At 51.5% G+C, this 230,686-nt stretch carries 214 protein-coding genes, 6 tRNA genes and 1 riboswitch (1 of these 221 cut by a window edge); of the genes, 106 read left to right on the forward strand and 114 right to left on the reverse strand.

From position 1 onward, the window contains the following. Nucleotides 1–100: 100 nt before the first annotated feature. The 7 genes from GZZ87_RS02505 to GZZ87_RS02535 form a co-directional block, all read right to left on the reverse strand. Nucleotides 101–652, reverse strand: a complete 552-nt coding sequence (locus GZZ87_RS02505; RefSeq protein ID WP_162027748.1) for a hypothetical protein — start codon at nucleotides 650–652, stop codon at nucleotides 101–103. Between the two features lie 481 nt (nucleotides 653–1,133). Next, the gene (locus tag GZZ87_RS02510) at nucleotides 1,134–1,619 is read right to left on the reverse strand and encodes a hypothetical protein (RefSeq protein WP_162027749.1); all 486 of its coding nucleotides are present in this window, start codon (nucleotides 1,617–1,619) and stop codon (nucleotides 1,134–1,136) included. A 603-nt stretch (nucleotides 1,620–2,222) separates the two neighbouring features. Next, nucleotides 2,223–4,046 (reverse strand): hypothetical protein, encoded by a 1,824-nt coding sequence (locus tag GZZ87_RS02515; protein WP_162027750.1) that lies wholly within the window; start codon nucleotides 4,044–4,046, stop codon nucleotides 2,223–2,225. After that, complete coding sequence (locus tag GZZ87_RS02520; protein ID WP_162027751.1) at nucleotides 4,009–6,513, reverse strand: hypothetical protein; 2,505 nt, start codon at nucleotides 6,511–6,513, stop codon at nucleotides 4,009–4,011. Before GZZ87_RS02520 ends, GZZ87_RS02515 begins: the two co-directional genes overlap by 38 nt. Nucleotides 6,514–6,875: 362 nt before the next feature. After that, on the reverse strand, nucleotides 6,876–7,607 hold the full coding sequence (locus GZZ87_RS02525; RefSeq protein WP_162027752.1) for a hypothetical protein: 732 nt from the start codon (nucleotides 7,605–7,607) through the stop codon (nucleotides 6,876–6,878). A 110-nt stretch (nucleotides 7,608–7,717) separates the two neighbouring features. Then, nucleotides 7,718–8,527, reverse strand: coding sequence for an SDR family oxidoreductase (locus tag GZZ87_RS02530; RefSeq protein ID WP_244648051.1), 810 nt, complete (start codon nucleotides 8,525–8,527; stop codon nucleotides 7,718–7,720). Further along, nucleotides 8,524–8,967 (reverse strand): 3-hydroxyacyl-ACP dehydratase FabZ family protein, encoded by a 444-nt coding sequence (locus GZZ87_RS02535; protein WP_162027753.1) that lies wholly within the window; start codon nucleotides 8,965–8,967, stop codon nucleotides 8,524–8,526. The genes GZZ87_RS02530 and GZZ87_RS02535 overlap by 4 nt, the downstream gene beginning before the upstream one ends. Nucleotides 8,968–9,374: 407 nt before the next feature. On the opposite strand from GZZ87_RS02535, the gene GZZ87_RS02540 reads away from it, so the two are divergent. Continuing rightward, nucleotides 9,375–10,094: an outer membrane beta-barrel protein gene (locus GZZ87_RS02540; protein WP_162027754.1), complete on the forward strand. Its 720-nt coding sequence runs from the start codon at nucleotides 9,375–9,377 to the stop codon at nucleotides 10,092–10,094. 384 nt (nucleotides 10,095–10,478) lie between these two features. Here GZZ87_RS02540 and GZZ87_RS02545 read toward each other — a convergent pair whose 3' ends face one another. Next, a complete protein-coding gene (locus GZZ87_RS02545; RefSeq protein ID WP_162027755.1) occupies nucleotides 10,479–11,936 on the reverse strand; it encodes an FAD-dependent oxidoreductase in 1,458 nt (485 codons plus the stop codon). 146 nt (nucleotides 11,937–12,082) lie between these two features. Then, on the reverse strand, nucleotides 12,083–12,748 hold the full coding sequence (locus GZZ87_RS02550) for a hypothetical protein (protein WP_162027756.1): 666 nt from the start codon (nucleotides 12,746–12,748) through the stop codon (nucleotides 12,083–12,085). A gap of 57 nt (nucleotides 12,749–12,805) precedes the next feature. Here GZZ87_RS02550 and dgt point away from each other — a divergent pair, with 57 nt between their 5' ends. The 3 genes from dgt to nrdG all read left to right on the forward strand — a co-directional run bounded on the left by dgt (nucleotide 12,806) and on the right by nrdG (nucleotide 17,106). Continuing rightward, complete coding sequence (dgt, locus tag GZZ87_RS02555; RefSeq protein WP_162027757.1) at nucleotides 12,806–14,104, forward strand: dGTP triphosphohydrolase; 1,299 nt, start codon at nucleotides 12,806–12,808, stop codon at nucleotides 14,102–14,104. A 207-nt stretch (nucleotides 14,105–14,311) separates the two neighbouring features. Further along, complete coding sequence (gene nrdD / locus GZZ87_RS02560) at nucleotides 14,312–16,489, forward strand: anaerobic ribonucleoside-triphosphate reductase (RefSeq protein ID WP_162027758.1); 2,178 nt, start codon at nucleotides 14,312–14,314, stop codon at nucleotides 16,487–16,489. 92 nt (nucleotides 16,490–16,581) lie between these two features. Beyond that, the gene (nrdG, locus tag GZZ87_RS02565; RefSeq protein ID WP_162027759.1) at nucleotides 16,582–17,106 is read left to right on the forward strand and encodes an anaerobic ribonucleoside-triphosphate reductase-activating protein; all 525 of its coding nucleotides are present in this window, start codon (nucleotides 16,582–16,584) and stop codon (nucleotides 17,104–17,106) included. 30 nt (nucleotides 17,107–17,136) lie between these two features. Here the strand turns inward: nrdG and GZZ87_RS02570 are convergent, their stop codons facing one another. Then, complete coding sequence (locus GZZ87_RS02570; RefSeq protein WP_162027760.1) at nucleotides 17,137–17,745, reverse strand: transposase; 609 nt, start codon at nucleotides 17,743–17,745, stop codon at nucleotides 17,137–17,139. A 241-nt stretch (nucleotides 17,746–17,986) separates the two neighbouring features. Here GZZ87_RS02570 and GZZ87_RS02575 point away from each other — a divergent pair, with 241 nt between their 5' ends. The 14 genes from GZZ87_RS02575 (at nucleotide 17,987) to GZZ87_RS02640 (ending at nucleotide 27,968) form a co-directional block, all read left to right on the forward strand. Continuing rightward, nucleotides 17,987–19,261 carry an Nramp family divalent metal transporter gene (locus tag GZZ87_RS02575; protein WP_162027761.1) on the forward strand — a complete coding sequence of 425 codons (1,275 nt, stop codon included), beginning with the start codon at nucleotides 17,987–17,989 and terminating at the stop codon, nucleotides 19,259–19,261. Between the two features lie 86 nt (nucleotides 19,262–19,347). Further along, nucleotides 19,348–19,731, forward strand: coding sequence for a metalloregulator ArsR/SmtB family transcription factor (locus tag GZZ87_RS02580; protein WP_162027762.1), 384 nt, complete (start codon nucleotides 19,348–19,350; stop codon nucleotides 19,729–19,731). A gap of 109 nt (nucleotides 19,732–19,840) precedes the next feature. Then, on the forward strand, nucleotides 19,841–20,008 hold the full coding sequence (locus GZZ87_RS02585; RefSeq protein ID WP_162027763.1) for a hypothetical protein: 168 nt from the start codon (nucleotides 19,841–19,843) through the stop codon (nucleotides 20,006–20,008). Nucleotides 20,009–20,099: 91 nt separating this feature from the next. Further along, nucleotides 20,100–21,053, forward strand: coding sequence for a permease (locus tag GZZ87_RS02590; RefSeq protein WP_162027764.1), 954 nt, complete (start codon nucleotides 20,100–20,102; stop codon nucleotides 21,051–21,053). Nucleotides 21,054–21,171: 118 nt separating this feature from the next. Continuing rightward, nucleotides 21,172–21,633: an arsenate reductase ArsC gene (locus GZZ87_RS02595; protein WP_162027765.1), complete on the forward strand. Its 462-nt coding sequence runs from the start codon at nucleotides 21,172–21,174 to the stop codon at nucleotides 21,631–21,633. A gap of 45 nt (nucleotides 21,634–21,678) precedes the next feature. Continuing rightward, a complete protein-coding gene (locus GZZ87_RS02600) occupies nucleotides 21,679–22,689 on the forward strand; it encodes an ArsJ-associated glyceraldehyde-3-phosphate dehydrogenase (RefSeq protein WP_162027766.1) in 1,011 nt (336 codons plus the stop codon). Next, a complete protein-coding gene (arsJ, locus tag GZZ87_RS02605; protein WP_162027767.1) occupies nucleotides 22,686–23,894 on the forward strand; it encodes an organoarsenical effux MFS transporter ArsJ in 1,209 nt (402 codons plus the stop codon). Before GZZ87_RS02600 ends, arsJ begins: the two co-directional genes overlap by 4 nt. Nucleotides 23,895–23,918: 24 nt before the next feature. Then, nucleotides 23,919–24,974: an ACR3 family arsenite efflux transporter gene (arsB, locus tag GZZ87_RS02610; protein ID WP_178106583.1), complete on the forward strand. Its 1,056-nt coding sequence runs from the start codon at nucleotides 23,919–23,921 to the stop codon at nucleotides 24,972–24,974. 28 nt (nucleotides 24,975–25,002) lie between these two features. Further along, nucleotides 25,003–25,440 carry a DUF5069 domain-containing protein gene (locus GZZ87_RS02615; protein WP_162027768.1) on the forward strand — a complete coding sequence of 146 codons (438 nt, stop codon included), beginning with the start codon at nucleotides 25,003–25,005 and terminating at the stop codon, nucleotides 25,438–25,440. Between the two features lie 15 nt (nucleotides 25,441–25,455). Beyond that, the gene (locus GZZ87_RS02620; protein WP_162027769.1) at nucleotides 25,456–25,689 is read left to right on the forward strand and encodes a thioredoxin family protein; all 234 of its coding nucleotides are present in this window, start codon (nucleotides 25,456–25,458) and stop codon (nucleotides 25,687–25,689) included. A gap of 2 nt (nucleotides 25,690–25,691) precedes the next feature. Further along, the gene (locus GZZ87_RS02625) at nucleotides 25,692–26,192 is read left to right on the forward strand and encodes a nitrophenyl compound nitroreductase subunit ArsF family protein (RefSeq protein WP_162027770.1); all 501 of its coding nucleotides are present in this window, start codon (nucleotides 25,692–25,694) and stop codon (nucleotides 26,190–26,192) included. A gap of 119 nt (nucleotides 26,193–26,311) precedes the next feature. Next, complete coding sequence (locus GZZ87_RS02630; RefSeq protein WP_162027771.1) at nucleotides 26,312–27,001, forward strand: aromatic aminobenezylarsenical efflux permease ArsG family transporter; 690 nt, start codon at nucleotides 26,312–26,314, stop codon at nucleotides 26,999–27,001. A gap of 120 nt (nucleotides 27,002–27,121) precedes the next feature. After that, nucleotides 27,122–27,535, forward strand: coding sequence for an META domain-containing protein (locus GZZ87_RS02635; protein WP_162027772.1), 414 nt, complete (start codon nucleotides 27,122–27,124; stop codon nucleotides 27,533–27,535). A gap of 19 nt (nucleotides 27,536–27,554) precedes the next feature. Then, complete coding sequence (locus tag GZZ87_RS02640) at nucleotides 27,555–27,968, forward strand: hypothetical protein (protein ID WP_162027773.1); 414 nt, start codon at nucleotides 27,555–27,557, stop codon at nucleotides 27,966–27,968. Nucleotides 27,969–28,168: 200 nt separating this feature from the next. Here GZZ87_RS02640 and GZZ87_RS02645 read toward each other — a convergent pair whose 3' ends face one another. Continuing rightward, nucleotides 28,169–28,762 (reverse strand): riboflavin synthase, encoded by a 594-nt coding sequence (locus GZZ87_RS02645; protein ID WP_162027774.1) that lies wholly within the window; start codon nucleotides 28,760–28,762, stop codon nucleotides 28,169–28,171. A gap of 435 nt (nucleotides 28,763–29,197) precedes the next feature. On the opposite strand from GZZ87_RS02645, the gene GZZ87_RS02650 reads away from it, so the two are divergent. Both GZZ87_RS02650 and GZZ87_RS02655 read left to right on the forward strand, forming a co-directional pair. Then, nucleotides 29,198–29,641 carry a hypothetical protein gene (locus tag GZZ87_RS02650; protein WP_162027775.1) on the forward strand — a complete coding sequence of 148 codons (444 nt, stop codon included), beginning with the start codon at nucleotides 29,198–29,200 and terminating at the stop codon, nucleotides 29,639–29,641. 627 nt (nucleotides 29,642–30,268) lie between these two features. Continuing rightward, complete coding sequence (locus GZZ87_RS02655) at nucleotides 30,269–30,898, forward strand: hypothetical protein (RefSeq protein ID WP_162027776.1); 630 nt, start codon at nucleotides 30,269–30,271, stop codon at nucleotides 30,896–30,898. A gap of 40 nt (nucleotides 30,899–30,938) precedes the next feature. On the opposite strand, the gene GZZ87_RS02660 is transcribed toward GZZ87_RS02655, so the two are convergent. The 3 genes from GZZ87_RS02660 to GZZ87_RS02670 form a co-directional block, all read right to left on the reverse strand. Then, nucleotides 30,939–31,562 (reverse strand): helix-turn-helix domain-containing protein, encoded by a 624-nt coding sequence (locus tag GZZ87_RS02660; protein ID WP_162027777.1) that lies wholly within the window; start codon nucleotides 31,560–31,562, stop codon nucleotides 30,939–30,941. A gap of 388 nt (nucleotides 31,563–31,950) precedes the next feature. After that, complete coding sequence (locus GZZ87_RS02665) at nucleotides 31,951–32,847, reverse strand: viperin family antiviral radical SAM protein (RefSeq protein WP_162027778.1); 897 nt, start codon at nucleotides 32,845–32,847, stop codon at nucleotides 31,951–31,953. 111 nt (nucleotides 32,848–32,958) lie between these two features. Next, nucleotides 32,959–35,142 carry a hypothetical protein gene (locus GZZ87_RS02670; protein WP_162027779.1) on the reverse strand — a complete coding sequence of 728 codons (2,184 nt, stop codon included), beginning with the start codon at nucleotides 35,140–35,142 and terminating at the stop codon, nucleotides 32,959–32,961. 154 nt (nucleotides 35,143–35,296) lie between these two features. Between GZZ87_RS02670 and GZZ87_RS02675 the strand changes: the two genes are divergently transcribed. Next, the gene (locus GZZ87_RS02675) at nucleotides 35,297–36,508 is read left to right on the forward strand and encodes a hypothetical protein (protein ID WP_162027780.1); all 1,212 of its coding nucleotides are present in this window, start codon (nucleotides 35,297–35,299) and stop codon (nucleotides 36,506–36,508) included. On the opposite strand, the gene GZZ87_RS02680 is transcribed toward GZZ87_RS02675, so the two are convergent. Then, the gene (locus tag GZZ87_RS02680) at nucleotides 36,471–37,721 is read right to left on the reverse strand and encodes a hypothetical protein (protein ID WP_162027781.1); all 1,251 of its coding nucleotides are present in this window, start codon (nucleotides 37,719–37,721) and stop codon (nucleotides 36,471–36,473) included. The two genes, GZZ87_RS02675 and GZZ87_RS02680, sit on opposite strands and share 38 nt — an antisense overlap. Nucleotides 37,722–37,959: 238 nt before the next feature. Here GZZ87_RS02680 and GZZ87_RS02685 point away from each other — a divergent pair, with 238 nt between their 5' ends. The 18 genes from GZZ87_RS02685 (at nucleotide 37,960) to GZZ87_RS02770 (ending at nucleotide 67,980) form a co-directional block, all read left to right on the forward strand. After that, the gene (locus GZZ87_RS02685; protein ID WP_162027782.1) at nucleotides 37,960–38,523 is read left to right on the forward strand and encodes a hypothetical protein; all 564 of its coding nucleotides are present in this window, start codon (nucleotides 37,960–37,962) and stop codon (nucleotides 38,521–38,523) included. After that, nucleotides 38,520–38,804 carry a hypothetical protein gene (locus GZZ87_RS02690; RefSeq protein ID WP_162027783.1) on the forward strand — a complete coding sequence of 95 codons (285 nt, stop codon included), beginning with the start codon at nucleotides 38,520–38,522 and terminating at the stop codon, nucleotides 38,802–38,804. The genes GZZ87_RS02685 and GZZ87_RS02690 overlap by 4 nt, the downstream gene beginning before the upstream one ends. Further along, nucleotides 38,797–39,237 carry a winged helix-turn-helix domain-containing protein gene (locus GZZ87_RS02695; RefSeq protein ID WP_162029823.1) on the forward strand — a complete coding sequence of 147 codons (441 nt, stop codon included), beginning with the start codon at nucleotides 38,797–38,799 and terminating at the stop codon, nucleotides 39,235–39,237. Before GZZ87_RS02690 ends, GZZ87_RS02695 begins: the two co-directional genes overlap by 8 nt. 497 nt (nucleotides 39,238–39,734) lie before the next feature. After that, on the forward strand, nucleotides 39,735–40,370 hold the full coding sequence (locus GZZ87_RS02700) for a helix-turn-helix transcriptional regulator (RefSeq protein ID WP_162027785.1): 636 nt from the start codon (nucleotides 39,735–39,737) through the stop codon (nucleotides 40,368–40,370). After that, the gene (locus tag GZZ87_RS02705) at nucleotides 40,370–43,270 is read left to right on the forward strand and encodes an SNF2-related protein (protein WP_162027786.1); all 2,901 of its coding nucleotides are present in this window, start codon (nucleotides 40,370–40,372) and stop codon (nucleotides 43,268–43,270) included. The genes GZZ87_RS02700 and GZZ87_RS02705 overlap by 1 nt, the downstream gene beginning before the upstream one ends. A gap of 6 nt (nucleotides 43,271–43,276) precedes the next feature. Next, nucleotides 43,277–45,106 (forward strand): DUF262 domain-containing protein, encoded by a 1,830-nt coding sequence (locus GZZ87_RS02710; RefSeq protein WP_162027787.1) that lies wholly within the window; start codon nucleotides 43,277–43,279, stop codon nucleotides 45,104–45,106. Beyond that, nucleotides 45,103–45,606 (forward strand): hypothetical protein, encoded by a 504-nt coding sequence (locus GZZ87_RS02715; protein WP_162027788.1) that lies wholly within the window; start codon nucleotides 45,103–45,105, stop codon nucleotides 45,604–45,606. Before GZZ87_RS02710 ends, GZZ87_RS02715 begins: the two co-directional genes overlap by 4 nt. A gap of 11 nt (nucleotides 45,607–45,617) precedes the next feature. Beyond that, entirely contained in the window at nucleotides 45,618–48,806 is a 3,189-nt protein-coding gene (locus GZZ87_RS02720; protein WP_162027789.1) for a DNA methyltransferase, read from the forward strand. Continuing rightward, on the forward strand, nucleotides 48,806–52,159 hold the full coding sequence (locus GZZ87_RS02725) for a DEAD/DEAH box helicase family protein (RefSeq protein ID WP_162027790.1): 3,354 nt from the start codon (nucleotides 48,806–48,808) through the stop codon (nucleotides 52,157–52,159). The genes GZZ87_RS02720 and GZZ87_RS02725 overlap by 1 nt, the downstream gene beginning before the upstream one ends. Before the next feature lie 19 nt (nucleotides 52,160–52,178). Next, nucleotides 52,179–53,798 (forward strand): DUF2130 domain-containing protein, encoded by a 1,620-nt coding sequence (locus GZZ87_RS02730; protein WP_244648052.1) that lies wholly within the window; start codon nucleotides 52,179–52,181, stop codon nucleotides 53,796–53,798. Nucleotides 53,799–53,826: 28 nt separating this feature from the next. Beyond that, nucleotides 53,827–55,914, forward strand: coding sequence for an AAA family ATPase (locus GZZ87_RS02735; protein ID WP_162027791.1), 2,088 nt, complete (start codon nucleotides 53,827–53,829; stop codon nucleotides 55,912–55,914). 107 nt (nucleotides 55,915–56,021) lie between these two features. Next, complete coding sequence (locus GZZ87_RS02740) at nucleotides 56,022–58,799, forward strand: ATP-binding protein (protein ID WP_162027792.1); 2,778 nt, start codon at nucleotides 56,022–56,024, stop codon at nucleotides 58,797–58,799. Nucleotides 58,800–58,894: 95 nt separating this feature from the next. Continuing rightward, on the forward strand, nucleotides 58,895–59,422 hold the full coding sequence (locus tag GZZ87_RS02745) for a hypothetical protein (RefSeq protein WP_162027793.1): 528 nt from the start codon (nucleotides 58,895–58,897) through the stop codon (nucleotides 59,420–59,422). 59 nt (nucleotides 59,423–59,481) lie between these two features. After that, nucleotides 59,482–61,260 carry a DUF262 domain-containing protein gene (locus GZZ87_RS02750; RefSeq protein WP_162027794.1) on the forward strand — a complete coding sequence of 593 codons (1,779 nt, stop codon included), beginning with the start codon at nucleotides 59,482–59,484 and terminating at the stop codon, nucleotides 61,258–61,260. 39 nt (nucleotides 61,261–61,299) lie between these two features. Then, on the forward strand, nucleotides 61,300–62,736 hold the full coding sequence (locus tag GZZ87_RS02755) for a DUF3375 family protein (RefSeq protein WP_162027795.1): 1,437 nt from the start codon (nucleotides 61,300–61,302) through the stop codon (nucleotides 62,734–62,736). Then, nucleotides 62,733–63,380 (forward strand): DUF4194 domain-containing protein, encoded by a 648-nt coding sequence (locus GZZ87_RS02760; protein WP_162027796.1) that lies wholly within the window; start codon nucleotides 62,733–62,735, stop codon nucleotides 63,378–63,380. The genes GZZ87_RS02755 and GZZ87_RS02760 overlap by 4 nt, the downstream gene beginning before the upstream one ends. After that, entirely contained in the window at nucleotides 63,377–66,811 is a 3,435-nt protein-coding gene (locus GZZ87_RS02765; RefSeq protein ID WP_162027797.1) for an SbcC/MukB-like Walker B domain-containing protein, read from the forward strand. Before GZZ87_RS02760 ends, GZZ87_RS02765 begins: the two co-directional genes overlap by 4 nt. Further along, complete coding sequence (locus GZZ87_RS02770) at nucleotides 66,808–67,980, forward strand: DUF3322 and DUF2220 domain-containing protein (RefSeq protein WP_162027798.1); 1,173 nt, start codon at nucleotides 66,808–66,810, stop codon at nucleotides 67,978–67,980. Before GZZ87_RS02765 ends, GZZ87_RS02770 begins: the two co-directional genes overlap by 4 nt. 554 nt (nucleotides 67,981–68,534) lie before the next feature. Here the strand turns inward: GZZ87_RS02770 and GZZ87_RS02775 are convergent. Continuing rightward, complete coding sequence (locus GZZ87_RS02775; protein WP_162027799.1) at nucleotides 68,535–69,275, reverse strand: bacteriophage CI repressor; 741 nt, start codon at nucleotides 69,273–69,275, stop codon at nucleotides 68,535–68,537. A 330-nt stretch (nucleotides 69,276–69,605) separates the two neighbouring features. On the opposite strand from GZZ87_RS02775, the gene GZZ87_RS02780 reads away from it, so the two are divergent. From GZZ87_RS02780 to GZZ87_RS02805, 6 genes are all read left to right on the forward strand, one after another. After that, nucleotides 69,606–70,157, forward strand: a complete 552-nt coding sequence (locus GZZ87_RS02780) for a hypothetical protein (RefSeq protein ID WP_162027800.1) — start codon at nucleotides 69,606–69,608, stop codon at nucleotides 70,155–70,157. An 11-nt stretch (nucleotides 70,158–70,168) separates the two neighbouring features. Beyond that, nucleotides 70,169–70,696 carry a hypothetical protein gene (locus GZZ87_RS02785; RefSeq protein WP_162027801.1) on the forward strand — a complete coding sequence of 176 codons (528 nt, stop codon included), beginning with the start codon at nucleotides 70,169–70,171 and terminating at the stop codon, nucleotides 70,694–70,696. A 344-nt stretch (nucleotides 70,697–71,040) separates the two neighbouring features. Further along, nucleotides 71,041–73,668, forward strand: coding sequence for a Mu transposase C-terminal domain-containing protein (locus GZZ87_RS02790; RefSeq protein ID WP_162027802.1), 2,628 nt, complete (start codon nucleotides 71,041–71,043; stop codon nucleotides 73,666–73,668). Between the two features lie 35 nt (nucleotides 73,669–73,703). Beyond that, nucleotides 73,704–74,795, forward strand: coding sequence for an ATP-binding protein (locus GZZ87_RS02795; protein WP_162027803.1), 1,092 nt, complete (start codon nucleotides 73,704–73,706; stop codon nucleotides 74,793–74,795). Continuing rightward, a complete protein-coding gene (locus GZZ87_RS02800) occupies nucleotides 74,785–76,173 on the forward strand; it encodes a TniQ family protein (protein WP_162027804.1) in 1,389 nt (462 codons plus the stop codon). Before GZZ87_RS02795 ends, GZZ87_RS02800 begins: the two co-directional genes overlap by 11 nt. A 153-nt stretch (nucleotides 76,174–76,326) precedes the next feature. Then, a tRNA-Met gene (locus GZZ87_RS02805) sits at nucleotides 76,327–76,401 on the forward strand. An 836-nt stretch (nucleotides 76,402–77,237) separates the two neighbouring features. On the opposite strand, the gene GZZ87_RS02810 is transcribed toward GZZ87_RS02805, so the two are convergent. Beyond that, nucleotides 77,238–78,401, reverse strand: a complete 1,164-nt coding sequence (locus tag GZZ87_RS02810) for an HRDC domain-containing protein (protein ID WP_162027805.1) — start codon at nucleotides 78,399–78,401, stop codon at nucleotides 77,238–77,240. A gap of 184 nt (nucleotides 78,402–78,585) precedes the next feature. On the opposite strand from GZZ87_RS02810, the gene GZZ87_RS02815 reads away from it, so the two are divergent. The 6 genes from GZZ87_RS02815 to GZZ87_RS02840 all read left to right on the forward strand — a co-directional run bounded on the left by GZZ87_RS02815 (nucleotide 78,586) and on the right by GZZ87_RS02840 (nucleotide 88,560). After that, nucleotides 78,586–79,596 carry an ABC transporter ATP-binding protein gene (locus GZZ87_RS02815; RefSeq protein WP_162027806.1) on the forward strand — a complete coding sequence of 337 codons (1,011 nt, stop codon included), beginning with the start codon at nucleotides 78,586–78,588 and terminating at the stop codon, nucleotides 79,594–79,596. 18 nt (nucleotides 79,597–79,614) lie between these two features. Beyond that, nucleotides 79,615–80,379, forward strand: a complete 765-nt coding sequence (locus GZZ87_RS02820) for an ABC transporter permease (RefSeq protein ID WP_162027807.1) — start codon at nucleotides 79,615–79,617, stop codon at nucleotides 80,377–80,379. Then, nucleotides 80,379–81,860, forward strand: coding sequence for a GldG family protein (locus tag GZZ87_RS02825; protein WP_162027808.1), 1,482 nt, complete (start codon nucleotides 80,379–80,381; stop codon nucleotides 81,858–81,860). The genes GZZ87_RS02820 and GZZ87_RS02825 overlap by 1 nt, the downstream gene beginning before the upstream one ends. Nucleotides 81,861–81,865: 5 nt before the next feature. Further along, a complete protein-coding gene (locus GZZ87_RS02830) occupies nucleotides 81,866–83,839 on the forward strand; it encodes a DUF4340 domain-containing protein (RefSeq protein ID WP_162027809.1) in 1,974 nt (657 codons plus the stop codon). A gap of 24 nt (nucleotides 83,840–83,863) precedes the next feature. Further along, complete coding sequence (locus tag GZZ87_RS02835) at nucleotides 83,864–86,566, forward strand: AsmA-like C-terminal region-containing protein (RefSeq protein ID WP_162027810.1); 2,703 nt, start codon at nucleotides 83,864–83,866, stop codon at nucleotides 86,564–86,566. A 62-nt stretch (nucleotides 86,567–86,628) separates the two neighbouring features. After that, nucleotides 86,629–88,560 (forward strand): hypothetical protein, encoded by a 1,932-nt coding sequence (locus GZZ87_RS02840; RefSeq protein WP_162027811.1) that lies wholly within the window; start codon nucleotides 86,629–86,631, stop codon nucleotides 88,558–88,560. Nucleotides 88,561–88,577: 17 nt separating this feature from the next. Here GZZ87_RS02840 and GZZ87_RS02845 read toward each other — a convergent pair whose 3' ends face one another. The 4 genes from GZZ87_RS02845 to GZZ87_RS02860 all read right to left on the reverse strand — a co-directional run bounded on the left by GZZ87_RS02845 (nucleotide 88,578) and on the right by GZZ87_RS02860 (nucleotide 92,173). Further along, nucleotides 88,578–89,621: an FAD-dependent oxidoreductase gene (locus GZZ87_RS02845; protein ID WP_162027812.1), complete on the reverse strand. Its 1,044-nt coding sequence runs from the start codon at nucleotides 89,619–89,621 to the stop codon at nucleotides 88,578–88,580. Further along, nucleotides 89,573–90,460 (reverse strand): TIGR01777 family oxidoreductase, encoded by an 888-nt coding sequence (locus GZZ87_RS02850; protein ID WP_162027813.1) that lies wholly within the window; start codon nucleotides 90,458–90,460, stop codon nucleotides 89,573–89,575. The genes GZZ87_RS02845 and GZZ87_RS02850 overlap by 49 nt, the downstream gene beginning before the upstream one ends. Further along, nucleotides 90,457–91,887: a deoxyribodipyrimidine photo-lyase gene (locus tag GZZ87_RS02855; RefSeq protein ID WP_162027814.1), complete on the reverse strand. Its 1,431-nt coding sequence runs from the start codon at nucleotides 91,885–91,887 to the stop codon at nucleotides 90,457–90,459. The genes GZZ87_RS02850 and GZZ87_RS02855 overlap by 4 nt, the downstream gene beginning before the upstream one ends. A 148-nt stretch (nucleotides 91,888–92,035) precedes the next feature. Next, a complete protein-coding gene (locus tag GZZ87_RS02860; protein ID WP_162027815.1) occupies nucleotides 92,036–92,173 on the reverse strand; it encodes a hypothetical protein in 138 nt (45 codons plus the stop codon). 204 nt (nucleotides 92,174–92,377) lie between these two features. On the opposite strand from GZZ87_RS02860, the gene GZZ87_RS02865 reads away from it, so the two are divergent. Both GZZ87_RS02865 and GZZ87_RS02870 read left to right on the forward strand, forming a co-directional pair. Further along, a tRNA-Thr gene (locus tag GZZ87_RS02865) sits at nucleotides 92,378–92,453 on the forward strand. A gap of 164 nt (nucleotides 92,454–92,617) precedes the next feature. Then, nucleotides 92,618–95,101, forward strand: coding sequence for an RNB domain-containing ribonuclease (locus GZZ87_RS02870; protein ID WP_162027816.1), 2,484 nt, complete (start codon nucleotides 92,618–92,620; stop codon nucleotides 95,099–95,101). A gap of 26 nt (nucleotides 95,102–95,127) precedes the next feature. Here the strand turns inward: GZZ87_RS02870 and GZZ87_RS19695 are convergent, their stop codons facing one another. Beyond that, nucleotides 95,128–95,265: a hypothetical protein gene (locus tag GZZ87_RS19695; protein WP_206753324.1), complete on the reverse strand. Its 138-nt coding sequence runs from the start codon at nucleotides 95,263–95,265 to the stop codon at nucleotides 95,128–95,130. Between the two features lie 124 nt (nucleotides 95,266–95,389). Continuing rightward, nucleotides 95,390–96,403: a hypothetical protein gene (locus GZZ87_RS02875; protein ID WP_162027817.1), complete on the reverse strand. Its 1,014-nt coding sequence runs from the start codon at nucleotides 96,401–96,403 to the stop codon at nucleotides 95,390–95,392. Between the two features lie 172 nt (nucleotides 96,404–96,575). Here GZZ87_RS02875 and GZZ87_RS02880 point away from each other — a divergent pair. Next, nucleotides 96,576–96,652, forward strand: a tRNA-Asp gene (locus GZZ87_RS02880). A 197-nt stretch (nucleotides 96,653–96,849) separates the two neighbouring features. Continuing rightward, on the forward strand, nucleotides 96,850–97,476 hold the full coding sequence (locus GZZ87_RS02885) for a superoxide dismutase (RefSeq protein WP_162027818.1): 627 nt from the start codon (nucleotides 96,850–96,852) through the stop codon (nucleotides 97,474–97,476). Between the two features lie 185 nt (nucleotides 97,477–97,661). Here the strand turns inward: GZZ87_RS02885 and rlmF are convergent, their stop codons facing one another. Further along, nucleotides 97,662–98,585, reverse strand: coding sequence for a 23S rRNA (adenine(1618)-N(6))-methyltransferase RlmF (rlmF, locus tag GZZ87_RS02890; protein WP_162029840.1), 924 nt, complete (start codon nucleotides 98,583–98,585; stop codon nucleotides 97,662–97,664). 187 nt (nucleotides 98,586–98,772) lie between these two features. Here rlmF and GZZ87_RS02895 point away from each other — a divergent pair, with 187 nt between their 5' ends. From GZZ87_RS02895 to GZZ87_RS02905, 3 genes are read left to right on the forward strand one after another with little or no spacing between them, the layout of a single operon-like run. After that, nucleotides 98,773–100,146 carry a PilT/PilU family type 4a pilus ATPase gene (locus tag GZZ87_RS02895; RefSeq protein WP_162027820.1) on the forward strand — a complete coding sequence of 458 codons (1,374 nt, stop codon included), beginning with the start codon at nucleotides 98,773–98,775 and terminating at the stop codon, nucleotides 100,144–100,146. Between the two features lie 24 nt (nucleotides 100,147–100,170). Then, nucleotides 100,171–101,214 (forward strand): PilT/PilU family type 4a pilus ATPase, encoded by a 1,044-nt coding sequence (locus tag GZZ87_RS02900; protein ID WP_162027821.1) that lies wholly within the window; start codon nucleotides 100,171–100,173, stop codon nucleotides 101,212–101,214. Nucleotides 101,215–101,257: 43 nt separating this feature from the next. Continuing rightward, nucleotides 101,258–101,626 carry a hypothetical protein gene (locus GZZ87_RS02905; protein WP_162027822.1) on the forward strand — a complete coding sequence of 123 codons (369 nt, stop codon included), beginning with the start codon at nucleotides 101,258–101,260 and terminating at the stop codon, nucleotides 101,624–101,626. Nucleotides 101,627–101,696: 70 nt separating this feature from the next. Here the strand turns inward: GZZ87_RS02905 and GZZ87_RS02910 are convergent, their stop codons facing one another. Both GZZ87_RS02910 and GZZ87_RS02915 read right to left on the reverse strand, forming a co-directional pair. Further along, nucleotides 101,697–101,987: a hypothetical protein gene (locus tag GZZ87_RS02910; protein WP_162027823.1), complete on the reverse strand. Its 291-nt coding sequence runs from the start codon at nucleotides 101,985–101,987 to the stop codon at nucleotides 101,697–101,699. 79 nt (nucleotides 101,988–102,066) lie between these two features. Further along, complete coding sequence (locus tag GZZ87_RS02915; RefSeq protein ID WP_162027824.1) at nucleotides 102,067–102,873, reverse strand: tRNA threonylcarbamoyladenosine dehydratase; 807 nt, start codon at nucleotides 102,871–102,873, stop codon at nucleotides 102,067–102,069. 250 nt (nucleotides 102,874–103,123) lie between these two features. Here GZZ87_RS02915 and GZZ87_RS02920 point away from each other — a divergent pair, with 250 nt between their 5' ends. From GZZ87_RS02920 to GZZ87_RS02955, 8 genes are all read left to right on the forward strand, one after another. Continuing rightward, nucleotides 103,124–103,882 (forward strand): Nif3-like dinuclear metal center hexameric protein, encoded by a 759-nt coding sequence (locus tag GZZ87_RS02920; protein ID WP_162027825.1) that lies wholly within the window; start codon nucleotides 103,124–103,126, stop codon nucleotides 103,880–103,882. Between the two features lie 39 nt (nucleotides 103,883–103,921). Then, a complete protein-coding gene (gene aroQ, locus GZZ87_RS02925) occupies nucleotides 103,922–104,356 on the forward strand; it encodes a type II 3-dehydroquinate dehydratase (RefSeq protein ID WP_162027826.1) in 435 nt (144 codons plus the stop codon). A gap of 50 nt (nucleotides 104,357–104,406) precedes the next feature. Further along, entirely contained in the window at nucleotides 104,407–104,739 is a 333-nt protein-coding gene (locus tag GZZ87_RS02930; protein ID WP_162027827.1) for an SWIB/MDM2 domain-containing protein, read from the forward strand. A 198-nt stretch (nucleotides 104,740–104,937) separates the two neighbouring features. After that, nucleotides 104,938–105,014: transfer RNA gene (locus tag GZZ87_RS02935), tRNA-Asp, on the forward strand. Between the two features lie 247 nt (nucleotides 105,015–105,261). Further along, nucleotides 105,262–107,211 (forward strand): DNA translocase FtsK, encoded by a 1,950-nt coding sequence (locus GZZ87_RS02940; protein ID WP_162027280.1) that lies wholly within the window; start codon nucleotides 105,262–105,264, stop codon nucleotides 107,209–107,211. Then, nucleotides 107,202–108,698 (forward strand): hypothetical protein, encoded by a 1,497-nt coding sequence (locus GZZ87_RS02945; protein ID WP_162027281.1) that lies wholly within the window; start codon nucleotides 107,202–107,204, stop codon nucleotides 108,696–108,698. Before GZZ87_RS02940 ends, GZZ87_RS02945 begins: the two co-directional genes overlap by 10 nt. Before the next feature lie 34 nt (nucleotides 108,699–108,732). After that, nucleotides 108,733–109,158 (forward strand): hypothetical protein, encoded by a 426-nt coding sequence (locus GZZ87_RS02950; RefSeq protein WP_162027282.1) that lies wholly within the window; start codon nucleotides 108,733–108,735, stop codon nucleotides 109,156–109,158. 63 nt (nucleotides 109,159–109,221) lie between these two features. After that, nucleotides 109,222–109,629 carry a hypothetical protein gene (locus GZZ87_RS02955; RefSeq protein WP_162027283.1) on the forward strand — a complete coding sequence of 136 codons (408 nt, stop codon included), beginning with the start codon at nucleotides 109,222–109,224 and terminating at the stop codon, nucleotides 109,627–109,629. 17 nt (nucleotides 109,630–109,646) lie between these two features. On the opposite strand, the gene GZZ87_RS02960 is transcribed toward GZZ87_RS02955, so the two are convergent. Continuing rightward, nucleotides 109,647–110,279 carry a hypothetical protein gene (locus tag GZZ87_RS02960; RefSeq protein WP_162027284.1) on the reverse strand — a complete coding sequence of 211 codons (633 nt, stop codon included), beginning with the start codon at nucleotides 110,277–110,279 and terminating at the stop codon, nucleotides 109,647–109,649. Between the two features lie 125 nt (nucleotides 110,280–110,404). Next, nucleotides 110,405–111,163 carry a hypothetical protein gene (locus tag GZZ87_RS02965; protein WP_162027285.1) on the reverse strand — a complete coding sequence of 253 codons (759 nt, stop codon included), beginning with the start codon at nucleotides 111,161–111,163 and terminating at the stop codon, nucleotides 110,405–110,407. Between the two features lie 69 nt (nucleotides 111,164–111,232). Between GZZ87_RS02965 and GZZ87_RS02970 the strand changes: the two genes are divergently transcribed. Together GZZ87_RS02970 and GZZ87_RS02975 are read left to right on the forward strand one after the other, a co-directional pair. Beyond that, nucleotides 111,233–112,078 carry a mechanosensitive ion channel domain-containing protein gene (locus tag GZZ87_RS02970; RefSeq protein WP_162027286.1) on the forward strand — a complete coding sequence of 282 codons (846 nt, stop codon included), beginning with the start codon at nucleotides 111,233–111,235 and terminating at the stop codon, nucleotides 112,076–112,078. 161 nt (nucleotides 112,079–112,239) lie between these two features. Further along, complete coding sequence (locus GZZ87_RS02975; protein WP_162027287.1) at nucleotides 112,240–113,370, forward strand: lactonase family protein; 1,131 nt, start codon at nucleotides 112,240–112,242, stop codon at nucleotides 113,368–113,370. Nucleotides 113,371–113,422: 52 nt separating this feature from the next. Here GZZ87_RS02975 and GZZ87_RS02980 read toward each other — a convergent pair whose 3' ends face one another. From GZZ87_RS02980 to GZZ87_RS02990, 3 genes are all read right to left on the reverse strand, one after another. Further along, nucleotides 113,423–113,863, reverse strand: a complete 441-nt coding sequence (locus tag GZZ87_RS02980; protein WP_162027288.1) for a hypothetical protein — start codon at nucleotides 113,861–113,863, stop codon at nucleotides 113,423–113,425. Nucleotides 113,864–114,141: 278 nt separating this feature from the next. Continuing rightward, nucleotides 114,142–115,128: a transposase gene (locus GZZ87_RS02985; RefSeq protein WP_162027289.1), complete on the reverse strand. Its 987-nt coding sequence runs from the start codon at nucleotides 115,126–115,128 to the stop codon at nucleotides 114,142–114,144. Nucleotides 115,129–115,240: 112 nt separating this feature from the next. Next, nucleotides 115,241–117,598: a DNA topoisomerase 3 gene (locus GZZ87_RS02990; protein WP_162027290.1), complete on the reverse strand. Its 2,358-nt coding sequence runs from the start codon at nucleotides 117,596–117,598 to the stop codon at nucleotides 115,241–115,243. A gap of 276 nt (nucleotides 117,599–117,874) precedes the next feature. Here GZZ87_RS02990 and GZZ87_RS02995 point away from each other — a divergent pair, with 276 nt between their 5' ends. Continuing rightward, nucleotides 117,875–118,222, forward strand: a complete 348-nt coding sequence (locus tag GZZ87_RS02995; RefSeq protein WP_162027291.1) for a VOC family protein — start codon at nucleotides 117,875–117,877, stop codon at nucleotides 118,220–118,222. On the opposite strand, the gene GZZ87_RS03000 is transcribed toward GZZ87_RS02995, so the two are convergent. From GZZ87_RS03000 to GZZ87_RS03025, 6 genes are all read right to left on the reverse strand, one after another. Then, the gene (locus tag GZZ87_RS03000; protein WP_162027292.1) at nucleotides 118,219–119,055 is read right to left on the reverse strand and encodes an inositol monophosphatase family protein; all 837 of its coding nucleotides are present in this window, start codon (nucleotides 119,053–119,055) and stop codon (nucleotides 118,219–118,221) included. The genes GZZ87_RS02995 and GZZ87_RS03000 overlap by 4 nt on opposite strands. A gap of 9 nt (nucleotides 119,056–119,064) precedes the next feature. Then, the gene (locus GZZ87_RS03005; protein ID WP_162027293.1) at nucleotides 119,065–119,301 is read right to left on the reverse strand and encodes a hypothetical protein; all 237 of its coding nucleotides are present in this window, start codon (nucleotides 119,299–119,301) and stop codon (nucleotides 119,065–119,067) included. A gap of 2 nt (nucleotides 119,302–119,303) precedes the next feature. Then, the gene (locus GZZ87_RS03010; protein WP_162027294.1) at nucleotides 119,304–120,152 is read right to left on the reverse strand and encodes an ion transporter; all 849 of its coding nucleotides are present in this window, start codon (nucleotides 120,150–120,152) and stop codon (nucleotides 119,304–119,306) included. 7 nt (nucleotides 120,153–120,159) lie between these two features. Next, nucleotides 120,160–120,579, reverse strand: a complete 420-nt coding sequence (locus GZZ87_RS03015; RefSeq protein ID WP_162027295.1) for a hypothetical protein — start codon at nucleotides 120,577–120,579, stop codon at nucleotides 120,160–120,162. Nucleotides 120,580–120,687: 108 nt separating this feature from the next. Beyond that, nucleotides 120,688–121,266 (reverse strand): ATP--cob(I)alamin adenosyltransferase, encoded by a 579-nt coding sequence (locus tag GZZ87_RS03020; RefSeq protein WP_162027296.1) that lies wholly within the window; start codon nucleotides 121,264–121,266, stop codon nucleotides 120,688–120,690. Between the two features lie 35 nt (nucleotides 121,267–121,301). Beyond that, nucleotides 121,302–121,676, reverse strand: a complete 375-nt coding sequence (locus tag GZZ87_RS03025; protein ID WP_162027297.1) for a transcriptional repressor — start codon at nucleotides 121,674–121,676, stop codon at nucleotides 121,302–121,304. Nucleotides 121,677–122,355: 679 nt separating this feature from the next. Here GZZ87_RS03025 and cbiB point away from each other — a divergent pair. The 10 genes from cbiB to GZZ87_RS03075 all read left to right on the forward strand — a co-directional run bounded on the left by cbiB (nucleotide 122,356) and on the right by GZZ87_RS03075 (nucleotide 133,803). After that, entirely contained in the window at nucleotides 122,356–123,291 is a 936-nt protein-coding gene (cbiB, locus tag GZZ87_RS03030) for an adenosylcobinamide-phosphate synthase CbiB (RefSeq protein ID WP_162027298.1), read from the forward strand. A gap of 94 nt (nucleotides 123,292–123,385) precedes the next feature. Next, a riboswitch (cobalamin riboswitch) is annotated at nucleotides 123,386–123,610 on the forward strand. Nucleotides 123,611–123,779: 169 nt separating this feature from the next. Beyond that, nucleotides 123,780–125,636, forward strand: coding sequence for a TonB-dependent receptor (locus GZZ87_RS03035; protein WP_162027299.1), 1,857 nt, complete (start codon nucleotides 123,780–123,782; stop codon nucleotides 125,634–125,636). A gap of 80 nt (nucleotides 125,637–125,716) precedes the next feature. Continuing rightward, the gene (locus GZZ87_RS03040; protein ID WP_162027300.1) at nucleotides 125,717–126,856 is read left to right on the forward strand and encodes an ABC transporter substrate-binding protein; all 1,140 of its coding nucleotides are present in this window, start codon (nucleotides 125,717–125,719) and stop codon (nucleotides 126,854–126,856) included. Nucleotides 126,857–126,859: 3 nt separating this feature from the next. Beyond that, nucleotides 126,860–127,921 (forward strand): iron ABC transporter permease, encoded by a 1,062-nt coding sequence (locus GZZ87_RS03045; protein WP_162027301.1) that lies wholly within the window; start codon nucleotides 126,860–126,862, stop codon nucleotides 127,919–127,921. Continuing rightward, nucleotides 127,918–128,964: an ABC transporter ATP-binding protein gene (locus tag GZZ87_RS03050; protein WP_162027302.1), complete on the forward strand. Its 1,047-nt coding sequence runs from the start codon at nucleotides 127,918–127,920 to the stop codon at nucleotides 128,962–128,964. Before GZZ87_RS03045 ends, GZZ87_RS03050 begins: the two co-directional genes overlap by 4 nt. Next, a complete protein-coding gene (locus tag GZZ87_RS03055; protein ID WP_162027303.1) occupies nucleotides 128,961–129,545 on the forward strand; it encodes a hypothetical protein in 585 nt (194 codons plus the stop codon). Before GZZ87_RS03050 ends, GZZ87_RS03055 begins: the two co-directional genes overlap by 4 nt. 27 nt (nucleotides 129,546–129,572) lie before the next feature. Further along, entirely contained in the window at nucleotides 129,573–130,733 is a 1,161-nt protein-coding gene (locus GZZ87_RS03060; protein ID WP_162027304.1) for an adenosylcobinamide amidohydrolase, read from the forward strand. A 108-nt stretch (nucleotides 130,734–130,841) separates the two neighbouring features. Beyond that, the gene (locus GZZ87_RS03065; RefSeq protein WP_162027305.1) at nucleotides 130,842–131,417 is read left to right on the forward strand and encodes a cob(I)yrinic acid a,c-diamide adenosyltransferase; all 576 of its coding nucleotides are present in this window, start codon (nucleotides 130,842–130,844) and stop codon (nucleotides 131,415–131,417) included. A 110-nt stretch (nucleotides 131,418–131,527) separates the two neighbouring features. Then, on the forward strand, nucleotides 131,528–132,223 hold the full coding sequence (locus GZZ87_RS03070; protein WP_162027306.1) for a diphthine--ammonia ligase: 696 nt from the start codon (nucleotides 131,528–131,530) through the stop codon (nucleotides 132,221–132,223). Between the two features lie 68 nt (nucleotides 132,224–132,291). Beyond that, nucleotides 132,292–133,803, forward strand: a complete 1,512-nt coding sequence (locus tag GZZ87_RS03075) for a cobyric acid synthase (RefSeq protein ID WP_162027307.1) — start codon at nucleotides 132,292–132,294, stop codon at nucleotides 133,801–133,803. Nucleotides 133,804–133,941: 138 nt separating this feature from the next. Here GZZ87_RS03075 and panD read toward each other — a convergent pair whose 3' ends face one another. Next, nucleotides 133,942–134,337: an aspartate 1-decarboxylase gene (gene panD / locus GZZ87_RS03080; RefSeq protein WP_162027308.1), complete on the reverse strand. Its 396-nt coding sequence runs from the start codon at nucleotides 134,335–134,337 to the stop codon at nucleotides 133,942–133,944. 483 nt (nucleotides 134,338–134,820) lie between these two features. On the opposite strand from panD, the gene GZZ87_RS03085 reads away from it, so the two are divergent. Together GZZ87_RS03085 and GZZ87_RS03090 are read left to right on the forward strand one after the other, a co-directional pair. Next, nucleotides 134,821–136,014, forward strand: a complete 1,194-nt coding sequence (locus GZZ87_RS03085) for an outer membrane protein transport protein (RefSeq protein WP_162027309.1) — start codon at nucleotides 134,821–134,823, stop codon at nucleotides 136,012–136,014. Nucleotides 136,015–136,087: 73 nt separating this feature from the next. Beyond that, nucleotides 136,088–137,059, forward strand: coding sequence for an NAD(P)H-dependent glycerol-3-phosphate dehydrogenase (locus GZZ87_RS03090; RefSeq protein WP_162027310.1), 972 nt, complete (start codon nucleotides 136,088–136,090; stop codon nucleotides 137,057–137,059). 204 nt (nucleotides 137,060–137,263) lie between these two features. Here GZZ87_RS03090 and GZZ87_RS03095 read toward each other — a convergent pair whose 3' ends face one another. Genes GZZ87_RS03095 through GZZ87_RS03130 form a run of 8 tightly spaced genes read right to left on the reverse strand, consistent with a single transcriptional unit; the run spans nucleotide 137,264 to nucleotide 143,366 of the window. Continuing rightward, nucleotides 137,264–137,989, reverse strand: a complete 726-nt coding sequence (locus GZZ87_RS03095) for a uracil-DNA glycosylase family protein (protein ID WP_162027311.1) — start codon at nucleotides 137,987–137,989, stop codon at nucleotides 137,264–137,266. After that, nucleotides 137,982–138,278: a SelT/SelW/SelH family protein gene (locus tag GZZ87_RS03100; protein WP_162027312.1), complete on the reverse strand. Its 297-nt coding sequence runs from the start codon at nucleotides 138,276–138,278 to the stop codon at nucleotides 137,982–137,984. Before GZZ87_RS03100 ends, GZZ87_RS03095 begins: the two co-directional genes overlap by 8 nt. A gap of 17 nt (nucleotides 138,279–138,295) precedes the next feature. Further along, entirely contained in the window at nucleotides 138,296–138,802 is a 507-nt protein-coding gene (gene folK / locus GZZ87_RS03105; RefSeq protein WP_162027313.1) for a 2-amino-4-hydroxy-6-hydroxymethyldihydropteridine diphosphokinase, read from the reverse strand. Then, nucleotides 138,793–139,158 (reverse strand): dihydroneopterin aldolase, encoded by a 366-nt coding sequence (gene folB / locus GZZ87_RS03110; protein ID WP_162027314.1) that lies wholly within the window; start codon nucleotides 139,156–139,158, stop codon nucleotides 138,793–138,795. Before folB ends, folK begins: the two co-directional genes overlap by 10 nt. Further along, a complete protein-coding gene (gene folP / locus GZZ87_RS03115; protein WP_162027315.1) occupies nucleotides 139,151–139,987 on the reverse strand; it encodes a dihydropteroate synthase in 837 nt (278 codons plus the stop codon). The genes folB and folP overlap by 8 nt, the downstream gene beginning before the upstream one ends. Next, on the reverse strand, nucleotides 139,980–140,813 hold the full coding sequence (locus GZZ87_RS03120; RefSeq protein ID WP_162027316.1) for an aminotransferase class IV: 834 nt from the start codon (nucleotides 140,811–140,813) through the stop codon (nucleotides 139,980–139,982). The genes folP and GZZ87_RS03120 overlap by 8 nt, the downstream gene beginning before the upstream one ends. Next, nucleotides 140,798–142,177 carry an aminodeoxychorismate synthase component I gene (pabB, locus tag GZZ87_RS03125; protein ID WP_162027317.1) on the reverse strand — a complete coding sequence of 460 codons (1,380 nt, stop codon included), beginning with the start codon at nucleotides 142,175–142,177 and terminating at the stop codon, nucleotides 140,798–140,800. Before pabB ends, GZZ87_RS03120 begins: the two co-directional genes overlap by 16 nt. A 43-nt stretch (nucleotides 142,178–142,220) precedes the next feature. Beyond that, nucleotides 142,221–143,366, reverse strand: coding sequence for an LptF/LptG family permease (locus tag GZZ87_RS03130; RefSeq protein WP_162027318.1), 1,146 nt, complete (start codon nucleotides 143,364–143,366; stop codon nucleotides 142,221–142,223). A gap of 123 nt (nucleotides 143,367–143,489) precedes the next feature. Here GZZ87_RS03130 and pyrE point away from each other — a divergent pair, with 123 nt between their 5' ends. From pyrE to GZZ87_RS03155, 5 genes are all read left to right on the forward strand, one after another. Continuing rightward, complete coding sequence (pyrE, locus tag GZZ87_RS03135; RefSeq protein ID WP_162027319.1) at nucleotides 143,490–144,059, forward strand: orotate phosphoribosyltransferase; 570 nt, start codon at nucleotides 143,490–143,492, stop codon at nucleotides 144,057–144,059. 190 nt (nucleotides 144,060–144,249) lie between these two features. Further along, nucleotides 144,250–145,092: a 23S rRNA (adenine(2030)-N(6))-methyltransferase RlmJ gene (gene rlmJ, locus GZZ87_RS03140; RefSeq protein WP_162027320.1), complete on the forward strand. Its 843-nt coding sequence runs from the start codon at nucleotides 144,250–144,252 to the stop codon at nucleotides 145,090–145,092. A 278-nt stretch (nucleotides 145,093–145,370) separates the two neighbouring features. Next, nucleotides 145,371–148,142, forward strand: a complete 2,772-nt coding sequence (locus GZZ87_RS03145; RefSeq protein WP_244648054.1) for an HAD-IC family P-type ATPase — start codon at nucleotides 145,371–145,373, stop codon at nucleotides 148,140–148,142. Nucleotides 148,143–148,203: 61 nt separating this feature from the next. Then, nucleotides 148,204–148,509, forward strand: coding sequence for a DUF3817 domain-containing protein (locus tag GZZ87_RS03150; protein ID WP_162027321.1), 306 nt, complete (start codon nucleotides 148,204–148,206; stop codon nucleotides 148,507–148,509). Nucleotides 148,510–148,663: 154 nt separating this feature from the next. Further along, nucleotides 148,664–149,626 (forward strand): glycoside hydrolase family 5 protein, encoded by a 963-nt coding sequence (locus GZZ87_RS03155; RefSeq protein WP_162027322.1) that lies wholly within the window; start codon nucleotides 148,664–148,666, stop codon nucleotides 149,624–149,626. A 15-nt stretch (nucleotides 149,627–149,641) separates the two neighbouring features. Here the strand turns inward: GZZ87_RS03155 and GZZ87_RS03160 are convergent, their stop codons facing one another. From GZZ87_RS03160 to GZZ87_RS03180, 5 genes are all read right to left on the reverse strand, one after another. Beyond that, nucleotides 149,642–150,388, reverse strand: coding sequence for a putative 4-mercaptohistidine N1-methyltransferase (locus tag GZZ87_RS03160; RefSeq protein ID WP_162027323.1), 747 nt, complete (start codon nucleotides 150,386–150,388; stop codon nucleotides 149,642–149,644). Nucleotides 150,389–150,393: 5 nt separating this feature from the next. After that, nucleotides 150,394–153,540, reverse strand: coding sequence for a multidrug efflux RND transporter permease subunit (locus GZZ87_RS03165; RefSeq protein WP_162027324.1), 3,147 nt, complete (start codon nucleotides 153,538–153,540; stop codon nucleotides 150,394–150,396). 21 nt (nucleotides 153,541–153,561) lie between these two features. Continuing rightward, nucleotides 153,562–154,773: an efflux RND transporter periplasmic adaptor subunit gene (locus GZZ87_RS03170; protein WP_162027325.1), complete on the reverse strand. Its 1,212-nt coding sequence runs from the start codon at nucleotides 154,771–154,773 to the stop codon at nucleotides 153,562–153,564. Nucleotides 154,774–154,809: 36 nt separating this feature from the next. Further along, a complete protein-coding gene (locus GZZ87_RS03175) occupies nucleotides 154,810–156,273 on the reverse strand; it encodes a TolC family protein (protein WP_162027326.1) in 1,464 nt (487 codons plus the stop codon). 160 nt (nucleotides 156,274–156,433) lie between these two features. After that, complete coding sequence (locus GZZ87_RS03180) at nucleotides 156,434–157,588, reverse strand: hypothetical protein (protein ID WP_162027327.1); 1,155 nt, start codon at nucleotides 157,586–157,588, stop codon at nucleotides 156,434–156,436. 150 nt (nucleotides 157,589–157,738) lie between these two features. On the opposite strand from GZZ87_RS03180, the gene GZZ87_RS03185 reads away from it, so the two are divergent. Further along, entirely contained in the window at nucleotides 157,739–158,323 is a 585-nt protein-coding gene (locus GZZ87_RS03185; protein WP_162027328.1) for a sugar transferase, read from the forward strand. 228 nt (nucleotides 158,324–158,551) lie between these two features. On the opposite strand, the gene rplQ is transcribed toward GZZ87_RS03185, so the two are convergent. From rplQ to GZZ87_RS03325, 28 genes are all read right to left on the reverse strand, one after another. After that, nucleotides 158,552–159,178 (reverse strand): 50S ribosomal protein L17, encoded by a 627-nt coding sequence (gene rplQ, locus GZZ87_RS03190; RefSeq protein WP_162027329.1) that lies wholly within the window; start codon nucleotides 159,176–159,178, stop codon nucleotides 158,552–158,554. A 31-nt stretch (nucleotides 159,179–159,209) separates the two neighbouring features. Continuing rightward, on the reverse strand, nucleotides 159,210–160,211 hold the full coding sequence (locus GZZ87_RS03195) for a DNA-directed RNA polymerase subunit alpha (RefSeq protein ID WP_162027330.1): 1,002 nt from the start codon (nucleotides 160,209–160,211) through the stop codon (nucleotides 159,210–159,212). Between the two features lie 72 nt (nucleotides 160,212–160,283). Beyond that, a complete protein-coding gene (rpsD, locus tag GZZ87_RS03200; RefSeq protein ID WP_162027331.1) occupies nucleotides 160,284–160,892 on the reverse strand; it encodes a 30S ribosomal protein S4 in 609 nt (202 codons plus the stop codon). 59 nt (nucleotides 160,893–160,951) lie between these two features. Then, a complete protein-coding gene (gene rpsK, locus GZZ87_RS03205; protein WP_162027332.1) occupies nucleotides 160,952–161,461 on the reverse strand; it encodes a 30S ribosomal protein S11 in 510 nt (169 codons plus the stop codon). 21 nt (nucleotides 161,462–161,482) lie between these two features. Then, nucleotides 161,483–161,845 carry a 30S ribosomal protein S13 gene (gene rpsM, locus GZZ87_RS03210; RefSeq protein ID WP_162027333.1) on the reverse strand — a complete coding sequence of 121 codons (363 nt, stop codon included), beginning with the start codon at nucleotides 161,843–161,845 and terminating at the stop codon, nucleotides 161,483–161,485. Nucleotides 161,846–161,920: 75 nt separating this feature from the next. Continuing rightward, nucleotides 161,921–162,688: a type I methionyl aminopeptidase gene (gene map / locus GZZ87_RS03215; protein ID WP_162027334.1), complete on the reverse strand. Its 768-nt coding sequence runs from the start codon at nucleotides 162,686–162,688 to the stop codon at nucleotides 161,921–161,923. Nucleotides 162,689–162,789: 101 nt separating this feature from the next. Beyond that, complete coding sequence (gene secY, locus GZZ87_RS03220) at nucleotides 162,790–164,304, reverse strand: preprotein translocase subunit SecY (protein ID WP_162027335.1); 1,515 nt, start codon at nucleotides 164,302–164,304, stop codon at nucleotides 162,790–162,792. A gap of 40 nt (nucleotides 164,305–164,344) precedes the next feature. Further along, complete coding sequence (rplO, locus tag GZZ87_RS03225) at nucleotides 164,345–164,818, reverse strand: 50S ribosomal protein L15 (RefSeq protein WP_162027336.1); 474 nt, start codon at nucleotides 164,816–164,818, stop codon at nucleotides 164,345–164,347. Between the two features lie 11 nt (nucleotides 164,819–164,829). Beyond that, entirely contained in the window at nucleotides 164,830–165,357 is a 528-nt protein-coding gene (gene rpsE, locus GZZ87_RS03230; protein WP_162027337.1) for a 30S ribosomal protein S5, read from the reverse strand. A gap of 9 nt (nucleotides 165,358–165,366) precedes the next feature. Next, a complete protein-coding gene (rplR, locus tag GZZ87_RS03235) occupies nucleotides 165,367–165,720 on the reverse strand; it encodes a 50S ribosomal protein L18 (RefSeq protein ID WP_162027338.1) in 354 nt (117 codons plus the stop codon). Nucleotides 165,721–165,742: 22 nt separating this feature from the next. After that, nucleotides 165,743–166,279 carry a 50S ribosomal protein L6 gene (gene rplF, locus GZZ87_RS03240; protein WP_162027339.1) on the reverse strand — a complete coding sequence of 179 codons (537 nt, stop codon included), beginning with the start codon at nucleotides 166,277–166,279 and terminating at the stop codon, nucleotides 165,743–165,745. Between the two features lie 18 nt (nucleotides 166,280–166,297). Beyond that, entirely contained in the window at nucleotides 166,298–166,696 is a 399-nt protein-coding gene (gene rpsH / locus GZZ87_RS03245; protein ID WP_162027340.1) for a 30S ribosomal protein S8, read from the reverse strand. Between the two features lie 45 nt (nucleotides 166,697–166,741). Further along, a complete protein-coding gene (gene rpsN, locus GZZ87_RS03250) occupies nucleotides 166,742–167,047 on the reverse strand; it encodes a 30S ribosomal protein S14 (RefSeq protein WP_162027341.1) in 306 nt (101 codons plus the stop codon). Between the two features lie 15 nt (nucleotides 167,048–167,062). Further along, nucleotides 167,063–167,650 (reverse strand): 50S ribosomal protein L5, encoded by a 588-nt coding sequence (gene rplE, locus GZZ87_RS03255; protein WP_162027342.1) that lies wholly within the window; start codon nucleotides 167,648–167,650, stop codon nucleotides 167,063–167,065. A 106-nt stretch (nucleotides 167,651–167,756) separates the two neighbouring features. Then, on the reverse strand, nucleotides 167,757–167,999 hold the full coding sequence (rplX, locus tag GZZ87_RS03260) for a 50S ribosomal protein L24 (protein WP_162027343.1): 243 nt from the start codon (nucleotides 167,997–167,999) through the stop codon (nucleotides 167,757–167,759). A gap of 2 nt (nucleotides 168,000–168,001) precedes the next feature. Continuing rightward, the gene (gene rplN, locus GZZ87_RS03265; protein ID WP_162027344.1) at nucleotides 168,002–168,364 is read right to left on the reverse strand and encodes a 50S ribosomal protein L14; all 363 of its coding nucleotides are present in this window, start codon (nucleotides 168,362–168,364) and stop codon (nucleotides 168,002–168,004) included. Between the two features lie 44 nt (nucleotides 168,365–168,408). Continuing rightward, the gene (gene rpsQ, locus GZZ87_RS03270; RefSeq protein WP_162027345.1) at nucleotides 168,409–168,687 is read right to left on the reverse strand and encodes a 30S ribosomal protein S17; all 279 of its coding nucleotides are present in this window, start codon (nucleotides 168,685–168,687) and stop codon (nucleotides 168,409–168,411) included. A gap of 21 nt (nucleotides 168,688–168,708) precedes the next feature. After that, nucleotides 168,709–168,915 carry a 50S ribosomal protein L29 gene (rpmC, locus tag GZZ87_RS03275; protein ID WP_162027346.1) on the reverse strand — a complete coding sequence of 69 codons (207 nt, stop codon included), beginning with the start codon at nucleotides 168,913–168,915 and terminating at the stop codon, nucleotides 168,709–168,711. Nucleotides 168,916–168,949: 34 nt separating this feature from the next. Beyond that, the gene (gene rplP, locus GZZ87_RS03280; RefSeq protein WP_162027347.1) at nucleotides 168,950–169,363 is read right to left on the reverse strand and encodes a 50S ribosomal protein L16; all 414 of its coding nucleotides are present in this window, start codon (nucleotides 169,361–169,363) and stop codon (nucleotides 168,950–168,952) included. 48 nt (nucleotides 169,364–169,411) lie between these two features. Beyond that, nucleotides 169,412–170,044 (reverse strand): 30S ribosomal protein S3, encoded by a 633-nt coding sequence (gene rpsC / locus GZZ87_RS03285; protein WP_162027348.1) that lies wholly within the window; start codon nucleotides 170,042–170,044, stop codon nucleotides 169,412–169,414. Between the two features lie 23 nt (nucleotides 170,045–170,067). Further along, on the reverse strand, nucleotides 170,068–170,403 hold the full coding sequence (gene rplV, locus GZZ87_RS03290; RefSeq protein ID WP_162027349.1) for a 50S ribosomal protein L22: 336 nt from the start codon (nucleotides 170,401–170,403) through the stop codon (nucleotides 170,068–170,070). 5 nt (nucleotides 170,404–170,408) lie between these two features. Next, nucleotides 170,409–170,783: a hypothetical protein gene (locus tag GZZ87_RS03295; protein WP_162027350.1), complete on the reverse strand. Its 375-nt coding sequence runs from the start codon at nucleotides 170,781–170,783 to the stop codon at nucleotides 170,409–170,411. 19 nt (nucleotides 170,784–170,802) lie between these two features. Next, the gene (rpsS, locus tag GZZ87_RS03300) at nucleotides 170,803–171,069 is read right to left on the reverse strand and encodes a 30S ribosomal protein S19 (protein ID WP_162027351.1); all 267 of its coding nucleotides are present in this window, start codon (nucleotides 171,067–171,069) and stop codon (nucleotides 170,803–170,805) included. 15 nt (nucleotides 171,070–171,084) lie between these two features. Continuing rightward, nucleotides 171,085–171,930, reverse strand: a complete 846-nt coding sequence (gene rplB, locus GZZ87_RS03305; protein WP_162027352.1) for a 50S ribosomal protein L2 — start codon at nucleotides 171,928–171,930, stop codon at nucleotides 171,085–171,087. 21 nt (nucleotides 171,931–171,951) lie between these two features. Next, nucleotides 171,952–172,242: a 50S ribosomal protein L23 gene (gene rplW / locus GZZ87_RS03310; RefSeq protein ID WP_178092106.1), complete on the reverse strand. Its 291-nt coding sequence runs from the start codon at nucleotides 172,240–172,242 to the stop codon at nucleotides 171,952–171,954. Further along, the gene (rplD, locus tag GZZ87_RS03315) at nucleotides 172,242–172,877 is read right to left on the reverse strand and encodes a 50S ribosomal protein L4 (protein ID WP_162027353.1); all 636 of its coding nucleotides are present in this window, start codon (nucleotides 172,875–172,877) and stop codon (nucleotides 172,242–172,244) included. Before rplD ends, rplW begins: the two co-directional genes overlap by 1 nt. A gap of 18 nt (nucleotides 172,878–172,895) precedes the next feature. Beyond that, nucleotides 172,896–173,540 (reverse strand): 50S ribosomal protein L3, encoded by a 645-nt coding sequence (rplC, locus tag GZZ87_RS03320; RefSeq protein WP_162027354.1) that lies wholly within the window; start codon nucleotides 173,538–173,540, stop codon nucleotides 172,896–172,898. 287 nt (nucleotides 173,541–173,827) lie between these two features. Then, the gene (locus tag GZZ87_RS03325) at nucleotides 173,828–174,190 is read right to left on the reverse strand and encodes a single-stranded DNA-binding protein (protein ID WP_162027355.1); all 363 of its coding nucleotides are present in this window, start codon (nucleotides 174,188–174,190) and stop codon (nucleotides 173,828–173,830) included. Between the two features lie 425 nt (nucleotides 174,191–174,615). Between GZZ87_RS03325 and GZZ87_RS03330 the strand changes: the two genes are divergently transcribed. Together GZZ87_RS03330 and GZZ87_RS03335 are read left to right on the forward strand one after the other, a co-directional pair. Then, on the forward strand, nucleotides 174,616–177,021 hold the full coding sequence (locus tag GZZ87_RS03330; RefSeq protein ID WP_162027356.1) for a glycoside hydrolase family 95 protein: 2,406 nt from the start codon (nucleotides 174,616–174,618) through the stop codon (nucleotides 177,019–177,021). An 87-nt stretch (nucleotides 177,022–177,108) separates the two neighbouring features. Continuing rightward, nucleotides 177,109–177,672 (forward strand): peroxiredoxin-like family protein, encoded by a 564-nt coding sequence (locus GZZ87_RS03335; RefSeq protein ID WP_162027357.1) that lies wholly within the window; start codon nucleotides 177,109–177,111, stop codon nucleotides 177,670–177,672. A gap of 218 nt (nucleotides 177,673–177,890) precedes the next feature. On the opposite strand, the gene rpsJ is transcribed toward GZZ87_RS03335, so the two are convergent. The 18 genes from rpsJ to GZZ87_RS03425 all read right to left on the reverse strand — a co-directional run bounded on the left by rpsJ (nucleotide 177,891) and on the right by GZZ87_RS03425 (nucleotide 197,096). Next, nucleotides 177,891–178,199 (reverse strand): 30S ribosomal protein S10, encoded by a 309-nt coding sequence (gene rpsJ, locus GZZ87_RS03340; protein WP_162027358.1) that lies wholly within the window; start codon nucleotides 178,197–178,199, stop codon nucleotides 177,891–177,893. Nucleotides 178,200–178,292: 93 nt separating this feature from the next. Further along, nucleotides 178,293–180,428 carry an elongation factor G gene (fusA, locus tag GZZ87_RS03345; protein ID WP_244648055.1) on the reverse strand — a complete coding sequence of 712 codons (2,136 nt, stop codon included), beginning with the start codon at nucleotides 180,426–180,428 and terminating at the stop codon, nucleotides 178,293–178,295. Nucleotides 180,429–180,485: 57 nt separating this feature from the next. Beyond that, the gene (rpsG, locus tag GZZ87_RS03350) at nucleotides 180,486–180,959 is read right to left on the reverse strand and encodes a 30S ribosomal protein S7 (protein ID WP_162027360.1); all 474 of its coding nucleotides are present in this window, start codon (nucleotides 180,957–180,959) and stop codon (nucleotides 180,486–180,488) included. A gap of 32 nt (nucleotides 180,960–180,991) precedes the next feature. Then, nucleotides 180,992–181,366, reverse strand: coding sequence for a 30S ribosomal protein S12 (rpsL, locus tag GZZ87_RS03355; protein WP_162027361.1), 375 nt, complete (start codon nucleotides 181,364–181,366; stop codon nucleotides 180,992–180,994). 184 nt (nucleotides 181,367–181,550) lie between these two features. Continuing rightward, complete coding sequence (gene rpoC, locus GZZ87_RS03360) at nucleotides 181,551–185,795, reverse strand: DNA-directed RNA polymerase subunit beta' (RefSeq protein WP_162027362.1); 4,245 nt, start codon at nucleotides 185,793–185,795, stop codon at nucleotides 181,551–181,553. Between the two features lie 41 nt (nucleotides 185,796–185,836). Further along, nucleotides 185,837–189,625 carry a DNA-directed RNA polymerase subunit beta gene (gene rpoB, locus GZZ87_RS03365; protein ID WP_162027363.1) on the reverse strand — a complete coding sequence of 1,263 codons (3,789 nt, stop codon included), beginning with the start codon at nucleotides 189,623–189,625 and terminating at the stop codon, nucleotides 185,837–185,839. 166 nt (nucleotides 189,626–189,791) lie between these two features. Then, entirely contained in the window at nucleotides 189,792–190,172 is a 381-nt protein-coding gene (rplL, locus tag GZZ87_RS03370; RefSeq protein WP_162027364.1) for a 50S ribosomal protein L7/L12, read from the reverse strand. 146 nt (nucleotides 190,173–190,318) lie between these two features. Continuing rightward, entirely contained in the window at nucleotides 190,319–190,834 is a 516-nt protein-coding gene (rplJ, locus tag GZZ87_RS03375) for a 50S ribosomal protein L10 (RefSeq protein ID WP_162027365.1), read from the reverse strand. Nucleotides 190,835–190,850: 16 nt separating this feature from the next. After that, on the reverse strand, nucleotides 190,851–191,555 hold the full coding sequence (gene rplA, locus GZZ87_RS03380) for a 50S ribosomal protein L1 (protein ID WP_162027366.1): 705 nt from the start codon (nucleotides 191,553–191,555) through the stop codon (nucleotides 190,851–190,853). 29 nt (nucleotides 191,556–191,584) lie between these two features. Then, nucleotides 191,585–192,010 carry a 50S ribosomal protein L11 gene (gene rplK / locus GZZ87_RS03385; RefSeq protein WP_162027367.1) on the reverse strand — a complete coding sequence of 142 codons (426 nt, stop codon included), beginning with the start codon at nucleotides 192,008–192,010 and terminating at the stop codon, nucleotides 191,585–191,587. A gap of 6 nt (nucleotides 192,011–192,016) precedes the next feature. After that, a complete protein-coding gene (nusG, locus tag GZZ87_RS03390; protein ID WP_162027368.1) occupies nucleotides 192,017–192,589 on the reverse strand; it encodes a transcription termination/antitermination protein NusG in 573 nt (190 codons plus the stop codon). A 62-nt stretch (nucleotides 192,590–192,651) separates the two neighbouring features. Beyond that, on the reverse strand, nucleotides 192,652–192,855 hold the full coding sequence (gene secE, locus GZZ87_RS03395) for a preprotein translocase subunit SecE (RefSeq protein ID WP_162027369.1): 204 nt from the start codon (nucleotides 192,853–192,855) through the stop codon (nucleotides 192,652–192,654). A 12-nt stretch (nucleotides 192,856–192,867) separates the two neighbouring features. Continuing rightward, a tRNA-Trp gene (locus tag GZZ87_RS03400) sits at nucleotides 192,868–192,943 on the reverse strand. A 90-nt stretch (nucleotides 192,944–193,033) separates the two neighbouring features. Beyond that, a complete protein-coding gene (tuf, locus tag GZZ87_RS03405; protein ID WP_162027370.1) occupies nucleotides 193,034–194,224 on the reverse strand; it encodes an elongation factor Tu in 1,191 nt (396 codons plus the stop codon). A 44-nt stretch (nucleotides 194,225–194,268) separates the two neighbouring features. Next, nucleotides 194,269–194,343, reverse strand: a tRNA-Thr gene (locus GZZ87_RS03410). A 138-nt stretch (nucleotides 194,344–194,481) separates the two neighbouring features. Then, on the reverse strand, nucleotides 194,482–195,339 hold the full coding sequence (locus GZZ87_RS03415; protein ID WP_162027371.1) for a metal ABC transporter permease: 858 nt from the start codon (nucleotides 195,337–195,339) through the stop codon (nucleotides 194,482–194,484). Between the two features lie 58 nt (nucleotides 195,340–195,397). Continuing rightward, nucleotides 195,398–196,204, reverse strand: a complete 807-nt coding sequence (locus GZZ87_RS03420; RefSeq protein ID WP_162027372.1) for a metal ABC transporter ATP-binding protein — start codon at nucleotides 196,202–196,204, stop codon at nucleotides 195,398–195,400. Beyond that, nucleotides 196,197–197,096, reverse strand: a complete 900-nt coding sequence (locus tag GZZ87_RS03425; protein ID WP_162027373.1) for a zinc ABC transporter substrate-binding protein — start codon at nucleotides 197,094–197,096, stop codon at nucleotides 196,197–196,199. Before GZZ87_RS03425 ends, GZZ87_RS03420 begins: the two co-directional genes overlap by 8 nt. 163 nt (nucleotides 197,097–197,259) lie before the next feature. Here GZZ87_RS03425 and GZZ87_RS03430 point away from each other — a divergent pair, with 163 nt between their 5' ends. Continuing rightward, the gene (locus GZZ87_RS03430) at nucleotides 197,260–197,460 is read left to right on the forward strand and encodes a hypothetical protein (RefSeq protein ID WP_162027374.1); all 201 of its coding nucleotides are present in this window, start codon (nucleotides 197,260–197,262) and stop codon (nucleotides 197,458–197,460) included. Between the two features lie 59 nt (nucleotides 197,461–197,519). On the opposite strand, the gene GZZ87_RS03435 is transcribed toward GZZ87_RS03430, so the two are convergent. The 4 genes from GZZ87_RS03435 to GZZ87_RS03450 form a co-directional block, all read right to left on the reverse strand. Beyond that, a complete protein-coding gene (locus tag GZZ87_RS03435; RefSeq protein WP_162027375.1) occupies nucleotides 197,520–198,332 on the reverse strand; it encodes a hypothetical protein in 813 nt (270 codons plus the stop codon). Nucleotides 198,333–198,373: 41 nt separating this feature from the next. Further along, nucleotides 198,374–199,099, reverse strand: a complete 726-nt coding sequence (locus GZZ87_RS03440) for a hypothetical protein (protein ID WP_162027376.1) — start codon at nucleotides 199,097–199,099, stop codon at nucleotides 198,374–198,376. 87 nt (nucleotides 199,100–199,186) lie between these two features. Beyond that, nucleotides 199,187–200,401, reverse strand: a complete 1,215-nt coding sequence (locus GZZ87_RS03445; protein ID WP_162027377.1) for an aspartate kinase — start codon at nucleotides 200,399–200,401, stop codon at nucleotides 199,187–199,189. 196 nt (nucleotides 200,402–200,597) lie between these two features. After that, nucleotides 200,598–201,383: a hypothetical protein gene (locus tag GZZ87_RS03450; protein ID WP_162027378.1), complete on the reverse strand. Its 786-nt coding sequence runs from the start codon at nucleotides 201,381–201,383 to the stop codon at nucleotides 200,598–200,600. A gap of 157 nt (nucleotides 201,384–201,540) precedes the next feature. Between GZZ87_RS03450 and GZZ87_RS03455 the strand changes: the two genes are divergently transcribed. Beyond that, a complete protein-coding gene (locus tag GZZ87_RS03455; protein ID WP_162027379.1) occupies nucleotides 201,541–202,290 on the forward strand; it encodes a metallophosphoesterase in 750 nt (249 codons plus the stop codon). A gap of 332 nt (nucleotides 202,291–202,622) precedes the next feature. Here GZZ87_RS03455 and GZZ87_RS03460 read toward each other — a convergent pair whose 3' ends face one another. The 5 genes from GZZ87_RS03460 to serA all read right to left on the reverse strand — a co-directional run bounded on the left by GZZ87_RS03460 (nucleotide 202,623) and on the right by serA (nucleotide 207,904). Then, complete coding sequence (locus GZZ87_RS03460) at nucleotides 202,623–203,063, reverse strand: cyclic nucleotide-binding domain-containing protein (RefSeq protein ID WP_162027380.1); 441 nt, start codon at nucleotides 203,061–203,063, stop codon at nucleotides 202,623–202,625. A gap of 61 nt (nucleotides 203,064–203,124) precedes the next feature. Next, complete coding sequence (locus tag GZZ87_RS03465) at nucleotides 203,125–204,453, reverse strand: homoserine dehydrogenase (protein WP_162027381.1); 1,329 nt, start codon at nucleotides 204,451–204,453, stop codon at nucleotides 203,125–203,127. A gap of 175 nt (nucleotides 204,454–204,628) precedes the next feature. Continuing rightward, nucleotides 204,629–205,525 (reverse strand): hypothetical protein, encoded by an 897-nt coding sequence (locus GZZ87_RS03470; RefSeq protein WP_162027382.1) that lies wholly within the window; start codon nucleotides 205,523–205,525, stop codon nucleotides 204,629–204,631. A gap of 93 nt (nucleotides 205,526–205,618) precedes the next feature. Then, the gene (gene plsY, locus GZZ87_RS03475) at nucleotides 205,619–206,221 is read right to left on the reverse strand and encodes a glycerol-3-phosphate 1-O-acyltransferase PlsY (protein WP_162027383.1); all 603 of its coding nucleotides are present in this window, start codon (nucleotides 206,219–206,221) and stop codon (nucleotides 205,619–205,621) included. A gap of 96 nt (nucleotides 206,222–206,317) precedes the next feature. Then, entirely contained in the window at nucleotides 206,318–207,904 is a 1,587-nt protein-coding gene (gene serA / locus GZZ87_RS03480; protein ID WP_162027384.1) for a phosphoglycerate dehydrogenase, read from the reverse strand. Between the two features lie 316 nt (nucleotides 207,905–208,220). On the opposite strand from serA, the gene GZZ87_RS03485 reads away from it, so the two are divergent. From GZZ87_RS03485 to GZZ87_RS03500, 4 genes are all read left to right on the forward strand, one after another. Further along, nucleotides 208,221–208,508, forward strand: a complete 288-nt coding sequence (locus GZZ87_RS03485) for a glutaredoxin family protein (RefSeq protein WP_162027385.1) — start codon at nucleotides 208,221–208,223, stop codon at nucleotides 208,506–208,508. A gap of 214 nt (nucleotides 208,509–208,722) precedes the next feature. Beyond that, nucleotides 208,723–209,679, forward strand: coding sequence for a TIGR01212 family radical SAM protein (locus GZZ87_RS03490; RefSeq protein WP_162027386.1), 957 nt, complete (start codon nucleotides 208,723–208,725; stop codon nucleotides 209,677–209,679). Nucleotides 209,680–209,719: 40 nt separating this feature from the next. After that, the gene (glgA, locus tag GZZ87_RS03495; protein WP_162027387.1) at nucleotides 209,720–210,928 is read left to right on the forward strand and encodes a glycogen synthase; all 1,209 of its coding nucleotides are present in this window, start codon (nucleotides 209,720–209,722) and stop codon (nucleotides 210,926–210,928) included. Between the two features lie 56 nt (nucleotides 210,929–210,984). Continuing rightward, complete coding sequence (locus tag GZZ87_RS03500) at nucleotides 210,985–212,955, forward strand: alpha-1,4-glucan--maltose-1-phosphate maltosyltransferase (protein ID WP_162027388.1); 1,971 nt, start codon at nucleotides 210,985–210,987, stop codon at nucleotides 212,953–212,955. 93 nt (nucleotides 212,956–213,048) lie between these two features. On the opposite strand, the gene GZZ87_RS03505 is transcribed toward GZZ87_RS03500, so the two are convergent. Further along, on the reverse strand, nucleotides 213,049–214,047 hold the full coding sequence (locus tag GZZ87_RS03505) for a transposase (protein WP_162027389.1): 999 nt from the start codon (nucleotides 214,045–214,047) through the stop codon (nucleotides 213,049–213,051). 637 nt (nucleotides 214,048–214,684) lie between these two features. Between GZZ87_RS03505 and GZZ87_RS03510 the strand changes: the two genes are divergently transcribed. Further along, a complete protein-coding gene (locus tag GZZ87_RS03510) occupies nucleotides 214,685–214,948 on the forward strand; it encodes a glutaredoxin domain-containing protein (RefSeq protein WP_162027390.1) in 264 nt (87 codons plus the stop codon). A 499-nt stretch (nucleotides 214,949–215,447) separates the two neighbouring features. Here the strand turns inward: GZZ87_RS03510 and GZZ87_RS03515 are convergent, their stop codons facing one another. From GZZ87_RS03515 to GZZ87_RS03535, 5 genes are all read right to left on the reverse strand, one after another. Continuing rightward, nucleotides 215,448–215,813 carry a nucleotide pyrophosphohydrolase gene (locus GZZ87_RS03515; protein ID WP_162027391.1) on the reverse strand — a complete coding sequence of 122 codons (366 nt, stop codon included), beginning with the start codon at nucleotides 215,811–215,813 and terminating at the stop codon, nucleotides 215,448–215,450. A 344-nt stretch (nucleotides 215,814–216,157) separates the two neighbouring features. Beyond that, nucleotides 216,158–217,249 carry an Ldh family oxidoreductase gene (locus tag GZZ87_RS03520; protein ID WP_162027392.1) on the reverse strand — a complete coding sequence of 364 codons (1,092 nt, stop codon included), beginning with the start codon at nucleotides 217,247–217,249 and terminating at the stop codon, nucleotides 216,158–216,160. Nucleotides 217,250–217,431: 182 nt separating this feature from the next. Beyond that, nucleotides 217,432–218,409, reverse strand: a complete 978-nt coding sequence (locus GZZ87_RS03525) for an NAD(P)-dependent oxidoreductase (RefSeq protein WP_162027393.1) — start codon at nucleotides 218,407–218,409, stop codon at nucleotides 217,432–217,434. 73 nt (nucleotides 218,410–218,482) lie between these two features. Beyond that, nucleotides 218,483–219,892 (reverse strand): glucuronate isomerase, encoded by a 1,410-nt coding sequence (uxaC, locus tag GZZ87_RS03530; RefSeq protein WP_162027394.1) that lies wholly within the window; start codon nucleotides 219,890–219,892, stop codon nucleotides 218,483–218,485. Between the two features lie 112 nt (nucleotides 219,893–220,004). Further along, entirely contained in the window at nucleotides 220,005–220,790 is a 786-nt protein-coding gene (locus GZZ87_RS03535; protein WP_162027395.1) for an SDR family oxidoreductase, read from the reverse strand. 78 nt (nucleotides 220,791–220,868) lie between these two features. Between GZZ87_RS03535 and GZZ87_RS03540 the strand changes: the two genes are divergently transcribed. The 4 genes from GZZ87_RS03540 (at nucleotide 220,869) to GZZ87_RS03555 (ending at nucleotide 222,922) form a co-directional block, all read left to right on the forward strand. Continuing rightward, the gene (locus GZZ87_RS03540) at nucleotides 220,869–221,687 is read left to right on the forward strand and encodes an AraC family transcriptional regulator (RefSeq protein ID WP_162027396.1); all 819 of its coding nucleotides are present in this window, start codon (nucleotides 220,869–220,871) and stop codon (nucleotides 221,685–221,687) included. A 117-nt stretch (nucleotides 221,688–221,804) separates the two neighbouring features. Further along, nucleotides 221,805–222,227 carry a PGPGW domain-containing protein gene (locus GZZ87_RS03545; RefSeq protein ID WP_162027397.1) on the forward strand — a complete coding sequence of 141 codons (423 nt, stop codon included), beginning with the start codon at nucleotides 221,805–221,807 and terminating at the stop codon, nucleotides 222,225–222,227. Nucleotides 222,228–222,410: 183 nt separating this feature from the next. Further along, complete coding sequence (locus GZZ87_RS03550; RefSeq protein WP_162027398.1) at nucleotides 222,411–222,632, forward strand: addiction module protein; 222 nt, start codon at nucleotides 222,411–222,413, stop codon at nucleotides 222,630–222,632. Continuing rightward, nucleotides 222,629–222,922 carry a type II toxin-antitoxin system RelE/ParE family toxin gene (locus GZZ87_RS03555; protein WP_162027399.1) on the forward strand — a complete coding sequence of 98 codons (294 nt, stop codon included), beginning with the start codon at nucleotides 222,629–222,631 and terminating at the stop codon, nucleotides 222,920–222,922. Before GZZ87_RS03550 ends, GZZ87_RS03555 begins: the two co-directional genes overlap by 4 nt. Before the next feature lie 119 nt (nucleotides 222,923–223,041). Here GZZ87_RS03555 and mgtE read toward each other — a convergent pair whose 3' ends face one another. Then, complete coding sequence (mgtE, locus tag GZZ87_RS03560) at nucleotides 223,042–224,391, reverse strand: magnesium transporter (protein WP_162027400.1); 1,350 nt, start codon at nucleotides 224,389–224,391, stop codon at nucleotides 223,042–223,044. Nucleotides 224,392–224,472: 81 nt separating this feature from the next. Further along, nucleotides 224,473–224,814: a hypothetical protein gene (locus GZZ87_RS03565; protein WP_162027401.1), complete on the reverse strand. Its 342-nt coding sequence runs from the start codon at nucleotides 224,812–224,814 to the stop codon at nucleotides 224,473–224,475. Between the two features lie 135 nt (nucleotides 224,815–224,949). Between GZZ87_RS03565 and GZZ87_RS03570 the strand changes: the two genes are divergently transcribed. The 6 genes from GZZ87_RS03570 to GZZ87_RS03595 all read left to right on the forward strand — a co-directional run. After that, on the forward strand, nucleotides 224,950–225,411 hold the full coding sequence (locus GZZ87_RS03570; protein ID WP_162027402.1) for an NUDIX domain-containing protein: 462 nt from the start codon (nucleotides 224,950–224,952) through the stop codon (nucleotides 225,409–225,411). A gap of 78 nt (nucleotides 225,412–225,489) precedes the next feature. Next, nucleotides 225,490–226,743 (forward strand): FtsW/RodA/SpoVE family cell cycle protein, encoded by a 1,254-nt coding sequence (locus GZZ87_RS03575; protein ID WP_162027403.1) that lies wholly within the window; start codon nucleotides 225,490–225,492, stop codon nucleotides 226,741–226,743. Between the two features lie 85 nt (nucleotides 226,744–226,828). Continuing rightward, nucleotides 226,829–228,565: an Rne/Rng family ribonuclease gene (locus GZZ87_RS03580; protein WP_162027404.1), complete on the forward strand. Its 1,737-nt coding sequence runs from the start codon at nucleotides 226,829–226,831 to the stop codon at nucleotides 228,563–228,565. A 127-nt stretch (nucleotides 228,566–228,692) separates the two neighbouring features. Continuing rightward, a complete protein-coding gene (locus tag GZZ87_RS03585; RefSeq protein WP_162027405.1) occupies nucleotides 228,693–229,877 on the forward strand; it encodes a glycerate kinase in 1,185 nt (394 codons plus the stop codon). Next, on the forward strand, nucleotides 229,874–230,533 hold the full coding sequence (locus GZZ87_RS03590; protein WP_162027406.1) for a DUF2062 domain-containing protein: 660 nt from the start codon (nucleotides 229,874–229,876) through the stop codon (nucleotides 230,531–230,533). Before GZZ87_RS03585 ends, GZZ87_RS03590 begins: the two co-directional genes overlap by 4 nt. Beyond that, on the forward strand, nucleotides 230,526–230,686 hold the 5' end (the start) of the coding sequence (locus GZZ87_RS03595; RefSeq protein ID WP_162027407.1) for a DUF1343 domain-containing protein. It continues 1,081 nt past the right edge of the window; only the first 161 of its 1,242 coding nucleotides appear in the window; it begins with the start codon at nucleotides 230,526–230,528; its stop codon lies off the right edge, out of view. Before GZZ87_RS03590 ends, GZZ87_RS03595 begins: the two co-directional genes overlap by 8 nt.

Below are 230,686 nucleotides of genomic sequence, written 5' to 3' on the forward strand. Positions count from 1 at the left end.
GCTTCGCGCCCGAGTGAACTGCTTCTTGAGCTTGCTCAGCGCGGCCAACCGATAGCACGTAGAGGATATACGATAGATGAGCGCCAGCGGAATCGATGGTCTACTCCGTCGAGTTGGACAGAGGTTTGATTCGAAGAGCATAGGCGGGCTTCCAGCTTCCATCTGCACCTTTAAGGCTGAACACCCAAACTGTCTTTAAGCCCGAAGATTCAACTTCCTGAGGAAACTCAAATCTGTTGTAACCATCCATCCCTGATTTGTTCACACCCGTGACGCTGGTTTGAATGCCTTTGTTTTCGCTTTGATACCGCTGGCTGAACCAATCAAAGTGGATATCAGCCTTGTAGAGTGAGCCATCAAATTTCGGGTCAGTCAAAACCACGCTACTGAAATACTGCCTTTCCTTTCTTCCATCGATTCGTGAACTGAACACGACGCGTTCGGATGGCAGCGAAACGACTTCTGCAGTCCCCGAAAACTCAAAGTCGCAGTTAACTTTGAAGTCATGCCTCGATATTCCGAGTTGCTTTTCAATTAAGTGCAGACGCTTAGCTTCTAACGTCAGCACATCGTTACTAACATATTCAACGATGATGGATTGCGAAAAAGCCACCAGTGGGAGTGCTAGGAATAGTAGGATAATTTTCTTCATTATTATTATTTTTGCGCCCAACAATGAGGACAGGCAACCGACAGTGGGGCTCGCAGTCCTATCGTTTTTTAGAACCTCACAGACGGATTATCGGGTTGTCCTAGTCCGAGTGGCTCGACTCAATTCACGGTTGTTTTTTTGATATACACGACCCTTCCATTGATCGTGAAAAATGGTTCTAGATTAGATTTATCAGGTAGGTTGAGCACAATTATTCGAAGTTCTCTTTCTCCGATTTTTTGTGTTTTTGAAAGCGTGAGATTTCCTCTGTTAACTTTAATTTTAGGATCGCTTCGATATCGCCACCTTGTGGTGAAATAATGATATGAATCATCAGATCCTTCATAAAAATGCCCGACAAACGTCGGAGATGAGTTGATAGAAAAAGTGCTGTTAAGATCTGCCTTGGAGATTTCTGTTCGCCCTGTTGAAAATCCTACAAGGAGTAAAGATAGACCTGCGACTAGCATGCTGTATTTCATTATTTGGGGCCGAACGTGGAGGTCTGGCGCCCCTCCTGTGAGATTAAATTTTCAAGTGATTCTCGGATTTTCGGGCGGGTTACATGGGGTTGACCTGTGCCGTCTGGTTCGACCTGCTCGATTACAATGTTGCCGCCATCTCTTAGCGCGACCTCCATTTTCTTTTTATCTAATGGAAATAGTATATCTGGGTGCTGTTTGTTGTCTGTGACCGGAATTAAGATAATGCTGCTATCGTGATGAATTCTAAATCTTATCTCTCCGCTTCGTTTAGACTTCTTCCCAATCGTGAAAGATGTCCAAGATATCTGTATTTTCTTCTTTTTTCCGTAATCATCTAACAAATCCTTAATGTTTATTCTTTGGATCATAGGATCGGTTATGCCCACAGCTGTAATTGTTATTTTTAATTCTGTATTATCAGTAATTCCACACGCTGAAAGAGCTGAAAAAATAAAAATTGTTAATATGGAGAAATATTTCATTTCCGACGAACAAGTCATTATTGCATGTTACGCTATCATCCTAACCCAAATCAGGTCAAACGATATTCTGAATGAGATAATTCAACTGCTCCAATGCACTATCATTCCAGTTAGGGTGATAGTGCATTTTACGATATGATTCTAGTGAGCACTTAAATTCGGATGCTGCAAACGAAGCTGAATCAGTTGAAAGCATGAAAGTTCACTGGCGCCTCGCAGTCGCCTCATTGTTCTACGCGTCTTTTATCTGCTGTTTCAATTGCTTGGCCGCCATCTGCGGTTTAATACCAACATGCGACTAAAACTGGTAAAAAGGTTTAACCGCAGAGATCGCTGAGTGCGCCGAGGAGAAGGGGAGGGCTGCGTGAAATGCTCTGCGTCAGCTCTCAGCGTGCTCTGCGATCTCTAGCGTAGCGGGCGGTTAACAAATACAGCTGAAAAGTATTCACAGTGGTCTTCCCTTCGATGGCTACATACTACCAGAAAATATCAAAGGATAGTATAATATATTACTAGTTGAAGTCACAGAGTCGATTAGGCTCGGCGGCATCGCGCAAGCGACGGCCCGACTCAGATCAAACATTGATCGATTGGGCCTGTGACCTAAAGCGAACGGACGTATTCCATCAGATCACTAAAGTCCTCAGGGCTGAGCGACTGAGTCTTGCCATGGCGGCCCAAGGGGTCGTGCTCTTTGAAGATCGATTCGAGTGTCGCGGCGCGACCATCATGCAAGTAGGGGCGCGTGCGCCAGACTTCGCGTAGCGTGGGAGTATCGAATTTCTGATCTGTTTCACGCCCTAGGCCTGTGGCGATATTGTGCAGCTCCATATCCGTGAAATACTCACCGCTGTGACAGCGAATGCATTTCGCCTGTTCAAACACGAGCTTCCCCCGCAGGGCGCTTGCTGATAATTCGCCGTTCTCTAGCGCAGGGCTAGGGATCTGCGGCAACTCCATTAAGAATTGATCAATAGCGAGTGCATCTGTTTCCGGTAAGGTTGCCATCAAGAAATGAATACCGGCACGGACAGAGACTTCCGCCCCTGGTCGGCACCCCGTGACCGTCGTCGGTGGCGTGCGATGCGCATACAGCATATTCTTCGCCTGCTTCGGGTTACCAAAGCCATCGTTGAGCAGATCCCAATTGATCCCATCGGTTCGGGTGTCGGGGTGGCAACTGGCACAGCTCATCCAGTTCTGGTAGCAGTAACTCGCATCATTAAACAAGAACTCACCGCGCCGCTCTTCAGTCATTGAGAGCGCTCCACTCAAGGGCATGACCTCAACTCGGTTACCTTGATCCAAATGTATGCACTCGACCGTATCCGAAAAATACTGCGCCACATAGAGTTTATTACCAGCGAGGAATAGATCGCGACTGCCTTTGCCCTGAAGTGAGATGACTGTCTTCAGGCCACTCAAGAAAGAGAGATTATAAGCCAAGGCGGCACGCTGCTCCGCAGTCAACGATTCTAAGTGCTGAACCAGTGCCTCACCATCAATTTGAATGACACTATGAATCCCGGCGCAAGCGACGAAGATATCACCAGTGTCGGCACACGCAATCCCCCAGGGGTTGGCGGCACCGCGATCCACATCGTCGAGTAGCACGGTCGCATAAAAAGACTCGCTCTGCGTATCGATCAGGCAGAGTGCATTCGTATTAATCCACCCACGCTCTAACTGCGTCGCAGGCACGCGATGACGCGCGAGTAACGATGCAGTAAGAATGTAGCGACCATCGGCCGTCAGCGCAATATCACGAATGCCGGTAATACCATCGGGCAGAACAATGGTTTTGATCAGTTGGTCGGTTGCGGTATCAATCACGCTGACCTCGCAGGACACGATATCTCCGTCAGCACGCACGTTGGGCAAATGATTCGCCACATACAGACGGCTCTGGTCTTTAGAGAGTTGAGCGGCGATAGGCTCACGCGGCACCGCGATACGCTGAACCAGCTGTCCACCTTGAAACACTGCCACCTCATCTTCGAACCGATTGCAGACATAAAGCTTATCCGCAAGCGGAACGATTGCGCTCGGCGTGTGGCCAGAGGTCAAGGTCTCACGAATCGTAAAATCGGCTCGATTCACTTGATAGAGTCGCCCCATCGGATCGGCCGTGCCCACCCAAAAAGCCGAAGTATCCGTGGCCAAGCTCAACGATTCTGGAGGTGCGTCGAGGGGCAAGCGAGCCAGCACATCGCCATCGGTGGAGAGCTTCAGAATCTGCTGCGCGTGCTTTGCAGTCACATAGAGTTCGCCATCGACTTCGAGCACTGCGGTAGGCGCAACGGCAATCGATTCACCCAACGCATGCAGAGGCAGCAAGCCTATGACACCTAGAAATGCGAAGGCTGAAGCAACTCTAAGCATCCAGCTCTTAGTTAACACGTTGCCCATGGTCATCGATTTTTTCACCAGATTGAATTGCTGCGCGGCGCTTCAATTCCTCTGCCCAAAACTCGGCCGAAGTTTCAATACGTTGCCGATCTTCTTCGGCAGGGACAAAGCCAGGAAGATCCCCACGAGGCGTCTTTTTTAAGCGATCCGCTCCGCCTCGAATAATCTCTAAGGCTTCTTGATAAGCCGACGAGCCCCGATCCAATTGACTTAAAATCGGGCTCAGTTCGGGGCGGTCAAAAGAGACTAATACCGGCATACCATGGCGTAATCTCACTTTCAGCCCAGCGAGCTCTAATAGGCGCGCCAGCTCCTTATTACTCAAAGGCACGCGGCCTGCCGGACTGTTACGATAGGCACTCGCATAAGTGGGATAGTAAGGCGCATTCAAATCAATCCAAGTGACCACGCGCTCATAGGCACTCGGGCTGATTTCGACATCATAATGCCCCTCTTCGAGAACTTTGATCAATCGACTTTGGGTCGAGCCCCAAGACTTCGCTTCGAGCACATCATTTGGCCCGCCACCAACAGTATTGAGCATGCCCTTTTTATGCAGCTCCATGTAGGATGTATTAAACACTAAGGTCAGATCACGAGAGAGATTGAGCGACTCACCAGCCTCTTTGCCATAGTCATGGCATTCGATGCAATACATATCAAATACTGGCTGAACATCCCGCAGATAGTTAAAATCGCGGATCTCCCCAAGCCACCCGTCCATTGGGCTCGGTGCACGCTTAAAAGCCATCGAGGTATAAGACGGATCTGTCTGTGGCGCATCGTAGCGATCTTCGTGGCAACCGATGCAACCGTTCATCTCACCGGGTTGCGCGATCACGCCACTACGCATCGACTGTAGCATCCGTTTGTTCTCATCTAGAACCTGAAAGTAGACGAATAGATCTGCAGGGACTTCAAAAAAGGCAGAGCCATCGGCTTCCACCGGCACCGTGCCCAAGATCTTCTTATTGTCGAAATCGTGCCAATTCATCGCCGGAGCTTGAGCGCCCTGCCCTCCCCATGACTGCGGCGTCCAGGTAAGTTTCGGCGGGTTTTCGATGACACGTAGATACTTCACGTCGCCCGGTTCCACACCTTCCATGTGTGTGCCTTCGTAAACATTGGTCACATAGAAATAGCCACGATCTTTACTGTAATCGACGCGTCTGGGCAGGTTGCGGGGCTCTGGATGCGGACGCATGAGAAATGGATCAAAGGCACCCAACTCTCCCTGCGAGGCATACACCGAAATTTCATTACCAAAGGTATCCACGAGATAAATCTGGCTACTCGCACCCGAATCCGAGCGGCTCACTAGGAAAAAATTCGAATCGATGGCGTAGGGGTCTTCATACTTCGGGTTGACTTTCCTAAAGACATCGAAGCCCCCGCTGCCCCCATACTGACTCGATTCATCCTTGACCAGATCGATCGCAGAAGCGGGCCACATCTGAACGATCGGCTCACGCCCCTCCAAGCCCTTGTTACGATCCAGAATGGCCAAGGCTCCCCAAGGACGGTCGTGACAGGAAGAGAATACGCAAATCACTTGATCCGTGCCGGGGATCGGCCGCGCATTCAAAATCGCATGCGGTGTGCTTTGCCCATAATACAGGCGATGATTGGTGCCATCGGGGTTCGACAGCCACAGCCCTTGCCCGCCGCCGAAATTCCGATCCACATACTCCCATCGATTGTAAAGGATCGTGCCATCGGCAAGCTGCACCCCGTGCCCTTCAAACTCGATGCTCTTACCGATTTGGGCAATGTTCGTGCCGTCCTGATTCATCGTATACAAGTTCGCCATAATATGACGATTGCAGGCACAAAACTTCGGATCACGGGTCGAGCTAAAGCCAATCTTGCCACCACTCATGTAAAATGGATCGATATCGCTGACAGCACTTTGAAAGGTCAGTTGCTTGGGCTGGCAACTTGAGTCCATTTCATAAATTTTATAGTCAGTGTCTGCGCCGGTTCGCATAGAGAACAGAATGCGCTTCGCATCAAAGCTCACTTCGATGTCACGCAGCACACCTTCGGTCGCAAATAAGGTCTGTTGCTCGCCGTCAGAGAGGCGCACACTACCGATCTGGCAACCGAGGACCGCATTGACACTTCTATGGTTAATCTCGCCAGTCTGAAAGATCGTGCCGGTATTATGATGGTCTTTGGGATATTGCTTACGCTCAACGAAAACCAAGGGGTATTTCTGTAAATCTGGATGCGCCAAGAGCGCTTCGCGCTGCACATCAACAAAGGCTTGGTCAAACGCAGCACCCTCAACCGCGTGAAGTTTGCCAATATCCTCAAGTAAGCGAGCGTCATCCGTATAACTGTCGGGATACGTTGCAGACAAATGCCGAACCGCAGCCTCCAAGCTGTCTAACTTCGCCTGATTCGCATCCGCAGCACTAGCAGACAACGAGAAGAATAGCGCGCCTACCATGGCGATGCACTTTATGGGGTAAATTTGCTTCATAACAAAAAACACATCATGGTGTTAATAGAAACAATCCAAGTCACCCCAACGATGACGTAAAGCTTATTTAGCCAGTTCGGTGAATGACCCCCATAAAGATCGACCTCGCTACAGCATTTTTGCGTCATGGCACGCCCGTCCCCTCTCTTTAACGATGCCCCAAAAAATGCGGTAAGATCGCGAATGCCCCATAGTTTGAAACGCAGATTTCAGGCATGCGGTTAAAATCCTCAGAGAAGCGGATTACAAGCAGCTAGAATCTAACCACTCTGCACAAATCGAAGAGTCCCACTAAAATCAATTAACCCCATCGAAGCACCGAAACCAATAGCACTACCCTATGGTATCTTCAGACGGCTCACTCAATGAACCTTGGCAGTCACCTCACGTAGCGTCAGCTGACGTGGCGCATCAGGGTTCGATCGAGCTTCGCTGCTAGCTGAAAATACAATATAATTCTCATCGTATATCAGTTTTTGATCTGCGATCACAGGAGTGTCATTGATCTGTATGTCCAAGGTTTTGTTCGGATGCAGTGTGATCGTCACGCTTGTCCCGCTAACAATCGGATCAGTTAATTTGCCAGTGCTGGTCTGACCGTTTAGGTAAAAGGTGCAGTCCCTTTCACCGTAATTAAGGATGAGTGCGCAGTCACCGAGGAAACCGTCTTTCCGAGACTCTTGATTCGCGATGAGGCGAAAACTGGAAGAGACCCCAATGGTGGATTCTCCAAATGTATAGCTGTAAGTGATGGTTTTGCCGCTTGCTGAAATGGGCGCCCAATCCTGATTATAACTCGCCCAAACCATCGCTATATCGCTGGGCCCTGCGCGTCCCCAATCTCCTGTCTTGAGCTCGATATCGATCGAATCCCCTTCTTGTGCCTTTATTTTTGAGCGCCAGGCTCTCGCTTTGCCGTTCGTATTTCTAGTAAATAACTTGGGATTGAGACGCCCATCATCGCCGCCATGCGTGGACTGACTCTTTACCTTGGGAAAAAGCGATACCGCAGATTCACTGGCGACCAAGCACGGTTGGTTCGACAGCACGGCCCAAGAGAACAGCAATAGGAAACCTTTTACTCGTTTTGACATACTTCGTTTCTTAGGTTGCAGAATTTCTCCGTTCAAGAGCAAAAAAGGAGAATGCACTGACGGAGTCAGGTCATCATCCTTTTGTTGCCCCCGTCCACAATCAGCACCCGCTACCGCTTCTCAGGGCGCATTGCCAAGCTAACCACCTCTTTATCAAAGTAGTTGCGATCCATACCGGCATTCACGACGAGGCCTTGACCGTTGATACCGCTCGATGCAGGACTCAGCAAGAAGACTGCGGTGTTCGCGACTTCTTGCGTGGTGAGATTCTGCTTACGAAAGGTCAATTTCTCGGCGTAGAGATAGCTCTCCAAGTAACCGGGTATGCCTGCGGACGCGCTAGTCTTGAGCGGACCGGCATTGACGGTATTGAAGCGCACACGGGTATCCGCCCCAAAGGACTTTGCCAAATTATAAGACGAAGTTTCCAGCGCCGCTTTGATCGGAGCCATGTAGCCGTAGTTCTCAGCGGTCACATCGGTGGATGAGATGCCGATGGAAACCACGGAGGCCTCATTCTTCAAATACGGCTTAAACGCGCCTGCCACTTCGACCAATGAAAAGGCAGAGATCGCAGTGGCTTGCAAAAAGTCCTTACGCACCGTCTCGTGAAACGGCTTAAAGCCCTCGGAGTAGTTCGCAAATGCGATGGAGTGCACAATGCCGTCCAGTTCGCCATAATCCGCGCCGACTTGCTCGGCGAGTGCGGTGATCTGCTCCGGAAACTCGACATCACATATGTAGGCCTTTCGGTCGCCGAGGAGCTTCTCTAGGCTCTCCAAACGCGCTTCCGAGCGCACACTGTGAATGACTTCAGCGCCTTCAGCCTCGAGCGATTTAGTAATCGCCCATGCCACGCTCTTACGATTCGCCACCCCCATTACGAGGAAGCGCTTGCCTGCCAATGCTAAGAAACTCACTTACCAGCCTCCGGTTCGAGCATTGCCAACGCGAATTCAATCGTAAGCGCTGGTTTGCCGTTTTTCAGCACTTTGCCCTTCATGAAGAAGAACTTACTGACCTTCTCCTTCATCGTCACTTCGATAACAACGTCATCGCCCGGCTTCACCATCTGCTTAAAGCGCGCATCAGAGATACGAGACAGCACTGGCGTCACGTCGGCCAATGAACGGCCTTCTTTTTCGATTTGCTTGGCGAGATAGATCGCGCCGGCCTGGAAACATGCTTCGCACAGTAATACGCCCGGCATGATCGGGTTGCCTGGGTAGTGCCCTTCGAACTGAGGCTCTTCCATACGAATAGTGCGCTTACAAGTGGCGCCGTCCTCGCGAACTTCGACGATCTCGTCGATAAAGAGAAAAGGCGGGCGGTGAGGAATAGTGCGTAGAATTTCGTCCATGCCAGCGAGTGAATGACTTAAGCCGCGAAATGCACGCTAAAACATCCACCACCCGCGCGATGGATGCTGCCTCTTTTTCGTCACGATGCTTCTGGAACAGGCCACCAACGAGGCCGACTCCAGCGCCGATGGCAGCACCTTAAATAGAGCTTTATCAGTAATATACACATGAAGAAGAATGGGGAGCGCTCTTAGAGAAATGTAAAAATCCATGCACAGGCTCGCAAATCCGTAGACCTACCCCCCTTCAGATGAATCACTGACAATAAATAAAGACACCTAATCGTCATAGAAAACGCCCATCTGAGCATCGATTTTCGCTTTGACAAACGTAGTAGAGTAGCATCCTCTCTCGGTGTCAGATCGCCCGTATCACTTGGCAAACCAATCAACAACCAAACACTACTATGACTTACAAAACACTTACAGCAATTGCAGCAGCAACGCTTCTCGCTTCAGCAGCGAATGCAGAATGGCACTACGGAGTTGGCACAGCAGTCGGCGCAACCAGCTATGATGGCGATGCTAAATTCGACGACGCTAAACTTGACGTCGACTACGACAGCAGCGACATCGAAAAAGCTTTCGGCGGTTCTGCGTTCGCAACCAACGGCACATGGGTCTTCAGCCTCAGCGGTAGCTCCGTTGAATATGAGTCCAAGGACACGGTGAAAAACACACCAGCTCCTATCGGCCGCACAAAAAACACATTCGAGCAATCCGGCGCTGAGTTCACCGTTGGTTATGTCGTTTACAAAGAAAACGACCTAACTATCACTCCATTTGCTGGTGTTCGTTACACGAAGCAAGAGTGGACCATTAAGAATAACATCTTCAACAATGATGACGACGCAGATTGGACTGACGGTGTATTCGGTGTAAAGGTAGACTATAAGATCAACGACGAATGGACATGGAATAACTCCGCTTCTTACGCGGCTGGTGATTCCGAAGGCTGCTCGGCATTCCAAACAGGTGTGTCTTGGAAGTTTGCAGAGCACTGGGTAACAGGTGCCTTCGTTAAGTATGCACACGACGAATTCGAAGAAGACGATTTCGGCGGCTCGAAATACAAATACGACACAGACGTCACCACACTCGGTCTCTCGATCGCATACGTTTGGTAAGTCTCGTTTAAACGATACATTTCTCAAAGCCACGGCCTCCTCAAGGAGCCGTGGCTTTTTCGTGGAATAATACCATTCCTAAACAAAAATGCATATAATACCATCCTTTCACATTTTCTGGTAGTATGTAGCCATCGAAGGGAAAACCACTGTGAATACTTTTCAGCTGTATTTGTAGACCGCCCGCTACGCTAGAGATCGCGGAGCACGCAGAGAGCTGACGCAGCTGTATCTCACCTAGGCCTCGCCATCGCCTCAGCGCACTCCGCGATCTCTGCAGTTAAACTTTTTACTAGTTTTAGTCAGTGCTTGGTATAATCACACACGATTATACGTAAAACCGGATAATCAGTAAACATGGCGACACACACACCGAACACGCTTCTACCCCTTCGCCAATTCGAACAACTTCTTATCGATCTTGTTCGCAGTGATCACGCCGTAGTTCATCGTGCCGAGCCAGCCAGACATGATGATTCCAACGGAACCAGCGTGATAGAGGCCTTCGATTTGATCGGATAATTCCATCGAGACCTTGAGGCCTTCGAACTTGGTGCCAAAGGAGGTGCCTTGCATCGACTTGGTGTAATGATTCACCGTGCGCGGCGTCGCCGCTTCGATGTGATCAATCTTATCACGCACTCCAGGAATGAATGTCTCCAAGCTACTCACACACTCTTCACACATACGCGCCTTCTCGGCCTCGTATTGTTCATCAGTAAGATCTGCCCACTCGTCCCAACGCGCATTCAGCGACGCGACGACCGTGTAGCGCTCGTCCTTTAGATGTGGACGCGTTTCTGGATAATACACCGAGAAAGTGTGGCTGCTGGTATGAATCGAAGTCAGCTCGCCGATGGTGTATTCGGGCGCGCGCGATGTAAAGACGAGGTCACCGATATTCGGAATCGTTTCGCCCTTTTTGATGCCCATATACACTTGGCAAGAGCTGGTGTTGTTACGCACCGCCTTGGCTTCTTTAACGAAGTCTTCGGAGAATTTATCTTCGCCAACGAGATACTCGATCGTGTTACGCACATTGGCATTGGAGAGCACTGCCTTGCAACGCACCGTGCGGATTGGAAACTCTTCGCCGCCAGTGTTTTGGCTGCGAATACGCACGCCCACCACTTTGCCGTCTTCCACATCAATGCCTTCGACCAGCGCACACTTACGCACTTCGCAGCCATTGTGCTTCAACTCGGCGACCATCTTCTTGATCAAGGTATCCGTGCCGCCCTGGAAGGTGAACACGCCCTTGCTCATAAAGTTGGAGAACACGATGCCGTAGGTGATCGCTGGATCATCGATATGCGAGCCGTTCGCATAAGAGATCGGCTCCATCAACAGACGGTGCACATCTGTGCGACCAGGGAAAAACTCTTCAAACATTTCACCCGTGGTCTGGGTGTTGTCGTCGTAGAAGTTCATTGCGCGCAGGTGGTCGTAGAACCCTTCGACCTTTTCACGTTCGACCTTGAAGTCGTTAACCAGAATGTTGGTAAAATCTTCGCGCTCGAACGTCGTCCACACATTCATCTGCGGATTGATAAAGCGCACATCCTTGAGCTGGTGAATCGAGTCGGCGATTTCCTTGGTCCAGTATTTACGGCAAGACTTCACCATACCGAAAGGAAAGCCGTGCAACGAGATATCGAAGATGTGCCCACCTGGACGCTTGAACCACGTAGCCAAGCCGCCAAATTGGTAATGATGCTCAAGCAATAGGACACGGTGTCCGTTCTTCGCTAGATAGTTCGCGCCCGTCAATCCACCTAAGCCGGAGCCGATGACGACGACGTCATATTCTTCTTCGATACCTTCGAGCCAATCTTTTGCCATAATCTTATAAAAAGTTAGTAGCCAGCATTCAGAAGTGGCGCAAGGACAGCCACCTCTGCATTCCAGCGGGTAGCGGGCTAAGAGAGCGACACCTGACGGATATTTCAACCCGCAAAATCAAAAAAATCAGTGCGAACCGTGGTCACTTAAAAGCCTTTGACACTTTCGGGGGCACTCGAATTGCGATCATCATCTCGAGCAATCGCAAATTTAGCATCCATCTCAGCATCCACAAAGAGCAGGCCGCGGCTCACATTCTTAGCTCGGACCGCACCATCATTGCGAAGCATCTGATAACCGAAGGCTGATAATTCTTTTTTGTCCGCACTACTAGTAGGCACATCAGCTCCAACTGCTCGCTCTGCTTTATCAACTTTTCTCCAACGCTGCCCATTCCCTTGTAAGTGCAATAGCAGGTTCATCTCCTGTTCTGTCATCTTCGGACTGCGTTGGTAAATTTCGATCACAGACTTACCATTGACATACACCACGTGTAAATCCCATCCCGGCAACATACGCTTCGCATTAAACTTACTGCGCAGCGCCTTACTATCTTCCGACGATGATTTATGGTAAACCTGCACATCCACATCCGATACGATATAGTCCAAGAACCCCTCATACTCCATACCATCACGTCGAGCTTCAATAATCGCTTCATCCCGATAGGCCAAACCACCACTACTCAGCAAGCGCTTCTCTAGCATCGACTTAGACTCGCCGATACGTGCTTCAGCCGTAGAGCTGAATGCGGTCAAAACCAACCCAGCGCACACGGCACTGAGAACGAAGGAAGCTTTGGGATATTTCATGATTGAGGTAAAGCGTTGTTGTAAGCTCACTACTCGAGGCAAACAAGCCAGAATCGAATGAAAAATAAATTCTATAACGCCTTCGACCTCGAGCGCTTTCCAGATACCCCCGTCGCGGACTCTGACTATCGCAACGCCTTCCAAATCGAGCGCGACCGAATCATTTTCTCCTACCCCTTCCGTCGACTCCAGTCCAAGACTCAAGTCTTCCAATCCGGCGAATACGATTTCTACCGCACACGACTCACCCACTCCATTGAAGTGGCAAAAATCGGCCGCTCCATCTGCGAATACCTGCGTGCCAGCTCCAACCAACTCAACGACCGCTTCTACATCGATGCCGACCTAACTGAAGCCGTCGGCCTCGCGCACGACATGGGGCACCCGCCCTTCGGCCACATTGGCGAGCGTAAACTCAACGAGCTCATGCATGAGCACGGTGGATTCGAGGGCAACGGCCAGACCCTGCGCATTCTCACCGAACTCATCTACGAACGCCCCGGCGCGACCAAAGGGATCGCTCCCACCCGCGCCTTTCTCGACGGCGTTATGAAATACAAAGCCCTACACCACGAGTGCATCGGCCAGAAGGCAGACGGCTCGCCAGACTACCCCGAACACCACTTCATCTACGACGAGCAAGCCAACTGGCGCAGCACGATTTTTGGCGGCAACGAAATCCCTGCAGAGCTGAACAACCCCAAAGCGCTCAACTCCTTTAAGAGCATCGAATGCCAGATCATGGACTGGGCAGACGACACCGCCTACTCGCTCAACGATATCGTCGACGGCATCCACGCCCGCTATATTAATGTCGGCAGCATCACCGAATGGGCAGCCACGCAAGATCTCAACGCAGACGAAACCGCGCTCATAGAGAAGCTCTGCCAAGTCATCCGCGAAGACCGCTACGAGTCCCACTTCGGCGCACGCATTGGCCGTTTCGTCCATGGTTGCACACTCACCCCGCGCAGCGGCTTCCTTAGCGATCGCACCAACCGCCACGCCTTCGACCTCACCATCGCGGCCGATGTCAAAGCTGAGAGCAAACTCTACAAACGCATCGCCCTCGACCTGATTTTCCGCTCCCCACAGCTCCAACAGATCGAGTTCAAAGGTGGCCATATTCTGGAGAAGCTGTTCCGAGCACTCTGCGAGCACTGCGGCAACGATGACGGCCACGGCCTACGCATCCTCCCCGTGCAAGTTCAAGAGTTGCTTAAGCACGAAACGACCACCGCCGGACGCCATCGCCGCCTATGCGATTTCACAGCAGGCCTCACCGACAGCCTCGCAGTGCGCACCTATAAGCGACTCTACGATCCAGACTTCGGCTCAATCGCCGAGCTCCTGTAACATCGACCTATTAGAAAACAAACGGTCTGCAAGAGGCTTCACTTATAAGTGCAGCAACTCAAAGCAGCCGCACCAGTTCCGGAAATCTTCTAAGCGTATGATCCAGCGATATTAAAGAAATATCGCCGCAAAAACCACGACGTCCAAAGACCGAGCAACCGACGAATATTACTAGAAAAAACACTACATCTAGTTCTTATTCGAACAATGCCTACAATATCTAGTTGCCCTGCCGAAGAAGATTTCAAACTCCAACCCGCTGATTTACAGCCTGTTGTCGTCAAGCGTGACGGCACTTATGTGCCCTTCTCGACCGAACGAATCGTTCAAGCCATCTACAAAGCAGGCCTCGCTGTGCAGATGGATGACTTACCCTACGCCGAAGAGATCGGCTACAAAATCAGCGCCGAATTCAATGGCCGCTACCAAGCCTGCATCACCGAAATCCAGACCGCCGTTGAAAACGCGCTGATGGAAGGTTCTTACAAGCAACTCGCTCGTAAATACATCGAATATCGGCACGATCGTGACCAAGCCCGCGAAAAGAAGAGCCAGCTCAACCGCGAGATCGAAGGCCTCGTTGAACAAAGCGACGACAGCCTGCTCAATGAAAACGCCAACAAAGACGCCAAAGTCATCCCGACCCAGCGCGACCTGCTCGCCGGTATCATAGCCAAGCACTATGCCAAGCGCTACCTCTTGCCCAAAGAAGTCTCGATCGCTCACGACCTCGGCCAGCTCCATTTCCACGACCTCGATTACGCGCCCTTCTTCCCCATGTTCAACTGTATGTTGATCGACCTGCGCGGGATGCTCACGCAAGGCTTCAAAATGGGCAACGCCGAGATCGAGCAGCCAAAGTCCATCGCAACGGCCACCGCTGTCACTGCGCAGATTATCGCCCAAGTCGCCAGTCACATTTACGGCGGCACCACGATCAACCGAATCGACGAAGTGCTAGCGCCCTACGTCACCGCCAGCTACGAGAAGCACCTCGCCACCGCGGAGCAGTGGAACATTGCCGACGCCGAAGCATTCGCCAAAGCGCAAATCACCAAAGAGTGCAACGACGCCTTCCAGTCCCTCGAATACGAAGTCAACACACTCCACACCGCCAACGGCCAGACTCCGTTTGTCACCTTCGGCTTCGGGCTCGGCGAAAGCTGGGAGTCCAAGCTCATCCAGCAGTCCATCCTCAACATTCGCATCCAAGGTCTAGGCAAAAAGCACAAGACCGCGATTTTCCCGAAGCTCGTCTTCGCAGTCAAAGACGGCCTCAACCACAAGAAGAGCGACCCGAACTACGACATCAAGCAACTCGCTCTCGAATGCGCCACCAAGCGCATGTATCCAGACATTCTCAACTACGAGCAAGTCGTCAAAGTCACCGGCTCCTTCAAGACACCAATGGGCTGTCGCAGCTTCCTCTCCGCCCATGAGAATGAAGACGGCGAAGAACACGACGGCCGCAATAATCTCGGCGTCGTCAGCCTCAACCTGCCGCGCATCGCCCTCGAAGCCAAAGGCGACGAATGCCGCTTCTTCACCATTCTCGACGAGCGCCTCAAGCTCGCAAAGAAGGCACTCGATGCCCGTATTTCGCGTCTCGACAACGTCTGCGCCCGCGTCGCGCCGATCCTCTACATGGAAGGTGCCTGCGGCGTGCGCCTCAACCCCGACGACAAAGTATCCGACATTTTCAAGAACGGCCGCGCCTCCATCAGCCTCGGCTACATCGGTCTGCACGAAACGGTCAACGCCCTCTTCGGCAACGACACCCACGTTTACGATAGCGAAACACTACAGCGCCACGCCCTGCGCATCATACAGGTGCTACGCGCTGCCACCGAACGATGGAAAGATGAAACTGGCTACGGCTTCAGCCTCTACAGCACGCCCAGCGAAAATCTCTGCGACCGCTTCTGCCGTATCGACGCCAAGGAATTCGGTATCATCGCAGGCGTCACCGACAAAGGCTACTACACCAACAGCTTCCACCTCGACGTAGAGAAGAAGGTCAACCCCTTCGACAAGATCGACTTTGAGATGCCCTACCCCGCCATCGCCAACGGCGGCTTCATTTGCTACGGCGAATATCCCAACATGCAGCAAAACGTCGAAGCACTCGAAGACGTTTGGGACTACAGCTACACCCGCGTGCCTTACTACGGCACGAACACGCCGATCGACGAATGCTACGACTGCAACTACACAGGCGAATTCAGCTGCACACCGAAAGGCTTCACCTGCCCACAATGCGGCAACTTCGACCCCAAACGCGTCTCCGTCACTCGCCGCGTCTGCGGCTACCTAGGCAGCCCCGACGCCCGCCCCTTCAACGCCGGCAAACAGGAAGAAGTCCTACGCCGCGTGAAACACTTGTAAGAGACTTGAGAGCTGAGGGCTGAAACCTGAGAACCCACCGCGAAGCTCTCGCCCCAACTCTTAATTCGTAATTCCTAATTCTCAATTCCCCCGTGAACTATCAAAAATACTTCGACGTCGACGTGGTCAACGGCCCCGGCACGCGCTGCACGCTGTTTGTGTCTGGTTGTGCGCACGGATGCAAAGGTTGCTACAATCAATCCACCTGGAGCCCAAACTCGGGGCACCCGTTTACCGATGAGCTAGCCGATCGAATCATCGCCGACCTCAGTGACACCCGCATCCGACGACGAGGGCTCTCGCTCAGCGGCGGCGATCCGCTCTTTCCTGGAAATTGCGAATCCGTGCTCGCGCTCTGCCAACGCGTCAAAGCCGAGTGCCCCGGCAAAGACATCTGGCTATGGACCGGCTACCTCGCCGAGAACCTAACCGAGCCACAACGCGCGATCGTCGACCTAGTCGACGTCCTGATTGACGGCCCCTTCGTGCAAGACCTAGCCGACCGAAACCTAGCCCACCGCGGCTCGTCGAATCAGCGGATCATTCACACAAGTGACACAGACATTCCTGTCTGTCACAGCGGAGTCAGCCCGATCAGAGTCGCCTCTCACACGTAACAGACAAGAATGTCTGTATCACTTCATCGCTCACTCCCTAAAATAGAGCCAATACGCCCCCTCTCGCAACCCAGCCTTCACAGGGTTCTCACGAATATAGCGTAAGAAATAGGCATACTCTTTTTCGCTTCGCACGATACGGTCATACGACTCATCCATCCAAAACACACCAGCTCGCCCGAGCGTCGTATTCGCCAACCGAGCACTCGCACCCTTAATCCCCTTCAACAATACAGCCAACTGATGCTCGCCCAGAGGCTCCATCACCGCATGCACATGATTCGGCATAATCACCGCCGAATGCAAACGCACACGCACTCCATCAAAGCGCAGCAAGCAATCCCGCACCTCCGCACGCACGTCTGGCCGAGCTAAATCGCACTGACCATACCCAGCATCCAGCCATGCTTGCACCTGCTTCGTAAACCGAGTCGCATACTCCCGTCGCACTTCAACGCTCCATGGCTCGGGATGCTGTAGCAACCATTCCTCGCGCACAGCCTTCAGTTGAGTCACCTTCTCTTGAGGCAACGAATCAGCGAGTCGAAACGTCACCCAATACACCGCACCATCACGCGTCCAATGAGGTAAATTCCGCGAGCGAATCTTCACTTCAGTATTCAACGACTCAACAGCCATCCCCCACAGCTAGCGACATCTCCCCAAATAGCAAACGTGACACAGACATTCTTCCCGAAAGTGATACAGACATTCCTGTCTGTCACAGCGGAGTCAGCCCGATCAGAGTCACGACTCTGACGTAACAGACAAGAATGTCTGTGCCACTTCACTTCACTTCACTTCACTTCACTTCACTTCACTTCACCCCTTCCCCCTATAACATTGCCAAGCCCCGCATCGCTCGCACTCTGTCTCAGCGATGAATGAAGCGTCCCCCACACAGAACCGTTCGAGCAACCTCTGGAAGGCCATTGGCCCTGGCATCTTAGTGGCCTGTGCCGCCGTGGGTGGCTCACATCTGGTCTGGTCCACACGTGCTGGCGCTGAATTTGGCTGGTCGCTGCTCTGGCTCGTCCTCCTCGCAAACTTACTCAAGTTCCCGTTCTTTCTCTACGGGCAACGCTACACCGCAGCCACTGGTGAGAGTTTACTCGCGGGCTATAAACGCAATGGCATCGGCTATGTCTGGATCTTCGCCGCCATCAATGTGCTCACCGGCACCATCAATATCGCAGGTGTCGGGATGCTCAGCGGCGCGCTTCTATCCGGCTACGGACTCTCTTCCGTCGCAATGTCACACCTCACCGTGGCAATCATCATCATCTGCGCTCTACTCTTACTGTTCGGCCACTACAAGCTACTCGATGGGCTGGCAAAGGTCATCATCTCGGTGCTCGCGATCGGCACCCTCGCTGCCGTTGCAGTTGCGATTCCAAATCAAACGGCACCGGCAGCCGATTTTGTCGCAAGCAGCCCTTACCAGTGGGCATCCTTTGCATTCATCATCAGCCTGCTCGGATGGATGCCTGCACCAATCGACCTCTCTGCCTGGTCTTCGCTTTGGATGTTTAGCCGCAAAGAACAAACTGGGCACTTCGCCACTGTCAAAGAATCCTCCATCGATTTCTACATCGGCTATGGCTCGGCAGTCGTGCTCGCTGTCCTCTTCGTCGGCCTCGGCGCGCTCGTGATGCACGGCACAGGCGAGGCATTTTCGGCCAGCGGTATCGGCTTCTCCAAGCAACTCGTCGACCTCTACACCCAAACAATTGGCAGCTGGTCACACTATTTAATTTTAACTGCAGCCTTTATCACCATGTTCAGCACCACGCTGACCTGCCTCGATGGATATCCACGCTCGTTAGCTGCGTGCTGCAGCCTGATCGGCGACCTCGATCCAAAACGCTTCAGCAAAATTCACTGCATCTGGATCAGCGTATCAGCCATAGCCGCCTCAGTCGTTGTTCTATTTTTCGTCCAAAACTTGCTGCAACTACTCAGCTTTGCCGCAGTCGTCTCCTTCCTCACCTCGCCCGTGCTCGCGTATATCAACTTCAAAGTGATGAGCGGCGACAACGTGCCAGTCGATCAACGCCCCAGCATATGGCTACGTGTCCTCAGCTGGAGCGGCCTGGCCTTCTTCATCATTATGACAGTCGGCTACCTTTACGTGAAATTCTTTCACACCGCGTAAGCCACACGCACATACATTGCTGAATTTCCCGGCAATCACAATATACCATTGACAGTATATACCACAAGTGGAATATATATTGCACAATGGAAGCCTCAGACATCTACAAATGCATCGCTGATCCACAGCGACTCCGTATCATCAACCTCCTAAATGCAGGCCCGCTCTGCGTGTGCCACTTGCAGGAGATCCTCGAGGCCACGCAGGTTAAAATGTCCAAGCAACTCGCCGGCATGAAGCAACTCGGCATCATCGAAGCCAAACGCGAAGGCACTTGGATGATTTACAGCCTGATCCTACCAATCGACGGACTGCTAAAATCGAACCTCTCCTACTTACTCAAAGCTGATTGCGTCGAGTGTAACCAACTTCAACAAGACCTCATCACACGTCAAAAAATCGTCGACGCTCTCGCCCAGAGCACCAGCGATTGTCCAAAATCCGTCTGTGGCGATACCGCCTGCTGCTAGCCATTAAGTGAAACAGACATTCTTGTCTGTCACAGCAGAGTCAGCCACCCAGAGTCACCACTCCACCGCAAACAGACAAGAATGTCTGTGTCACTTCCGAACTAACGCCATGAACGAACAGAACCAATCCACCAACAACCTGAAACCAGAAACTAAGACAGGTTTCTTCACCCGTATGTTCACTAAGTTGGACAATAGCATGAAAGCAAAAGCCGACGAAAAGGCCAAGAACAGCTGCTGCTCGGGCGACGACGGCAAAGGCGGCAAGTGCTGCTAGTTACGAAGTGAGACAGACATTCCTGTCTGTCATCGCGACTTAAAAGGACAGACAAGAATGTCTGTCTCACTCCCAGAGAGGCTTCACCCACATGCTCACCGAACTCATCAATCTCGTCGTTTACGAATGGATCGGGATGGACGCCGAATCGAAATTCGCCGGCGCCGTTCACTTCTTTCTCTACGACACCATCAAGATCTTTCTGCTACTGGCAGCCATGATCTTTGTGATCGGGGTGCTGCGCACATGGCTGCCCGAACAGAAGCTCAAGCAATGGATGAGCCGCGGTGGCATCTGGGGCAACTTGGTCGCCGCGCTGTTTGGAGCCATTACGCCCTTCTGCTCCTGCTCCTCCATCCCCATCTTCATTAGCCTACTACGAGCCGGCGTGCCGCTGGGCGTGACTTTTTCGTTTCTGATTACCTCACCGATTATCAACGAATATCTCGTGGTGCTTATGGCAGGTTCCTTCGGCATCCCAATCACGATCGCCTATGTCGGAAGTGGCCTATTCATCGGCACCGTGGCCGGAGCCTTGCTGGGTAAGATGCGCCTCGAAAAAAACTTAGAGCAAGACATCATCAACGCCGCTGAATCTGAAAGCGGTCCAACAGACTATACTTTGACCGGACGACTCCGCTACGGTTGGAACGAATCGATCAGCGTGATCAAGCAGATCTGGATTTGGGTTTTAGTCGGTGTCGGCATCGGAGCCTTCATCCACAACTACGTGCCACAGGAAATGATCCACGCATTGATGGAAAAGACTGGAATATTCTCGGTCCCCATCGCCACCACACTCGGCGTGCCCATGTATGGTAGCTGCGCCGCCATCGTGCCGATCGCGGTCGTGCTCTTCCAAAAAGGAATCCCCATCGGCACTGCGCTCGCCTTTATGATGGCCATGGCTGCTCTCAGTTTGCCCGAAGCGATCATGCTGCGACGGACGATGAACCTAAAGCTCATCGGCATCTATTTCGGCATCACCACACTCGCCATCATCTTTACCGGCTACCTGCTCAACGCGTTGGCTCAGTATCTTTAGCGGGAGGGACGAGCTCCGCCTCGTCCTTACTGAGGCTACGTGCTTAGGCTCGGCGGACGGCGCGGAGGCCATCCCTCCCAAGAACTTTAACAACTTTCAACGAACAACCAACAACTCAATGTCCAAACCAAAAGTCCTCATCCTCTGCACTGGCAACTCGTGCCGCAGTCATATGGCCGAAGCCATTTTACGCGCTGCCGCTGGCGACATCTTCGAGGTGTTCAGCGCTGGCTCTAAACCTAAAGGCGCTGTCCACCCGCTCGCACTACAAGCCATTGAAGAGCTCGGCATCAGCACCGAAGGCCACACCTCCGACCACCTCGATCAATATCTTGATAAGGGCATCACCACAGTGATCACGGTCTGCGGCAATGCCGATAAAGTCTGCCCAACGTTCCCGGAACAAGTGAATCGCTACCACTGGGGCGTTGAAGATCCCCCTCACGCACGACGCGAAGGTGAAAGCGAAATCGACGCCTTCCGCCGCATCCGCGACGGCATTAAACTCGTCTTCGAAGCCTATGCCTTCGGCTACCGCGAAGCATTGAACGCGGCACGCGCGTCTTCCCCTGCTGAATAATTACAATCCGTTCAGTCACAAATAATGAACAAACAGGAAAATAGAATGGCTAAGAAAAAAGTATTAATCAATGGGTTTGGTAGAATGGGACGTCTCTTTTTTAGAGCCGCCTTTGGTAATGATGAATTTGATATTGTTGCGATTAATGAACTGAAAGGTGGCGCCTCTACGGCGGCTCACTTACTGGAATTTGATTCGGTTCACGGGAAGTGGGGAACTGGAAAGATTTCAGTCGCAGGCGAAACGATCAGTGTCGATGGCCAGGAGATTCGGTTCAGCAATGCTGCAACACCCGAAGACATTGATGTGACGGGAATCGATATCGTGGTCGAATGCTCAGGGAAATTTAAAGATGAAGCCTCGCTCCAACCCTATTACGATCATGGGGTGCCTAAAGTGCTCGTCTCTGCACCCGTAAAAGGACGTGCCTTCAATGTCGTTTATGGCGTCAATGATGACCAGTATGATCCAGAGGCACACGATCTAGTAACATCCGCATCCTGCACCACCAACTGCCTGGCTCCTGTCGTAAAGGTGATTAAAGAAAAACTGGGAATTGTGCATGGCGTGATCACTACGATCCACGACATTACCAATACGCAGACGATTATTGATGCGCCGCATAAAGACTTGCGCCGCGCCCGCGCCTGCTCTCAGTCACTGATCCCGACCACCACCGGATCGGCTACCGCGATTACAATGATCTACCCTGAACTGAAGGGCAAATTGAACGGCTTGGCGGTGCGCGTTCCTCTACTGAATGCTTCAATCACCGATTGTGTGTTTGAAGTCGCACGTAAAACCACCGCTGAAGAAGTCAATGCGCTGCTAAAAGAGGCTTCGGAAACCTATCTCAAAGATATTTTGGGGTATGAAGAACGTCCGTTGGTATCGGTTGATTTTAAAGATGATATCCGCTCTTCGATTATTGATGCGCCTTCCACCATGGTAAATGATGGAACACAGCTAAAAATTATCGCGTGGTATGACAACGAAATCGGTTATGTGAACCGCATGGCTGATTTCTGTGCAAAAATTGCGCGACTTAGCAAATGAATCAGCTCCGCTCCTACGCGGTGGTTACCGGAGCCTATTGGTCGTTTATGCTGACCGATGGGGCTCTGCGTATGCTGGTCCTACTCTATTTTCATGAGTTAGGCTATGCACCGACCACGCTCGCATTTCTGTTTCTATTTTATGAGTTCTTCGGCATCATCACCAATCTATTTGGTGGATGGGGCGCCCAGCGCTTTGGACTGAAATCGACCCTCATCGGGGGACTCGCCCTTCAGCCAATCGCGCTGATTGGGCTGACCTTCATGAATCCCGAATGGGCACCTAAAATAGCGATCCCCTTTGTGATGGGGATTCAAGCACTCTCAGGGATCTCCAAAGACCTCACCAAAATGAGTGCAAAAACGGCGATCAAATACTTGATCCCCAAAGACCAACCTTCCTCACTCTTTAAGTGGGTCGCTATATTAACAGGATCTAAAAACGCCATTAAAGGTGCTGGTTTTTTTGTAGGTGGATACCTCCTGTATAAACTAGGCTTTGATTGCGCGCTTTGGGTGCTTGCCGCAATCATCCTACTCGCGCTCGTGTCTTCGCTGCTCTTTTTACCCAAAGAGATTGGCGTTACAAAAGTAAAGAGCAAGTTGCAGGGGCTGTTTGACCAAAAAAGAGAGATTAAAATTCTCTCAGCCGCCCGCGTATTCCTCTTTGGCGCCCGCGATATCTGGTTTGTGGTCGCCATCCCTGTGTTTCTGACAACCACGTTTGAATGGAGTTTCACTCAAGTCGGGTCCTTTATGGCCTGCTGGGTCATCGGCTATGGCGCAGTGCAAGCCTGTGCCCCCGCCATTCTGAAACGATTCACCAAAGGTCATGCCCCCGGCGGCAAAGCAGCGCTCACGATCTCATTCATGCTGACTGCAATCATGACCCTGATCGCTGTCTTGTTTTCTCAAAATATCGCACCGCATATTACCATCGTCGGAGGCCTCCTTCTTTTTGGTGCCGTATTTGCACTGAACTCAAGCGTGCATTCTTTCTTAGTCCTTGATTATGCCGATGATGATAAAGCAGCGGTGAATGTGGGATTTTATTATATGGCCAATGCGATGGGGCGTTTAATCGGAACCCTCTTCTCTGGGCTCCTCTTCCAATGGGGCGGCATACTATGGGCTCTGATCGGTTCAGCTCTCTTTCTTGCACTCACCTCAGGCATCACTCTTTTGCTTCCCACAAGAAAGCATTAGGAAAATAAGCAACAGGCGACTATCATGAAAGAACAAGACAACCCACCTGCTGGAATCAGCTTCTTTGAAAAGAACCTCACCGTATGGGTGGCGCTCTGCATGGTTGCTGGCGTGCTGATCGGAAAATTCCTACCACAAATCCCCGAGGTGCTCTCCCGATTTGAATACGCCAAAGTTTCAATACCGATCGCGGGTTTAATCTGGCTGATGATCTACCCGATGATGATGAAGGTCGACTTCACCAGTTTGAAGAACGTCCGTAAGGAGCCAACAGGGCTGTATGTCACTTGGGTAGTGAACTGGCTTATCAAGCCGTTCACCATGTTCGGCATCACTTGGTTGTTCTTTCATGTCTTATTTAGTGCATTCATCGATCCGGCACTGGCCAAAGACTATGTCGCCGGAGCCGTTATCCTCGGCGCTGCGCCCTGCACCGCCATGGTGTTCGTATGGAGTCACCTCACACGCGGCAACCCAGCCTACACCGTTGTTCAAGTCGCCACGAACGATCTCATCATCCTCGTCGCATTCGTGCCCATCGTGGTGTTTCTTCTCGGTATCACTGGAGTGAGCATCCCTTGGGACACGCTCTTCCTCTCGGTCATACTGTTCGTCGTCATTCCGCTCACGAGCGGCATCTGGACACGCCACTACGTCATCCAGAAACATGGCGACCAGTATTTCCATGAACGCTTTTTGCCAAAGTTTAATAATATCACGATTGTGGGCTTACTCCTCACGCTCGTGCTCATTTTTTCCTTTCAGGGCGGCATCATTCTTGAGAACCCCTTCCATATCTTACTCATCTCGATCCCTCTGATCCTGCAAACGGTTCTGATTTTCTTTATCGCCTACCTCGCAAGCCGAAAGCTTTGCCTTCGCCATGATGTTGCGGCACCCGCTGGAATGATCGGCGCATCTAACTTCTTTGAGTTAGCCGTGGCTGTGGCCATTACTATCTTTGGAGCTTCATCGCCCGTTGTGCTGGTTACGATTGTCGGGGTGCTCGTCGAAGTGCCAGTAATGCTGGCGCTCGTTAAAATTGCCAATAAAACAAAGCATTGGTTCCCTGCAAAGTAAACTCGCGTAAACTAATATCTGTCTCGTTATGGAAAACATCATCCCACTCATCAGTTCTGGAACAGAAGGCCCACTCGGCATCAAGCACCTCCCACGCCTTTGGCTGAAGACCCTGCTCGCGGCCTCCGGGAACCTGCCCGCAGGCTATAAGGACATCCGTCCCGGCTTCGATTTCATGGTGCTCGAAGGACTACAAATAGAACCAGACGCCGCTCGTGCGTTCATCATGGAGTCACGCCCCTCATATTTAGAATTTGAGGCATGGATTCGCGAACAGGAAGGTGCGGATCTCTCTCCGCAAAACATCAGCAAAGTGAATAGCATCGTCACTGAGCGTAAAAAAGCCGAAGGCTCGCGCAGTAAAATGCTGGCCGAAAATGGCCTGCCCGAAGACTCGCCGATCGAAGATTCCATCATGCTCAACAATCTCGACGACTGGAGGAGTATCCACCAACAGATCGTTTAAGGATCAATAGCCACCATGAAAACCATACAAATCCTCGGCACGGGTTGTGCCAAATGCAACAAACTGGCGGAAGCCACCAAGCAAGCGGCCGACGCACTCGGCTTAGACTACGAAATCGAAAAAATCACTGAGATGATGCGCTTCGCCGACTTCGGAGTCATGATCACTCCAGCCATGGTGGTCGATGGCGAAGTCAAAGTTGCGGGTAAAGTCCCCACTCAAGAAGCACTGAAAAGCATGCTCCAATAGTCATGAGAAAACTCCTGCAAACGATCCTCATCACCTTCGCCGTTGGCTCCATGGCTTATTCGATTTGGACTCGCAACCAGGAGCCTGCATCACAAACAATCACTGTTCCAGCCACAGCCGAACTCACTCAAAGCACCCAAGTTCCTGCGTCATCCACCGCACTAACGATCCTCATCACTTACTTCACCACCGATGTGCGCTGCACATCCTGTCTGAACATCGAGACGCTCACACGTGCAGCGGTCGAAGAGTCCTTCGCGCAGGAGCTCGCGGCGGGGCGCGTGCGCTTTCAGACGCTGAACCTAGACCGACCTGAGAACGAGCACTTCACGAGCGACTACGACATCGCATTTAAAACCGTCGTCATCAGCGAAGAAACGTCAGAGGAAGTGATTCGTTGGGAAAAGCGCGATGATGTGTGGAAACTGCTCGACCAACCGGAAGCATTTAAAGCTTACATCACCTCTTCCGTGCGGGAGTTCCTGAGACCTCAATCATCCTAAAAAGAGTAGTTAGAAGGTAGTAGTCAGAAGGTAGTCTCAGATCATCAATTATATTGTCAGTCTCTGACACAGAAACGCTAACTCCTACCTCCTGACTTCTAACTCCTGAATCTAAGATCATGACAAACGAACTCATTGCGGCAACCACGGCGCTGTGGTTGGGCATTCTCACATCCATCAGCCCTTGCCCCTTAGCGACGAATGTCGCGGCCGTCTCCTTGCTGGCACGCAAGGCACACAACAAACGCCGCGCATGTGCCGGAGCCATCGCCTACACCCTCGGGCGCGTAGTGGTTTACATGGGGCTAGCCACCATCCTGATGACTGGCCTCACCTCGATGCCAACACTCTCCAGCTTTCTGCGTAATGAAATCGTCCCCCTCATCGGCCCCATTCTGATCCTTGCCGGCATGGCGGTCGTCGGACTGCTACCGATCCCCGCAAACTTCAGATTAGGGAATGCTCAATTCGCGGATAAATTGACCCGCTATGGGATCTTGGGCGAATTCTGCCTCGGCGGGCTCTTTGCGCTGTCTTTTTGCCCCGTATCAGCGGCCTTATTCTTCGGCTCACTAATGCCGATCGCAATGACATCCAACTTCCCACCGCTTCTAGTTGCCAGTTACGGGCTTGGCACCGCACTCCCTGTCGGCGTCATCGCACTACTACTGGCACTGAGCGCAGCCAAAGCCAGTAAGGCACTGCAACGAATTCAACACTTACAAAATGCGGCAGTCAACCTCACCGGAGCCATCCTGATTGGCGTCGGCATCTGGCTCACACTCTCGGACACACTCCACATTCTATAAGTTTGCTCATACGCAATCAGTTCAGCTATTACTGAACAAAGTGAACTCACCACTGACTAAGAGCCGCTCAAGTCATTTCTGAATTTGCCATTCAAAAGACTTCACTTAACCTTCACGACTATGAACACACTTAAAGCCCTTTTACTCATTGCAACAGCACTCTTCCTCGGAGGCTGCGCAAGCACTCCAAAATCGATCGCAGGGAACTACGCACTGCTCTCACTGACAGGCTCAGACGCCACGATCGACGAGCCTATCATTATGCACGTGCGCGATACCAGTATCGCGGGCTCTGGCCCCGTCAACCAATGGCAGGCACCCATCGAAGATGACGAAATCGGGCAAATGATCACAACGCGCCGTGCGGGTCCTCCCAACATGATGCAATTTGAGTCCGATCTGATCGGCGCACTCGAAGGCTCCGAATTTGAACTCGACGGGCGCGGCAAGCTTACCTTCACGAAGAAGCGTAAAGTAACTGCCGTCTTCCAATACGTCGATGTCGAGCCAGAGACTTCGGCTTCCAAAGAATAGTAGCTGCCTCCACGAGCACATGCATTTATTCAAAATCAGTATTCTCGCCATCGCTCTAGCCCTGCTAAGCGGCTGTGCCACAAACAGTTCACCCGTCACTGGACTCTACGCGCTCAAATCCCTGACGAATTCGGGGATCGGCATTAATGTAACCGCCACGTTAAAACTGAACGAGAAATACCTACTGTTCGCTGGCCAACAAAATACGCTGAGCGCACCAGTGGATAAAAACGTAGTCGGAGCATTCACCCTGATTCAGAACTCAGGGAAGCCACTCGACCAATTTGCACGCATACTACTGCAAAGCCTAGAGGGCTCCACGCTCACCAACGCCTCGAACGGCAATCTGCTATTCATTAAAAATGATAAGACAGTGGCGACGTTTGCCCCAATCCCCATGCCAGACAGCGCAGCAACTCCCACAGGAAAATAAACAAGGCTCTGCATTCGATTCAAAAAAAAGGCGGCTCAACTGAGTCGCCTTTTTTTGGATGCCAATTTGTCGTGCTAGCGGCGTGCGTCGCTGCGCCCCATCAAATTCGGAACGAAGGCAACGCATGCTGCGCACGATGCACGCCGCTACCAGCAATCGTTCTTTATCAAGCTCAATCTTAGTAAGACTAGGCACCGCCGCTACCCAACAGGCGCGAACAACTTCTCTACGTATTTCGCAATCAGATCGTATTCCAAATTCACACGATCTCCGACCTTCTTAGTATGTAGATTTGTGACTTCCATGGTGTGTGGGATCAGCCAAATCGCAAAGCCTTCCTCATCCACTTCCGAGACTGTAAGCGATATACCATCCACAGTAATACACCCCTTGCTCACGATATATTTCAGCTTATCGGCATCTGGTTTAATTCGGAAAAAGAAATCCTTACCGCGCGGCTCGATCGCCTCGATCACTCCCGTGCCATCGACGTGCCCCGAGACAAAATGCCCGCCCATACGTGTGCTCGGCAACAAGGCGCGCTCAAGGTTCACCTTACCACCAGGCCCAACGCCATCAATCGACGTCAAGCGCTTCGTCTCGCCGAGTAAGTCAAACTCGATACGCCCAGCATCAAATGCGACCGCAGTCAGGCAGCAACCATTGACCGCAACGCTATCGCCCATCTGCAAATCCTTAGTCACCACTTCAGCGGCCAATACCAAACGCCATGAATTTTGCTGTTCTTCGAAGGAAACCACCGTTCCCGTTTCTTCTACGATTCCTGTAAACATAGCTGCTAATAAATCGAATCCCCCGTATTTGTCGCCAAAAAAGCCACGCTCCGATAAAAACAACCGACAGGACCTATATTCAGGAGTTAGACGGAGGTCTGCCGTAGATGGCGTAGCAAGTAAGGAGTCAGACGGAGGTCTGCGGCACGACTGAGCTCGCCGAAGTCCGTAGATGGCGCAGCAAGTTAGTCTTTGGTAATGAGTTCCTTAGAGCTTTGTCGATCGGCGCCTACCGAGCGCAGCGACACTTTATTATGCCCTTGGGTGCAACCGAAGGGCGCAGCCAAGGGCATAATACACTGATCTTCAGCTCCTAACTACTGCCTTCTACCTTCTAACTACTCTTTTAAGGATACGACGTCCGCCTGCGTCTAGATTGACAACTCACAAAGAATTCAGAGGCTTGGACTCTTCGTTTCAGCGACCGTTCATCACATGATCATCCGTTTTATAATCAGACCCGTGCTCGCCCTATTGATGCTCATCGCATGCTTAGCGGCCACGCCTTATATACTTGATTGGGTGACACAACTCACCTCCCCCGACGGCAATGCCGCAGAGACATTTAGCCGAGTGGAAGTCCTGCAGAAGGTGCAGGCACTCTACGAAAGCAAGCCACTGTCCGAAATGACGATGGACGACCTGCAATCCTTGATCAACAGCGAGGAAACCGAGCAACTTTCAGATAAAAAGAAAGCAGAGCTGAGCCACATGCTCACCGAAGAGCTCGAACTCAGCCCAGAAGAGATCATAAGCCTCGGGACATTTTACCAGAAATATCTCGAACACACCGAAGTAGAAGAGGACGCATCCATGGCTGACACCCCAGACTCCAGTATTCGAGAGTCCACCGGCCTCAAACCTGCGAAAGGGCTGTAGATAAATGGAGAGAAGATGCACCTCGTCAATTCCTGCAAAAGCCTGCCCCAGTCACCGCTAAGACACCTGCGAGACGTCGATATATTAGATATTTCTAAAAATCTAATAAAACTGGCCTTGACAGAAACCGCTGGAGTCGGCTTTTTCTCGGCTTCCCGTTTTTTACGGGACGATCTTTTTGTAAATTGCATCGATTTATGTCGCATGTTTCACATGAAAATGTCGCGAGAATGATCTAATTTCCCTCGGGAAACACCGTTTATGAAGCTTCCTCTGGAAGCTTTTTTTGTCGCTATTTACATTTTATCAGCAACCCCTGTCGCATTTAGCAAGGCAGCGCTTTAACACTGACGACAAACAAGTTGCACGACATAAGAAACTCATAGAGTTCGCACATATCATCATTTTCTGTCGCATTTCACATAAAGTCGGAAGGCAAAAACTACCGACTTTTCGTCCATGATGAATATCAGTATTTTCCATATCACTGAGGGATTTAAAACGGGAGCCTCAAACTGAAAACATCTCCCTTTTTGAGATAGAATTATTTGACGCAGATTATGTTGATCTGGCAGATTGCCTAATTATTATTAGGCAATTCACTAAACGATCCGCGACATTACAAATATGACCTACGAATTAAAATTAATCGACGGCTCTTGGTCGAAAGACCTCAGTGCCCATGAAGTGGCCGAACAGATCAGACAAGGGAAAGCTACGATCAGCTCTGATGGCCGCAGAACTGGATCGGACAGCATCTTCCCCATACACCACTGGATTTCGGGAGTCGTGTTACTTGCCGAAGAAGTGGCTAAGCATAGCCCTTTGCCCTTCCCCGAAGAAGACGCGGAGACGACCGCTGCCAACATGAAGATCTTCCTCGAATTCCACTCAGCGAAAGAACAGCGATCTAGTGAAGATGAATTCATTCCAGCCATCGATTACCTACAAAAACCCTCGCTAGTTAGAACCTCGATTATTGGCGCGTATTTAAATCTGATTCGCTCGAAAGAAAAAGGTCCAGCGATTTACCTCTTCGCCAACTGCTATGCGGAGACGTCCTGGTTAGCTAGTCGAGAACAACTTGCGGCATGGAATCCCGTAATGACAGACGAGGAAATCAACGATTATCTGCTCAACCCGACCGCCAAGCAAAAGGCAGATAGCCAAGCGGCGGTGGAAGCGAAAACGAACGCTCTTCTCGGAAGAGGGATGTTGCTCAGACATTTCTACGAACAAGTGGGACGTTTTGCTTAAGAAGTATCAGATTATAGAAATAACCGAAACCGGATCGAATCTACACTTTCGCAATCATACGAGCTTCCTGTAGTGCAGATACGGTGTCACCAGCGATTAGGAAATCCTTGATAGATTTACCTTTAAAGAAGTCCAAGCCAGTGATCATCAGTATCAACAGGTCTATCGGATCCTTAGTGACCACTTCGAGAATTCGCAAAATATCCTGCATCACTGGTTGTAGTTGCCCCGTTTTATCCAATTGCCAAGCCGGGAAGACATAGCGGTTGCCTTTTCTTAAGCCTAGAATCTTCCCCTTTGATCGATAATTGGAGACTGTCACACGACTGAGGCCAATTCGCTTCACGAGTTCGCTGGGGTCTAATGATGCGTGCAACTCTGCCTGAACGTCGCTCATATCTCGGTCAACAGAAGGCAATGAATCGCCCGAGCCAATCTTCGCCATAGTCCCTATCGAAGGATCTGTATCTTCAGGCACAAGATCCCGATGCCCAGAGCGACTTAACAACTCAAGCTCCCCGCCAGATTTCCTGGCTGCAATTCGGATCACCTTCCCACCACGAGCGGGTTTAAATTCTACAGTGAAGTCACCGTCATCCATCCCTAAAGTGGCCTCCAATATTGCATCGGCAAGTGAGGTCTCTGATCGTTTACGATTCGTCATGGTCTGACAATAGAAGCAGATCCTCTGGATTTGTCAAAGTTAACGAAATTTACAAGTTTTCCATTAAAAAAGCCCCAAAGGCACCCCCGCTCTGAAGCGAGAAGAGGTGCCTCCTTTTTAGTGATTTAGGTGCCTTTTTCCATTCCGACTAACCTTTCTATCGTAGCTCTGGTGTGTCCCTGAAAACTCAACCTTGAACGAACCATTCTCCTTCCTGCAGAGGATTGCCCGTTCACCTGGGCTCAAAATAAAACTGACACAAAGACCGCAATTCACGGGAGTATGCAGCTTCCGGCCACCCAATTTCACGAAACTGGTGCCAGTATTGAGCTTTGAATGAATGAGTTTTAGTTTGTTCTGAGCATGTGAGGAGAGTTTCAGCCGTGGCTTACACATCAACGACCTCCCGTTGTGCCCCGGTGACAGAGCGACTGCGCAATTCGAAGCGCTCAGAGTCATAACGAATATCAGCCCAAGCCGCAGAGACACCGACATCAGTAATTGGTTTACTGTAGCGATGACCGTTCGCACCATCGACGAAACACCCATTCGGCCCAATCATCGCGTATGAATTAATCATCCATTCTGCACGTTCAACGACGATATCAGTGCCATCAAATGCAAGATCTTGATGTCTCATGACAAACGCATCAAACTCACAATCAGTCACTGACCAGTCGTCGTAAGAGTCGGTATTTTGACCAACCACATGCGTGACTTGGAAGATTTTCCATTTCTTCGGGTTAGTTTTCTGAATTAGCTCATGAAGGCTTTCATCATGATTTAAGCGGTTCACCACTGTATTGATCTTTAAATCAATGCCGGCGGCATGAATTTTCTGACACAAGCGAATCCAGTCATCCAAATTAGGAATAAGCTTGGTCCCATTGAAGAACCCATAGCGACCAACCTCCCGTATCGTTGATGGACGCAGGCTATCGATGCTCAAGCCGATCATATCCAAGTCACCATACTGATCAATGCCTGCACGGATCATCTTGAGCCCATTGCTCACGATTGAAGTCCGCAATCCGCATTGTTTCGCATGTTCAATCAGAAGCGGGAGCTCTTTGATGATCGTGGGCTCTCCACCAACGAAGTTGATTCTTCGTTGAGTTCCATTGTTGGGTTCCTCTGCAATCATAGAGATGATTCTGAGGAACTGTTCGAAGCGAACTGAGCCTGTCAGTTCACTGTATTCTGCAAAGCAGAATTTGCATTTGGCATTACACAATTTCGTGAAATGCAGGTTTACCGTTTGCGGTAGGACAATTGTCGTAGTCATGGCGTAGTTTCTCCGTGCGGCAAAGAGTCGACCTCTCTGCCTGGGTTCTTATACATGGCGGCCTTTGCAGGCTATGAGTGGGGAGACGCATTCCCCGATACACCAAAAAGTTTATGAAAGTATCATGTTGATCACAGAATCAACACGGTCTGCATATCTAAGTTCATCACGACGAGTGCGTGTGGCCGAGCTGGGATCTACATCTAGGCTCATCGCTGTTCGCTGCCCCAGCCTGAGCCACCAGAAAGCGATCAATAGGCCTTTGATCGGATCAGATTCATCTGAATTCTTCTGGCGACGCACTGACTTATAGGCGTCGGCAGCAGCCGCACAAACACTCTCATTTGGGTCGTTTTTACGAATAAAATTAAGTGTCTTGTGCACGCTGCCACCGAGATCTAATCCGATCTCAGATAATGCCTTCGCGTATGCCTGCCTCCAGATCGGATTTGGCTCTGTGCATTGCGCATTTTGATAACGATTACTCTCGCAAGTTTCGCCTTTACGTAAACGTAAGCTCTTCCAGCAATACTCAGCCATCGTTTTGCGAAGCGAGTATGTAACCTCTTCAACTTCTTCATCGCTGAATACCTTAGAATTACTAGAAAACATTCTTTTCTGCTGCCGTGCGTATGGCAGGCGCAGACAATTACTGATAATAACCGAGAGGAACCAGTGAACAGGATTCTCAGAATTCTCAATACCAGATAATGAACTCCCGGCTCCGTATTCGAGCTTCTCACCGCTACAGGGCTCCTGTGATTTTCGGAACGCTTGGATCAGGATGCGTAGAAGCTTCTCCGGCTCGTGGGTGATGAGCAACCGCTGGGCCTGATATGACTTGTCGATATCCGACAACGTAGGATCTGCCCCGGGAAATAGCCAAATCTGTGCAAGCAAGCGATCTGCGACTTGCAGTTTAACTGTTAATTCAGCGAAATCGCGCATCGTCCTGTGGCAAATTATTTCAAGCAGATCAGCAACCTCTGCCACCTCAAGATGAAGCTTACGCTCAAGAAATGCAGCCTGAATCCGTTGAAGCTCAAGTAACCATGCCTCTCGACCAGGAAGCTCAAACTCAACCTCTTCTTGACTGGATTCATCATCAACAAGCTGAACGTCGTTCAAGTTGTCCTGAAGCCGAATGTAACATTTTCCCGTCCTCTCCAGCAAATACTTAAGAACATGCAATTCGGAAGCATCCTCAATTTCTCTTAGCTTTAACTCAAGCGCGACGAACCACTGCGCCTGATGGGGAGAATAACACCACCGTTCATGCAAAGAGCGTTCAACACCATACTGATTAAACACATCAACTGGATAGTCACGCTCCACTCGCCCCTGCTGGATCACTTCAAGCAATACTTGAAGCGAATCTCGAATGTAAACATCAAGCAGATCTGTCTCGCAATCGGACTCTAAGAAGCTCTTTCGCAAATAGATGCTAAGCATAAGGAACTCTTTACAATCATCATTGGACTTGAATTTTTCTGCTCGTAGCCGTTGCCAATCCATCAAGCTCCAGCAATAACGTTCGGCATCACCCCACGCCCTATCAGTTTTGCGGTCAAAGCCCGAGGGGCGGTGATACGCCAAGCCTTTTGCTTCAGCTAACCAACCAGCTCCAATTAGTTGTTCATGATAAAAAGCGAGACGTCTCAGATATTCAGTGTAGCTCTCTAGAGTTTTCGTCGCAAAACGCTGCCAGTCCCAGCATTCATCCAATAAGGCAACCGGAGCAAACCTTGGGATACTTTCACGATCAGCGTTACTTAGCTCCAACCAAGCGCGAACGAGTAACTCAAAAGGCGAATCGCCATAAAGCTCAAGCGCTACTTCGTAATCATGCCGATATAGCTGTTTCAGTCCGATTGAGAAGTGTAAAAAATGGAGAGGCCTTGATCGAAAGATATGCGTTTTCACCGCGATCCCCAAAGGTGTAGGTAGGATGACCCGATATAGCTGCCGATACTCTTCATCAGAGCCATTCTCAATGGCATCTTTAAGCTTATCGCGGAATTCGTCACCACGTTTAAACAGCCGACGCTCATAAGGACAGTGCTGTATGAAATGTGCGAGTTGCTCTTCAGCAGTGGTTCCTTTGCTTAGAGAGGCACGTAAAACCTCTTCGAACTTCGCGAGGTCATTCTTGCGGACTTCAGATTTGAAACCATCTAAGAGGCAGTCTTTAAGTGGGCCGTCAAGTGAAGCCTCTTCGAGGACTCGTTCAATCGTATCGGACGCAGAGTGATCATTTAATTGGGTATCACTGAACCCGTGTGTAAGGTCTGACATGTTTGTATCCTTTCATAGAATTTAACTGGAAGTGAAATACTGGATAAAGTCAGTTGTCGCCGACCTGGAAAAAATGAATCCCGCGAGATTCGGTAGCCACCAGTGAGTTGCAACATGATCACGTCAGGCTTTTAATCAAGAGGAAATATAAATTATGCCGAAAAAGAAGACAGCCAAACCAAAGCCGCCTTGCTTTCGACCGATGATACGCCGAGGCAATCTCACTGAAGCCGAGGACTGGATAAAGACCGGCAAGCCACTCCGCTCCAAATCATCGCACAATTCTAGGCAAACCCGTAGTATGCTGGAGTTTGCAACTGAAGTTGGGTTCTACTCTTTAATAGAATTGCTGCTCAAACGTGTGAAATGGACGGAGGAGGAACTTGGAGATGCCATATTTAAGGCATCAAGAGAGGGACGTGCGGATCTTATTTCCCTACTATTAGATCATAATGCTCCATGGGAGTGTGCTGAATTGGATGAAGTGATTGCCATCATGGATGAGGATCTCATTCGCCGTTTCCTCGCCCTGGGGATGCGCTTTGACATGCATGACGCGTTTTTTAACGCGCTCGACTGTAAACGAGCCCGACCACTCCTCCGAATTTACAAAGCATTCCGCCCCGAGTATCCTGAGATGGAGGATCAGATTGCCAAAGCTCTCGTAAGCGCAGTGAAGGAGAAGCGTGTCTGGTGGACAATCATGCTGCGGTGGGCGGGAGCCGACCCAAATCGTGAAGTTCCAGATGGCATCACTGGGTCTGTCGAAGAAGATACTTATACCACCACGGCGATACAAGAGGCCTATAGCCAAGGTGATTTAGAGTTTATTGAGACCATTAAGATTGATTCAAAAGGAGTCGACCGATCGCGATTGTTGGAAGGTCTAAGTTTTAGGCATGAGCCTGAAATCCTTGAGCGGATCGTCAAAAAGATGACACCTGACCAATTGAATTATTCGGATTCACAGTCCTGCCCGAACCTTGAATATTTCGTCAGGTCGGAGTTCTATGATTTTGGTTGGTATCGCAACAAGGACAAAGAACAGGAGCAGTCACTTACTTGCATGCGAATGTTGCTCGATGCCGGAGCACGTTGGAACCCCAGTGATGATTCCTTTCGTAGCACAAGGAAGGGATTATGCTCTTATGGGGCCAAATACATTGTTCAGGTGATTCGACTCCTAATGTATACATCGGGAGCTGCTCCTTTCGAAAAGATTTGGAAACTCTGCAATACGGCGAGGATGAAGCATTTGATCTACGGGTGCGACGATCACCTTTGGCGAGAAATGAATGAGATGGCACTTGAGCGGGGACTCAAAGGAGCTACCAAGAGGAGTAGCCGTATCCACGTTTCTCAGTGAGCTTTTGAATATCTTTGATTAACTGAGTTTTCTGGATGAATGCAGCCTCATCCGAATAGTAGCCATCCTCTTCAACCGTGCTCTCGTCAAAGACTCCATGTTTGTCTGGATTTGGATATCCCGAATTAAAAGGGCTGATACTGTCGGCAACTTCCTTCGCCCAGTTCAACCATTCCTGCTGCTTCGGCGATCGAGCCTCAGACCATCGAAGCTCACATTCATTAATGAATTCAGTTACTTGCTGGTATTCCTTCCACAGCATCGAAGCTCGAATGAGCTCTCGGGCACGTCCTGCTTTAACACCCTCGATGTGCTTCAAGCGTCGCTGTATCCGTCTGTTCTTTTCGGCGCGTATTTCCTGAGCTGCTCGATCCTTCTCTCGTTGAATCTCATTTAACCGCTCTTGTTCATAGCCTGCGAGTAGTGATTCAATTCGGGTAGCGATCTTTGGAGCCAAGTCCGTGATACTGTTGGCATTGGATTCGGTCCATTTCTTGGTGCCGTAGATACGATTGGCGGAATGTAGCACTACCACTAACTTTTCTGATGGTGTATAAGTTGTGAGATTCCACGTCCAACTCGGGTTCTTTTTCTGCTCTAGTGTTGGCTCACGTTCTCCCTTTATGAGGGCTTGGGAAATCTTGAGGCCTACCCCGAAGTCATCCCGCTCAAATAGTAATGTATCGTTCGAGAGATTTTTACCGATTTTCACTTTGTGTTCAGCTAGAGCAAAGGCGATCAGGCTGAGGAATTCAACCACCCGAGGGATCGCTTCAGCGGCGATTTCAATTTCAGGTAATTTCAGCCGTTTCATTGTAACTAGACCATTTTGGTCGGGCTTCTCCTTCTCGATAAACTTTAGAAATCGCTCGGCGAGCGGATGGGTCATGTTCTTTGCTTGTTCGATCACTGGTTTAAAGGCTTCTGCCTGTTGCGACTCGAATTCCTGTTGCTTCTTAATTGCAGATCGGCGGCGTTTGTTTGCTTCAACATCAAATTCAATGGTTACATCGTCGGCCTTCGGGAGTGGAGTCTGCTTGTCCTGATACCCCGCAGCGATCCGAGCCCAGTAGCCACGCGGTGGCCGAGGGATGTCGTATTTTGTGCAGGTCTTGGCTAGTCCCACATCTGAAATCCCGAATTCCTTGGAAAGCCTGGTTATAGGCGTCGTCCAGATCTTCTCGTAAAGCTTTGTGCGCGTCAGCGTTTTCATGGCTCTAAAGTTGATTTAATCGTTCAACTTTGTCGATCAAGGAGGCTGATTGTTTGCGAATGCACCCATTCTCAGAATTATATCTGACAGTTCGGACATACTGTATCAGTGAGGGCTAGCTCACACTTTAGCTCTAAATCCCCCTGCAGCTGAAGATCTGAAACTCCTCATAAATGTTAAATGTCATTATTTGTTAAACATAAATTGACATTGCCGTGTTTCTTGTAATTATTAAGGCATGAAAGACATAAGAATTAACATTCTAGAAATTAAGGAAGCCTTCCAAAAAATGCACAGTGATTTGGAGGAGAAGTTCGCAGAGGCTGATGATATGAATTATGGCCGCTACTTGTTGGAGCTTTCAGACGAGCTCAAATTGATCGATAAACTGCAGGAAGAGGTCGGCCTGCGCTATGATCGGGTGCGCGAGCAAGAGGGACTGATTGAGTGCGATGAGAATCATCTGAGTCCTAGTTCCGGCCTGAGGCAGATTACGGTTAAGTTGACCGATGGTATGATCAAACAAAGTTTACTGACCTTAACAAAGGCTAAGAAACTAGGATTGATTCGAGTTGGTGAGCCGATGCGCATCCAAACTTCTGATGGCGCGCCTTTCGATACGACGGTAGTGGAGCCAGGAAATCGTTTAAAGGAGCGAGGTCGCGTTAAAGCGTATTACGATCAATGGGAGTTGAAAGCCGGCGATGATCTCATTCTTGAGGAATTAGAGCGAGGCGTTTGGCGCATGACTTGCGCTCGGGAAAGTATGGAGAGCCTTTCAGCCGCATTGGAGGGACTATGAGCACGGTGCTGAATATTTCACGTCATGCATTTCGGCGGATGCATGAGCGGGTTGGCCTTGGCCGCCGTGCCGCATCTCGCAATGCTCAACGCGCCTGGCATTTGGGGCAGAATATTAAACGGATCAAGCGCCCAGATCGTTGGGTCCTAGCGAATATGCCAGCGGAGACTTCGGAATGCGTCGATCTGCGCTATGGTAATTTCTATTACATCTTCGAGAAGAGCGTCGGGGAGATCGTTTTGGTCACAGTCATACCAGTAAAGGAGGAATCTTATGCATAAAGCACGTCAACAACGCTTCGCGTTACGAGTCGCCCTATATGTTTTACGGCATAAGGGCTGCGATCAGCCTACAAAAAATCAGGTGTTAAATTTCATGATTAGAAAGCGCTTCATCCAAATCCCGGAAGAGGAAATGGAGCGCCGTCGCGACTCTGATCGAGAAGAAATCTGGAGGAATGATTTATGCTGGAAGCGGAAGGATCTATTCGAGGATGGCGAAGTTGATAGCCCGGAGCGTGGGAAATGGAGCCTCACTAAACATGGAATCAGCAAGATTGAGACCTCTAAAGAGCAGTGGCTGAAATTGTCAGATCTAGATGAACAGAGACGCGTGCTAGAGCAATTGGACTACTTCACTCCAGAGCTAATCCAGTGGCTACTTAAAATTGCAAGAGGTGACGATCTATCGCGTCGAGCCATCGCCCATTCGTGATTCACGTTATGAAATTATTATGACAGTCGCAGCATGTATAAAATGTGGCTCAATCAAATTTGGAGCGCTGGTGACTTGCCCTAGTTGTGGCTTCATTCCAGTTCTCTCCGAGGATAAGGCCAAGTCGACCATCTTGACGGATCACTTGCTCTCTCAGGATGAAATTGAGCGGTTCTCAGCGCGAATTCAGGAGGGGCAACCTGTCATCTATCCAGAACAGGTGGTTCAACAGTATATTGCAGTTTACGAATCGAATGCTTGTTCTCCCCTGCCCCGTCGAAGGCATCAAATCCCATTGCCAGCTCGTCGCGTGATCGGGGTCATTGTAATTGCTCTAACATTGTGGCTGATCGCGTGGTTGCTGGTGAAGTTCGTGCAATGGGTTTTATGAGAAGCAAAAGATGTGCTGTCCTTTATTTGAGTATTAGTCGCCATTTTAAGTTAAATTCGTTTAATTTTCTCTTGTCCCGCGGGTTCTATCTCCTAACGTGGCATCAATGAAATCCTTCGGTAATACTATAAAGCTCCTTTTGATGGATCGTGGTATCACCGCAAAGGAGTTTGCTGGACGTATTAATCTGAGTGAAACGTCACTATCTAAGATCGTCCAGGGGGTCACTAAACCGCGGCAGGCGAACTTGACTCGTATCATTGAGGAGCTGTGCAGCACTCCGAAGGAGCAGCAGCAGTTGATCGCAGCGTATGCACGTATTCAGGATGAACTGAGCGATGAGAAAGCGCAGGTCGATCAAGGTGTGTATGACCGAGTTGAGGAAGATCGCGTGCGTCGCTATCTACAGGCGAAGTCGCAGAGTATCGCTTTTCGCGAATCCGTGGCTACGGCGCTGACTGACGCTGACATTGAATTTCAGGGACCACATCAGAATCAGGATATCATCTGCGATTTCTTCATCCCCGGCAGCCCAAGCATCGCAGTCGAATGCAAATCGAATCCGACGCGCGACTGGGATCGAACCATTACCTCGGCTCGTCTCTTCCGTGCAGAACTGCCCTGTGACCAGGTGGTCGTCGTGGTTCCTGATGATATAGCGAAAGAGGTGCTTCAATATGCTGATAGAGTAGCGAACGTTAAAATAGTTAAATTGAGTAGATTGATTGGAGAGCTGGGGTAATGGTAAACGCACTTACAGACTACCACGCCAAATATTATGCTCACGAGCTGACGTCGAAAAACGTCGAAGGTATTGGGCGTTTATCACGGGCGCTGTTTGATGCTCAGGTAGACTTGAATCCGCACCAAATTGAGGCTGCGCTCTTTGCTCTCAACTCGCCACTGTCTAAGGGTGTCATACTAGCGGACGAAGTCGGTCTGGGAAAGACGATCGAAGCGGGCATCATCCTCTGCCAACTCTGGGCCGAGCGTAAACGCCGCATTCTGATCATTGGCCCGGCTGCGATTCGCAAGCAATGGGCATTGGAAATGGAGGAAAAATTCAACCTTCCCTGCACCGTTTTTGATGCGAAAGCTTATAAGACACGTCAGAAGGAAGGGAACCCGCGTCCGTTCGACGCCAAAGAGGTGATTGTCGTGTCCTATCACTTCGCCAATCGCTACAAGGAGGAAATTCGCAGCATCGACTGGGATCTGGTCGTGATCGACGAAGCCCACAAACTGCGCAATGCCTACCGTCCCAGTAATAAACTCGGGCAAGGGATTCGCTGGGCCGTGGAAGACCGTAAGAAGATCCTACTTACGGCTACCCCGTTGCAGAACTCCCTCTTGGAGCTCTATGGGCTGTCTACGCTGATCGATGACATGATTTTTGGCGACGTGGCCGCGTTCCGCTCGCAGTATGTCAACGCAGGCGGTGACATACCTGAGCTACGCCAACGGCTCAGTGGTTTTTGCAAGCGCACGCTGCGCAACCAGGTCACTGAATATGTCAGCTACACCAAGCGTCGGCCGATCACCCGTCCATTCAACCCGACAGACAACGAGCAGAAATTCTACGACGCGGTTTCCGCGTTTCTCCAACGCGAAGAGAGCTACGCGATCCCGAGACAGCGCCGCCACTTGACGATCCTCATCATGCGCAAGCTCCTCGCTTCCTCGGTGGACGCCATTGCTGGCACTTTGGAGACCATGATCCAGCGCTTGGTGGACCTGCGCGACGGCAAGATCGCTGAAATGAGCCTCCCCGCGCAGATCATTGAAGACGATGATCTGGAAGACGAGCTACTCGATGAGATCATCGACGATATTGAAGCTGAACAGAACGAAGATAAAGAAGCACTGCCCGCGCTTAACATCAAAAAGCTGTCTGAAGAGATTAAGGAGCTCGAAGCCTTGGTAAAATGGGCTCGTTTGATCGGCACGGAGACTAAGACCAAAGCATTGGTGCAAGCCTTGGCTGCGGGCTTCAAAAACATGTCCGAGATGGGTGCTGCTCATAAGGCGTTGATCTTTACCGAATCCCGCCGAACACAGGAAGGCCTCAAGGCCTATCTGGAAGCCAACGGCTACGCCGGGCAAGTCGCCCTGTTCAACGGCACCAACTCTGGACCTGAAGCTAAGGCGATCTATGAGAACTGGATCGAGAAGAATCGTGACACGGGCCGAGCCTCCGGCTCACGGGCAGTGGATGCCCGCACCGCGATTATCGAGCACTTTCGCGACAACGCATCTATTTTGATCGCCACCGAAGCTGCCGCCGAGGGCGTGAATATGCAGTTCTGCTCGCAGATTGTTAATTACGACCTGCCTTGGAATCCACAACGTATCGAGCAACGCATTGGCCGCTGCCACCGTTACGGCCAGAAGCACGACGTAGTGGTCATCAATTTCATCAACAACCGAAACGAAGCTGACCAACGCGTCCACCAGCTACTGCAGGACAAGTTCCTGCTCTTTGATGGTGTCTTCGGGGCTTCCGACGATGTGCTGGGCACCATCGAGAGTGGTGTCGATTTCGAGAAGCGTATTCTCGCCATCTATCAGGAATGCCGCACGCCGGAAGAGATCGATACCGCCTTCCAAAAGCTTCGCGACGAGCTTGACGATTCGATCAAGAATCGGATGGCAGACACACAAAAAGCCTTGATCGAGCATTTTGATGAGGATGTGCATGCACGCCTTAAGATGGAGCTGGCCGACACCAAGAGCCGACTCGACGCCTTTGGCCGCCGCTTCTGGGGCCTGAGCAAGCACGTAATCGGTTCCCGAGCCGATTGGACCGAAGCGGACCACTCCTTCAAACTCAAGCAATCGCCTGCTGACGACGTCTTCTCTGGGCACTACTATTTAATCAGCAAGGAGAAGAAAGCCTCCGAACAGACACCTTCTGAGCAGCACGGTCATTTTCTTTACCGTATCTCACATCCTCTCGGTGAATGGGTCACTGAAGCTGGTAAATCCTTAGACACTCCGGCCAGCGAAATCGTCTTCGATATTACCAACCATCCCACCAAGCTAGCACTTGTGGACGCCCTCAAAGGTCAAAGCGGCTATCTGCGACTTAACCGCCTCAAGATCGAAAGCTACGAAGAAGAGGAGTATCTCTTATTCTCTGCTTTCAAGGAAGACGGCAGCTCACTCGACCAAGAAACGTGCGAGAAACTCTTTAACTGCGGTGGTGACACAACGACTTCAGGAATCAACCTGCCCATCACTATTGCGTCTCGTCTAGATGAAGAATCTCAGCGTCATATTGACGCCACGATCAACCGCTCATTGGAAGCCAACAGTCAGCACTTTGGTCAAGCCCGAGAACGTCTAGAGCTATGGGCTGAAGATTCCGTTCTAGCGGCGGAAAATGCGATCAAAGACACCAAGGAGCAGATCAAAGCGATCCGACGCCAGAGTCGCCTCGCCGAGACACTCTCCGAACAGAAGGAACTACAAGAAAAGATCCAATCGCTGGAGAAAAAGCAACGCCGTCAACGACAGCAGATCTTCGATGTTGAAGACGAGATCAATGATAAGCGAGATATGCTCATCACCGAACTCGAAAACCGCCTATCTCAGAAAACCTCCACCAAAGAACTCTTCACGATACGCTGGCAGGTCATTTAATTTTATATGGAAAATTCCACAGATACTCTTGAAGCGCAATTCACGCTTAAAGCATTTAACATCCCGCAATATCAACGTGCTTACTCCTGGGAGAAAGAACCACACCTTGAAGCATTTGTGAGCGATCTCAGGCAACAAGCAGTAGCCAGAATAAAGAACCCTGAGAAAGACTACTTTCTTGGCACGCTACTACTCCATGCGACCAAAGCAGACAGAGTCGATGTCGTTGATGGTCAGCAACGCTTGACCACTTCCGTCGTTTTCATTGCAGCCGCACTCCATGCGCATAAAGAGCGTAGTGCCTTATCTTCAGGGCTAGTCAACCCAGCCCTGCTACGTCGCAACTTCATTTTTGACGATGCTGTGGAAGTGCAGAAGTTTCAGACGATCGAAGAGGACAATTCATTTTTCCGCACAAAAATCCTAAGGTTATCAAACAGCGACGTGTCCGAGGAGTCTCCGTCTTCCAAGCGTCTCAAAGAAGCTTACGACTATTTCCAATCTGAAATCACCGATGCAGAATGGCCCAGCCTAGTCGATGCACTCACCCGCTCCAAGGTAATGGTCTATTCGGTCGCAACCGCAGCCGATGCTACCCAGATTTTCGAACTACAAAACGACCGAGGCAAACGACTCACCAACTTAGAAGCGATCAAGAGCTATCTCATGCACTTGGTCTACCTGCATGCCAAGAACCCCGATGATAATTTAAAGATCATTCAGACGGAATTCTCAAAGATCTACCGAACTGTCGAACAACTCGGACAGATCGGCAAAGCCCCTGCAGAAGACGCGATTCTATCCTACCATTGCGCATCTTATTTAAACTGGGGAGGCGACACGTGGCGTCGCCCGAAAGAACTGATCAAGCATACAATTCGAGATCGGCCCGATGGTGAGGACGTGACAGCCTGGGTGTTAGAATTCTCCGAAAACCTGCGCGAAACCTTTCGTGTAGTTCAAGCTGTGCTCGACCTTCGCGACCAATACCCCGCGTTTGCCGAACTGGTTCTTCTCGACCGCATGGCTAGCTTCTGGCCACTGGTCATTAAGACCTATCGCAAAGATTCGTCCCCAAGCAAAACAGACTTTCAGTTATGCTGTCGCCTGATGGAAGTTTACGCCATGCGTGGTTATGGGCTTAGTAATCTTAGAGCCGACGCCGGGCTTTCTCAGTTTTATACCCATGCACGTGACTTTGAAGGCACTTTCAGTGACCTGCAAAACTTTCTGCATTCCATATCCTATTGGTATGACATTCAAAATCGCTTCGAAGGTGGCTTAAATCGAGCAGGTCTGTATCACAGCAATCGCAAGGATGCTCAATACCTGTTGTGGCGCTACGAAAACCATCTCCGCAGTCAACCCGGCAAAGCAACTGAGCACCTCGGCTGGAGGCAGTATCTCTATCCACGGGACACAAAGAGCAAATTGAGCCTAGAGCATATCGCAGCTCAAAATAACCCAGTATCCGAGACGACGGTTCAATGGGAAGAGCAGGACGAAGAGGCGAAATTCAGTGAAGTAGCCACTCATCGGCTCGGCAATCTCGTGATCGACTCCATCTCCGCCAATTCGGCCAAAGGTAAATACGACTTCACGGACAAGCTAGTCCACCTAAACAAGCACTCCACTTTTCTCAGCCAAGGCGAATTGGAGGACTACGCTGAAACCGGAGATAATGAAGAACCGCAGTGGACATTGGAATCCGTCAAGCAGCGACAACGTGATCTAGTCGCCTATGCGCTCAAGACTTGGTCTCCCGACACCTACTACAATCCACCAGTGCCTGCACTGCCTGAAGAATCAATTGAAGAAGAGGATGAACAAGTATGAGTGATCACGAAGAAACGAAATTGCCACTAGATCAGATCAACCGGGATTGGACTAAGGGGAATTGCTATATGGCCGCTCTTGAATACATCAAAAAATCACCTACCGAAGATCGAATAGACAAACCTCCGGTAAGACTCGTTCATGGCGTAACAAGCTTCGGCCAGCATGCCTGGATCGAATCTGGAGAAAGAGTCTGGGATAATGCTAACAACAACGGAATAGACTGCACAATCGAGGAATATCGTGAGCACTACAAGGCTATGCCTCAACGACGCTTTACCCGCAAAGAAGCTGATGCGATTTTAGTTAAGTTTGAGCAGCCCAGTGGCTTATTTAGCGCCACAAACTGGAGTCAAATAACCGACGAAGAGGTGCAATCTTGCCTCGACAGATATGATCCAGAAACTTCTCCCTTTGCACGAGATGTTTGGTTCTCAAATCCAAAAGACCCAAAAAATAGAGAGAACCTCATAATTCCCTCCCAAGCCAAACAGCACTAAACTTTACCGCCATGAGCAAATACGACGACCTTGTTAAAAAATTACGTGAGATCTTCCAGATCGATAAGCCCGACCTGGACTTCGGCATCTACCGCATCATCAACCAGCGGGCCGAGCAGATCGACGACTACCTGAAGAACACGCTCCGTGAAAAGGTGGAGACCGAGATCGGTAAACGCCAGAATGCGGACGCGGATAGCAAACGAGCCGACCTCATCGCGCAAATCCGTGACGAGTTTGGTAAACGCGCCTTTGACGATGCGGGCGAGCTGACAGATGCCGACGCACTAGCCAGTGACCTCGGCCAGCAATTGACAGCACTGGATAAGGGTGCCGCCACCAATGCCGAGCACGAGAACGCCGTATTCTCGCACCTACTGACCTTCTTTCCTCGCTACTACCACAAGGCCGACTTCATTAGCCAGCGTCGCTATAAGGGAGACACCTACGCCATCCCTTATTCTGGCGAAGAGGTGATGCTCCACTGGGCCAACAAGGATCAGTATTACATCAAGAGCGGCGAGAATTTCTCCAACTATACCTTCAAGCTCGACGACGGGCGCAAGGTGCACTTTCGCTTGGTTTCTGCCGACACTGCGAAGGACAATCGTAAGGATAACGATAAGGATCGCTGCTTTGCTCTAGTGGAATCCAAAACAGTCGTGCGCACCGATGACGAAGGTGAGGAATACGCAGAGACTATCGTGCCAATCGAAGAATGTGAAGTCATCGAAGGTGGCGAAACAAGCACTGAGCTGGTGCTATGTTTCGAATACATCCCCGTCGACAAAAAGACCAAGCAAGAAGCCCTGATCGCAACTGCGCTCAAACGTGTCTTCGACGATGCGGCAGTTAAAGCGCGCTGGCTCGATCTGAGCGCCCGCAAACCGACGGAGAAGAACCCGCAGCGCACCGTGCTCGAAAAGAATCTAACCGACTATACTTCAAAGAATTCATCGGACTATTTTATCCATAAGGATTTGAGTGGCTTCCTCAGCAACGAACTTGATTTCTACATCAAGAACGAGGTCATGCATCTCGACGATGTGCAGGATGCGGAGAAGTTTGCCGATATCGAAAAGAACCTACGGATGATTCAATGCTTCCGTGCTATCGGGCAGGAACTCATTCGCTTCCTCGCGCAAATTGAAGACTTCCAGAAGAAGTTATGGCTGAAAAAGAAGTTCGTCGTCGAGACCAACTATTGCATCACCTTGGATCGAGTGCCCGAAGAGTTATATCCTGAGATAGCAGCGAATGGCACACAGCGTGAAGAATGGGTTAAGCTCTTTGCGATTGATGAGATAAAGGGGGAAGAACTCGGTGAAGTGGCATATGATAATCCACTTTCTATTAATTTTTTAAAAGCTAACAAATATCTCTTAATCGACACTAAGAATTTCAATGTTAACTTCAAGTATGAGCTTCTGGGGAAACTTGAAAATGTTGATGAAACTTCCGATGGGTTATTAATTCAATCGGAGAATTTTCATTGCTTAAAATTACTGAGTTCCAGGTATTCGAATACACTGGACTGTGTCTATATTGACCCGCCTTACAATACTGATGCATCACCAATCATCTATAAGAACGGATACAAAAGTTCAACATGGCAGACTCTGATGCACAACCGGCTAGAAGAGACAAAACACTTGCTAAAAACTGGTGGTGTGACTGCGGTTGCAATTGACGATGAGCAAAGCCGAGAACTATCATTTATTCTTTCTGAATTATATCAGAACTGTGAACTCGGAACTATCGCGGTAAGGTCTAATCCTTCAGGGCGTCCAATGAAAACAGGTTATTCCGTCTCTCATGAATACGTTCACTTTGTGGGTGCTGACTCAACGTCGCTAATTGGTCGCATGCCTGCAACTGATGAGCAGATGGCTAGATTCAATAAAAGAGACTCAAATGGAGCTTTTGAATGGCGAAACTTACGCAGAGAAGGGTCAAACTCTGATCGAGGTAAAAGACGCGCATTATACTACCCTATATACATAGATGGGGGTAAGATTATCATTCCTAAAATGAGTTGGGATAAGGAAGATGAAAATTGGATAATTTTACAGAAGCCGAGAGACTGCGAGCAGGTAACTTGGCCTACAAATGATGACGGGGACGAAAAAACTTGGAGATGGAGTCATACTACTGTGCTCACCTCGATGGACGAACTCGCGGTTAGGCCAGACAGAAAAGGAAGGGATTACGTTTATTATAAAAGAAGGCCCAACGACGCTGGTGTTGCATGTATGTCCTCATGGTTCGACGCGAAACACTCCTCAACCGAGCATGGGTCCTCATTATTGAAGAGTATATACAAAGAAAATCCTTTTTCATATCCGAAATCCATCCACGCTGTAAGGGACTCAATTTATGTTGCCGGTGCATCTAACAAAGACTCAATCACGCTAGATTATTTCGCGGGCTCTGGAACAACTGGCCATGCTGTTATTGAATTGAATAGATGCGACGGAGGTAATCGTAAGTATATTCTAAACGAAATGGGACATCATTTTGATGGAGTTCTAAAATCTAGGATCCAAAAAATCGTTTATTCTGCAGAGTGGAAAAAAGGCATGCCAACTACCCGCAATTCAGGCATTTCCCACTGCTTCAAATACATCCGCTTAGAATCCTACGAAGACACACTGAACAATCTCCAGCTCAAGCGCAATGAAGCAGGGGAACTTTTCACTGATGAGCTAAAAGACGACTATCTGCTCAACTATATGTTGGACGTCGAAAGCCAAGGCTCGCTGCTCTCAGTCGACGACTTTAAGAAGCCGTTTGATTATACGCTCAAAATTGCGGCCGACTCAGCGGGTGCGTTCACGACACAGAAAGTCGACCTCGTCGAGACCTTCAACTACCTGATCGGCCTGCGCGTGAAGCACATCGATGGTCAGTTTGAGCGCGGCTATGTCACGGTCGAAGGCACCCTACCGAGCGAAGAGCGTTGCCTCGTGCTTTGGCGGGATTGTGAGCAAGTGGATTACGACGCACTCAACAAGCTCTGCGAAAAGCTACAGATCAATCCGAAGGATAGCGAATACGACGTCGTCTACATCAACGGCGACCACAACATCCCATCGGTCACACAAGAAGCCGAAGATGAAGGCGGCATCAGTCGTAGCTTAAAACTTCGCCAGATCGAGCCCGAGTTTTTGCAACGCATGTTTGAGGTGGAGGACGTATAATGGCAGTAAAACGCACATCGAAAAAGAAGCGTAGCTTCCACCAGGACTTGGTCCTCAATCGCTGGCTACTCGGCTTCTTCAACGGAGACAGTATTCAAAAGCTCAAGCTACGCCTCGGCGAGGATCGCTATGAAGGCCTACACGAAGACGGGCAGTCGCTGTTCTTCCATGAGCTGACGGGCAACCTTTTCAATATCGACCGCATCAGTGAGGATGAGTTGCGGCGTTATGATTTCAATATCGTCACCTATTGGGATGAAATAACGAGTGCCCGTAACAAGATCGAAGGCCACGTGTTGCAGATGAAATACTTCCAGTATCTCTCGCTGCTCTTTACTGAGATTTATCTAGATTGGTATTTTAACCGCAAACAGCAGTTGCTGGATGGGCTCAACGAAGCACTGGATCAATTCCACAGCGATGAAGGGCAGATTCTCTTTCAGCCATTTGTGGCCGATGATCTCAACAAGATCGCGTTTTGGAATGCCACAGGTAGCGGCAAAACGCTGCTACTGCATGTCAATATCAAGCAATACCTGCACTATTTCCAAGATGGTCGCGACGGGGTCTACCCGGATAAGATCATTCTGCTGACTCCTAATGAGGGACTATCCAAGCAGCACCTTGAAGAGGCTCAGCAATCAGGCTTTGGCTTCACTAAACTTTTTGAGAAAGACAGTAAGCCCGACTTTAAGGGCACCATCGAAGTCATCGACATCAATAAACTCGGTGACACCATGGGCGATAAGACCGTCGCGGTGGATGCGTTTGAGGGCAATAACTTGGTGCTGGTTGACGAAGGCCACCGAGGCACCGGCAAAGAAGCAGGAGCTTGGATGCGTCGTCGCAGTGCACTCGTCTCGAATGGTTTCGCCTTCGAGTATTCTGCCACATTCGGACAAGCAGTGGGTAAAGGGCCGACCGTCGAAAAGGCGGAGGATGAAATTCGTAAAACCAAGGCAAAGACGATTCATGGCACGACTAAGCTCAGCGAGATTCCGAAGGAGGACATTGCAAAGGTTACGCTCACGAATGAGGATCGCCAGAGAGCACGTAACAATGCGACGCGTGAAACCTACGCCAAGTGCACGCTCTTCGACTACTCCTACAAATATTTTTACGAAGACGGCTACGGTAAAGAGTTCCTGATTCTTAACCTCAAAGAGGACAAGGAAGACGATGATCAGAAGCTCTATTTCACCGCCTGCTTATTGAGCTTCTATCAGCAGCTCTGGCTATGGGAGACCAAGAAGCTAGCGCTCACCGATTATAATATTGAAAAGCCGCTGTGGGTATTCGTGGGCAATAAGGTCAACGATGACGACTCCGACATTTTGACCGTTACCAAATTCCTTGGCGATTTCCTCAATACTCCGAAGCAAATGGTGCCTTGGATTGCGGATTTGATTGCAAACAAAACGCGAATTCTCGACGCAAAAGGTAACAATATCTTCCATCAACGTTTCTTACCAATGATGGGGCGCGATGCCGCCGAAGTTTACAAGGACATCTTGAAGCGCCTCTTTAATGCGGATGCACCTCAGCGGCTCAAACTGGTGAATCTGAAACGCAGTAAGGGCGAATTAGCGCTGCGAGTCGGTGATGCAGAACCGTTCGGCCTGATCAACGTTGGGGATGACTCGAAGTTTCACACACTGGCCGACAACAACAGTGACGAGATCTTTGATACGGAATCCGATGAGTTCGGCGGAGCGCTCTTCAAGTCGATCAATCGCAAGGATAGTCCACTCAACGTGTTGATCGGCTCGCGTAAGTTCACCGAAGGCTGGAGTAGTTGGCGTGTCTCTACCATGGGCCTTCTAAACATGGGCACTGGCGAAGGTTCCCAAATCATCCAGCTCTTTGGTCGAGGCGTCCGCCTCAAAGGGAGCAACTTCTCACTGAAGCGGACATCTGTGACAGAGCGCCCCAAAGGCCTACACTTGGATAAATTGGAGACGCTCAATATCTTCGGTGTCCGCGCCAACTACATGGCCAAGTTTAAGGACTATCTCAAAGAAGAAGGCATCACGCCGACGGATGAGATCCTGGAGCTCGATTTCCCAACTAAAGCCAATCTACCCAGTAATCAGCTCAAGACACTGGGGCTGAAAGACGGATACAAAGATAATCAGAAGAACGGCTTTAAACGTAAACACTACCCCGACCTCTACGAGGTGCCTGCGGCTTTCATGGATGCAAAGACGAAGCAGCCAAAGATCAAAATGCCGCATGTGGTCGTGGATCTGTATCCGCGCATCGAAGCATTGAGTAGCACATCCAAAGGGAGTGCGTCTAAGAAGGAGGCCCGAAGCGAAGCGAAGCTTTCAACTGAAGTGATGGAGCATTTCAATTGGGATCAACTCTTCATGGCGGTCCAAGACTACAAATTACAACGTAGCTGGAGTAATTTACGTGTATCGAAAGAGCGCCTTAGGGCCTTCTGCTTTGCGCGTAATAGCTGGTATACGCTGTATGCCCCGGCCAAAGAGATGCAGGTCACGCGCTACAGCGATGTCTTTAAGCAGCAACGAATCCTCACGCAGCTTCTGGTTGATTATACAGATCGATTCTACAAGGCGCTCAAAAATGCCTATGAAGGCCAATTCTATGAGGTCATCGCGATGGATGAAGATCATAGCTCGATGCTCAAGCTGTATCACTTCGAAATCGAAGACAGCAGCGAAGGGCAGGTCTACCTGCAACGCTTGGAAGTCCTACAAAAGTTAATAGCAGAGAAGAAGCTAGCCGATGCCTCAAGGAGTGCACCGAATCAAATGGTCGCCATTTGCTTTGATCGTCACCTCTATTATCCGCTGTTGCATATCGAAGATCCAAAGGGCGTGCCTCTGAAGCTCCGCCCCATTGCCTTTGATGCTGAGAGCGAAGTTCGCTTCGTGAAGGATCTGGAGACCTTCTATCAGACCAAGAAAGGCGAGGAAGCGCTCAAAGGACGCAGTCTTTACCTACTGAGAAATGCCGACAGCAAAGGCAGAGGTCTCGGCTTTGCGACCGCAGGCAATTTCTATCCCGACTTCCTGCTCTGGCTGGTCGACGAAGAGACCGGTCAGCAGTGGCTCAACTTTGTTGATCCAAAGGGCATCCGTAATATCGACCTGGCGCATCCCAAGCTACAACTCTACCGAGAGGTCAAGAACGTCGAAAAGGAACTCAAAGACCCAACACTGACGCTCAATGCCTTCATCCTATCTGGCACCAGCTTCGAGGACCTACTCAACGTCAAAGGCAAGGTAAGCAAACAAGAGCTCGAAGACCGGCATGTTCTCTTCATGGACGACGACAAGGACAGTTATCTTGAGAAGCTGATCCAGCAAGCAACTACAACCCCTTAAATTTATTCTTTAGAATTTTATGAACGAAATTTCCTGCCCTCACTGTGGTAAAGCATTCAAGATCGATGAGACCGGATACGCTGATCTCCTAAAGCAAGTCCGTGATAAGGAGTTCGACGCACAGTTGCACGAACGGCTGGAACTCGCTGCGAAACAAAAGGACGATGCCGTGGAGCTCGCGAAGGCAAAGCTTAGCACCGAGCTTAAGGCTGAGTCGCAGGAAAAAGAAGCAACGATCAAAGAGCTGAAGGTCCTGCTGGAAGCAGGGAAAACCGAGCAGCAGTTCGCGGTGACTAATGCGGTGACAACAGTTGAAAAGGAGCGTGACGACCTCTTGAATCAGCTGAAGCAAGCAAAGCAGGAAACTCAGAATGCCTTCGAGCAGGCGGAGAGGGACAAGGCCAGTGCCGTCGAGCTAACCGAACAAAAGGTCAGTAGCGTATTGCGGACAGAGCTTCAGGAGCAGAAGGCAATTATCCAGGAACTCAAAGCTCAGTTGGATGCGGGGAGGACGATTCAGGAGTTGGCCGTCAAAGACGCCGTTACCAGCTTGGAAAAAGAAAAAAGCGACCTCGCTAATCAATTACAACAAGTCAAAGCCGATGGCGAGAACGCCACGAAGCTTGCTGGCATTGAAAAGCAGCAGGAACTCCAAGAGCTCAAAGGTCAGCTCGAAGCCAAGGAAATTAGCCAGAAGCTGGCAATTACTGAAGCGGTGGGTGTGGTTGAGAAAGAGCGAGACACACTCAAACACAACCTAGACCAAGCCGCCCTAGAAAAACAGGTCGCTGAGAAGGCCATTACGGATCAGTATGAAGTTCGCCTAAAAGACCGAGATGGGGAAATTGAACGTCTTAAGGAATTTAAGGCCAAACTCTCAACGAAGATGGTCGGCGAAACACTTGAGCAACACTGCGAAACGGAGTTCAATCGCATCCGTTCCACCGCATTCCCGAGAGCCTATTTCGAGAAAGACAACGATGCCAGCTCTGGGAGTAAGGGTGACTACGTCTTTAAGGACAATGACGAGACTGGAACCGAGATCGTTTCCATCATGTTCGAGATGAAGAATGAGAACGATACCACGGCCACGAAAAAGAAGAATGAAGACTTCTTCAAAGAGCTGGACAAAGACCGCAACGAGAAAGGCTGCGAATACGCTATCCTCGTCTCGCTCCTAGAACCCGAGAACGAACTCTACAACTCAGGGATCGTAGATGTGTCCTACCGCTACGAAAAGATGTATGTCATCCGACCACAGTTCTTCATCCCGATGATTACATTACTGAGGGATGCCGCGATGAATGCCCTGAGCTACAAAAACGAACTCGCACTGGTGAAATCCCAGAACATCGACGTGACGAACTTCGAGGCAGATTTAGAAGATTTTAAATCGAAATTTGGCAGGAACTACGATCTAGCCTCCAGACAATTCCAGACAGCAGTTTCTGAAATCGATAAATCGATCAGTCACCTACAGAAAACGAGAGATGCACTTTTGAAGTCGGAGAACAATCTACGCCTCGCAAACGACAAAGCCCAAGACGTGACAGTGAAAAAGCTCACGCGCAAGAACCCCACGATGAGTGAGAAATTCGAGCAAGCCAAAGCAGTCAGCCAAGCTGGTGAGATCGAGTAAGTCTAATCAACGCCCAAGCCCATTAGAGATGAACATCGAGATAAAAAACTGTAACAATATCGATTTAGGAGTGATCGGCATTCAGCCTAAGAAGCTGAATATCAAGCTAGGTATTAACGGAACAGGCAAGAGCACCATTGCTAGATCATTGACGCTGAGTGTTGACGAAGAAGACCTCTCTTCACTCAAACCGTTCAAGCATGAAAATGACAAGACGGATGAGTATACACCTGCTGTGTCAGGATTAGACGAGATTGGTTCGGTCAAGGTTTTTAACGAAGAGTATGTCACTCAATTTGTATTCAAACCTGAAGAGCTGGTTGAAAATAGCTTCGAGATTTTCATTAAGACACCTGCATACACTCAGAAGATGGAGGCCATTAACGCCCTCATAGGAGATGCAAAAAAGGTTTTTCAAGAGCACGAATGGTTGGCTCAGGCGATCAAAGATTTCGATCAACTTGCTGCTGATATGCGCACGACTGCTGCGGGGGCGTTGGCTGGAAATAGTAAGATGTCGAAGGCGTTTGGTGGGAATGGCAATATTCTGGAAAATATTCCTGACGAGCTTTCGAGCTACACGAACTATCTTAAATCGAATTCGAATGTGAAATGGTTGAAGTGGCAGGCTCAAGGGAACGCGTTTTTAGATTTGGACAGTGGTTGCCCTTACTGCATAGCACCTACAGAGGAGAATAAGGAGAGGATCAAAAAAGTCAGCGAGGTATATAACAGCAAGACTGTTGAAAACCTCGGTGCAATTATTGATGTGATCGAAAAGTTGGGAGACTATTTCTCCACTTCAACTGTTTCGACCCTCGAAGGGATCGTGAAGAAAATTGAAGGTTTAAATGAAGCTGAGGAGCTTTTTCTCGTCACCCTGAAACAACAGGCGGAAGCTCTTTCAAATCACCTAAAGAAGATACAAAATCTATCGAATTTCGACTTCAAGGATAAGGACAGGGCTGAGGAAGAAATCAACGCCCTGAAGATCGATATAAGCCTTTATCAATATCTAAACTCTGAAAAGACTCAGCAGGTGGTAGCTTCTGTTGACGCTTCCATCACCGAAGTTGTCGATAAAATTGGCCTCCTTAAAGGTCAAATTGCTCAACAAGAGAGGCTTGTTAAGGACGCTATCGAAAATAATCAAAAAGAGATTAATGGCTTTTTGTCCTACGCTGGCTACAAGTATGAGGTAGAACTGCTAGGAGAGAAAAACGACATCAAACTACGGCTTAGACATACAGATGGAACTAAGGCTGTGCAAAATGGAGATCAGCATTTGAGCTATGGTGAAAGAAACGCATTTGCCGTGATCCTCTTCATGTATGAGTGTTTGGCTCAAAGCCCAGATTTGATAATTCTGGATGATCCAATTTCTTCATTCGATAAGAATAAGAAATTCTCGATACTGCATAAGCTCTTTAGAGGCTCGAACTCATTGAAGTCTAAAACCGTTCTTTTGCTGACGCACGATGTCGAACCCGTCATCGACACCGTAAAGATCATGCCTGATAAATTCGCTGAGTTTACTGTGGCAAGCTATCTCAGAAATCGCAATGGCTCTCTTACCGAAGAGACTATCAGCTATGGAGATGTCCTCAGCTTTAAACAGGTTTGTGATGCAGTCAGGGAGACACATCCTAACAAACTTATCAGGTTAATTTACTTGAGAAGGTATTTTGATATTCTTGATGACAAAGGTATGGAGTATCAGATGCTTTCAAGCCTTTTCAAGAAAGCCTCAACTCCATACATCAAGAATGGGGATGATGAGGTGGACTTTACCTCTGAACAAAAATCCGAGGTAGAGGGTAAGGTCAGTGAGCTTGTCGGAGGCTTTTCCTACGATGAGTTACTCGCTGTGATTGGCGATAACACCCAAATAGTAGCTGCATACCGGCAGGCTGAAAATGGATATGAAAAGGTGCAGATCTTCAGGCTCCTTGAAGCGGAGCATGAAGATCATGTCGTAAGAAAGCATATTAGTGAGACCTTCCACATCGAAAATGATCTAGTGTTCCAACTGTCACCTCAGAAGTATGATCCTGTCCCCGATTTTCTTATCGACACTTGCGACCAGTATATCGACGAAAATCATACTCAGGGTTAGTTCATTATGCCCTATTCATCAAAGTCTTATTCCAGCCAGCGAGTAAGCACTATTACAAAGCGCTAATAATCTTCCTTACATGCTCTCATCTAGAGACCGAAGTCGAAATGAAAATCGCACTCTATCTAAAAGCACTCGAAACTCAGCCTCGAAAGTTTGTATCCTTCCTGCACGAGGAGGATCAAGGACCTACCGAATTCTCTGGGAAGGCTCGCCAGGAAGAGATGCTCATGCTCCGGCAGTTTGTGACAGAGTGCCTACTCAAGCCGTTTATTTTTCTGATCTACCGGCGCTGGGCGTATCACACCCAGCAAAAAAGCCAATTCGTCCTTCGGCCACATCCAGAAGCATTGAGCGGTCAGTTTGAGCATAGCCGCCTAGCATTGGTATGCGAACTCGATGCATCGAACCAACTGGTAGTGATTGGGGCGGAAGCTCGTTCGGGGGACGTGGTCGAACACCTAGAGCGCGAGTGCTTGGCTCAGTTGGTCATTCCTTCTTCAGATCCGTGGGCATCACCCATAACAACCGACGAAGCGGGGCTGGATTTCATCCAACAGCTGCCAGAAGTCGGTGCAGATATTGAAAAAGCCATCCGTAGTTGGACGCACTATCTCGATTGGCGTCAAAAGCTGGCCGAGCGTAAAGCGAATGAGCTCTACACTTTTAAAAGCTCTACTGTCACCGCTCGTGGCAGTAAAGTCGAACTGACGCTCGAAGATCCGCATGTCTATGAAATGATCAAGAATCGGCTCGTGGGTGAAACTATTCGGCTCTACACTGAAGATGTGCGCGAACAGCTCGTTGCGGATCCAAACGACGAATCTGAGGACGAAGAGGATCGCTCAAGACGCACACCGCCACGAGCGGTGTTTGAAGGTGCATTTAAGTCGGTGCGCTCGGTCGGCAATGAACAAGAAGCCACCCGCGGTCGCGGCCGCTACAACCTTCGCCGGAGAGGCTCACCGACGGGTCAGCCTGAAATGTTGCGGATCTGCATCGAGGCTGAAAATGAGGATGGCGCTCAAACTTACGATGCGCGCGACATTCCCGATCGAGGCTTATTGCAAGCTGCGATGGAAGGTGAATTAGCGGCGATTGACGTGCAGCGTAATGGTCTTCGTAGGCTTGCAGAGTTTCAAAGCCAGAACCCACAGCTCCGCTCGTGGCTCTTTGATGCTAAGGCTGCGCTTCCTTGCAATGGTGAGCCGCCTGCATTTGAGGCGGATACATCGCCTCATCCGAATGAGGAGCAAATGGACTGTGTGAAGCAAGCGTTAGCGCTGGAAGATTTATTGCTCCTCTGGGGCCCTCCGGGCACAGGTAAAACCACTGTCATCGCTGAAATCGCATCGCAGTATTGCCGCCTTGATGGTCGTATCTTGATTTCCTCACAGGCGAACCTCGCAGTGGATCAAGCCTTGGAGCGGCTACCACAACTGCCTCACATTCGTCCGGCTCGAATTAGTAGCAGTAAGCAGAACCGCAAAAGCACCCTAGTTCACGAAAATATGCGGTGGTGGCTGCGCGCTTGTGCCAATCAAGTGAAAGTCGACGCAGAATCGGAAACCGATCCGACTTGGAAGGCCTTGATGAATGATTGGACGACGCACCTCCGAGAGAACGTCAAGCTGCAGGATCTGAATGAACCGACGATTCGACATTATCGGAAGCATGCAAACGTCATCGGAGCGACCTGTAGTGAGGCTGGTAAGCCGGACTTCTACAGTAGCACGGAAATCAACCCCGTGTTCGACCTGTCGATTGTGGATGAGGTGAGTAAAGCGACTCCGCCCGAACTGATCCTGCCGGCATTGCTCGGCAAACGAACCTTACTGGTCGGTGACCACCGTCAATTACCTCCAGTCTTCCGGGAAACGACATTCCCTGAAGCAGTTGAAAACGGTGAAATCACTGAGCAGGAGTTTGATGATTTCAAGGAGATGGTAACAACCTCGTATTTTAATCATCTATTCGAAAGCGTCGATCCGAGCACCCGCGTCGCGCTGGATCAGCAGTATCGCATGCACCCACAAATCATGGCTGCGGTGAATCAGTTTTACGCAGATCAGCCGCTACGGCCGGGGACGGGCCATGATAAGCTTTCAAAGCTTAAGCAACATAACTTCCATTTGGCCAGTCATTCGGGTGAGAAATGGTTAAAGCCCGGGGCGCACTTGGTCTGGATTGATTCCACTCATGACCTGCGAGGGCAAGCGGTCGAAAATCAGCGTGCAGGCACATCACGGTTCAATGAGGCCGAGGCTGATCTCTGTGTGGACTTATTACGTTCACTGCTACCCAAGACCGAGGACATCGGCATTATCAGTCTTTACCGTGCACAAATTCTCCAGATTCAAAAAAAGCTACGTGAAGAGAATGACTCGAAGCTTCGTCGTTTTTTGGAGGCAAAAGGTGTGAATACGGTCGATCAGTTCCAAGGAAGTGAGCGGGACATTATCATAGTGAGTCTCACGCGCACCGATGACCATCTGAGCGGCGAGTTCATTAAGGATTTCCGGCGCATCAATGTCGCGATTTCCAGAGCCCGAAAGCTGCTCATCGTCATCGGTCGAAAGAAGACCTTTGATTCCGGCCAAGTCGAGGTGCCAGCGGAGGAAATCGGGCAATCCGAAGTAAAGCCCGCCTATCAGGCGATCCGCGAGATCGCTGAACAGTATGGCACCTTCACGACTCTCCAAGCGGTCAGTTCTAATAGAGGCGAACGTAAAAAAGCATCACCTCCGAAGGGGAACCGTCGCCCTCAGCATAAGAAACACGACAAGTCTAAGAAGAATCACAAGCCTCGGCAAAATGAACAACTGAGCAAACATGAACTGAATACACTAATGAGCGACTTCGATCAAAAGTTCTCCAATACCTGAGACCTATTTATATGCCACTCCCACCAACCGCTGAAATCATTTGTTCTTTCACCACAGTAAAGACGCAACCGTTGAGCCCTTTTGTATGGCTGCTATTGAAAACCCTCAAGAGCTTTGAAAGTCCCAACCGACCGGACTTCAAAGAACTTGCAGCGAAAATGGCTTTCAAAGATACCGCCTTCCTCACTCAAGCATGGAGTGAATTGGAGCAATTCAAACTGTGTGAATCGGGAGAAGGTGAAACGCTGTCTAAAGAGCGATCTATTGTGCAGATGTTAATGAGAGGGACCCGTGTAGATTATGAACATGCGAAACTCACAGGACAAGGTGAAGAGGCTTTGCGCGATGGTTTCATTCGTGTCGAACGCGAACGTAGGCGCACCGCCGAAGTGCTTTATTTCATAATTCGAGATGGTAAACCTGTGGCATGGAAAAACCACTTTGAGTCGAAAGATCTTGGTTCATTGGAGCATCCGAAATGGGCCAATAAGGTAAATGCGGCAACGATTTCAAAAGCGCTGAAAGAACAGCGTGAATCAGACGACGAGCACATTGAACCAGACGAGCAGGTCTTCGACTTAGAAATCCACTGGGAAGAAAGCCGGAAGGTGAAGCTGGACTGACCCTGATCTATTTTCGGTGACTCTATTCATTTTTCAATAAACAATTATATACAAATACGATGCCTCAAGAACACGAAATTAAGAGTGAAAAGATTTTAGTAAAAAAAATATTTTCGGATATGTGGTTCCGGATTCCTGATTATCAGCGCCCTTACATATGGGGTAAAGATCAGGTAAATGACTTACTGGACGATTTAAACTTCGCTCAAAAGAATAAGCCTAATCAGGAGTATTTCCTAGGTTCTTTTGTTTACCAAAGTAAGCGCGCTGGAAGCGTTGTTGGACAACAGTTTGATGAGAATGACCTACTTGATGGCCAACAGCGGATGACAACTATGTTGATGCTTTTTGCATGCATTCGTGACTTGGCTGATGAGCCAAAGGTCACTGCCAGTTGCACGAAGGCTATTTTCCAAGAAGGTGACGATATCGATGAGATCCCTGAGCGCACACGCATCGTGTTCGCAATTCGTGAGGCAGTTCAGGATTTTGTTAATGAATACATAAAGAAAGCTGGAGGCACTGCCCAAGAAGAAGAGTTAGAAGCGCTGATTCATAGTTCCGAAGACCCGTCTGTGCCTAACATGGTGAAAGCCATACAGGAAATACGGCGTTATCTGTCTGATCCAGAAAACTCAATTCTGCTGAAAGACTTTTTGATGTTCCTGCGCAATAAAGTCTTATTGATTTATGTTTCAACCGAAGACCTAGATGACGCTTTTCGCTTGTTCATGATTTTAAATGACCGTGGTGTGCCACTCCGCAATAGTGACATTCTAAAATCCCAGAATCTAGGTGCTTTAGAATGTGAGCAAGACAGTGAGCGCCTGAAACGGCGCTATGCTGAATTATGGGAAAAAGCTGAAGGTGAATTGGGCGATGAGTTTGACCGGTTCCTAAACTACCTTCGAACGGTTTTGGTCAAAGAGAAAGCTCGTTTGAACCTTTTAGACGAATATGATCAGAAGATATATAATCCAAAGGAAAAAGATAAGAAGACGGGCCAGCTAAAGCCCGCGTTGCTAACAAAAGGGAAAGCAACCTTTGAAATGGTCGAACGTTACTTAAAGCACTACGGAACCTTGATCAATGGAGTTAATGTCACACAGGTTGGTGGTAACTTTCGCTTCGATAACTTGATTAAAATCATGTGGGTAGGATTACCATCAACGGATTGGATTCCTCCACTGTTGCGCTACTTTGATCGTTTCAAATACAATGGAATACTAGAATTTTTAACGCTTCTGGATAATAAGTTTTCATCAGATTGGGTTTCGCAGTATACACCGACAGCACGTATTGAGAATATGAATGAGGTTATTCGTGTTGTAGAATCTTGCGCTACGCCTGAAGAGGTATTGCAGAGCGCTTGTTTCGATGTAGATCAGGATGCATTTGTCCGTTCCATCGAGTCTGCTGTGTATGGACGTAGGTTTACGCGTTACCTTCTATTGAAACTGGATTATATTTACCACAATGAGTCCCAAAAGCTCAGCGTAGACCGTCTCTCTGTTGAGCACATCCTACCTCAGACTCCAGAGGATACCAGTCAATGGAAGCAGGACTTCACCGATAAACAGCGTGAAGAATGGACACACCGATTGGGTAATCTGGTGCTGATCACAACCAACAAAAATGCCTCACAAGGGCGAAAGGACTATGCGAATAAGAAAAAGGACTATTTCCTGAAACGAATTGATACCTGCCCAAATTCACTGCGAGTGCTGAATCAGAACGATCAGTGGACGCCAGTTCAACTAGAAGCCAATCATCGTGAGGTTCTAGGTAAGCTCCGTGAGCATTATGGAATTGCTCTGCCTGTGGCTACCGAAAGCTAGGTAAGCTCTAGGAGCATATCAGATTAGAGTATTCACTTTATGGCATCCCAATTCGATCAATATTTTGATAATAGCCCCACGCTCAAGCTGCTGCGTATGCAGCATGCTGGTTTCATACTAAGCTTCTTTCAGCAGTCTTTCAAAGAGAACGGTCTAACCCAAATCGCAGAGGAAGATCTTGAAGCATTGCTGGATCAGCAGTTGCTAGAGATGCGAGCGCGTAATGTTGAAGTCATGTCTCGGGATGCTAGATTCTACCTGACTCAATGGTGTGAGGAAGGCTATCAACTGCTTCAGAAGCGCTTCTCTGAAGAAGACAGGAGCTATGTTTATAAACTCACAAAGCATTCTGAGAAGGCGCTCTCTTGGCTGGAAGATCTGCGACGTGGAGACAAGAGAGGCTATACGACTTCGGACTCTCGTTTTGGGCGTATAATTTCGGAGTTGCGGCGGATTGATCGAGATACGAATGCAGACCCTGAGGCACGTCGCAAAGAATTGTTGAAGCAGCGCGATGTTATTGATGCAGAACTGAAGCAGATTCGAGATACCGGAACAGTTGATACTCTGGATCCGGCGGCAGTGAAAGATGCCTTACATGACTTGGAAGCAGATCTAGATGCCTTCATGAGTGACTTCCGTGCGATCGAGGAAACTTTCAGAGATCAGTCGCGAGAGATTCAAAACCTGCATTTGGAACAACAACTATCAAAGGGTGATTATGTCGCACATGTGCTGGATGCGGATGAGGAACTACGGGGCCGGGATCAAGGGCGCAGCTATTTTGGATTTAGAGAATCAATGACCTCGGTGGAAAACCGTGAAGAGCTTCAGGCGTTGACGAACCGTGCTGTAGCACTGGCGCACGAGCATAATCTAGATGCGATGCCATTTGATCGATTACCACGGCGTCTTTTCAATGAGGTGAACCACGTGGCGAGTATCTATCGACGCATCACTGGACAATTGCGCCGAGTCGTCGAGGAGCAAAGCTCGAAGCAATCACGCTATTTACTGGAGCTACTTGGCGAAGCTCGTCTACTGGCAAAATCCTGTGGGGAACTACCTAATGACGTAGCGCTACACGATTGGGAGGATCCGCTCCGGTTTAATAATTTGATGGAGGTCGGATTTTGGGAAGCCCCGCAACGTGGCCGATTCGATGAAATCGAGAGCGACGACTCACATGATTCAGAATCACTCAAAGAAGCGCTTGGCCGAATTGGCAAACCACTGAACCTTCCGAAATATCGTAAACGTATTGCAAACGTGCTCGAACAGCAGCCTCAAGTTAGCCTGAGGGAGTTGGTTGAACGCTTCCCGGTTGAGTCGGGAGTCGTAGACGTAGTCGCCTATATCGCAGTGGCTGGGGAAGGTTCTCAGAATGTATTCCATCCAGACACCATTGAATTGGACCTGAATTGTCCGCATCAGCCACGCTATGCAGAACTTGAAAAAATTGTTTTTATAAGATGAACACGCCTGTAATTTCTATTCGTAATGTCATCGTGCAGTTGGTGCGCGGACCACTGTATCAAGAGGATAGTGACCTTTGGTCGCGGTTGCTCAGAGATCAGGATAAGGTCAAATTACATTTCCACATGATGGGTCTCGACCTAGTGCTCGATGAAGATGCGGGCTATGCCTTCTTGCGTAATGAGTCCGGAGGAGACGAAGACGAAGATGAGGAAACCGAGAGTGAAGCAGAATCGTCACTTCCTCGATTGATGCGCCGGAATGCCTTGTCCTTTTTGCCGACGGTTCTGCTCCTTGAATTACGAGAGCGCCTTTTACGGCACGATCAATCAGCTGATGGCACTGATCATCTTTATTTGGACTTCCAAGAGATTCGGGAATTCATGCAGCTCTATTGTGATGAAACTGGAAACGAGAAAAAGATTGAAGCAAAAGTCCGTGCAGCGATCGCTCGGTTGAGTGAACTGTCTGTGCTTCGATCAGTGACAAACCGAAGCGATGTGATCTATCGAGTAGAGCCAATCCTTCGCGCAAAACTGCCAGTGGATCAAATTGAGGCGATACGAGATCGCTTGAAAGCGCAGCTAGGGCGCGATGACGTGGCCGATGAGAATCAAGAGCAAGAGGAGATAACTGAAGAATGAACGCACAAACACAAGCGACTCTCGAATATGCACCAGACCGCTCGACGGCGGGATTTCGGCTGCATCAATTTTCCGTTCTGAATTGGGGCACTTTTCATGGCCGTGTTCACAGCTTTTCGCCTGATGGCCGAACGAGTTTACTAAGTGGAGGCAATGGTGCCGGTAAATCGACACTGGCGGACGCAGTCCTCACACTACTCATCGAAAGCAGAAAACGAAACTATAACCAGGCCTCTGCTGGTGGTGGTGAACGTAAGCAACGCAAGGAGCGGAGTGAAAAAGACTATGTCCTAGGCACTTATTCTGAGGAGCATGATCAGAACCTCGGTTACGGACGTGCGAAGCAGTTACGTAAGGCGGGCAAATCTGTGACTGTGCTCTTGGGCACTTTCTATAATGAAACTTATAATCAGCATGTGACTCTCGCTCAGGTCATTTGGCTCACTCCAGCTAAAAAAATGGATAGAGCTTTCATTGTCGTGAGAAAGCGACTCAGCATCGAGGGGGATTTCAATGATCTTGGCGAGCCGTCTGAAGTGCGTAAAAGATTGAAAGCACGAGGGCTGGAACCGCTTGATACTTTTTCAGCTTACTCGCAGCGTTTCCATGAAGCACTCAGCCTTTCGCCCGATAAGAATCCGATGGATATCTTTAATCAGGCGATCTGCATTAAGGACATCAGTAATCTAACGAATTTCATCCGTGAATATATGCTAGATGACGGTGGTGCTCCTCAGCAACTGGAAGGTCTTCGTGCTAGTTTTGAGGACTTACGCCGCACCTATGAGCGTATTGAGCGTGAAAAGAGGCGACTTGATCAGCTGAATGCGATTCATAGCTTACACAATACGGTTCTCGTGCAAGAGGATCAGATTGATCACTGGCAAGGTTGCATTGATGCGGCTCCTCTCTTCTTTGCAGAATCGGAACTCGTTCTTCGTCAGGCTGAGGCCGAGGTCATTGACCTTGAGGTGACCAAGGCGAAAGCTGAAGAAGTCAGTGAGATACAGAAAGCTGATAAAGAAGAGGAGCGCATCCAAGACCTGAAGTCCTCAATTGAGTCGAGCAGTGCTGGTCGACGCTTACAGGAGATTGAGAAGGATCTGGTGAGACTGAAGTCTGACGTTGAATCGAAAAAACCACGTCAGGAGCGGTTCATTAAAAAGGTTGAGGCATGGCAAGCTGGCCTAGTGTGCCAGTCGGAAGACAACTTTTTGCAAGTCATGGCTGATGCTCAAAAGGACAAAGAGCGGCTTAAAGTAGAATCCAAGCAGCTCGAAGTAACTCTCAAAAAGAAAGATACGGAGTATGAGCAATTATCGGAACAACAGGCACTGATTAATACGGAAGTGCGTAGCCTTCAGGAACGTGAAGGCAATATCGGCGACAAGCTAATACGAATACGCGGCCGTATTGCGGATGCGTTAGGCGTGAGTCCGAAGGAACTGCCGTTTGTGGGGGAGCTAGTTCAAGTCAAAGATGATGAGACGCGATGGACTGGCCCGATAGAGCATCTGGTGCATAGCTTTGCGCTTTGTATGCTAGTGCCCGGGCGTTTACGAAAGCAGGTGGACAAGTATGCTCACCGAACCAACTTAAAAGGTTTATTGGTATATCATGTAGTGGAAAGTGGTGCCCGCAGCCGAAACCCACAACTGGACTCATCCGCGGTCGCCGCTAAGCTAGAGTTACATGAGTCTATTGGTGAATTTGAAAGCTGGCTTTCGGCCGAACTTAGCTATCGTTTTGACCACCAATGCTGTGAAGCTCCAGATGACGTTTTTAATCAGGCAAAAGCGGCGATTACGATTGGAGGACTGATCAAGCAAAGGGGCTCTGAACGCCGCAAGGATGACCGTCGCGATATTAATGACCGCTCTAATGATGTCCTTGGCTGGGACAATTCGAGGAAAATCAATACACTGCAGAAGCAGCATGACACTCTTGAAACTAAAAGAGATGAGCTACTTAGCTCCATTCGCCAGCAAACGAACGGAAAGAAGGAAATTGATACTGCAATCAATGCAATAGGTGCGTTACCCCAAATTGCGGAGACTTGGGAGGAGATTGATTACTTCACCCCAACTCTCGCTCAAGAAACGCTTCGCCTAGAACAGAAGGAGCTGGAAGCTGGATCTGATGAATTGAGTCGATTGCAAAAGCAGCTGAAAGCAGCCAAGGGTGCGAAGCGTGATGCGACGGAGAAGAGCGGAAATGCACGTGAGCGTTTCGGGGAGTGGAATGGGAACAAAAAACTGAATGATACAGGAATTAAGGACTGCAAACACCTCATTGACTTCGTGAGCCAAGACCCAGCAGGGCTACAGAAGTTCAACGATCGTAGACCTAGCATTCAAGAGTTGATTGATGCGCCGGCCACTTCTGTCGCGGGTTTGGCAACGGTGAACCAGAAAGTAACAGCCGAGCTCGAAGATAAGAGACGTAACGCGAGACGGGATCGGGATGACGCGGGCAATAAAGCTAAGTTCAAGATGCAGAAGTTCCTAGATGGCATCAAGAATGAGGATTCGAAACTACATGACGATTTGTATGCAGAAGGGATCCAGTTGAAAGGCTACAATAGCGCACTCTTCGAACCATTTGATAGCTTGCGCCTGCAAATTAAAGAAGCGGATCTTCCTCGAAACCAAAAGCGATTTAAGAACCTGTTGCAGACAAATCTCATTGAGGATGTTTCAAGCTTCGACGGTATACTTCAGGAGCACGCTGAAACCATAAAAAGGCGAATTGAAGATCTGAATCTCCACCTGAAGGAAGTGGATTTTGACCGGAATAAGCATTCCTATATCCAGTTGGTGCCAGTGCGCACTGATGATGAGCATCAGCAATGGTTTCGGGGAATTCGTCAGTATGCTTTAGAAAACATTGCACATGTCGAAGACTCCGATGAGGCGCGCAACGAGCGTTTCAATCGAGTTCGGAATCTGTTAGATGAGTTGGCCAGCGATGAGAAGAGAACTCAACGTGTGATCGACGTGCGCAACTGGTTTGAATTTAGAGCGGATGAGTTCTACCGAGATAATGATGAGAGTTTTCAGTGCTATTCTGGGGCCTCAGGCAAATCGGGAGGTGAAAAGAACCGTCTCGCATCGACAATCCTGGCAACTGCGATCGCGTATCAGTATGGAATTTCACTTAATAATGAAAACCAGACCGAAACCTTTCGTTTGGTCATTGTGGATGAGATGTTCAGTAAGACAGATGATGAGTTTTCGACCTACTTGTTGGAGTTGTTCAAGCAGTTCAGCTTGCAACTCATTATAGTGCAGCCTTTGGACTCTAAGGTTCACCTCGTGCAGAAGTATGTAGAGCGCTACCACATCGTGACCCGACCTAGTGTGCACTCAGAGATTCATAATTTGAATGTGCACGAGTATGAGAAGCTGATGGGAGAAGTTGCTGAGCGATGACCTTGAATGACTTACGTAATAAGGCCGCGAGGAAGTTGAATGATGTTTTGCGAGCGATGATTCAAGGGGAGACGATTTTCCCACTGCCGATTCGTATAGCGAAGCCTAAGATAACTGCACCTCTCTCTGAGTGGCGAGATACGATCAGTCTGATACGCTCACAGAGTCGGGAAAGCCTTGGTTTCGGATATACCGTCGAATGGGAGATCGTGAATTCGAAGCGGCATGGTAAAAACGAATTTCCGGCGAAGCTCAGTTTTGCCTCATTGGATGATTTCCTTAAGTATGTTGGGGCCGAAAATGAGGCTCAGGCACTTTTATCAAATGTAGGAATCATGTGTGAGTGGGATCCAGGAGCAAAGTCCTGGTGCGCAGGGCATTTGGCACTCATGCGTAAGCCCGCTGAAGCTATTCAGAATGCCATCAAGATATTAACCTATCTGAAGGCAAATCCAGCTCCTGGCCTCTATGCGAGGCAATTGCCCATTCAGGTGCCGACCAAATATCTCGAACAAGAACGTCCATTACTTGAAGAACTCGCCCACGAATTTGCACCTGAATGCTTGATTCAGGAGGACGGGACACTCGAAGAGCGACTAGGATTAATGACAAAGGAGAGTTTGATCGAGTTCCGATCCTTGGATCATTCGATAAAAACGCTCCCATTCGGTCATGCGATGGCAACTGCTCGGGAGTTGGCATCCAACGACCATTATTTTGATGAATTCGAGTGTGTCATTGTCGTCGAGAACCATGTTCCTTTTTTGACCCTACCCGATTTGCCTAAAACACTGGCTATAATGGGGAATGGTTTTGCTGTGCATCGACTTTCAAAGGTTCCATGGCTTTCTGGGAAGACGCTTTTCTATTGGGGGGATATTGACCTTTCTGGTTTTTCAATCTTAGCAAAGTTCCGTGAGAGTCACCCAATTGCAGCCTCTGTAATGATGGATCAGACCACTTTGGATAGATTCAGTGATCTGCAGCAGTATCATAAAGCAGACCAAACAATCCAAGACTCTCAACTCAAACACTTATCTGCAGAGGAAGATGCTTTAGTCGATAAACTTAAATTAAATGGGGGTCTACGACTCGAACAGGAACACATTGATTATTCATATGTATCCGAGACCCTGATGAAGCTGATTCAGTCGAAAAAGAACAATTGAGAGTTACCCCCTCCAACCCCATTGGTTCTTAAGCTCATCGTAACAGTTTTCGTTATCCCTTCGCAGGATACAGATTTCGAATATCCGTAGCGGAGTAGCTAGCCCTGGAAAAGTGGTGATGCTGAGTCAAACTGCTTAGAGATGACGAATTATATGTGACTGTGGATCTCCAAATTTGAAAATGACTTGCACGCTCTTTAACATTGAGAAGCTTTTCAGGTAACACTCAACCGTCTCATACTCATCTTTATGGTAAACTTGAAACGGTATGACTGCACTAGTGAGGTATGGATTACAAATGCTTTTATCGACGAATAAGCCGGCCGCCCGCATGATCACAGGAATGATACTGTTCGCATAGTTGCATTCTGAGAATTCTCGAATTTGAAAGGTATTGGATTCTGCTTCTTTGATTACATCGCTACCAACCTTATCGCTAACGCAGATTGTTGAATAGTCCGCATTCCAGACTCGATGAATGAGCAAGGTAGACCTTACTAGTTCTTTAGCTTCCTCGTATGGGGTCTTCGGATTCCTGACCCGTCGGTGCAGATCTAGGACCATAACTTCCCTAGGATACTCCCAACAACCTGACCGACGATATTGTCTTTTCTTAACTCATCGAGCGCAGGCATTCTATGCAGTGGATGTTCTTTTGATTCATCTACTAGGTATAGATCATGGCTTTCATCTTCTAGTGCACGAAAGAGGTAGGGGGTTCCGTTGTGCAGGACACACATCTCAACTCCATGTTCAGGTGTGCGTAGGTTTAGATCGATGAAGTAGAGTCGCCTGCTTGCGCTCCCGCCCCCACTAGTCGCTCTCTTGTATTTGAAGGCTACGATATTATCGCAATCTGCCCCAAATAATTCTCTTGCCTCCTGTTTATTGAAAGTAACCGCATGCTCATTAAACATCTCACTTCTAGCCGACCGGATTAATTCATCTCTCTCGTCGAAATCATAGATGCAATTCAGGCAGCGATTGTAGCTGATCTCCGAGAATAAAGGGATTTTCACCTCATTCTTGGTGTCTGCCTCCAATGCCGTTTCGGTTTTTAATCCTCCCTCCCCAGTTAACAGCCAATGCGCATTACAGTCAGTCGCTAGCACGATTTTTGTAAGCCATTTCCTGCTCGGTTCTATGGCTCCCTTTTTCAATACATATTTCTGAAGAGTCCCATGAGGAACCCCTGATAGCTCGGAGAGTGATTTTATCCCTCCCATAGGGGCTGCGATTTGACGCAACCGCTCCTTAAAAGATTCCGGGACTGTTTCTGTATTAATTTCGTTCATTCAGGATTAGATAACATATCCAGATATGGAGATGACGAAGGTCAAGATTAACCAATATTGAGCAAGAATTTCTTTTTCTCAGTATTTTCCCCTTGACTAGCAATCCCCATATGCGGATAACGCGAACACCACATACGGTTAACTACAGTAAATAGAGACATGTTGATATGATCAAATCCGTTACAGAGTCGAAAACGCATAGGCAGTTTAACCCAAACTATAGGATCGGAGAGTTAGTGGCCAAAGTCTGTTCGCGAGGAGCTTGGTCTCTTCTGAACTCGTGAAGTCGAAGTAATGCTTCACATGCAATTTTTACGCAGAAAATAGCTTATGAATACCAAAGAATACCTACAAGCACACCGAGATGGCCCTAAGTGTAAGGTCTGTCATAAAGTTCAGGTAGATCGCGGCAGTGATACGACTCCCTTCGATCCCACGACTTGTCACTCAATTGGTGAAGTCACAAACAACCTTCGATATGCAGCCAGTTGGTATTTCGAAGTAATGCCCACAATGACGGAGATCGATTCCTCCCCCAGAGCGCTCCTTCTTCAGCTACCTGACGATGATGGGAAGCCACGGACCGTATCATATCGTTCCGATCTTCTAGCAATGGACCATCAAGAGAATGTAGCCCTAGTAGAGCTGATGAGCTCAAAGGAGCTGAAACTGCTTCAACAAAAACACCCTGAGCGATGGATAAAAGACAGCAGAGGTCAGTGGCACTCCCCACCGCTAGAGGAACAGATCTTAGCTAAGGGTTTTCTCTATGTTTTGGTTACTGACGAGATGATCTACGAGGCCTGCCAATCAATCCAAGAGTATCCAATAGAATACCTTAGCCTAAAGAAGCGCACGACACAATCACCTAAGAACAACTAACGTATAAAACCATGAACGCTAAAGAATACCTCCAACAACACCGAGATGCCCACGAGGCCTCTCATAAAGTTCGGGCTGGTCGTGATAACGCCACGACTTCCTTTGATCCCATGACATGTCACTCCATCGATGACGTCAAAGGGCAGCTCAACGCAGCTGCGAGATGGTATCTCTACGATATGTCGGTAGCGACAGAGATATACGAGCGCCCAGCCCCTATCCCCCTAACCATACCCGACAAGGATGGCTGCGCCAAAGCGACACCTTACATCTTCGATTTCCTGTTCAACGACCACAAGAACTGTATTGCCGTGGCGGAAGTCATACTCGTCAAAAAGCTAGAGGAACTAGCTAAGGAAGACCCTACGCGTTGGGGAAAAAGTAAAAGAGGCTCATGGGAGTCTCCACCAATAGAAAAGCAACTACGCGCCCAGGGACTTATCCACCTATTGCTCACCGATGAGATGATATTTCAGCTCTGCCAATCCCTACAACAGCACGCTGAGGAATGCCGCCAGCATGAAAATAAGAAACAGTAAAACCACCAACGAAATCAAAGACTATGAATACTACAAAATACATACAAGCACACCGAGATCACCCTGAGTCATCTCGTCGAGTTAGGTCCGGCCGCGGCAACGCTATTGGATTTGTCATGTCAGAAAAAATGGGACCCCCGATCGCCCACGAATCTAAGATGGAGCGCTCCTCTATTTGGCACTCTGAATCAATGGAGGATTAACGAGGCTCAACCCTCTCCAACGAGGCTAGCGATACCGAATGAAAATAAAATTCATCCGCAACAGACAGTAACTCCGACACCGAAAATTCAAACCCCGGCGAATACCGCCAAATGATAAAACCACCAACGAAATCAAAAACCATGAATACTACAGAATACATACAAGCACACCGAGATCACCCTGAGTCATCTCGTCGAGTTAGGTCCGGCCGCGGCAACGCGATTGGATTTGTTATGTCCGAAAAAATGGGACACTCCATCGACTTTGATAGCCGCACGATTGAGCGACCTACGATCTGGATGTTAGAGTATTCGGACGAATGCGTTGAATACTACTCGCAGCCTAAAAAAGTCGAGGTCTCACTTCCCGACAAAAACGGCAGACGTCGCCCTCAGGCACTCACACTCGATTTCATGGAGGTAAACAAAGAAGAAGTCCCATGCCTGATTGAGTGTAAACTCGTCAAAGACCTCGAAAAATTGGCTGAAGTAAATCCGCATCGCTGGGCAAAGGGATTAGATGGCAAATGGGATTCACCCCCACTGCGCAAGGAGCTCAAGATGCTCGGATTTGAATTCAAATTGATCACCGATGAGGATTTGAATCCCAACCTAATCGCAAATCTGGAGTATTTAAGCTCCACTCCCATCGCCGCAAACACAAAGCCAATAGCGGTGCATCACAAAATCGCTAAAGCAGTCTCAAACGGGCCAAAATCGCTAAAGGACATCTGCGACAGTATTGGGTGTAGCGTCTCATCAATACTAGTGGCACTGCAACTAGGATGTGTCCATATCGACCTCGAAAATGAGCTACTTGCTCGACCAGATCTAACCCGGGTATTTGCGAGTCGATATGTTGCGATGGCTTACGGGCTATCCGAAATGACTCGAATCCCGATCAAAGGTGCAGCTTCGATCGCAGAGGGGGACAAACTCGACTGGGACGGCATCTATTTCGAGGTCAAGGAAGTCGGTAAAACTAAACTAATGCTGCAGAAAGATGGTTCCACCGGAAAAATCCGAGAGTTCGAGCGAAAAGAGATGAATACGCTCCTAGCCCAACGCAGCATCGTGCTACACAAACTGTCCAACAAGCAGGAAACCGATGACACGATCAAACAACTCATCCATAAAGCACCTCCAAAAACGCTGGCCAAAGCATGCTACAAGCTCGGGTGCGTCAAAAAGATCCAAAAACCAAAAAACGAAGAGAGCACGAGGACGATACAGCGCTGGCAACAAAAAGCTAAAAGATCGGAGCGATTATTTGGCAACGACTTCGTCTTATTTCTGGAGCCCACCTTCCAAGGAGACCACCGCAAACGCCTTTGTATCGAAGTCTATGATGCGATGAAAGAAGTCATGGATGAGTTCTATTTGACCAAACAGGCTCCCACACTCGCCCAAGCCCATCGCGAACTCGAAGCGATCTGCGAGGAGAGAGGCATCACCGCTCCATCTCGCAATACGCTCGACAAGTATATTCACGACAACAGCGGCGACGCACAGCGCCTCAAAGAACGTCTGAGCTCCAAAGCAGCTTATGCCATCACAACAGGTAGCGGTCTTGATTTCGATCCGCATTACCTGGGCGAGTATGCCATGCATCGAGCACACATCGATAACAAGCAAATCAAAATCCAGTGTCGCTGCCCACGGACAGGGGCAGTGCTCGGCAAAGCATGGCTCACTCTGATATGCTTACCTAAGATACGGTATTATGCGGGCTACGCACTCAGCTTCGAAGCGCCAAGCGCTCGGACAACGCTCTTAGCATTTCGAGACGTCTATCGTAACATGCAGGCTCTTCCATCCGAAGTGATTGCAGACAACGGCAAGGAGTTTAAGAATCTGGCGCTGCACGAGCTACTGGCTGCGTTCGGAACGAATTTAACCTTTTGCCCGCCGCATGCGCCCAGGAACAAAGCAATTTTGGAGCGATTTAACCGGCATCTGGATGACATGCTACTTGAGACGATGTCTGGCTCTACACATGCCATAAGTCGAAAAACGGGAATCACAAAAGAAAATAACCCAGAGCTTCGATCGTGCTGGGACCTAGGCTCTCTCGACAAAACAATCCGAGGTTTCTTAGAGGAGTATCATGATCAAGAGCAAGAAGTCCTAGACTGGAAATCCCCCAAGCAAGCACTCGAAGAGGATCAGAGGTATCATCCACTTGGCAATGGCACCGACCAAATGCTACTCCCGCCAGAATCCTGCGAGATCCTCTTCCTGCCAAACACGCCAAAGGATACACTCAAAATACAACCAGGCCGCGGAGTCGCCTTCAAACACCACATCTACTGGTGCGAGGAAATTGCTGCTCATCGTGGCAAGATCAAAGATCTGGAGGCGAAATATGACCCTTACGACCTCACGCACATTTATCTCTACATCAATGGTAACTGGTGCGAGGCGAAGGTCAGATCCGGCCCCCTTCGAGAGATATTGCATCTGCTCACCGAATGGGAACGGCGCTATATTTCCCGCGAAATGGTAGCACTGGGAATGACCTCTAAAGGTAAAATCAAAAAAACCTCATTAGCTTACGGTCGATACGCACGAAAAATACGCGCGATGGAAGATGGACTTAAAGCCAATCTAAAATCGGCCCAAAACAAGGCTCTCGAAGCAAAGAATCCACACAACGACGAAGTATCATGCGATGCTGATGCTACAGCGAAGCCAAGTAAAGGCAATGCCCTCCCAGCAGTCGATCGCACACAGGTGAAACTAGCGCATGTAGAAAGGGTATCAGCATGAGAAATGAAGTTAAAAAATTTCGAGAAACTCGCGTAATGCATCCAAGCTACGAGGCGCTCACCAATAAAATCGTGGATGCGATATATAATGATAAAGAGCGCCCAATCATCGTAGTCATCGGCCCCCCAGGGATAGGTAAGACATCCCTGCTAGCATGCGTCATGGATCGTATCATAACACTAGAGCGATCGCGCATGGAGGCCGAACGCGAATATATCCCTGTGACAGGAATACGAACCCCAAGCCCGGAGGTCCGAGTGTATCCCTGGAAGGACCTCTACCACTCAGTCTTATACAGCTTATACGATCCCGCCGCGAGGTCGGGCATACACTGCCGAGACTACACAAAGAAGCAAACGCAACGTGAGCTAGGGTTTGAGTTCCCCACAGAGAAATACCTAGGCCAAGGAACCAAAGGCTCTCTATACCGCCACATGCTTCGCTCGATCGAGCACCGCAAGCCATTGGCGGTCTGCATGGACGAGGCCCATCATCTGGTTTATAGCGGAAGTCACGATGATGGCGGTCAAGTTGACAAAGGCGGCAAATTAAAGCTGCTTGCGAATCACATCAAGAGCATGGCAGACGAGATCCACGGCGCAAAGTTAGTGTTGTTTGGAACTTACGACCTATGGAGCCTGATCGAACAAACAACACAGGGAATTCGACGCACCCGAATTTTCGAATTTAGCCGCTACGACTTCCCCGATGCAACGGATCCAACAGATCCATTTATTATCGCCTTGCTCAGCTTGTGCGAGTCGCTCGAAGATCATTTAGCGTTTGATCCTGCGAAACACTACGAGGAGCTCTACAAGGGCTGCCTAGGTTGTATCGGCCTTTTAAAATCATGGTTTGAACGGGCACTAACCGAAGCCAATGGCGATAAAATAAGCCTAGACCTAATGCGAGCCGAACAAACCCCAAACTATCATTTAGAGTTAGGGATGAACGAAATACTAGATGGTGAGGCTCATTTCGAAGGAATGCATAAGCCTTCGGACAAAAGCCTGTGGGAGGAATTTGCACCACAGACGTCTCAAGCACCGAAAGAAAAGCGAAAGAACCCGAACGCATTCAAGGCGAACCCACGTGTTTTCAAGAGAGGAGGTCGCAATGAGCAATAATATCAACGACTACTCTGATGAACTATTACTGAATGCTCCACAACGGCAGCCGCTCTATCGAGTCGAACCGAAATCGGTTGATGGGAACTATCGAGAGTGTATGTCGAGTTATCTGGCAAACGTGGCAGCCGAACATGGAACCTCACCTGCTGTTTTCCTGAAAGATCTGGTGCCAGTGGCCGCTGCTGAATTCAGGGATGACCGACGTGGATCTTTTGCGGTGCAATCCTTCCCACAACGCATCGATGGCACGAGTGATTTCTCAACTCGTTTTACCGAAATGCTATCCAGGCTTTCAGGGGTTCAAGGTCTGGCAAACCACTCTCTACGAGCCTTCACCCCCCTGACCTCGAAACGTGGATTCCTACGGAGTAAATTAGCATGGTGCCCACAATTCCTTGATGCCGTTACAGCTCCATATATACCAGTCCTATGGCGTTTATCTTGGGTTAAGGTGTGCCCACGTTTCAAAGTGCCACTACAAACCCTCTGCCCGGGTTGCGGGAAATCAATCTCAGTGCTGTCAGGTCGTGGCAATATAGGTCATTGCACGCACTATAAGTGCCAGGCAGACCTATCAGCAGGAACCTCGATGGGTGCGGAAACAACTATGCTTGGGCAGATCAAATCGATGGACTATGAAGTCTGGGTTGCTGAACAGACGGAAACCCTGATCGACGGCTTGAGAACAAGCCCACTGCCACCTGAGTTTTCATGGTCAGAGACTATAAACCACTGGCTAACTCATTTTGATCTACAAGGAGTAAGAGGTCTTGGCCCTCGTATTTTTGGGATAAATGGAACGTCGCTAGGCCTATGGATGAGAGGAGAGCAAATCCCGACAATGCAGCACTTGTTTAATTTCGCATGGGTTATGCAATTAAGTGTCACCCAGTTCCTACATAAAGAGCTCCCTGGGAACCATGATGGAAAGCTAGTTCCGAGCCTCATGTGTCAATCAAAGGAAAAAACTGCGCCTAAGCGTCGAATTGACCGGCCCAAGATCCTAAGACAGTTACGAAAAATCATAGATGAGGATCTTTATCCATATGAATCATTTACTCGTATAGCTCAAAGAATCGGGCGAAGCACTGGCGTGCTAAACCAAAACTTCTCAGATGAAGCAAAATATCTGGGGCAGCGTTTTATGAACAACCGTAAAGTCAAAGCGCGACTTCACCGAGCGGCCGATCAAGCCGAAATACTTGAAGCCTGCGCAATAATCGCCGAAATGAACGAAGTCATTTCGGCCCGTCGAGTCAAAGCTCTGGTTTCTAAACCATCAAAGGTCATAGATCCAAAATTAGGGGGCGCACTAATCAAAGAAGCGCGTCGGCAACAAATTGAGAAAAATTTTCGGAAATTTTCTTCTAATTGAGCGCTTGACAGAATCACGGGGAGTCGGCTTTTTGTCGGCTTCCCGTTTTTTACGGGATGTTCTTTGTCATCAATTTATGTCGCAGGCGGTTTTTCAGTTAGAACTGTCGCCAAACGACAAGAATCAATGACATGTGCACTTTTTCAAATGAATGCCAGAGTAGCTCAGTGGTAGAGCAGAGGACTCATAAGCCTTTGGTCGGCAGTTCAAATCTGCCCTTTGGCACCATTTGATGAAAATAAACCTTTCGTGTGAGCGAGAGGTTTTTTTGTGTCGAAATCATTCGAGTGGCATATTTGAAACTTCAAATGTGACTGAAGCCGCCCAAAGGGCACCCGCTCCAGTCATCCTACGCTTCGCTTCGGACAGGCGAAGCGCCTGCCATCTCCGTGCTGTCGCACTGCGTCTGCCCTTTGGCACCATTTGATAAAAATAAACCTTTCGTGTGAGCGAGAGGTTTTTTTGTGTCGAAATCATTCGAGGGGGCATATTTGAAACTTCAAATGTGACTGAAGCCGCCCAAAGGGCACCCGCTCCAGTCATCCTACGCTTCGCTTCGGACAGGCGAAGCGCCTGCCATCTCCGTGCTGTCGCACTGCGTCTGCCCTTTGGCACCATATGATGAAAATAAACCTTTCGTGTGAGCGAGAGGTTTTTTTGTGTCTGATTTCATTCCGAGAGCACATTCGTAATTCGTCTCTCTTTATTACACTTCCCAGGCAGCCATTCATACGCATCGAAACGGCTTCGCCGATCCGCTACAAAGTCAGAGGGAACAGCGCCCGTATGAACACAGAGCACCGCACACCATTCAGCAAGCCGAGCAAAATATCCCTCAGGTCTCAGCCCTCTGCCCATTCATACGCATCGAAACGGCTTCGCCGATCCGCCACAAAGTCAGCGGTAGCAGCCTCTCCATCAATAATGGGCCGCGCGCACAACTCAGCGGACAGGCAGGAATGCCTGTTTCACATCCATAAACCAGCCCTCAGCTCTCAAGTCTCAGCTCTCAGCTCTCTAACCTCAAGCCTCAGCTCTCAGCTCTCCTACCTCAGCTCTCTTCCCTAGTCCACCAACTCGGGGAGCTTCGTCTCGGTGTTGATCGCGATACGGCCTTCGCCGTTGAGCACGCTCAGCAAACGGTTACCGATGAATTCGGCGCGCCAGCTGCGTAGCATACGGTGGCGCGTGGAGTCGGCGACATCGGCTTCGAGGACGAATGCGGTGACGTCTGCTCGATTTCCGATCAGTGGGGGGTCAATTTTAGCGGCTAAGCAAATACCTTTTATCAGTGCCAGCGTGAGGTCGACGCGCGACTCATAACCATCGTCGGGCGCGGGGCCTTTATGACGGCCATTGGGAAGCTCCGGCAAGTTGCCAGCGATGCCACGCTCGATTGCTGCCCAAATCTTGTCGCGATTGCGCTGCAGCGCACGCTCAGTGAGGCCGCGGCTCGGCTGGATCGCCTCAGCAGATTCTGGTGGTCGCTTCATCAAGGTAATGATGGCATCGTCGGACAGAACGAAGTTACGGGGCAAATTACGCTGGCGGGCCTTGACCTCGCGCCATGCTCCTAGTGAACGCACAATATTACGCTGCTGATTCGTTAGCGAACCACTGCCTCGCACGCGCGGCATCTCGGCCTCGGGATCGAATTCTTGATAAATCTCTTCGTTCTCGTAATACTTCATCTCGTCGATGATCCACTGTTTACGACCGAGGGCGTCGGCCTTGTCCATGATCTTCTCCATGAGGCGCGTTGAGTAGCGCACATCATCTTCGGCGTATTCCATCTGCTTCTCAGTGAGCGGACGAGCGATCCAATTCGAACGCGTTTCGGATTTGTCCAAGCGCACCTTCATCAAAGTCTTGAGCAATTCACTCAAAGAAATGGTCGACGAGAGACCAACAAAGCCTGACGAGCGCTGCGTATCGAAGATATTTTTGGGGTAGGCACCACAAGCGCGCTTGAGAATCGTGAGATCCTGCTGAGCATCATGGAGGATTTTAACCGTGTTCGGGTCGGACATTAGAGTGGCAAACGGCGACCAGTCTTCGATCTCTGGCGCATCAATCAGCTCGCAATGGCCGTCAGGGTAGCCGATCTGGACTAGGCCTAGGGTAGGATAATAGGTGCGATCCCAAACAAATTCTGTGTCTATTCCTACTGCACCTGCCGCTTGGGCGGCCTTCACTGCATCTGCGAGAGCTTCTGTCGTCGTAATCATGTGGGAACCAAAGTCACTAAAACAGGCACCATTGGAAAGCAGAATCTGAACTAGAGTGTGGGAATTCGATGCGAATGTTATGAAAATAGCACTTCACTAGCCTTGATGCCGCCACAACTTTCGTTACAAACCTGATCAATTACACCAATAACTTTCCAAATTCCGAAGCGACACACCAGCATTCATGGAGACTATCCCCAGTATACGCGTTGAAAATCTAACCCGCCAATTCGGGTCACTCACTGCGATTCACAACGTAAGCTTCACCGTCAATCGCGGTGAAATCGTCGGCTTCCTCGGGCCCAACGGCGCGGGCAAAAGCACGACGATGCGCATTTTATCGGGCATCATGCCCGCCACATCGGGCTCCGCATGGGTCGGTGGCGTCGCCGTCGCTCATAATCCATACGAGGTCAAGCAGCGCATCGGCTATATGCCGGAGAACAATCCCCTGCCCGATGACATGCGGGTGGTCGAGTATTTGCGTTTCCGCGCTCGCCTCAAAGGCGTCCCGAGGCGAAAGCTGCGCGAGACCGTGCAGGATGTGATGGAAACCTGCGATCTGGCCCGCACCGCGCGGCGTAAAATCATTGGCACACTTTCAAAAGGCTTCCGCCAGCGCGTCGGCATCGCCGATGCACTATTAGGTAATCCAGAAGTGATCATCATGGACGAGCCGACCATCGGCCTCGACCCCCATCAGATTCAAGGCATCCGCAAGCTGATCAATAATCTGCGCGGTCGCTTAACGGTCGTGCTCTCCAGCCACATTCTGCCGGAAATCGAGCGTTCCTGCGACCGCGTGATCATTATCAACCGCGGCCGCGTCGTCGCGAGTGGCACCAGCGACAGTCTGCGCGAGGAATTCCTGCCAGGCAACCGCTTCGAGCTCGAAGTCAAAGGCAGCGAAGCGCGTGTCACTGAGCTGCTCAAAGCCAAGGGGCTCGAAGTCGAAATCCTAGACAAGGAAGAAAGCGAAGACGACATCCTGAAACTCACAATCCGTGCCGAGGGCGATGGCGAACTCGGACCACAACTCATCGCAGCACTCAGCGACTCACCAGACTGCACGCTACGCAGCCTCGCGCCACGTGTGCCGAACCTAGAAGAGATCTTCCTTGCCGCGACCAAACGCTCGTGGGAAGAAACCATCGAGTCCCCCAAAGCAAAACCCACAGCCGCGGCTCAATCCTAAGCATTTAGTCATTCTCCCATGCGTAACTTCTTTATCTTGCTCAAACACGAGCTCCGAATGCTTTTAATCAGCCCGCCGACCTACATCGCGGCGGTTCTATTCCTGACTCTGATGGGCTTTCTTTACTGGGCCATCCTGCGCGGGATGGTCAATACACCCGAGGAAAGCCTGCCGATCGTGCAGTTCCTAGGCATCTTTTGGATTCCTGTCTTTTTCGTCGTGCCACTCCTCACGATGCGCAGCATCGCAGGCGAGCGTAGCACGGGCACACTTGATACACTGATGACGACGCCCACCTCCCGCGTAGCAGTCATCCTCAGCAAATTCGCTGGCGCATACATTTTCTACATGCTCCTGTGGCTATCCACGCTCGGCTTCCCCTTGATTGCCGCGAAGTTCTTCCCCGCTGCCGCACTCAGCGGCAGCCTCCTTGAGCCAGCTCCAATCGTCGGCGGCTTCACATTTCTCGCACTCAGCGGCATCCTGTTCGTCTCGATCGGAATCTTCGCCAGTAGCATCACTCGCAGCCAACTTGTCGCTGGCATGCTCAGTTTTACCACCTTGTTCGTCGCCATCATCGGCGGCCAACAACTCGGCAACATTGCTCAAAACGGCGCAGAACTCTCATTCTGGGCGAGCGAACTAGTCAACTACTTGCAGATCTTCCAGCATTTGGACGACTTCTCTCGTGGCGTCATTGATACACGTCCATTCTTTTACTACACCAGCACAGGAGTTCTCCTGCTGGGATTGTCCACCCTTGTTATCGAAGCGAAAGCCTGATGAAACCAAGCCGCTTTACCGAATTTCGCTTTGCTCGACGCTTCCGCACCACCAACCGGCTGGTGCAGATCATATTGAGCCTGAGCCTCATCATCGCCCTGAATTTCATCTCGGCGAATTACTTTAAACGGATCGATCTCACCAAGACCGGCGCCTACACACTCGCTCCCGAGTCAATGGCCTACATCCGCCAGCTCACTGAGCCAGTGGAGATCATCGTCACGATCCCCAAAGAGAGCGACGAGAGCGCACTCGAAATCATCCGTGATGATCTCAACAAACTCCTGCGCGAATATGAATTTGCGGGAATGCGTGACGGTAAGTCCTACATCTCCGTCGAATTCGTCGACATCTACCGTCAGCGTAAGCGCGCTCAAGAACTCGCAACGAATTATAACCTGACCAAAGAAAACGCCATCATCATCGCATCTGGTGATAAGGTCAGAGAAATCAGTCAAGTTGGCCTCTACGAATACGATAATGGCAAGGAGCGCGGGTTCCGCGGCGAGCAAATATTCACCTCCGCGATCCTCGACGTATCCACAAAGAAGCCACAAAAGATCTACTTCCTCGTCGGTCACGGCGAGATGCGCCTCGACGATGTCGACGCCCTGCGCGGACTCTCCCAGCTCGAAAGCTTCCTGCGCGAACGCAGCTTTGAGCTCGCCACTCTAGACCTTGCCGTTGAGGAGAATGTGCCCGAAGACGCTTCACTGATCGTCGTGCCCTCCCCACAAGCAAGCCTTCAACCCGAAGAAGTCGAGAAGCTACGCCGCTACATGAGTGACCGCAACGGCCGCATGATCGCTTTGATCGACCCAGGCCGCCTCCATGGCATGACTGAGCTATTCTACGACTGGGGCGTCCTCACCGAAGACACAGTCGTCATCGACACCGGCACAGACTACCGCGCCCAAGGTGGCGACTTAATCATACGCCGCTTCGCCGATCACCCAATCACCAAGCTACTGATCGACTACCAAATTACCGCCCTATTCGGACTACCGCGCTCTGTGCGTATCGATCCAGCATCGGTCAACGACAGTCGCCTCCAAGTGTATCAACTCATTGGCACCTCCGAAAACAGCTGGGCCGAGCGCGACTACCGCACTCAAAACCCGGCAGTCTACGACGAGAAACGCGACCAAATAGGCCCCGTCAGCATCGCCACCGTATCCTCGCGCAGTTCAGGCACGGAACTCGGGATCACGATCCCAGGCGGCCGCATGATCGTCTTCGGCAACTCCGACTTTATCGCCAACAACCGCCTACGCGCCTTTGGTAATCACACCTTATTCATTAATTCTATAAACTGGACGCTCGACCGCACCAGCCTACTCAACATCCCGACACGTAAGCTCGAGAGCCACCAGATCGTCATGAGCGAGAGCGACCTACAACGCATGCTTACTTACTTTGCTGGCATTCCAGCAATCGCCGCAGTGCTCGGACTCTTCGTATTTCTCATTCGACGCAATTAATTCCAATGCGATTCAAATTCACAGTATTCCTACTCGCCCTCAACGTCATCACCTTTGGGCTGATATTATCGCTCAACAAAAAGGCCGAGCAAGCTGACACAAAAACCGGAGGACTCTCTGGAATGATTGGCCGCGAAGTCATCGAAGCCGACCGCATCGAGATCAACGGCAAATCCCTGGATGCCGCACGTATTCTTGAAAGCGACGGTTCTACGTGGAATCTCGTCCAACCCATGCAATGGCCCGCAAATTACTTTGCGGTCAACCGCATACTAAACCAGCTCCAATTCCTCGAAGAAGAAGCATCCTTCTCGATCGCCGAAATCGAGCGGACTGGTCAGACGCTCGCAGACTATGGGCTCGATGATCCATGGCTCACGCTCACCATTTCGAACAAAGATGATTCCATCGAACTCAGTGTCGGCACCACCACGGAGATCGGCAAAAACTGCTATTTACTCGGCCCCAACAAGAAAGATGTCTTTGTCGTCAACAGCCAAGTAATCGAAAGCTTACTCGTCGATATGAGCGACCTACGTAACCGCGAAATTTTCAACATCCCGGTATTCGAAATCGATGCGCTCAGCCTACAAATCAACACGCCAGAATCCGTCGGCGACAATGACTTCCGTGTCCGTGTCGCACGCACCAACAACGGTTGGATCTTCGAAGCACCACTCACAGCCGAAGCCGATGCCACTCAAGTATCCAACACGATCAACACGCTAACAGCGGCAAAAGTCGTAGAATTCAAAGGACAAGAAACAAGCGACCCGATTCTCCAAGGACTCGAAACCCCTTCAATGCGCGTCACCCTGCATGGCAACAAACGCCGCCAAACACTCCTCATCGGCAATGCGGTGCCAACCACTAAAGACGACGAGATCCCAACCTACTTTGCGCGGATCGAAGACAACTCCACTGTCTTTACCGTGGCAGCAGAACCATTCGACAAACTACGCGAAGCCGAAGAAGCACTACGCGAGCGCAGCTTCATGAACTTCGACTCCGAGGCGCTCACCTCCATCAATCTATCCGAAGGCGATCTACAAATCCGCCTGCAAAAACTAGAGACTGGTGGCTGGCAGGTCATTGAAAGCAACGCTGATACCGACATTCAGCCGCGCCATGCCGACCCTGACGTGATCACCAAACTCATCAACGATATCAAGGGCCTGCGCGCCATTGACTTCGCCGTCAACTCCCCCTCCCCCACAGACCTTGACCGCCTCGGCTTTAATGCACCACGCCGCACGGTCAAACTATCGCTCGGCGACAAGGAGACCACGCTACTACTCGCAACTCCGGAGAGTGACAACAACACGCTCTACGCACGTAGTGACAAAGCAGAATACATCTACACCGTAGATCTGCGCTCAACCATTCAAAAAATCCCACTCAACGCCGCTTACTACCGCAAGCGCACACTTGAGACACTCCCCAAGGCTGCGAAGATTAAGAGTCTCCAGCTAGAGAATCTTGCCACGGGCGAAGTCATCTTCAACTACACAAAGAGCGAAGACGATATCGTCTGGCTCAAAACGCTAAAGGATTTACCGGAAGCTAAGCTCGAAGCCACCCTGACACTCTTGGACACGATCAATGAGTTCAAAGTGAAGACGTATTTGAAAGATGAATACACCGACTCATACTATCTCGACGACGACACATCACGCCCATGGCTCTATCGTCTGAGCGCAGAGATCCTCCTCCCTGGTGACGAAACAGACCGTGTCGACACACGCACCTACGTATTCACCAAACGCTTCTCTGGGAGTGTGCAAGTCGGCGCATCCGAGCTGCACAACGTTATCTTCGAAATCCCACAAACCACTATCGACGCGCTCTACACATTGACGGACGACATGCAACCTCCGCCAGAAGCCTCGGATCAACCGATCCCTGCACACGCACCGATCCCCCCCGTCCCGACACCAGTGCCGACCACCTCCGCAGCCGAAGAAACGACCGCTCCTTAATCACCCTAGTAGCAACAGGTCGTCATGTGGAAAAAACTTAGAGCAAGAGGGCTACTCCTACTAGAACTCTGCCTCGACCTGTTTCTACTGATATTGTTTTCGGCACAAGCATTCCTAGCGGGCTGCTTGATTATATACGGCTACATCCCCGTGCCGCCGGAATGGGCGAATGAGAGACTATTTGAGACAAAAATCGACGGCTATTACATTCAGGCAGAAAGCTATCGCCTGAAGCTCAACGGTGAGATCGAGGTCACTCACCTCCAGATTCATCACGGCGACATGGATCGGCCGGTATTCGAAGCCGATAGCACCGTGCTGGAATATACACTACGCAAAGACGGCACTTACCAATTTACCCCAACCGATCTCATCGTATCCAATGCCACCCTATTCATGCCTGCCATCTATTCGCTCGATGGCACGCACAGTCCGATACTAGAGTATATCACCTTTCATCTCACCCCATCGAATGAGCTCATCCGCATAGACTCCTTTGCGGCTCAACACGAAGACATCCGCCTGCGCGGTTCGATTGATTGGCCCATCCAGCCGTCAGCAGAATCCGCAGAAATGCCCCCGATCGAACGCTTCTACAAACTAATAGCCACCATACTCAAAGAGAAAGAGCGCTTCTCCCCATTCATTGAACCAACCTTAGAGTTTGCCCTCACCGCACGCCAAGACGACTCGGTCGATGTCTCCATCAACTTGTCTTGTGAGCAGCTAGAGCACGCCTACGCCACAGGCACCGACTTCACCCTCAAGTCCGACTTCAAAATCCATCACGGTGCGCTCATCCCACAATCGGCACTCCTACTAAAAGCTCAAGCAATCGAAATCCCCGCAATCAAGCTGACCGCTGAAGCGATTTCTGCCTATGTTGCGATCGACGAATGGCCAAGCCTATTGCATGGCATCTGGCCCGAATTTAAAATCAGTGCCTATCAGCTCACCACACATCAAATCAAACTGAGGAGCCCCAAAGCAACCATCTCTCCTGCCGACTTCCCGGAACTAGACTTCTATGGATCGGCCAACGGCCTAAATGGAGGAGCCGCGATCTCAGGCCGCCTGAACTGCATCACTCACAGCGGATACGTGAATGCTCACGGCAGCGTCAGGATCTCCACACTCCTACCGGAGTCAGCGATCGAGAAACTACCGAAGCTCGAACTCGCCTCCATGCCTTACTACGATCTATCGATTCATCTGAACGAGGGCTTCAAGCTCGACCGCACCACTTTTCGTGTAGATGTGAATGACGTCACCGCCAACGGACTCACCTTTGACCACATCCTCGCAAACGGCAGCTATCACAACGGCCTCTTCAGGCTCGACGAGGTGCTCATCGATCGTGGCAAGCAATGGATCGATGCCACATTTAGCTTCGACAGCCCAAGCCAGGATTTTAGAATCACGCTACGCGGTTCCGCACTCCCAGATCAATACGGCCCACTCCTCCCAGAGTGGTGGGACGGTATATTTGAAGATATCGACTTCAACAGCGACACGCTCGGCTACGGCGACTTCGTCATCTACGGCAACGCCGCACCGAGTCAGCCGGTCTTCTTCCTCGGGCACGCAAAAGCTACAAATGTCGCCTACAAAAAAGCCCTAATCGCCGAAGGCGAACTCATCGTAAGAGGATTCGACAACTATACCGAGCTATATAATATCGATGCCAAGACTAGTGGCGGTTGGGCCAAAGGAAGCGTCGGATTTACGACGGGCGATATCCCAGGAGAGGGATTACTCTCAGTGCGCTATGACTTCGACTCACTCATGCCACTCGACGTCGCATCAAAAGTCTTCGGGGGTGATGTCGCCTCGATCATCAGCGATTTTGAAGTCACGAAACTACCACGAGTCATACTCGACGGCGCGAGCTTCAACGAGGCCTATACCCAATATGCAAACGACGACTTCTTTAACCTAGAGGCCGAAATCCGCACCCCCCTAGCCTACAAAAAGACCCCACTCGACCACCTCAAATTCAAGCTATACAGTCGCGACGAAGACATCTACCTGCGCGACCTCAAGTTCGGCTACGCAGACGGCAATGGCTCGGCGATCATAGACATCTACAGCACAGATGACGCCAGCAACCAGCTACGCTTCCAGGCGAGTCTAGCAGGCGCAAACCAAGACAAAGCGATTCAAAACCTCCCTAGTTTCGACGACATCGAAGACCATCTCACGAAGACACAAACCGAAAAATACGAAGAGGCTCGAAGCACAGGCACACTCAGCCTAAACCTCCATGCTCAAGGCCCTGCGAACGACATCTATCAATTTACTGGATTTGGTGATTTCAAAGTATTCAATGAGCAACTCGGCGCGATTCAACTCCTCGGCCCGCTCTCTACCCTCCTGAAGAACACACGACTGAACTTCACCTCCTTTAACTTGGATCAAATGAGAGCCAACTTCGAAGTCGCACAGCAGCAGCTGAATATTCAGGAGCTCATCATCGACGGCCCACGCACACGAATTTGGGCAAATGGCACCTTTCAGATCCCCGACCAAGCACTCGACATGGATCTGCGCGTCAATCTGTTTGCCAATATCGGCGATCCCGATTCCACAATCAACAGCTTGCGCAAGTTCATCACATCCCCGCTGCCCAATCTGTTGGTCTTCGATCTAACAGGCACGGTTCAGGAGCAGAAGATTCGCCTACGCTACGACCCGCGTAAGTTTATTCCAATCCTGAAAGGTCACTAGGGCACGAATCGGCATCTCAAATGCATGCCCAGCAGAAAGTCTCTAGAGAGGACAAATACCCCATGAAAAATCAAAGCCTCCTCTGTTGCGGGATCTCCTCGCTCATGTTGATTGGCGGTATAGTAATCGGCTACTTAATCGCAAAGCCAGCGCCTCAGGTCTCTGAGCCCCACACACGGATAAGCCAAACCGCGACTACCGATCTCAATCCCAACATCACTCATAAAGTTGAAGCGTCAGAAACACTCGTGCCCGCTGACATACAAGCACTCACGATCGAGCAGAGAACGGCACACCTAGCTAGCTTACAGGGCAGCAACTCCATCGCCGGGACTATTGAAATGCTGAACCTGCTGATGACGATGACAGAGAGCGAACTACAGCAATTACTAGAGAACTCATCACCAAAATATAATTGGAGTATCAGTGATACCTTTATGCCCTATTACATTTTACAAGCTTGGGTGGCTAAAAACCCTGAAAGCGCCTTTAGCTTTTACCAAAGCCAATCAAACCCGAATCAGAAACGAATATTCTCGCAGGCATTATTTCCCGCAATGGCAACCCGCGATCCTGATGAAGCCATCGCATCGGCTAGAGCGATCCAAAATGTCACAGAACAAAATCAGGCCATTTCGGTAATAGCGATGTCCGTCGCAGACAAAGATCCTGAAGCGGCCTACAATCTGGTTATGTCACAAGACGGCACCTCTCCCTATCATCTATCGAGGATCTTTATGCTCTGGGGCGGTCAAGATGCGGATGCCGCCATGGCTAAAATCGACACGATGGAACTGGGGCAAAACCGCACCTATGCATTGTCAGGGCTAAGCAAAAGCATCGCACAAACAGACATTCATCGCGCCGCCAACATGGCAATGAGCTTGAGCGCCACAGCGGAGCGAAACGAAGCAATACAAACTACGATACATACTTGGATACAACAGGATGTAGATGGAGCCCTAGACTTCCTAAACAACCTTGAAGACGGGAGAAATAAAAACGACATCGTCCGCAGTGCGATGTGGTCGCTCGCCAATCAACATCCCGATAAAGCCCTCGAGTTCGCCAACTCGAACATGACCGGTAGAGCCAAAGATGACGCGATCAGCCAGACATTCAGAACGATTGCTCAAGAGGATCCCGAAAAAGCAGCCGCCATGCTGACGGAACTGCCCTACGGACGCGCCTATAGCGATACGGTATCGATTATTGCGGATCGCTGGGTATACAAGGACCCCATAGCAGCTTTAGACTGGGCACGTGGACTAGAAGAAGGCCAAGAAAAACAGAATGCACAGCGCACTATTTTGAATCGTTTTGCCCAAAACAAAACGGACGAAGCCAAGGCCTACCTCCTGCAAATGGAAGACGGATCGAATCGAGAAACACTCGCCTCTGGCATCTGTAAATCACTTGCCCAAAAAGATCCAAGCGCTGCCATTGCATGGTCAAAAACCTTAAGCGATGAGAAGTTAGCGAAGAGTGCCTATGAAAGCGGCATCAAGACTTGGATCGGGAATAACCCGACGGAAGCAGTCGACTACCTCACCTCCACCAATAACACCGAGACCATCAATCAATTCGCAGCGAACATTGCATCAAATTGGGCGAGAGAAGACCTTACGGGCGCTGCCACATGGGCCGAACAACTTGAAGATGCACCTGCGCAAGCAAAGGCGATCAATCGCATCTCAAATGAATGGCTCGATCATAATACAGAAGCGGCATCCGTCTGGATTTCAGAATTGGAAGCCGGCGACGGGCGCGATCAAGCGATCCGAAACTTAGTCAATAAAGTCAACCAGTCCGACCCATCGTCCGCGTTCATATGGGCAGTCACCATCGACAATGAGGGGCTACGCCAAAACAACACAGCAACTGTGATCAACCAATTAAGAGACAAAGATCCAGAGAAGGCACGAGAGCTCATACGTTCAAACGATCTTCCAGAGAATGAGAAAACCAAGCTCTTAGACTCACTGAATAAGTAGAGGTTCGCTTCAAAGGCTCATTCGATACCATCGCTCAAAAGCACATGCTGCGCAGCAGCCATTCCCGAGAGCGCGGCGCCCTCAATACGTGCACCACCAAACGAATCACCTGCTAAAATTAGCTGCAACGAATCATTCGCATAAAAAGGAGCAGGCCACGGGTTCACTGGTAACGTAAAGCCCCATCGGTGACAGCGATACTCCCGCACCGATGCGCTTAAATAGGGCTCCACTGCAGCACACATCGCAGCACCACGCTCCGCATCCGGAACATCCCAGTTGGCCGCGGCGAACTCAGCCGTCGCGTGAATCGTCACCGCAGTCACTTGCTCTGAAATGCCCTTCAACTGATTGTCAGCGATCCAATTCACAATAGGCCCGTCGAGGTTCAAATGTCCGACATCTGGCAGCCCACTCGCTCCGTCCAAAATTGCTAAAGTTGCTAAGCCACGGTCATACCGCACGGCTCGTAACGCATCTAAATCAGCCCCGGCATAGTCCAAGCCGCTAGTCTCCAATAAGGCCAATGCCTGTGGCAGCGGCGCTGTGACGACGAGTTGATCTGCGAGAAACAGGTTCCCCGCCTGCGTCGTCACTTGCCAGCGATTCTCCACCCGCGCAATGGCAACAACTGCCTCCGAACAATGCACCTGTAAATCACGCGCCAAATACTTGGCTATGTCCGTCATGCCAGTATCACCACAATACCGTGGATGTCCGGCAGCATCGGAATCTTTCTCACTGTGTCGAAACCACTCACGAATCACCCCCGCCGATCGCCACTCATCAGCGTAACGTTGAAACGCGGCATCACGCACAGTAAAAAACTGCGCACCATGGTCCAGCCGTCCGCCTGCCATACGACGCGTCGCCATGCGCCCACCAAGCCCACGGCCTTTGTCCAAGACGCACACACGCTTTCCCTGCTTTTGTAATTCTGTCGCACACAGTAAACCAGAAATACCCGCACCAATGATTAACACATCACTATGACTCTTCTCCTGATTCACACTCACTTGATACAGCTCCTCAAACACGCTTCCAAATCTGGTTGCTCCCATTCGAACCCCAGCGCCTGTAGACGCGCAGGAACGACTCCCACATTCGCGAGCAAGGTCTCGCGCCCCATTTCACTGAACAATAGATTCACCACAGAGCACGGCACAGAACAAAAAGTTGGTCGTTTAAGCACTCTGCCCAAGGCCTTCGTAAACTCAGCATTCGTCACGGCTTCAGGAGCCACCGCATTAACGGGTCCATTGATTGACGGATCCTCCACGCAGCGGCACAGCACCTGCACCAAATCCGGCAACGCAATCCAACTCATCAACTGTGTGCCCAAGCCGAGTCGCCCACCGAGCCCCAACTTAAAAGCAGGCAGCATCTTTGCCAAGGCACCACCTTCCCCACTCAGCACTAGACCGATACGCGTAAAGACAGTGCGACCGCCAGCATCCACCAATCGTTGAGCGGCGCCTTCCCATTGCCGGCAAACCTCAGCCAAGAATCCTTCGCCGCTGGGGCTCGATTCGTCAACTGGCCCACCACACTTGTAGCCATAGTAGTTGATCCCAGAGGCACAGATAAAATCGGGCCGTTGCGGCTGCTGAAGTATCGCATTCACCAACAATTGCGCACTCTCCACGCGACTCCTTAAAATACGATCGCGTCGATCCTTCGTCCAACGCTGTGCCACCGGCTCACCCGCCAGGTGCACCACGGCATCGACACCTTCAACCGCTCCTGCTTCGAGTTCCCCCGCAGCCACATCCCAATGAAAGTCACCGCGGCTCCGTGACAATGTCCTCACGCTATGACCGCGTCGCCGCAACTCGACACACAAGGCACCGCCCACCAATCCAGTCGCGCCAGTCACTAAAATTGTTTTTGATGTTTTCATTTCTTAAACTGTGCAAGTGCGGCCAAAGCACGCTCACGCCCGGCCTTGTGATCAATAATTGGAGCCGGATAGGTATCACCTATTTGGATACCCGCACGCTCCAAAACATGCGATGGGGCCTCCCATGGCTCATGTATATACTTTGCGCCGAGCTCACGCAGTTCGGGCACATATTTTTTTACGTAATCACCCTCAGGATCAAATTTCTTGCCCTGTATAATCGGATTAAACACTCGAAAATAAGGAGCGGCATCTGCCCCGCACCCACCACTCCATTGCCAGCCCAAGGTATTACTCGCCAAATCTGCATCGACCAAGGTATCCCAAAACCAACGCGCCCCATCCTGCCAACTCTGCAATAAGTGCTTCACGAGCAGCGACGATACCACCATACGCACCCGATTGTGCATCCAGCCCGTCTGCCAGAGCTGCCGCATGCCCGCATCCACGATCGGGTAGCCGGTCTGCCCCGTTTGCCAGGCCTTGAGCGTCGCTGCATCCGTCTCCCACGGAAAATCCTCATACTCCAAGCGCAACGGTCGATCAGCAGTATAAGGAAAATGATACAAGACATTATAGGCAAACTCACGCCAATAGATCTCCTTCAAATACACCTGAGGCCCCTCGGCACTCAAGTCACAGCGATCCTTTAAAGTCTGCACGATCTGCCGTGGCCCAATCAGCCCCCACTGCAAATACGGCGCAAGCGATGACGTGCCCTCGAAGTCCGGCCGGTCGCGATCGACATGATAATTGTCAATCGGGCCCGCAACGAACGTGTTCAAGCGCTGCTGAGCGCCAGCCTCACTCACTTCCCAATGCGACTCTAGACCATCATACCACTGAATCTTCGGCAACAGTTCCAATTGATCCAAAGTCGACGAGCTCGGCCAAACAGTCGGCCACTGCGTCTGCTTCAGATCTGTCACCACTGCAGGCTCCACATCTCGCCCCTTCACCTTTTTCCAATACGGCGTATAGACCTTGTAAGCCTGCCCAGCACCGGCTGCCACAGTATGTGGCTCATTGAGTAAACTGCTATTAAAACTCTGCACCTCGACACCGTCAGCACGAAGCGCTCGCTTCACCTCCACATCCACTGTTCGCAATTCACCCGCATAGCGTCGATTCCAGAAGACGCGTGCCGCGCCAGTCGCTTGAATTAACTCACGTAAGACTGAAAGCGACTCCCCCTGCCTTAAAATCAAAGCACCACCGACGATTTCTAAGTCTCGGTTCAGACTCTTCAGCGCATGATGCAGCCACCACTTTGACGCACCACCGGGAGCCCAGCCAGCACACTCCTCAGGTGACCAGATAAACACAGGAATAACAGGGGCGTCCGCGGCAATCGCTGCTGCCAACGCAGAATTATCCGCGAGGCGTAGATCATTTCGAAAACATAGAATGGTAGGTGCAGCTGGCATTAAAAGTAGAACGTGGGAAGATTCTACAGCTTACACAAATTCTCATTTTTTACAAAAATAGCCTACAGTCTGAAGACGTAAACCAGTATAGCGACTAGAACAGGAGCCACTCCAAACCGTATGATTCTATGTAAATAAAACATTCAAGCTATTTGGGAGGGACGAGCTCCGCCTCGCCTTGCGGTGTGCTGGTGCTTTGGTTCTGTGCTGAGGCTCGGTGGACGGCAGCGTAGAACGCAGCAGGCGCAGAGGCCATCGCTCCCCAAGTCACCCAGATATTTAACAAATCCGCATGATCCGCACCACTTGTCACTAATCATAATGCGCGTAACTATAAACAGTCCAGTCGGCTCCTATCGATTCTGACATTGACTCACGACAATCCTCTTCGCATCGCTGGAATTATGTTTAAAAGCGCTGCAGCTGGCTAGAGGCGTAAAAATACACTTGCTAAACTACGTTCTTTTCCTAGCTAATAAGACTATGGAACGCCGAAATAGCTCAGTTGGTAGAGCAATTCATTCGTAATGAATAGGTCGACGGTTCGACTCCGTTTTTCGGCTCCATTCTTCGCCCCCTTGGAAGGGGGTCACACTTGGCGACACACAAGCTCGCCTGTTACACATGGCACAATCGGCCATTTAACTGCGACATGCGCTCGCACGAACGCCAACCGGCAACAGATCGCGGCTCGCAAATACCCAAATACTCAATAGAGTCTTATTCCCATATGGAACTACGCCAAAAATTACTTAAACTATTCAAGACCAAAGACTATGTGCCCATGCGGCGCGAAGAGGTCATCGCCGTCCTCCGCCTCACCCCCAAAGAAGCCAACGACGCAAATTTCCTAATCGATCAGATGCTCGAACGCGGCCAGATCGCCCGTCTGAAGAAAGACAAGCTCTGCATTCCAGACGACGCCGACCTCGTGAGCGGCCGTATCATGTTTCGCCAAAACGGCGCAGCCACCCTCGTCCCCGATGCGACGGAAGACAAACCATCCGTGGCCATCAGCCAAGGTTACCCGGTCTCCGTGGAAGATACCGGCGTTGCCATGCACGCTGACCAAGTGCTTGCACGTATCATACGTCGTCAGCAACAACGCCCTTACCGGGGCGGCCGCGACAAGCGCCCAGCTTACGATCCAACTGAAAAGCCCAACGTCCGCGTCATCCGCATTCTCAAGCGCGCCCGCGAAGCCATTCCAGGCGCCCTTGAAAAAGGCCGTCACACCTATTACGTCATTCCCGATGATCCTCGCATCACCCAGGACATCCTCGTTCCAGAACCTTCGAACTCTGGCATTAAGCCAATTCCAAAGGTCGGCGATAAAGTTGTCGTCAAACTCCTGGAGTGGACACAACGTCACCTCAACCCCGAGGGCGAGATCACCGAAGTGCTCGGCACCAATCACGAGCCCGACGCCGAGTTCAAATCCATCCTTTATAAATACAACCTCAACCCGCAATTCCCTGCCGCGGTTGAGAAGCAGACGAATAGCATCCCCGACCACGTCCGCGAAGAAGATACCAAAGGCCGCATGGACTGCCGCGACATCTTCACCTTCACCATCGACCCCGACGATGCCAAGGACTTCGACGATGCGATCTCTCTAGAAGAACTCGACGGCGGTAAAATCCGCGTCGGTGTGCACATCGCCGACGTCAGCGCCTACGTCAAGCCAGGCACCCCGCTGGATGTTGAGGCTCAAGAGCGCGCCAACAGCACCTACCTCGTCGGCACCGTCATCCCAATGCTGCCACATGCGCTCTCCAACGGGCTCTGCAGTCTCGTGGAAGCACAAGATCGACTCACGAAGACCTGCTTCATCACATTTTCCCCGCAAGCCGAAGTTGTCGGTGTGGATTTTGCCAACACTGTCATCCGCAGTAACAAGCGCCTTACCTACAAACAGGCCTTCGCATTCATGCAGGAAGACGACCTCGAAGTCGTCCGCAAAACTCCGCTGCCACCGAAGCACCAGACAGGCTCGACTGGCCGCTCGCTCGACGAAGTCAGCGACGACGAGATGCAGCTCCTGCAAAAGTATATTCGTAAGAGCTGGGACATCGCCTCTCAACTACGTAAACGCCGCTTCACCAAGGGCTCGCTCGACCTCGACATGACGTCGGTCAAAATCTACGTCGACGAAGAGGGCTACGCCGATCGCCTCGAAAAAGAGGTCAACGACGAGAGTCACCAGTTGATCGAAGAGTTCATGCTCTCCGCCAACGAACAAGTCGCCAAGGCCACCAAGCGTGCGAACTTCCCTAGCATTTACCGCGTCCACGACGAACCGGAAGACGAGAAGCTGCAAGAGCTCCGCGAAACGATGCTGACCTTCGGCGTGCAATGCGGCAACCTCGGCAAGCCTCGCGAGATGAGTATGCTACTCAAAAAGCTCAAAGAGCACCCGCAGGGCTACACCCTCAAAGTGCAAGTGTTGCGCAGCCTCAAACAAGCGCAATACCGCGCCAGCGCAGACGGCCACTACGGCCTAGCCAAGCCCGACTACACACACTTCACATCACCAATCCGGCGCTACTCTGACCTGATCGTGCACCGTGTGCTCGACGGCTACATGCACAAAATGGGCGTGGACTCTGCACCCGACGAACCCGACATTCGCTACACGCAGGGCAAGCTCCTATCACTGGGCGACCACCTCAGCGTGAGTGAGCGCAACAGCGTCGATGCCGAACGCGACTCGACCAAGACCAAGCTGCTTGAATTTTACGAGCGTGAGCTTGAGAAGCCCGAGAAGCAGTCGTTCAAGGCGATCATTACCGACGTCAAGAACCACGGCCTATTCATCGAGCTCACAGACTCCCTCGCCTTCGGCATGGTGCACATCTCGACACTCGAGGACGACTTCTACAATCCGAGCCATGACGGCACTGCGCTCGTTGGACGCCGCTCGAAAAAGTCGTATTCACTGGGGCAATACATCATGGTGCAGGTCGAGCGTGTCGACCGGTTCAAGCGCCAGATCGACTTCCGAGTCACGGCAACGACCGACAAGATCGATCGCCGCATGGACCCAAAGAAGCAACGCCGCAGCAAAGGCCGCCAAGCCTCCGCGGATCGCATCAACAAAGGTAAAAGCAAAGGTGGCTTCAAGAAAACGAGCGTCGCACCGCTGACCAAGCGCGGCGGAGCGAGTGGAGGCGGAGCCAAGAAACGCGCCCGTCCTTTTAAGAAGCGTAAATAGCGATTTCCCAAGTCATAATCCTACTCTTAATCTGAATCCTTTAAGCGGAGTTGAAAGGTATTCCCGTCCAACGCTTTGATTACGATGACGATTAGGAGTAGGATTAAGAAGGCAGCATACGCTGTATACTCACGCGCATCGTGATTTGTGAAAAGTGCATTCAAGCCATTTCTCTGCCTCAGGTAGGGGCTTTGCTTTGCGAAGACCGCGCAAGAGCCTTAAGATCATGGAGCTTCGCAACGTTTCCTGCCTTCGCGGTTCGCGCAAGGACGACCCCTACGATGAGCATCACCGCTGCGTAAAATCAGAAAACTCCCCGCCATAGCGGCGGGTAATTTTCTGTATCGCATCTGCGGCTTCTGGCTCAACCTTAAATCCAATAAAGTGAATGCGCGGCTCGATGCCATACTCACGCGTCAGCGCTCGTAAGGTCTTCTCAACATCCTTCCACGGCACATCGCCTGCGCTTGTCTTCTCAGTCTTACTGCGCTGAAAATCACCATCGGACACGATGAAAATCACCTCTGGCTCCATTTGAAAGGCCACCGTCAGCGCACCTTGAATGCCGTCTTCTTCAAAAAGCAACTGCGTCGTCTTACGACTTGAGCGCACATTTTCGATGATCCAGCGTTTGGCCTCCTGTTTATTACGCGAACCAGCTGCGATCATATAGTCGCGAAACGTGCCCACCTGCCGCGCAAATGGCACCAGACCAAACAACGTGTTCGCATTCAGCCCATCCACCAACATCGAGAGCTCGCGCACAAAGGCATCCGTGCTCACCCCCGCCGCGCTGGCCTTATTCCAGACCGTCGAACTATTATCAAACAAGATCAAGATACGCTGCCCACTGTCTTCGATACCAAACAGCGAGGCCGAGGACGACTCGGTCTTTAAGCCCTGCAGGGCGCCCAACACCCCAGATTGCCCAAGTAAGGCATCCGATTGCAAGGCTGCCGGATTACGCTCGATCGGATTAAATTCACTCTGCGGCAGCGCCGGCAACGAAGGCATCGCATCTGGCAACAAGGCAGCCGTGCTGATCCGCTCCAACTGCATGGGCGAGCTTGCCGCATTCTGAAACTCCGCCAGTGCCACCTTATGCTCCAACTCTTTTTGCGGCAGATAAATCTTCTTTTTCGCCACAAATTCGGGGTCATCCCGGAATTCAGGCACCAGCACCACCACGAAGACTGCGACCAACAAAAGTCCCCCCTGAATCAACAACGCCAACACCAGCGGCCCGAATTTTGAGCGGCGCGGCTTGGACTCATTTGTAGATTCCTTTGATGGTAAACGCATACGGAAACTCAAACTGTGCAGCAAATAGGCGTATGGCAAAACCAGAGTCACAAAAAAAATGCTGCAAACTCACCTCAAAATGAGCACCCAATAAAAATCTCAAAAAACGCGAAAACACCGCTTGACTTCGGAACTCCGATTTCTACTGTCTGCGCTTCTTTAACAACTTTTTGGGGTAGTAGCTCAGTTGGTTAGAGCGCCTGCCTGTCACGCAGGAGGCCGCGGGTTCAAATCCCGTCTATCCCGCCATTTAAGCCCGTTGATTTTCAAAATCAGCGGGCTTTTTTGTGCCTAAGTGAAGTGACACAGGCATTCTTGCCTGTCCCATCAGAGTCAGCCACTCAAAAAAACACTCCAGCAAACGCATCTGCCGTTTGACAGCGCAACGCGATGCCACTAAATCCCAGCTCTCTCAATTAACCAAAAAATAGAAAACTACACATATCATGGCTTACGAACTACCTGAACTCGGCTACGCATACGACGCGCTTGAACCACACATCGACGCGCGCACAATGGAAATCCACCACAGCAAGCACCACAATGCATACATCACAAATGTGAATGCAGCGCTCGCTGGCACTGAATTTGAAGGCAAATGCGTTTGCGACCTAGTATCCGATCTCTCTGCACTCCCAGAAGGCATCCGCGGCGCAGTCCGCAACAACGGTGGTGGCCACGCCAACCACAGCTTCTTCTGGAAGATCCTTAGCCCCAATGGTGGCGGCGCTCCTAAGGGTGACCTTGCAGCAGCCATCGACGCTGAGCTCGGCGGATTGGACGCATTCAAGGAAGCATTTGCTAAAGCAGGCGCTACACGTTTCGGCAGCGGCTGGGCATGGCTCGTCGTTAAAGCAGACGGTAGCCTCGCAGTGACTTCCACTCCAAACCAAGACAACCCTTGCATGACGGGTGTTGCCGATGTTGAAGGTAAGCCAGTGATCGCCCTCGACGTATGGGAGCACGCTTACTACCTGAAGTATCAGAACATGCGCCCAAGCTACATCGCTGCATTCTGGGATGTTGTCGATTGGGACGCTGCTGAAGCGAACTACCAAAAAGCAAAGGCGTAAGGCGTCGCTTAGGCTCGGCTTCAAAGCCGAAAGCACTACAGTTTAAAAAACAAAAGCCGCTGGATTAGATCCAGCGGCTTTTTTTATCGAAGTGAAACAGACATTCCTGTCTGTCCACTCCGCACAGTCAATCCTCAGACAGACAGCAATGTCTGTATCACTTACTCATACACCGCTCCGACTTCCTAAAACCGCCACGCGAGCAGTCGACTAATTTTTTGCCCTTGGCTCATGGGAATCACCTCCACTTGCTGCGCACCAGACTGAGCGAGCACTTTCTTCAAGAGCCGGACGTGCTCCCCCTTCGAAACCAAACTGGAGAACCAACCAACTTGTGCTGCAAACTCAGCACTTTCGCGTATCATCTGCGTGATAAAAGCGACCTCTCCCCCCTGGCACCAGAGCTCTGCCTGCTGCCCGCCGAAGTTTAGCTTCGCCGCGCCCTTACCAGCTTGTCCCTTACTCAAGTTGTTCACTTTACGCTGACTGCCCGCTTGCGCGGCTGCCAGCGACGCATGAAACGGCGGATTACACAGCGTCAGCTCATACTGATCCCCCTGACGGATGATGCCTTTAAAAATCGAGCCGCGCTCCTTTTGTTGCACGACCTTTACCAACTTACTCAAGCACGGATTGGACTCGACGATCAGACGAGCGGTCTTCACCGAGACAGGATCAATATCCGTCGCCACAAATTTCCAACCATAACTCTGACTACCGATGATCGGATAAATGCAATTTGCACCTGTGCCAATATCAAGCACCCGCACCTGCTTGCCCGTTGGCACCTGCCCATCTCCCGCAAGTAGATCGGCCAAATAATGAATCATGTCTGCCCGCCCCGGAATCGGCGGACACAAGTAGCCTGCAGGAATCATCCAATGCCGAACTTGATATACGTGAGCCAGTAATGCTTGATTCAAGCACAGCACTGCTGCCGAATCGCTAAAGTCAATGGTTGGCTCGCCCAATGGATTCTGCCTCACATACTGCTTCAACTCTGGCACAGCCTCGCACAGCACAGAAAAGTTATAACGCCCCTGATGTGGATTACGCGGATGCAGTGTGCCCGACGGCTGGGAGTTCTTCTTCGGGCTAGGCATGGTCATTCATCTTTGAGTCAAAAAGGCAGCACATCGATCATCATTCGCCAGTGCCATGCTAAAGTGACGCCTCTCAGCCTCCTCTTAACGACCACTTCTGCCTTTATTCACAAGTAGGGATTGATTCACCCTGCATTCTCTATCAATAAACAAGGCTTCCACTCCCCCCCCAACTTCAACACCCCGATATTTTATGCGACCGGAAATCCATTGGCTTCTCCACTTCTGCCTTGATAATCAGCTACTGACCGAAGGTCAGGTCATTGGCATGGCAGGCAATCTCGCCCCGAATTCAGACGTCCACACCATTGCCAAGCTATTGACAAGCTCCGGCTGGGTGACAGACACCGCATTCCTAGAAAGCGCGGTCGAGGCATCAATCAACAACACGCGAGACGGCTTTGAGCTCCCCGAAATCCCTGGAGTCACTCACGAAGAGACGAGCAGTCAGGTCGAAGGCTTCCCCGACTTCTCGGCATTCAATGAACTCAGCGATGACGAACTTCGCACGGCCATTCGTAAGTTCATCATACACTGCCAAGCCATCGGAGCCAGCGACCTGCACCTCACAGGCGGCGCACGCCCACGCATCCGTCACCACCGCCGCATCGTCTACCTTAGCAATGAGCCACTCACCGATGAGCTGGCAAGGCGGATCAACTATCTCTCCCTCACACCGGAGCAGCGCACGCAATTCGAAGCCGATTGGGATCTCGACTATGCGCTGAGCATCAACGATGAAAGCGACGGCTTTAAAATGCGATTCCGCGTGAATCTAACTGAGACCAAGAAGGGCATCTCCGGCGTCTATCGGATCGTCTCCGACCGCTTGATGAGCCTAGAAGAGCTCGGCTTCACCAATGCAGACACCATTCGTAAGCTACTCAGCTACCACAATGGCATCATCCTAGTCACTGGCCCCGTCAGCAGCGGTAAAACAACGACTCTAGCCTGCCTGGTCAATGAGCTCAACCAAACCCGCAGAGACCATATCATCACCGTAGAAGATCCGATCGAAGTGCTGCAGAACTCAGCCAGCAGTATCGTCACACAGCGACAAGTCGGCAAGCACACCAAGTCATTCAATACGGCCTTAAAATCCGCCCTTCGCGAAGATCCCGACATCATTGTGATTGGCGAAATGCGTGATCTCGAAACCATCGAGATGGCCATTACCGCCGCTGAAACGGGGCACCTCGTCATCGCTACGATGCACACGAGCGATGCCGCAGCGACATTGAACCGTATGTTGGACGTCTTCCCTCCGAGCCAACAAAACCAGATTCGCGCAATGACTTCAGGCTCACTGCGCGGCATCATTTGCCAACGCCTCATCCCGAGTGTAAACGACCAAGTCGTGCTCGCCAGTGAGCTACTGGTCAACACCGCAGCGGTGGCCAACATCATTCGCGATGCGAAAGAGACTGGCCTACAAAACGCCATGACCTCGGGCAAGAAACTCGGCATGCTAACGATGAATGACTCTGTGCAAGCACTCCTAGAAGAAGGTAAAATCACGCCCGAAGTCGCCGCTGCAAACATGGTGAATGCTGAGAACAAGGACTAGCCCTCAACCGAGAGAATTTAATAGATGAACGAACTGGACACACTGCTAACTGACATGCTCGCCAAAGGCGGCTCCGACCTCCATCTCGCTGTCGGCGCACCCCCCAAGACGCGGATCGATGGCGTCATTCATACGCTCAACGATCAGCCAATCGACGAAGCTGCACTCGAAGCGATGCTCAAAGAAGTGACCCCACCACATCGCTGGGAGACATTCATACAAACAGGCGACGTCGATCTCGCACACGAGATCCCAGGCGAAGCACGCTTCCGCATGAACCTGTTTAAAAACAGCTGGGGCATCGCCACCGTGCTACGCCAAATCCCATCCCGCATCTCGGGCATCGACGAGCTCAACCTGCCCGATGCACTCAAAGACATCGCCAACTACCAAAGCGGCCTAGTGCTCGTAACTGGCCCGACAGGCAATGGTAAATCGACGACACTCGCGGCCATCATTGACCATATCAATGAGAATTCGAAAAAGCAGATCATCACCCTCGAAGATCCAGTCGAATTCGCGCACAGCGATAAAAACAGCACAATCATACACCGCGAAGTCGGCGAGCACACACACTCCTTCGCGGCAGGCCTAAAGAGCGCAATGCGTGCCGACCCCGATGTGATTCTGATTGGCGAAATGCGTGGCATGGAAACGATCCGCCTCGCACTGAACTGCGCAGCGATGGGCATGCTCGTTTTTGCCACACTTCACACCAACAATGCCACCAAGACCATCGACCGCATCATCGATGCGTTTCCTGCCGACGAGCAAAATCAGATCCGCATCATGCTCGCTGAGTCCTTACGCGGCATCGTATCGCAGCTACTTTGCCAGAAGAAAGATGGAGGCCGCGTAGCCGTGCATGAGATCCTACTCAAACACGGGGCACTCCCGAATTGCATCCGCACACACTCACTCTCAAACATTCGTAACATCATCGACCAAAACCGTGAGCAAGGTATGATATCGATGGATGCTTCACTGCGTAAATTACTACAAGACGACCTCATTACTCAAGAAGAGGCCTATATGAAGGCGAACGACAAAGCACAGTTTAAAACCTAAGTGGCCGTAGGCACACGCAGTTTGCTCACGCGAAAACACACGAATGAAAAAGATCAAAGCACTCATCTACGCCGCGCTTGGCTTTATGATGAGCCTCAGCGCATTTCGCCAAGAGAACTACCTCATGGCCGCAGGCATCCTATTCTTCGTCGGCTGCGCAATTGCAATCACGCTCACATCGATCGGGCGCTTGCAAATCACTTGGGATGAACTCGGCGTCACAATCAGTAAGAAGCCCAAGCCGCCGATTCTCTTACAGTGGACAGACATGCAGAAGCTTAAAGTCGATCACCTCGGCTATCACGTCATCACCCGACAGACCAACTTCCGTATCAGCAAAGACAAGATGCCTAAGGAGTTGTTAAAGAAAATCCGCTCCAGCATCCGCGAAAACAAAGCAGCAACCAGTTGAGGCCTGAGTCACGCTTGTCACTCAACATTCAAAGTTGAACGTTCGACGTTCGACGTTCAAGTCACCGCCCCTACCCTCCGACTACGACAGGAGTCGGCGCGTCAAAAATCGAATAATCGCGGTCGATCACATTGAGTCGAGCCACCACCTCTGCTGACTGAGAAGGGGAACACGTCAGATACAATTCAGCGCCATCCTCCGTCTCTAGCCCCATCCACAGGGTAACTGCTTCGTAATGTTTCAACAGCCAACCGATCGTATCATGCATCTCCTGACCATCCGTAGGCAGTTCGTAAAAATCTGCTTGGCGGTTGCTGTGAGACCAAATGACAGTTGTAGGGTTATCTAGGGTTTCCGACACGGGTATTATAAGTGTAGTAATTCTGACTCAGAGACAAGTCTTCCCAGAAAAAAATTTCACTTTAAAAGAAATTCACACGCTAAGAAGCATTCTCTTCAGTTTCGGATGAGGGTTTAACTAACGCGATACGCTTCACGACCTCGGCCGCGAGGAAAAAGCCAAACGTTCCTGTCAGATAAGTCGCCGAGCCAAACCCCTGATCACAATTCAAGCGATAATCCGCCCCCGTCTCCCGCTGGCAAGAGACTGAGCCGTCATCCGTAGGAAAAACTGGCAACTCATCGGTAAACACACAATCGATCTTAAACTTCTGCCGCTTAAACATGGGGAAGCCATACTGCTGCCGTAAACGCTTACGCACCTGCAATAGGAGAGGATCATTAATCGAACGCGCCAGATCCGCGATCTGCACGCGAGAAGGATCAATTCGCCCACCCGCACCACCACAGGTGATCAGGTTCAAGCCACGCTTACGTGCCTCTGCGATCAACAGGCATTTATACTTCGTCGCGTCAATTGCATCGATAATGTAGTCGAAAGTCGGCTCCAACAACCGCCCCATCGAAGACTCCGTCAAAAAGCACTCCTCCACGGTCACCACACAACGCGGCGAAATCTTTGCCACACGCTCTGCCAGCAGCACAGCCTTAGAGCGACCGATCGTGCCATCCAACGCATGTAGCTGGCGATTCACATTACTCAGGCACACATCATCCATATCCACCAGCGTCAGATGGCCGATTCCTGTGCGAGCCAACGCCTCCACCGCCCACGAACCAACACCGCCCAGTCCAATCACACAGACATGCGCTTCCGAAAGGCGTTTCAACCCATCGACTCCATACAAGCGCCCAATCGCGCCGAACCGTGCTTCATAATCTGGCATGGCAGAGGAACTAGAAGATCCACCTAGAAATGAGAAGCACAAATCGACATCAGCTCGCGTTGTTACTTCACTTGCCCAAAGGGCAGCCAGTTCAGTCCCCCCTGCGGGACCAACTCGGCAGACCTCGCAGACCATCTTCGCGCGACTTTTTCTATTCTCCGCGTTCCGCTCTTCAGCCACTTTCCCACATTTCCCTGCTCACATCCCACTTTCCACTTTCCACTTCCCACTTTCGCACTAGCGTCAGCCCATGCCTAAGCTATCCGAGATTGTCGCCTTTTGTGATACACGCACCCGCCGCGCCGAAGTCAAAGACTTCACTGGCTCATACAACGGCCTCCAAGTTGAGAACAACGGTGAAGTCACCAAAATCGCCGCTGCCGTCGATGCGGGGCAAATCCCCTTTGAGCAAGCCATCGCCGCAGGAGTCGATTTCATCATTTGCCACCACGGCCTTTACTGGACAGCCCCGATTCCGCTCACAGGCACCAGTTATAAGAAGGTAAAGACCGCGCTCGACGGGAACCTCGCCGTTTACGGTGCTCACCTGCCACTCGATTGTCACCCCGAAATCGGTAATAACGCCCTACTCGCCAAAGCCCTCGAACTCGAAGCGATAGGTGGCTGCGTTCCCTACGAAGGCAACGATATCGCTACCATCACCGCCGGCCCCGCCGGTGGACGTGCCGAACTCGCCGCCAAACTCAAGGCACTTTTCCCCGACACTTACCAAGCCATCGAATACGGTAGCGACCAGCCACAGCGCATCGCCATCCTAACCGGCAGCGGTCAAAGTGCCGTCGATGCATTGCAAGCAAACCAGATCGACACCCTAATCACTGGCGAACTACGTCAACACCACTTCAACATGGCGCAAGAACTAGGGTTAAACCTCTACCCTTGCGGCCATTATGCCACCGAAGTCTTCGGCGTAAAGGCACTCGCAGCCGAAGTTGCCGCAAAATTCGGGCTAGAATGGACTTTTATTGAAACTCCCTGCCTTTTATAATTCCTAATTCCACATTTTTAATTCTTAATCCCCTCCTTCATGAAACGCATCGTCATCATCAACGGCCCCAACTTGGATCGTCTCGGTAAACGAGAGCCATCCATCTACGGCGATCAAACGCTGACCGACCTCGAAAACCTGCTCACCGAGGCGGCGGAAGAGCTCGGCGTGACCGTGCAATTCTACCAATCCAACCACGAAGGCTTTATCATCGACGAAATCGGTGAGTTTGCAGACTCCGAAGTCTTCGGCCTGATCATCAACCCTGGCGCACTCACGCATACCAGCCTCGCTCTACGCGATGCACTCGCTGGCAGCGATCTCCCCGTGGTCGAGGTGCACATCAGCAATATTTATAAGCGCGAAGCCATTCGCCATCACTCCATGACCGCCGAAGCCTGCATTGGAGTCATCTCTGGGCTCGGATTCGACGGATATGTCGCTGCCCTACAATATTTAGCGAAGCTCGATTAAACTAATCGTTACACTTCACCTCAATAACACAACCTACACACAAAACCATTATGGCCGAAGAACCAAAAGGACTTAACAAACCAGTCACACTTAAAGCAGACCTCGCTGCATTCCTTGGAGAATCTGCGCTTCCACGCACAGAGATCACTAAGAAGCTTTGGGACTACATCAAAGAAAACGGTCTTCAAACAAAGACTGAAAACGGCAAAGCTGAAAACGCTGGCAAATACATCGTCGCCGATGCCAAGCTCGTATCCATTTTCCGCCACACAAACTCAACCAGCAAGTCTGGCAAAGTCACTGACCTTCGTAACATCAAGGAAGGCGAAACAATCAACATGATGCAAATGGCTGCCGTCGTCGGCGCCAACGTCGAGAAATAAGCTCGACTCGCACTCAACCGCTTTACAACGGCTGCTTCCCTACGGAGGCAGCCGTTTTTTGATGCAAACTGTGCCCGTAAATCAACGAGGCCGAAACCTGCCGATTCGGCGCTCCACAAATTTTCCGCAATATCCAACAAACTCCGCTTGACTTCAAAAAATCGATTTCTACTGTCTGCGCTTCTTTAACAACTTTTTGGGGTAGTAGCTCAGTTGGTTAGAGCGCCTGCCTGTCACGCAGGAGGCCGCGGGTTCAAATCCCGTCTATCCCGCCATTTAAGCCCGTTGATTTTCAAAATCAGCGGGCTTTTTTGTGCCGATACGAAGCGTAGAAGCGACACTCCTGTCGTTTTTCTCAGAGCCAACGCGATGAATGAAGCGGCAAGAGTGCCACTTCTACCCCATTTTTCCTGCCATTTGGGCAAATTCAGCCTTGAACCTTCGCCCTGAATTTCCAGCTTAATCACAGCAATCCAGACGGGAACAGATTACCCCTGAAGCACCGCTCCCTCACTCCCATCGATGGCACTCTCATTCTCCAAAAACAAAAGCTCTCTGCGCCGCATGAAGGCAGGCCTCAGCCGCCTCGTCGATACGGTTCAGACGATGAAGGAGAACCTCAACAACCAAGAGGAAGAGTATGAATATGTCTGGGAATACGAAGACGACGATTCAGAGGAGCAAGACGAGGACTACGAAGACGACCTACCAGAAGAAGTCGTCGCCGACGTGCGCCGCGAAGAAGCCTGCGTCGCCACCGAACAAGCGCAGATCGCTCAATGGCGCAGCGAACTCGACGCGCTTCTCAAAGATCGCTCGGAACGATCTCACTACTTTAAAGACTACGCCAACGAGAGCCGCCAACGCTACGAGCGCATGCTGCAGAGCGCTCGAGATCAGCTAGCAGGCCTCGACCCTCGCTCCCAAGAGATTGCCGAACTCGCCGAGCGCGAAGCAGACGAAAATACCAAGGCCGCCGAACTCGCGGCCGCACCTGAGCCAGTCGAACACCCTGTCGAACTTGCCGACTACAAATTCCCAAGCCTCGAGCTTCTAGAGAAGTCTGACGTCGAATCGGTCACACTCGTCACCCCCGAAGCACTCGAGGAGCAGAAGAACACACTTCAAGACACTTTAGATAGCTTTGCCGTCGACGCCTACGTTTACGACGCACTGGTCGGCCCGCGAATCACCCAATTCCGCGTGCAACCAGGCATGGGCGTGCGCGTCGAGGCGATCACCAACCTGCAGAAGAACATCGCCCTAGGCCTCGCAACCACAAGTATCCGTATGCAGGCGCCGATCCCAGGCGAGCCCTTCGTCGGCATCGAAGTCGGCAACAGCAACTCAGTTCCCATTTCCCTCCGCTCCCTACTCAGCTCAAAAGCGTGGACACAGAACGACTACGAGATCCCGCTCATCATGGGGCTCGATATTCAAGGCAAGCCAATCATCACCGATCTTGCCAAAGCGCCGCACCTACTCATCGCCGGTGCCACTGGTAGTGGTAAGTCGGTCTGCATGAGCACGCTGATCCTTAGCCTGCTCTATAATTTTAAGCCTGATGAGCTGGAACTCGTCTTGATCGACCCCAAGCGCGTCGAGTTCGGCCTCTTCCGCACGGTTCCGCATCTCATCCACTCCGTCGTGGCCGATGCCAAGCCAGCCGTCCAAGTCCTCAAGTGGGTAGTCAAAGAGATGGAGCGCCGCTACGAGGTGCTCGCCGAAAAGCAGGTGCGCAACATCGCAGGCTACAATGAGAAGGCCGTAGTCGATGGATTCGATAAGATGCCATTCACCGTCGTCATCATCGACGAACTCGCCGACCTAATGATGACCTCCAAGGGTGAAGCCGAAGGTGCCCTCGCCCGCATTGCTCAACTTTCCCGTGCCGTCGGCATTCATACCATCGTCGCAACCCAGCGTCCGAGTGTGAACGTCATCACCGGTATTATTAAGGCCAATTTCCCAACGCGCATCGCATTCCAAGTGTCCTCCAACGTCGACTCGCGCACCATTCTCGACTGCAAGGGCGCCGAGAGCCTACTCGGCAAGGGCGACTTTCTGTTCAACCCACCAGGCATCGCGCGCTTGATTCGTATCCAAAGCCCAATGGTGCAAGACCACGAAATCATCAGTGTCGTCGAACACATCTCTGGTCAACGCCTGCCAGAATTCCGCGTCGACCTGAAGTCCATCCCCGCATCCGGCGAAGATCAATCTGGCAGCCAGATGGGGATCGACGGTATCGAAGGCGACGACGATGAAGCTCTCTTAAAGAAGGCCATGCTCACCGTAGCCGAGTCGCAAAAGGCGAGCACCAGTTTCCTACAACGCCGCCTACGCATCGGCTACAACCGCGCCGCGCTGCTCATCGAAGAGCTCGAAGACCGCATGCACATCGGCCCGCAAAACGGGTCGACTCCACGCGAAGTCTTCTTAACACCAGAGGAGGTTGAGTGGTGCAAATAAACACCAGTGACGACCTCGTCGAACAAATCGACGAACTCGGCGTAGCGGAGACTGTAAAGCTTCACCGTAAGCCACCGCTGCCGACTCGTATCCTGCGCGACCTCTACGAGCTCTATCACGATCAAGATATTTATCTAGAGTTTCTGGCGCACTACCCGCTCATTCCATCCGACCTAGCGGATCAAATCGCGACCAAGCTCGACCCTAAAAAGTCAGGCATCGCCATTGGCCTAGCAAGTAATCCGCGTTGCCCACAGCAAGCGCTCAATCGACTCGTTAAGCACAAAGACGTCACCGTGCGTCACACGCTTTCCACCAACTCGAACCTGACGCCCAAAGAGTTTCAAATTCTAGTCGAAGATGAAAATCCCTACGTGCGTGCCGCCGTCGCACAAAACGCTGCACTCCCGGTTCACCTGCAATTCATCCTCGCAGACGACGAATCCTCAGCAGTGCGCATCTCACTGGCCAACCGCAAGACGCTCGACCTCGACATCGCCGTGCATCTCGCAGAAAGCGACGACACCGCCGTGCGCGCCGCAGTCATCCTGCACTGCAAGCTCGACGACGAACTGCTCCAACTCTGGGCAGACGGAGACGATCTGAGCCAGCAACTGCTACTCCTACGCCGTAAAGATGAGCTGCCACAAAGCGCTCAAACTGCAATCCATTTTTCCACGCACTCCTTTGCATGCCGCACCGCTCTGGCAAGGAGAGAACTCAACGGCCCAGAGATGCTCTTCTTTGCCGAATCCGATGATACGCGCGACCGCATCTTCCTCGCAGAATATCCTGATCTACCTGCAAGCATCCAACGTATCCTAGCACAAGACATATCGCCTAAAGTGCGTAGACGCCTCGCCGCCAATACTTCGCTACACGAATCAATCGCGTTGCACATCGCCGCATCCAGCGACCTCGGCTCGTGCCGCGCACTCGCGAAGAACCCCTCTATCAGCGATGAAGTAATCGCACACCTGTGTGCACACCCGGAAGACGAAATCGCACTCCTCGTCACTTATCGCGACGACCTCACAGACACGCACCGCGACTTACTGATTAACCAACGTGACAGCCTCTCAGCTGCCGAACACTTTGCGTATTTAGAAATCGAATACAGCAACACTAGCGAAGCCGTCGCCGAACAACTCGCTCAAAACGACGCACCGACACTACGCGCATTCAGCGCCACTTCCATCAATTTAAGCAGCCGCGTGCGCGCACGCCTCGCTGCAGACATGAGCGACTCGGTGCGCCTCGCAATCGCATCGAACACAACGCTCGATGACACACAGCTCAAACGCCTTTGCGAAGATACCAATCGAGAGGTTGTCTTCGCCGCAGAAGAAACCTACACTCGCCGCTTACGCGAGCGTAGCCCCGAACCAACAACACCCTCAGCCGAAACTCAACGCGAGGCGCCACGCAAACGCGCAAAAAGTAAGCCGGCTTTATTCAAAAAAATCGTTAAATTTTTCGGAGAGTAAGCACTCTCACCTATCTTAACTCAACATCATACCTATGGCTAAAAAACCACAGAAACTTGAACCACTCACTCTGCAGGAAATTATCCTGCGCGGTGATTCGGAAACCATTCGTCAGGCGCTGGAAGCACGCGTCCAGATCGATACACTCCTCGAAGAGCGCGAAGCAGCTTACCGCCGCATCGCTGAACTCGAAACCCAGGTCAGCGAAATCGTCGGCGAAGACGGCATCTTCCCATTCCCAGCACCGCCACTCGACGTTGCAGACTACGTGAAAAAGCCTGCACCTAAGAAAGCTGCTGCTCCGAAGCCTGCCCCAGTCGTAGTCAAAAGCGAAGCACCTGCAGCCGAAGATAAGCCAGCAGACAAGGAAGACGCCCAAGCAGAAGCCGTCAAAGAAGACACCAAGGACGAAACTCCTGAAGTCAAAGACGACGCTGCTGACAAAGGTAAAAAGGCTTAAGGCATCCGCCTAACTCCTACTTGAGAACAAGCCGCGCCTTCGGGCGCGGCAGTCTCGAACCATATGTCTGCATCCACCGAAGAGCTCATTGCGATCAACAGCCTCCTGATAGAACGGGAAGCTGAGTTTGCGCGTGTGCACTCGATTGAAGCACAGATATCCGAGTTGCTCGGAGCGGAGTATCCATTCGACCCGCCGGAGGTGATCGTTCCCTCCACCATCAAAAAGAAGCCAACGAAGGCCAAGAAAGCAGCGAAGGCCAAACCACTCAAAGTGCGCCGCCTCGCCGACGGCGAGATCGCCTATCGCTTCACCTGGATCGACAAAGGGCAGACGGTGACTAATGAGCTCACCGAATTAAAGGCAATCGATACACTGATCGACGACGCACTACCTGGAATGAAGCTGCTCAAAGTCGAGACGCTCGACTTTGACTCTGCCACGATTGAGACGCTCTACTCAAACGAGTAAAAGCCCCGCTCGCTCAATCATTTTTTACGCTGCACCCATGCCTTACGTTGCTTAGGCGTCAGAACCTGAGTGTAGAGCCGATAATACCGAGAAAAGAGCTGACTCTTTTGCTGATCAAATTCGGAACTATCCATACTGCTACGCTGCTTCAGCAAGGCTTTATACTCGACTCCTCGATCAGCAAAAATCTGCTCGATCTCATAGTATTGCTCTGCCGATAAGCTGACTGTATCCCGTAAATCATCCAGCATTACACGCACACCTCGAGTCAATTCAACCGCGGGCTCAAATTCATCCACGACGATCGGCTCCTCTGCCGAAACTACAGGAGCTTCGACGATCAACTCTTCCACTGGAATCACAGACTCCTCAATAGCAACTGGCGCCAGAGGCTCCAAGGGCTCCATCGACTCAACAATCACATCAGGCTCAACCATAGTAATCACATCAGGCTCAACCATAGTAATCACCTCCGACGGTGGAGTATCAATACTCGGGATCGGCGCAACACGTGCGGGGATCAGCTCAGCCTCGGGCTCGACCACTGCGACCGGTTCCGTTTCGACCGTGCTAAATTGGGGACTCGTGCTCTGGCAACCAGCTAAGATGATTGCAAAAGGGAGAGAAAGAAAGAGCGCTGAAGATCTCATAGACATTTGATTGAGGTGAAGAGTTACCTAGCAATAGTATACCACACGCACACTACCGACGAGCACGATATATAGTGAATATTCCTACAAAATGGCTGGCATTATGCCCTCCGAGGATCACTCGCTTAGCCCTCCAAATGCGCACGGAAGAGTTTCTTCATATCTTCCAGTAATTGCTCATCTAAGGTGATGTCCACCATCTGCAGCAAGCTGTCTAGCCCGGTCAGCGCATTCATCGTCGAGTCGTTAACCTCTAGGCTCCGCAAGCGGCGGCAGAAATCTAGATTCAGCGTGTTGACGTCCTGACACATTTTACTGAGTTCCGTTAACTCCCAATCCGGCTCAAGCCCTTCGCGCATACGTAAGAATTGAGCCAGTGCATGCATTGCCACGATGCGATACGTCGCTTCTTCAGAACTCGAAAATGGTAAATGATGGCGAACCATCGGTTTGAATTTTGCCGTAACCGGACAGCCACTACCAGCAAACCGCGCGCCCATCAGCGCCGCGATCGCAGCAGGCAGCCCCACTCCTTGTTTCGTCGTTTGCCGATCAGGACTGGTCACACACACTTCCACTGGCTGGATCGAAGAAACGGTATGAAAATACTGAACAACATCCAAGATACTAACCGCCGCCGGACAGTGCTGGTGCTCGGATGTATTCAACGGGCAATGCGAACACTTATTCTTACTTAGCAATGTCCACTCCGGCAAATCCACCGGATGAGGCTGCACAGATGCCCCAGTCTCAGCATCCATGCGCACTTCAAACGTTACCTCCGTTTCGTCCGGAAACTTAAACTGATAGTTAAACCAAAATGTATTTTCGCTTTGCATGAGGAATGACGCACCAAACAACGCATAGACTCCCTCAATTGTCAAAGCTACCGTCTAAGCTAAAAAACGCCTTCAAGAGTTGTCATCTCAGATAGTTAGCTACAGTGTGAGCACATGCCTACACCTACTACAGACCCATCCGCCATTAACTTCGAAGCCATCATTCAAAGCTGCATCGAAGTCGTCTCCACATACGGACTTCAAATACTCGCCGCCTTGGCGATTTTCATTATCGGTCGCATTGTCGCGAATCTCCTAACAAAGGCACTTCGCACCACAATGGAGAAGCGCAAAGTCGAGCCGTCACTCATCGGATTTGCTGCCTCCCTCACACATGCCGGCCTGCTGGTATTCGTAGTGCTTGCCGCACTCGGAAAACTCGGCGTCCAAACCACTTCCTTTGTTGCCGTGATCGGTGCCGCGGGTTTGGCCATTGGCCTAGCTCTACAAGGATCACTCTCCAACTTTGCAGCAGGTGTGCTCATCCTGATCTTTAAACCCTACAAAGTCGGCGACTACGTAGCAGCTGGTGGCGGAGAAGGTGTCATTCACGAAATCGGCATTTTCACGACCACCCTGATCACACTCGACAACAAGACACAGATCCTTCCCAACGCGATTGCGACTGGCGGCATGATCGATAACTTCTCCAAACAAGGCACACGCCGCTTAGATCTCGTGGCAGGTGTCAGCTACAGTGAAGATATCCGTCATGTAAAGAAGGTGCTCCAGGAAATCTTGGACAACGAACCTCGCATCCTGCCTGAGCCAAAGCCAACCATCGGTCTCATGGAAATGGGTGACAGCTCGATCAATTTCGCCTTCCGCCCATGGGTCAAAGTCGAAGACTACTGGGATCTCTTCTTTGAACTACAAGAGCGCATCAAGATCCGCTTCGACGAGGAGAAGATCTCCATCCCATTCCCTCAACGCGACGTGCACCTATTCAAGGCAGACTAGTCATCCACACAGTCCAACCTTTCCAAAAGCGGAGCAGCAATGCTCCGCTTTTTTTTGGGTTCATCATCAAGAATCGTAGAGATGTGACGCCAGCGCGACATGATTGAACCTTTTTTTGAGTCGCACACAGAGCGATCCCATCGCACTCTTTCAGTTTGTCCATGAACGACCTCATCCGCGCCACTCTACTCCTACTCACATTACTATGCAGCCAACTCCAAGCAGAGCAGACACAAGTTTACTTCGGCACGAGTAATAGCACTGGCATCTACACAGCCACCCTCGACACAGAGCTCGGCATACTCTCGCCGATCACACTAGCCGCAAAAATAAAATCGCCCGGCTTCATCGCGCTTCACCCCAAGCACCCGTTTCTCTACGCCACCACCAGTGGTTTTGAAAAACCAAACACAGCAGGCGTCGCAGCATTTCGCATCAAGGACGACGGCACTCTTCACCTCATCAACACACTCCCATCCAGCGGCAACGGCGCCTGCCACGTAAGCATCGACTCCACGGGGCAAAGCCTAGTCCTCGCACATTACAGCAGTGGCAGTGCGGCCGCATTTAAGATCAAACCCGATGGATCCCTTGTCGCCACGAATTCACTGCATACACACACAGGCTCTGGCAAAGACCCGAAACGCCAACAAAGACCACACCCGCACTCGGCGTTCATCCACCCTAACAACCAATTCGTCTATGTCCCCGATCTAGGAATCGACAAAGTCATGATCTACCGGCTCTTTCCTGATCAAGGCATCATCACGCCCGCCGGACATGCCGATGTGCCAGGTGGCAGCCAAGGCCCGCGCCACATGAAATTCTCAGCAGATGGCAAACAGGCCTACGTATTGAACGAACTCTCACTCAACGTCGCCACCTATACAGTCGATCTCAACACTGGGCAGCTACACTATCTCGACACAGACTCAGTATTAAGTTACGGCAGCATACCAGAAAAGATGACCTGCGCCGAAATCAGAGTCCACCCCAACGGCAACTTCATCTACACCTCCACACGCGACCTCGATAAAAAGGGGCGCGACACACTCAGCACCTTTACGCGTTCCGAAAACGGCAGCCTGCAACTCATCGCCAACACACCTGCAAGCGTCAGCGTTCCACGCAACTTCAACATCGACCCGAGCGGTCAATGGTTGATCGTCGGCGGTCAAAAGTCTTCGACGCTAGCAATCTTCGCAGTCGACCCCAAAAGCGGCGCACTCACTCTCAAACAAACAGACATCCCCTTCGACGGCGGAGCAATCTGTGTCGAGTTTGTTAAATAATGCGGGAGGGCGAGTTCGCATCACCGACCAAAGCCGATCTACCTATAGGTTGTCACAACTGACGCGACCTTGCCTGACTCTGCGTGAATTCACGCATCTGATCTTCGCGTGACAAATACCGGCGCGCCGAATCAGCTGCCAACCACTCGGCAAACAAAGCCTCCTTGCTAGAGCCAGCGGCATCCACTTCCGCTCGGGTCATTGAAGCAGGTGCCTCACTGCATAACAACGCGACAAAGCGTGCACCATATTTCAGAAAATAAACAGCAAGCCCCAGACAGAAAATGAACCCCACCGCATGCGGCCAAGCTAGATCCCAAGACACACGCGTCCCGGGTGAATTCAATAGTTCTGAATAGACGCCATTCGACAGCAGGTAGACGGCAAAGCCAAAGCCCGACAACTTCGTCAGCGCCAACCAAGCAAAGACAACACCGGCGACACGAGTCACCAACCACGCAAGTTCTGTTTTATTGATACAGTGATTCATCATAATTCGTAGGTAGAGACAAGCACATTGCCTATAACGCTAACGAATACAATGCTAGCTTTCTGGTCGTAACACGCCCCGCAGCAACTGGCTTCAGGATCGCTGCGCATCGCGCTCTACGGCGAGCAACAGGATCCCCCCCCTACTATCGCTTCTTTTAAATATTCGGCATCAGCCAAACAAACGACTCAGGCAAGCACTACTGGCTCGGCAATGGAATGGGTGACGCAATTATCCTCCATTCAAAGATCGCTCGGGCACGAACCACACAGTAAAACGAGTCAGCCAAACACATTTCGTCGCAGTCCCTGAATCACCGAAAGGCCTCCCCAATCGCCGCCAACCATAGCATTGACCTTTGGCGGATGCTTTCTCCCGCGTTCCATTGCCCAGGCCTCAGTAAAGTTCCGCACGAATTCGGCCGAACCGAGAATCGCGCCATCAGTAAAATAGCGAACTCGGCAGCGCAACATCACAGCCTTCGGCAATTTGCCATCGTCTTCGTTCAAAACTTTCAACGCCCTCTCACGCTTCATGTCTGGCAGCCCCGTCTCGGCAGCATGCTTACCAAAAATCAGCATACGATGTGCCCGCAAAGCTGAGTCTATGCGCTTTGCACCAGAATCACTCCACACATGGATAAGCCCCCGCTTCGCCTCTGGCACACCAGCGACCGCTTCTGCATAGCCACAAAATCGATAATCCTTGGGATCATTGACTAACCCAGCGCGCACTGAGTTTAGATCAATATAAGCCGCCATCGTTTGCAGCGGATTCCCCGCCCCCTCGACCAATACGGACTTAAAACGATCTGCCCACAGCGTGCCATAGCGATTATTATTACGATTATACCAAACAGAGAAGCGCTGCTTCACCGTCTTCATAAACTCAGAGACATCCCCCATCCGCGCCCGCAACTTACGACGAATCTCATCCGCCTCCTCACCGTCGGCTTGTAGTTGAGACTCCAGCACCTTGGTCGAGGCAGATTGGAATTTTGTCGGCTTAGGATACAGCACCTTATAACGCCGCATCAGCTCCACATCTGAAAGCAACGACTGTTCAGGAATACGCAACAACACGTGAAAATGATTCGACATGACACAATAGGTAAGAATCTCAGCACCACAGAACTCAGCCACCTGCCACAGCATTTTACGAAGCATCTCCTTCTCGCGATCGTGAAATAGTAGCTCACCGTTCACAGTGCGCGTCATACAGTGATACACTGCAGAAGCCCCACTCACCTTTGTTCGTCGCAATCTCATGATTCAACTACCCTGAATACTCCATTTATCACAGTCAACTTACTATTGCCTGACACTTGTTATAATAATTACACATAAATCGATACCAACTAAAGCATTAATCTAGGAGCAACTACGAGAAATCGAACTTCACTTCGCTGTTCAACACCTTCAATTTGGCATCAAAATCCTTCCCGGCCTTCGACTTAAACCCGCTCAAAGTTTCCGTCGTGCCAGTGCTGAGTAATTGCTGCGCCTCTTCCAATGAAATCTCGCGCTGCGCCATGGTTTTCCAAATCACAAATTTGCAGCCATTCCGCCAGTTCGAGCAACCGTAGGCTTTCGCACCGACCACGATGTCGCCTCCGCAAGTTGGGCATGCTCCAAGCGACTCCTGCCCAGCGTCCTTCTTTTCAACGTCGGCCTCGGCATAACCGAGATTGCCTTTCTTATCTAAGCTGAACGTAGCAAACAATTTCTGCCCATCGACCTCGATCGGGTGCGGCGTCAGGCTACGCTTATGCGCAAAGATTTCACGAGCGAGCTCTGGTCCGATGGACAAGCCCCATTGCACTATCGGCAATACAAACTTACAGCCGGATTTCCAGGCTGAACACCCATACGCAGTCTTCCCGCGAATCACTGGCTCATGACAAATCGGACAGGGCCCCAAATTAGCCACATTCACCGTCTTCGCTGAAGTGCCCTTCAATATCTCACGGGTATAGTCCCCGACCTCTGTCATAAATTGAGCAGGATCATACTCCCCACGCTCCACTTGCTTGAGACGAAACTCCCAATCCCCCGTCAACTCAGGCGACTTCAATCGCTCATCTTGAATCAACGAGATCAAACCACGCCCAGACTCGGTGCTGATCAAATTCTTCTTCTGCCGCTCCACATATTTACGCTGGATCAAGACTTCGATAATCGATGCGCGTGTGGCTGGCGTGCCGACGCCTTTGTCCTTGAGCGCTTCTTTCAGCGCTTCATCGGTCACGATTTTACCGGCAGTCTCCATCAGAGACAGCAGCGTCGCCTCATTAAAACGCTTCGGCGCGGAGGTCTTAAACTGCGGCAACGACGGCTCGTGCGGATTACTCTCACCCTTCTGAAAGTCCGGAAGTTCCTGCACGGCTTCTTCTTTCTTTGCGCCCTTCGCCTTCGATTCCTGCTTCGGTTCTGGCTTTGCATCCTTCGACTTCGGATACAAGGCCTGCCAGCCTGGATCGACTAGCACCTTACCACGCGCACGAAACGGTTCCTCCGCTGCAACTGCATCCACGACGGTCACGGCTTTAATACACGGAGGAAAGAAGACAGCAATTAAGCGAACCAACACCGCGCCATACAGCTTGCGCTCATCGCCCGCCAGCCCATCGCCCAGCACTTCCGTGGGCAAAATCGCATGGTGATCCGAGACCTTCTTATCATCGACGATACGCTTGGTAAATTTAAGCTTATCGAGATCCAACTGATCAATCGCATCTGGTTTGAGTCGACGCAGTGCCTCCAACAAGGGCGGAATGGTCGGCTGAATATCGGTGCTAATATAGCGGCTATCTGTTCTCGGGTAAGTCAGGTGTTTACTTTCGTAAAGACTCTGTGCGAGCTTCAGCGTCTGATCCGCCGTAAAGCCGTAGCGCTTATTCATGTCCTGCTGCAGAGACGTGAGATCATAGAGCTGTGGCGGATTCGCCTTCTCGTTCTTCTTCGTGACCGACTGCACCACCAGTTCCTGTCCTGTCACTTTCTCGACAATCGCGGCCGCTTTCTCCTGATCCTCAAATTTACCACCGGTATGCTTAAAAGTCGCCTCCCGGCACAGCGTGTGCACTTCCCAGAAATCCTTTGGCTTGAAATACTCCACCTCCAAGTCGCGGTTTACGATCATTGCCAAAATAGGCGTCTGCACACGCCCGAGACTCAACAGCAAATTCCGCCGACCATATTCCACCGTGAAGAAGCGCGTGGCATTCAGCCCGACCACCCAGTCGGCCTCACTGCGGCACTTCGCCGCATGATACAGACCATCATAATCTGCGCTCGGAACCAGATTCTTAAATCCTTTCGCAATGGCGGCAGTCGTCAGCGAGCTAATCCATAGGCGCTTGCACGGCTTCGACTCACACTCCGCCCACGTTAAAATATAGCGAAAGATGAGCTCCCCCTCGCGGCCGGCGTCCGTCGCGCAAATGATCTCGTCGGCTTGCTCGAAGAGCCCCTTGATGATCATCAACTGTTCATGCGCCGAGCCGTCTGCCCGTGAACGTAACTGAAAGTCCTCAGGTATGATCGGCAGGCTGCTCAGCCGCCACGGCTTCCACTCGGTCTTATAATCTTCGGGCTCTTGCAGCTCCACCATGTGACCAAAGGCCCACGTCACCGTCCACTCATCGTTCTTAAAAAATCCCTTCCCCTGGCTATTCGCGTTGAGGTGTTTCGCGATATCGCGTGCGACTGAGGGTTTTTCCGCTAAGACAACTTTCATAGGTAATATAGGAGAGCTACTCTTGCCGCTTCGCTAAATGGAGCCAGAAAAAAGCGAAAAAAGAACGACAGCAGCAACGATCCCCGAATTCAAGGCCAGCATCAAAAACGTGACACAGACATTCCTGTCTGTCCACCGAACCCAAGCCACCACCAAAATCCGTAGCATAAAGAGTCATAGACCGTCACATTCAGTGACAGGGCAGCCACCAAGCTTAACCGCTAAAAAAAGCGCCATGCGAGTCGCTTCCACGAAGTTCCTGACTACAAAGACAGCATGCATGTCGAAAAATTGAAATACACTATTTGGGCGGCCGACGCCGAGCGCGCAGCCACCTTCTACCAAACTTGCTTTGGCGGCACCATCGCGCGACAAAACCCACACATCACAGAAATCGAAGTCGCTGGCAGCCTGATCGCCATTCACGGCGGTGGCGAAGGCAAGCAGACCTGGACCGGCCTCACCTTCCAAGTCGCAGATGTCGTGCTCGCTGCAGCTGAGATCGTCGCAGCAGGCGGAAAATGCGAACGCGAACCACAACCCGAAAACGGCGAACCGCCGCACCTGGCAATGTGCGAAGACTCCGACGGCAATCAGATCATGCTCAGCCGCGCTCGCAGTTAAACCTCAATCGCTAACGCATCCAGCATCGGCTTTGCGGCCTCGACCAGCGCTTCATGCACAAGCCCGTTGGTCACAACAACGCCGCGTTTCGTAAACATATCATACGGCTCGCCCGCTAGATTGGTAATCTGCGCGCCTGCTTCTCTGGCGATCAAACTCCCTGCGGCCGCATCCCAAGGCTGCAAGCCCATTTCATAATAACCGACCATGCGCCCATCAGCGACGTAACAGAAGTCTAGCGCAGCTGCACCGAGACGGCGCACGCCTCCCGATTCGCGCAACATATTTTCCAGTGCATCACACAGCGGCGCAGCACGTTGGGCGCGATCATACGGAAAGCCAGTCACCACTAACCCTTCGCGCAGAGAGGTCTTCGAGTTCACATGCATCGGCTTACCATTGAAGGTCGCGCCTTGCCCTTTAATCGCACGAAACCGCTCACGTAGCGACGGAGCCGTCACAATCCCTCCGACCGGCTCGCCCTCAAACAAGAGCCCAATCGAAATCGCCCATGTCGGAATGCGATTCGCATAATTCACGGTGCCATCAATCGGGTCGAGTATCCACCGAAAGGATACGGAACGCCCCGCCTCATCGGAGCTCTGACTGCCTTCTTCCGAGACAATACCATCCTCTGGAAAGTGAGTGCGGATGAAAGCAATCAAACACTGTTCACTCGCGAAATCGGCCTTCGTCACCAGGTCGACTTCGGTGGTCTTCGTATCGATCCCCAAGTCACCTTGCTGCATTTCGATCAGCATTCGCTCCAACTCGGGAAGCATCCCTTCAATCGCATCGAGGCGCTTAGCTACATCTATCAGTGAAAAATCCATGAGCCAAGCTTAGCGTAATTTATACTGTTTTGCGAGTTTGGCGGCACGACGCTTCAACGCAGCATCAGCTTTAGCCTTCTTCGCATATTTCTCCAGCGCCGTGAGCGCGGCGGTCGACGGTGGCAGGTTCAAGATGTAACTCTCTTCGCAATAGTCTGCCAACCAACCGAGCGCCTTCTTTTGTTGCACCAACGTAGCATTGGTCGCCAACAACTGCTTTATATTTTCATTTTCTTCTACATTCATCTCTACTTCTTAAATTGAGGATCAGGCGGCAATCGATCACCGCACACCTTACAAAACGCCGCGTCATGATCGTGATCCTCCCACCCACAGGCAGGGCAGATCGAAGGCTCTGCTTCGCGCGCAGAAATCTCATCACGTGACGAATGGGCATGCGTCATCTCTGCTGTCACAATCGCCGTAGGCACCGCAATAATGCCATAACCTGTAATCATGATGAAGGAAGCAAAGAGTTGCCCCAGCGGCGTCTGCGGAGAGATGTCGCCATACCCCACAGTCGTCAGCGTAACGATCGCCCAATACACACTTTTAGGGATACTAGTAAAGCCATGCTCCTCACCTTCGATCAGATACATCAACGATCCCAGAATCAGAACCAGCACGATCACGGTAAAGATAAACACCGCGATCTTACGCAAACTCGACCTCAAGGCATGGATTAACACATTCGCCTCACCGATATACTTTGCCAGCTTCAGCACTCGGAAGATGCGTAACACACGCAATACACGAAGCAGCGCTAAATAGTGCGCACCAGGCAACAATAGGTCCAAATACGTTGGCAAAATCGACAGCAAATCCACTACCCCGAAAAAGCTTCGCGCATAGCGCAACGGCCTCAACGACACATACAGACGCAATATATACTCCAGCGTAAAGAGGATCGTGATCCCCCATTCGACAAAATACAGCGCCCGGCGCAGTTCTGAACTAATCGAAGGAACACTCTCCAGCATCACCACGATCACGCTCAACGAAATCGCGATGATTAAGAAAACATCAAAGGCCTTCTCATCCCAGCGAGTCGACTGGAAGATGATACGTCTCCAATGGGATCTTAATCGGCTGGTCATCGGAATCCTATTGTTCGTCTTTCCTCACAAAGTAAACCTCGGCAGGCTCACCACCGGGGCGCATATATGTGCCAACTAACACTCGGCGCTCAGGTAAAAAAATCAACCGATACGCAGAACCGGGATAGCCCTCATCGCGCAATACAAACTCCAATCGCGGTTGCCCTTCGACCTCGTCGAATGCGGCGGTCTCAACATTAATCGACTTCGGGTTGAAATAGCGTGCCACCACCGTGCCCGCAGATTCACCTGCCTCAACTTCCACGCTGTAAGTGCCATCCGAGCGTAACCAAGAGCCGAAAAAGTCGGACTGCTCCGGGAGCTTCGCTATCGAAGGCGATATATCATACTTCGGCTGCAACGCTTCCTGCCCTTGCATGGCCCCGACGAACAGACTCAACAGAGCTCCTATTAATAAAATACGCATGACTCTATAAATGCCTCACCACCACCAGATGGCAAGGTGTGAATTATCCATACAGTCAGCCGGGCTGCATCTTAACAGGCATCATCAAAAGGCCTCCGCCATCATCACTTACGACTCGTTTCTTCTCACACGCGACTTGCGCTCTGGATAACTCTGGCTCACGAAGGGAACCTCCACCTCGCCACGTGCGCGATTGACCACCAAGGTCAGCACAAACAAATAGTTACACAGCACATTCGCAAAACGGTGCAACACCTCAGGGATCTCGACATTCTCCTCATCATATAAACGCACCATCAATCGAATCGCCCGCTTCGCAGCAGAGCTACCCGCATTCAACTGAGGCACGGGCGCGCCACCACGCGGCAACACGAAACCTGCGACACTCCCCGACACACTCTCTTCGGTCGCAGCGCGATGGCCCAAATATAGCTCACGTAGCCATACGACATCCTCCTCAGAGACGGCACACTTTCCACGGATCGAACCATTCAGATGATAGATCATCGGTTGCAGCTTCTCCAGCTCCGCAATCAAGACCGGAAACTCTGGTGGCATCACGGCGAGAATCGCACCCACCTGACGACACAAATCATCGGTTAAAATTTCGAAATCACACTTCAGCGATTTCTCATACATAAAGGGGTAACATACCTCTCCACGGTTTTTACTGAGCTTTGGTCTCATATCAATTATCTCCATACCAGCCGAACGATGATCGGCTAAGTCTTTTTTGAACACGTAGGGCACTTGCCCGAATAAACAACCTCCCCGCCAGTCACCACGAAGCCCTTGGGTGCATGCACCGGCGGCAATTGCATCGCCACAGGAAGATCGAACACTTTATCACAACCTCGACAAATGAAGTGAGGGTGCTCCTTCTCAGCGGGCAACTCATAACGACGTGGTTGCCCAGGAAAAACAACCCCAATGATCTGAAACGTTTCCGTCATTTCACGAATAGCACGGTTCACCGTAGCAGAACCCAAGCGCGGCAACTTGCGGCGCCCTAGCTCAAGCAGCTCCTCACGCGTAATCGGTCGACCCGCCTCTTTCAAGACAGACAAGATCACTGCACGCTGTTGAGTATTCGCCATTAAATAGAAGTGGGGAGGCAGAAGTTAGCAGATAGTATCTGAAGCGAATGATGTGCGAAATCAAAAAGGCAGGCTGCCATCCCCCCGAATGGAAACCACAGCCTGCCTACCTTTTTGAACAAGGAAAATCGATACACACACACCTGTGGCGATACATCTCTTTTAAACGGGGCGCGAGTCGCTACGACCGCAGAAGGCATCAAGTCTTCACTGACGCTCGCGCCGGACTCAAACTCCTCAGCGTCCCACGTGGCGCTCGCAAAAGTCACTGCAAGCCTCACGAAGGACGCTCGACATAAAATATCTACCTGCTGGTTCATCGCTGCTGACAGAAATTACACATATACTAAACACGACAAGCATAATTCGATCTAAGAGAATCAATCTCAAAATAAATACGAGTGTATCAATTCACTCAAAAAGATCGCAACACCACCCATCACATTAGAACGGACTTCTAGACTCAGCATTGAAAGGCACAATTATTCAAGAGTACCCTCCCGCCCAGAATCACAGCGGATACTTCACGAGGCAAACCATCGTCGGCGAAAAAGCAGCAGCGTTATTGACACTGATTCTCAGCAATTAAAATTAATCAATTTTATCACCATCAGAAAGAATCCCGCCCACTTTTAAAGTCGACTCTCTTTAGGCAACAATACCTTAATGCGAAACAAGTATGGATATCGTGACGCTCATCGCCTGCATTCTAGGACTTGCACTGGATCTGATCTTCGGAGACCCACGCAAGATGCCGCACCTAGTCAAACTGGCTGGCAATTTAATCAGCCAGCTTGAAACGTTTTGGGCAAAGCAACTCGGGCGAACGGTTTTCAGCGGCATCGTGTTATGGTTCAGCCTCATGGTCATTATGCTCGGCGGCTACCTGCTGCTGCGTAGCTTACTCAGCAGTATTAACCCGTGGCTTACCCTACCGCTCGATGCCATTGTCGTCTTTCAATCCGTTGCCTTTACCGATTTAACGAAGCACGTCGCCGCCATTGCGGACGCACTCAGTGTTAGTATTGAAAAAGCACGCGAACGTGTCTCATGGATCGTTGGCCGTGATACCAGCCGTATGGATGAAGATGCGGTCTGTCGCGCAGCCATCGAAAGTGGCTCCGAGAATTACAATGATGGCGCGATCGCCCCACTCTTTTGGCTCTTAGTATTTGGGCCCGCGGGCGCACTCTTCTTTAGGCTCTGCAACACGCTCGATGCCATGATCGGGCATCGCACTGCGCGCTTCGAAAAAATCGGCAAACTGTCCGCCCGCATGGACGACGTCTTAAATTTCATTCCCGCTCGTCTCTGCAGCCTCATCACCTTTGGTAGCTGGGACTTCCGCGCATGGTGGCAGTTACGCTCCGATGCGAAAAAACACCCAAGCTGGAATGCTGGCTGGCCCGAAGCCGCCATGGCAAAGCGACTAGGTATCGTGATTGGTGGCGAAATGTATAAAGACGGCAAACTGCTCCACACCAAAACGATGAACTCAGGGGCACCACAACCCACTGCCAATGACATCCGTCGCAGTATCGCCGTCATGCGCCGCACCTATACCTTTGCACTCTTATTTTCAATTACGCTGATGACCTTGCAGGTCGCACTCTAAGCAAGCGAAGTAGAACTTATCCCAAGAAAATCGGAGATAACAAATGCTTATAGGCTTGCATCTTGATTATAAGCACCCGAACAATATCGCAGTCGCTTCAAAATCACTTTGAGGTGATCTGTTCTTAACTACATCAACTAGTATGCAGACTCAGGAAACACCGTGAAAATCGGTGACAGTCGCGCTACGGTAACACGTCACAATCCACATTAAGGGCTCACCGCTCTTACCATTTTAACCAAATGAACAAGGATTGTAGCCCTTTAATTAAGGCTGAAGGCATGAAGTCCGAACACTGACTACATACGCTATCTACTTCAGAATTATCATTCTGAAGGCCCCTGTCGCGAAAGCAGGAAGCAGATCAGCCAACTTCAATCAAAACGAAGTGACCCTAAAAACGACCCGAAGGTCGTTAATTGTCATCACGTGTTGTTTGAATCCTCTGACACTTCAGCTCTCAGGCAGGATTTCAAACAAACAACATAATGACATACACAACAAAACTCAGCATCGCATCAGCGATCGCAGCATTCGCAGGCTCCGTCTGCCTCCATGCTGACGATCAGCCTGCGCGTAATCAGGACACCGCCGATGCCTCTCCAGAACTCGCCGACTACGTAGTCGTCGCCCACACCTACGAGGTGCCCCTCGATGAAGTCGGCAGTAAGGTCGAACTCATCACCCGTGAAGACCTTGAGATCGGTCAAAGCGTATTTGTAACCGACGCATTACGCGAAGTGCCTAGTGTTTTGGTCCGTAACAATGGCGGCATGGGTAACGCTTTCGGCATGACCATTCGTGGCCTCAATGGGGATAATCCCGTCGTCTTCGTCGATGGCATCAAAGTCAGTAACCCAATGACAGGGCGCATGCTCAACCCCGGTTTGATCTTCAGTGACACCATCGAAAGCATTGAATTACTCAAAGGCCCTCAGAGCTCACTCTACGGAGCCGATGCACTCGCTGGAGTGCTCAACATGACCACTCGAAAGCCAGCCGAAGGTGAGACAAATACTATCATCAAAGCTGGCTACGGCACAGACGATACACGTCAGGCGTCAGCCAGCCTACTCATGAACGAAGGCAAGTGGGACCTTTCAATGAGCCTAAATCGCTACAGCAGTGACGGCTACTCCTCGCTATCTGGCGATAATGAAGACGACGGTTACAAGAATACCGCCGCCAACCTAAAAGTCGGATACGCGGTGAACGACGACTTAGAACTCTATCTAGCCAGCTACTATATCGACTCCGAAGCAGACTACGACACTTCCCTCGCAGACAACAGCGGCAAGAATGATTCTGAACAGATCTTTGCAAAAACGGGAGCCATTTTCCAAGCGACCGACATTTGGGAAACGCAACTCAGCTTTGCTTACACTGGCGTCGATAATGAAGATAAAAACGACACTTGGGGCAAAACCCCCTTCAAGGCAGATCGCTACGAAACAGAATGGCGTAACGTGGTCACCGTAAACGAGTCATGGACCCTTGCCAGTGGTGCGGGATATGAACACAACGAGAATCGTGATACCCACGAGTTTCGCAGTAATGCTTCCTACTACGTAGATAATAACTTTGAAGTCATCGAGAACCTATTCTGGACAATCGGCGGTCGCTACGATCATCCTAGTGGCTATAGCGATAAAAAGACTTGGCGCACGACATTCAGCTACCTAGTTGAGCCAATCAACTCACGCTTCCACGGTTCCTACGGCACATCATTCAAAGCTCCATCCCTTTATAATCTGACTTACAACCCCGACTTGAAACATCAAGAAGGTGAAGGTTGGGATATCGGCGTCGAAGTCACACTCTTCGAAGACACTGTCATCTTTGATGTCACCGCATTTGGCTACGACATTGATGACAAAATGACTTGGGATCCTACGGCTCCAGGTGCTTGGCCAGGATGGCCGGGAGCCATGGTAAATGAGAACTACGAAAGTGATGGCGTCGAAACGTCACTGATCTGGAAGATTCAACCCGACCTGACCTTTCGCGGCAGCTATACCTACACCGATGCCACAAGCGACGTAAACAAAGAGCCTCTCTACACACCCAAGCATCAAGCGAGCGTCAGTCTCACTTGGCGCACACTAGAAGACAAGCTAGACCTCAAAGGTTCGGTTCTCTACATCGGTGAGCGTAATGCTCAATTCGGTTCGACCGAAGAATCCCCCGACTACGCAACAGTCAATCTGGCAGCACAATATGCGATTTCAGAGGTGTGGACAGTTTGGACATCGGCAAACAACATCCTAGATAAAGACTACGAAGAGATCGTCGGCTACGGCACACCAGGCTTCAACATGATGGCCGGCGTGCGTGTGAACTTCTAAACGAAATCGATAAGATTTCATTTTATCCTTAATAAGCGGGGCGCTTGTCTACATACAGAGGCAAGCGCCCTTTTTCTAAAATGACCTACCCACTCTTCTTACAGCACCTTTCCCGAATCCTTCTAAGCCTTGGTTTCGGGTTTCTTATCGCGACTAAAGCAGCCGTAGCCGCCGACACCGTTGAATTCGACTACGCGCAAAATCTGCAGATAGAGGACTTCCCGACCCACCGGCTAATCACGGTGAAAAACATCAGCCGTAACTCCAAAGAGCGCTTTCGCTATGCACTCGTCCCCAAGGGGCAGGCCGTGCCCAAACTCCCGAAAGGTGCGATGCTCATTCGCACGCCCGTCGAGCGCGTGGTCGTCATGGCCACCACCTTTGTGGGCTATATTGACACGCTCGGCCTTCAAGAATCCTTGGTCGGCGTTGCCACCCCTGATTTCATAAACAACCTCGAAGTGCACGAGCGCATTGATGCGGGTCAAATCATTGCAGTGCAAACTGGGCAAAGTTTAGAAATCGAGCGCATGCTCTTGCTACAGCCCGACCTCATTCTCACCAGTTCTTCCGGCAACCCACTGTTTGATGTCCACCCCCAACTCGCGCGTTCCGGCTTACCGGTCGTGCTCTCTGCGAGTTACATGGAGCAGCACCCACTCGCCCGCTCAGAGTGGATTAAATTCATTGCTGCATTTTACCAACAAGACGCACAGGCCGACCTCATATTCGATCAAATCGCCGAACGTTACAACCAACTCGTCGCCAACACCAAAGAGATCCAACCGCGTCCCACCGTCTTTAGCGGCGCACCCTATGCCAGCGCATGGCATGTGCCAGGCGGGCAGAGCTACATGGCCAAAGCCATTGCCGATGCCGGCGGCGACTACATCTGGGCCGACGACACCACCAGCGGGGGCATCCCACTCGACTTTGAACGTGTGTTCCTCAAAGCAGCCAACGCCGACATCTGGATCAACCCCAGCAGCTACCGCGACCTCAAATCACTCTTCTCTGCCGACCAGCGCTTCATGCACTTTCAGGCAGCCAAAGACGGTCAGATCTACAACAGCTGCAAACAGTTCAACCTCACTGGCGGCAACAACATCTGGGAGCGTGGCATCGTGCACCCCGACGAAGTGCTGGCCGACATGATCAAAATTTTTCACCCCGATCTAGCCAAAGACCACGAGTTCATCTACTACGAGCAACTCAATTAGTATATGCCCACGCAACCACAGCCGCATCTCACAACACGAAGAGTCGCCCTCTTCGTGCTACTTGTGCTAGGCGTAATCGGCGTCGCCTTGCTCAGCGCCTGCTTGGGCTCACAACCGCTGGCTCCAAAGGTCATCCTGCAAGCCATCACTGGATCTCCCGAGGTCAACGACGTGCTGCGACAGATCATCATTGAGTTTCGCCTACCGCGTATCGCCACCGCAATCCTCGCCGGCGCCGCACTCTCCACCGCCGGCCTGATGATGCAGACCATCTTTCGAAACCCGTTGGCCGACCCGTTTGTGTTGGGCGTTAACTCTGGCGCTAGCCTGGGCGTCGCGATTGTCATACTACTGCTCGCCCCCATCGGCATCAGTCTTACTGAAAGCCTCAGCTTGTCAGGGCAAACCCTTATCGTCTTCGCCTCCACTTGTGGCGCCGCGGTGACTCTGATGATCACCCTCACCATGTCACGCCGCGTCGATGTCATGACGCTCCTCATCCTCGGTCTCATGATGAGTTACGCGATTGGTGCACTGGTCAGCATTCTCATGTTCTTCAGCATGGCCGAGCGCCTGCAGTCATTCATGAACTGGTCGTTCGGCAACTATGGCAACGTCAGCTGGAATCAAATGATCGTTTTCGCCCCAGCCATTTGTATTGGACTCATCATTACACTGCTGTTCATGAAACCACTCGACGCACTACTCCTCGGTGAGCATTACGCCGAAAGCGTAGGCACCCGCACCAAACAAGTGCGCTTCTTCATCTTGCTGTCCGCATCACTACTCGCGGGCACCGTCACAGGCTTCTGCGGGCCAATCGGCTTTCTCGGCATCGCCGCCCCACACCTCAGCCGCAGTCTGTTTAATTCAAGCAGTCACCGTATCCTAATTCCCGCTACCATTTGTGTCGGCGCACTAATATCACTCACAGCGGATCTCATCGCACGCGGCCCAGGTCTCGACGTCTCGTTACCGCTCAATGCCATCACCGCATTGATCGGCGCACCAGTGATCATACTCGCCCTCATCAAACAGCGTAACATGAAGCGCCTATTCGGATGAACACCGTAAACACAGTCCCAAAGCTAAATGTCGAAGACCTAGTCATCGGCTATCAAGTGAAAGGCCAATCACAGGCCACACTGAAAGCATTGAACCTCGCGATTCAAGGCGGTGAATTCATCTGCCTGCTCGGCCCAAACGGCACAGGCAAATCCACACTCATTCGAACCCTCGCAGGCGTGCAAGCCCCACTAAGTGGCAACTTACAACTACAAGGCAAAGACTTCCACGCCATCACTCCACGTGAACGCGCCCGCATGGTCAGCATCGTCTTCACCGATAGTATGCCCATCGGCATGATGGATGCCTACGCCTTCGCCGCACTCGGGCGTCACCCCTACTCTGGTTGGCTCGGAGGGCTCAACGACCACGATCACATACGCATTCAATGGGCACTCGAAGCCGTCGGCGCTGAAGCACTGAGTCAGCGACAAGTCGCCGAACTCAGCGATGGCGAACGCCAAAAGGTATCGATCGCCCGCGCCCTAGCGCAAGAGTCGCAACTCATGCTCCTCGATGAGCCAACGGCCTTTCTCGACCTGCCGCGTCGCGTCGAGTTGATGCGTATTTTGCGTGACCTCTCACACCGCGAACAAATCGGCATGCTACTTTCGACGCATGACCTAGATCTCGCGCTACGCTACGCAGATCGCCTCTGGCTGATCACACCCGATGGCGAACTCATCCAAGGCGCCCCCGAATCACTCGCACTCAGCGGCGAGCTTGAACGCGCCTTCGCCAATGAAAACTTGGATTGGGATCCCGAGGCCGGCGCCTTCCGCACCCATAAAACACCGTGCGTAATGGTCGCACTCTCCGGCGAAGGCCCTGCCGCACTATGGACAAGCCGCGCCTTCGCTCGCCTCGGAATCGGCATCACCGAAGATGCCAACCACGCATTTTTCAGCACAACCATTTCCCAGCACGAAAGCAAAACAAGCTGGGTCGTCACTAAGGGCTCGGACACACACACCTTCACTTGCATCGAAGATCTCGTGGATTGGATACGCCAACTCGGCGAATGCCACACTGCACCGAAATGAGACTTCTCAACAAGGTCAGATTACCCATCCCTGTCGAAAAGCGCCCAGCGTTTATTCGACACGTATGGGTGTATGCACTGACGATTATCCTATGGGCAGTGTTGCATGACCTCATACTAATCTCGATCGAGCCGCGGCACTTTACAGAATTTCACACGAAGCTCTATCCATTTCAGAACCATCTGCTACTCGTCCTCGAATATGCAACCGTCGCCACCTTTGGACCAGGCATGATGTTTGGCATCATCACCTTTGCACTCACACAACTCGGACGTTGGCGTGCTCCCTTGAGCTTCTCATTCGCCTATAAACGCTTTTTCATTCTAATCTTCAGTATCGAGACTCTATGCCTGCTGGCTGGACACATAGATTCTAGCCGCTATCAACCAAACCTCACACACACTTTCTACCCTGAGCAATGGTATCCGGACAACTCGGTTGGTATCGCTTTCACTCAGACTGCAAACATCACCGCCTACTTATCCGCGGCAATCGGGTCTGCTATTTTCTTTCTGTATTTACAATGGAGTCGTTTCAAGCAGCCGTCCAGAACTCACTCAGCACTAGATTCTTACTCCTAACTCCTAGCTTCTGACTCCTTTTCAAAAATGAAACTAGACACATTTTACAACCACGTAGACCTCTACCGCAAAGAGAAGATCGTCTACGCGCATTTCCTCAAACCGCATCGCGTGCTCTCAACCAGCCGTATGAATGGCGGCGTGCACGAAAACCTCGACTACTTGGTGAATCATCAATCCTGCGAGCCGTGTAAGCACAGCGACACTGATCTAGTGGAAGTCTATGTCAAAGACCCAGCGCGCTACATGAAGCGAATCACCTCCAAGGCTGGTATCGAAACGACCAAAGCGGCAATTCTAAGCACTGCGGCCAACATGAACAATGCCGCCACCCAACGCGCCACATTCAACGGCCTCGAAGTCGTCGCCGTGTGCACCGCAGGCGTAGGTGGCAATGCAGGACGTGCAGGCGACCCCGCCAGCTACGAGCAAACCGCCGATGGCGTCAAATCGCTCGGTCGCCCCACTCCGCCCGCAGGCACCATCATCAGCATGCTCTTCATCAATCAGGAGCTCACTCCCGGTGCCCTGCTGATCGCGGCCACCGTCGCCACCGAAGCGAAAACAGCGGTCTTGCACGAATTAAGCACCCCATCGCGCTACTCCGGTAGCCTCGCCACTGGCACTGGCACCGATCAAATCGGCATCGCCGCACAACTCGGCACCGAAGTCGTCCATCACGATGCCAACAAACACTCAAAGCTGGGCGAGCTCATTGGCCAAGCCATGGAAGGCGCACTCCGCCAAGCACTCAATTTGCAATGCGGTATGACACCTGACGCGCGACGCTCCTCAATCGTGCAGCTAGAACGCTTCGGCGACACGCAAGAACGCTTCATCGCTGACATCACAGCCGCGCTGCCCGAAGCGGCACGCACTTTGTTTACTGAAAACTTTCTAGCGATCAACCACGACCCCGTCACCGTCGGGGCCGTGCAAGCCTGCGTGCACTTGAAAGATCAAATCACTTGGGGCGTGCTGCCTGAGAGTTGCGCGAAAGACAGCCTACTCTATCAAGCCGGTCTGATCGCCCGCGCGGTATGCGGTAAGGCGCTTGCCCCCGAAACTTTCCTAACCAACTGGAACACAGGCGACTTAACCCACTCCAACGACGACTTTCTACAACTCATCCATCAAGCCTTCGCCACCGGGTTTGCCCTCAAATGGCAAGGACGGTTCGAAGACTGAGGAAGATTTGAACGTCCAACGTCGAACTCTCAACATCGAATCAGGAACCAGGCCTCTTCACTTCTAACTATTCACTTCTAACTTCTAACTTCTAACTTCTTAAAAAAAATGGCAGGTAACATATCCACACGCGCAGGCGACAAAGGTAAAACAGGCGTCGGCGGCGGCGGTCGTGTCGACAAAGACGACGCACGTATCGAGTGCCTCGGCGACCTCGACGAAGCAAACAGTTCACTCGGCTTACTCCGCAGCAAGCTCCCCGCAGACCATCCTTGGGAAGACGGCTTGAGGCGCATTCAAACTGAGATGATGAATCTCATGGCACACGTAGCGACTCCCTCCGAGGTCGACCCACGCCCAGCCTCCCCACTCCCAACGGAGTCCTCCATCTGGATGGAAGGTTGGATGAAGCAGATCGAAGACGAACTCGCCAGCGTCACCGAATATTTCCTCCTCCCTGGCGGTAACGAAGTCTGCGCCCTGTGCCACATGGCACGCACTATCTCACGCCGCGCCGAGCGCCGCTTAGTCACACTCAACAAGGCCGACCCCGTCGACCCGAGTGTCATGCAATTCGTCAATCGTCTATCCGACCTACTCTTTAAGCTCTCACGCGAAGAGTCACACAAACAAGGACTCACCGAAGACCGTTGGCGCCTCTTCCGCCCCAATCGTAAAAAATAAAACGTAGGGGCTTTGCTTGCGAAGACCGCGAGCGCTCGAGACACAAACGAACCTTCGTAACCCCTCCTACGCCCGCGGGTGCCGCAAGCAGCACCCCTACAGCTAATAGCATGTCCACCACCAACGAACGCATACTCTTCTCTTGGTCTAGCGGTAAAGACAGTGCCATGGCATTGACCGCTGCGCTCAAGCAAGGTTACCAGATCGACTCTTTGATCACCGTCGTGCGCCACGACCAAAGCGTCAGCGTGCACGGCGTCTCCCAAGACTTGCTGCGCGCTCAGGCGTCGGCATTGGGGCTCCCGCTCATCGAGGTCGAAGTCAACGAAGCACAATCCTACGAAATCGCCGTCTCCACAGCACTACGTGAACAAGCCGCACACGGCATTCGAAAAATCGCTTACGGCGACCTTTATCTCGAAGACATCAAACAATGGCGTGAGCGCTTTCATAAACCACTCGGCCTCCAATGCATTTACCCGATCTGGCAAACGGACACCACCGAACTGGCTCAACGCTTCATTCACTTCGGCTACAAAGCCGCGGTCGTCTGTGTCGACACCAAGCGGCTCGGCATTGAGTTTGCAGGACGTGACTACGACCAAGCTTTCCTCAATGACCTCCCCAAAGGTATTGATCCCTGCGGTGAGAATGGTGAATTTCACACCTTCGTTTACGATGCACCCGAATTCAGCGCCCCCATCGCCTTAAACAGACCAGCTCCCATCCTACGGGAATTCGACGATCCGGGCCATCGGTTCACCTTTGGATTTTGCGAGATTTCACAGGCCACACACAGCAATTAGCCCCCCTCTCAGCTCTCCCCCCTCCAATCTCCAATCTCATCTCTCTCAAGTCTCCTCCCTCTTAATCAATGAAAGCAGTCGGCATACTAGGCACCTCATCGAATGCGGGCAAAAGTTGGTTCGCCACCGCGCTCTGCGCATGGCTACGCCGCCAAGGCGTGCGCGTCGCACCGTTTAAAGCGCAGAACATGTCGAACAATGCCTGTGCCACTTTGGACGGCGGCGAAATCGGCATTGCACAAGCCGTGCAAGCCGCGGCCTGTGGTCTCGCGCCACGCGTCGAGATGAACCCGATCTTACTCAAGCCCGTCGGCGACTCCACTTCGCAAGTCGTGCGCCTAGGCAAAGCAGTCGAGCAAGTTCACGCCCGCGACTATTACCAAACCATCGAGGACTCCTGGCAAGTCGTGCGCGAGACGCTCGACGGCTGGCAGAATCAATGTGACGTGCTCGTGATGGAAGGCGCCGGCAGTCCCGTCGAGCTCAACATCGTCGACCGCGACATCGCCAACCTGCGCCCCATCCGCTATGTCAACGGTAAGTGGATACTCGTCGCCGATATCGAACGTGGCGGCGTCTTTGCTCAAATCGCAGGCACATGGGCGCTCATGTCCCCCGCCGACCAAGCCGCCGGCCTCGGCCATGTCATTAACAAATTTCGCGGCGACACGTCGCTGTTCCCTGATCCCACTCCGTATCTCGCGGAGCACTGCACCCTGCCCTACCTCGGACTCTTGCCGCAGCGGAACCAACTGCAGATCGACGAAGAAGACAGCCTGTGCCTGCATAATGCCACCAGCGCGGCTCAGCACAACGGCATCGCATGGGTGCGCCTACCACAGATTTCCAACTCTCAAGACATTCAAGCCTGGCGCAACGACACGGGGCTCAAGGTCTATTGGGCAAGCACCGTGGCCGAAATCGAGCACGCCGCCGCCATCATCCTTCCTGGCAGCAAAAACACCCTGCAAGACCTAGCATGGTTGCAACAGACGGGACTCGCCGCTGCGATCCAAGCGCGCGCCAAGGCAGGCGTGCCCGTCGTCGGCATCTGCGGCGGCTACCAAATGCTCGGGACCCAGCTCAGCGATCCTAGCGGCATCGCAGGACTCGCGGGACACGCAGAAGGCCTTGGCCTATTGCCCCTCCAAACCGAATTTCACGCGCACAAAACTGTCGCCCCCCGCCAATCGCACTGCGACGGCGAGACTTGGGACACCTATGAGATCCACAGCGGACGCTCTCAAATCAAACCGCAGCCACACGGAAGTGACACAGACATTCTTGTCTGTCCCTCAGGTGCCCCCCGCCAAATCGCGCCCCTACTCCACATACTCCACACAGACGGCACCACCATTCCCGAAGGCAGTTGCCTCGGCAATATCTGGGGCAGCTACCAACACGGTCTATTCGACGGAGCCCCCATGCGCCAGCGCCTGGTCGAAGCCGCCAACCTGCAGAAGGTCACGATTTCACCCATTTCACGCAAAGCCCAAGCCGACCACACCTACTCCGCCATGGCCGACCTAATGGAGCAGTGCCTCGACATGGAAGCGCTGAAACGGGAATTCGCGCTGTAAACTCGTGTTTCCAAAAGTTTGATCCGTGCTGCTAGACCCCGAAACAGAGTTTCGAAGCTACGAATCAAGTCGAAGAACAGACACAAAAAAAGCCGACCATGCGAATGATCGGCTTTTTAGGAAAATAAATCGAAGCGACTAGCAGTCGTAGAAGACGTCCTCAGCAATGAGAACATTGTCCGCACGCACCACGCGCTTGTTGCCATCTGCCAGCACCAGCACCTTGGGCTTCCAGGCTTTCGCCTCTTCTGCCTCGAACTGAGCGAAGGACATGATCACCAATAAATCACCGAGTTCGCCCTTGTGCGCAGCGGCGCCATTCAGAGAAATGGTATGTGAACCCTTGGGAGCCTCGATCGCGTAAGTCTCGAAGCGCTCGCCATTGGCGATATTTGCGACGAGGATCTTTTCGTAGGCAACGAGGCCGATCTGATCCATCAATGCGGAATCGATCGCCAGACTACCCTCGTAATGGAGGGCACTGTCAGTAACTTCTGCACGGAGCAGCTTAGACTTGAGGAGCGTAACTTGCATGATGAATAAAAACTATTAGCGAAGAGCGAATTTGTCAAAAAGTCGCGCAGGTTGGAGAGTTTCTGCCCATTTGACAATTTGAATCTTACATAAGAGTCATCATCTCTTGGCAAAATTCCGTAAAAAGACAGATTAAGCCTCTTCTTCGCACACATCGACTGAGAATATGAACCGACTGCCTTTGCCCAGTTCACTCTCGTCCTCCAACGGTCCAGCAAGGCGATCAGGGATACTTTTGCACAGTGCCAAACCGAGCCTCTCTCCCGAATGAGGGCGATCCAACGGCAATTTGCAGTTGCAGCACAGCGATGAATTCAGCAAAAAACACGCATTATTCATACTCCACGGACCTGCCACCCTCATCTTGTTCATCACGAACAGCGAATCAATCTCGGACAATATACGAGGACTCATCATGATCTTCCTCCATCACGACGGCCCGCAATACTTTTCCGCTAAAATCCGATCCCCTACCCAAACTCAATGAATCTGAATCAACGACTCCTGTTACTCACAAGCCTCAGCCTAGCAACCTCACTCGCTTCCCACGCAGCGGCAACGCGCATCGCCTACATCGACGCATTCGCAACCGCCCGCGGCAATGCCTTTACTGCCACAGCAGACAACGCCTCCGCAGTCTTCTATAACGGCGCAGGTCTCACACAACTCGAAGGCACACAGATCCACGGCAGCGTCTTTGCCATCTCTCTCGGCTACAGTGCGGATACGATGAGCGGCAACGACGACATGGACGATGACTTCCAAGCCGTCCCGAGCTTTTTCGTTAGCCACAAGTTTGAAGAGACTCCTTTCGCCGCAGGCTTTGGCGTCTATGCACCCTTCGCACTCGGCACGGACTGGGGGAAAGATGCGAAATTCGCCGTCGATCCCTTCGTTCCCTACAAAGCAGACCTCACGTATACCAAATATCATGCCGTCTTCGCATGGCAGATCACCGAAACACTTTCGGTATCAGCGGGAGCCAGCTACGACGACACTGACGTAAAAATCAAAACGAACGCACTCACATTTGATTCAAATGACGACACCGTAGGGTTCTCACTATCAGCCCTCTGGCAACCCTCCGAGAAACACTCCTTCGGCCTGAACTATCAAGCCAAGACAGACGTCACCTATGATGGAAAAACAACCCTTCAGCCTGCAATCTTCGGCCCATACGCTGGAAAATTCAAAACCAAGGCGGATCTCACCTTTCCTGAATCCATCGTATTCGGCTACTCCTACCGCCCCACTGAGCAATGGAATATCGAGTTCAATGTGGATTGGACGAACTGGGATCGTGTCAATGACCTCACCATCGAAGGCCTGCCAGACGATCTAGGAGAACTATCCTATGAACTCAACTGGGAATCCTCATTCATATGGGAGCTCGGCGTCACTCGCTACTTCGACAACGGCTGGAACGTCAGCGCCGGTTACACCTACATCGAAAGCGCAGTGCCATCACAAGAGTTACTGCCAATCGTCCCTGATTCTGACCGCCATGCCTTTGCTGCTGGAGTCGGACGGGACTATGGAAATGTCTACTGGCAACTGACCTATCAGTATATCTATGCATCCGATCGTGGAGTCAGCGGCAACAACTTCCCAACAGTCGATGGCGACTACGACCTAGACAGCCAAGCCGTTGCCTTCTCGGTGGGCTATCGCTTCTAAAGCGCTCCTACACTAGAGCCTACGAAGTCATTGAGCTTGAGGTCTCTAAACGAAATCAAATAGAGTCAGAGCTATGAAAGCATTTGTAATCGGTAATGGAGGATGGGGCACCGCGCTCGGCATGGTGCTCGCAAGCAACGGCAATGAGGTGACCATTTGGGGGCCTTTCGAAGAAGAACTGAAAGGCATCCGCGAGACTGGTGAAAACGCCACCTACTTGCCCGGTGTTAAAGTTCCGAGCGAAATCCAATGGACCTCCAATCCAGCAGACGTCAGCGATGCCGACCTCGTGGTCGTCGTCACTCCCTCACGCTTCTACCGCTCCTCGCTTGAAGCAATCAAGCCTCACCTACCAGACAGCGCCTTGATCGTCAGTGCAACCAAGGGACTCGACGAATCCACGCACCAACGCATGAGCGAAGTGGCCTACGATGTCTTAGGCCGCAAGGTTGCCATCCTCTCTGGCCCATCCCACGCCGAAGAAGTGGCACGCGGCGTGCCGACTGCCGTCACAATTGCCAGCGAACACGCGGCGCAAATCCAACAAGCCTTCATGGGCAAAACGTTCCGCGTCTATACCTCCGACGACCCACTGGGCGTCGAAATCGGAGGCACCCTTAAAAACGTGATCGCAGTGGCCGCAGGTATCCTCGACGGCATGGAGCTCGGCGACAACACCAAGGCAGCACTCATGACCCGCGGCCTCGCAGAAATCACGCGCCTCGGCGTGTGCCTCGGCGCCAAGCCAGAAACCTTTTCAGGGCTCAGCGGTATCGGTGATCTGATCGTGACCTGCGCCAGTCGCCACAGCCGCAATCGTTCCGTCGGCGAACGACTCGGCAAAGGCGAAACACTCGAACAAATCATGGGTGGCATGAAGCAAGTCGCCGAAGGCATTTGGAATGCCAAAGCCGCACGCGACCTCGCAGCAGAGCATAACATCGAAATGCCGATCACCGAAGAAGTCTGCAAGATCGTCGAAGAAGGCAAAGATCCACGTCAGGCACTGACAGATTTGATGTCGCGCGATCCCAGAGCGGAATAGCGGTGGGAGGGCTGGCCTCCGCGCCGGCCGCCGAGCCTCAGCACCGAGCCATAGCACGCTTAAACTGCAAGACGAGGCGGAGGGCTGGCCTCCGCGCTTGCGGCGTTCTACGCCGCCGCCCGCCGAGCCTCAGCACAGAACCAAAGACCGAGCCACTGCGCTCACACACTGCAAGACGAGGCGGAGCTCGTCCCTCCCTACGAGCTACCAAACACCCAGCGCTTCGAGCTGCTTGGTTGCTTGCTCGCCCCACCCTCGATTCGCGGCGGGGCTTGCGGGGCTCGGATGTAACACACGCCCGACTTGCACGTCGTAGCCTTTCAACGCGATCTTCGCACGACCTTCTGCAAAGGCCCCCACGCCTATCACCCATTCAGGTTGCAAGGCGTCCACGAGCGCACGCAAATGTGTATCACAAAGTGAATACAAGGCAGCCACCTCCGCTGCTGGCAACTTATCTGGAGTGCGATTACGCCCCGTCACTTCCATAAAAACTAATGGGCAATAATTCGCCACGAAGTGATCTGCAAAAAACGCATCGGCCGATTCGAAGCGCTCCTCAAACAAGCCCCACAATCGACGCCCGCTGACTTCACTGCGCTGACACTCAAAACCTTCGATCAATCGTTTCGGATGTTCATTCGCAGGTTTTGAAATCGGCTCATTCACTCCCACCCAATCACGCACCAACGCAATCTCTCCGAAGGGCACCCCTGTTTGCGCCATGCCGAAAGGCCCAGGGTTCATCCCCATAAAGATCACTTTCTTCTTCGAATGCGCGCGTTGCTTCAAATAACTCTCATGCCCTGCCCATGCATACTCCAACGAATTATAGACATGCGTCGTCGGCTCAGCGAAATTCAAGGCATCCACTCCCGCGGACAACTCACGCGCCGCCGCAAGCGCGGCTTCAGTGATCGAATTAGACATCGCTCGACTTCCCGCCCACATCGCTATGGCCGAGGTCACGCTCTGGTGCAATCTCATCACGAATCCGCTGCTTCAGCTCCTTCATTTCAGGAAAGCGCCCTTCGTCTTTTCGATTCCAAACGACGGTTGCATCCACCGTCACTCGAAACGTGCCACCGATATCCGATGGCCTTAGCGTCACCGCGCCGAGCTCGGATTCAAACGTGGTTAACAATTCCTGCGCAGTCCAACCCGCGCGCAACAACCAGCGGCAGCCTGGGCAATATTCGATTTCAACACTTGGTTTCATTTAAAAGAAGATGGGAGTTAGGAGTTAGGATTTAGAAGAGTGCCGGCATAGAGTTCCAGTTCAACCAGCGGCAACGCATTTAACAGTGCGTCAACTGAACGACCCCGAATCAACAAATCGGGGTTAATATCAGAGAGCGGCTTTAACACAAAGTCGCGCTCAGCAATACGTGGATGCGGTAGCTGCAAGCGTTCGCTTTCGATCTCTGCCTCACCGTAGATCAGCACGTCGACATCAATCGTTCGCGGTGCCCAACTACCAGAGCGCACACGACCCAGTTGATTTTCAACCAACAAGCATAGATCCAACAAGTCCTCCGCAGAGCGACTGGTCGACACCTCAATCACCGCATTCAAAAACGGTTCCGCGTCGCCCATACCAATCGCTCGATTCTGATATACCGAACTCGCCCGCAGCACCGAAACATCGTTCGCCGCATCCAGCATCCGCAATGCCGCGCGCATCTGTTCGAGGCGTTCGCCGACATTACTGCCGAGTGCCAGATAAGCCCTCGTTAGCGGCATCGGGTGACCTCCGCTGCAAAATAATCACAAATGCAATCCACCGGCACAGCAGGCTTCTTTACTTTGACCGTCACTTCGACGGCCTTGTCAAAGCGCTCTAAAATCTCAGTCGCAATCACTTCCGCCGCACGCTCGATCAGATTGAAACGAAAGCCTGTAAAGATCTCCTTCACCACGTCATACACTTCAACGTAGTTGACGGTCTGCTCTGGCGTGTCGTCTTCAAACTCAAGCCCATCAACCAAGGTCAACAACACATCGACTTTAAAGCGTTGCCCCAGCTTCGCCTCTTCAGTGAGCACGCCGTGACGCGCAAAAAAAGCCAAGTCCTTTAATTCGATTTTTGTCTTATTCATAACGTAAACAATGATCCATCACTTGTGCACACTCACGATGCTCGCGCACATCGTGCACACGAATAAAATCAACTCCAGCTTGCACAGCCAACGCCGTAGTTGCGAGGCTACCACTCAAGCGCGCCTTCGGGTCCGTTAAGTTCAGCAACTTTGCGATCATCGACTTACGCGACGCCCCCAGTAAGAGTGGATAGCCCAAAGCACAGAGTTCAGACAAGCGACGCATAATCTCCCAATTCTCTTCAAAAGTTTTTCCAAAGCCCAAGCCGGGATCCAACATGATCGCATCCTCACGCACGCCTGCAGCGCGCACTAATTGAATCGATTGATCAAAGAACGCACAAATCGCCTCAATCACATCCCCCGACTCCTCATCTTCGATAGAACGGTTATGCATCAGGATACAAGCCGCGTTATGACGCCCGATCACCTCAGCCATCTGAGGATCACGCTGCGCGCCCCAGACATCATTCACAATATCGGCACCGGCCAGCAAAGCCGCCTCCGCCACATCACTTTTTGACGTATCAATTGAAATCAGCGCCCCGGTGTGCGGACGTATCTTTTCAATAAAAGGCACCACACGGGCGATCTCTTCAGCAATCGCAACCGGCTGATGCCCCGGCCGCGTCGACTCACCACCGATATCAATAATTGCTGCCCCCTGCTGCACCATTTGATGAAAGCGCTCGATCGCACGGTCTAAATCCACAAACTCTCCACCATCTGAAAACGAATCAGGCGTCAGGTTCAAAATACCTGCAAGGTAAGTTTGCTGTCCCAACTCCAAGGTTCGACGCTTTGTAAAATATGATTTATGTTTATGCATTCGAAATCTCCAATGAGCTCCCCGCCTCAACCGCCGCCAACGCCTCGATCAAGTCCAAGACCATCGGATGCGAAGAACTATTCACTTCACGCTGAGCATCTCCCATCATAATTGTATCCACAGGTTGAATACCAACTGACGAGTTCGTAACAAACGCCGACTCCATCAGATTCAACGCATCTGGAAAATACGCACCTTCGGCTACCGGAATCCCTAAAATCTCCGCAGCCTCCAACACCACGGCACGCACGACGCCTGGCAGTATACCAGTGGCTAGGCCTGGAGTGTATAAGGTATCGCCTTGAACAAAAAATAAATTCCCCACGGCGGTCTCTGTTAATTGCCCTGCAGCATTCACACGCACCACATCGGTGCAACCTGCCGAACGAGCCGACGCCAAGAGCATCATATTCTCCATATAATTGTGGGTCTTATGCCCTGCGAGTAAAGAGTGCTCGTTCTGCTTCGAGTCGGATGCAAAGAGCAAACGCGCAGCACCACTCGTCATCATCGCAGGTCGCGCATACACGTAGCACTGCGAGCCTTCGCACGCCTGCACGAGCGACACCTTAATCACAGCATCCTTTAATCCATCCGCTCGCACCAACTCTCGAATCGCGGCGAGCACCTCAGGTTCGGTAAACTCAAGGTGCAAACTCAACGCTTTTGCAGACTTCACAAAACGCTGCCAGTGCTCCTCCCAGAAACAGAGCTGTGATTCCGCAAGTTTAAGTGTCTCGAAAATTCCAAAGCCATGCGCAAAGCCGGACTGCGTCGGATCTAGCGAAACAGAGTCTCCTGAATTAAGTATTATGATGTCTGACATAAAGCATCCACAGTTTCACGAATCGCACGGCCTTTATCGAGTGTTTCTTGATATTCACTTTCAGGCTCAGAATCCCAAACGATCCCGCCACCCACTTGATAATCTAAATAGCCATCTTTAAGGTGCAAGCTACGGATCGCGATATTGAGCTCGGCATTGCCATCGAACCCAATGTAACCGACCGAGCCGGTATAGACACCACGCCGAGTGGATTCGATCTCTTCGATGACTTCCATCGCTCGCACTTTCGGCGCTCCGGTAATTGAGCCACCTGGAAACAGCGCATGAATACAATCAAACACATCCTTACCTTCGGCTAAAGTGGCTTTGACCTGCGCCGTCTGGTGAATCACTCGCGCGTAGTGCTCCTGTCGATACAAGTGCTCCACATGCACACTGCCAAACTCAGCCACACGGCCAAGGTCATTGCGCTCTAAATCCACAATCATCAGCAACTCCGCACGGTCTTTCTCCGACCTGCGCAAAGCCTCCGCGTTGCGCGCATTCTCCTCTTCAGACGCACCCCTAGGGCGCGTGCCTTTGATTGGGCGCGTTTCAATCAGCCGCCCCTGCTTACGCAGAAATTGCTCGGGAGAAGTCGACAACACCGTAAAAGCATCCGATCGAATCAACGCACTATACGGCGCGGGGTTCCCCGCTCGTAGTGCTTGATACAACTGTATCGGGCAGCCCTCGTAACGACACTTCGCGCGTTGCGATAGATTGACCTGATAGACGTCACCACTGGCAATGTAACTGCGCACACGCTCGACCGCCTGCAAATAAGCACCCCGCTCAATATTCCACTCCCAGCCCCCATGTTGTGGTGGAGGCGAATTGGTTGACATCGATGCATCCGTAATAATCGCCTGCAGTTCAGCCAACACCAGATCCTCATCCGCGCGTATCCCGAGCGCGATCAGACTCAGCTCCCCTGTCTGATGGTTCAATGCTGCAATCCCATCATAAAAACCAAAGTGCATATCTGGCAGCCCGCGATCATCCACTGTTTGCTCCGGCAACGCTTCGATCTGACGACCATAATCATACGCTAGAAAACCGACAGCGCCTCCCACAAACGGGATGCCACTTTCATTCTCAAGCACATAGCCCGCCATCAACGCACGCAAAAGCTGCAGTCCATCTCCATTCAACGTTCGACGTTGGGCGTTCAATGTTGGACGTTCAACATACTCTCCATCCTTCCCCGAAAAGACCAAGAATGGGTTTGCACCAAAAAAGCTCCATTGCCCCAAGCCGTCATTCGAACGCGAACTATCCAGCACAAACGGAAGTTCCCTCGAACCGAAGCGTTCAATCAACGCATCCACATTCGGCGGATTCTGCACAGCAACGATCTTCATTGCGGATACTCACTCCTGACTATCACTTTCACTCTCACTAGATTTAGTGCTGGTTGGCTCGCTGGATCATAAAAAAGCCAGCAGCCTGAAAGATGATGTTTGGCAGCCAGATCAACAAATCAGGACGTAAAGAAGGCACACCTTCTAGCCAACTGACTGCAATGATCAAAAAGTAATAGCTCATCGCAATGATCAGTGCGATCCCGAGATTCGCATAGCTCTCCTTACGACCTACGTGAATGGCCAGAGGCACGCCAAAGATCGCCAGCGAAAACACCGAAAACGCCATCGCAAAGCTCTTTTGCATGTGCACCTGCAACTTCATTCGCGACTTCGACATCCCTTCACCGGCTTCAGCCTCTTCCGCTAACAGCAGATCACGCTTTGCCATCAACTGCGAAAAGACCATCTCCTTGGTGCGCACACGCCGCTGGCTCTTTTCACCAAAAATATCCCCCATGGGCAACTCGATCGGCAACTCTCCAAAGAAGAGTGATCGCATCGGCTCCTCGTCGAGCTCATCAGGATCGTCATTATCACGCTGCTCTGCCGTGCCATTCCGAAGGGTCAAAACTAGCGCGCTGCTTTCTTTATCAAAACTAATTTCGCCTTCCTCTGCGCGTAAAAAGAGCTTCACGCGTTGCGCGTCGTCTAGCTCCCAAATCCAGAAATCCTTCATCAGCGAACCATCGCGCCCGCCCATATAAATCACATACCCAGGAAATTCGTGGATAAATCGCCGCTCCTCAATGAACCCAATCGGGTTTTCACTGACCGCGGTGGCCATCAACTGCTTATAAGCTAAGCGTGATTCTGGCGCATATTGAAGATTCACCACAACGCCCACGACCATCCCGATGAATGAGATCAAGAACACGGGCGATGCGATTTGATACAGGCTCAGGCCCGAGGCCTTCATCGCAGTAATTTCCTGCTGCGAAGACAGACGTCCGAGCGCCATCAATGTGCCCGTCAAAACCCCCAGCGGTAGCGCATACGCCGCCACGTAAGGGATCAACAGCCCCATCAACTTCAAAAAGACGATCGCATCGAGTTTCCCAGCCGCAACCAGCTCTGCGATATCACGCATCGCATTTCCCAATAACAGGACGAACACAAAAAGCCCCATCGCGAACCCAGTAGCGACAAGAACCTCCTTCAAGACATGACGATGTAGTAAATTAAGCATTTGCTGAAATTAGAAGTTAGTAGTCAGAACGCCCGAACCACAAGCCACAAGCTCTTCCAAATAATTTTCTCTCGCGCGCGTTTCTCACTTCACACTTCCGCATTCTAACTTCAACCTGCCGCCATGGATTCCAAACAAGAAGAAGTTCTCCAAATTTTCCGCGACGGTGGCGCACTCCTCAGTGGCCACTTCCTGCTGCGCTCCGGCCTGCACAGTGCCCATTTCTTCCAATGTGCACAGGTTTGCCAATACATGGACAAAGTCACTCGCATGGCGGAACTCCTCTGTGAAGACCTCAAAGGCTACGGCGCGACGACCGTCGTCGGCCCCGCAATGGGCGGTCTCGTGATCGGCCAAGAAGTCGCACGCCAACTCGGCCTACGCTTCGTTTTCCTCGAAAAGGTCGATGATAAGCTCGAACTACGCCGCAACTTCAAATTCGCACCCGACGAGAAGGTATTGATCGTCGAAGACGTCATCACACGCGGTGGCCGCGTCGTTGAAGCACTCGAACAATGCCGCAAACACGGCGCAGATCCTGTCGCAGTCGGTGTCATCGTCGACCGCAGCAACGGCAAGACCACCTTCGACATCCCACACCACAGCCTAGCAGAACTCAGCTTCCCAACTTACGAAGCCGACAATCTCCCGCCAGAGCTACAAGGCAGCGAAGCGATCAAGCCAGGCAGCTAGCCCGTCGAACGTCGAACGTCGAACGTCGAACGTCGAACGTCGAACGTCGAACGTCGAACGTCGAACGTCGACATTTTGCTTCGACGTCGCAAAAATCCAATCAAGCTGAAAATTCTATTTTCAGCTATTTAAATTCAACATTCAAAGTTGAACGTTCGATGTTCAACGTTCAACGAGATCATCCGACACCATGCTCAGCTACCGCCACGCATTCCATGCTGGAAACTATGCCGATGTGCTCAAGCACCTCGTGCTAGTCGAGTGCCTCAACTACCTAAAGTTGAAGGATAAGCCGTTCGCGTATTTCGATACGCATGCGGGCCCGGGCATGTATGCACTGGATTCGGAATTCGCTCTGAAGACCGGCGAATTCCAAGGCGGCATCGCCAAACTATGGGTCGAAGAGGCCTTACCGGAAGCGCTCTTACCCTATTTGGAGGTGATTGAAGCGATCAATGTCAGCGACGAACTCGTCAAATATCCGGGTTCGCCGTCCATTGCCCAGCATCTGCTGCGTGAGCAAGACCGCCTGCAATTGTGCGAACTGCACAACACCGAGATTGAGGCGCTCGAAGCATTGCTACGCGTCGATGGCCGCGCCGAGGTCTGGCATGAGGACGGCTTTAATCGAGTCGAAAAGCTCCTGCCGCCCAGAGAGCGACGTGCAGTGACGCTGATTGACCCGTCCTACGAAATCAAAGAAGACTATGATCGTGTGGTGGAATTCATTACCCGCGCATACCGAAAATTTGCCCAAGGGGTTTATTTGATCTGGTATCCGGTGGTCGAACGCGCACGCATCGACCAGATGGAAGCCGATCTACAGCGTAGCGGCATCCGCAACATTCAAGTGTATGAGCTCGGCATCACCAACGACACCGAAGCGCGCGGCATGACCTCTAGCGGCATGATTGTCATCAACCCGCCCTGGACACTGAAACAGCGCATGGAGCCCGCGCTTAAATTCCTGGCCGACACACTCGGCATTGACGGCAATGGCTTTGCCAGATCCGAGCAGCTTGTAGAGGAATAATACAGGAAGAGCGGACTGAGACCTCTCCCGCATCAAGAATTGTGATTTTTTAGCTCAACCCATACGGGAGGGACGAGCTCCGCCTCGTCTTGCGGTGTGCTGGTGCTTTGGTTCTGAGCGGAGGTTGAGTGCGGAGGCTCGGCGAGACGGCAGCGTAGAACGCGGCAAGCGCGGAGGCCGTCCCTCCCCAAGAACAGATCCGTTGAAGCGCCATGAAGCGGATCCGCTCAGCGGTTCTGGGATTGAGCGCAACACATCGTCGAAATCGACCTCTAAAAATGGACTCACACGCGGCCATGCATACAATGGCACGTGAGATGTCCCAGAATTGCGATAGGTCTTGGTATCAATTATCGAGCGCTGATGTGCTTGAACGCTTAGAAAGTGCCCCCGAAGGCCTCTCTCAAGACCTCTCTCAGCGCCGCTTAGAAGAGTTCGGCTATAATGAATTAAAAATTCAAACGCCAAGCGCATGGAAACGCCTGCTACGACAATTCCACAACGCGCTCATCTATATTCTACTGATTGCGATCACCTTGACCGCCATACTCGGGATGTGGATGGACATGGCAGTCATCCTTGGAGTCGTCGCCTTAAATGTAGTCATCGGCTACATTCAAGAGGGCAAGGCCGAGGGCGCGCTCGACGCCTTAAAGCGCACACTCGTGGCAAAATGCACCGTCATACGTAGTGGCGAAGCCACGATTATCCCCAGTCGAGAACTCGTCCCGGGCGAAATCGTCAGCCTCAGTGGGGGCGACCGTATCCCTGCCGACTTACGACTGATCAGCGCTCATGATTTTCATGCCGACGAAAGCGCCCTAACCGGCGAATCCGTGCCGGCAAAAAAGGAGATCGACGCCATCGACCGCCCCGACCTCTCTCCTGGCGATCAACGCTGCATGGCCTTCAGCAGCACCTTCGCCACCCGCGGCTCAGCACTGGGAATTGTTGTCGAAACTGCCGAACAGACCGAGATCGGAAAAATTGCCGTGCTGATGAAAGAGATCCAAGCACCGCTGACACCGCTGCAGTCGAAAATCGCCGATTTTACCCGCACACTGATCATCGCAATCCTACTGATCGGGCTCTTGAACCTATTGCTCGGGCACTACGTGGGATACGCCCTCGGCTACAATTTCCTCGGCTCCATTTCACTGATCGTGGCGGCGATCCCAGAAATGTTGCCCATGATTGTGACCGGCATACTCGCGCTCTCTGCCACCCGCATGGCGCAACGCAGCGCCCTGATCCGTCGTCTGCCCGCCGCTGAAACCCTCGGCTGCACCACCGTCATCTGCTCCGACAAAACTGGCACCTTGACCAAGAATGAAATGACCGTGCAGGCGATCCTCTGTGCCGACAGCTCCTACGAAGTGCACGGCGTAGGCTATGATCCCGACGGCTTTTTCGCAAAAGACCAAGCAGCCATCGATCTGACAGAGCTACCGTCCGCGCTCCGTGAAACACTCCGCACTGGACTACTCTGCAACGATGCGAACTTAGTCAAAGAAGGCACACACCACCATATTGTCGGAGACCCCACCGAAGGCGCCTTGCTAGTCGCCGCCGCCAAAGCACAGATCACGGATCATTCAGAACGCATCGATGAAATCCCCTTCGACTCTGAAAATATGTATATGGCGACGCTGCATCGTGGCGAAAAATCGAACCACATCTTCGTCAAAGGCTCCCCCGAACAAGTGCTCAAGCTCTGCACCCATCAACTCACTCAAAACGGCCCAGAGGATCTTACCCCCGATGCCATTCACGAACAAGCAGAGCAACTTGCAGCCAAAGCACTGCGCCTCCTCGCCATGGCCACCAAAGCAGTGCCACACACGCACACGCGCATCACCTCCAAAGACCTGCATACTCTCACCTTCTTAGGGATCGAAGGCATGATCGATCCTCCGCGACCAGAAGCCATCGCCGCCATTGAAGACTGCAAACAAGCCGGAATCCGCCCCGTCATGATCACAGGCGATCACGCCATCACCGCTTCTGCAGTGGCACGCCAGCTCGGCATCTTATCGCGCGATGCCCCTCCCGCGATCGGCGGTGAAACATTGGCGCGCATGAGCGATGATGACTTGCGCGAAGCCGTCGCTCGAGTCTCTGTCTTTGCCCGTGTCGCCCCCGAGCACAAACTTCGTATCGCCCGGCAACTACAAGAACGTGGCGAAATCGTCGCGATGACCGGTGACGGCGTCAACGACGCCCCTGCACTGAAAGCGGCAGACATCGGCATTGCGATGGGCATCACGGGCACCGAAGTCAGTAAAGAAGCTGCCGACATGGTGCTGACAGACGACAACTTTGCCAGTATCGTCGGCGCTGTCGAAGAAGGACGGCACGCCTGGAAGAATCTGGAAAAGGCCATTCTCTACACACTTCCCACCAATGGCGGACAAGCCATGCTCGTCATCGGCGCGGTGCTAATGGCCACCTTCGTGCCGATCTTCGCAGCTCGACTGACGCTCGAACCCGTCATGATTCTATGGATCAATCTATTCGACTCGGTCTTTCTGACGATGCCACTGATGATGGAGGCCAAAGAGCGCAACTTACTCAAACAACCCCCACGGCCACCGAAAGCTAAACTCGCCAGCATGCTGCTACTGGGGCGCGTCATCCTGATCGGCCTCGCCATCGCCCTGCCTGGGTTTTGGATCTATCATCACTTCGGAGCCGCAGCCGTCGCCGCAGATGGCACCATCCTCGACGAGTTGCTGCTCACCCAAGCCCAAACCGCAGCCTTCTGGGCGGTGCTGATGGTGCACTTCGGATTCGTCATGAGTGCACGATCGATCGACCAGTCGGCCTTCAGTTTCAGCCCATTCTCAAATAAGTGGTTACTCGCAGGGATCGCCGCCAGCGTCCTACTCCGCCTACTGCCAAGCGTGGTGCCATCGATCGCTGCCGCATTTCGAACCGCAAACTTCCCGCTCGAATGGTGGCTCTATATCCTCCCCTGCCTACTACCTGGTTTCATCATCCTAGAAATTGAGAAACTCATTCGAAGACGATTTTCTAAAGGTCACTGCTGAACCGAGCCGAACTCTCAATTTTTAATCGCAATTCGCCGCGAGTCCTTCAATAGCTGTTCGCATGTTCAAATTCGACAGCACCCTCAACCGCCTGTGCAGCGTTGGCACTTGGGAAGCCATTTCCTCAATCCTACTCTTCGGCATCGCCATGCCACTCAAATATATATGGGGCAACGACATGCTGATCCGACCGATCGGCATGGCACACGGAATCTTATGGATGGCCTACGTCGGGTTGGCCGTGCTCGGCCAAATGGATTACAAATGGTCATGGAAGATAACTGGCTGGTTACTCGTCGCCAGTATCGTGCCCGCAGGCCCATTAGTCGCCGACCCGAAGTTGCTCAAGCACATCAAAGCCAAGTAGCCCGTCGTTGACGCGATCCATCAAGGTGCTTTCGCATCTGAAACGTGGTATTTCTCAATGTGAATATGTCTAGTCACTTTACACCGCAGCACTCAGCATGATGCATATGCCCGCCCGCATACGACTCCATCTACTCTCTATCTTGCTGCTGATAATGACGTCCGCTATTACCCCACTCCGCGCTGACTCCAATCAACTCGCATTCAGCCGCAACCAAGCGCTCGCTCAAACGATCAATTTGGCAGAGCGCAGCAGTGCCGAGTCAGACGTCAGCATAATCGCTGAGGCTGGTTTCACCGCGATCCGTCTGGTGCTCGCCCCCTTCAAGGAGATGCAGCAAGACGAAGGGCAGTGGCGCTTCAATACCGCATGGCTTAAGGACGTCGAGCGTATCGTCGAGCGCGCCCTTCAGCACGATCTAGCGATCATCCTCGACCACCACGAATACTTCCCCATGGGAGAAAAGCCCGAGGAAATGCACGACCAATATATGGAATCGTGGCGACTGCTCGCTCAGCACTTTGCACACCTCCCTAATGATACGGTCTTCTTCGAACTCCTCAACGAGCCGAACACCAACCTGACACCGAAACTCTGGAACACCTACCTCGCCGAAGCCATCGCAGTCGTGCGCAAGAGTAACCCAGAGCGCACGCTCATTATCGGCCCCGGGCATTGGAATAATATTAAATTCCTCAAACAACTCAAAATCCCAAAGTCCGAGCGCAACGTCATTGCCACCTTTCACTATTACGAACCATTCCAATTCACCCACCAAGGCGCGAGTTGGACACCTAACATGAAAGACGTGAAAGACGTGCGCTGGAACGGCACGCCTGAACAAATCAAAGAGGTGCTCAGTGACCTGCAGAGTGCAGCCCAGTGGGGCAAAAAAGAGCAACGTCCACTCCTTCTAGGAGAATTCGGAGCTATCAAATACGCCGCGCTCGAAGACCGCGTGCGCTACTACCACGTCGTGCATACAGTCGCCGAAAAATACGGCATTTCTTGGGCAGCATGGGGCTTTCGTGATGGCCATTACAGTATCTACGACAGCAAAAAAGCGCAGTGGAATCAGGCACTGCTCTACGGCCTACGGGGCAAGCCAACCCAGTAAGTAAGCCAGCCAGTTCTAGCACCGGCGCCAACGACTCGCTTGCGCGATACTGTATTGGAACTTCCGCGCGTGCTCCCGAATCAGGAACGGCATATCCCACTGCTTTTGTAGCTCAAAGTCTGGCTCCAGCGCGGAACGTAAGCCCTCAAACGAATCTTGTGCACCGTCGCCGAGCCAATTAGCCGACGGCGTATATTCCTCCAGCCATGTGAAGGGCGTGGTAATCAACAACTGGCCGCCAGGCTTCACCAACTCTGACAGCCGCTTCAACAAGCGCATCGGCTCCGGCAAGCGGCAGATCAAATTACAGGCAATCACGACGTCAAACTGACCGATATCGTCGCGAACACGCTGCGCATCCCCGACTTCAAAATGCACACGGTTCGGATCAATCGCGGCATCCACCTTCAAATCCAACAAAGTCGTGCCCGAGCCTTCATCCAAACGCCAAGCCGCATGCATACCAGCGGTCTTCATACGATTGGCCGCATCGATAAACGCCTGCGAGTAATCAATGCCAATCACCTCCGAGCAATGACGCGCCAGCTCAAAGGTCGAGCGCCCCACCGAGCAGCCGAGATCCAAGGCGCGCGCATTTGCTGGCAAGACCGCCACATCGACGCCCTCACTGACGCATCGCTGTGGAAACCCCAAGGCATCGGCACCACCGAAGCCATACGGGAACTGCTCCGCCGCACTGGCGTAGTGAAAAATCAAATACTGCTGCAGCAGCTCGTCGGATTCGTAAGGGTTCTCTGACATACTTACTAATCAGTGGATTCGACTGCCTTAGGCGCATCATCCGCCTTCTTACCGCCAGTAACTTTCTCCATCATTGTCTGGATTACGAAGTAGAGCATCGGCACAACAATCAAACTCAGAATAGTCGCGGTGACCATACCGCCGAACACCGCAGTGCCCAGCACCTGACGTGACGCAGCACCTGCACCCGAGGCGATCAATAGTGGAATCACACCGAGCACGAAGGACAGCGCAGTCATCAAAACCGCACGGTAACGAAGCTTCACAGCCTCGACCGCAGCATCGAAAATACTCATGCCGCTCTGGCGTTGCACACTGGCAAATTCCGTCAGCAAAATCGCAGTCTTAGTGGCGAGAGCGATCAACAAAATCAAACCGACCTGTGTATACACGTTGTTTTCCATGCCACGATATTTGATAAAGAACACCGCACCCAAGAGCGCAGTCGGCACCGCAAGACAAACTGAGATAGGCAAAGTCCAGCTCTCATATTGAGCAGCCAACAATAAATACACCATCAACACAGCAAAACCAAACACCGCGATAAGACCAGCTCCCGCTTGCTTCTCCTGATACGACAACTCCGACCACGAAAAGCCCATCGAAGCGGGCAAATTCGTAGCAGACAAAGCTTCCATGGTATCCATCGCCTGCCCCGAGCTATAACCAGGAGCTGGATTACCAAGCACCTTCACCGAAGGCATCATATTGAAACGAATCACGTTCTGCGGCCCCAGCTTCTCTTCCAATGCGACGACTGCACCTAGAGGTATCATCTCACCATTCGCACCTTTAACCGTCAGTTTATTAATATCATCCGGTTCTCCACGAGCCGGTATATCTGCTTGCGCGGTCACCTTAAAAACCTGTCCGAATAGCGTGAAGTCATTCACATACATCGAGCCAAGATAGACCTGCAACGTATCAAAAACGGCAGTCATCGATGTGCCCGTGCGCTTAATCTGCTCACGGTCAATATCGATAAAAATCTGCGGCACACTCGCGCGGAAAGTTGACCGCACTCCATTCATAATCGGACTTTGGTTCGCTTCAGCCATAAGCCCAGCAGAGACCGCCTGTAACTGCTCGGGACCACCACCCTCTTTGTCTTGTAGCATGTAAGTAAAGCCACCTGTCATACCCACGCCTGGCAACGAAGGCATCGGAAAGCCAAACGCCACTGCGTCTTGTATCTTATTAAACTCAACTTGCATCGCTGCGAGAATCCCGGACTGATGCAACTCAGGAGTTCCACGCTCATCCCAGTGATCAAAAACGATCATGCAGAAACCCGCATTCGAACCTGCCGCTCCATCAATCAAAGAATAACCAGAAACCGCCAAACAATCCACCACACCTGGCGTTGCCAGAGCAATTTTTTCGATCTGCTCCATGACCGCATCCGTGCGTTCCAAGGTCGCACCATCCGGCAACTGAGCACTCATCATGCAATAGCCTTCATCTTCTTGCGGCACGAAACCAGTTGGCAAGCTACTCATCCCCTTACCGGAAATGTAAACAAGCCCGATAAAGAGCGCTACGCCGATCACACTGTAACGCAGTGCTAAGCGAACAATACTCTGATAACCACTATTCGTCTTCTCCACCGTAGTGTTAAAGAGCTTAAATAGCCCCTTCGCTTCGGCTTGTCCCGGCTTTAGCAAAATACCACAAAGTGCCGGACTCAAGGTCAGCGCATTGACCGTCGAGAAACAGGTCGCAATCGAAATCGTAATCGCGAACTGCTTAAACATCGTGCCGGTAATACCTGGCATCATCGCAGTTGGCACGAATACCGAGAGCAGCACCAAGGTCGTCGCCACCACTGGTCCGGTGACCTCCTTCATACATTCCGCTGCAGCCTCTTTGCCGCTCAGCCCTCGATCCAAGTGAACCGTGGTGTTCTCCACCACCAAAATTGCATCATCCACCACAATTCCGATCACCAGGACCAGGCCGAAGAGGGTCAGCAGGTTGAGGGAGTAGCCCATCATCAACAACACCGAGAACGTGCCAATCAACGCAACAGGAATCGTCACGGTCGGCACCAAGGTCGCTCGGAAGTTCTGCAAAAAGATATAAACCGTCAACACCACTAGGCCTAATGTCTGCATCAGCGTAATCACCACCTCACGAATCGAAGCATGCACGACCCAGGTCGCATCATAGATAATCTTATAATCGACATCGTTCGGAAACGAATTGGAAAGCTCCTCCAACTTCGCAGTCACCCCATCCGCAACTTGAATCAAGTTAGAACCAGGTATTTGATAAATCGCCAATGCTGCAGCGTCCGCTCCATTCGACCGTGCACTGAAGTTATACACATCGGAACCCAGCTCTACACGTGCGACATCACGCACACGAATCGTTCGACCGTCCTCCGACGTCGCAATCACGATATTCTCAAACTCCTCGATTTCCACGAGGCGGCCATGCGCACTCAACACATATTCAAACGCAGTGCCTTCGGGGGCAGGCGATCCGCCCACACGACCCGCAGCGACTTGAATATTCTGTTCACGAATCGCATCGACCACTTCAGACGCAGCCAACTTACGCGCACGCAATTGATCTGGGTCCAACCAAATACGCATACTAAACTCACCAACACCATACAGCATCACATCACCCACACCCGGCACACGCAGGAGGTCATCGCGTATACGCATATTTGAATAATTCGACAAATAAGCATCATCATACGTGCCCTCAGGTGAGGTCACCGTAACATACATCACCACATCAGTGGACTTCTTCTTCACCGAAACCCCCGTGCGCTTCACCTCTTCCGGCAAACGCGGCTCCGCCAGGGAAACACGATTTTGCACCAAGACATTGGCCGTATCCAAATCAACTCCAGGCTCGAAGGTGACGGTCAAATTCATGCTTCCGTCATTCGCACTCACGGAACTCATGTAGATCATGCCTTCCACACCATTGACTTCTTTTTCAATGGTGGCCGCAACCGTATCCGAAACGGTCTGCGCATCGGCACCTGCATAATTTGCAGACACAGTAATCGTCGGCGGCGCTAAGTCAGGATAGCGTGCAATCGGCAGCATCATCAGGGAGACAATCCCCAAGACCACGATCACGATCGAGATCACTGCCGCAAAAATCGGCCTGCGAATAAAGAATAAACTAAGCATAATATGTATTAGCTAAATGAGCTATTTCGCCATTTCCGGAGTCACAGTCACTCCGTCACGCGCACGCTGCAGACCCATCACAATAATGCGATCCTCTGAAGTCACTCCATCCACAATGATCGTCTGACGCTCTGCTGGTGAATCGCCTTCAGCCTGCTTCACTATCGTATCACCAGGATCCACCCCACGGCGATGCACCACATTCTGATCATCCACCACCCAGACATAGCGACCTCCGATGTCTCTCAAAATCGCATCTGCTGGCACTAGCAAAGCATTCTTATCACTTGGATCATCTTTATTAGGCGGAACAGGGATCTTCACCAACGCATACAAGCCTGATGCTAAACCAGCGTCCTTATTATCAAACACAGCACGCATCGCGATCGTGCGCGTCATGGAGTCTACCTTATTATCCATAAAATCAATGCGCCCCGCTTCGGCATAAATAGAACCATCAGACAACTCCAATTGGATTCCCAGCCCAGTCACATACTCATCAACTGAAGAGCCCTTTTGACGTATTTGCAGATACTTAATCATTTCACGCTCAGGCACCTCAAAGTGTGCCTCAATCACGGAATCATCCACGATGGTAGTGATGACGGTGGGATCACTGAAACCCACCAAATTTTCATCACTGACAGTAGACAAGGACACTCGACCACTAATTGGTGCATTCACATTGGTATAGCTCAAGTCTAGCTTTGCATTGTTCAACTGAGCAGTCGCTTGACTGACGCTAGCAATGGCTTGAGCCAATTCAGCAGACGCAATATCAACCTCAACCTCGGCCACCGCATTCGACTTGAGCGCCTCCTCGAGTCGGCGTAATCGAGACTCAGCCAATTCGCGCCCAGCCACAGCTCGAGCCAAATCGGCCTCTGCAGCCTCAACCGCCAACTGATACGGGCGCGGTTCGATCGTAAACAAGTGCTCTCCAGCCTTCACAAAGCCACCTTCCTCGAAGTTGGCATCTTCTAAATAACCACTCACGCGAGCCCGCATCTCGATCTCCGAAACACCTTTCAGCGTCGAAGGATAACTTTTATATACAGTCACCTCGCGTGTCTCAGGGTTCGCAACCGTAACCGTTGGTGGAGGTGGCGCTTGCACCTCGGCTTCTGGCGCACATCCCACAGCAAAGATTGAAGCCAAGACTGCAGCTCCCATAGGAGCACCCAGCTTAGAGAGGTCGAAACCTCGAAGAACAAACGCACGTGTTTCTTTCATAGTGTATCTCAATTAAATCTAAAATTATTTAGCCAACTACTTCACTGGCATCGCGTCATCAGGAAACCCACCACCAAGCGACTGGTAGAGATCGATATAAAAACCAGCAATCCGACCTTCACTGAGCGCGCGGTTATCATCCGTGGTCGTCGCAGTGCGCTCCGCATCCAAAACATTTTGGAAGTCCACCAAGCCCTTAGAGTAGTTATCCTTCACCAAAGACACGGTCTCCGATGCTGCAACCGAGGCCGTCGTTAAAGCCGCTAAACGATCACGCTCAAAGGCCAACCCTCCCATCGAGGTCTCGACTTCACCCACCGCACTCAAAACGACGTTTTCATATGCCAAATAAGCCTCACGTGTCTTCGACTCTTCGATGTCAATCTGGCTACGCACACGCCCAGCGCTGAATAAGTTCCAACGAAACCCTGGGCCAAAACCATAGTCACGAGAGCCCGATTCAAACACATCGCCACTCTCAGTCGCGAGAAGCTGGAAATCTCCGTTCAAGGTAAAGCGTGGATATAGATCCGCCTCAGCGACACCAATACGTGCATGTTGCGAAGCTAAACGGCGCTCTGCTGCTCTCACATCTGGACGAGAGCGAAGGACTTCGGCGGGTGTTGCCGCAGCAGCCTGGAGCGGCGGCTTCGGAATCGAGCTGGAAGACCCAAGAAGCGCTTGTGTCTCATACGAATAACCACCGAGTAAAACAGAGAGACGATTAATCACCTCAACGCGCTCAATACCAAGCTGCGGTAAAAATGCCTGAGTATTGGATAGATTCGTCTGAGCTTGTGTAATGTCGATCTTAGGCACCAACCCCGCCTCGAAGCGATCTTCCGCCAGCTTCAGAGACCCTTGCTGCGTCTTAACATTCTCCAGAGCCAATACGATACGTTCATCTAAAGTGCGCACTTCCACATAACTACCCGCGACCTCAGCCAGCAACAGAACCATGAAATCACGATACGTTTCTTCCGTCGCTTGCAGCCCAGCATCGGCAGCCTCAATCGAACGGCGCACGCCACCGAGCACATCTAGTTCCCAAGCAACACCCGCACCCGCACCATAGTAGGTATCGGTTTGGCCACCAGCGGTGCCCGCTCCAATGTTCTCACTCGTGCGATCACGAGTCACATTGCCAGTGCCGTCAACAGTCGGATACAAGCCACTCTTCGAGATTTGACGTGCCGCCCGTGCTTGGAGCACACGCTCATAGGCAATCGCCAAATCTTTATTCGCCTCGACCGCTCGCTCGATCACTCGGTCCAAAGTCGGATCATTAAAATGCTTCCACCATTCATCTACCCCCAATGAGGCCGCAGCATTCCCAGTTGCCAATCGCTGCTGCCACTGATCCGGAACTTCCAGATCTGGTGTGACATAGTCCGTGCCAACAAACTTACAGCCTGAGAGGCCAAGTAATACAAAGAGAGCGGCTGCACCCAACTGTGACGTTGTTTGCAGGATTTTAGGGTGTTCGGATGGAAATTTCACGTAATTCGCGCTGCGAAAATAATAGGTTAAAATGGATCTGAGGACAGATTAAGTAACCAACGCAGAACAAAGCCAACACAATTAAAAGCATTCAGGCTCCGCCCTCTAAGACCAGCATCAGACCTTTTCAGACACGAGTCACCTTGAAGCACCTCAATGCTTACCCTTCCAAACACTGCACCATGTATTCGGCAGGCTTGTAATGGCGAATCAACACCGTCGTTTCGCCATTCTTAATCATGCGTGCCTCTGGCAAGCGAATCTCTGGCGTCTTGTGCGGAGCATAGAGCACATCGTCGTGCGATGCATTCTTATGCTCTTTAAACAGATCTGGAGTGATGTTGCCACCGAGGTGATCATCACGCCCAGTTGCGACGTGGATGGTGCCAAGGATCTTTTCATCCTGAATGTCACGACCAGAGAACGGCAGCACCTGCGTGCCGAAGCCCAACTCACCAATCGCACCAATCATCGGATCATCCTTCAAACGACGATTGTGGTCTTCGATTTCGGCATAGTCGCCATATACAAACTGCGACTTAAAGATCTTCCCATCCTTCACGTGTAATAAACCGATGGTGCTCTCGTCATATTTAAACGGAAACACGCCATCCGCACTTTCTGGAACGAAGTAAACCTCACCGGCCGGCAGGTTCGCGACATCGGGCTTACCCGGAGGGCACAAGCCATGACTCTTCTGAGCCGCTTGCCCGTTGGTATGCAGCACGAGCGTATAAACCTTACTCTCCACTTCAAAATCGATTTCGAAACGATCCGCTTCGGTCAAACCAAGGCGCAAGCGCTCCGCCTCCTCACTGACAATGTCATAATCCACCGCGAGCCCCGTATCCAAAATGATCTGGTTCAAACCATGCAAGGTCGCACCACGGAAGCCGAACTCCTTACACTTAGCCGTCAGCGGTGCCGTAGCTGAGAACGTCGAAACCGTCAGAATGATGTCATACTTGGTGTAGATATCCTTATCCAAGCTCAGCAAGTTGCCTTCGACATCGTAGCACTCATCCTCCATGTCCAGGTTACTACCACCGGTCTCTTTGTAAGCGAACACCTCTCCACCGGTCCAATTCATCGCCTCTAAACCTCCAGCTTTGAAGCCCTTATAAAAAGTCTCATAACCATAATTCTGAATCGAGAGCGTTTCGTCTTCGAGGAACTTAAAATCCTCAATATCTGCAGGATTTGGCAGATCGATTAGAATACAAACCCGCTCACCACTCCCGCTTCCGAAACATGTCGTCAGCAAACGAGTAAGGCTAAAGGGAGGAAAAGTGCGTTCAGAGGCATCTAAGATCATAGGTAAGTCGAGTTGGTTGGCGTTAATTGAATTCAGTTAGTAATGTGCATTCGCTCAGAATGCTGTCAAAGCTAGGTTTGACTGTATCCCAAGAGTTAATGAAATCGCACAGTATTCCCAAAACTTACACTTCCCCTTAAAACATATTCAATGAAGCGTCTTTTCGACATTCTTATCAGCCTAACACTGCTGTGCGCGCTGTGCATTCCCCTGATCATTCTGTGCGCCCTTCAACTCATCATGCTAGGTCGCCCCATTTTCTTTCGTCAACGACGGGCAGGTAAAAACGGCGCCCCGCTCTCGATTCTAAAATTCCGCACCATGCGCACAGGTGCCGGTAGCGATGCGGAACGACTCACCAAATGGGGACAGTTCCTACGTTCCACCAGCTTGGATGAATTGCCAGAACTCTGGAATGTGCTCCGCGGAGAAATGAGCCTCGTCGGGCCACGCCCACTACCCACCATCTATTTAGACCGTTACAACAAACAACAAGCCCGCCGTCACGATGTGCGTCCGGGCATCACAGGCTGGGCACAGGTGAATGGCCGAAACGGACTCACCTGGGAGCACCAATTCGAACTCGATCTCTGGTATGTGAAACACCACAGCTTCTGGCTAGATATTAAAATACTAGTGATGACCGTCACCACTGTATTGAGCCGTGAAAACATCTCCGAAGAAGGCCAAACGACACGCAGCGAATTCATGGGCTCACCGACGACCACGGACTAGGACTCCCCCCACTGCCCGAACAACACCCAAGCACGACTTCGAAGTAGGACAGAACATGCCCTCGCCATGCAAACAGGCTCCCGATGAGAAGCTCGCCCCACAAGAGAGTCGAAGTTTACTCTATTTTTGAGGCGCACGATTCCGAAAGCCTACCCCACCTTTCACGGTAAACAAAAAAAGCCCGTCCATTGCTGGACGGGCTTTTTGAAATTTAAGACAAGAGTAGAATTAGTCTGCCTTCTTAACAGCTTTCTTAGCGGCCTTTTTGGCTGCCTTCTTGGCAGGTGCCTTCTTGGCTGCTTTTTTAGCGGCCTTCTTGACTGGCTTCTTCTCTTCCGCCGCAGGTGCTTCCGCTTCAGTTGCTTCCGCAGCTGGTGCTTCGGCTTCTTCTGCAGGAGCTTCTTCCTTCTTCTCAGCTTTCTTTGCTGCTGGCTTAGCAGCCTTCTTTGCTGACTTCTTGGAGTAGCCTTCGTCGTTACCGTCGATCAATTCGATCAATGCAACTTCAGCTGCATCGCCGATACGTTGACCGAGCTTGTAGATACGTGTGTAACCACCATTGCGCTCAGTGAACTCGCTTACGCGCTCATCAAAGAGTTTAGCAACTGCTGCTTTATCACGAACGCGTGAGATCGCAAGGCGACGGAAGTGCAACTTACGTGCAGCGTCGTTTGCTGACTCAGCCTTCTTAGCGAGCGTAATGATCTTCTCGATGAAAGGACGAAGCGCTTTCGCTTTAGTCAGTGTTGTTTGGATACGACCATGTGTGATCAGTGCAACTGCGAGGTTGCCCATCATGGCGGAACGGTGTGGTCCGGAGACCCCTAGTGTATGTCTTCTTTTGCTGTGACGCATTTTCTAAATTGCTTGTGCCTAAGTGGCGGGATTAGAGCTCGGTGCCCTTTTCAAGGAGGCGCTCGTCGATTTTCATCCCAAGAGAGAGGCCAAGCTGCTCGAGCTTGTCTTTGATCTCGTTGAGGGACTTCTTACCGAAGTTACGATATTTAAGCATTTCTTGCTCAGACTTCATTGCAAGCTCACCAACTGTAGTGATGTTTGCATTGTTCAAGCAATTTGCCGCACGGACGGAAAGTTCGATTTCGTTCACGCTCATGTTGAGCAGCTTACGAAGGCGATTCTGTTCTTCGCTGATTTCCTTGCTTTCGCTTTCGAACTCGATGTCTTCCTTCGATACTTCATCGAAGACGTCCATGTGGTGCTTAACGATTGCAGCGCTCTGCTTGAGGGCTTCGTCCGGAGTGATACGTCCGTCAGTAGTGATCTCAAGGATAAGCTTGTCGTAGTCCATCTCTTGTCCAACACGAGTGTTTTCAACAGAGTATTTTACAAGCTTAACAGGACTGAAGAGAGAGTCGATCGCGATGACGCCGATCGGTTGGTCTGCCTTCTTATTTTCCTCACCTGCGCAGTAACCACGGCCAACGCGCACTTCAAGCTCAGCGAGAAAACGCTGCTCTTTGTCGAGTGTGCAAATGACTTGGTCTGGATTAACGACCTGGATATTGGCGTCGAGTTGAATGTCAGCCGCAGTAACGGGACCTTCACGGTTAACGTCAATGATCAGGTTCGCGGCCTCACGACCTTCAGAAACGAGGAGAACCTTTTTCAGATTCAGAACGATGTCGGTAACGTCTTCGACGATACCTTCAATGCTCTGGAACTCATGCTGCACACCATCGATTTTAATCGATGAGATGGCTGCACCTTCGATAGAGCTGAGAAGAACACGACGGAGAGAATTCCCGATAGTGTGCCCGTAACCCGTTTCAAACGGCTCAGCTTGGAAAGTGGCAAAAGTGTCGGAAGCAGTTTCCTCGACTTTTACTAGCCGGTTTGGAAGTTCGAATTTTCCTAAGCGCTTTGGCATAATATGCTTTGTTTTAACTGATTACAATGAATTGCTAATGTCTGGCCAGAACGGCCATGAAACGAGAACTGATTATCGGCTATAGAATTCAACGATCAGTTGAACGTTAATGCTGTTTTCAGTTTCTTCTGTAGTCGGAAGGCGATTAATAGTCGCCTTGAGTGCGTCCGCATTGAGTGTGAGCCACTCAGGAACGGTGCGTCCTTGACTTTCTTCCATGCTGCGAGTCGCAAGCTGACGGGATGAGGTGCGCTCACGCACTTCGATTTCGTCGCCTTCCTTCACGATGAAGGAAGCAATGTCAGTCTTCTGACCGTTCACGCAAACGTGACCGTGACCAACAAGCTGACGAGCTCCAGCGCGTGACTTAGCAAAGCCGAGGCGGTAGATTACACTGTCCAAACGTGTTTCGAGCATCTGGAGAAAGATCTCACCAGTGACACCACGAGTGTTTTTAGCTTTTTCGAAAGTGAGACGGAATTGTTTTTCCGTGATGCCATACATGAAGCGAAGCTTTTGCTTCTCGTTCAAGCCAACAGCGTATTCGCTGAATTTACGGCGGAGACGAGGGCCATGCTGACCAGGAGGGTGTGGCTTACGCTCGAATGCTTTAGTAGGCGCGAAGATGGCCTGACCGAAGCGGCGATTGATGCGGGTTGTTGGTCCAGTGTAACGGGACATAATATTTCCTTTGGTTTTCTGCGGACTAGTTTAAATGTATCTACGTGGCAGAGGCACGATTAGACACGACGACGTTTTGGAGCACGGCAACCGTTATGAGGGACCGGAGTCACATCAATAATTTCGGTTACTACCATGCCTAAAGACTGGAGAGCACGGACAGCTGAGTCACGTCCCATACCTGGGCCGTTCAGCTTAACTGTGACTTCCTTCATGCCGTGGGACATTGCCACACGACCTGCATCTTGAGTCACAACTTGCGCTGCGTATGCAGTGGACTTACGAGAGCCACGGAAGTTGCATTTACCGGCACTTGACCAGGAAATAACATTACCGCGCGCATCGGCGAAAGTCACTTTAGTGTTATTAAAAGTAGCGAGGACATTAACAATACCTACAGTAATGTTTTTGCTGCCCTTGGCACGACGGATTTTAACACCATCGAGATCGCTCTTAAGAAGATCTTCAGCAGTTTCTTGCTTCTTTACAGGTGCTTCGGCTTCGCCTTCAACAGCTGCATCAACAACTACTTTTTCTTCTTCTACAGATTTTGTTTCTTCTTCGCTCATAGGAATGATCCTCTAAATGGGTTACTTACGGACTGGCTTGACCGCGCCCTTACGTGTGCGGGCATTAGTTTTAGTGCGTTGGCCACGAACCGGAAGTCCACGCATGTGGCGAATACCACGAAGGCTGCGGATGGCTGAAAGGCGCTTTAGGTTGGCAGTGCGCTCACGACGGAGGTCACCTTCAACGATGTATTGTTTATCCGCAACAAGAGATGCGAGCTGATTGAGCTCCTCTTCGCTAAGGTCACCGGCACGGCGATCTGCATCGAAACCAGACGCTTCGACAATTGCCTTAGCGCGTGTTGGCCCAATGCCATAGATGTAGCGAAGCGAGTATTCTAGCTTCTTGTTTGCGGGGATATCGACTCCAAGTATACGTGGCATGATAAAAAAATGTTATATAACCCGTAGAATTACGGGAAAACGGTGGAACGTAGCAGTTAAGTTTAGTTTGAAAAGTTAATTTTTCGGAATTGTTAAAATTTCCGGATCCCCGCCAGTGACGAGAACGGTGTGTTCAAAGTGGGCAGATGGCTTTCGATCGCGTGTTACAGCGGTCCAACCATCATCGAGCATCTCGATTGCGGCACCTCCAAGATTGATCATCGGCTCGATTGCGAGCGCCATACCAGGCTTGAGTAATGCACCGCTTCCGCGACGACCGTAATTTGGAATCTGCGGTGCTTCATGCATCGTAGCGCCAACCCCATGTCCTACAAACTCGCGAACGATACCGTAATTGTGACGCTTAATAAAGCGCTGCACGGCATTCGAAATATCGCCGACACGGTTACCAGCACGCGCAAAGCTAATCGCATAAGTGAGCGCCTCGCTTGTTGCATCAATGAGCTTCTGGTTTTCATCCACTACTGGTGGAATCAAAACCGTCTTCGCATTGTCGCCGATAAATCCGCGGTAACGAACAACTACATCGATGGAAACAACGTCACCGCCCTGAATGGGGCGACGCATGCTACCAATACCATGCACGATTTCTTCATTAACTGAAATGCAGGTATAAGCAGGGAAGACGTGCTCACCGTTACGATAATTGTAACAAGCGCTTTCGGCTCCAAATGCCTCAATGGCCTTGCGGCCAAGTTGATCGAGATCATAGGTAGTCATCCCCTCGCCCACTGCATCGACCAACTGCTTTAATACAGTCGCTGCGATTTGGCAGGCTTCGCGAATCGATTGGATTTCTTCGTCGGAACGAATTGCTTTCATCGGTTTACGGTAAGGAGATTAATCAAAGAACAGGAAATAAAACGGAGAGGCATTTCAGATCAAAATGCGCCTGCGGATACTATAACGACCAAGGGCTTCGCTTAACCGAGGTTAAAGAAGAAGGAAATGATCCCGAGGGCGAAAAGTGCGACCGCGATGAACAAGAGTGGACGCCAAGCGGTCCAGAAATCTTGCAAACCAGCGGAATCAACGAGTTGCTTATTACGCGCTGCGGAACGACCGCGGATCTTACCCTTCTTGAGAAAGCCATCATAATGGCGCTGCAAGAGGTAGGTTTCGATTTGACGCATGGTGTCGAGCAAAACGCCGACAGTAATGAGCATCCCGGTGCCACCGAAGAATACGGCGACAGAGAAAGGAACGTTATAAGTAAAGAGTAGGATATCAGGGAACAACGCGATCACAGTCAGCGACAAAGCACCGAAGAGAGTCAGACGTGTCATGATATAATCCAAGAACTTCGCAGTCGGCTCACCAGGACGAACGCCTGGAATATAACCACCGTTTTTCTTCAAATCGTCAGCGATCTGAACCGGCTTGAACATCATCGATACCCAGAAGTAACTAAAGACGAAGATCAAGAAGCCGAACACCAAGTAGTAGGCGACCTCACCGCGACCGAGCGACTCAGCGACGTCATTGAAGAAACGCATATTCGTTGCAGTGCCCAAGTAGCTCAGGATCTGAGTGGGAAACATCAGGATCGCTGAAGCGAAAATGACGGGCATCACACCTGCATAATTCACCTTGAGCGGCAGGAACGAGCTCTGACCACCATAGACCTTACGACCTACGACGCGCTTTGCATACTGAACTGGAATCTTACGCTGTGCTTGAGTGATGGCGACTAGACCTGCGGTGACCGCAAACAATAGAACGAGCATCAGCACACCTTCAGGCGCACCCAGTGCAGCACTTTCAGAACCGACAGGTGCGACAAACATCTGATAGGCCGACGCAACAGCAGCTGGAAGACCAGAGATAATGCTCACTGTAATCAATAGCGAGATACCATTACCAATCCCCTTCTCAGTGATCTGCTCACCAAGCCAAACCATGATCATAGAACCAGCAGTCAGGAAGATTGTGCCTGTAATCAGGAACTGTGCCTTACCAGCAATAACGACAGGGCCATATTGTTCAGGGCTGAAGCCTTGTCCAACAATGCTGCCGGGATTGGTGCTAAGCGCAACCAAGAGAAGCAAGCCTTGAACCACACAGATACCCAGCGTCAAATAACGAGTGTATTGATTGATCTTTTGACGACCGACATCCCCCTCTTGCTGTAAACGAGCAATCACAGGGAATACCGCGCCGACCAACTGCATGATGATCGACGCGCTAATGTATGGCATGATACCAAGAGCGAAGACGGCTCCATTAAGGAGCGCCCCGCCGGTAAACATGTTGTAGAGCCCCACAAGGCCACCACTAGCGGATGCTTGATCCGCCATGAACTCGCGGATTGGACCAATATTCATCCCTGGCAGTGGGATATTAGCCCCAACGCGAGCGATGAAGAGCAGAGCCAACGTGAAGAAAATCTTCTGGCGCAGCTCTGGGATCTTCAGAGAATTTGTAAAAGCAGAAAGCATGTGTGGTAACTCTAAACGAAGCGATTAAAGGAGTGAGCGATTAAGCCTCTTCCTTCGTTTCAGCAGCAACGGGTGCTGCTTCGACGATCTTGCCGCCTGCAGCCTCAATTGCCTTCTTTGCAGAAGCAGAGACTTTGCAGACTGTTACCGTATATGCTTTGGAAACTTCACCATCACCAAGTAGCTTTACGCCTTGCTTGTTGTCACGGATAAGACCGGCAGCGATCAAAACCTCGCGAGAGACGACGTCTCCTTCGAGTTTTGCAAGCTGTGCAAGGTTAACAAGCTGATAGCTAGTCTTGAAGTTGAAGTTATTGAAGCCACGACGTGGAAGCTTACGATAGAGTGGCATTTGACCACCTTCGAAGCCGATACGGATACCACCACCAGAACGAGCCTTTTGACCCTTATGTCCTTGGCAGCAAGTCTTACCGCGTCCGTTACCCTCACCGCGTCCAAGACGCTTAGTTGGGTGTGTAGCTCCCTGAATTGTAGGAATTTTTTCGAGATTCATTGTAATGATCCTTACGCTTCCGCAGCGGCTTTATCACCGAAACGGACGTTTTTGATTTCCTCGTTCGAACGAAGCTGCACGAGTGCTGCCATTGTCGCCTTAACCATTGCAAGGTGATTGTTCGAGCCGAGAGACTTAGAAAGAATGTTCTTGATGCCGACAGACTCGAGAACCGCGCGGCAACCGCCACCTGCGATTACGCCTGTTCCGTCCGATGCCGGGCGAAGAAGAACTTTACCGCCGTCAGCTTCACCCAACACGTGGTGTGGGATTGTGTCGCCGCGGAGCTTGATAGTGATGAGGTTCTTTTTGGCCTGTTCTGTGCCCTTACGGATCGCTTCAGGAACTTCCTTAGCTTTGCCGTAACCGACGCCAACTTCACCTTTTTGATTACCTGTAACAACGAGTGCGGAGAAACTGAAACGGCGTCCGCCTTTTACAACTTTCGCGCAACGGTTAATGTGAACCACCTTTTCAACGTATTCTGGTGCTTCTTCCGGCTCGTTCTTCTGAGAGAATGATCTGTTTTGTCTGCTCATATGATAACCTTAGAATTGTAGACCACCTTCGCGGGCAGCTTCTGCAAATGTTTTTACGCAACCGTGGTAGCGGCGACCGGAACGGTCAAAAACAACAGACTCGATGCCTGCAGCCTTTGCCTTTTCAGCCACTGTCTTACCAAGTGCGAGTGCACCTTCAGCGTTTGCCTTAAGAGATGAATCTTTAGTAAGCGATGTAACATAGACCAATGTGTGGCCCTTTACGTCATCGATGCACTGTGCATAGATGTGCTTATTGGAGAAAGTAACAGCAAGACGTGGTCGTTCGGCAGTGCCGTTGATTTTCTTGCGAATGCGCCATTTGCGCTTCTGTAAAAGAGATTTTTTCTTATCGAGTTTCATGTTATATATGCCTCTTTAGAAATTAAGCGGATTTCTTACCCTCCTTACGACGGACGTATTTGCCGACGATGTGGACACCCTTGCCCTTATAAGGCTCGGCTGGGTAGAAATTAAAGATAGATGCTGTGATGTGACCGACCAAGTGCTTATCAGCACCTTCGATCGTCAGCTTAGTGTTTTCTGCAACAGTGACAGTGATACCCTCTGGGATAGTCACCAAGCACGGGTGTGATTTGCCTAGGGCAAGATCAAGAACGTTGCCACTAAGGACAGCGCGGAAACCGACACCTTTGAGGACGATCTCTTTCTTGAAGCCTTCAACAACGCCGATCACCATGTTGTTCACGATGGAACGTGCGGTGCCGAACATAGCGTTCGCGTGGCGGCTGCTGTCGACTGGAGATACCTTGATTTCGTTATCCGCAAGTTCGAAGCTAATCGAACTGTCAAAAGTCTTTTCAAGTTTACCCTTAGGGCCTTCAACGCGGACAGTTTGACCATCAATAGTCACTGACGCCTTATCAAGGACGGGAATAGGAAGTTTACCAATTCTGCTCATTTATAGTAGTCTCCTGAATTACCAAACCTTGCAGAGCAGCTCACCGCCAACACCCAATTCACGGGCATCGCGGGCGCGCACTACGCCTTTGGAAGTTGTAAGGATTGCAACACCCAGGCCACCAAGAACACGAGGGATCTCAGTTGCACCGAAATAAAGACGACGGCCTGGCTTGCTGTGACGCTCGATGCCAGTGATAGCAGGAGTCTTACCGACGAACTTCAGAGTCAGTTCGATGGTCTTGAAACCGCGCTTATCAGTGCCTTCCGTGAAATCACGGATGTAGCCTTCTTGTTTAAGGATCGCTGCGATAGAAGCGCGCATTTTGGAGTGCTGCGTGATGCAGACATCCTTGCGAGCGGCGCTACCGTTGCGGATGATGGTGAGGAAATCACCGATTGTATCGTGAACTGCCATAGTCTAACTAATGGGTTTTCAGTGGGTGTATTGAGCCTTGGTGGATTACCAAGATGATTTTGTCACACCGGGAATTTTGCCTTGTGTAGCAAGTTCACGGAAAGTGAGACGAGAGAGACCGAACTTACCAATGTAAGCACGTGGACGACCTGTTACAGAGCAACGGTTACGTGCACGGATCGGAGAGCTGTTCTTAGGAAGCTTTGTAAGCTTCGCTTGTGCCTTGTAGAACTCATCATCCGGAGTTTCCGGATTCTTAAGGATCGCTTTAAGTTCTGCACGCTTAGCTGCATACTTCTCAATGAGACGCACGCGCTTGAGGTTACGTTGGATTGCTGATTTTTTAGCCATGAGAAATTCTTTCTGTTATGCTTGAGCTGCTGCTGCGGCTTCTTCTGCTTCCACTTCGGAAGTCGATTTGCGGAACGGCATGCCGAAGAGAGCGAGGAGCTCGCGACCTTCTTCATCGTTGCTAGCACTTGTGTTGATGCAGATATCCATACCAATGGTAGCTGTTGTGCCATCGGAACTGACTTCTGGGAAGATCGAGTGATCAGAAACACCGAGTGTGTAGTTACCTTGACCATCAAGCTTTGCAGGAACGCCACGGAAGTCACGAATGCAAGGAAGCGCCACTTGGATCAAACGGTTAAGGAACTCATACATGGCGCGGCCACGGAGTGTTACCTTAACGCCAATCGGCTGGCCTTCACGGAGCTTGAAGTTCGAGATACTAAGCTTTGCTTTGGTCGTCACGGGACGTTGACCAGCAATCTTACCGATCTCTTGGTTCACATACAGGATGTGGTTCTTGTCATCAGTCGCGCTAAAGCCCGAGTTGAGGACGATTTTTTTGACCGAAGGAACCTGGTGTGGGTTGGCATATCCGAACTTTTTCATAAGTGCGGGAATGACCGTTTCGGTGTAATGTTTCTTGAGTGCTGGTGTTTGCATCGGAGTTAAGTCGGATTTCTGTCCCGGCTAAGTTAATGGATTGTCGATGTGAATTTGGAAAAAGTGCGTGAAAATGAGTAAAATACTCATTCTGGCAAGCTTCGTTTTACTTTGCCTTCGCGTCGAACTTCTCAGCCAACACTACATTGGAGTAGTGAATCGGAGTTTCGCGCTCTACAGAACCGCCTTCGGGGTTCTCTTGAGACTTAGGAAGGAACTTAGTGATTTGGTTAACGCCTTCGATCACGACGCTCTTCCCTGCTTTAACAGAGAGAACTTTACCGCGCTTGCCCTTGTGAGAGCCAGAGATGACGACAACTTCTTGTTCGCGTTTAATTGCTTTAGCCATGATTAGAGAACCTCCGGAGCTAGTGAGATGATTTTCATGTATTTCGCACGGAGCTCACGAGCTACTGGTCCGAAAATACGTGTGCCTTTGGGGTTACCATCGGCGTTAAGAATAACAACCGCGTTGTTATCAAAGCGAAGGTAGCTGCCATCACCACGGCGGATCGGTGCTTTTGTGCGCACGACGACTGCCTTTACAACTTCACCCTTTTTAACGGATGAGTCTGTGGATGCGACTTTAACATTGCAGACGATTACGTCGCCAACATCAGCTGTGCGCTTGTTTTGTCCAAGACGACGGATCATCTCCGCTTCCTTGGCACCTGTGTTATCCGCGATAAATACGCGGCTGTTCATCTGAATCATATCTAAATCTCCGTTATACGGTTAAAAAATAAAAGACTTAGCACTTATGCTTCGTCACCAATGCGTGGTGCTCTTTCGAGAACCTTAGTGACGCGCCAGCGCTTGAGCTTGCTAAGAGGACGTGTTTCCATGATCTCAACCTTATCACCAAGGAAGCAGTCATTTGTTTCGTCGTGAGCGTGAACCACTGTCTTACGCTTAATCTCCTTACGGTAAAGCGGGTGTGGGATCTTGTAGAGGTAAGTGACTTTGATTGTCTTGTCTCCGGAACGACTTGTTACGGTGCCAATCAGGGACTTACGGGAATTGCGTGTTGCTTCCATATTATTAGTCGGCTGTTGAGATTAAGCAGAGGCCGCAGCCAACTTCTTCTCTTTAAGAATGGTTTCGAGGCGTGCGATTTCGCGACGCAGTTGAGTAAATTCGTGCGGGCGCTCGACCTGACCGGTCTGCTTACGCAGGCGAAGGTTAACGTGTGCATCGTGCGTGTCGCGGAGCTTCTTTTCGATTTCGACTTCGGACATTTCGCGGATATCTTTTGTGGTGCTCATATTAAATGATTCCTTTGGATAAAATTAATTACGCTTAGTCTTCGCGAGTCACGAAGCGGCAGTGGAACGGAAGCTTAGTATCGGCCAAGCGGAGTGCTTCTTGAGCAGCAGAGTGCGAGCAACCTGCGATTTCGAAGAGCATTGTGCCAGGGCGGATCACAGCGACCCACTTTTCGACAGAACCCTTACCTTTACCCATGCGGGTTTCAGCTGGCTTCTTAGTAACAGGCTTGTGCGGGAAAACACGGATCCATACTTTACCCTTACGCTTGAGGCTACGTGTCATAGCGACACGAGCAGCTTCAATTTGTTGGGAAGTCATGCGACCACGTGTGAGAGATTGGATACCGAATTCGCCGAAAGCGAGTGCGTTACACGACTGGGCTGTTCCGTAGATGCGGCCAGTGTGAACCTTGCGGTATTTTGTGCGTGATGGAAGATATGCCATGTTTCGCTCAGTTTAATAGATTAAAAGGTGTCGTAAATGACGTGTGAATTAAGCTTCACCTTCCTCAGGAAGGCAGATCCAGCATTTCACGCCAATGATACCATAGACAGTGTTTGCTTCGCTGAAGCCATAGTTGATGTTCGCGCGAAGTGTCTGAAGCGGCACTTTACCTTGGTGTTGGCGCTCTGTGCGAGCGATGTCAGCACCACCGAGACGACCACCACACTGGATACGGATACCTTCCGCGCCCATTGCCATTGTAGTCTGAACGGCGCGCTTCATAGCACGGCGGAAAGCGATACGACGCTCAAGCTGAAGTGCAACGTTCTCAGCAACAAGTTGTGCTGAGAGGTCAGGGCGCTTCACTTCTTGGATGTCGAGCATGATCTCCTTCTTGACGACCTTGTTGAGGCCATCCTTAAGCTTATCGAGCTCTGCACCTTTACGGCCGATGACAACACCAGGACGTGCAGTGAAGATCTTCACACGAATACGGCCAGAAGCGCGCTCAATGAAGATGCGTGGCACTGAAGCGTAGCGAAGCTTGCTTGTGAGAAATTTACGAATTTCGTAGTCTTCTTTGATGAAGCCTGGAAATTCTTGCTTAGACGCATACCAGCGTGAATCCCAGTCGCGGGTTACTGCAAGGCGGAAGCCGGTTGGATGAACTTTCTGTCCCATAATAAAATCGGTGTCGTGTTAACTTAGGCTTCGTCTGTAAGGACGATACGAATATTGCTAGTAGCCTTCTTGTAAGGATGCGCCGAACCGCGAGCGGCTGGACGGAAACGCTTGAACGTAGGACCTTGCTCAACGATTGCAGACTCAACTGTCAGCGAATCGGAAGATAGGTTGTTATTGTTTTCCGCGTTGGCGATTGCCGACTGAAGCGTTTTGCTTACGAGACGAGCCGATTTGCGCGGAATAAAGCGCAAGATTTCGACTGCTTCGGCAGCATTACGGCCTTGGATGGCACGGGTGATATCGCGCACCTTGCGGGGCGACATACGGGCGTATTTGGTATAGGCTTGGACCTGCATGAGATTCAGCTGTTTTGAAGTGTTTTTACGCGGGCAATGTCTCCCGCTTGAATTGTGGAGTCGTCGACCAGCTCTAGGATCAATCCTGCAGAGCGGTCGCTTCTTGATTCGATTATAATCAATTCGCCGATCGATTGTGTGCCGCGATTAATGCGGCAAACCATCCCGAGACGGATGCCTTGCTCAAGTCCGCCGTCAAGAATGACGACGTCTGCGGCAAGGGCAGGAACCACGGTCGAGACCGTGGCTGCGTTCGGGCTGTAGATCGACTCTTTGACGAAAGCGGGAACTTCCGCACGCACAACGCACCCAGCAAACAGAGCTCCGAAAAGGAACAAGCTAGCTAGCTTTGAGTGGCGTTGTGCGGACAAAAGGTGCATGACGTAATAAGAGGTTTACTTATTTCTTGCTGGCGACGTGGCCCTTGAACGTGCGTGTCGGCGAGAACTCACCAAGCTTGTGGCCAACCATATTCTCGGTCACATAAACGGGCAGAAAGCTGCGACCGTTATGGACGTTGAGGTTGAGACCTACGAAGTCAGGAGTGATCGTCGAACGACGAGACCAAGTTTGGATCGGCTTGCGATCATTATTGGCCTGAGCCACAGTTACCTTCTTGGCAAGATGTGGATCAACAAAGAAACCTTTTTTAATGGAACGAGACATAGCTAAAAGAGTTTATTATTTTTTCTTGAGCTGACGACCGTTACGGCGAACGAGAATCTGCGAGTTTGTTGGGTTTGCCTTCTTACGAGTTGGGAAGCCCTTAGAGAGCTGGCCCCAAGGAGACTGCGGGTGACCACCACCAGAAGTCTTACCTTCACCACCACCCATAGGGTGATCGACAGGATTCATCGCAACACCACGAACGCGAGGGCGACGGCCCAACCAGCGATTACGACCAGCCTTACCGAGGCTTTGGCTGCCATGCTCGTGATTACCGACTTCACCGATCGTTGCACGGCAACGAGCGTTGAGGAAACGAATTTCACCGGAAGGAAGCTTCACGACTGCACGATCACCATCGATCGAAACAAGCTGAGCGGATTGACCAGCAGAACGGGCGATTTGAGCGCCACGACCTGGGTGCAATTCGATTGCGTGAATCTTAGTAGCCGGCGGGATTACTGCCAGCGGCATGCTGTAACCGGGAGAGAACTCGACGCGTTGGCTTGCGTTGATGAGTGAGTCACCTGCCTTCACACCACGAGGTGCGAGGATGTAACGCTTTTCACCATCTGCATAGGCAAGGAGAGCAATGTTAGCCGAGCGATTTGGATCATACTCGATTGCCTGCACGTTTGCTGGGATGTCCAACTTGTCGCGACGGAAGTCGATGATACGATATGCGCGCTTGTGACCACCACCACGACGACGAGAAGTGATACGACCGTAGCAATTACGACCCTTCTTCTTGTGATTGTAAGTAGTGAGCTGACGCTCAGGCTGCTTTTTGGAGACTTCAGCCTTGTTTCGGATGAGGAAACGAGTGCCTGGAGTCAAAGGTCTGGATTTTACGAGTGCCATGATATTTAGGTCTCTTTCGTCTTAGACGAGTTCGATCTTATCTCCTTCCTTAAGGCTAACAATGGCCAACTTGCGGCCGCCTTTAGTGCCCGGACGGCCACCACGAGAGCGGTCTGTCTTAGCTTTAGGCTTTCTGTTAAGAATGTTTACGTTGGTTACTGATACATTGAATACCTTCTCCACTGCACGAGCGACTTCCTTGCGGTTAGAGCGAGGGTTCACTTCGAAAGTGTATTGGTTCAAGTTAGCGGCGAGATTCGCAGCCTTCTCAGTAACGCGGAATTCGCGTAGAATAGTATTTGCAATAATCATTACTGACCTCCGTTTGCACGAGCGATGATAGTGTCGATGCCCTTAGCGCTCACAATAATGTGGCGGTAGCGGACAACATCGAGTGTGCTCAAGTTGCAAGCTTCAGCGAGGGTCAGACCATCGATGTTACGAGCAGCAAGTGCAGTGTTTGTTTCAAAAGCATCGTCGATGATGAGAACCTTGCCGCGCTTAGGAAGCACTGCAGTCAACACCTGATTGAAAAGCTTTGTCTTAGCCTCTTTAACTTCAAACGCTTCGATGACGGAAAGACCGCCTTCAGTTGCGCGATTGAAAAGAGCGCGACGGAAAGCAAGCGCCTTCATCTTGCTGTTAATTTTCTGCGAATAGTCGCGAGGCTTCGGGCCGTGAGCAACACCACCATGACGCTGGTGCGGTGCACGACGTGTGCCTTGGCGAGCTGTGCCACTTCCCTTTTGACGGAAGAGCTTCTTACCAGAGCCACGAACTTCCGAACGTGTCTTTGTGCAAGCATTGCCTTGGCGGAGATTCGCCTGATGAGCGATGACTACCTGACGAAGAGCAGCAATGCCCTTGTCGTCGGTGAAAGCGGGAAACGTTGAGAATTCCTTCTCTTCGCTCTTTGTCCCGTCAGCTGAGTATACGTTAAGTTTCATCTTAGTATGTCCCTTCGATTACGCCTTAGAGGCTTTTGTTTTAATCGCAGTGCGGACGGTGACAAGGCCACCACGTGAGCCAGGAATGCTGCCCTTCACAAGGATCAGATTCTTATCGGCAATCACTTTAACAACTTCAAGGTTTTGAACAGTGCGCTGAACGTCACCCATGTGACCAGGCATCTTCTTACCTTTAATAACGTGGCCGGGCCACTGACACATACCATAAGAACCACCACGACGGTGGAACATGGAACCGTGGGATGCAGGACCACCAGCGAAACCGTAACGCTTAACAACACCCTGGAAACCACGTCCCTTGGATGTTGCGACTACGTCGATTTTCTGGCCTGCTTCAAAGCGCTCAACAGTCAGCGTATCGCCAAGGTTGAGATCGGTTTCACCATTGGTGCGGAACTCACTGAGTTCAGCAACTGGCTCAACACCTGCTTTTTTGAAGTGTCCAAGAGCTGCCTTAGAAAGGCGGTGCTCTTTTTGCTGACGGAAACCAATTTGAATGGCATCATATCCGTCGACTTCAGTCGTCTTGACCTGTGTGACCGGGCAAGGACCTGCTTCGATGACAGTAACAGGAATAAGACGATTCGCATCGTCGAATACCTGAGTCATACCTATCTTTTTACCAAGTAGGGCTATGTTCATAATACTAATAGGCAGGTGGAACTGGATGCTCCGTTTACTAGACCTGCGTTAGTGGTTAAAATAAAATGTGATTGATCGCCTCAGATGGGAAGCGAGCGACGGAAAAAAGAGGACTATGCCTCCCTCGTCAACCTCGTAATCTTAAAAAATGAATTATTTTTCAAGTAATACACATCCTCCCCCATAATTGACCGATTTGCAGAACCGCGCAGACCTCAACCCCTAAAGGAAATAAGGCCGCGCTCCAAGAGCGCGGCCTCATGCCTGTCCTCAACCAGCTATCCGCGTCAAGCCGCTGCCGAGCGACTCGCTTGCCTCGACGGTCGACGAGCTGACGAAGCAGTCGACTGCGAGCCCCCCTTCACTTGCGGCGAAAGAAACTCCACCTTATAACCGGTCAATAGTATCCGACTGCGCTTCTCGCCACCTTCCGTCTCCCAATTATCCTGCTTCAAGCTGCCAGAAACCAGCACCTTGGAACCCTTAGACAAATAATCGGCCAGATGCGGCATATTCCAGCATTCAACCGGAAGAAAGACGACACGGTCGCCTTCATTGCAAGCAAGCGTGAACTTGCTGAGGTGCTGCTCGCCCACTTCCCGAGTTTCAATTTCGGCTGTGAGGTTTCCACTGAGTATCGTCTGATTCATGATATTTCCTTTTAGTTACGTTAATTATGCTCTTGTGAATGAATCTGCTCCAACGATTGGAACGCTACATAATCAAACACAGACACCTCCATACGTCAAATTAAACATGAACATAAGAGCACCTTCAATGATCCACCCACAAGCCACTCGATACGTTTATGCAATACAACGCGCCCAAAGGTCACTCATCTCAACATTTGCATATACTGCCCAAGCCATTACAAATACAGCCTCTCCCTTATCCCAAAGAGAGGAGCTAGAAGGCAGTCGTTCGAAATTAGGAGCTGATGATCAGTGCCTCATGTAGCTACTGCAGTTCGCCAAATTGGCGACAGCATTCCTGATCCTCAGCGGTTCACGACCAAAGACTCACTTCTGACTCCTTACCTCTAACCCCTAAATATAGATTTATATATAGAGCCACTATGATTCATCGCATCCTCCCCCTCATCGCCAGCCTCATTCTAACTAGCCTAGTATCGCTTCAGGCCGAGCGAACCTACGAACTCTGGGAGAACGCGCCCGCACCCAACCGTGGAGCCGAAACCGAGCAACGCTCGAATGGCACCTTCCCCTTTGATTCCGACTGGGAGTCATGGTCCTATCCAATAGGCAACGGCTACATGGGCGCCAATATCTTCGGACGCACGGACGTGGAACGCATTCAATTGACCGAGAAGACACTCTTCAATGCAGGCCTCTACGGACTAGGAGGCCTAACCAACTTCGCCGAGATCTATTTACAATTCGACCACGCCGAAGTCACCGACTACCGCCGCTCACTCAACCTCAATGACAGCATCGCCCATGTGAGCTACAAGGCCGAAGGTGCGCACTACACCCGCGAACACTTTGTTAGCTACCCTGACAATGTATTGGTCATCACGCTAAAGGCCGACAAGCCCGGTGCCCTCAACTTCACACTCGCCCCTACGATCCCCTACCTCGACAGCCTGCGCGACATTGATCGCAAGACCGGCACCGTCACAGCCAAGGGCGACACCATCACCTTGGCTGGCACCCTCCCACTCGAAAACAACAACTACGAAGCACAGATCAAAGCGCTCCACACCGGTGGAACGCTCACCGCCAAAGACGGTCAGCTCATTGTGGCGGACGCCGATGCAGTCACTTTGATCATCGCAGCCGGCACGAACTACGAGCTCTCCCAGAAACTCTTCACCCAGAATGGCTCCGACAAGCTCGATCCCAACAAGACACCTCACGCCGAGGTGAGCGCACGCATCAATCAAGCCAGCGCAAAGGGAGCTACAGCCCTACGCGAGCGCCACATAGCTGACACGCACAATCTATTTGGCCGCGTTCAAATCAACCTCAACTCAGAGGTCTCGCCCCTACCGACACACGAACTGCTCGAATCCTACAAAGACGGCACCTTCGACACCTACCTCGAAGAGCTCATGTTCCAATACGGTCGCTACTTATTAATAGCGAGCTCTCGCGAAAAGACCCTCCCCGCAGGCCTACAGGGCACATGGAGCCAATATGAAATCACACCGTGGACCGGCGGCTACTGGCACAATATCAATGTGCAAATGAACTACTGGGGCGCCTGCTCGGTGAATTTGGCCGAAACCTTCGAGGCCTACATCAACTACTATAAGGCCTACCAAGTGCAGGCCCAAGAAGGTGCGCGCCATTTTCTAGAAACTCACCACCCCGAGCGCGTCGCTGAGAACACTGCAGACAACGGCTGGACCATCGGCACGGGAGCGACCCCCTATAAGATCAACAAGCCCGGCGGTCACTCCGGGCCAGGCACAGGCGGTTTCACCACTAAGATGCTAGTCGACTACTATGAATTCACCATGGATGAGCAGTATCTCGAAGAGGTCGCCTACCCTGCCGTGCTGGGCATGAGCCGCTTCTTCTCGAAAACACTCGTTGAGCGTGGCGACCACTTGCTCGTCAAACCATCGGCGTCGCCCGAAAACCCAATCCGCAACAAATCCCAACTCGTCGGCATGCCCGGGCACCTCGCCGAAAACGGCAAGCACTATGTCACCGAAGGCTGCACCTTCGACCAAGGCTTCGTCTGGGAAAACCACACCGACGCCCTCGACATGGCTGCAACGCTCGCAGACAACGACCCACTACTAAAAACACTCGAGGCTCAGCTACCACGCCTCGATCCGATCATCATTGGTGACTCCGGCCAAATCAAAGAGTGGCGCGAAGAGACCACCTACTCATCGATCGGCACGCCCAACCATCGCCATATCTCCCACCTCTGCGCCCTTTACCCTGGATCCTTGATCAATGACGCGACGCCAGAATGGATCGAAGCCGCCAAGACAACGCTCGAGCTACGCGGCGACCTCACCACCGGCTGGGCAATGGCGCATCGCATGAACTGCCATGCTCGCCTCAAACAAGGCGAACGCGCGCACGAAGTCTACCGCCTGTTCATCGCCAACAAGACCGTGCCCAACCTCTGGACCCTACACCCCCCCTTCCAGATTGACGGTAACTTCGGCGTGATGGCTGGCATCTCAGAAATGCTCCTACAAAGCCAACAAGACTTCATCGAGGTCCTACCCGCGCTTCCGACCGCATGGGCCGACGGTTCCTATAAAGGACTCGTCGCACGCGGCAACTTTGTGCTGTCCGCTGATTGGAAGAACGCCCAACTCACCGCGGTATCCGTGCATGCTCGCAGCGGCGGCACTTGCCGACTCCAACTGAACACTAGCAAAGCACCCGAAGTCACTAGCAATGGCAAGGCAGCCACAGCTCGCACACATGCAGACGGCTCCATCGAATTCGACACGGCCAAGGGCGCCCACTACGAGATCGCGCTGACAGAATGAGAACGCAAAGCACCCATTAGGCATGACACATCACAGGGCTTATCTCATTTTATTGTAAGGACTTCAGCCGCTCACCGTTCCATAGGCATGAAAGTCATCTCAGCTGAAGAACAAATCGAACCTACTTATCAACAAGCTTTGAAGGAGGTCGTCTCGCGTAATGGCTGGGACTTGGACTCGCTCTCCAACGAGCATCCAACCATGGTGGTCTTCTTACGACACTTGAACTGCATCTATTGCCGCGAGTCCCTCGCAGAACTCGGTCGCCTCCGCGGAGAGATCGAAGCAAATGGCGCAAGGATCGCCATCGTCCATATGGGCACCGAGGAGCAGGCCGAGTATTTACTCGAACTCTTCAACCTAGAAGATGTGGAGCGCTTCAGCGACCCCGAGCGCAAACTCTACCAAGCCTTTGGACTCGAGCGCACCACGCTAGGGCAGCTCATTCGCCCCGATTCGTGGTTCGGGATGTTAAGCGCGGGGATTCGCAACCAGTTTTTACCAGGTAAAAAGCTCGAGGGTGTCGTCGGTGACGTCCTACAAATGCCTGGCGTCTTCCTACTCAACGAGGGCTGCATCATCAGAGACTTTAAGCCAGAGCGCGTAGACAAGCGACCCGAATATCTAGAGCTCGCGGCGATGGAATGCTAGGCACCGGACACCCCACTCAACAGATCACACAACCAGTTCTCAAGAATCAGCATTCAACTCGGCAGAACTCATCCACTCCTGCCTCGCCCACACCGCTTTAGGACTCACTGAAGCAGCGTATAGCCCAAACTTAATCCACAAAAAAGCCCGCGACTCTTGCGAGCGCGGGCTTTTGTAAATTTCAGGTCTCAGTCCTCAGACTTCAGCCCTACGATCAACTAAACGTTGATCGAGATATCAACACCTGCAGGGAGGTTGAGCTTCTTGAGCTCGTCCACTGTGGCTGCAGTTGGCTCAACGATGTCGATGAGGCGCTTGTGTGTGCGGACTTCGAATTGGTCCATGGACTTTTTGTTAACGTGAGGAGAACGGTTAACAGTCAACTTTCCAACGTGAGTTGGAAGTGGCACTGGGCCAGAGACGCGTGCGCCAGAGCGCTTTGCTGTTTCAACGATGTCTGATGCAGACTGGTCGATAACGCGATAGTCGAAGCCTTTAAGGCGGATACGGATACGTGGTGAGCTCATATATTGTATTTGTTTGAGATTTTAGCTATGTGATTTTTAAAAACGAAGGGAGTGCTAGCTTCTGAGCAGGCGTTTTACAACGAACGCCTACGACTAATACCTACCCCGCGTGGAAGTTTCTAAGATTTTATTAACGATGTTCGACGGCACTTCTTCAAAGCGCTCCGGCTCCATGCTAAAAGAAGCACGGCCTTTGCTCAATGAACGCATGATCGTCGAATAGCCGAACATTTCCACCAGGGGAACGAGGGCCGAAATTGAGATAAACGAGGGCTTCGCATTGATATTTTGGATTTGCCCGCGGCGGCGATTCAAGTCGCCCATGATGTCGCCCTGATAATCTTCAGGGGTTTCGACTTCCACATGCATCAGCGGTTCCAAAACGATGGGTGCTGATTTTTCCATCGCATCACGGAAGGCAAAAATACCTGCCATCTTAAACGCGACTTCAGAGGAATCGACTTCATGGAATGAACCGTCGAAAAGTGTGACTTTGCAATCAACCACTGGATAGCCAGCAACTGTGCCATTGCACGATGCCTCTTTGATACCATCCATGGCTGGTTTGATAAATTCTTTTGGAATGACACCACCAGTAGTCTTATCAACCACCTCAAAGCCTTCGCCGCGTCCTAGCGGTTCGACCTTAATACGGACGTGCCCATACTGCCCCTTACCTCCGGTCTGGCGGACGAACTTGCCCTCCCCTTCAGCATTGGCTGTCATTGTTTCGCGATATGCGATCTGCGGACGACCGGCTTCGGCTCCGACTTTAAATTCACGGAAGAGACGATCTTTAATGATCTCGAGGTGCAACTCGCCCATCCCGGCAATCAAGGTCTGGCCGGTTTCTTCATCAGAACTCACGATAAAGGTCGGATCTTCTTCTGACAAACGCTGGAGACCGAGCGCCATCTTTTCCTGGTCAGCAGTGGTCTTAGGCTCGATGGACATCGAGATCACTGGCTCTGGAAATGTGGGTGGCTCAAGGCGCACATCAAAACCCTTCGTGCACAGCGTATCACCTGTTACGACGTCGCGCGCACCAACGAGCGCACAAATGTCACCCGAGTATGCAGTGTCGATATCTTCGCGGGCATCCGCCTTCATCACGAGCAGGCGTGAGATGCGCTCCACCTTACCCGTGCGCGGGTTGTGCAATACGGAACCTTTGGAAATGGAACCGGAATAAACACGGAAAAATACAAGCTTACCGACGTAACCGTCGTTCATCAGCTTAAATGCCAAACCAGACAGCTTTGCATTATCATCAGGCTTGATCTCAACGGGACGCCCCTTGCGGTCTTCACCCTCCATAGGCGGAAGATCCAGCGGCGAAGGCAGGTAATTCACAACCGATTCAAGCACGGACTGAACGCCCTTGTTCTTGAAGGCACTGCCTGGAATCACTCCACAGAAATCAATCGAAATGGTCGCGGTGCGAATCGCAGCACGAATATCATCCGCAGTGAGTTCCTCACCTTCGAGATATTTATCAGCGAGCGCTTCGTCAAAATCAGCAAGTGCTTCGACGAGCTTTTCGCGATACTCAGCAGCTTGATCGACATAGTCGGCAGGCACATCAGTCACCTCGACTGTCATACCAGACTCATCTGCAGGATCATAAATGATCGCCTGCAAAGAGGCCAAATCGATGACACCTTTAAAATCTTCCTCTGCACCGATCGGAATAAAGATCGGGTGTGCATTAGCACCGAGGCGTTCGCGCATCGTTTCGATGGCTGCGAAGAAGTCCGCACCAGTGCGGTCCATCTTGTTGACGAATGCAATGCGCGGGACATTGTATTTTGTCATTTGGCGCCAGACCGTTTCGGACTGTGGTTGGACGCCGGCGACGGCGCAAAATACGCCGACCGCCCCGTCTAACACACGAAGTGAACGTTCCACTTCGGCTGTAAAATCGACGTGCCCGGGGGTGTCGATAATATTGATCTGGTTACGAATCCCGGCATAAGGCCCGTGCTGATTCGTCCAGTTACAGGAGATTGCGGCTGAGGTAATTGTAATACCACGCTCGCGTTCTTGCTCCATCCAATCCGTGACCGCGCTCCCCTCATGCACTTCGCCCATTTTGTGGACGACGCCTGCATAGAAGAGGATGCGTTCGGTCGTAGTCGTCTTGCCCGCGTCGATATGTGCAACTATGCCGATATTACGCGTATGCTCCAAAGGGAACTTACGTTTCGACGAGTTTACACTGGCTGACATAGTAGCGGACATTGAGATGGACTGGAAAAGAACAGGAGGGCGAAGCAGGAGCCGAAACTACCAGCGCAGGTGAGCAAACGCGCGGTTTGCTTGAGCCATACGGTGAGTTTCTTCCTTCTTCTTAACGATCGCGCCAGTGTTATTGTAGGCATCGACGATTTCGTCAGCAAGTGCTTCGTTCATAGGAACGCCCTTGCGCTTGCGAGCAGCTGCTACCATCCAACGGAAGGCGAGGCTCTGCTGGCGCTCAAAAGAGACTTCGACCGGCACTTGGTATGTAGCACCACCTACGCGGCGGCTCTTCACTTCAAGTTTAGGACGTGCATTCTCGAGTGCGCCCATTACCAAATCAACAGGATCACCCTTGCCGATTTTTTCGCTTACACGCTCGAAAGCGTTATATACGATGCGCTGAGCCACAGTGCGCTTACCGCGCTCCATGATCATGTTAACGAGATTGGTGACCAATTCGCTATTATAGCGTGGGTCAGGAATGATTGGGCGTTTTACGGCTTGTCTACGACGTGACATAATAAAATACGTTTAAAGATTAATTCGCGTCCTTAAGACTTAGGCTTCTTGACACCGTATTTGGAACGGCTACGGCGGCGCTTTTCAACACCAACACAGTCAAGTGTGCCACGAACGATGTGGTAACGAACACCAGGAAGGTCCTTTACACGACCACCACGAACAAGAACGATACTGTGCTCCTGCAGGTTATGACCTTCATCGGGAATGTAAGCGATGACTTCGATTCCATTAGTAAGACGAACCTTTGCCACCTTACGGATAGCGGAATTCGGCTTTTTAGGTGTGCGTGTCATGACCTGGACACAGACGCCGCGGCGGAATGGATTAGCGCGAAGTGCTGGTGACTTCGTCTTCTCCTTCTGCACAATACGCGGATTGCGGACGAGTTGATTAATTGTAGGCATTGAAAATATGAATCGCTGGATTTTGAGAAAGACGGCGAAAGTAGCGTTTTGAAAAAGCTGTGCAAGGATTATTCTTGCATTTTTTTCGGCGTCAAAATCGCGATAATCTAAGATTGAATTTGTGAGTGATAAAAAGAGGCGAGCGAATCAAGATCCGCTCGCCTCTGTAAAAGATTGAAACGGGTTAGCTAGCTTCTTCGGCGTCGGCAGGAGCCTCGGCGGTTTCGGCGGGTGCTTCTTCTGTTTCAGTCGCGGCCTCAGGAGTCGCAGTGGCTGCTTCTTCAGTTGGCTCTGGTGTTGGGATCGACACACCTTCGACAAGCTTTGCAGCTTCTTCGGGTGACAATTTAACGGATTCAGCACCGAGCGTATCGATACGGAGGTTACGGTAAACTGGTAGGCCGGTGCCTGCTGGAATCAAGTGACCCATGATGACGTTTTCCTTGAAGCCCTTGAGGTTATCAACCTTGCCCAATGTAGAGGCGTCAGTGAGAACACGAGTGGTTTCCTGGAAGGACGCGGCAGAGATAAAGGACTCTGTCTCAAGTGACGCCTTAGTAATACCGAGGAGCACTGGCTCACCTTCTGCAGGCATACCACCAGCATCTTCGATATGATCATTGGCGCTCATGAACATGAAGCGGTCAACTTGCTCGCCCCAGAAGAAGTCAGAGTCACCTGGATCAGTGATACGAACCTTCTTGAGCATCTGCGAGATGATCACCTCGATGTGCTTATCATTAATGGTAACACCCTGGAGGCGATAGACCTTCTGAATCTCAGCGATCAGGTAATCCTGAACAGCCGATGGTCCGAGAATGTCGAGCACTTCGTGCGGATCAGCACCACCTTCAGTGAGGTTCTGGCCACGATGGACCAAATCACCTACCTGAACGACGATGTGCTTACCGTGCGGAATGAGGTGCGCCTCTTCTTGATCTGTTTCCGGATCAGTCACAAGGAGCTTCTTCTTACCACGGACCGTGCCGTCAAGTGATACGATACCGTCGATCTTAGCCATTTCTGCGGCTTCCTTCGGACGGCGCGCTTCGAAGAGCTCAGCAACACGCGGTAGACCACCGGTAATGTCCTGCGTCTTCGACGCCTGACGTGGAGTCTTCGCGAGCATGGTGCCCGGTGCGATTTCGTCGTCTTCATTAACGGCGACCTGCGCACCAGTTGGAATCGCATAGGTAGCGATCACCTTACCAGCGTCGTCAATAATTTCGACTTGCGGATTCAGATCTTCCTTGTGCTCGATCACGACAGTCGCGATACGCCCAGTGGACTCATCGAGCTCGCGCTTCACGGTGACCCCAGGGATCATTTCGTGGAAGCCGATACGACCAGCCTTCTCGGAGAGAATTGGAATATTGTGCGGATCCCACATGGCGAGGATATCGCCCTGCTCAATCATTGCACCATCATCACGTGTCAGAACCGAACCAACGACGATCTTGTAAACTTCGACTTCGCGATCATCCTCATCAAGAATCTGGACGGAACCAGTCTTATTAAGAACAATGTTAGCGCCGTCAGCAGTCTGCACGATACGGAGGCCACGGTATTTAACCTTACCACCTGTGCGGATCTTGATTTCAGGATTCTTGAGAACACCAGACGCGATACCACCAATGTGGAATGTTCGCATTGTAAGCTGAGTGCCCGGCTCACCAATCGACTGAGCAGCGATAATACCAACAGCAGAACCACGCTCAACCATGGCGTTCGTCGCCGGATTGATGCCGTATTCCAGTGCAGTGATACCGACCTTCTTGCGCGTTGTGAGTGAAGACAGAACCTTCACGCGCTCGATGCCTAGATCTTCGATCTGCTTCGCAGCGTCTTCTGTGATGAGCTCACCATTCTTGACGAGGATCTCATCAGGATTGAGTGGGTTCTTAATATCATTCGAAGAGCAACGGCCAACGATACGGTCGTAAAGAGAGACGATTTCGTCGTCACCTTCATAAATCGCATGCTTCCAAACACCATCACGGTTGCCGTCATCGTATTCTTCGATGATGCAGTCCATAGCGACGTCACAGAGCTTACGAGTCAGGTAACCAGCATCCGCAGTCTTAAGAGCGGTATCGGCTAGACCCTTACGAGCACCGTGAGTGGAGATGAAGTATTCGAGAACGGAGAGACCTTCACGGAACGAGGAAAGAATCGGACGTTCGATAATTTCACCGGACGGCTTAGCCATCAAACCACGAGTTCCGCAAAGCTGACGAACCTGCTGCTTGTTACCACGAGCACCGGAATCCATCATCAAGTAAACTGGATTGACTGAGTCTTTACCACCATTGGTCTTCAACTCATGGAATACCGCCTTGGCGATTTCGTCAGTGCAACCAGTCCAGATATCAATGATCTTATTGTAACGCTCACCCTCGGTGATGATACCCTTGTTGTATTGACCTTCGACTTCGTCGATCTTCGCACGAGACGCTGCAACAATTGCAGTTTTCGCCGGCGGGATGATCATGTCATCGATACCGATGGAGACACCCGCACGCGTCGCAACCTTAAAGCCTACATCCTTTAGAATGTCCAGCGTCTCAACGGTGCGAGCCTTGCCGACAGTCTTGTAAGTTTGAAGAATCAGATCACCTAGCTTGCTCTTAGGAACTGGGAAGTTAATGAAACCGAGCTCATTTGGCCAGATCGTATTGAAGATCACGCGACCGATAGTGGTGCGGATAACCTTCTTCTCTGTGTTACCATAAGGGGTCTCTTCCTTACCGAAGTCAGGATTGATGTAGTTGATCCAATCGTGATCCTTGAACGCACCATCAGCAACAGCAGTTTCAACCTCGTCGGTATTAACAAGCATCGAGAGACGCTTACCTTCGACAGGCTTCTTTGGTGGATCCAGGGTCAGGAAGTAGGAACCGAGAACGATATCCTGCGACGGTGTCAGAATTGGATTACCACTGGAAGGCGAGAAGATATTGTGCGTCGCCATCATGAGGGTCTTTGCTTCCATCACCGCTTCGAGCGATAGAGGCACGTGAACCGCCATTTGGTCACCATCGAAGTCAGCGTTGTAAGCTGTGCAAACGAGTGGGTGAACACGGATCGCATCGCCTTCAATCAACACAGGCTCGAAGGCCTGAATGGAAAGACGGTGAAGCGTAGGTGCACGATTCAATAGAACCGGGTGCCCCTTAGTGACTTCTTCAAGAATATCCCAAACTTCTGGAGATTGCTTTTCGATCATCTTACGCGCACCACGAACGGTGTGCACGAAGCCGAGCTCTTTGAGGCGACGGATGATGAATGGCTCGAAAAGAACGAGTGCCATTTTCTTAGGCAAGCCACACTGGCTCAACTTAAGAGAAGGACCAGAAACAATCACCGAACGACCGGAGTAATCGACGCGCTTACCGAGAAGATTCTGACGGAAGCGACCTTGCTTACCCTTCAACATATCGGAGAGGGACTTAAGCGGACGGTTACCAGCACCAGTGACCGCACGACCGTGACGACCATTATCGAAGAGCGCGTCCACAGCTTCCTGCAGCATGCGCTTCTCATTGTGAATGATCACGTCTGGAGTCTTCAGCGAGAGAAGGTTACGCAGACGGTTGTTACGGTTGATCACACGACGGTAGAGGTCGTTCAAATCGGATGTCGCGAAACGGCCACCTTCCAGTGGAACGAGCGGACGAAGATCTGGTGGAATCACTGGAAGCACTTCGAGCACCATCCACTCTGGACGTGTGCCAGATTCCATGAAGCCTTGAATGGTCTTCAAGCGCTTGGAGAGCTTCTTCTTGATCTGCTTCGAGCGAGTGGCGTGCATTTGCTCGTGGAGCTCAGCAACAGTCGACTCAAGCTCAACGCGTGAAAGCGCATCGCGAACCGCAGCTGCACCCATGCGAGCAACGAAGGAATCTTCGCCATACTCGTCTTGAGCTTGCAGATACTCCTGCTCAGTGAGGAGCTGACGCTCTTCGAGTGGAGTCTTGCCCGGATCGATCACGAGATAGTTCTCGTAATAGATGACGCGCTCAAGGTTACGTGCAGTGATGTCGAGTAGAAGACCGAGACGACTCGGCATGCTCTTCAAGAACCAGATGTGAGAGACAGGAACGGCGAGTTCGATGTGGCCCATGCGGTCGCGACGAACGCGAGACACGGTCACTTCGACACCACAACGGTCGCAGATCACACCCTTATATTTGATACGCTTGTATTTGCCACAAGCGCACTCGTAGTCACGCACAGGGCCGAAGATACGTTGGCAGAAAAGACCACCTGGCTCCGGCTTGAATGTGCGGTAGTTAATTGTTTCGGGATTCTTGACCTCACCGCGGGACCATTCACGAATGGCGTCCGGGGAAGCGACAGAAATGCCGACCTGGTCGAAGGACTTGGTGGCTTCATAGCCAAGGATGTCGCGTGCTACTTCAGTGCTCATTAATAAAAACCTTTTTTGAAATTTGCGTTTAAACGATACCCCTATGCCTGTGCGTCAAGGACGGTGCTGGAAGCGAACTTCCCTTCAGAGCTAAGACGAACATCAAGACAGAGACTCTGAATTTCCTTCATCAAAACGTTGAACGATTGAGGCGTGCCCGCTTGCAAGCTATTGTCACCCTTAACGAGTGATTCATAGATGCGTGTGCGTCCGGCAACATCATCGGATTTAACAGTGAGAAGCTCCTGCAATGTGTATGCAGCACCATAGGCCTCAAGAGCCCAAACTTCCATCTCCCCGAAACGCTGACCACCATACTGCGCCTTACCACCGAGCGGCTGCTGGGTGATGAGCGAGTAAGGACCAACCGCACGAGCGTGAATCTTCGATGCAACAAGGTGATTAAGCTTCAACATATACATGTAGCCAACCACGACCTCTTGAGCCAATGGCTCGCCAGTCTGACCATCATAAAGAATGCTTTTACCTGTTGTTGGGAGACCTGCTTCAGCGAGATACTCACGAACACGTGCTTCGCTGATACCGTCGAACACTGGAGTCGCAACTGTGATGCCGAGCTTCTTACAAGCCCAACCAAGGTGCGTCTCGAGAACCTGTCCAACGTTCATACGAGAAGGAACGCCGAGTGGATTCAAGCAAATCTCAATTGGAGTGCCATCTGGAAGGTGCGGCATGTCTTCTTCAGGAACGACCTTAGCGACCACACCCTTATTACCGTGACGACCAGCCATCTTATCACCGACCTGCATCTTCTGCTTTTTGGCGATGTAGACCTTAACACTCTTGACGACGCCTTGATCTGAATCTTCACCAGAGTCGATACCTTCGACCTTGCGCTCACGATCATAGTCGAGCTCGTCGAACTTACCTTGGTAGTTGCTGACGATCTCCATGATCTTGATCTTCACCGGTGACGGATCGATTTCGATGTGCTTGGAGACAGCTGCCAAACGGCGAAGCAATGTCTTAGTGATCTTACGATTCGCAGGGATGATGATTTCATCCGTGTCGCCGTTCTTGACGTCGAGTGGAATCTTTTCACCCAAGAGGATGTTAGAAAGTGCCTCAGTGAGATCTTCACGGAGTTTATCACTCTGCGAGCGATACTCTTCGTTGATCTTCTTTTTCTGACGACGACGATCGGAAGCGGAAAGCTCTTCTGGCTCACCATCAACGCGAGCCGAGACCTTAACATCCATGATGATGCCGCGAACGCCCGATGGCACGACGAGTGAAGTATCCTTCACGTCAGCTGCCTTCTCACCGAAAATCGCACGTAGCAATTTTTCTTCCGGAGCAAGTTCTGTTTCAGACTTAGGAGTGATCTTACCGACGAGGATATCGCCAGGTTTGACTTCCGCACCGACGCGGATCACACCGTCGTGGTTGAGGTCCTTAAGAGCCTCTTCACCGACATTAGGGATATCACGTGTAATTTCTTCTGGTCCGAGCTTCGTATCACGAGCGGTCACTTCAAACTCGCTCACGTGGATCGAGGTGAAGATGTCGTCCTTTACGATCTTCTCGGAGATGAGGATAGCATCCTCGAAGTTATAACCATTCCATGGCATGAACGCCACAAGGATGTTACGACCGATTGCAAGTTCGCCCTTATCAGTCGAAGCACCATCCGCGAGGACGTCGCCCTTCTTGACAGGTTGGCCCTTGGCAACGATTGGCTTCTGATTGAAGCAAGTGCCGGCATTCGAACGCATGAACTTACGGAAGTTGTAGACATAGACACCCTTCTTGGCATCTGTCTTCAATTCCTTCATCTTCGGAATTTCGCCGTCGTGTGTGAGAACGATATGGTTCGCATCCACACTCGCGATGATGCCGTCGATGTCAGCGACCTCGACTGTCTTCGAGTCAAGCGCGACACGGCTTTCAATACCGGTGCCAACAAAGGGCGCTTCGGCTTGAAGGAGCGGCACACCTTGACGTTGCATATTCGATCCCATGAGCGCGCGATTCGCATCATCGTGCTCGAGGAACGGAATGATACCCGCAGCAACCGAGATCAGCTGCTTTGGAGACACGTCCATATAGTTAACGTCCTTAGGTGCGATTTCGAGCACCTCATCACGGTTACGGCAAGTAACGCGACCAATGAGATTACTGTTTTCGTCGAGTTCAGAATTCGCCTGCGCAATCATGTGCGGCTCTTCTTGGTCGGCGTTCAAGTATTCAACTTCGTCTGTTACGTGACCATTCACTACCTTACGGTAAGGTGTTTCAATGAAACCGAATTCATTGATGGTTGAGTAAAGTGAAAGCGAGTTGATCAGACCAATATTCGGGCCTTCCGGAGTTTCAATCGGGCAAATACGACCGTAGTGAGACGGGTGAACGTCACGCACCTCGAAACCGGCACGCTCACGATTCAAACCACCGGGTCCGAGAGCGGACAGACGACGTTTGTGTGTGAGCTCAGCGAGCGGATTAATTTGGTCCATGAACTGAGAGAGCTGACTACGCGCGAAGAAATCGCGAATAACAGTGCTCAAAGCCTTAGGATTGATCAGCTTCTGTGGAGAAATGGAGTCAACGCTCTGATCGTAAAGCGTCATACGCTCTTTAACCAGACGCTCTGTGCGAGCGAGACCGACACGACATTGGTTCGCAAGAAGCTCACCAACTGTGCGGACACGACGGCTACCCAAGTGGTCAATATCATCGAGCATACCATCACCACGCTTCAGGCGTGTGAGATACTTTGTTGCTTCGACGACGTCTTCTGCGCTGATCACGCGGAAGTCGAGATCCGTGTCCATCGCAAGCTTCTGATTGAGCTTGTAACGACCTACGCGACCGAGGTCGTAACGACGTGGATCTTGGAAGAGACGCTTGAGCAATGCCTTGGCATTTGCTGTTGTGGGGGGCTCACCCGGGCGAAGACGCTTGTAAATATCCTTAAGCGCTTCTTCTTCGTTCTGAGTCGGATCCTTCTTGAGGCAGCGAATGATCGCACCATCGTCAACTGTCGTGTCGATAGTAACAACCTTCTGCAGGCCAGCCTTCTCGAAAGAGCGAACGATCGTTTTAGTGAGTGGCTCAAATGCACGTGCAAGCACGACGCCCTTATCCGCATCAACGATGTCTTCGGTGAGCACGAGATTGGAAACAGAATCACGCTTCAGGGCATCTGCCACTGTGATTTCTTCCAACTCGTAGAAAAGATTTAGGATGTCTGCATCAGAACCGTAACCCATTGCACGGAGCAATGTAGTGAGTAGGAACTTACGGCGACGGCGACGGCGGTCGAGGTAGACATAGAGAAGATCGTTCTGATCGAACTGAACTTCGAGCCATGTGCCACGGTCTGGAATGATACGGAAGGCATGAAGCACCTTGCCGCTGGTGTGCACGCTTTCTTCGAAAGCGATACCAGGCGAACGGTGGAGCTGGCTAACAATAACGCGCTCGGCGCCGTTAATGATAAAAGAGCCACGCTCGGAGATCATTGGCAATTCGCCCATGTAAATCTCCTCGTCCTTGATGTGGTCCTCTTCGCGCAGGCGAAGTTTGACATACAGAGAAACAGAGTAAGTTACACCTTCGCGGATCGCTTCGATCTCAGTTTCGCGTGGTGGTGTAGCAGTGTAGCTGACATATTCGAGATGGCAGCGACTGTCATAACTCTCAATAGGAAAGACCTCGGAAAATACGGCTTCGAGACCCACCTGTTTACGTTGAGTGGGAGCCAGGTCCATCTGTAGGAATTCCGTGAAGGAATCGATCTGATTTTCAATCAGATTAGGTGGCTGGATAACTTCCTTGAGTTGACCGAAATTAATGCGTTTTGACATAGAGCGGATGTCCGATGACGGTGAAAAAAGAGTGTGTGACTGGCATGTGCCGATCTAAGATCGGCGAAAAGACAAAAACAGTTAGGCGAAGCTCACCCGATTTGGGTGAGCTCACCTAACTGTGAAAATTGTGGGCTATTGAATATAAGCTTGGATGGGTATCCGATTACTTCAATTCAACCTTAGCACCTGCAGCTTCGAGCTTCTTCTTGATCTCTTCAGCTTCGTCCTTAGTAGCACCTTCCTTGACTGGCTTAGGTGCACCTTCTACGAGGTCCTTAGCTTCCTTCAGACCGAGGCCTGTGATAGCGCGAACTTCCTTAATGGAAGCGATCTTGTTAGCACCTGGAGCTACGAAGATGACGTCAAATTCGTCCTTTTCTTCAGCAGCTTCTGCAGGAGCAGCACCGCCAGCAGCAGCAACGGCTACAGGAGCAGCAGCGCTTACGCCCCACTTGTCTTCGAGTTCTTTAACGAGATCTGCTACTTCAAGCACTGTAAGTGCGGAGAGGAAATCTACTACTTGTTCTTTTGTGATATCTGCCATGATGTTTTACCTTTCAATTGGTTAGCATCCCAAGTGTTGGGACATTTAAGAGGTGGATTCCTCCTAACCGGATTATTGGGTTATTGTTTAAATAGCCGCCCACCCGAAGGATGGACGGCCAAAAATGAATTGAATTGTTTCGAAGATTACTCGCCGTCTTTTTCGGCCTTGGCCTGAAGAGCGAAGAGTAGGCTTTGAGGAACAGCGTTGAGGATACGGACGAATCCGGTCGCAGGCTGTGTAAGAAGTCCGAGGAGCTGTGCACGAAGTGCTTCGAGCCCTGGAAGTTTCGCAAGGGCTGCGATTTCTTCTGCAGTCAGTGCTTTCTCATTCAAGATGCCGGCTTTGACTTCGACTTTGTCCTTCTTCTTGAAGAACTCACCGATGATCTTAGCGACGCCTGATGGATTATCACCACCGACGATGATCGCAGTTTGTCCAGTCAAGTGCTCACTGAGGTCAGGGAGTTCTTTAGCTGCGGCTGCGACACCGAAAATGCTGTTTTTGATAACGTGGAACTCAGCGCCATGCTCAGAAAGAGAAGCACGTAGTTCTGCGATTTCTTCCACTGTAATACGCTCGTAATTAGCGAGGTAAACGTAGTCGGACTTGTTGAGGTGTTCATTCACCTCTTCAACGAGATATTGTTTTTCTGGTCTCATGTGATGTCAGTCTCCCTTAGCTCTTGTTAGCTGATGCAGCGTCAACGCTGATGCCTGGGCTCATAGTCGAGCTCAAAGCGAGCGACTTGATGAACTTACCAGTAGCACTCTGAGGGCGGGCTTCATTCAGGGCATTAATAGCAGCCTCTGTATTTTCCACGATTTGCTCAGGAGTGAAAGAACGCTTACCCACGACGACGGCGACGTTTGCAGTCTTATCCATCTTGAATTCAACGCGGCCAGCTTTGACTAGCTTGATGCCTTCAGGGATATCGTCGGTAACAGTGCCAGACTTTGGATTCGGCATAAGGCCACGAGGTCCAAGCACGCGAGCTACCTTACGGACGCTCTTCATGGCACTAGTTGTTGAGATCGCGACATCGAAGTCGATCCATCCACCGGTTACCTTCTCGATAAGATCTTCGAATCCGGCTTCGTCTGCGCCAGCTGCAAGAGCTTCTTCAGGATTTTCGGTGAACACGATAACGCGAACAGTCTTACCGCTACCGTGAGGAAGCTGGAGAGTGCCGCGCACCATTTGATCGCTCTTACGAGGATCAACCGTAAGGTGTGCGTAAAGCTCAACTGTTTCGTCGAACTTCGCCTTCGGTAGTTTGTTTAGTAACGCAGACGCTTCTTCGACCGAGTAGGTCTTTTCCAAGTCAACCATTTCGGCTGATTGGCGATAGCGCTTGCTTCCCTTAATTTGCTGGGTGGCCATAGTTATTTATATTTTGTGGTTAAAAAATCTTATCCTGCAACTTCAAGACCCATCGAACGCGCAGTGCCTTCGATGATCTTAACGGCAGCATCTTCATCTGTAGCATTCAGATCATTCTTCTTGATCTCAACGATCTCAAGGATCTGCTTGCGTGTCACCGAACCGACTTTGTCGCGGTTTGGCACACCAGAACCCTTGGCGATGCCAGCGGCCTTCTTAAGAAGAACAGCTGCTGGTGGAGATTTAAGGATGAAACTGAAAGAGCGGTCAGCGTAGACTGTAATGACAACAGGAAGGATCATGCCCGCCTGGTCTTTAGTCTTCGCGTTATACTCCTTACAGAAGCCCATGATGTTTACACCCTGCGCACCGAGAGCTGGACCAACCGGAGGGGCTGGGTTAGCTGCACCTGCTGGCAGTTGTAAGCGAATTTGTCCTATTACTTTTTTAGACATGGCTGTTTAGCTTTCTTCTGTTCTCTGGACTTGCCAGTATTCAAGTTCAACAGGCGTGAATCGCCCGAAAATAGATACGGAAACCTTGAGTTTACCCTTATCAGGGTCGATTTCCTCGATTTTGCCAACGAGGTTCATGAATGGACCATCGTTAACCTTAACCATTTCACCGATATCGTATTCGATCTTAGGCTTCTCTTTGCCTTCGGCTTCCTGGACTTGGTTGATAATGCGCTCAATCTCGCTCTTCTTGAGCGGATTTGGGCGGTCACCACCAACGAAATTGATGACACCGTGGCCTTCGCGAACGAAATACCAAGGCTTCTGCAACAAGTTGCCGTCATCATCATACAGGCGCATATTAACGAAAATATAGCCTGGGTAGAATTTACGCGTAATTGTCTTCTTCTTGCCGCTCTTTACCTCCGTTACGGTCTCGGTAGGCATGAGCACTTCAAAGACATAGTCCTCCATCTCCTCGATCGAGATGAACTTATCGAGGTATTTCTTCGCCTTGCCCTCTTGATTAGAAAGAGTCTGGACGGCGAACCAATTGGGACCTGAGAATGAATTAGACATATTTACGTCTGGATCTGAAAAAAATTAAAAGTGCCTGAAACCAACGAGGATTCGGCGAAACGCTAGCGAACCAATGAGGTCAGCAGCTCGACACCATTCATGAGCGAGAAATCGGTCAGTGCGATAAAGGAGCCAAGGATAACAGTGGCGAGAAGGACAACGAACGTCGAGTCACGCAATTCTGTCTTGCTCGGCCAAGAGGCCTTCTTGAGCTCGGTCATCGTCTCCTTATAAAAGAGACGGATGCTTGTGAATGGATTTTTCATTTTACTTTAAAATGGCAGGAGAGGAGGGACTTGAACCCACAACTTACGGTTTTGGAGACCGTTGCTCTACCAATTGAACTACTCTCCTGTAATTTTTGAACTAAAGTTCAGTTTAAGACAGTAAAGCCGAGAGCCCTAGAAGAGCCCTCGGCAGAAACTGTAATCGGCCTAACTCAGGTTATTTGATAACCTCAGTGATACGACCAGCACCAATAGTGCGGCCACCTTCACGAATCGCGAAACGCTGCCCCGGCTCCATAGCAATCTTCTTACCGAGCTCGATAGTAACCGTAAGGTTATCACCAGGCATGACCATCTCAACACCCTCTGGGCACTTGATGATACCAGTAACGTCGGCTGTGCCGAAGAAGAACTGTGGACGGTAACCGTCGAAGAATGGAGTGTGACGACCACCTTCATCCTTAGAAAGGACATAAAGCTCTGCAAGTGCAGTTGTGTGCGGTGTAATTGTGCCTGGCTTAGCGATCACGTGACCACGCTCAATCGCTTCCTTATCGATACCACGAAGAAGGATACCAACATTGTCACCCGCTTGACCTTGATCAAGCTGCTTGCGGAACATTTCCACACCAGTAACAGTGGTCTTCATTGTGTCACCAAGACCAACGATCTCGATTTCTTCACCAACTTTAACAACACCGCGCTCGATACGACCTGTTGCAACTGTTCCACGACCTGTGATCGAGAAAACGTCTTCAACAGACATAAGAAGTGGCTTGTCGATTTCGCGAGCAGGCTCAGCGATATCTGTGTCGATCGCATCCATAAGAGCTGTGATCGCATCCGCACCACCTGGCTTGTCTTCGAGAGCTGCTGTAGCAGAACCGCGAACAATAGTGATATCATCACCAGGGTAGTCATACTTAGAAAGGAGGTCACGAACTTCCATTTCGACGAGCTCAAGAAGCTCTTCGTCATCAAGAAGGTCAACCTTGTTCAACCAAACAACGATCGTTGGAACACCAACTTGCTTAGCCAAAAGGATGTGCTCGCGAGTCTGCGGCATAGGGCCATCAGAAGCAGAAACAACAAGGATCGCGCCGTCCATCTGGGCAGCACCTGTGATCATGTTCTTAACGAAGTCAGCGTGACCTGGGCAGTCAACGTGTGCGTAGTGACGCTTTTCTGTTTCGTATTCAACGTGTGCAACAGCAATCGTAACTGTCTTAGTAGCGTCACGAACTGTGCCACCCTTAGCGATATCAGCATAAGACTTGAACTGCGCGAGTCCCTTGTCTGCTTGAACCTTAAGAATAGCAGTCGTTGTAGTTGTTTTACCGTGGTCAATGTGGCCAATAGTGCCGACGTTGACGTGTGGTTTTGTTCTTTCGAATGTTTCCTTAGCCATGATTGATGTTATTTAGTGTTGAGAGATTGTTATTATGTTTATGCTGGAGCCCTCGAGCGGGATTGAACCGCCGACCTCATCCTTACCAAGGATGCGCTCTACCACTGAGCTACAAGGGCGCATTAGCAAAGACTGTTAAAAGAGCTATCCCATTCCCCACGCAGAGAGCGTGGAAAAATGAAAGTCCGCGAAAATGCTCCCCGCCCCTAGCCCCGTCAACACTTATTTCAAAAAAATAAGCACCACGCGAAAACCGCTCATTTACTAGATTTCCGCACGCCACAGAGCCGCGAAAATCCATTCACCACTAAATAGGTGATCGCTGCGATCAGAATAACAGACGGCCCACTCGGCAAATCCAGCGAAAAGCTCAGCCCCAGACCCGTGAAAACGAATGCTACGTTTAGTATAATTGCCACAAACAGCATGCGCCACAGACTCCGAGCGCCCAGTGCCGCAATCGCTGGCGGCAGCGTCAATAGCGCGATCACGAGCACGATCCCGACAAATGAAACCATAATCACGACCGTCAACGCGGTCAGCATTAACAGCAACATATAGACCCAGTCAGAGCGCACTCCACGAATGGATGCATACTCCGCATCGAAGCACACCGCGATGATCTGCCGATGCCAAAGCCCCAGTATCCCGAGAATCAAGACGCCGACGCCGCCCGCAATCCACAGATCCGATGCCGTCACCAATAATATATCCCCAAAGAAGTAGGCCATCGGGTCGACGTATCCCGGAGTCCGAGCAATAAAGAGCAGGCCCACCGCCATGCCCGTTACCCAAATCGAGCCAATCAACGCATCTTCGCGTTGCCGCGAGCGCAACGACACCCAGCCGATCAAGCCTGCAGCTGCCAACGCAATGACTAAGGCACCGAACATCGGGTGCAACCACTCCCAACCATAGACACTACGACAATACAACGCGGCACCGATCCCACCGAGCGCCGAGTGAGCGATTGCCGCCGCCAGATAGCTGATCCGCCGTGCCACCACAAAGGTGCCCACAGCACCGAGCGGAATACTGCCAATCAGCCCCAAGCACAACGCGTAGCGCAAAAACACCAGATCCGGATCCATCAATGCCTGTAAAAAATTCACCATGAGTAATTCAATTTTTCAGCCGTAAAGCCTCAGCTCTCAAGTTTCAGCCCTCAGCCCTCTAAGAGTGATGATGCCCTCCGTGACTATCCAGATGCTCATGATCATGCTGCACCATGCGCATCTCAAAACCATACAACTGCCTCAAGCGCTCATCCGTCAACTCCGCAGTCGGGTGCACATGCACACAACGATTCACACAGACCACCTTCGGCACCGAACGCGACACGAAGGCCAAATCGTGCGACACCGTAACCAAGGTCAAATCCTTGCGCAGCGACTTCAAGCTATTCAACAAGCGCTCCTCCGCCGCCACATCCACATGCGCCGTCGGCTCATCCAACAGCAACACATCCACTTCCGCAGCCAAGGCACGCGCGATCAACACCGCCTGTCGCTGCCCCCCCGACAACGCCGCAAAGGAACCCAGCGCGCGATCCGCCAAGCCCATCTGCTCCAACGCCTCAAGAGCACGCGCCGTATCTTTACGACTGCAAAAGCCAAAACTCCGCCGCGTCAAACGCCCCATCAGCACCACATCGAGCACCGATACCGGAAACAACGGGTCAAAATCAATATGCTGCGGCACATAGCCGACACGCGAACGCGATCGCTTCGGCGCATCGCCGAGCAAGTGCACCTTACCCTGATCTGGCTGCAACAAACCCAACATCAACTTCAACAGGGTCGACTTCCCTCCCCCATTTGGCCCAACCACACAGACCGACTCGCCTTTATATATGTCAAAGTCTGCATCCTCCACCACCAGCGAACGCCCGTAACTGAAAGAGACACCCTCAAAGCAAATCACTGGCTCACCTGAATGGTGCTCACAACCGCATGTCGTATGCGCGCCACAATCACTCATTACTAAAGCCCCCTTCAAGCGCATTGCCTATCTCAGTCAGCCCAACGATATAGTCTGTCGGCAGTAAAACGACCTCCACCACTGGCACACCTAGCGCATCTGCTAAAATCGTCGCCGTCGTCCGCCCAAACTCAGGCTGTGTATAAATTGCTCCAACCTGCGCCTCGCGTGCCTGTGCAATCAAATCCGCCACACGCGCAGCCGACGGCGCAGTGCCCGACTGCTCGATCGACATCTGCACCAAGCCATAGCGCTCCGAGAAATGCCCCAGCGCGGGGTGGTTAATAAAAAATGCTCGCCCCGCATAAGGCGCCAACTGCTCCCGTAACGCCACGTCGAGCGCTACCAATTCAGCGATCAACACCTCCGCATTGCTCCGAAACACTTCCGCCGACTCCGGCTGCATCTCGATCAACGTATCGCGCATATGCTCTACCACATCAACCATCTGCACCGGATCGAGCCAGATATGCGGATCATGGTCACCATGATCATGGCCATGGTGCCCGTGATCGTGCCCGTGATGACTGCACGGCGCCGCAATCTCGCCGCCCGTCTGCACGACCCGCACCCCTGACATCGACGATTCCATACGTTCAAACAACGGTGCCTCAATCGGCATTCCGATGCCAAAATACACATCCGCGCGCGCCAATTGCGCCACCTGAGCAGCGCTCGGCGTATACATTTCAGGGCTTTGTCCGGGGTGCACCAACACTTCAGCCGAGACTAAACCACCGCCGATTCGCTCCACAAAATACGCCTGCGGCTGCACAGTGCACCACACCGATAAGCCAGAAACCTCGACAGCCTCCTCCTTCGCACACGCTGCACAAAACAAAGCAACCAGCACAGTTACCGCCCCAACAAAGAAAGATTTAATCCACTGCATACCCATAACAAATAAGAACTCGAACAATCACCCATGACACCCAAGCCTCCTGCGACAATAACAAAACTATCAAGCTCGGCGAATCAACCTACTGACATACTATAAAACAGCACAAATAGAGCCAGTATTAGGAATAACGCTCTCTACCCCACCTCCAACCCACATGAATACAGAAAAAGACAGTTGCTCCACTGGCGCTTGCGCAGGCCCAGGCATGTGCCCTGGCATCGCACTCTTACCATCGATCATCATCGGATACGGCATCACCGAACTCAGCGGCAGCCTACTTCTAGGCTGGCTAGTCGGCGCACCACTCTTCCTAGCCTTGATCTTAGGCTGGCACAAGAAAACTGCTCGGCGGTAATTGAAGATTGCCGCAGCAACTACGCTGAGCATCCTAGCGAACCGCACGATCAACGAATCCTACTCCGCTGAATCGACCACCCGCCCCTTGGAGTAGCGCACCTGCTTCCCGTGGATAATACAGTTGAATAAGATGCGCCCGACATAGTCTTTGGTGAAATAACCATGCGACTTTTTCTCCATCGGTGAGACGACGATCTGCTCATCCGCATCAATGATCTCCACATTCAGATTGGCAAATTCCCAAAACCGTGGATGCGAATGATGTAGATCCGCACTGAAGCAAATGAACTTGCGCCCATTCACCCAATAGAACCATAGGTCATTTGAAACGATTGAAATCGGAGCCACATACGCGATCTGCACTGCATCCTCAGCTCCTACCCGCCCCACATGATGCCCCTCGGCCTGAAACACACGCCGTGCCTCGTTACGCAAACGATTCAAAGTCGCCTCATCGGGAAACTGCTGATCATTACGCGTGCGAAACAAATACGCCATCATCTCATCGTAGTCGTAACTGAGACACTCATAGCGCGACGCATCCCACTCTAAATTTCGATAATGCTGCGCCGACTGCACCTTGAAATAAGGATCCTTCAGCTCAACATCCAGCTTCTCGATCGTATACTCCGAGCGCTTCATAAGCACCACCAGCTTAGTCAGCGGAAACACAATTTCTAAATATTCAGACACATCGCCCGCGTCGCGCGTTGGTTCCAAATAGCGATAGTGTAAATCAATCGTATCCGTCTTCTTCAAAGTCTCAGCCAACACAGCGTCATCCATATGCCAGCGGTAGAGATAGCGAACCAGCTCATAGCCATAGGTCTGATCAAACGGCGCGGCCTTTGCAGCGGAGAGACTTACCATGCAACAACAAGAGAGAAGGAAAAGTGCAACCAGGGTTTTCATTAGCGATTTAAGTCTTTCAAAGTGAAGAAGCGGTTCCCCGCCAGCGAGCCGTTCTGGTCATTCGGAATCCGAACAAAGTTACCACCAGAATGGAAGTTGTGCCGATCCGTCATCCACGAATACGCGCGCCCCGTCACAGGCGTGCCATGCACCTGCCGGAGATCGATAAACAAATTCTCTGGCCGATTGAGATGTGCGATATACCCCGACGCAATACTGCCAGCATAGTTGAGCAAACTCGCAAAACGCCCTGGTGCACCATCCTCAGCAATCTTCATCAAGTAGGTCATACGCTGCTGTATCCGCGGCACCACCACCGCCGCCCCACTAGCGTCACGATAAAATCCCTCGATCTGACCATGCAAACCGCCAGCCGTCATCACATCCAACAACCTCGCCGAACTGGTCTGGGCGATCTCGACACGCTTATAAGGCACAGGCACATATTTAATCCGCGCATCCAAGACCAATAGTATATTCGCCATACCTTGCTTCGCGTCAGCCTCACTGATGTAGCCACGCTCCCCTGGGAAAGATACCTCATTAACCAAGAGCGTCGCCAAATACCCCGCCTCGGACTGAAATGACGGAAAAGTCACATTATTCGCAACCATCGACGAACTCGCCACCACACACACACCGCAGAACACCAATACACGGCGTATCGAACGGCGCACCTTCAGAATAGAACAGGCGAATAAAACAGAATAGGACAAGACACCCATTACTGAGAAAGTGCCGCCCTGACTCAACAAAGAAATCGCCCGCTTACGCGCGACGATTTCTCGAAAAACTTAAACTGAAAAAAACAACTACTGGCCTAAACCAAAGGCCGCATGCACCACGCGAGTCGCCTCTTCCGCATCCTTCGGATCAATCCCCACCGAGATCTTAATTTCAGAGGTGCTGACGAGCTGGATATTGATGCTGGCATCCGCGAGCGCATCGAACAGCTTCGCCGCCACACCAGAGTGCGAACGCATGCCGACACCGACAACAGAGACCTTGGCGATATCATTGGCTTCGAACAGCTTACCGCTGTCTTCACCTGGGAACGACTCAGTCACGACCTTTTCGGCACGGTAAATATCCTCGCGTGGCACAGTAAAGGTCATGTTCGCCTTACCATCGCGACCGACATTCTGGACGATCATATCCACACTGATATTCGCATCAGCTAATGCCTTGAACAGCTTCGCAGCAGTTCCGGGACGATCTGGCAAATCGCTTGCAACGATCTTTGCCTGGTTCTTATCAAGTGCGACGCCGTTCACCACGACGTCTTCCATAGAGGCTACTTCTTCTTTCACGATAGTTCCGGGGTTGTTGTTAAAACTGGAGCGGACTTCAAATATGACATTAAATTTTTGCGCGAACTCGACCGCACGATTTTGCATAACCTTCGACCCGCTGCTGGCGAGTTCGAGCATTTCCTCGTAAGAAATCTCATCGAGCTTCTTCGCATCCGGCACGATACGCGGGTCTGCGGTGTAAACACCGTCTACATCCGTGCAGATTTGGCAGAGGTCTGCCTTAAGTGCCGCAGCAATGGCGATCGCACTGAGATCCGAACCGCCACGACCGAGCGTAGTGATCTGACCTTCAGGACTGTGCCCCTGGAAGCCCGCTAGGATCACCACCTTGCCAGCATCTAGTTGCTCTTGAATGTCGCCACCAGAAATACTGGTGATGCGCGCACGTGTATGTGCAATATCAGTCAAGATACCCGCTTGTCCGCCCGTGCGAGAAACCGCAGGCACGTCTAACGCATGGAGCGCCATCGCCGTCAGAGCGATCGTTTCTTGTTCGCCGACAGTGAGCAGCATGTCCATCTCACGCTCATCTGGATATGGATTCAGCGCCTTTGCACGTGCGATCAAATCATTGGTTACACCCGAACGAGCTGACACGACGACAACGACCTGGTTACCAGCGTCACGTGTTTCTTTCACTCGACGAGCTACATTCTTGATGCGATCGACATCGCCGACCGATGTGCCGCCGTATTTTTGAACGATGAGTGCCATGATTAAAAAAGCTGAAAATTTGAAAAAACGTAAACGCTAAAAGCAAAGAGAGTGCAGAAAGGAATACTAGGTTAGACAAGTTTCAAGAACAGACTTCGCTACCTGGAAGAGAATTCCACTCGCCCGAGAAATGGCTCCCGATGAACCACACTCCTCAATGATACAAATTCCAGCGACACAACCGCTGGCGATCAAATCACAGCAAATCTTTATCGAATGTCACTTGCTTGTGCGCGACAGGCTCCCCTGGGCTACTTTTATTCTTGTTCTTCTTTTTGCTGGGCTTCGCCTTCATCCGATTGCGCAGGGAATTTGCCATCCCTCGATACTCCTCCATTAATTTATTTGAAGTGGCATACTCTGCAACCACATCCCCTGCCGTATTGTATACCAGAACCACAATACCCGCCTTACTGTCACCAGATTTATAGCTACTGCTATAACCATACGAAGATTTAAAACTCCTTTCAGTATGCGAGACCACCTTCGAGACCTGCGTCTCTACTGGCTCAGCAAAAGACACCTGCTCAAACAGTCGCCCACAATCCACCTCTCCCTCTGATATGATGAAATACTCGACCCTCAAATCACTCACAAAATGAGAGGAGGACCCTAGGTTCATCTCGAAATAATTCGCCTTCTTCACCTCCTTCTCCTCATCGGTGTAAGTGTAATAACCAGTGCTGGTGTTCCGATCGGTATCCGTCGATGTCTTAGTGCGCCGCACCACCTCGAGGGTAATCCTAGCATCCTTCGCCATCTCTTTACTGATTTCCGCCCAACATTTTTTCGACAATAACTCAGGCGCGATCTTGATCTTATTATACGCACCGACACGGCGCACAGAGAGTTCCACTCCATCATAAAAGAGCTTATCGACTACGATATCGCGCCCCTGCTTATCCGTTAAAGTCCACGTTTCCGCTGCGAACATCTGACCGTAGCCGAGCAAGGCACCTAATAGTAAAATTCTAAGCATCATAACCAGTCAACATCATGACTCACCCTACCATCGTCGGTCAAGACACTAAGCGTCCCTGCCATCTTTCATCAAAAGCGTTTTGACCTATCGCAGCTATTTCCACTTATTGAGGCTCCCGCCCCTCTCGAACCGCCCTCTAAGCCGTCCTATATTGTAAATGAAAATACTGCTCGTTGCCGATCTACACTATACCCTACGCCAATGGGACTGGCTCAACGACACCGCAGACCGCTTCGACCTCGTCGTCGTCGCAGGCGATCTGCTCGACATTGCCTCCATCGTGCCATTGGAAGCGCAAATCATCGTGGTGCGCAAATATCTACAACGCCTCACGCCACAGGCTCCCATCCTCGTCTGCTCTGGCAATCACGACATCCTCAGCAAAGACGAGACGCAGACCCGTGAGGCCGCATGGCTACGCGACAAACAGGGCGATGTCTATCTCGCCGATGGCGATCACTTCGAGCAAGGTGCGTTCTATTTCAGCATGATTCCGTGGTGGGAGGACGAGACACAACGCGACGCCATTGAGCAGCAACTGATCGCCCAACAAGTGGAGGCAGCCGGCAAACGCTGGATCTGGGTCTATCACGCACCGCCCAAAGGCACGACAGTCGCATGGAGCGGCAAGCGCGATTTTGGCGACGAGGCACTTCCCACATGGATCGAGCGCTTTAGCCCCGAACTCGTGCTCGGCGGGCATATTCATAACGCGCCCTTTTACGCCGACGGCTCCTGGATCGACCACATGCACGGCGCATGGGTGTTTAACGGCGGTAAACAAATTGGTAGCATTCCCTGCTTCACCGTGATCGATACCGAAAACAACAAAGCCATGTGGATGTCAGCCGCCGAAGCAGAGCAAGCCGAGCTGACCATGCCGCTGCAACGCCAGCCACTAGGGTGACACACCTACCAAGGCTTGAGCCTAAAATCATAGGTGACTTGCTTACTTGGCATGAGCTTATCGAATGCAGCTGCTCACCCACGGCTAGGAAATGTGATCGATAGCCGAATCAGTATTAATGCTATATTCAGGAGTTAGAAGTTAAGAGCCAGAAGTGAGCCTTTAGCAATGAAGCGCTTACAGCCGAGCGTGACGCCGCCTACCGAGCCCAGCGACACTTTATTATGCCCTTGGGTGCAACAATTGGCGAGCGGTGAAGGGGCTATAAAGCGCTGATGCTCAGCTTCTAACTCCCACCTTCCACCTTCCAACTTCTAACTACTCTTTTTAGCTTAGTGCTTCGTATGTAAGAACGAGTCCAAGACCTCATGCACCATGCCGAGGTGACTACCATCCTCCGCATACTGCTTTTTGATGTCAGTCAAGTAGCTTGCCATAAAATGAACTTTGCGCGCCATACCACGCGCAAGATGGAGCATCAGCTCCGGTCGCTCCAATAAGAACGCTTCCGCATCACTCACGAAATGCAAGCTCACAGCTCCTACCGCACGCGTATCCGTCAACGCAGGCCCATCCAATAAGATCGCCACATCGCCAAACGCGAAGCCGTATTCACTGATGTCGGTCACCCGCTCGCCATCGCGCTCCACTGCGACTTGCCCAGACTTCAAGAAATAAAGACCATTGGTCTTCTTTCCCTCTGCAAGAATCATATCCCCATCTTGAAATTCAACGACGGGCAACTCAGCCAAAGCAGCATTCAAATCAAACATAGCGCAAGACAAGCAGATCTTGCGCCATGATGCACGGTCGAAAATCCAAACACCGCAGTCGCTAGCAACTCGGATCGAAGATACGGAAGCTAACTGGCGGCTCTACAACCACTGCCTCAGCGGCCAACGCAGCCTTGGCAGTCGCGATGGCGGTCTCGCTACTCTTATGAGTCGTCAACATAATCAGCGCACTACCATCTTTGAGCTCCTTCTGGTTCACCGTCGTAAAGCTGATATGGTGCGTGGCCAGTATATTCGAAATCTTCGCTAACACACCCTCTTCATCCTTCACGTGAATGCGCAGATAATAGCGCCCCGACAAATCCCCAGGTGCAGCGAGTTCCAGCCCATCCGCCAATTGCTGGTAAACCTGCTCGTCTTCCTCAGAAATCACTGGCTTCGGCGCGCCCTGCAACATGAACACGGCATCCGCAATGTCACTGATCACAGAACTAGATGTCGCATCTTGCCCAGCACCACGGCCAATCAACACCGTCGTGCCGACGACATCGCCAGTCACACTGACACCGTTATAGACTTCATCCACTCCCGCGATCACTTCGCTCTTCGCGATCAAGGCAGGGTGCAAGCGCACGGACAATTTATTCGCCTCGAAATCACGTGCGATCACTGCAAGCAATTTAATCTTATAGCCAAGCTGGCCAGCGATCTCGATATCTGTGCCAGAAATCTCGCGGATGCCTTCACAGATGATCTCGTTAAGCTTCACCCACTTGCCATGCGCCAAGTATGCAAGGATCACCGCCTTATGCGCGGCATCAATACCATCGAGGTCAAGCGCCTCGTCCGCTTCGACATAACCAAGCTTGCGTGCATCGCCGAGTGTCTCGTCAAAACTTAATCCCTCACGCTCCATGCGTGTCAAAATGTAATTGGAAGTGCCGTTCAGGATACCGAAAATCAACTTAAAGCGATTCGCGACTAAGGCCTCACGAATCGTCTTGATGATCGGGATACCACCGGCAACCGATGCTTCATAGAAATAGTGGCCACCATTCTCGTTCGCGATCTTGAACAGCTCTTCACCATGTTCGCAGATGAGCGCCTTGTTGGCTGTCACCACGATCTTGCCCTGTTGCAACGCCCGACGTGTCAGCTCAAGCGCCTCCCCCGTGCCGCCCATTAGCTCGCAGACGATGTCGATCTCAGCATTATCCACCACGCGGGATGGATCATCGGAATAACACTCCGCTGGCACCGCCACCTCACGCTCCTTTGACAGATTGTTGACCACCACCTCGGTAATGGCGAGCTGAGCGCCCAAGCGAAACTCCAAAGCCTGACGGTTTTTTTCGATATTTTTCCAAACCCCTTGGCCGACGACGCCGAAACCAAGAAGACCGATACGAATGATGCGTTTTTGAGACATACTACTAGTGAGAGTAAAAGTGAGAGTGTGAGTGAAGCAACGAGTCAGAAGAACCAGAGCACTCGATCCGCCATGCGCGAAACGCTCCACACAATATGAGGCCTGCAAAGTTTCAAGTGTGAAACAGACATTCCTGCCTGTCGCATCGAGCTCACCCCAAATAGGAGGCCTAGCACTAGAACTGCCTTAAGTCGTCGATCCGCACGCGCTCCTCGGTGCCCGAGCCGGGTAAGAAATACGCCGAGACGACCCCCAACTCCACACGGACGATCATGATACCGTGCCCCTTTACCTCGAATGAGCCATCCTCTGCCGCAAAGCCAGAGCCCAAAATATGCTCTGAAGTATCCATGATCAACATATGCGCATACATGGCAGCATACGTATCCCAATCGGTCGGATCCTGATCTACCGTTTGCGCATCAATATAGCGATCCTTCGCCTCGTGGTAATCAGTGGCTAAAGCGAAATACTCCGCGAAATAGGACCGCACCGACTTCAACCAAGCGATGTTCGCCTCAGCCTGACGATAGCCGTCATCATCTGCCTTTTCCCCCGCAGCCAAAATCTCCTGATTAGACGTCTCCATCTTCTCGCTAATAAACTTCAGCCCACGCTCCAGATTATCCCACTTCAACGAGCTAAACAGATATTTATACTCCTGATGCAGCCCACTATCACTTTGGAATTTACGTAGCCGATTGTTCCCTAAATCGACATCCATCACCAACACCGCAGGAAACTGCCCCTTTAACGCACGCATCGCAGCATCGAGCTTCACGGCATCTGCAGGCGCGACATCAGGAATCGCACTGACCGCTGCCCCACCTTCCGTCTGTCCTGTAATTTTGTATTCAAACAGCTCGCGCTGGCGCGAGATCCGCTTCCGAGCGTCAGCACTCAACTCAGAGACAATAATCACCTCCGCAGCACTCACACTCTCAGGCGGCAGGCCATCGAGCTTCAAAACACCCGCAGTCTTTGCGACTGACTTTGCCGCAGCTGCAGGCTTGGGCGCAGCGACTGGTTTAGACGGCGTATCAGAACACGCAGCAAAAAGAAACAGGCTCACAAAAGCGGACGAAACATATAACAGACGTGAAAGCATAACGCTACGGATCAAAACTAACCCCCCGAAGCTCGTCAACTCATTGCGCCCGCTGTGCTATTTTTTAAAACTATTCTCAGTGCCCTGAAACATCCGAACGATGTTCGAACGGTGACGCACGACGATCAACACCGCCAACACCAAGCCAAGCGTAAAGCGCGGATCGGCAGCCCCATACAGGAAGTAAGCACTCACTGCGAGACTCACAGCAAACGACATGGAGGCGACAGCTACCAATTTTGTAGTAAAGAAAATCGCCGCCCACACAGCCACACCGATCAACAATACCACCGGCATGAGCGCAACCAATCCCCCCATAGTGGTAGCCACACCCTTGCCGCCTTTGAATTTCAAAAAGACCGAAAAGCTATGACCAATGATTGATGCAATGAGCCCAATGATACCAAGCTTCAGGCCAAGATCGCCACCATAGTAAAACAAAGGCCAGCCTGCAGCAATGCCCCCCTTGAGCGCGTCGCAGGCAAAGACAATATTGCCAAACTTTGAGCCCAGCGCGCGCGTCACATTCGTGGCACCAGGGTTGCCGCTACCATATTTCAAGATATCCACACCCTGACTTCGGGCGACGATCACGGCAAAACTAATAGCGCCGAGCAGATAGCCGACAATGGAAACGAGTGCGATGTTGAGACTGCTCATAATAGGATGGCATAAAAAAACCGCAGAGCGCGCGATGGCAACAGAGAATCATTCCCTGCGTCCAGCGCGCACCCTGCGGCTGATTAAATAATACGCTTATAGACGAATCACGCGATACTTCTCGATCGCAGGATTTTCAGTGATCTTCTTGGCAGCGACCTCAGATGGTGCGCTATCAAGCTCGAAGACACTCACTGCATAACCTTCGCCTTGGTCGCGGCTGAGCGACATGTTGGCGATGTTCACCTTGTCCTCGCCGAGTGTTACCCCGATGAAACCGACGATACCAGGAACGTCCTTGTTCTTCAGAACCAGCAGCGTTGCATCGGTGCTGACCTCAACACCATGCCCGTCGAGTGTGACGATACGTGGAGTCTGGTTTTTACCAACCAATGTGCCACCGATCGTGCGCGTCTTGCCGCCCTTGCAGGTGACCTCAACTTCGACGAGTTCAGTGAATTCAGCGTGCACGGAAGTCTTCACCTGCTCGGTGATGATACCAAGGCGAGCAATCTTCTTCGGCGCATTCACGTCGTTCACATTCTCAGAGATGTCACGCAGGTAACCGCGTTGGATCGCATATGTGAGCGGAAGCGTGTCGAGCTCAGTGATCTTACCGAAGTAGCGGATCGTAATCTTCTCAACAGACTCTGGAGCCATTTGCTGAGAGAATGTGCCGAGTTTCTCACCCAAAGTCATGTAAGGAGCGAGCTGTTCGAGTGCCTTCGGATCAAGCGATGGCATGTTGAGCGCATTGCGAACCATCTCACCCTTGAGGGCTTCGATCATTTGCTTCGCCACATCGATACCAACATTCTCCTGCGCTTCTTGAGTCGATGCACCGAGGTGCGGTGTGAGCACTAGATTCTTAATCTGACGTAGCGGGCTATCTTCAGCCGGCGGCTCGTCTTCGTAAACGTCGAGGCCAGCGGCTGCGACTTTACCAGAGTTCAACGCTTCGATCAAAGCAGCTTCGTCAATGATACCACCACGAGCGCAATTGAAAACGCGAACGCCATCCTTCATGCGACCGAAAGCATCTGCATCGAGCATGTGCTTCGTGTCTTTTGTAAGTGGCATGTGCACAGTGATGTAGTCAGCTTGCTCGATCACTTCGTCGAGAGTGGCCTGCTTCACGCCGAGCGTCTTCGCACGCGACTCTGTCAAATACGGATCATAGCCGAGCACAGTCATGTTAAACGCTTGTGCGCGCTTAGCCACTTCCGCACCGATACGCCCCATTCCGAGGACACCGAGCGTCTTACCGTTCAGCTCGGAACCTGTGTAAAGTTTACGATCCCAGCGACCAGCTGTCATGCTTGCAGCAGCTTGCACGATCGGACGTGTGCCAGCGAGCATGTGCGTGAAAGTCAGCTCGGCAGTCGCCAGCGTGTTACCAGTTGGCGTGTTCATGACGATCACGCCGCCGTCTGTAGCAGCTTCGATATCGATATTGTCGACACCGACACCGGCACGACCGACAACCTTGAGCTTCGGCGCAGCGGCGACGACCTCAGCAGTCACACGTGTGTCGGAGCGCAATGCAATCGCATCAACGTCCTTAACGATTTCAAGGAGCTGCTCAGGAGTGGAGCCATAAGCTTCGATCACTTCAAAGCCTGCTTCAGCTTTGAACAAATCAACACCAATGGGAGAGATACGGTCTGCGATTAGTATTTTCATAGGAAAAGCGGAGCAGTAAATTTCACTCGCACCGAATTGCAACGAAAAGAAGCAGATTGCCCCATCTTCTTTTCTGTCAGGCCGATAGCGCCGCGCTCCAGTCAGTCCCATTCCAGATGCCCCAGCACCATGACGCGCCCGCGGAGATGCCACGAAGATAGACGAACCCATCGTTCTCTTTGCAGCAACCGAGCAACGTGCGAGTGGCGCTTATATAAGGTTTTGCCAGTGAAGGCAATAGTGTTAAATTAAAGTATTGAAAAGTCGCAATTTACGTTGTCAGCACAACCTAACCGACTAATATTTAAACTTAGTTATGAGTCGTATAAAAAAGCCAATCCTCTACGTCAAATCCGGCTGCCCATGGTGCCGTGAAGCGCTCTCGTTCTTCAACACTCAAGGAGTCGATCTTGACATCCGCGATGTGTCCGAAAATGCCAAAGATATGGACGCGATGGTTGCGATCAGCGGCCAAACTAAAGTGCCGACCTTTGAATATGACGACTTCGTCGTAGCCGACTTTTCAGTCGATGAATTCCTCGCCGAACTCAGCGAATTCCCAGAAACGCAGCACAACCTCGGCATCAGCGACGACGAAAACTAAGTGACACAGGCATTCCTGCCTGTAAAAATCACACTCGGCACACTCCCACGCGCCAAACAAGCTGTGATCCATTCAATCGCTCAGCCTTGGACGCTGAACGATTAAATGAATCACTGCGCCTTCGCTAATACCTTCGCCAAGCCGAGATCATATCAACCCTGTTCAACGTTCAAAGTTCGACGTTCGATGTTCAACGTTCAAGGCTCCGCCGCCTATGTATCCGTGGAACCACGAACGGCGCTTCAACGCCTACCCGCAATATTTCAAGAGAACCTTCGGGCAACGCGTTCAGAAAGTCTCGATCGACGCAGGCTTTAGTTGCCCCAACCGCGACGGCACTGTCGCCTACGGCGGTTGCACCTTTTGCGACAACCGCTCCTTCAACCCCTCCTACTGCGACCCTGAGAAATCAATCACTCAGCAAATCAACGAAGGCACCGAGTTCCATAGAAAGCGCTACCACAACCCCGGTAAATACCTTGCCTACTTTCAGGCGTTCACCAACACCCACGCCCCTCTGGCAAAGTTAAAAGAGCTCTTCAGCGAAGCACTGAGCGTGCCCGGCGTGATCGGCCTAGTCATCGGCACACGCCCCGACTGTATCGACGAAGAAAAGCTCAAATACTTCCGCGAGCTCGCCCAGACACACTACGTAATCCTAGAGATCGGCATCGAGAGCTGCTACGATGCCACGCTCAAGCGCATCAACCGTGGACACAACTACCAACAAGCCGTCGATGCCATAGAACTCACCGCCTCCTACGGCATCAAAGTCGGCACCCACATGATCCTCGGCCTACCAAGCGAGACCGAGGACATGCTCCTCGCCGAAGCTGAGATGCTCTCTAAGCTTCCGCTCAACACTATCAAGTTCCACCAACTGCAACTCATCCGTGGCACCGCAATGGTCACCGACTACGAGCGCAACCCGCAGGACTTCAAATTCTACGAGCTAGACGAATACATAGACCTCATCATCCGCTTCATTGAGCGACTCAATCCGAACTTCGTAATCGAGCGCTTCTTCAGCGAAGCCCCACCGGCCGACAACCTCACGCCGATTCAATGGAATCTGCGCAACGACCAAATGCTGAACTTTCTCGAAAAGATGCTAGCCGAAAAAGACACTTGGCAAGGAAAGAGGTATAGAGCGTTCACCCCACTGATTTGAATTGCCCACAACCCAGATCGTCGGCATTCCTCTTCTACTTATGAAAAGCCTGATCTACACGAACGAATTCCCTCCCAATATTTATGGCGGCGCAGGTGTCCATGTGGACTACCTAACCCGTGAACTGGCCAAGTTAATGGAAGTCGATGTCCGCTGTTTCGGCGATCAGGATATCAAAGAGCCCACCTTGACTGCCAAAGGCTACCAAGTCGACAAGAGCGACTACACCTGCCCCAAGAAACTGCAAAGCGTGTTCAGCTGCCTTCAGCAAGGCCTCGATTTCAACACAGATGGCAACGACGCCGAGATCGTGCACTGCCACACGTGGTATACCCACATGGCTGGCATCCTTTCGAAGCTCAACTACGGCATCCCTCTCGTTGTCACCGCACACTCCCTAGAGCCACTACGCCCATGGAAGCGCGAGCAGCTCGGCGGCGGTTACGACTGCAGCAGCTGGGTCGAAAAGACAGCCATTGAAATGGCCGACGCCGTCATCTGCGTATCCGAAGGCACCAAGGCCGACGTCATGCAAAACTTCAACGTCGATCCCGCCAAGCTTCACATCATCTACAACGGCATCGATCCCGACGAATATTATAAGCAGGACGCGACCGAAGCCCTAGAGCGCTTTGGCATCGATAAAGAACAACCCTACGTGCTATTCGTCGGCCGCATCACTCGCCAGAAGGGCATTATCCACCTCGTCGAAGCCATCAAACACATGCACCCCGGCTATCAGATCGTGCTCTGTGCGGGTGCACCCGACACCCCTGAGATTGCGGAAGAAATGAAAGTTGCGATCAACGAAGCCAAGAAGACACGCGACGGCATCTTCTGGATCGACGAAATGGTCGACAAGCCCACCGTCATCAAACTCTATTCCGGCGCAGCCGTCTTCTGCTGCCCATCTGTGTATGAGCCCTTCGGCATCATAAACCTCGAAGCCATGGCCTGCGAAACGCCAGTCGTCGGCTCAGCAGTCGGCGGCATCCCCGAAGTCGTCGTGCATGACGAAACAGGCTACCTCGTGCCACTCGCCCAGAGCCACGAAAGCCCCTTCAGCCCACTCAAACCCGAGGCATTTGCTGAAGATCTAGCACATCAAATCAACCGCCTTATGGATGACCCCGAAAAACGCGAAGCCTTCGGCAAAGCCGGGCGCCAACGCGCAATCGACCACTTCAGCTGGGCATCCATCGCCAAGCAAACACAGGCGCTCTACCAAGAGCTAATTGATCAAAAGTAACTTTACAAATCTCTCACCTCAGCCCTCAAGTCTCAGGCCTCCCACCTCTACCATCCATGAGTTCGCTTAAAAAATTCAACGGGCGCAACCGCGTCGTCGTCGACACCCTCACCCCTGCCCTCGAAGCAGAGAAATATCCACTCAAGCGAGTGATTGGCGATGCGCAAGAATTCCGCGTGCACGCCTTCACCGACAGTCACGACCTCATCACGGTCGACTTCTGCCACCGCCGCAAAGGCGCCAAAGAATGGATCAAGACCCCCATGCACGAAGCAGGGAATGACGAATGGACCCACACCCTGCAACCATGGGAAATCGGGTTGTATGAATACTGCGTCATGTCCGCGGTCGATCACTTCGCATCTTGGAAACACGGATTCAATCGTAAGCTTGCCGACGGCCAAGCACCCGACCTCGAACTCCTAATCGGTGGCGATATCGTGCTCGAAGCCGCCAAACGCGCCACTGGCGACGAAAAAGTGCGCCTCAAAGGCTTCGGCAACGCACTCAAAAACACCGAGCGCAACGTGCGCGAACGGATCGACGCTGCCCATAGCGACGAGCTACGTTGGCTAGTCTCACGCACCTTTGACGAGAGCCGTGCGACCAAGACGCCGATCCACCTGCTCTTAATTGAGCGCGAGCTCGCGGCTTTCAGCACGTGGTATGAATACTTCCCACGCTCCTGCGGCCCTGACACCAACACACACGGCACCTTCGAAGACGCCAAGAACCGCCTCTTCGAAATCGACCGCATGGGCTTCAACATCGTTTACTTTCCGCCGATCCACCCGATCGGTCATGCCTTCCGCAAGGGCAAGAACAACACACTCACTCCAACCGACACCGACGTCGGCAGCCCTTGGGCAATCGGCGCATCGACTGGCGGACATAAGGACATCTTGTCCGAACTCGGCACACTCGACGATTTCAAATCCTTCATCGATGCCGCAGCTGACTACGAGATCGAAGTCGCAATGGACATCGCTTTCCAATGCTCCCCGGACCACCCGTGGGTCAAAGAACACCCACAATGGTTCAAGTGGCGCCCAGACGGCACCTGCCAATATGCAGAAAACCCGCCCAAGAAGTATCAAGACATTCTCCCGATCAACTTCGAGAGCGACGACTGGGAAAACCTATGGCTAGAGCTGAAGTCCGTATTCGATTACTGGATCAGCGTCGGCGTTAAAGTCTTCCGCATCGACAACCCACACACCAAGTCTTTCCAATTCTGGAACTGGTGTATTTTGGAAGTCAAAGCCGCACACCCCGAGGTCATGTTCCTCGCCGAAGCGTTCACACGCCCGAAGCGCACACACAACCTAGCCAAGGCAGGCTTCACTCACGGCTACACTTATTTCACATGGCGCAACTCGCCCTCTGAGATGCGTGAATATGTAACGGAGCTCACACAATCGGAGACCAAAGACTACTTCTGGCCCAACTTCTGGCCAAACACGCCGGACATCCTGCACGCCGACTTACAGGTCAACAGCCGCGCCGCCTATCTAGGCCGCTACGTGCTCGCCGCCACTCTCTCCTCCAACATGGGCATCTACGGCCCAGCGTATGAGTTGATGGACTTCGAGCCCTTCCCCGGCAAAGAAGAGAATAACAACAGCGAGAAATACGAGCTCAAGCAGTGGGACTGGGACAAGCCAGGCAACCTCAAAAACGAGATCGCCCGCATCAATGCCATCCGCAACACGCATCCGGCCTTGCAACGCACGTTCAACGTCACCTTTGCCGACACCGACAACCCGCACTTCCTCTGCTACATCAAGCAGAACTGGGATCGCACCGATCAAATCCTCGTCATCGTCAACATGGACTGGGAAAACACGCAGAGCGGCTTCGTCTACCTGCCACTCGACCACCTCGGCCTCGGGGAGCACGACGGATTCACCGTCCGCGATCTCTACGATCCATTTGAAGCGGAATACACCTGGCAAGGCTCTCGCAACTTCGTGAAGATCAACCCGCACCAGCGCCCAGCGCACATCTTTAAGATTCGCAGGCTGTAGTCCAGCGACGATCTACAGTATTTCCAAAGCCTCGGTGTTCACACGCCGGGGCTTTTTTATGATAAGACAGTGCCGCCCCCATCGATCGAGCATTCACCCAAAGACCTGTTTACGCAGACCCTGAATGACAGCAAGGCCGCCCCAATCACCGCGCATCGCATTCACCTTCGGAGGGTGCTTTCGCCCACGCTCCATTTGCCATGCTCCCGTAAAGCCACGCACAAACTCTGCAGAACCCAAAATCGCTCCGTCAGTAAAATAGCGCACACGGCAGCGCAGCATGGCCGCTTTTGGTAACTGCCCGTCTGCGTCTAGCACCTTCAAGGCCTGCTGACGCGTCATCTCCGGCAATCCCGCATCCGCGCCACGCTTCCCAAAGATCAACGAACGGTGCGCTTGCAAGGCCGAGTCGATACGCTTCGCACCACGGTCTGTCCAAATCGCAACCAGGCCACGCGCCGCCGCGCCCGCCTGCCCTGAGCTTGTCGAATGGGCCACCGCCTCTGCATAGCCACAGAAACGATAATCCTTCAGGTCTTTAACGATTCCCGCACGCACAGGGTTAAGGTCAATATAGGCTGCCATCGTTTGCAGCGGATTCCCCTGCCCCTCGACTAGCACCGACTTAAAACGGTCCGCCCACAAGGTGCCGTAACGCTGATGATTACGATTAAACCACACAGAGAAGCGCTGCTTCACCGCCTTCATGTATTCAGAGACATCTCCCATACGAGCCAGCAGTTTTGCGCGTAATTGCTGCGCATCTTCAGAGTCAGCCTCCAGCTTGGAGGTCAGCACTTTGACCGATTCAGCCTGATACTTCGTAGGCTTTGGGTAGAGCACCTGGTAGCGCCGCATCAGCTCTTTATCGTCAACCTTTTGCCGATCCGGAACACGCAACAGCACATGAAAATGGTTCGACAACACACAATAGGTAAGGACTTGCACCCCGCAGAAGTCCGCCACCTGCCAGATCATCTTACGCAGCATTTCCTTTTCGCGATCCTTAAACAAGCGCTCCCCATTCACCACGCGTGTCATACAATGGTAAACCGCATCCCTGCCCTGAACTTTAGTGCGTCGCACCTTCATAGATCAGAACGAAACCAACTATTCAAAAAAGTCCAGCGACTCTCTCATTCTTATAGCCTGGTTAATTGTTTGGGTTTGGTTAATTATTTGGGTTAATGAACCCCAAAATGTAGACAGCCGTAGTAGCGATACGACGCCAGTCGTGTCGATTACTGCGGTTCCATGCCGAAACACAATCGACCGCGCTAGCGCGTGGTCGCTACAAAATAACACTGAAACTCGAAACTAGTTTTACAGCCTGTCCCCTTTTTAAGAATCTTACTGGAATATGTGAGTTCGACTAAAAACCATTCTTCCAAATTACGCACTAATTCAGGCGGCAAGGGACGGCGAATTACGGGTATGTTTTTAGAAGAAACTCAATAATGTATGGAACTCTTGGCGCGGGGTCGTGACTACTAGAGCGTCATGTAACACATGGCTTTTTCATATGTTAAGTTAGGGGTAACTTATAAGGTAAAAACAGACTCCCCGCCTCTCTTTGAGAGGCGGGGTTTAATGTATCTGGGGCGTAGAAGCGACACTCATGTCACTTTTGCGTGATTCAGAGGGAAAGCGACTGGAAGCGCGCTTCTACTGAAGCTCTCTCTACTTTTAGAGTAGCACTCCCCCCTTCGATCCGTTTAACCTGCGCGACATGAATACACCGATCCTTTACGTAAAATCCGGCTGCCCTTGGTGCACAGAAGCCCTCAGCTACTTCAGCACAAACAATATTCGCCTGGAAACACGTGAAGTGCGTAGCAACAAGGTCTTCATGGAGCAAATGGTTAAGCTCAGCGGCCAAACTAAGACACCGACTTTTGTGCTCGGCGATTTTATGGTAGCCGATTTCGATATCGGTGAGTTCCAGACCGCACTGGCTCAGGCGCCCACAGTCAAAGCACAACTCGGGCTTTAGCTAGGAACGCCAGGCTCCGTCTGGCTGAGCTAAGAAACTCAAATTCGGAGATTGGCCCTCCCGTGTGGCATCGCTCACACGGCCGCCATAGGTTTGTCATAAAAAAGCGCCTTCCCTTTCGGGACGGCGCTTTTTCCAAACAACAAACTTATGAAAAAACCTTATTAAAGATTATATAGTCATAGACGGGGCTGCGGCCTAAACGTTCAAAATAGTTTTAAATTTTATTCGGAAAACTACTGAACGCGGCCATTTGCGCGGTGAAACACCAACAGAAATAGACTGACGGCAGGCGTAAATGCAGCTTGCGCGGAACCCATCCTGCCCCGACAAAAAAAGCGCCGGCTCTTTCGAGACGACGCTTTCCAAACAACAAACTTATGAAAAAACCTTATAAAAGATTATATAGTCATAGACGGATCAGCCGCCTAAACGTTCAAAATATTATAAGTTTTTTCTGAAAAGATTTCAAAGCCGCTGCCACAAAACATATAAGTCACTATAAATCAGTATACTTATCACTTCGACCGCGCGCCTTTTCGACCGGATATTTTTCTGCGTTCCGCTTCATTTTTTTCTCAATGATCGCCGCGATGTCGATTCCAGTGACATTCGCGAACTCGATCGCAAAAATAAAGACGTCAGCAAGTTCTTCCTCTACTTTTGCGCGCAGCTTGACTGCCTCGGCATCCACGTGCGATTGCTCGGGGCTCTGCCAAAGAAAATGCTCCATCAACTCAGCCGCTTCGGCGGAAATCGCCATCGATAGATTTTTCGGGCTGTGAAACTGCTCCCAATCGCGCTCCTTGGCGAAGGCCAGCACACGGTCTTTGATTTCCTGCAGGCGAGTCTCGGCATCATTCATAGATATGAATGTATGACACCAGCGTGCCATTCCGCAAGACGCCACAGGCGAATATACTCACGCGCATCAAGTATTGTGATTTGTAAAATCGAAGCATCTGGCGTAGGGGTGCTGCTTGCCGTTTCGACAGGCTCAAGGCCCAGAGTTTGTCGAGGGGCGGCACCCGCGAAGGCAGCTAAAGTTTCACAACTTCCGATGCGTTTGGCCTTTGCGCGGTCTTCGCAAGCAAAGCCCCTACGAATTCAACACTGTTTGAGAGACAAGCAACGATCAGACATTGTAAACAAAAGCACCACTGCCCTAATCGACAATCAGAACAGTGGTGCTGGGTAAAGATGAACTGGTTACGCTTCGGTCTTGAATTCAGACAGTGACCATTGGGCGGCACCACATTCTTCTGCGATCTCATTGAACGCTTCAATTTCGGCAGCAGAGAAGAGAAGCCCACCGGCTTTCACGACGCGCTCTGCCCATTTGGCTTCGAGCTGCCCTGGTAGGAGGCAATTTTCATTACCATGCCCAAGGATGTCGTCGATCACTGCTTTGACGTTTTCAGACTGGTTGCGGCCCTTGGCGAAGGCACCACCGTTGATGGCGTCGGGATGGATGACTTGGAAATAGAATGCGGGAGTGCGCTTTTCACCTTCAGGGATCTCGCGACTGCGGAGTGTCGGCAAGCTGCCGCCAATAAAGCCGCCGACGATTTCGTTGATGAGACTCAAGCCGTAGCCTTTGTGCGCGCCGAATGGCACCAGTGCGTTGACCGCATTAGCGTCGGTGGTTGGGTTACCGTCTTTGTCGACTGCTGCGTTGGGTGGCAGTGCGACGCCTTCGCGTTGAAATTGCTGCACGCGGCCCATCGCGATCACGGACGTCGCCCAGTCGATCACGATCGGATAGCCAACTGCGTCTGTCGTTGGGAAGCCCCAACTGTGTGGGTTGGTGCCGAGCGTCGGGAACTTGCCCATGAATGGCACAACCTCTGCAAGCGCTGCGGTGCAATTCGTATAAGCGATGTAGCCCCGCTTGGCGGCTTCCATCACATAGCCACCTCCCCAGAGGTAGTGGAATGCATTGTCGACGGAGACTTGGCCGATGCCGTATTTGTCGGCGAGCTCGATGGCGCGGTCGACTGCTTCATAAGCAGTGGCTTGGCCAAGCTTCTTGTTGGCGTTCCAGGTTTCGCTGGCAGCGAAGCGGGACTCGATCTTTTCGATTTCGGCACCTGGCGTGCAACCATCAGTGGCACTACCGAAGAGATGGTCGAGGTGCAGCGCCTTGATGGCGTTGTGCGTGCGGATACCGTGATGCGAGGCGAGCTCCGAGAAGCGCGCGGCTTGCGCAGCTTCGTCGGCGGTGTAGCCGCGGTGTTGATAGGCTTGTTTGACGAGCGCGTTGTGCTGCTCAGCGGGGACGATGTAGAATGTTTCGGACATGATTAGAGAATTAGGAATTACGAATTAGGAATTAGGACTCATTGAACATCGAACGTTGAACGTTGAACGTCCAACTTTGAACTTTGAACTTTGAACTTCGAATGATCAGTTAGGCGGCTGTGCCGCAATTTTCTATTCAATGTTCAGCGTTCGATGTTGGATGTTCGACGTTCAAGGAACGTTTAGATCAACGCTGCCGGGGGCGGAACGTCATTGACTTGAGCCAATGCTTTTTCGCCCTTGAGGAGGTTGACTAGATTTTGCGTGGCCATGCCGGCTTGGCGTTGGACGCTCTCGAAGGTGCGTGAGCCGACGTGTGGTGTGATGATGCAGTTCTTCGCACCGAGTAGCGGGTGATCTGCAGGGGGTGGCTCTTGGTCGAGCACATCTGCGCCGTAACCACCAAGCTTGCCACTGTTGAGGGCAGCTGCGATGTCGGTTGTGTTGGTGAGTTCGCCGCGGCCACAGTTGATGAGCGTCGCGCCATCTTTCATATTATTGATGGAAGCCTCGCAAATCATGTCGCGTGTTTGCTCGGTGAGGTTCGTGTGCAGCGATACGACGTCTGAAGCGCGCAGGAGCTGTGTGACGCCATCGGCGCGTTCGATGTTTTGCTCTTCGGCAAATTCCTCGGGCCAGTAGAGATCGTAGCCGACGCACTTCATGCCAAAGGCGTTGGCGCGGATCGCCACTTCGCGGCCGATACGACCGAGGCCGATGATGCCGATGGTCTTCCCCATGATTTCGTGGCCAGTCATACGCTTCCAACCGCCTGCAGCGGTGGTGTTGGCTTGCTCGATTAAGTTTTTATTAATCGCAAGCAGTAACATGAAGACGTGCTCGGACACTGTCGTGTGGTTCACGCCAGGGCAGAAGCTGACGGGGATCTGCTTCTCGGTGGCGTAGGCGACGTCGATCTTGTCGACGCCGATACCGTATTTCGCAATGACCTTGAGCTTCGGCAGTGACTGATCGATCACGGCTTGAGTGATCTCGTCGTCGCCACAAAGGAAGGCGTCGAAGTCGCCTGCGAGTTCGAGCATTTGCGCTTCACTAAGCGGTCCGCGCTCGCGCACGATTTCGGCGCCGGTGCTTTCGAGGAGTGCATGGTGATCGCCAGGGCAATCCTGGTAAGAGGTGGTGGTGAGTAGAATACGCATGGAGAATTAAGAATTACGAATTAAGAATCAGGACTTGCAGATGAGAGTTTGCGGAGTTCAGCCTATCGGCTGCTTAGACTCCGGGAAAGGCGAAGTAGCGTTGTGCGTTGCGGTAGCAGATGTCGGCGATGAGCTGATCGAGCAGTTCCTCATCGTCAGGGATGAGGCCGGCTTCGACGTCTTGCCCGATGATACCACAGAGAATGCGACGAAAGTATTCGTGACGTGGGAAGCTGAGAAAGCTACGGGAGTCGGTGAGCATACCGACGAACTTGGAGAGTAGCCCAACACTGGAAAGCACCTCTATTTGAGTGCGCATGCCGTCGAGTGTATCCACGTGCCACCAACCTGAGCCGAGTTGCATCTTGCCTGGCGTGATGCCGTCTTGATAGCTGCCCATCAAGGTGGCCAATGCGTAGAGCATGTTGGGATTGATGTGGTAAAAGATACATTTCGGCAGTGCGTCCTCGATCGCTAGGCTATCGAGAAATGCGGCGAATTTACGGATCACTGGCTCGTCGAGCATCGAGTCGTAGCCAGTGTCGGGGCCGAGCTGCTTAAACATCTTGGTGTTATTATTGCGGATCGGGCCGATATGGAATTGGAGCGTCCAGCCGCGAGCAGCATTCCAGCGAGCGACATGCTGCATGATGTAGGTCATCCATTGCTCGGCTTCGGTGCTATCGAGTGCTTGCTCAGCGCGAAGCTTGTTAAAGATCGCTGCTGCCTCTGCGTCGCTGCAAGCGATGTAAGGGCAAGCCTCAAGGCCGTGGTCGGACAGGCGGCAACCGTTTACATGGAAATAATCGTGACGTGCTTTGAGCGCGGTGATCAACGCGGCAGCAGAGTCGATAGCGGTGCCTGCGCTGCTGGCGAGCTGATCCGTCCAAGCGTTCCACGCGGCCACATTCGTGGTGATCATGGCCTTATCAGGGCGGAAGGTTGGCAGCATCTTGGTAATGTGCCCACTGGCGTTGAATGCAATGTGATGCTCAAGGTTATCGATCGGATCGTCGGTGGTGCCGACAGCGCGAATGTCGAAGTCTTTGCAAATATTCTGCGTCGTGAAGCTCGACTCGGCGATCTTCGCGTTGGCAAGTTCCCAGATCTCGTCAGCCGTCTTCGGGCAGAGCACGAGGTCGGTGTTAAAATAGCGCTTCAGCTCCAAGTGTGTCCAATGATGCAGCGGGTTGCGCACGGCCTGTGGCACGGTGCGTGCCCATGCATCGAACTTCTCTTTCGGACTGGAGTCCTTGCCAGTGATGAGCGCTTCGGGTTCGCCGGCGGCACGCATGGCGCGCCACTTGTAGTGATCGCCACCGAGCCACATGTCGGACAGATTGGAGAAGCCGACATTGCCCGCGAGCTGCTCAGGAGGCAGGTGGCAGTGGTAGTCCATGATCGGCTGGTTCGCTGCCACCTCATGAAAGAGGCGCTCAGCGGTTTCATTCGGCAGGAGGAAATTTTCGTTTAAGTAGTTCATGAGGTGGTGGAACTTCGAACGTCGAAGTATTCGAACAGGCCGCTAAGCCGCGGGGATTATAAATAAAGGTTCAGTATTCAAAGTTGGACGTTCAAAGTTCGATGTTGGACGTTCAAATGGTCATGGAAGCGTAGCCGCCATCGACGACGATTTCGGCGCCGTTCATGAAGCTACCGGCCTCGGAAGCAAGTAGCAGTGTCGCACCGATCAGCTCGCTCGCTTCGCCAAAGCGGTTGGCTGGTGTGTGCCCCATGATCGAGGCGATACGCTCAGGGTTGAGCACCTTCTTGTTTTGCTCTGCTGGGAAGAATCCAGGGACGATGGTGTTGACGCGCACCTTTTGCTCGGCCCATTCGCGGGCGAGGTTCTTGGAGAGATTATGCACCGCCGCCTTCGTCGCCGAGTAAGTGAACACACGCGAGAGCGGGATGATACCACTCATGGAACCAATGTTAATGATGCTGCCGCCTTCGCCGCGATCGACGAGGTATTTGCCGAACACTTGCGAGGCAAAGAGCACGGCCTTCAAGTTGGTGTTCAGGATACTGTCGAACTCGTCCTCCTCGATGTCAAAGATGGGGGTCGGCGAATTCACGCCTGCGCCGTTGACCAAAATGTCGATCTTACCGGATTTGGCGATGACACTGTCTAACAGCGCTTGGATGGATGCCTTCGAATTGACGTCGACCTTCTCAAAGTAAGCTTTACCGCCTGCGGCTTCAATTTTAGCGAGGCGCGCAGCGGCTTTTTCTTCGCTACGACCAACGAGCACCGTTTCAGCGCCCGCTGCGGCGAGGCCCTCGGCCATCGCACCGCAGAGTTCGCCCGTGCCGCCAATGACGACTGCGACCTTGTTTTCCAGATTAAAGACAGAGTGGAGGTATTCTGAGGAATTCATAGCGGCATTATAGCAGCTTCGCCCATAGTGATAAATGGATTGCCTCGGCATTGATTTGCATTTTTTAATCATTTCAGGATGAACTACATCGATTCAGAGCTCCCCTTCGACGGGCTGCATTTAGTCAACCGCCCATGGTTCCCCTATGTGTGCACCGAAGTCGACCACTGGCAGTGGCAGTCAGATTACGGGCGAGCGCACTACAACTTCTGGGCGGTGCTGGAGGGCGATGGATATCTAGAGACAAATGGGCAAACCTTTCGCCTACGCCCAGGGATGTTTTTCATTTTTTCACCGGAACAGCGTATTTCGGCCGCGCATTACTCGGGCGATCGAATCACCCGTTTTTCGGCGCACTTCATCCCGCTAAGCGGCGCTACAATCATGGATGCCGTGCCAGGCTTCCCCATGCTGGGAGGCGATGTGGGATCGGTGGCTTTATTTAAGCGACAGATCGATGTGATCATGCGCATGGCAATCAACCGAGCAGACGAGGAAGCGCTGCACCGGCTGATGCATGAACTCATTGAGCGCGTGTGCTCGACGAAGCGCTCAAGCGTAGACGTGTTGCTCAACCCAAAGGTCGCAGAGGCGATTCAATTGATCCGGAACAATCCGGGAGCAATCGAATCCATGAATGCAGTGGCACAGCAACTAGGCTGGTCGCGCTCACACTTTGACCGCGTCTTTAGCAAAGAGGTGGGGCAAGCGCCCAAGCAATTTCTCCTCAACTGTAAAATGATCGAAGCACGTCGCTATCTGGAAAGCAGCACACTGAGAATCGGGGAAATCGCCGAGGCGCTAGGCTACCGCGACATCTATTTCTTCAGTCGCCAGTTTAAGCAGTTCTTCGGGCAAGCGCCGCTGGCGTATCGTCAGTCACTGCAGGAAGAGTGAGCGATCGGAGATCACGAACTTTCAACGTCCAACTTTCAACGTTGGACGTTCCTCAGAATTCATTGAGCGCGCATTTACAATGCAACCCAGCCTACTATCCTAATGTCATAAACGGATATGAGCGCTCTCACAGACTGGATCCAGGCCAACCAACAGCTACTGCAGCTGCTGGGTAGTTTGTCGCTCCTGCTACTGGCGCTCACGCTCGTCGCGCTAGCGCTGGTCGTCATCACACTACCCGAGGACTATTTCACACGCGACCATCGTGCGCCTGCAAGTCTCGCGCACCCACACCCGCTGCCATGGCGTGCACTCTCATTACTGAAGAACCTAGTCGGCATTCTACTGATTTTAATCGGTATCGCGCTGCTGGTGCTCCCAGGCCAAGGTGCACTGACCATCCTCATCGGTCTGACGATGACGAATTTCCCCGGCAAATATCGATTGGAACGACGCATGATACGTCAGCCTGCCATCCACAAGTCGCTCAATAAAATCCGAAAGATGGCGAATAAGCCACCGCTCAAGGTGCCGAGATAGAGCAAACAGCGATAGATCCGCCATCTATAAACCATAATTAGACAAGTTTGAGACGGAAAAATAATCACGCAACAGACACCAGTCGAAAATCGTCCACCCTCGCTTCGCCGTATAGCGAACAACGACTCCCCGCTCAACAGAAAGAATAGTTGCACGCATCCACCAACCGAGTAAATTAAAGTAATGCTAGCAGTTGAGCAAATCCGACAACTCTCAAAAAAAGAGAAACTCATGGCAATCGAGGCTATTTGGGAAGAATTGCTGGTTGATGAGGAATCGTCCATCGAGTCACCAAGTTGGCACCTTGAAGCACTCAAAGAAACCGAACGGCGTGCAGCTGCCGGGTTGGAAGAACCTATCGACTGGGAGCAAGCAAAAGAGAAATTGAGAAAAGAATTTGAATGAGGCTTCAGATTCGCCCTTCGGCTTTGGCCGATCTCGCAAAAGGCCGTCGGTTCTATGACTCTCAAGAATTAGGTATCGGTTATTATTTTTTCGATTCCCTATTTGCAGACATTGATTCTCTGCAGCTCTACTCGGGAATCCACCCGAAGGTGATGGGGTATTTCAGAATGCTCGCCAAAAGGTTCCCCTACGCGATCTACTATGAAGTCGTAGAAGATGTCATTATCGTTTCGCGCACATTGGACTTAAGGCAGAATCCGAAATCCATCAAAGAACAGTTAAAGCAGTGAAGCGCCCCTCCCTTCCGTTCACTTAAAAACAGACACAAGCGTTCATCCACTAAGGGTGCAAAAACGCACAGCGGCTGACTCAGACGGGGAAGGCAGAAATACAAGTATCACTCTCAGTGCTACCTCAGCACCACAACGGCAATCGAGAAATAAATAATCAGCCCGAGCACGTCCATGATCGACGTAATGAGCGGACTACTTGCCGCGGCCGGGTCAACCCTCAGGCGGCTCAGCACAAACGGTAACAATGCCCCGAAGCTATTCGCCACAAAAACGATCGCAATCATACTCAAGCCGACAATCAGCGCGATTTTCGCATCGCCACCGTAGAGGTGACCGACCACTCCGGCGATCACCGCCATCGCACTACCAAGCAACACACCAACGAAAAGCTCTTTGCCAACCGCCATTAACCAATCGCTCAATTCCAAATCACCTGTGGCAATCGCACGCACCATCAGCGTGGCCGATTGCGCACCACAATTACCACCACTTGCAATCACCAGCGGCATAAAGAGCGCCAAGGTAATGAACTCCATGACATACTCCTCATAACTGGAAATCACACTCGCCGAAATCAAGTTGACGAAAATCAGAATCAGGAGCCAACCGATGCGCTTACGAAACAGCTGCATCGGCGAGGCGACACTATAGCGCGTCTCCAAAGGAGCAACCGCCGCACCCTTTTGAATATCTTCCGTGGCCTCTTCTTCGGCGACATCGAGAATATCATCGACCGTCACGATACCGAGCAATACGCCTTCGGAATCAACCACCGGCAGCGCATTCACGTCGTAGCGTTGAATCATCTCAACGGCCACCTCTCGGTCATCATACGCTGAAATGCTCACACAATTATAGTTGAGCATCTCCTGAATGAGCGTCTGAGGATCAATCATGATCAGGCGCCGCATGCGCACGATGTCCACCAGCTTACCGCCGGCATCCGTCACATAGAGAATATTAAAAATCTCGGAGTCGCGCCCGAATTTACGAACATGCGCAAGGGCTTGCTCACACGTCCATTCGGCACGCAGCCGAATATAGTCAGGCGTCATCAAACGACCGACACTCTCTTCGGGGTAGCCCAACAATTGACGTGATTCCGCCAAATCGGCAGGGCTCAATAATTGCATGAGACGCCGCGTCACGGTCGCCGGCAGCTCTTCGAGCATCGCAGTTCGATCATCCGGGCTGAGATCTGCCAGCAATGACCGCGTATCTGCATCGGTCAAGGCGCTCAAGAAATCGTCCTGATCCTCGGGCTCGAAATGAGCAAACACATCGGCAGCACGTTCACGCGGCAACGCACGATAAACCAAAACTTGGTGCGGCCGATCCAATCGCAAGATCAGATCCGCCACCTCAGGGTCTGCCCAACTAGTCAAAGACTCGGAAAGCGCCTTTAATTGGCCCTTCTCGACCAAGGCCTCGACCTCTGAGTCTGTAACTGTGTTTTCTTCAAGCATCAAGCCACAGGTAATAGAAGCCCCACAGGCAGAGTAAAGCAGCGAAATCCCAAGGCTCTACTTTTTAACAATTACGACACTCTATTTTTCAACAGAACGCTCGCAACCATACTGCTCGAGAAAATCACTCACCAGCGATGGTAGATGCGATAGAGTTCCGCCCGAATCAGCAGATGCAGCGGCACAGGATACATAACCAAGACTCTCTTCAGTCGATACAGTCAAACCCCGCGCGTCCAACCACTGGCTCAATACGACCAAGGCCTCCACCCATTGATGCAGCGAAAAGCCACTGTCATCGGCCTCATCCAGCAAAGCACAGAGCAGAGCGTTGTGACCCTTAAAATGGGCTTCGAGGTGCGCCAGCTCACGTGGAGCATCCGCAAACTGCTCAAAAAATCTAGTTATCTCAAATTCCTGCATCGCGGCAATCTGCGACTAAATTTGCCTGAGACAAATCTATCTCACTCATTTCTACCACCTAAATCGCACCTCAGCAGGTTTTCCCACGCTTGAGTCTTGCTCATCTGTGATTCTCCCCTTGGCTGTTACCATCTTATGCGCCCCATCCGCACAGCCGCCAGAGCCTTAATTATATTAGAGGGCAAACTACTCGCCATTAAAATGCGTGATCAGTCCGGTGTGTTCTATATTCTACCCGGAGGCGGCCAACATCACGGCGAAACGCTACGCCAAGGCCTGCAGCGCGAATGCCTCGAAGAAATCGGCACGGATGTGGACGTCGGCGAGCTCCTCTACGTGCGCGAATACATCGGCAAGAACCACGAATTTCGCCACGCACACCGCAGCTTTCATCAATTGGAAAGCGTCTTTCGCTGCTCACTCCCGAACCCGGACGGCATTGGCCCAGGCACCGAGCACGATAAGAAACAGGTCGGTGTCGAGTGGATACCTTTAGATGAATTAAGCGACCGCCGCTTCCTGCCAGCCGCGATCATCCCGTATTTTACCGCTGAGGGCTTTGAGCCTCCGTCGAACTACCTCGGAGACGTCAACTAATAGGAAAAGTTGGAATACTGAAACTTGGAAGCACTACAATGAGTTGTGGATTCCTAATTCTTATTTAGAGCGAAACGAATGAGCATCTACCGCCGAATTTTCAGCAAGAAGAATCAGAGCATGATGCATCCTGACGACGGGCGGCGCATCGACTGGATCAGCCCAGCCTGCATCCTACTGCTCTGCGGCGTCAGTATCCTGTTCATCTACTCCGCGCAATACACGCACGGCGGCGGCGACTGGAAAAAGCAGCTCTTCTGGGTCGCCTTAGGGCTGAGCACTTATAGCATCGTCTCGCTGATTAATTATAAGGTCTTCCTAGGCTACGCGCATTTCATCTATGCCGCTGGAATTTTCGGACTGTTGCTCGCCACGAAAATCAGCCCCATCAGCGTTGAAATGATGGGAGCGCGTCGCTGGATTGACGTAGGGGTCACGATCGTCCAGCCGACTGAAGGAGCAAAAATCGGCACATTGATCATGATCGCCAGTATTTTAGCGCGTTCAGAGCTCGGATCAGTGCGGGATTCACTACTGGTTTTGACCAAAGTCGCAGTGGTATTTTTAATCCCAATGTTATTGATTTTCTTGCAGCCTGACCTAGGTTCCTCGCTTGTCTTCCCTCCAATGATTTTCGCTCTGCTATATGTCTCCCGTTTGTCGGAGAAATTTTTTGTGAGCGCCTTTGCTCTATTTGCCGTCGCCGTAAGCGTCGTCGGCCTAGACATCTACGCCTACAGCCAACACCTCGAACAGGAGCGTGCAGCAGAAGTCAGCGGAACTACTTTAACCACAGAGGAGTATCATTCACTCCTTCCAATTCACAATTATCAACGAAACCGGATCTTAACCTTCGTCGCACCCGACGTAGTCGATCCGGAAGGCACCGGCGCAAGCTGGAACGCCAAACAAGCAAAAATATCTGCCGCCACAGGTGGTCTAGCCGGCAAGGGCCTGTTCAAAGGAACACAAGCCCAACTCGGCTACCTCCCACAAGCGGTGGCACACAACGACTTTATTTTCTCCGTAATTGCGGAGGAAACAGGCTTTCTTGGAAGCGCGTTCGTCGTCGGACTCTTTTGTCTGATGGTCGCCAACGGCATACGTATTGCCGGACTCGCAAGAGATCGATTTGGAATGCAACTGGCCATCGGCGTCAGTGTGCTGTTCCTCGTCCACTTCTTCATCAACATTGGCATGACTATCGGCATTACTCCGATTACAGGACTCCCGCTTCCGTTTTTAAGTTACGGAGGCTCCTTTGTTCTGAGCTGTTTTATTCTGCAAGGATTAGTGCAAAGTGTTTATCGATACAGAAAGGATTATACATGATCCCACTGACGATACACACAGGCACTCACCTGCAGCAGCCATCAGAGCATCGGATCCCCACTCCAACCAGGGACACCCAATACCAATGCCAGATTCAAACACTGAAAATTCCGATTCACAATTCACCGAAGAACTCACCTCTGCCCCAGTAGAAAAAAAGGCAAAGCGAATTGACCACAAAGAACTCAAAGACGACGCAGCAAAACGAGCAAAGAAGCAGCCATTGGTGACACGCATCATCAAGGCGATTAAGAAAGAAAAGAAGTCTTATTCAGAGCTGATCATCAACTCTGAGCCGCTCGAAAAGCGCGTTGCCCTTCTTAAGGACGGCGTCTTAGAGAAATTCGAAGTCGAGCGCACCGGTGAAGCACGCGAAGTGGGCGCCATCTTCAAAGGCCGTATCCAGAATCTCGAAGCCGGCCTCAAAGCCGCGTTCGTCGATATTGGTGAGCCGAAAAATGCCTTCTTGCACTACTGGGACATCCTCCCTGCAGCCAACGACAGTGGCATCGAAATCGTTCGCGACAACAAGACAGAGAAGCAACGTAACCGCGAGAAGGAGAAGGTCTCCATCAAAGACATTCCGAAGCTCTACCCAATCGGTAGCGAAATCGTCGTGCAAATCACCAAGGGCCAAATCGGCACCAAGGGCCCACGCACCACAACGAACATCGCACTTCCAGGGCGCTTCCTAGTGCTCATGCCCTATGCAGGCACGCTCGGCATCTCTCGCAAGATCGACGACCGCAAAGAGCGCAGCCGCCTGAAAGGCATCCTCCGCGACCTGACGCTCCCCGAAGGCATGGGTCTGATCATCCGCACCGCAGGTGAAGGTAAAAAGGCACGCTTCTTCATTCGCGACCTGCACATTCTACTCAAACGCTGGGAGGTCATCAATCAGCGCATGGAAGCGACCAACAAACCAGGTTGCCTCTACGTCGAGCCAGACATCGTCGGCCGCACCGTGCGCGACTTCCTTACTGAAGACATCGACCGCGTCATGGTCGACAAGAAGCAAGATCACGAGGATATCATTGCCGAGGTCACCACCATTTCCCCGCGCTCTAAGTCTAAGATTCACATCTTTGACGAAGACATCCCCGTCTTCGAGCGCTTCAATATTGAGCGCCAAATCGAGCAGACCTACATGCGCTGCGTGCCACTACCAGGTGGCGGCGAAATCGTGATCGAAGAGACCGAAGCGTTGATCTCGATCGATGTGAACACCGGCTCTCATAAGAATAAGAACAAGGACGGCAAAGACTTCATCACACAGGTGAATCTCGAAGCGGCCACCGAGATCGCGCGCCAACTACGCCTACGTAACATCGGCGGACTCATCATCCTCGACTTCATCGACATGAAGGCGAAGAAGGATCGCAACGCCGTGCTCAACCGCATGCGCCGTGAGATGCAGGAAGACAAAGCGAAGAATCACATCCTCGCGATCTCCACGCTCGGCATCATGCAGATGACACGCCAGCGCCACTCGGAGAGTCACTCCAGCGGCATCTACACCGACTGCCCGTATTGCCACGGTCGCGGCTCGGTCAAATCGTCCCGCACAATGAGTGTCGAGATTCAGCGCCGCATTATCAGCATCATCCGCCACATTCGTGCGCGCGATGGCCACGATAAGGAAATCAACCTCCGCGTGCTACTCAACCCCTCAAACTTGGAACGCCTTCGTAACGAAGACGAAGACCTCCTATTGGGCATCGAAGAATCCTATGGAGCGCGCCTCTCCTTCCGCGCAGATCCGATCTACCACGTCGAGAACTTCAAGATCCTCGACGTCGAGACCGGACAAGAACAACGCTAGTCGCTGCGCGACTCGCGAACGTTGAACATCCAACTTTGAACGCTGAACGTCGAATACATACTGTTAAAAAGCAACATTCGACGTTCAGCATTCGAAGTGGCGCACGATCCGCTTCTCTTCGTAAACCATGAAGATACTAACAGCTTTCGATAAATTCAAAGATTCTATGACCGCAGCAACTGCCTGCGAGGCCGCCGCCTATGGGGCACAGGATGCACTGGGGGCAAGCGCTCAAATCACGCAAGCGCCGCTCACCGACGGGGGCGAAGGCTTCTGCAGCATACTCACGAATGCCGCCGACGGCTTCATCGAACAGCATACCGTTTGTGGCCCGCTCGGCGCAGACCTCGAAGCACCGCTAGGCTGGGTGCAGAGCGACTCGCTCCCCGAAGCGGTGCGCCACATTTTCCAGCTCGAACAGGGCAAGGTCGCGATCATCGAAATGGCAGCGGCGGCTGGCCTTGAGCAAGTGCCTGCCGAGCGTCGCCATCCGAAGCATTGCACCACTTATGGCGTAGGTGAACTCATCCGTATCGCCGTGGCCGAAGGTGCCGACGCGATCCTACTCGGAATCGGAGGGAGCGCGACTAGCGACCTTGGGCTCGGCCTACTACAAGCACTCGGCTTACAATTTGGCGATTCAAACGGCCACACCATTGAACGCATCCTGCCCTCGGACTGGCCACAAGTTACCAGCATCGCTGGCAGTATTGAGGTGCAAACTCCACCTATTTTCATCGCATGCGATGTCGACAACCCGCTGCTCGGATCGCGTGGTGCAGCGGCAGTGTATGGGCCACAAAAAGGCTTGCTCGCGGAAGAGCATGCTGCGTTCGAAGCTGATTCTGCCAGTATGGCATCCAAACTCTGCCAGTTTTTCAACCAACCCGAGTCGGCTCTCGACACACCAGGCAGTGGCGCCGCTGGAGGTATCGGGTTTGGTCTTAATGTCGCCTGCGGGGGGCAATACGTCGCAGGTTTCGACCTCGTCGAAGCATGGCTCGACCTCAAGCGCAAGGTCGCCGAAGCCGACTTGATTCTCACAGGTGAAGGCAAGATCGACCGTAGCTCTCTCAACGGCAAAGGCCCGATCGCACTTGCGCGGGCAGCCCATGCAGCCGACAAGCCCTGCATACTTCTTGCAGGATGCGTCGAAGCAGCTGCCGCGAAACAGATTCACCAAGACTACCCGAACGCTGCCGCATATGCGATTACCCCAGAAGGTTGCGCACTGGAGCAAGCACTCGCGCAAGGCCAAGAAAACCTGAAGCTTAAAACCAATCACGTGTTACGACAGAGTTACCCACGATGACCATTGAAGAGCATGAGCTAAGAGAGACCCGAAGCCGCCGCATTCGCAGAGTGAAGCGTTGGCTCAGGCCGTTGCCGCGCCGCTCGAACATACATCGCTACCCAATCCTTGGGCGCTTTGCCGAGTTCTCTCGCAAACGTATCTACCTATGGAGCTTTCGCGTCGATAATGTCGTCCCCGCACTCTACGCAGGCTTCATCTTAGCACTCATGCCACTCTACGGTATACAGATCGCACTCGCACTCTGCTTTGCCCTACTACTACGTGCCAACCTACCGATCCTAGTAGGGCTGCAGATGATCTCGAATCCACTGACGTTTTTACCGTTCTGGTATGCTGCCTACCAAGTCGGACATAATGTGTTGAGTATCGTCAGTATCGAGACCGCAACGATGAACCGTAGCGAAATTAGGGTCATACTGCATAACTTCACCTCTGACACTTGGAGTAGTAACCTAGAGCTAGTCACCTCTGCCTTCCTAGTCATGTGCTTAGGTGGCATCGTGATGGGAACCTTCTTCGGCCTCATCTCCAGCTTTGCCTATCGTATTGCAGCCAGACGCACCGCCGCCAGCTACGCACTCTTGGTTCAAAAAATCCAAGATCGCAAAGCACGTAAATCCGACTCTCCTACCGACGAACCACCTCATGCTTAACTTCCTCCGTCTCCTCTCGCTGACACTACTCGCGTCCTGCTCCCTGATCGCCCAAACCGATCGTATCTACCTCGGCATCGATGTGCTCGAGCAATCCGGCTTCCGTGCAGTCGAAGCGAAACGCATCGGCCTGCTCACTCATCCCGCCGGCGT

It is taken from the genome of Lentimonas sp. CC4, from assembly GCF_902728235.1.
GTDB lineage: Bacteria > Verrucomicrobiota > Verrucomicrobiia > Opitutales > Coraliomargaritaceae > Lentimonas.

Coding starts and splice junctions, on each gene's coding strand:
- GZZ87_RS02505 (WP_162027748.1), bottom strand. CDS start 652: ATGAAGAAAATTATCCTACTATTCCTAGCACTCCCACTGGTGGCTTTT.
- GZZ87_RS02510 (WP_162027749.1), bottom strand. CDS start 1,619: ATGAAATATTTCTCCATATTAACAATTTTTATTTTTTCAGCTCTTTCA.
- GZZ87_RS02520 (WP_162027751.1), bottom strand. CDS start 6,513: ATGAAGCAAATTTACCCCATAAAGTGCATCGCCATGGTAGGCGCGCTA.
- GZZ87_RS02525 (WP_162027752.1), bottom strand. CDS start 7,607: ATGTCAAAACGAGTAAAAGGTTTCCTATTGCTGTTCTCTTGGGCCGTG.
- GZZ87_RS02535 (WP_162027753.1), bottom strand. CDS start 8,967: ATGGACGAAATTCTACGCACTATTCCTCACCGCCCGCCTTTTCTCTTT.
- GZZ87_RS02540 (WP_162027754.1), top strand. CDS start 9,375: ATGACTTACAAAACACTTACAGCAATTGCAGCAGCAACGCTTCTCGCT.
- GZZ87_RS02545 (WP_162027755.1), bottom strand. CDS start 11,936: ATGGCAAAAGATTGGCTCGAAGGTATCGAAGAAGAATATGACGTCGTC.
- GZZ87_RS02550 (WP_162027756.1), bottom strand. CDS start 12,748: ATGAAATATCCCAAAGCTTCCTTCGTTCTCAGTGCCGTGTGCGCTGGG.
- dgt (WP_162027757.1), top strand. CDS start 12,806: ATGAAAAATAAATTCTATAACGCCTTCGACCTCGAGCGCTTTCCAGAT.
- nrdD (WP_162027758.1), top strand. CDS start 14,312: ATGCCTACAATATCTAGTTGCCCTGCCGAAGAAGATTTCAAACTCCAA.
- GZZ87_RS02570 (WP_162027760.1), bottom strand. CDS start 17,745: ATGGCTGTTGAGTCGTTGAATACTGAAGTGAAGATTCGCTCGCGGAAT.
- GZZ87_RS02575 (WP_162027761.1), top strand. CDS start 17,987: ATGAATGAAGCGTCCCCCACACAGAACCGTTCGAGCAACCTCTGGAAG.
- GZZ87_RS02580 (WP_162027762.1), top strand. CDS start 19,348: ATGGAAGCCTCAGACATCTACAAATGCATCGCTGATCCACAGCGACTC.
- GZZ87_RS02585 (WP_162027763.1), top strand. CDS start 19,841: ATGAACGAACAGAACCAATCCACCAACAACCTGAAACCAGAAACTAAG.
- GZZ87_RS02590 (WP_162027764.1), top strand. CDS start 20,100: ATGCTCACCGAACTCATCAATCTCGTCGTTTACGAATGGATCGGGATG.
- GZZ87_RS02595 (WP_162027765.1), top strand. CDS start 21,172: ATGTCCAAACCAAAAGTCCTCATCCTCTGCACTGGCAACTCGTGCCGC.
- GZZ87_RS02600 (WP_162027766.1), top strand. CDS start 21,679: ATGGCTAAGAAAAAAGTATTAATCAATGGGTTTGGTAGAATGGGACGT.
- arsJ (WP_162027767.1), top strand. CDS start 22,686: ATGAATCAGCTCCGCTCCTACGCGGTGGTTACCGGAGCCTATTGGTCG.
- arsB (WP_178106583.1), top strand. CDS start 23,919: ATGAAAGAACAAGACAACCCACCTGCTGGAATCAGCTTCTTTGAAAAG.
- GZZ87_RS02615 (WP_162027768.1), top strand. CDS start 25,003: ATGGAAAACATCATCCCACTCATCAGTTCTGGAACAGAAGGCCCACTC.
- GZZ87_RS02620 (WP_162027769.1), top strand. CDS start 25,456: ATGAAAACCATACAAATCCTCGGCACGGGTTGTGCCAAATGCAACAAA.
- GZZ87_RS02625 (WP_162027770.1), top strand. CDS start 25,692: ATGAGAAAACTCCTGCAAACGATCCTCATCACCTTCGCCGTTGGCTCC.
- GZZ87_RS02630 (WP_162027771.1), top strand. CDS start 26,312: ATGACAAACGAACTCATTGCGGCAACCACGGCGCTGTGGTTGGGCATT.
- GZZ87_RS02635 (WP_162027772.1), top strand. CDS start 27,122: ATGAACACACTTAAAGCCCTTTTACTCATTGCAACAGCACTCTTCCTC.
- GZZ87_RS02640 (WP_162027773.1), top strand. CDS start 27,555: ATGCATTTATTCAAAATCAGTATTCTCGCCATCGCTCTAGCCCTGCTA.
- GZZ87_RS02645 (WP_162027774.1), bottom strand. CDS start 28,762: ATGTTTACAGGAATCGTAGAAGAAACGGGAACGGTGGTTTCCTTCGAA.
- GZZ87_RS02650 (WP_162027775.1), top strand. CDS start 29,198: ATGATCATCCGTTTTATAATCAGACCCGTGCTCGCCCTATTGATGCTC.
- GZZ87_RS02655 (WP_162027776.1), top strand. CDS start 30,269: ATGACCTACGAATTAAAATTAATCGACGGCTCTTGGTCGAAAGACCTC.
- GZZ87_RS02660 (WP_162027777.1), bottom strand. CDS start 31,562: ATGACGAATCGTAAACGATCAGAGACCTCACTTGCCGATGCAATATTG.
- GZZ87_RS02665 (WP_162027778.1), bottom strand. CDS start 32,847: ATGACTACGACAATTGTCCTACCGCAAACGGTAAACCTGCATTTCACG.
- GZZ87_RS02670 (WP_162027779.1), bottom strand. CDS start 35,142: ATGTCAGACCTTACACACGGGTTCAGTGATACCCAATTAAATGATCAC.
- GZZ87_RS02675 (WP_162027780.1), top strand. CDS start 35,297: ATGCCGAAAAAGAAGACAGCCAAACCAAAGCCGCCTTGCTTTCGACCG.
- GZZ87_RS02680 (WP_162027781.1), bottom strand. CDS start 37,721: ATGAAAACGCTGACGCGCACAAAGCTTTACGAGAAGATCTGGACGACG.
- GZZ87_RS02685 (WP_162027782.1), top strand. CDS start 37,960: ATGAAAGACATAAGAATTAACATTCTAGAAATTAAGGAAGCCTTCCAA.
- GZZ87_RS02690 (WP_162027783.1), top strand. CDS start 38,520: ATGAGCACGGTGCTGAATATTTCACGTCATGCATTTCGGCGGATGCAT.
- GZZ87_RS02695 (WP_162029823.1), top strand. CDS start 38,797: ATGCATAAAGCACGTCAACAACGCTTCGCGTTACGAGTCGCCCTATAT.
- GZZ87_RS02700 (WP_162027785.1), top strand. CDS start 39,735: ATGAAATCCTTCGGTAATACTATAAAGCTCCTTTTGATGGATCGTGGT.
- GZZ87_RS02705 (WP_162027786.1), top strand. CDS start 40,370: ATGGTAAACGCACTTACAGACTACCACGCCAAATATTATGCTCACGAG.
- GZZ87_RS02710 (WP_162027787.1), top strand. CDS start 43,277: ATGGAAAATTCCACAGATACTCTTGAAGCGCAATTCACGCTTAAAGCA.
- GZZ87_RS02715 (WP_162027788.1), top strand. CDS start 45,103: ATGAGTGATCACGAAGAAACGAAATTGCCACTAGATCAGATCAACCGG.
- GZZ87_RS02720 (WP_162027789.1), top strand. CDS start 45,618: ATGAGCAAATACGACGACCTTGTTAAAAAATTACGTGAGATCTTCCAG.
- GZZ87_RS02725 (WP_162027790.1), top strand. CDS start 48,806: ATGGCAGTAAAACGCACATCGAAAAAGAAGCGTAGCTTCCACCAGGAC.
- GZZ87_RS02730 (WP_244648052.1), top strand. CDS start 52,179: ATGAACGAAATTTCCTGCCCTCACTGTGGTAAAGCATTCAAGATCGAT.
- GZZ87_RS02735 (WP_162027791.1), top strand. CDS start 53,827: ATGAACATCGAGATAAAAAACTGTAACAATATCGATTTAGGAGTGATC.
- GZZ87_RS02740 (WP_162027792.1), top strand. CDS start 56,022: ATGAAAATCGCACTCTATCTAAAAGCACTCGAAACTCAGCCTCGAAAG.
- GZZ87_RS02750 (WP_162027794.1), top strand. CDS start 59,482: ATGCCTCAAGAACACGAAATTAAGAGTGAAAAGATTTTAGTAAAAAAA.
- GZZ87_RS02755 (WP_162027795.1), top strand. CDS start 61,300: ATGGCATCCCAATTCGATCAATATTTTGATAATAGCCCCACGCTCAAG.
- GZZ87_RS02760 (WP_162027796.1), top strand. CDS start 62,733: ATGAACACGCCTGTAATTTCTATTCGTAATGTCATCGTGCAGTTGGTG.
- GZZ87_RS02765 (WP_162027797.1), top strand. CDS start 63,377: ATGAACGCACAAACACAAGCGACTCTCGAATATGCACCAGACCGCTCG.
- GZZ87_RS02770 (WP_162027798.1), top strand. CDS start 66,808: ATGACCTTGAATGACTTACGTAATAAGGCCGCGAGGAAGTTGAATGAT.
- GZZ87_RS02775 (WP_162027799.1), bottom strand. CDS start 69,275: ATGAACGAAATTAATACAGAAACAGTCCCGGAATCTTTTAAGGAGCGG.
- GZZ87_RS02780 (WP_162027800.1), top strand. CDS start 69,606: ATGAATACCAAAGAATACCTACAAGCACACCGAGATGGCCCTAAGTGT.
- GZZ87_RS02785 (WP_162027801.1), top strand. CDS start 70,169: ATGAACGCTAAAGAATACCTCCAACAACACCGAGATGCCCACGAGGCC.
- GZZ87_RS02790 (WP_162027802.1), top strand. CDS start 71,041: ATGAATACTACAGAATACATACAAGCACACCGAGATCACCCTGAGTCA.
- GZZ87_RS02795 (WP_162027803.1), top strand. CDS start 73,704: ATGCATCCAAGCTACGAGGCGCTCACCAATAAAATCGTGGATGCGATA.
- GZZ87_RS02800 (WP_162027804.1), top strand. CDS start 74,785: ATGAGCAATAATATCAACGACTACTCTGATGAACTATTACTGAATGCT.
- GZZ87_RS02810 (WP_162027805.1), bottom strand. CDS start 78,401: ATGATTACGACGACAGAAGCTCTCGCAGATGCAGTGAAGGCCGCCCAA.
- GZZ87_RS02815 (WP_162027806.1), top strand. CDS start 78,586: ATGGAGACTATCCCCAGTATACGCGTTGAAAATCTAACCCGCCAATTC.
- GZZ87_RS02820 (WP_162027807.1), top strand. CDS start 79,615: ATGCGTAACTTCTTTATCTTGCTCAAACACGAGCTCCGAATGCTTTTA.
- GZZ87_RS02825 (WP_162027808.1), top strand. CDS start 80,379: ATGAAACCAAGCCGCTTTACCGAATTTCGCTTTGCTCGACGCTTCCGC.
- GZZ87_RS02830 (WP_162027809.1), top strand. CDS start 81,866: ATGCGATTCAAATTCACAGTATTCCTACTCGCCCTCAACGTCATCACC.
- GZZ87_RS02835 (WP_162027810.1), top strand. CDS start 83,864: ATGTGGAAAAAACTTAGAGCAAGAGGGCTACTCCTACTAGAACTCTGC.
- GZZ87_RS02840 (WP_162027811.1), top strand. CDS start 86,629: ATGAAAAATCAAAGCCTCCTCTGTTGCGGGATCTCCTCGCTCATGTTG.
- GZZ87_RS02845 (WP_162027812.1), bottom strand. CDS start 89,621: ATGGGAGCAACCAGATTTGGAAGCGTGTTTGAGGAGCTGTATCAAGTG.
- GZZ87_RS02850 (WP_162027813.1), bottom strand. CDS start 90,460: ATGAAAACATCAAAAACAATTTTAGTGACTGGCGCGACTGGATTGGTG.
- GZZ87_RS02855 (WP_162027814.1), bottom strand. CDS start 91,887: ATGCCAGCTGCACCTACCATTCTATGTTTTCGAAATGATCTACGCCTC.
- GZZ87_RS02870 (WP_162027816.1), top strand. CDS start 92,618: ATGGAACTACGCCAAAAATTACTTAAACTATTCAAGACCAAAGACTAT.
- GZZ87_RS02875 (WP_162027817.1), bottom strand. CDS start 96,403: ATGCGTTTACCATCAAAGGAATCTACAAATGAGTCCAAGCCGCGCCGC.
- GZZ87_RS02885 (WP_162027818.1), top strand. CDS start 96,850: ATGGCTTACGAACTACCTGAACTCGGCTACGCATACGACGCGCTTGAA.
- rlmF (WP_162029840.1), bottom strand. CDS start 98,585: ATGACCATGCCTAGCCCGAAGAAGAACTCCCAGCCGTCGGGCACACTG.
- GZZ87_RS02895 (WP_162027820.1), top strand. CDS start 98,773: ATGCGACCGGAAATCCATTGGCTTCTCCACTTCTGCCTTGATAATCAG.
- GZZ87_RS02900 (WP_162027821.1), top strand. CDS start 100,171: ATGAACGAACTGGACACACTGCTAACTGACATGCTCGCCAAAGGCGGC.
- GZZ87_RS02905 (WP_162027822.1), top strand. CDS start 101,258: ATGAAAAAGATCAAAGCACTCATCTACGCCGCGCTTGGCTTTATGATG.
- GZZ87_RS02915 (WP_162027824.1), bottom strand. CDS start 102,873: ATGCCAGATTATGAAGCACGGTTCGGCGCGATTGGGCGCTTGTATGGA.
- GZZ87_RS02920 (WP_162027825.1), top strand. CDS start 103,124: ATGCCTAAGCTATCCGAGATTGTCGCCTTTTGTGATACACGCACCCGC.
- aroQ (WP_162027826.1), top strand. CDS start 103,922: ATGAAACGCATCGTCATCATCAACGGCCCCAACTTGGATCGTCTCGGT.
- GZZ87_RS02930 (WP_162027827.1), top strand. CDS start 104,407: ATGGCCGAAGAACCAAAAGGACTTAACAAACCAGTCACACTTAAAGCA.
- GZZ87_RS02940 (WP_162027280.1), top strand. CDS start 105,262: ATGGCACTCTCATTCTCCAAAAACAAAAGCTCTCTGCGCCGCATGAAG.
- GZZ87_RS02950 (WP_162027282.1), top strand. CDS start 108,733: ATGGCTAAAAAACCACAGAAACTTGAACCACTCACTCTGCAGGAAATT.
- GZZ87_RS02955 (WP_162027283.1), top strand. CDS start 109,222: ATGTCTGCATCCACCGAAGAGCTCATTGCGATCAACAGCCTCCTGATA.
- GZZ87_RS02960 (WP_162027284.1), bottom strand. CDS start 110,279: ATGAGATCTTCAGCGCTCTTTCTTTCTCTCCCTTTTGCAATCATCTTA.
- GZZ87_RS02970 (WP_162027286.1), top strand. CDS start 111,233: ATGCCTACACCTACTACAGACCCATCCGCCATTAACTTCGAAGCCATC.
- GZZ87_RS02975 (WP_162027287.1), top strand. CDS start 112,240: ATGAACGACCTCATCCGCGCCACTCTACTCCTACTCACATTACTATGC.
- GZZ87_RS02980 (WP_162027288.1), bottom strand. CDS start 113,863: ATGATGAATCACTGTATCAATAAAACAGAACTTGCGTGGTTGGTGACT.
- GZZ87_RS02985 (WP_162027289.1), bottom strand. CDS start 115,128: ATGAGATTGCGACGAACAAAGGTGAGTGGGGCTTCTGCAGTGTATCAC.
- GZZ87_RS02990 (WP_162027290.1), bottom strand. CDS start 117,598: ATGAAAGTTGTCTTAGCGGAAAAACCCTCAGTCGCACGCGATATCGCG.
- GZZ87_RS02995 (WP_162027291.1), top strand. CDS start 117,875: ATGCATGTCGAAAAATTGAAATACACTATTTGGGCGGCCGACGCCGAG.
- GZZ87_RS03000 (WP_162027292.1), bottom strand. CDS start 119,055: ATGGATTTTTCACTGATAGATGTAGCTAAGCGCCTCGATGCGATTGAA.
- GZZ87_RS03005 (WP_162027293.1), bottom strand. CDS start 119,301: ATGAATGTAGAAGAAAATGAAAATATAAAGCAGTTGTTGGCGACCAAT.
- GZZ87_RS03010 (WP_162027294.1), bottom strand. CDS start 120,152: ATGACCAGCCGATTAAGATCCCATTGGAGACGTATCATCTTCCAGTCG.
- GZZ87_RS03015 (WP_162027295.1), bottom strand. CDS start 120,579: ATGCGTATTTTATTAATAGGAGCTCTGTTGAGTCTGTTCGTCGGGGCC.
- GZZ87_RS03020 (WP_162027296.1), bottom strand. CDS start 121,266: ATGAGACCAAAGCTCAGTAAAAACCGTGGAGAGGTATGTTACCCCTTT.
- GZZ87_RS03025 (WP_162027297.1), bottom strand. CDS start 121,676: ATGGCGAATACTCAACAGCGTGCAGTGATCTTGTCTGTCTTGAAAGAG.
- cbiB (WP_162027298.1), top strand. CDS start 122,356: ATGGATATCGTGACGCTCATCGCCTGCATTCTAGGACTTGCACTGGAT.
- GZZ87_RS03035 (WP_162027299.1), top strand. CDS start 123,780: ATGACATACACAACAAAACTCAGCATCGCATCAGCGATCGCAGCATTC.
- GZZ87_RS03040 (WP_162027300.1), top strand. CDS start 125,717: ATGACCTACCCACTCTTCTTACAGCACCTTTCCCGAATCCTTCTAAGC.
- GZZ87_RS03045 (WP_162027301.1), top strand. CDS start 126,860: ATGCCCACGCAACCACAGCCGCATCTCACAACACGAAGAGTCGCCCTC.
- GZZ87_RS03050 (WP_162027302.1), top strand. CDS start 127,918: ATGAACACCGTAAACACAGTCCCAAAGCTAAATGTCGAAGACCTAGTC.
- GZZ87_RS03055 (WP_162027303.1), top strand. CDS start 128,961: ATGAGACTTCTCAACAAGGTCAGATTACCCATCCCTGTCGAAAAGCGC.
- GZZ87_RS03060 (WP_162027304.1), top strand. CDS start 129,573: ATGAAACTAGACACATTTTACAACCACGTAGACCTCTACCGCAAAGAG.
- GZZ87_RS03065 (WP_162027305.1), top strand. CDS start 130,842: ATGGCAGGTAACATATCCACACGCGCAGGCGACAAAGGTAAAACAGGC.
- GZZ87_RS03070 (WP_162027306.1), top strand. CDS start 131,528: ATGTCCACCACCAACGAACGCATACTCTTCTCTTGGTCTAGCGGTAAA.
- GZZ87_RS03075 (WP_162027307.1), top strand. CDS start 132,292: ATGAAAGCAGTCGGCATACTAGGCACCTCATCGAATGCGGGCAAAAGT.
- panD (WP_162027308.1), bottom strand. CDS start 134,337: ATGCAAGTTACGCTCCTCAAGTCTAAGCTGCTCCGTGCAGAAGTTACT.
- GZZ87_RS03085 (WP_162027309.1), top strand. CDS start 134,821: ATGAATCTGAATCAACGACTCCTGTTACTCACAAGCCTCAGCCTAGCA.
- GZZ87_RS03090 (WP_162027310.1), top strand. CDS start 136,088: ATGAAAGCATTTGTAATCGGTAATGGAGGATGGGGCACCGCGCTCGGC.
- GZZ87_RS03095 (WP_162027311.1), bottom strand. CDS start 137,989: ATGTCTAATTCGATCACTGAAGCCGCGCTTGCGGCGGCGCGTGAGTTG.
- GZZ87_RS03100 (WP_162027312.1), bottom strand. CDS start 138,278: ATGAAACCAAGTGTTGAAATCGAATATTGCCCAGGCTGCCGCTGGTTG.
- folK (WP_162027313.1), bottom strand. CDS start 138,802: ATGCCGCTAACGAGGGCTTATCTGGCACTCGGCAGTAATGTCGGCGAA.
- folB (WP_162027314.1), bottom strand. CDS start 139,158: ATGAATAAGACAAAAATCGAATTAAAGGACTTGGCTTTTTTTGCGCGT.
- folP (WP_162027315.1), bottom strand. CDS start 139,987: ATGCATAAACATAAATCATATTTTACAAAGCGTCGAACCTTGGAGTTG.
- GZZ87_RS03120 (WP_162027316.1), bottom strand. CDS start 140,813: ATGTCAGACATCATAATACTTAATTCAGGAGACTCTGTTTCGCTAGAT.
- pabB (WP_162027317.1), bottom strand. CDS start 142,177: ATGAAGATCGTTGCTGTGCAGAATCCGCCGAATGTGGATGCGTTGATT.
- GZZ87_RS03130 (WP_162027318.1), bottom strand. CDS start 143,366: ATGCTTAATTTACTACATCGTCATGTCTTGAAGGAGGTTCTTGTCGCT.
- pyrE (WP_162027319.1), top strand. CDS start 143,490: ATGGATTCCAAACAAGAAGAAGTTCTCCAAATTTTCCGCGACGGTGGC.
- rlmJ (WP_162027320.1), top strand. CDS start 144,250: ATGCTCAGCTACCGCCACGCATTCCATGCTGGAAACTATGCCGATGTG.
- GZZ87_RS03145 (WP_244648054.1), top strand. CDS start 145,371: ATGGACTCACACGCGGCCATGCATACAATGGCACGTGAGATGTCCCAG.
- GZZ87_RS03150 (WP_162027321.1), top strand. CDS start 148,204: ATGTTCAAATTCGACAGCACCCTCAACCGCCTGTGCAGCGTTGGCACT.
- GZZ87_RS03155 (WP_162027322.1), top strand. CDS start 148,664: ATGACGTCCGCTATTACCCCACTCCGCGCTGACTCCAATCAACTCGCA.
- GZZ87_RS03160 (WP_162027323.1), bottom strand. CDS start 150,388: ATGTCAGAGAACCCTTACGAATCCGACGAGCTGCTGCAGCAGTATTTG.
- GZZ87_RS03165 (WP_162027324.1), bottom strand. CDS start 153,540: ATGCTTAGTTTATTCTTTATTCGCAGGCCGATTTTTGCGGCAGTGATC.
- GZZ87_RS03170 (WP_162027325.1), bottom strand. CDS start 154,773: ATGAAAGAAACACGTGCGTTTGTTCTTCGAGGTTTCGACCTCTCTAAG.
- GZZ87_RS03180 (WP_162027327.1), bottom strand. CDS start 157,588: ATGATCTTAGATGCCTCTGAACGCACTTTTCCTCCCTTTAGCCTTACT.
- GZZ87_RS03185 (WP_162027328.1), top strand. CDS start 157,739: ATGAAGCGTCTTTTCGACATTCTTATCAGCCTAACACTGCTGTGCGCG.
- rplQ (WP_162027329.1), bottom strand. CDS start 159,178: ATGCGTCACAGCAAAAGAAGACATACACTAGGGGTCTCCGGACCACAC.
- GZZ87_RS03195 (WP_162027330.1), bottom strand. CDS start 160,211: ATGCCAAAGCGCTTAGGAAAATTCGAACTTCCAAACCGGCTAGTAAAA.
- rpsD (WP_162027331.1), bottom strand. CDS start 160,892: ATGTCCCGTTACACTGGACCAACAACCCGCATCAATCGCCGCTTCGGT.
- rpsK (WP_162027332.1), bottom strand. CDS start 161,461: ATGAGCGAAGAAGAAACAAAATCTGTAGAAGAAGAAAAAGTAGTTGTT.
- rpsM (WP_162027333.1), bottom strand. CDS start 161,845: ATGCCACGTATACTTGGAGTCGATATCCCCGCAAACAAGAAGCTAGAA.
- map (WP_162027334.1), bottom strand. CDS start 162,688: ATGAAAGCAATTCGTTCCGACGAAGAAATCCAATCGATTCGCGAAGCC.
- secY (WP_162027335.1), bottom strand. CDS start 164,304: ATGCTTTCTGCTTTTACAAATTCTCTGAAGATCCCAGAGCTGCGCCAG.
- rplO (WP_162027336.1), bottom strand. CDS start 164,818: ATGAATCTCGAAAAAATTCCTACAATTCAGGGAGCTACACACCCAACT.
- rpsE (WP_162027337.1), bottom strand. CDS start 165,357: ATGAGCAGACAAAACAGATCATTCTCTCAGAAGAACGAGCCGGAAGAA.
- rplR (WP_162027338.1), bottom strand. CDS start 165,720: ATGAAACTCGATAAGAAAAAATCTCTTTTACAGAAGCGCAAATGGCGC.
- rplF (WP_162027339.1), bottom strand. CDS start 166,279: ATGAGCAGAATTGGTAAACTTCCTATTCCCGTCCTTGATAAGGCGTCA.
- rpsH (WP_162027340.1), bottom strand. CDS start 166,696: ATGGCAGTTCACGATACAATCGGTGATTTCCTCACCATCATCCGCAAC.
- rpsN (WP_162027341.1), bottom strand. CDS start 167,047: ATGGCTAAAAAATCAGCAATCCAACGTAACCTCAAGCGCGTGCGTCTC.
- rplE (WP_162027342.1), bottom strand. CDS start 167,650: ATGCAAACACCAGCACTCAAGAAACATTACACCGAAACGGTCATTCCC.
- rplX (WP_162027343.1), bottom strand. CDS start 167,999: ATGGCTAAAGCAATTAAACGCGAACAAGAAGTTGTCGTCATCTCTGGC.
- rplN (WP_162027344.1), bottom strand. CDS start 168,364: ATGATTCAGATGAACAGCCGCGTATTTATCGCGGATAACACAGGTGCC.
- rpsQ (WP_162027345.1), bottom strand. CDS start 168,687: ATGGAAGCAACACGCAATTCCCGTAAGTCCCTGATTGGCACCGTAACA.
- rpmC (WP_162027346.1), bottom strand. CDS start 168,915: ATGAGCACCACAAAAGATATCCGCGAAATGTCCGAAGTCGAAATCGAA.
- rplP (WP_162027347.1), bottom strand. CDS start 169,363: ATGGCATATCTTCCATCACGCACAAAATACCGCAAGGTTCACACTGGC.
- rpsC (WP_162027348.1), bottom strand. CDS start 170,044: ATGGGACAGAAAGTTCATCCAACCGGCTTCCGCCTTGCAGTAACCCGC.
- rplV (WP_162027349.1), bottom strand. CDS start 170,403: ATGCAGGTCCAAGCCTATACCAAATACGCCCGTATGTCGCCCCGCAAG.
- GZZ87_RS03295 (WP_162027350.1), bottom strand. CDS start 170,783: ATGCACCTTTTGTCCGCACAACGCCACTCAAAGCTAGCTAGCTTGTTC.
- rpsS (WP_162027351.1), bottom strand. CDS start 171,069: ATGTCTCGTTCCATTAAAAAAGGTTTCTTTGTTGATCCACATCTTGCC.
- rplB (WP_162027352.1), bottom strand. CDS start 171,930: ATGGCACTCGTAAAATCCAGACCTTTGACTCCAGGCACTCGTTTCCTC.
- rplW (WP_178092106.1), bottom strand. CDS start 172,242: ATGATTATTGCAAATACTATTCTACGCGAATTCCGCGTTACTGAGAAG.
- rplD (WP_162027353.1), bottom strand. CDS start 172,877: ATGAAACTTAACGTATACTCAGCTGACGGGACAAAGAGCGAAGAGAAG.
- rplC (WP_162027354.1), bottom strand. CDS start 173,540: ATGAACATAGCCCTACTTGGTAAAAAGATAGGTATGACTCAGGTATTC.
- GZZ87_RS03325 (WP_162027355.1), bottom strand. CDS start 174,190: ATGAATCAGACGATACTCAGTGGAAACCTCACAGCCGAAATTGAAACT.
- GZZ87_RS03330 (WP_162027356.1), top strand. CDS start 174,616: ATGATTCATCGCATCCTCCCCCTCATCGCCAGCCTCATTCTAACTAGC.
- GZZ87_RS03335 (WP_162027357.1), top strand. CDS start 177,109: ATGAAAGTCATCTCAGCTGAAGAACAAATCGAACCTACTTATCAACAA.
- rpsJ (WP_162027358.1), bottom strand. CDS start 178,199: ATGAGCTCACCACGTATCCGTATCCGCCTTAAAGGCTTCGACTATCGC.
- fusA (WP_244648055.1), bottom strand. CDS start 180,428: ATGTCAGCCAGTGTAAACTCGTCGAAACGTAAGTTCCCTTTGGAGCAT.
- rpsG (WP_162027360.1), bottom strand. CDS start 180,959: ATGTCACGTCGTAGACAAGCCGTAAAACGCCCAATCATTCCTGACCCA.
- rpsL (WP_162027361.1), bottom strand. CDS start 181,366: ATGCCTACAATTAATCAACTCGTCCGCAATCCGCGTATTGTGCAGAAG.
- rpoC (WP_162027362.1), bottom strand. CDS start 185,795: ATGAGCACTGAAGTAGCACGCGACATCCTTGGCTATGAAGCCACCAAG.
- rpoB (WP_162027363.1), bottom strand. CDS start 189,625: ATGTCAAAACGCATTAATTTCGGTCAACTCAAGGAAGTTATCCAGCCA.
- rplL (WP_162027364.1), bottom strand. CDS start 190,172: ATGGCAGATATCACAAAAGAACAAGTAGTAGATTTCCTCTCCGCACTT.
- rplJ (WP_162027365.1), bottom strand. CDS start 190,834: ATGAGACCAGAAAAACAATATCTCGTTGAAGAGGTGAATGAACACCTC.
- rplA (WP_162027366.1), bottom strand. CDS start 191,555: ATGGCCACCCAGCAAATTAAGGGAAGCAAGCGCTATCGCCAATCAGCC.
- rplK (WP_162027367.1), bottom strand. CDS start 192,010: ATGTCTAAAAAAGTAATAGGACAAATTCGCTTACAACTGCCAGCAGGT.
- nusG (WP_162027368.1), bottom strand. CDS start 192,589: ATGTCTAATTCATTCTCAGGTCCCAATTGGTTCGCCGTCCAGACTCTT.
- secE (WP_162027369.1), bottom strand. CDS start 192,855: ATGAAAAATCCATTCACAAGCATCCGTCTCTTTTATAAGGAGACGATG.
- tuf (WP_162027370.1), bottom strand. CDS start 194,224: ATGGCTAAGGAAACATTCGAAAGAACAAAACCACACGTCAACGTCGGC.
- GZZ87_RS03415 (WP_162027371.1), bottom strand. CDS start 195,339: ATGGTGAATTTTTTACAGGCATTGATGGATCCGGATCTGGTGTTTTTG.
- GZZ87_RS03420 (WP_162027372.1), bottom strand. CDS start 196,204: ATGAGTGATTGTGGCGCGCATACGACATGCGGTTGTGAGCACCATTCA.
- GZZ87_RS03425 (WP_162027373.1), bottom strand. CDS start 197,096: ATGCAGTGGATTAAATCTTTCTTTGTTGGGGCGGTAACTGTGCTGGTT.
- GZZ87_RS03430 (WP_162027374.1), top strand. CDS start 197,260: ATGAATACAGAAAAAGACAGTTGCTCCACTGGCGCTTGCGCAGGCCCA.
- GZZ87_RS03435 (WP_162027375.1), bottom strand. CDS start 198,332: ATGGTAAGTCTCTCCGCTGCAAAGGCCGCGCCGTTTGATCAGACCTAT.
- GZZ87_RS03440 (WP_162027376.1), bottom strand. CDS start 199,099: ATGGGTGTCTTGTCCTATTCTGTTTTATTCGCCTGTTCTATTCTGAAG.
- GZZ87_RS03445 (WP_162027377.1), bottom strand. CDS start 200,401: ATGGCACTCATCGTTCAAAAATACGGCGGCACATCGGTCGGCGATGTC.
- GZZ87_RS03450 (WP_162027378.1), bottom strand. CDS start 201,383: ATGATGCTTAGAATTTTACTATTAGGTGCCTTGCTCGGCTACGGTCAG.
- GZZ87_RS03455 (WP_162027379.1), top strand. CDS start 201,541: ATGAAAATACTGCTCGTTGCCGATCTACACTATACCCTACGCCAATGG.
- GZZ87_RS03460 (WP_162027380.1), bottom strand. CDS start 203,063: ATGTTTGATTTGAATGCTGCTTTGGCTGAGTTGCCCGTCGTTGAATTT.
- GZZ87_RS03465 (WP_162027381.1), bottom strand. CDS start 204,453: ATGTCTCAAAAACGCATCATTCGTATCGGTCTTCTTGGTTTCGGCGTC.
- plsY (WP_162027383.1), bottom strand. CDS start 206,221: ATGAGCAGTCTCAACATCGCACTCGTTTCCATTGTCGGCTATCTGCTC.
- serA (WP_162027384.1), bottom strand. CDS start 207,904: ATGAAAATACTAATCGCAGACCGTATCTCTCCCATTGGTGTTGATTTG.
- GZZ87_RS03485 (WP_162027385.1), top strand. CDS start 208,221: ATGAGTCGTATAAAAAAGCCAATCCTCTACGTCAAATCCGGCTGCCCA.
- GZZ87_RS03490 (WP_162027386.1), top strand. CDS start 208,723: ATGTATCCGTGGAACCACGAACGGCGCTTCAACGCCTACCCGCAATAT.
- glgA (WP_162027387.1), top strand. CDS start 209,720: ATGAAAAGCCTGATCTACACGAACGAATTCCCTCCCAATATTTATGGC.
- GZZ87_RS03500 (WP_162027388.1), top strand. CDS start 210,985: ATGAGTTCGCTTAAAAAATTCAACGGGCGCAACCGCGTCGTCGTCGAC.
- GZZ87_RS03505 (WP_162027389.1), bottom strand. CDS start 214,047: ATGAAGGTGCGACGCACTAAAGTTCAGGGCAGGGATGCGGTTTACCAT.
- GZZ87_RS03510 (WP_162027390.1), top strand. CDS start 214,685: ATGAATACACCGATCCTTTACGTAAAATCCGGCTGCCCTTGGTGCACA.
- GZZ87_RS03515 (WP_162027391.1), bottom strand. CDS start 215,813: ATGAATGATGCCGAGACTCGCCTGCAGGAAATCAAAGACCGTGTGCTG.
- GZZ87_RS03520 (WP_162027392.1), bottom strand. CDS start 217,249: ATGTCCGAAACATTCTACATCGTCCCCGCTGAGCAGCACAACGCGCTC.
- GZZ87_RS03525 (WP_162027393.1), bottom strand. CDS start 218,409: ATGCGTATTCTACTCACCACCACCTCTTACCAGGATTGCCCTGGCGAT.
- uxaC (WP_162027394.1), bottom strand. CDS start 219,892: ATGAACTACTTAAACGAAAATTTCCTCCTGCCGAATGAAACCGCTGAG.
- GZZ87_RS03535 (WP_162027395.1), bottom strand. CDS start 220,790: ATGAATTCCTCAGAATACCTCCACTCTGTCTTTAATCTGGAAAACAAG.
- GZZ87_RS03540 (WP_162027396.1), top strand. CDS start 220,869: ATGAACTACATCGATTCAGAGCTCCCCTTCGACGGGCTGCATTTAGTC.
- GZZ87_RS03545 (WP_162027397.1), top strand. CDS start 221,805: ATGAGCGCTCTCACAGACTGGATCCAGGCCAACCAACAGCTACTGCAG.
- GZZ87_RS03550 (WP_162027398.1), top strand. CDS start 222,411: ATGCTAGCAGTTGAGCAAATCCGACAACTCTCAAAAAAAGAGAAACTC.
- GZZ87_RS03555 (WP_162027399.1), top strand. CDS start 222,629: ATGAGGCTTCAGATTCGCCCTTCGGCTTTGGCCGATCTCGCAAAAGGC.
- mgtE (WP_162027400.1), bottom strand. CDS start 224,391: ATGCTTGAAGAAAACACAGTTACAGACTCAGAGGTCGAGGCCTTGGTC.
- GZZ87_RS03565 (WP_162027401.1), bottom strand. CDS start 224,814: ATGCAGGAATTTGAGATAACTAGATTTTTTGAGCAGTTTGCGGATGCT.
- GZZ87_RS03570 (WP_162027402.1), top strand. CDS start 224,950: ATGCGCCCCATCCGCACAGCCGCCAGAGCCTTAATTATATTAGAGGGC.
- GZZ87_RS03575 (WP_162027403.1), top strand. CDS start 225,490: ATGAGCATCTACCGCCGAATTTTCAGCAAGAAGAATCAGAGCATGATG.
- GZZ87_RS03580 (WP_162027404.1), top strand. CDS start 226,829: ATGCCAGATTCAAACACTGAAAATTCCGATTCACAATTCACCGAAGAA.
- GZZ87_RS03585 (WP_162027405.1), top strand. CDS start 228,693: ATGAAGATACTAACAGCTTTCGATAAATTCAAAGATTCTATGACCGCA.
- GZZ87_RS03590 (WP_162027406.1), top strand. CDS start 229,874: ATGACCATTGAAGAGCATGAGCTAAGAGAGACCCGAAGCCGCCGCATT.